Genomic DNA, 228,141 nt, shown 5'->3' on the forward strand with positions numbered 1-228,141 from the left:
GTATACGGGAGATAAATATCCCTCAAGTAGCTTATTAGGCGCTATTCAGAAATCTGCGCGAAAAGGAGTAATTACTGTAGGATATTTTTTGGTGATTTTCGGTCACATGCGATTGCCATTTTGATGGCTGGTGTATTGGAGAATCACGATAAAACTAAATTTAAGCTAATTGCATTTTCATTTTCGCCTGGATCTCGGGATCCTATAAGACAGAGGGTGGAGGATGCCTTTGACGAATTTATCGACATTAGCAATATGAGTGATGAAGAGGTTGCGCGATTGGCCCGAGAAAAAAATATTGACGTGGCGGTGGATTTAACGGGGTATACGCACTTAAATCGAACGCTGATCTTCGCCTACCGCGCCGCTCCCATTCAAGTTAACTATCTGGGTTTCCCAGGAACAATGGGCGCTCAATATATGGATTATTTGATTGCGGACCCAACCGTGATCCCGCAAGACAGTCAAGCGTACTACACGGAAAAAATTGCTTACCTGCCGCATTGTTATCAGGCAAACGACTCCAAGCGCGTGATTTCTGAAAAAATCTTTAGTCGCTCAGAGTTGGGCTTGCCAGAAAATGCATTTGTATTTTGCTATTTTAATAATAATTACAAGATTACGCCGGATATCTTCTCGATCTGGATGCGCATCTTGCAGGCAGTCCATGATAGTGTTTTATGGTTGATTGAGGATAACCTGGTAGCCGCCAAGAATCTGAAGGCGGAAACCCAAAAAAGAGGCGCATCGGCAGATCGCATTATTTTTGCTCCCCGTATGCAGCCTGCCGATCATTTAGCCCGTCACCGCGCTACCAATTTATCTTTAGATACGCTGCCGTATAACGCACACACAACGGCTAGTGATGCCCTTTGGGCAGGCTTGCCGGTCTTAACGCGCTTGGTACAACCTTCCCAGGAAGGGTGGCTGCAAGCCTGCTCAAAGCAGTTGGTTTGCCTGGGCTGATTACAAATTCAGCGCAGGAGTATGAGGCAATGGCGATGGATTTAGCGACCGATCCTGAAAAACTCCAAGCAATCAAGCAAAAGTTGGCGGAGCACCGCCTAACAGAACCTTTGTTTAATACCGAGAAATTTGCCAGAGATATCGAAAATCTTTATACGCAAATGTATGAGCGCTATCAGAACAATTTAGGGGTCGATAGTATTCGGGTGGTTTGAGGGGTAAGGAAATTTGTATGCTCTATTTAACAAAATAGAGCCACGGTTCTGCCTTTGAATCTTTAGCTTGGCCGACTACTTTTTGAGGCTATCGCGAATTTCGCGTAAAAGCGTTATGCCCTCTGGCGTGGGGGTGCGGGTGGCGCATCTAAAACCCGAATTTTATTTACCACTTTTACCATTTGAAAAATAACAAAAGCCAAAAGAATAAAGTTAATTGATATGGTGATGAAGTTCCCGTAAGCGAAAATCGGCACACCCGCCTTCTTAAGGGCATCAAAGGTCCTTGGAGCCCCATCTGGGATATGCCCCAAAACGATAAAGAGGTTTGTAAAGTCAATATGCCCACCCAATAACGTCGAAATAATGGGCATAACGATGTCATTTACGAGGGAATTAACGATTTTTCCAAAAGCACCGCCAATAATGACCCCGACCGCCAGGTCTATAACGTTGCCCTTGACCGCAAAATCTCTAAATTCCTGCAAAATGCCCATATTTGCTCCCTTTTTTATCCAAATAGTGATTAACCCGAGATTAACCCCATAACTTTCTTGCTTACCCCACTTTTTACTTTAAAATCCTACCTTTAAGCAATTTCCACCCATAAATACCCTTTCTAGGAATTTTGTAAATGTGTGATAAGCCCTGTATGGACAAGGATCGCCGTAATTGGCTAATCGCCACATCCGCTGTTGGCGGTGTAGGCGCAGCAGCAGCACTTTATCCCTTCGTTGATAGTTTTGAGCCATCCGAGCGTGCTAAGGCGGCTGGTGCAGCGGTTGAGATCGACATTACTGGTATGCAGCCAGATGAGATGAGAACCGTAGAATGGCGCGGCAAGCCTGTATGGGTCATTCGTCGTACTCCCGAGCAAGTTGCCGAACTCTCCAAGCTTGATGGCGAGTTGGCAGACCCGAATTCATTGCGCGATCCTGCGCAATTTACTCCACCTTATGCACAGAACCAATGGCGCTCCATTAAGCCAGAGTACTTAGTGGTGGTGGGTATTTGTACCCACCTTGGATGTTCTCCTACCGCTAAGTTTGAAGCTGGTCCTCAGCCTTCATTGCCAAATACTTGGCCAGGTGGTTTCCTTTGCCCATGTCACGGCTCGACATTTGATATGGCAGGTCGTGTCTATAAAAATAAACCAGCCCCAGACAATCTTGGCGTGCCTCCGCACATGTACTTAAGCGACACCAAGATTTTGGTTGGCGAAGATAAGAAAGCCTGAGGAGAAATAAATGGCATTTCAAGAAAAACAAGTTCCAGCGAATGCTCCCGTGGCACAGAAAGTCTTGGCCTGGGTTGATTCACGCTTTCCGCTGACCTCTACCATTAAAGGTCATCTCACAGAATATTACGCACCCAAAAACCTCAATTTTTGGTATTTCTTTGGATCCTTAGCAATCGTTGTGTTAGCTCTGCAAATCATCACCGGTATCTTTTTGGTGATGAACTACAAGCCAGATGCTGCAAAAGCATTTGAGTCGGTTGAATACATCATGCGTGAAGTTCCATGGGGCTGGTTAATTCGTTACCTCCACTCCACGGGTGCCTCCATGTTCTTTGTAGTGGTTTATCTGCACATGTTCCGCGGTTTGATTTATGGCTCATATCGCAAGCCACGTGAACTGATTTGGATCTTTGGTTGCGCGATTTTCCTGTGCCTAATGGGTGAAGCTTTCTTTGGTTATTTGCTCCCATGGGGTCAAATGTCTTATTGGGGTGCTCAAGTTATCGTGAACTTGTTCTCCGCCATTCCTTTTATTGGCCCAGATCTCTCTTTGTGGTTGCGTGGGGATTATGTGGTTGGCGATGCCACCCTCAATCGTTTTTTTGCTTTCCACGTCATTGCGATTCCATTGGTATTAATTGGTTTAGTGGCTGCCCACATCATCGCTTTGCATGAGGTGGGATCCAATAACCCTGATGGCGTTGAAATAAAAGAAGCTCTTGATGCGAACGGCAAACCTGTTGATGGTATCCCGTTCCACCCTTACTACACGGTTCATGACGTGTTTGGTCTAGGTGTTTTCTTAATGATTTTTGTGTGCATTGTGTTCTTTGCGCCAGAGATGGGGGGTTACTTCCTCGAGGCAAATAACTTTATTCCCGCAAACCCATTGCAAACGCCCCCACACATTGCACCCGTTTGGTATTTCACGCCGTTCTACTCAATGTTGCGTGCCACAACCTCTAACTTCCTATTGCCACTGTGGATTTTCTTGGCAGTTATTTTGGCTATGTTTGCAAAGTCATCAAGCGATAAAAAGGTAAAAGGTGCATGTGTTGCTATTGCACTAGTGTTGGCCGGCGGCTTTTATTTGTTTGATGCGAAATTCTGGGGTGTGGTGATCATGGGTGGTTCAGTGGTGATCATGTTCTTTTTGCCATGGCTCGATCATTCTCCAGTGAAATCTATTCGCTATCGCCCACAGCTTCATAAATACATTCATGGCGTGTTTGTGGTGAGCTTTGTAATCCTAGGTTACTTGGGGATCCAGCCACCATCGCCTGTATTTGAAAAGATCTCTCAGGTCTGCACGATTTACTACTTGGGCTTTTTCTTGGCAATGCCGTTTTGGAGCAGGCTTGGTACATTCAAGTCCGTCCCAACACGCGTTACTTTTGAGTCCCATTAATCGAGAACTGAGAAAGAATTAGGAACTAGTATGAAACGAATTCTTCAAACTTTGATGGGCGCATTCCAAGCTACTGCAGTGGTAGTTGCCCTTGGCCTAGGCGCAACAGCCCAAGCAAATGAGGGCGGTTTCCCATTGGAAACTGCTCCCAATCGCGTTAGCAGCAACGCCTCTTTGCAAAATGGCGCGAAATTATTTGTTAACTATTGCTTAAATTGTCACGCTGTTTCCAGTATGCGTTACAACCGTCTACGCGATATTGGGTTAACCGATCAACAAATCAAAGATAACCTTATTTTGACTGATGCTAAGGTTGGTGATTTGATGACAATTTCCATGACGCCAAAAGAAGGCAAAGTCTTTTTTGGAAACAATCCACCTGATTTATCGGTGGAAGCACGTGCGCGTGGAACAGATTGGTTGTATACCTATCTTCGCACTTTCTACAAAGACGACACCACCCAAACTGGTTGGAATAATTTAGTGTATCCTAGTGTTGGTATGCCGCATGTGCTTTGGCAGCTTCAGGGTGAGCGCGCCGCCAAGTTTGAGGAGCGCAAAGATCCACATGATGACAGTAGAGTAGAAAAAGTATTTGTTGGTTTTGAGCAGCTAACCCCTGGCACGATGAAGCCTCAAGAATATGACGATAATATCGCCGACCTTGTTGCGTTTATGTCCTGGATGGCAGAGCCAGTTCAGCTTGAGCGTAAGCGTCTTGGCGTTGTTGTTCTCCTGTTCTTGGCAATCTTTACCCTTTTGGCATGGCGTTTAAATAAGGCCTACTGGAAAGATATTCATTGATGCTGGATTGGGGCCCCTTTGGGCTTCAATCCATATCTTTTAAATTACGTATTGTTGTACTGCAGTTGAAATTTAAGGAAATAAATTTATGATGGTGTTGTATTCTGGCACGAATTGCCCATTCTCGCAACGCTGCCGTTTAGAGCTTTTCGAAAAAGGCATGGATTTTGAAATCCGCGATGTTGACTTGTTCAATAAGCCAGAAGATATTTCGGTTATGAATCCTTATGGCCAGGTACCCATCTTGGTTGAGCGTGATCTCATTTTGTATGAATCGAACATTATTAATGAATACATTGATGAGCGTTTTCCTCACCCTCAATTGATGCCGCCAGATCCCGTTGCTCGCGCTCGTGCCCGCCTATTTTTATTCAACTTTGAAAAAGAGCTGTTTGTTCACGTTGCTGCTCTCGAGAATGAAAAAGGCAAAGCCGCTGAGAAGACACATGAAAAAGCCCGCTTAGCCATTCGTGACAGCTTAACGCGGCTAGCCCCCATTTTTGTTAAGAACAAATACATGCTGGGCGATGAGTATTCTATGCTGGACGTGGCGATTGCACCGTTGCTATGGCGCCTTGAGCACTATGGCATTGATCTCTCTCGTAACGCTGTAGCGCTCTTAAAGTATGCTGAGCGTATCTTTAGCAGACCGGCTTATATTGAAGCTTTAACGCCCTCCGAAAAGGTCATGCGTCGCTAAAAGTGGCGCTGCCCAGTCAGTATGTTTGACATACCTAGCAATAAACCATATTTAATCCGTGCCCTACATCAGTGGTGCACGGATTTTGGTTTTACGCCTTTTATCGCAGTATTTGTTGATGAAAGGGTTGAGGTTCCCCTGGAGTGCGTAAAAAATAACGAAATTGTTTTAAACCTGTCTACTGAAGCATGTCATCAATTGCAAATTGAGAATGACTGGATTAGTTTTCAAGCAAGATTCGGGAGCATCCCTAAGAAGATTAGGGTTCCAATAAGTCATATCCTAGCTATTTATGCGAGAGAAAATGGTCAGGGTATGTCGTTTCCATATGATCCTCTACAGGCTAGAGGGCTACTCGGGAAGGATGCACCCAAAGGGGTTGATGAAAAGCCTAAGCCCCCTAGACCCTCCTTGAGAGTTGTGAAATAGGCTAAAATACAAATGTTGCCCCTTTAGCTCATCTGGTAGAGCAACTGATTTGTAATCAGTGGGTGGTCTGTTCGAGTCGGACAAGGGGCACCAGATCTACGGCCATCCAAGTTCTTGGAGGGCTTTTTAACTCAAAGATTGAGATTAATTCTCCTGGTTTCAAAGACACACAAAAAGTAAATAATTGCAGCGCTTGCCAAAAAAGAGATTTTGTACCAAAGTCCAGGCAAGCTATTGCCACAAATTTGATTTAACCAAGCCACAATCAGGGGGCATCCCACCAACCCATCCAGCTGCGAGATTGTGTGGAAGTGTGGCAGCGCTATTCCTATTTTTTGCGGGAAATAATTCTGCAAGAAGTGCTGTTTGAGGTCCAACTGCTAGCCCTAGTGAGGGGGCAAGAAGAAACAAGATAAGTCCAATGCCAAGCAATGCACTGTTTGATGCTGAATTTAAATAAGCGTTACCCAATATCTGTAGTAGTTCGTACGCAAGCTGAATACATAGGGCCCCAAGAATAATCCCACTCAAGATTGTCGGTTTTCGGCCAATTCGATTCGAAAGCCATCTTCCTAAAACTATTAGAGGACAAAGAGCTAGGGTTGAGAAAATACTCAAATTATCTACTAAGGCAGCATTGAGTCCTACGGAAGTTTTTAAGAAGATCGCTGTATATACCTGAACGCAGAAAAACAGAATTGCACCACTTGAAGAGATGCAAAAAATAATAGAAACATTCTTTTGCGAATTTCAGGATCCTTGAAATTGTTTAGAAGTTGCGATTCATTTTTTTGCTCTTGCTTTGCGAGTTCCAAAAACACGGGAGTTTCTTCTAGTGACCGTCGCAAATACACAGCAATCATAAGAAGGATCAGTGAAGCCCAGAATGGTACCCGCCAGCCCCAATCCTGAAACTGTGATTGCGAAAGCCATTTTTGAAGAATGGCAATTTGTAATGTAGAAGCCAATATACCCAGAGGGCCCATGAGTTGCAGGAAGCTTGTTTTAAAACCTCGATGCCGATTGCCAGCATGCTCCGTGAGGTAGATGGCACTTCCGCCGATTTCGCCGCCGGCAGATAAGCCCTGAAGAATGCGTAAAACAACTAAAAAAATGGGTGCCCAAATACCAATTTCTGCATAAGTTGGTAAAAATCCTACGCAAACCGTTGCGAAACCCATGATGGCAATCGTGATCATGAAGACAGGTTTACGGCCAATACGATCACCCAAGGAGCCAAACAAGGCTGATCCCATGGGTTCTGACCACCATGCCAATACCAAAAGTCGCTAAGCTTGCTAATAGCTCTGCATTTGGATCGTTTGTTGGAGAAAAGAGCGGACCAAGAACTACTGCAAGCGTAGCGAATGTGAGAAAGTCATACCACTCTAAAAAAAGTCCCAAAACAAGCTGCTATGGCTACTTTTTTGTAATGACGCCCACTTGTATTTGAGTCGTTCAATTTATTCAGAATCAGATGAGGATTCTATTAGAGGGGGGGATAAATTTTTGGAGGGTTTAACGCCAAGTTCTCGCACTTTTTCTGCGGCTCGAATTAAATTACCTTTTCCAGTTTTGAGTTTATTAAAGGCATCGTGATAGCTTGTTTGTGCTTGGTCTAAGCGTTGCCCCAATTTTTCAAGATCATCTACAAAGCCAACAAACTTATCGTATAGGTTGCCGCATTGCTTCGCGATTTCAAGCGCATTACGGTTTTGGTGATCTTGCCTCCAAAGATGTGCAACAGTTCTGAGAGTTGCCATCAGGGTACTTGGGCACACAAGCACAATATTTTTGGCTAATGCCTCTTGATATAAGTTTGGAGTAGTCTTTAAGGCCAGCAAGAAAGCAGGCTCTATTGGTATAAACATGAGGACAAAATCTACTGATCCAGCGCCATATAGTGTGCTGTAGTTTTTGCCTGAAAGCCCTTGAATATGTTGTCGCAAAGATTGAATATGGGCCGCTAATTCAAGTTCGCCAACTTTTGCATCAGAAGCTTCAGTGTGTCTTGCATACGCAGTAATAGAGACTTTACTGTCAATAACTAAGCTTCTACCCTCGGGTAGCTTGACCACAACATCAGGTTGAAGGCGCGAGCCATCGCTTTGTGTATGGCTATCCTGAACAATGTACTCCTCGCCTTTGCGAAGTCCCGAAGACTCGAGAATAGACTCGAGAACCAATTCTCCCCAATTTCCTTGGACCTTGGAGTCGCCCTTAAGCGCTTGGGTTAGAGAGCGAGTCTCATCAGACATTTTGATGTTGAGATTGGCCAGGCGCTCAATTTCATTTTTGAGCGCGTGCCGCTCGCTAGCTTCATTGTTATAAGAGTTATTAACCTGCTCCTTAAACTCTGAGAGCTTGGTTTGTAGGGGTTTTAAAAGAACATCAAGGTTAGCTGCGTTTTGTTCGGTAAATCGTTTTGATTTATCTTCAAAAATCTCGTTGGCTAGATTTTTAAATTGGCTAGTTAATACTTCCTTGGCTTCGTTCAGCGCTTCAATACGGCTTAATGCCTGTTTACGCTCAGCTTCAAGTTCCGTTTCTAATCTAATAGCATTTTGTATGGCTTGATCACGTTCATTTCTCAGGCTTGCTGTCAAAACACTTTCTGACTGAAGTAGGTTCTCGGCGCGCGCGAGGCTAGAACGTAAATTGAGGGCGTAAACCAAAAGGCCCGCACATAATCCTAGCGGTAGGCCAAATAGAATGAGATTGCCGAGATCAAAATTCACTGAGCGTAGGGCGATTAGCCCTTAATTAATTTCTGAAGCTCCCCCGACTGATACATTTCAGTCATGATGTCAGAGCCACCTATGAATTCTCCATTCACGTAGAGTTGTGGAATGGTCGGCCAGTTAGCATACTCTTTGATTCCCTGGCGGATAGCTGGATCCTCCAAGACGTTCACGGTATGAAGTTTTTCTACACCGCTCGCACGAAGAATATTCACAGCATTTCCCGAGAATCCGCACTGTGGAAATTGCGCAGTACCTTTCATGAATAGCACAACGAGATGGCTGGTAACGATTTCTTTAATTTGATCTTGGGTGTCCATAAATTCTCTCTAAGTAAGACATTAACGCATTAAAAATGGCTAGAAACCACCGACAAATCAATTTTAAGACTTAATTTAGAAAATGGTAACGGCGGTCCTATTTTCGGGCGGATATCACTCGGTGATGACCTGCTAAATCTTGATGAATATGAATATCGGTAAATTCGGCAAATTTTTCTATATCAGCGACCGCTTCCGATTGATCAAATCCATGTTCTACCGCAATTAGGCCTTTGGGATTAAGGTGGCTAGAAGCCCCCCGAATAATCGCCTGAAGACAACTTAGGCCATCGGCATGATCTGTTAGTGCAGAAATAGGCTCATAGCGAAGATCACCCTGTGCAAGGTGAGGGTCTTGAGCGGCGATGTAAGGAGGGTTACTTAGAATGACATCAAAAAAATCTACAATATCCAAGGCATGGTACCAATCTCCTTGCAAAAATTTCACACGAGAATCAAGACCCAGTTTTTTGGCATTAGCCTTGGCAATCTCCAAGGCAGTAGAGGATTGGTCGGTAGCAATCACTTGCACATTAGGCAGCTCATGGGCAATTGCCAATGCTATTGCCCCAGACCCAGTGCCGAGATCCAAAATCCTTAGACAGCCTTCTAAATTTTCAATACATTTGATCTCTTGAAGGGCTATATCAACAAGTAATTCTGTTTCAGGGCGCGGTATCAAGACGCCGGGCGCTACCGTAAGTTCAATATTGTGAAAATCTCTCTTGCCAATGAGATAGGCGACTGGCTCGCCCGATAACCTCTTGGATTCAAGCGAATACCAATTTTCTATTGCTAGGGCGTGGAGCTCCAATTCATCGCGAGAGATAATTGCTGATCGAGGTAGCTGGTAGTGTTTATCAAGTACGTGCGCCATCAAGATATGAGCTTCGTTACGAGGAAGCGCTGTGCTGCCCAGTAGGGATCGCAGACTCAAACCCTTATTCATTATCAATTTAGTGAATAATTAATTGTCACCAAGTGCTGCGAGTAATTCGGCTTGATGTTCAAATGCAAGGGCATTACAGAGATCATCGAGATCACCATCCATCATGGCATCAATTTTATACAGGGTAAGATTAATGCGGTGATCGGTGATGCGACCTTGTGGGAAGTTATAGGTCCGAATGCGATCGCTACGATCACCTGAGCCAATCAGGGATTTTCGTGTTTGCGCTTCGCGTTGATGCTTTTCACGTTCACGGGCATCCATGATGCGTGAGACCAATACTTTCATTGCTTGTTCGCGGTTACGGTGTTGGCTACGGTCATCCTGACACTCCACTACCGTGCCTGTGGGTAAGTGTGTGATACGAACGGCAGAATCTGTCTTATTGATATGTTGTCCGCCAGCGCCTGAGGCTCTGAAGGTATCAATACGCAATTCTGCTGGATTAATTTTCACGGCTTCTAATTCATCGGCTTCTGGCATGACTGCTACTGTGCAGGCTGAAGTATGAATGCGTCCTTGAGTCTCGGTCTCAGGAACGCGTTGGATGCGATGACCGCCAGATTCAAATTTCAAGCGTGAGTAGACGGATTGACCCACCAAACGCAGGACAACCTCTTTATAGCCACCCAAGTCAGATTCAGCCGCGCTAACGACTTCCACTTTCCATTCCTGACGTTCGGCAAAGCGGGTGTACATACGTAATAGATCCCCAGCAAATAATGCGCTCTCGTCACCGCCAGTACCCGCCCGAATTTCTAAGAACACATTGCGTTCATCATTCTCATCTTTGGGTAGTAAAAGTTTTTGGAGCGTACCCTCAAGCTCTTCCATAGTTGCATGTGCTTGCTTCTGCTCTTCATCAGCAAACTCTTTCATCTCAGGATCTTTGCGCATTTCTTCGGCAGCTTGAGCATCCGCTTCAGCTTGCTTGTACAAGCCAAATTGTTCGACAACGTTTGCGATATCGGAGTGTTCGCGCGTTAGCTTCCGATAAGCATCCATATCTTTGGTTGCTTCCTCGGAGGCTAAAAGGGAGTTAAGTTCGGCTAAGCGCGTGTCTAGATGTTCCAGCTTAGCCCGCATGCTGGGCTTCATCTAATGATCTTCAGGTTTGGTGTGTGAGGCGAATAATTTGGGTAGCAACTTGATCAAGGCGTCGCGCTCGGCACCGTTGGAATGTTGCAAAGCATGGAGTGAGCCATGTAAAAATTTATTAGTTAAGCCTTGTGCCATTGCGTTTAGCACTTCTTGTGGATCATCTCCACGCATCAAGCGTTTCATTGCGCGTTCAAGTTCGAGCTGTCTTAAGTGCTCACCTTGTTGTTGAATATCCTGAATCAAAGGCACGGCATTACGCCCTTGCATCCAGTGCATAAAGTTGCCAACTCGATCCTCAATAATCGCCTCTGCTTGGCTCACAGCAGCTTGGCGCAAGCTCGTGCCAGTTTGAATCATGACTCCTAGATCATCAACCGTGTAGAGGTATACGTCATCGAGCCTTGCTATCTCAGGCTCAAAGTCTCGGGGAACCGCTAGATCAATCATCACCATCGGCTTGTGCCGGCGCAGTTTTAGGGCGCTTTCGACTAAGCCAAAACCAATGATGGGAAGGGAAGAGGCGGTGCTAGAAACAATGATGTCAAATTCATGTAAGCGACCAGGAAGTTCTGAGAGCTTAAAGGACTCTGCTTGTATATCTTGTGCTGCGATGGAATCAGCCAATTCTTGACCGCGTTCAATAGTGCGGTTTGCTATGGCAACATTTTTAGGTTTGCGTGCTACAAAGTGGGTTGCGCATAAGGTGATCATTTCACCAGCGCCTATGAATAATATTTTCTGATCAGATATCTTCTCAAAAATTCGTTCGGAGAGTCTTACAGAGGCTGCGGCCATCGAAATAGAGTGTGCGCCAATCTCGGTAGAGCCACGAACCCCTTTAGCAACAGCAAATGTTTTTTGAAATAGCTGGTTGAGATAGGTTCCCAAAACGCCTGCATCATTTGCGGTACGAACCGCATCTTTCATTTGACCCAAAATTTGGGTTTCGCCAATCACCATTGAGTCGAGGCCGCACGCAACCCTGAAAGCATGGCGAACAGCCTCTGATTGAGGCAAAGAGTAAATGTGTGGTTCGAGACTGCTGGGGGCAAGCTGTTGAGTTTTGGCCAGCCAATCAAAAGTTGCCTCATGCAGAATATCTGCAGCATTGGCATCATTTGCTGCGCAATAGACTTCAGTGCGATTGCAGGTTGACAAAATAGTGGCTTCAGGCAGCCCAGCCTGATTCGCGCCCAATAAATGTTGGCGCAGATCGTGCAACGCTTCTTGAAGAAATTCAGGATCGAAGGCGACCTTCTCCCGAATGGCGACCGGCGCTGTGTGATGATTGATGCCGAGTGTCAACAACTTCATAATGGTGATTATAGATTTGATGACGTCAGCAATGGGGGTAAGAATGGGGGTTTTGGCTTTTCTGCTAATTGGGGGTGGGTCAGGGGCCTCAGCCTGGATTTTTTACCCCAGAAGACCTCGGAGCACCGAGTTCTTGAGGTTTTTATTGGCTATATTGCTGGGCTTTCTAGCGGCCTTAGCAAGCTCTTACATAGGGCAGTACCAGGGATTTTTCCAATCCGGCCAAAAGCTTGAGTGGGTTAGCGCGATTATTGTCTCTAGCTTTGCAGGAGGCCTCTACGCTTCTCTAGCGAAATAGATCTGCCTGGTGAGTCTGGTTGGAGTCTTGGGCAGTTCTAATCCACTGAATGGGCTCTAGTCCATGGCCTGCTAACCAAGCATTTGTTTTGGTGAAGTGATTACAGCTTTCTTTACCGCCCGGCACTAAAAAAGGTTTGTCAGTTTTGTAAACCCCTAGGCCTGATGGATGGGACGATTGCAAAATCAATGAATCTTTTCCAGTATCGATGAGTGGAAGCTTGGATTGAGCGTGGCCTCCCCAAAGCATCCACACTAAATTGGAATTTCTCTTGGCTAAGTCAGAAATCAACAAATTGATAAGGCTCTTCCAGCCTATATTCGCATGACTGCCTGCTTCCCCAAGTTTGACGCTGAGTGCGGTGTTGAGTAGAAGCACTCCTTGTTTTGCCCAATCATGCAAATCGCCATTTGGCAGCTTTCCAAATCCTTCTAGTTCGAGTGCTTTGCTGATATTGCGAAGAGAGCTTGGGAACGCTCTTGAATTGACGGGGATATTGCTCGGAATCGAGAAAGCAAGACCTTGCGCAAGCCCTGGTGAGTGATACGGATCTTGTCCAAGAATGATCGCTTTGACGCTTTCAACTGGTGTTAACTCAAAAGCCCTAAAAAAATGTTGGGGGTCTGGGCGAACGCTATTAAATTCGCTCGCTAAGATAGACTGAATATTGCCTTCTAGCGTTTTCCAAGAGGACGATTCAAAATAATCGCCCAACAGGTTGCGCCAATCTTGAGGTATAGCATCTTTGGAGAACGGGGGCATTGGATTACGTGTTGCCAGACTTTGCAGTGGTCAGATCGTATTGCTTTGGCAGTTGAGACGGTAAGAGCATCAAAATACGCTCATGTTCAAGATCGTCACGATAAAAGGTTGGGCTGATATCTTGATTTTTAGTAAGGCTATTGAGTACCTTATCAAACCGTGCGCTGGTAATGCGCTGGCCATTAATGCTCGCTAGTAAATCGCCTGCCGCTAAGCCTGCTGCTTGTGCGGCTCCTCCATCCAAAATATGGGTAATCTTGAGCCATCCATTTGAATCAATATGGCGCATACCGAACTGTAGTTTTACTTTCTCGAGTTTGGTCTGATGCTTTAATTTCACTGCAACATATTTTGAAGCAATCCATTTTTAGATCGGAATATCCTCAACTCCAAAAATATAGCGTGATTTAAATTCACTCCAAATTTTCATGAAGCTATTGCCAAGCAAGGTATTGATTAAATCATCAAGACCATTTTCAGAGATCCCGTCGAGTGTGATCCCATGCTTTTTCCAGATTAGTCGCATCAAATCGTCTAATGATTTTTTATGCTTTGAAAATCCGCGAATTTGCAAATCTAACCCAAGAGCAAGCAGAGCGCCTTTGCCGTAATAACTCACCACCGCATTTGGAGTGTTTTCGTCGACTTGATAATATTTTTCCATGCATCAAAAGAGCTATCTGCAAGACTTTGTTTAAGTCTACCAGGACCTCGTAATACGCCGTTCCAGTTATCGGAGACGAGTTTCAGGTATGCGCCAAGATTGATGCGCTTGCTGCGAAAAAGCTGAAGGTCATCGTAGTAGCTGGTAAATCCTTCAAATAGCCACAGTAAGCGGGTGTGATTTCGATTGCTTAGTTCGTAAGGCTGAAATGCTTTTGGTTGAATGCGCTTGACCAACCAAGCATGAAAATATTCATGACTGCATAGCCCTAGAAATTCACGATAGCTAGCCTCATCTAAAGGAGTGTCTTTTTGGGGAAGTTGATCTCTGCGGCAGAGTAAAGCGGTGCTATTGCGATGTTCAAGGCCGCCATATCCATTTAGGACTGCATTGACTAGAAATAAATAGCTTGAAAATAGCGGCCGCTTTGTTTTGGGCTCAAACAGATTGATCGTCGCGGAACAAATTGCTTGTAAGTCGTTTGTTAGGCGCGTTACATCAATCGGATGTAACCATCCTTGGATGGCCATGCTATGTGGCGTGCTATTGGAATTCCAGCGCACGATCTGAAACTCCCCCATGGCTACAGGATGATCAATCAGGTCATCATAATTCTTTGCAAGGTAGAAACCAAAACCACGTGCATCGGTTTTTGCTGATGTGAGGCGGGTTTGAACAATCCAACTCTCAGCGTGAACACTTTCTGGTGGGGTAATAGCAAGTGAGCAGGGTACGTGGGTTTGTCCTTTAACCATCAAGCAAAGGCTGGTGGCATTGAAAAAAGCCCGTTCAGTATCAAGATATGCTGCACGCACAGAATTATCAAAGGCGTAAACCGTTGTGACGATGTCTACCGCACTATTTGCGTCTGACAAAATCCATTGATCATTATCAATTCGCTCTAGAGTAATTTTTTTCCTTGAAGAGCCTGCTGTAAATGCCTCGATCGATTCAATGTGTTTGGAAAAATCGCGAATTAAATAGCTGCCTGGTATCCAAGCGGGCATCTGCAGAATTTGACCCTGGGGATCAGGATTGGCAATATGCAGTTTTACTTGAAAACGATGACCATGAAGGTCTGTTGGCCATACGGTGTATTGAATTGCTGGCAGATCGGAAGCGTTCATATCAATAGGCGTCACTCACTATTTTAGAGAAGCAAATTTCTTTTCAATATCGGTAATCTGAACTGCACTAGGAAAGCGGCTTCCATCTGTAAAAAAGATGGTGGGTGTGCCGGTAATGCCATAGGATTTGGCGTAAGTCAGATTTTTATCTAATGGATTTGCACAATCAGTTTTTCCATTTGGCGAAACGCCATTGACCATCCAATCCATATAGGCTTTATTGGGATCGGAAGAGCACCAAATTTGCTTTGATTTCTGAATAGAGTCTGCTGATAGTATGGGTATTAGATAGGTATAAATGGTGACGTTATCGAGTTGCTGCAAAGATTTCTCAAGACGCTTGCAGTAGCCACAATTGGGATCAGAAAAAATAGCCATTTGACGTGAGCCATTGCCACGCGCTGTTTTGAAGGCATTTGCTTGCTTAAGATCAGACCATTTGATGCGGTTGATATCAGCTTGCCTTTGTTCCGTAATATTTTTGCCAGTAGCCAGCTCAATAATTTCACCTTGGATGAGATACTTGACTGAACCGTCGGTGTAAAAGACATCATTGCCTACAAGTACTTCGTATACCCCAGATACTGGGCTGGGTGCAACGCTTCGCACTTTTGCGTTTGAACCCAATTTTTTTTGAATTTCGGTTTTAATTTGTTGCTCGGTTTGCGCAAATGCAGAATTTGAGAAGCTGAGCGCGCCCAAAACAATGGCGAGTGTCATCAACGCCAAAGATAAAAATTTAGTCAAAGTGAATTTCTCCTAATGCGCGTTCAATGAGACGCTGTTTAACAAAATGACTTTTGTTTACTAGACCGAGACCCCAATTACGTAAATGTTTTTCTGTGCTGCTTGTTCCAGAAAATAACTTCTTGAGCTTATCAGTAACCCATAAAAGCGCACTCGTATCTCCTTGCCGCTGGCGTTCATAGCGGCGTAACAAGGTCAGATCGTTCAAGGAGCGAAAGGATTCTCGTTTACTGTAGATGTTGAGTAACATAGCAACATCTCGTAATCCTAAGTTCAATCCTTGGCCTGCTAATGGGTGCATGACATGAGCGGCATCCCCAATTAATACAACTTTAGGAGTTGCCTCAGGGCCAATGAACCGCTCAGCGCGGATTCTTCTCAATGGAAAGGCAGTTGGGGTGGAATTGAGCGTTAACTCACCGAGCTGTTTTGCAATGGAGCCTTCAGCAACCGTAGCGAAACGTTCAAGCCATTCGGATGGATTGAGTTTTAATAAGTTTGCTGCATATTCTGGAGAGGTAGACCAGACCATCGAAACTTGTTTGTTTGGCAATGGCAAAATAGCAACGATATCGCCCCCAGGAAGGAACCACTGAAAAGCAGTTTCAAGGTGAGGGTAGGTACAAATCCAATTGGCTACAACAGCGCTTTGTGAATAACTTTCTTCGCTCGCTGCAATGCCGATCTTCGAACGAATGGGTGAGTTTGCGCCATCCGCTGCAATAACAAGTTGCGAGCGAATGATGGTGCCGCTCTTAAGGTGCAAAGTAGTGCCATCGGCATCCACTGCTATTTTTTCTACAGCATCAGGAAGTCGCTCTAATTTGTTTTGAAAGCGCGAGGCTTGATCAAGCGTATGCTCAATTAAATTGGATTCACCGATCCAAGCCAATTGTGGCGCGCCTGCTTCAAAAGCAGAGAGATGAAGTTGATCGTTTTTCTCGGCCCGATCACCGAAGATGCGCATATCCCGCACAACTTGTAGGCGACTATGATCCAAAGCATCCCAAATCTGTAAGTGGGCTAAAAGCTTTTGGGTACTTGGTGAAAAGGCATAAATTCGCTGACCCCATTGATGGCCCTGTGGGTTCGGGACGGTCTGACTGAGGTCAGGGGCGATTTCGAGGGTTTGGATGCCCAGTTGCGCCATCCCTAAGGCGCAAGCCTTTCCAGCAATGCCTCCACCGACCACCACCACATCAACGGAGCGAATTTGAGGGGGATTAGTAGGCTTTTTGCCCGCTTGATTTTGGTGTGATTCTGTCATAACTCGATGATATCGAAACTAGCCCCTTTACAATAAGGCCATGTCTTTGAAATGTGGCATCGTCGGCCTGCCTAATGTCGGCAAATCTACCCTCTTTAATGCGCTTACCAAGGCTGGAATCGCAGCGGAAAATTACCCTTTCTGCACGATTGAACCCAATGTAGGCGTTGTTGAGGTTCCTGACCCTCGTCTAGCCGCTTTGGCTGAGATCGTAAAGCCTGAGCGCATTCTGCCTGCTGCCGTCGAGTTCGTCGATATTGCAGGTTTGGTGGCTGGCGCTTCCAAGGGTGAAGGTCTTGGCAACCGGTTTTTAGCCAATATTCGGGAAGCTGACGCAATTACTCATGTGGTGCGCTGTTTTGAGGATCCGAATGTTGTGCACGCAGCCGGTAATGTTGACCCGATCGCCGATATTGGCGTGATTGATACTGAGCTGGCATTATCCGATTTAGCTACTGTAGAAAAAACACTGGCTCGCTCCAGTAAGGCTGCTAAATCTGGTAACGATAAAGAGGCTGCAGCATTGGTTGCTGTTTTGACAAAAGTTCAAGCGCATTTAGATTCCGCGCAACCAGTTCGAAGCTTGGATTTGAGTGATGATGAAAAATTGCTGATTAAGCCTCTTTGTTTAATCACGGATAAGCCAGCGATGTATGTAGCGAATGTCAAAGAGGATGGATTTGAAAATAACCCCCATCTTGAAGCTGTAAAGCAACATGCCGCTAAAGAAAAAGCTCCTGTTGTTGCAGTCTGTGCAGCGATTGAAGCCGAAATTGCCGATTTAGAGGATGCTGATAAAGCGGAGTTCCTGGCGGACCTGGGAATGAATGAGCCAGGCCTGGATCGCGTCATTCGTGCTGGTTATGCTTTATTGGGCTTGCATACCTATTTCACGGCGGGCGTTAAAGAAGTGCGTGCATGGACTATTCACCAAGGCGATACTGCCCCGCAAGCGGCAGGAGTTATTCATACCGATTTCGAGCGGGGTTTTATTCGTGCACAGATAATTGCTTACGATGACTTTATTCAATACAAAGGGGAGTCCGGTGCTAAAGAGGCGGGTAAGATGCGTGCCGAGGGTAAAGAGTATGCTGTGAAAGATGGCGACGTGTTGAATTTCTTATTTAATGTTTGATTTTCTTTAGAGATCAATGCGTCAATAAAAAAGCCCTGAATACAGGGCTTTTTTCTATGCTTCAGAAGGTGATCTCAGGCTGATCAAGAGCCTTCTCTAAGCATTTTGAAATCTCGTCGTTACGTTTAATGGCAAGCTTGGTGGGATGCACTTTTTTCGACCATCCGCATTGGTTGCCATTGATATAGCCCATAGCGCTAAGATTTTTCAGGCGACCGTGTAGCGTAGCCTGTGAGCCAAGCGCACTTAATGAAATGAGGTCACCTACCAAGATGGCTTGCTTTGCATGGGCAGAGGCAATGATTTTGTTTAGAAGACTTTCTTCGATGCAATCGAGCTTTTTACCTGGATTGGTTCGGTCAAGCGCATCAATCAGGTTTAAAAACCGCAGATAGGGGGACTGCTTGGTAATTGCCATTTATATTATTTGTAATATTTTTTTAATTAAATCCCAGTCAAGAAACTTAGACTTTGAGCTTAACAGTTTAATGTGCATAACTATTTGAAACAATTGATTCTAGTCAACAAAAAATAATCCATACTCCAGGTAATGATAAGAAATTTTGGAAATCTTCGCATTGGGCTGATTGGTATTTTAATTAGCGCCATTTCATATGCCACACTTTTTTATCTGAACGCATGGTTAACAAGTGAATTTAGTTTTGGCATTGGCGTTAATTAGATCTATTTGCCTGCAGGCTTACGTCTCTTTTTGACGCTCATATTTGGATTATCGGGAGCGTGTGGAATTGCCATTGCTTCATTTTTAATTAGTTATTTTGGCGAACTACCGCCAGATTTAACGCTATGCATCGGCACGGGTTTGATTTCTGGGTTTGCGCCATACCTGGCCAGATTTGTTGTATTTCAAAACATCAAGCTCGATTCCGATTTAAGTAATCTGAGTTTACCAAAGCTATTGATCTGCATTTTGATTTATCCGCTACTAAGCTCAGGACTACATCAGTTTTGGTATGCGGTTACTGAGCTTGAAAATAGTGGAACTGTGAATCACTTTTTAGTCATGTTTATCGGCGACGTGTTGAGATCTTTACTACTAATAATCTCGCTGATTAAAAGTATTCTAGATGGCTTGAAAAGGCTGGGAAAGCTTCATTCCCAGCGAGATTTTAAGAGAGATTTATGAAAATAAATGGCCGAGTGCTGCGCCAGGATCTGCTGAACGCATAAACGCCTCGCCGACTAAAAATGCATTGACTTGATTGTCTCGCATCAATTGAACATCTGCTCTACTCAGGATGCCGGACTCAGTGACTAAGGTTTTTGTTTCGGGAACAGAAGATAAAAGCGAGAGTGTCGTTTTAAGCGTAACCTCAAAGGTCTTCAAGTTGCGATTATTGATTCCAAGTAGCGGAGTTTTCAGTTCAAGAGCCTGCTCCAGCTCGGCGGCATTATGTACCTCTACTAATACATCTAGACCCAAGTCATTGGCGCATGCTTCCAGATCTTTCATTTGATTGAGTTCAAGGCAGGCTACGATCAGCAAAATAGCATCTGCACTTATCGCACGCGCTTCATAAACTTGGTATGGATCGATAGTGAAGTCTTTTCGTAAAACTGGAATATGACAGGCAGCCCGAGCTTCTTCAAGATAGGCATTAGATCCCTGAAAGTACTCAACATCGGTTAATACCGATAAACATGCGGCACCATATTTTTCATAGGACTTGGCAATATCTGCTGGAATAAAGTTTTCCCGCAAAATTCCTTTGCTTGGGCTGGCCTTCTTGATTTCGGTAATGCCTCCAGCGCTGCCTGCAGCAATTTTTTGCTCGATTGAACGAATAAATCCCCGAGGTTTTAAGGTGGCGTCTTGGTTATTGGATTCCGCTCTCTCACGTTGGTTTGCTAGTGAGATTTGCTTTACATCTCTGGCAATCTCCATCTTTTTGGTTGCAACAATTTTTTGAAGAATATTGCTCATGAGCAGAAGTTTATTCTGACTGGGTTGCCGCTACAAAAGCATCCAGTTTTTGACGGGCAGCTCCGGATGCAATCGCTGCCTTTGCCATCGTGATGCCGCTGGCAATGTCTGAGGCTACTCCGGCAACATAAAGTGTTGCGCCTGCATTTAAGCAAACGATATCGCTCGCTGGACCAAGTTTATTGTCAATCACATCCAAAACAATTTTTTTAGATTCTTCTGCATTCGCGACTTTAAAACCGTTGGTAGGTGCAGTGTTTAATCCAAAATTGCTCGGGTGAATTTCATACTCACGAACGGCGCCATCTATGAGTTCGCCAACTAAGGTGGGGCCTTCGAGTGAAATTTCATCGAGACCATCGCGACCGTAGACGACTAGAGCATGATTCATCCCCAGTGCTTGCAAGACGCGTGCCTGAATACCAACCAGATCCGGATGAAACACGCCCATCAAAATACGTTTCGCATTTGCTGGGTTAGTTAATGGACCCAAAATATTGAAAATCGTACGTACACCTAATTGTTTACGAATCGGCACTACATTTTTCATGGCGGGATGGTGGTTCGGTGCGAACATAAAACCGGCACCAATCTTCGAAACGCACTCGGCAACCCGGTCTGCATTGAGGGCAAGATTTACGCCAAGCGCTTCAAGTACATCAGCGCTGCCAGATTTGCTGCTGACACTGCGGTTGCCGTGTTTGGCGATCTTAGCGCCAGCTGCTGCTGCCACAAACATAGCGGCAGTAGAAATATTGAAGGTATGGGCACCATCGCCGCCAGTGCCCACGACGTCTACAAGATGGGTGCGATCTTTGACATCGACCGCGGTAGCAAACTCACGCATGACTTGAGCTGCTGCGGCGATTTCACCAACAGTCTCTTTTTTAGTCCGAAGCGCTACTAATAATCCAGCAACAAGCTCAGTGGATATTTCACCGCTCATGATGAGGCGCATCATCGTCGTCATTTCGTCATGGAAAAGCTCGCGATGTTCAATGCATCGTTGTAGTGCTTCTTGAGGAGTAATTGCCATAGCGTATTGAAATGATTTATTTGCTTTGTAGGAAGTTCTTGAGCAGGGCATGACTATGCTCGGACAGTATTGATTCAGGGTGGAATTGCACGCCCTCAACAGCAAGCTCCTTGTGGCGTACACCCATGATTTCACCCTCAGAAGAGGTAGCTGTAATCTCTAAACAAGCAGGCATGGTTGCTTTTTCGATAGCCAGGGAGTGATAACGCGGCGCTTTAAATGGGTCTGGCAAGTTTTTGAATACACCTACTCCAGTGTGATGAATGCTGTCAGTTTTGCCATGCATCACTTTTTGAGCTCGTACGAGCTTACCTCCAAATGCCTCACCAATTGCTTGGTGCCCAAGGCAAACACCTAAGATGGGAATTTTTCCTGCATAGTGCTTGATGGTTTCGACAGAAATCCCTGCTTCTGTTGGGTTGCAAGGACCAGGTGAAATGCAAATACGCGCTGGATTCAATCTGGCGATGTCACCCACTGAAATTTCGTCATTACGAAATACCTTGACGTCCTCGCCTAGCTCAGCAAAGTATTGAACGAGGTTATAGGTAAAAGAATCGTAGTTATCAATCATTAGGAGCATCGAGTCCTCCTTGTACTAAATCTGCTGCCGTTAAAACTGCGCGTGCTTTAGCTTCAGTTTCTTTCCATTCGGTGGTTGGATCCGAATCGGCTACTACACCAGCACCTGCCTGGGAGTGCAGCATACCCTCACGAATCACCCCGGTACGAATGGCGATTGCCACATCTATATCGCCTGAGAATGAAAGATAGCCAACTGCACCGCCATAAACGCCACGTTTCACAATTTCCATCTCATCAATGATTTCCATGGCGCGAATTTTTGGGGCGCCAGACAAAGTGCCCGCAGGAAAGGTTGCGCGCAATACGTCCATATTGCTCATGCCGTCTAAGAGGTCACCCTCGACTGAGCTCACAATGTGTTGTACGTGAGAATATTTTTCAATCGACATGGAGTCAGTTACCTTAACTGATCCAGTTTTCGCAATGCGACCCACATCATTGCGGGCCAAGTCGATGAGCATGACGTGCTCAGCAATTTCTTTTGGATCCGCCAGTAGTTCTTTTGCAAGGCGCTCATCTTCCTTTGGGTTGGCACCGCGAGGGCGGGTGCCGGCCAATGGGCGAATTGTCACAATTTTTTCTGCCGCACGTTTTTCTTGGCGAACCAAGATTTCTGGGGAAGATCCTACGATTTGCATATCGCCAAAGTCATAGAAATACATGTATGGCGACGGATTTAGCGAGCGTAATGCGCGATAGAGTGCAAGTGGAGAATCGGTAAAGGGTTTACTAATGCGCTGGCCAATAACAACCTGCATGCAGTCGCCGGCCAAAATGTATTCTTTGGTTTTGCGAACCGCATTTTCAAAATCAGCCGCATTAAATTTACGGATTAATTCAGTCTTAGAGCTTGCTAATGAAGGTGGCATAGCCACTTGTTGATTCAGACAGGCCAGTAGTTCCTTTAGGCGAGCTTGGGATTTTTCAAAGCTATCTGAGACATTGGGATCGGCATAAATAATGAAATAAATTTTGCCGGCAACATTGTCAATCACTGCCAACTCTTCAGTGAGCATGAGTTGAATATCGGGCACGCCTAATTCATCTGGTAGATCGTGTTTAGCTAGGCGAGACTCAATATAGCGCACGGTGTCATAGCCAAAATAACCAGCGAGGCCACCGCAAAATCGTGGAAGACCAGTTTGCACTGCCACCTTAAAGCGCTTGAAATAGGCATCTACAAAATCCAGTGGATTGTCAGTATTGGTTTCGACGACATTGCCTTCAGTCACTACTTCATTGACTGGTTTGGTGGGAGCGCCTACGGTGCGAATGATGGTCTTGGCAGGAAGACCAATAAACGAGAAGCGACCAAAACGCTCTCCTCCTAAAACGGACTCCAACAAATACGTATTTTTTTTGCCAAATGCCTGACTCAATTTCACATAAAGCGAGAGAGGAGTCTCGAGATCCGCTAAGACGTCTTTCACGAGAGGAATGCGATTGAAACCCTGCTTTGCTAGGGCGTTAAATTCTTCACGCAACATCAGGCTTTTCCTAGCTTTCCTAATTCAGAGCGCATCGCCTCAATCACTTGTGCGTAATTGTCTTGTCCAAAAATGGCAGAGCCGGCAACAAAGGTATCTGCACCCGCTTTTGCAACTTGAGCAATGTTATCGACCTTAATACCGCCATCAACTTCCAAACGAATATGGCGTCCAGTTTCGGTGGCGTAGCGGTCCAATCGATTGCGTACCTGAGCAATTTTTTGCAAAGTGCTTGGGATGAAGAATTGGCCGCCAAAACCAGGGTTGACCGACATGAGCAGCACGAGATCAATGAGATCAAGAGTGCGATCAAGATGATCTAAGGGAGTTGCGGGATTGAATACGAGACCTGCTTGACAACCCTGATCGCGAATCAAATTGAGTGTGCGATTGACGTGGGGGCTAGCTTCCGGGTGGAAGATTATGAGGTTTGCACCCGCTTTTGCAAAATCGGGAACGATGCGGTCAACCGGTTCAATCATTAAATGAACATCGATTAGCGCTGGCTGACCATTTTTGGTTGCATATGGACGAATAGCCTCACACACTAAAGGGCCAATAGTGAGATTTGGAACGTAATGGTTGTCCATCACATCAAAGTGAATCCAGTCAGCGCCTGCCAATAAAACGTTTTGTACTTCCTTGCCTAAGCAGGCAAAGTCAGCCGACAAAATAGAAGGGGCAATCAGAAATTGACTTTGAGATGGTGTTTTTTGGCTTTCCATCCCTAGATTCTAGCTTGCAGTTGGCCTTGGAATGGAGCAGAATTCGAACGTGAACCCCCATGAAATCAGTATTACGGTCAAGACTCAGTACCTACCAGACCAATCTGAGCCCGATAATCGTCAATTTGCCTTTGCCTACACGGTCACGATTCGCAATACGGGATCAGCCAGTATCCAGCTGATTGCGCGCCATTGGTTCATCACCGATGGGGATAACGACGTGCAAGAGGTTCGAGGTTTGGGGGTCGTAGGCCAGCAGCCTTTACTGCGCTCAGGCGAGCATTTTGAGTACACCAGTTGGGCCACCTTACCTACGCCTGCAGGGACGATGCGTGGGGAGTATTTTTGCGTTACGGAAGATGCTCAGTTCTTTCAGGCCCCAATACCTGAATTTGCTTTAGTAATGCCGCGCACTCTGCACTAACAATCAATCGCTGCTTACTTTTTCCCTTTGCCGGTCCACAGAACGATGAATAACAACAGTCCTAAGGCAATAGCACCCTCAATGACAAACAGAAGCATTGGGTATTCATCTAGTAAATTAGCAATCATGATTTTTCAAATTAAATTATTTCAACTAAGTGTATTCGCTATTGTGATTGCTGCTTTAGTTGCGGGTTGCTCTACACCGCTGACTCGAGGAACGGGCTATCGTTCTGGCGGCTCAGGAGGTGCCCCATCCGCCTATAGTTCTCCCATTGCCAGTTTTAGTGCCGTAAGCTGGCAAGCTTTGCCTGGCTGGCAGGAGGACGATTTATCGCAAGCATGGCCTGCATGGCTCAAGAGCTGCGATGCGTTACGTAAACGTAGTGGTGAATTGAATTGGCGCCAGGCTTGCGCCCAAGCTAGCAATGTATCAAGCCGAGACACACCAGCGATGCGACGTTATTTCGAAAGTTACTTTCAGGTCTATGAAATTCGCAATTCGTCTGGGGGTGATAGCGGTCTCATCACAGGGTATTACGAGCCTGTGATGAATGGATCGTTGAATCGAACGAGTATCTACAACGTGCCGCTCTATGGTTATCCAAATGCATGGAAAAAATCGAAGCCCAATCCAGGACCCACGCGAGCCGATTTAATTGGATCAGGAATTTTGAAGGGGTCTGAGATTGCTTGGGTACAAGATCTAGTAGCAGCTGCATTTATGCAAATACAAGGCTCTGGAAAAATTCGACTGGAAGATGGTCGAGTTATTCGCTTGAGGTTTGCTGGCACTAACGATCAACCTTTTAAATCATTTGCTCAATGGTTATTGGATAGAAAAGAAATCACTCGCAGTGAAGCAACCATGCAAGGCATCTCGCAATGGGCAAAACGCAATCCTAAGTGCGTGAATGAAATGCTTAACGCAAACCCCCGTTTTGTTTTCTTTAAAGAGCTCCCCAGCAATGTGGACGCTGATTTGGGGCCGATTGGTGCATTGGGTGTTCCATTGACGGGTGAGCGAAGTATTGCCATTGATCTTCAGGCAATGCCACCTGGAGCCCCCGTTTTTTTGTCAACGACCAAGCCTTTAAGTAGCCAGCCTTTGCAAAAGCTAGTCATGGCACAAGATACGGGTAAAGCGATCGTGGGCGGTGTCAGAGCTGACTACTATTGGGGTTCGGGGGATGCCGCTGGAGAAATGGCTGGTCGAATGAAACAAAATGGCAAGATGTGGTTATTGTTACCCCGTTAATAAATATTAACGAAGAGAGTAACTCATGAGTTACAAAACCATATTGACCGATATTGATGGCAAGGTTGCTACGATCAGAACCGTCCCGAAGTGCTAAATGCACTCAACGATCAATTGATGGACGAGCTTGGTGAAGCGCTGCTTCGTTTTGACGCCGATGACAACATTGGCTGCATTATTGTGACTGGCAGCGAAAAGGCATTTGCCGCAGGAGCCGATATTGCTTCTATGGCTAAGCGTGGTTTACAAGACGTGTATCGCCAGGATTTTATTTCGAGCAACTGGGGGCATCTGCTAAAAGTTCGCAAACCTGTTACGCATTGGGGGGTGGTTGTGAATTAGCAATGATGTGCGACGCCATTATGGCGGCTGATAATGCAAAATTTGCTCAGCCAGAAATTAAATTAGGAATTATTCCTGATGCTGGGGGTACGCAACGACTACCACGACCCGTATCAAAGGCTAAGGCTATGGATTTGGCATTGACGGGTCGCATGATGGATGCTGCGGAAGCGGAGCGTTCTGGTTTAGTGGCACGCGTTTTCCCGAAGGCAGATTTATTAAAAGAAGTTAAAGCGATCGCCAAGTAGATAGCAGATATGCCTTTGTTAACCACCATGATGGTCAAAGAGGCGGTAAATACAGCTTACGAAACCACACTTTCGCAGGGTATTCATTTTGAGCGGCGTTTATTCCATACCTGCTTTGGAACGAATGATCAAAAAGAGGGGATGGCTGCGTTTATTGAAAAACTCCCAGCAAAATTTACCAACTCTTGAATACGGGCCTGATTAAAGCGTCAGGATTGCTCTAGATAGCGCTGCGCGAGCTTGACCCAGTAACTTGCACCCACTGGAATTAATGCATCGTTGAAATCGTAGGAAGGGTTATGGAGATGGCAAGGTCCCATGCCATGGCCAACGGAGCGGTGATCTCCATCGCCGTTACCTAAAAAGACATAGCATCCTGGCTTATCGAGCAGCATGAATGCAAAGTCCTCTGCACCCATGGTGGGATCAATTGCTGTATTGACATTTTGTTTGCCAACCAATTCGTTCATTACTCCACTGGCGAGCTCCACCTCTTTCTCATGATTAATGAGCGGCGGATAGTTACGATCAAATCGAATTTCTGCTTGGCAATCAAACGCGCTAGCAACACTATGGGCAATCTCGCGCAGACGTTGCTCAATCAAATCCAATACTTCCAACGTAAAAGTACGCACAGTACCGCCAATAAACGCGTTGTCTGAAATCACGTTGCTAGTCTCGCCCGCATGAAATTGCGTTACCGAAAGAACTGCTGCATCAACAGGTCGTTTATTGCGTGTAATGATGCTTTGTATGGCAAGTACCACTTGCGCCCCAGCAAGAACGGGATCGGCACTATTGTGAGGGAGGGCGGCATGACCACCTCTGCCAGTAATCGTGATCTCAAACGAATTGCTAGAAGCCATCATGGGCCCAGCCGTTACTCCAAAATGGCCCGCGGATAATCCTGGCCAATTATGAAGACCAAAGACAGCATCGCATGGAAATTGTTCAAACAGACCATCCTTGATCATTTCTCGCGCACCTGCACCACCTTCTTCGGCTGGCTGAAAAATAAAAATCACCGTACCGCTGAAGTCACGATGATTAGATAAATACTGTGCAGCACCCAATAACATTGCCGTGTGACCATCGTGACCGCATGCATGCATCTTTCCGGGATATTGGGAGGTATGGGAAAAATTATTATGTTCTTGTAGTGGTAACGCATCCATGTCGGCGCGCAAACCAATCATTTTTCTGGACCAAGATCACCATCCAATCTTTCAACAACGCCAGTTTTGCCCATGCCACGAAATACCGTGATTCCCCAACTGGAGAGTGCCTCTGCGACTAAATCGGATGTGCGTGTTTCTTCAAAACGCAATTCTGGATACGCATGAATATTGCGTCGAATTTCTTGAATCGTCTCTGCAGATTCAATGATTTCAGGAAGTAAATGCATCCTTTCATCTTAGCCCAAAGTAGGCTGTAGTGCATGAATTACGGGGTTTTACGCTGGTAACTGAATGTGCTGCGCAGCAAATTCAAGCGCTTCAATAGCGTATGGGCTGTTGTCAGCCTTTTAAGTCCGGAAGGTAATGTCGGAATTAACCCTAAAAACGGGGCATCAATTTTGGCGCGAAGCGTTTCGATATTTTCGGATAAAAACGGCATCTCGGGGGCGATTATATTTCCAATCCAGTCGGCAATATTGAGATGGCGCAAATGGATTGCTTCAGCAGTTAGTGATGCATGATTAATGCAACCCAATTTCATACCTACAACCAAAGTGATGGGAAGACCGATTTGCTGGGCAAAATTCCCTAAGTCTTCATGCGTATTGAGTGGCGTTAAAAAGCCGCCCGCTCCCTCCGTGATTACAGCAATCGCATTGCTGCTGAATTGATCTAAACGAATGCAATATGACATTCAGTTTTAAATCGATGCCTTTAGATTTGGCGACGATGTGAGGCGCTGCAGGAGTATTCAGCACATAGGGGCAAAGGGTTAGCTCTTGATTATGGTTGCCCAAGGCAACCCGAAGGGTTTCGATATCCTCGTTGAGTAATTGACCCTCATTTCCTAAGTATGTTCCGGCAACTACGGGTTTGAAGCCAAGTACTGATTTACCCTGCTCTCGGAGTTTGACAATGAGGGCTCCCGATACCAATGTTTTACCAACTTCAGTATTGGTGCCAGTAATAAAGTATCCAGAGTGGTTACTCATAAAATTTTTTCAATAACGTGTTGTTCAATAGATTGCAACTTTTTGATCAAGCTGCGTAAATCATCTTCGCTATGGTTTGCAGAAAAGGTGATGCGCAAACGAGAGCTGCCGATTGATACGGTTGGAGGTCGAATCGCTGGAATCTAATACCCAGCTTCATCCAATAGTTTTGCGGCTAGTAAAGCGTTGGCATTACTACTTAGGATCAGTGGCTGTATGGCTGTACAGGAACTCACTTTTTCCCAAGTGGAAAACATCATCTCTTGTTGCCAGATATCAATTAAGCGATGAAGATGGTTGCGACGTCGCTTGCCTTCATCCGATTCAATGATCTTTAGGCTTTTTAGCAATGCATGGGCGATAGCAGCCGGCGTTGCCGTGCTGTAGATGTAGGGCCGACCTTTTTGAATCAGCCATTCAATGAATGAATCTTGCGCACAAATAAAAGCCCCACTAATGCCGGCTGCTTTTCCTAGGGTGCCGATATAGATGATTCGCTCTGAATGAATATTTTTTTGTTCCAGAATGCCGTGACCTTGATCGCCTAAGACACCAAATCCATGGGCATCAACTATCAGTAAGAGTGCATCGTATTGTTCGGCAATTGCCAATAGTTTTTCAATGGGCGCAAGACCGCCATCCATGCTAAAAACACCATCCGTCACAATGATCCTGTGTGGTCGGATATCTTTTTTTAGTGAATCGTGCAAAGACTCTGGAGCGGTATGATAAAATAGGATAATCAAGGCATTTGTTTGAATGCTTGCTAAGCGAACGCCATCAATGAGTGAAGCATGATTAAGTCTTGCAGAGTAAATGCTGGTATTTCCTTGGGGTGCCAGCCTTGCAAGTCCAGTGATGGCGGTTAAGTTCGAAAGATATCCTGTACTAAAAAATAGTGCCCGCGTATTGGGAATATGCTTTTGTTGGAACGAGGCTAAGCGCTTTTCTAATTGTTCATGTGCAATGCTGTGGCCACTAATGAGGTGAGAGGCGCACTACCTGCACCATATTTCTGCGCGCCTTCGGATAGGGCATGCGTAATTTCTGGATGGCTTGCAAGACCAAGATAGTCATTGCTACAAAATGCTTTCAGTTTGCGATTTTCAACTAGAGCAACTGTGTCACATGCTGATTGAGTGGTGCGTAATTTACGCTTGAGTAATTGCTGATCTAAGTCGGCAAGTTGATTTTCTGCCAGATTTAGGGCTTTAAAGGTATTTAAGGAATTAGTCATTTAATACATCATTCAATGCGCGTTGAATGGATTGCCCCATTTGTTGTGTCTCATGAGTCGAGAGAATATAAGGAGGCATGACATAAATCGTATTGCCAATTGGTCTTATTAAAACACCCTCATTTAAACATTTGGCGAACATTTCACGAGGAAATACATGGATATTTTTAATGGCTGAGGATTTGATATCAAAAGCCAAAATCATTCCTTGTTGACGCCAATGCTCAATTCGAGAATCCGATTTTGCCCAGGCAAATGCATTGGCTAATTCTTGAGCACGAACCACATTTTTCTCGAGAACATTTTCAGTTTCAAACTGGTTCAGACAAGCTAACGCCGCCGCACAAGCCAGTGGATTACCAGTGTACGAATGGAAATGTAAAAATCTGTGTTTAGTCTGATCCTGATAGAAGGCGCGATAAATTTTTTCGGTTGTCATGCATAGCGATAGGGGTGGATAACCACCGCTAATTCCTTTGGAAAGCGTTAGAAAATCAGGCCAAATTTGGGCGTGTTCACACGCAAAGAATTTATCGCCACGACCGCATCCTACGGCGATCTGATCAGCGATCAGGTGAATTTGATAACGCTCGCAAAGATTTTTAACCCGCCGCAAATATTCTGGTGAATACATGGCCATTTGGCCAGCACATTGCACGAGTGGCTCAACAACAATGGCTGCAATATGCTCATGTTCTTTGGCAAATAATTGATCTATTTCCATGGCAGCTTTATTTGCAACTGCTTCTGCATTTTCGCCATTGATGGCTTTGCGCGCATCCGGTGACATTACGGTATAAACATCTTGCAAAAGTGAACCGTATGCTTCTCGAAAGATAACAACATCTGTTGCTGCAAGTGCACCAAGGGTTTCTCCGTGATATCCATTTTCTAGGAAAACAAATTTTTTCTTTTGGGACTTGCCATTAGGTTGCCAATAGTGATGACTCATTTTGAGTGCTATCTCTATTGCGGAGGCGCCGTCTGATGCATAAAAGACGTGACCTAAATTGCCTTACGTCAGGGCAGTCAGTTTTTCAGAGAGCTCGACTACGGGTTGATGTGTAAAACCGGTGAGCATGACATGCTCAATTTTTTCGAGTTGTGCGGTGATCGCGCTATTGATGTGGGAATTTGCATGACCAAATAAATTGGTCCACCACGAGCTAATGCAATCTAAGAGCGCGTTCCCTTGTTCGTTATAAAGCCAAGCCCCTTTGCCCATAGCAATCGCGACCAATGAAAAGGATTCGTGATGCTTCATCTGCGTGCAGGGATGCCAAACGGCATTTAGGCTGCGTTCAACGAGGCTGGCTTGATTTAAACCCGAATAACCTTCATGTTTGATATTTGACCACTAGTTTTTCCTGTTTTAGCCCTGTATCTGTTATGTTTATGTCTTGGAATCACCCTATTTTCTGGAATTTGCCCATGTTGGACGCCCAAACCGCTGAAAAATCCCTTACCCAAGTCAAATCAAAGGCTGAATTACGCAAAGAACTTGATCTGGCTGGTGATTGGACCGTTGCCAAGGTTGAGGCTTTATTTGACCTCCCATTCAATGAATTAATGCTCAAGGCCCAGGAGACCCATAAGGCTTATTTCCCCGAGGGGGATGTGGAATTAGCCACTCTGCTGTCGATTAAGACCGGCGGCTGCCCTGAAGACTGTGGATATTGCCCTCAAGCAGCGCGCTATGACACCGACGTGAAGGCGGAAAAGTTGATGGGGCTAGAAGATTTTGGAGGCCGCGAAGGCGGCAAAAGCAGCAGGCTCCAATCGTTTTTGCATGGGGGCCGCTTGGCGCGAACCCAAGGATCGTGACATCGAAAAAGTGACGGCAATGGTTAAAGGCGTAAAAGCATTAGGCCTTGAGACCTGTGCAACATTGGGTATGCTGGAGGCAGATCAAGCACAAGCGTTATCCGACGCAGGTCTTGATTTTTATAATCACAATCTCGATACCAGCGAAGATTTTTATCGCTCAGTCATTTCAACGCGTGGTTATCAGAATCGTTTAGATACGATTTCAAACGTACGATCTGCGGGCATGTCAGTGTGTTGCGGTGGCATTGTTGGCATGGGAGAGTCTCGTGAACAGCGCGCAGCATTCTTAACGCGTTTAGCGAATTTAAGTCCCCATCCTGAATCGGTTCCGATTAATCATTTGGTTCCTGTAGCGGGCACTCCGTTAGCGGAACAAAAGCCATTAGATCCACTTGAGTTTGTGAGAACCATTGCGGTTGCTCGTATCACGATGCCAAAAGCACGCGCGCATTTATCGGCTGGCAGACAAGAGCTTGGTAGGGCTGTTCAGGCTATGTGTTTCCTGGCTGGCGCAAACTCTATTTTCTATGGTGAGCAACTACTCACTACCGGTAATCCTGAGGCAGAGCAAGACCGTGCGCTCTTGGCTGAGCTTGGCTTAAAGACAAAACAAAGCTGCAAAGCAGAGGTTTTGGTCTAGAGATTTTCCTGCCAATGTCACCGGTTGATCGCCTGATTATTGAGTTTGATACCGCCTTGCGGTCTATTGTTGGCGGCGCAAATGCCAGCCGTCCCATACCGGAATCTCAGTCGACTACAAAACATATTCTTGATGCTGCTGAGCGTAAACATGCAGCAGGATTAATGCGTGTGAATCATGTTGGTGAAGTTTGCGCACAAGCACTTTATCAATCACAAAAATTGGTAGCACGCGATCCTCAAATTCGAAAGATGCTTGAACATTCTGCGCAAGAAGAAATGGATCACTTGGCGTGGTGTGAAACTCGCCTCAAAGAATTGGATTCACATACAAGTTATCTCAATCCCTTTTGGTATGCAGGATCTTTTGCAATTGGTTTGTTTGCAGGTTTAGCTGGCGACAAATGGAGCTTGGGATTTGTTGCGGAAACTGAAAATCAAGTTGAGGCACATCTGGAAAATCATCTTGAGAAACTGCCTTTAGAAGATCAGCGTTCACGAGCAATTGTTGATCAGATGCGCATCGATGAGATTGAGCATGGACAAGCTGCTTTACATGCTGGTGGAACAACTCTTCCAGACGCGGTTCAGAAAATCATGCAAACCGTTTCGCAGGTCATGACTACCACTACATACAAAATTTAATTTAGATTGAACGGGATTTAAATTTTTAGAAATATTTATTGCTTAATTTATTAAATATTGGACATAAATACAGTATTTTTTGGATTATTAGGTGATATATCTAAGATGCCATCTTAAGTATATTTTCTAAGCTATTGTTTCAAGTAGCTATTTTATTACAAAGATTTTATGAACATACGATGCTAAGTGTTTGTAAACATTAGAGAAATTCCTAAAAATACCCAAAAACACTTGACCCTATTATGGCGATCCTCTAAAGTGGGAGGAAGTGTGAAAAAGTGGGGTAAATGGTGTTTCAAGGTGCGTCAGATCTTAATTTGGATGCAAAAGGCAGGATGTCGATTCCGGCAAAGCATCGTGACGATCTTTTGGTTCAGGGTGAGGGACGTGTCACCCTGACAAAACATCCAGACGGATGCCTCTTGCTATTCCCAAGACCCGAGTGGGAAAGTTTTCGCGCGCGGGTTGCTCAGTTCCGATGGATGCGCATTGGTGGCGCAGAATTTTTCTTGGTAATGCTGCTGAAATGGATCTTGATAGCGCGGGTCGTGTTTTGGTAGGCCCTAAATTACGTCATGCCGCAGGTATAGAAAAAGAAGTGATCTTGCTGGGTATGGGAAGTCACTTGGAGTTGTGGGACGCGGCTACGTATGCTGCAAAAGAGCAGGCTGCAATTGCACTAGGCATGCCTGAAGCACTCAAGCAATTTAATTTTTGATGACAGGGTGCTATGAACAATACTCATCGCCCAGTGTTGCTGGCCGAGGCGGTGACGGCGCTGACCAATGGCCCGCTCATTCAACATCAAAACCCAACAGACCGCATCTTAATCATCGATGGAACATTTGGGCGTGGTGGTCACACACAAGCTTTACTCAAGCAGTTACCAGTGAATGCACGCATGATTTCGTTCGACAAGGATTTGGATGCGATCGCAGTGGCAAACAAAATCAACGATCAGCGCTTAACGATAGTGCACGACAGTTTTGCATCCATGGATCAATATGCAGAAGCGGAATCCGTGGATGGAATTTTGTTGGACTTGGGAATCAGTTCACCTCAAGCAGACGAAGCACATCGGGGGTTTTCCTTTCGTCGCGAAGGACTGCTCGACATGCGGATGAATACCAATCAAGGTCAAACTGCTGCCGAGTGGTTAGTACTTGCATCGTTGGAGGAAATCACGCACGTGATTAAGACTTACGGTGAAGAGCGTTTTGCATTTCAAATCGCAAAAGCCATTGTGGCAAAGCGAGAAGAAGGTTTAGCTCCTAAAACAACGACGCAACTTGCCAATTTGGTTGCAAGTGTGGTGCGTACCCGTGAAGTGGGTCAAGATCCTGCCACTAGGACATTCCAAGCGCTGCGCATTTTTATTAATTGCGAGTTAGAAGATTTGGAATTAGGACTTAAGGCTGCCTTGAAATTATTAAAGCCAGGTGCACGCCTTGCAGTCATTAGCTTTCATTCCCTAGAAGATCGGATTGTGAAGCAATTTTTGCAGTCTCATGCGAAGGTGGAGATCCCTCGTGGCCTGCCCGTTCGCGAAAAAGATTTACCTCAAAGCACCCTAGAGATTATTGGACGTATTAAGCCCAGTGAGTCAGAGGTTGTCGAGAATCCACGAGCACGCTCAGCGATTATGCGAGTAGCAGAAAAGCGTTTAGGGGTGTTGGCATGAATCGTGCAACTCTAACCTTGTTGGCTTTGTTACTAATTTGTGCGTTGTCGTTAGTGGCTGCTCAGCAGCGTGCTCGTAAACTTTTTATCGCTCAAGAGCGTGCTCAAATTGAAGGGCGAAAATTGAATCAAGAATGGTTGCGGTTGGAGTATGAACAACGCAATCTTTCGAAGTCTGCCCGTATTCGTGATGTTGCTCGTAATCAATTGCATATGGTGCCGATTTCTCCTGGGCGTACTTTGTACCTGAAGGAGGCGCAATGAGGCCGGTAGGATTTTCAACTACCCCGAATTTAGTATTGCGACTGCCAATGTGGCGGTCCCGCTTGATGTTGTTCCTCTTATTTTTTGTGTTCATGCTGCTATTGCTGCGCGCCTTTTGGATTCAGGGTCCAGGTAATGCGTTTTATGAAGCAAAAGGAGTTCGTGGCACACAGCGCGAATTGGAGTTGCCTGCAAGCCGAGGAAAAATCTTGGACCGCAATGGTCAGGTGATTGCTACAAGTCTTGAGGCGAAGTCGATTATTGCCTACACCGATACGGTGCCTGACGATCTGGCTGCTGATAAGGTGCAGAAGCTCGCTAATCTATTGCAAATTAGTGAGGCAGAGTTGCGCAAGAAACTGAAGGATGAGCGCAAGCAGATTTTCTTGAAACGCCAAGTGGATCCTGAAATTGCGCAGCAGATAAAGCAACTCGAAATTCCTGGTATTGGATTAAATAATGAATACCGCCGCTTTTACCCAGAGGGCGAAGCTATGGCGCACGTCGTTGGATTCACCAATGTTAACGACAAGGGTCAAGAGGGCATGGAGCTCTCTCGTGAAAAAGATCTTGCTGCGCACCCTGGTCAAAGACGTGTCGTGATCGATCGTCTGGGCCGTGTTGTGGAAGATGTGGCAATTGAGCAATTGCCACAAAATGGTAAAGATTTACAGCTCTCCATTGATAGCAAGATTCAATTTTTAGCCTACAACGCATTAAAGAGCGCAGTTGAACAGCATCGTGCAAAAGCTGGTGGTGCGGTGGTATTAGATGTTCAGACTGGGGAAATTTTGGCTCTAGCGAATTATCCAAGCTACAACCCAAATGATCGTAAACACTTGACGGGCGAGCAGTTGCGTAATCGTGTTTTGACCGACACTTTTGAGCCTGGTTCTACGATGAAGCCGCTGACGGTTGCGATTGCTCTCGAAAAAGGTGCAGTGACACCAAATCAAAATATGGTGATTGGCTCGAGTTATCTTGTGGGTCCCAAGCCGATTACGGATACCCATCCGTATGGGAGCTTAACAGTAGCGCAAGTTATCCAAAAGTCGAGCAATATTGGTACAGCAAAAATTGCTATGAACAATCTCTCACCAGAAGAGATGTGGGATTTTTATACAGCCGTTGGTTTGGGGCAGTCACCCAAGATTGGATTTCCAGGAGCGGTTGCTGGAACCGTACATCCATTTAAAAAATGGATGCCAACCGATCAAGCGCGAATTGCATTTGGTTATGGCATTTCTGCTTCACTGTTTCAGGTCGCTCGCGCCTATACCGTATTCGCACGTGACGGTGAATTAGTGCCGCTCACCATTGAGCGCAGTCCGGATGTTAAGCCTGGAACGCGAGTGCTCTCTGCCAAAACTGCTATTGAGATGCGTGAGATGTTAGAGACGGTAACGGAGCCGGGCGGCACCGCTGTTAAGGCGCAGGCAGAGGGGTATCGTGTTGGCGGCAAAACCGGAACAGCTCATAAATTGGTTGGTAAAGGTTATGGCAATAAATACCGCGCCTATTTTGCTGGCTTAGCTCCAATCAGCTCTCCAAGAATTGTGGTAGCGGTAATGGTTGATGAGCCTACGGGTGGTAGTCACTATGGCGGCGATGGCGCTGCACCTGTCTTTTCAACTATTGTTGGTGAAACATTGAGAGCGCTGAATGTGCTGCCTGACAGCAAGGTGAAGCAAATGGCTCTGGATGAAAAGAAGCCAGCAGACACTCGTGCTGCAAATATTCAAACGCAACATGTGGCATTGAAAAGATGAGGGTGGCATTGAAAATAGATCCCAGTCATCTGATTGAGCATCTCAATTCTCTAGTGGATGCATCGGCAAAGGTAAGTGCCGATAGTCGCCAAATTCGAGCTGGAGATATCTTTTTTGCATATCCGGTAGGACATGGCAAGGCGTTGCGCGATGGCCGTCAGTTTATTGATGCCACATTGGCGAACGGCGCTGCAGCAGTAGTGTTCGATCCACTGGGTTTCGAACACTATTTAAATTACTCTCAATGTTTTGCTGTTGAAAATCTTGCGGATAACGTAGGCAGGCTCTGTGCTGATTGGTACGATGAGCCAAGCAAGCAATTAAAAATGATTGGCGTTACCGGAACAAACGGTAAAACCAGTATTACTCAATGGCTGGCTAAAACGTTAAACCAGCCAAACCATCGTGTAGCGGTTTTAGGTACTTTGGGAACCGGCTTTCCCGGGTCATTAGAAAAAACTGGATACACCACTCCAGATGCACCAAAACTCCAAACTCAGTTAAAGGATCTGTTAGTTGCTGGTGCGAAACAGGTGGTGATGGAAGTTTCTTCTCATGCACTACATCAAGGGCGAATTGGTGGCACTTGGTTTAATTGCGCCATATTTACAAACTTGACGCAAGATCACCTCGATTACCACGAGAGCATGGCAAATTATGCTGAGGCTAAGGCAAAGCTATTTAATCAAACTGGCCTAGAGCATGCTGTAGTGAATTTGGATGATTCTTTTGGTCGCAAATTAGCCATGAGTCTGTTGGCTCGAAAAGATTTGCAGGTATGGGCATACGCCCTAAACAAAGACACATTTAACGATTTTGAAAAATTTGGTAATCGCCTGCAGCGCATCTATGCAAGTAATAGTGTCTTCAATGGCACGGGGTACAACACACTATTTACACAAGAGGGCTTTGATTCTGAGACTTTGCATGTCCCGCTGTTGGGCGAATTTAACCTCAGTAACGCATTGGCAGTTTGGACGGTCTTGTTGACTCAAGGAATTTCTGGAAATGAGGCTGGCAAGCGAGTAAGCCAATTGCAGCCCGTTGTTGGTCGAATGGAATTGGTTGCTTTTGGAAAAAATCCGAAAGCGGATAGTCCGTTAGCAATTGTTGACTATGCCCATACTCCGGATGCACTTGAAAAAACATTAGAGTCTTTACGCCCTATTGCAGACCAACGTGGTGGAAAGTTGTGGTGCGTATTTGGCTGCGGAGGGGATCGCGATACTGGTAAGCGTGCGCAAATGGGCGCGGTTGCTGCAAGTTTGGCGGATCAAGTAATTGTTACCAGCGATAACCCCCGCTCAGAGGATCCACAAGCCATTGCAGCCATGATTCTCCAGGGTGTAGGTTCAAAAACCGCTTATGTGCAAACGATTGTTGACCGAGCGGCAGCAATCATGACGGCGATTCGTCATGTGGATGGGCGCGATATTGTTTTGGTTGCAGGTAAGGGGCACGAAACTACCCAAGAAATCCATGGCAAAAGTTTTGATTTTTCGGATCAAGAGCATATTCGTCTTGCTGGGGGAGGATTGATCTGATGACCATGATGTCCCTTGCTCAAGTTCATGCGATGTTGCCTGGAAGCGTTTTATTGAATATTGCTCCAGAGGCGGCAAGTGCACTATCGCTCATAAGAGTTGGGACTGATAGTCGCCAAATTGATGCTGGCGAATTATTTGTAGCATTATCTGGTGAACGTTTTGATGCCCACGACTTCTTGGAAGAAGTTGCCAATAAAGGTGCTCGAGCTGCGGTCATTAGCAACAAAGAGGGATGCCCCGTCAATTTACCGGCTGTATATGTCAGTGATACACGAGTTGGATTGGGTAATCTTGCAAAAGCTTGGCGCGCAATACATAAAATTCCTTTGGCTTTGGTGACCGGTAGTAACGGGAAGACTACCGTTAAAGAAATGATTGCAGCAATTTTTAAGGCTGCTGTTGGCGAAAGTCACACCTTGGTGACGAAAGGTAATCTCAATAACGATATTGGCCTACCTTTAACCTTACTCAAGTTGCGCTCAAGTGATCAATTGGCTGTTGTCGAGTTAGGGATGAATCATCCTAGCGAGACAGCGCAATTGGCGGTAATTGCTCAGGCAAATATTGCTCTGATTAACAATGCTCAACGTGAGCATCAAGAATTTATGGCTACGGTTGCTGCAGTAGCGGAGGAGCATGCGGATGCCATTCGTACCTTACCTCAAGGTGGAGTGGCGGTATTCCCGGCGGACTCCGATTTCACATCCGTTTGGCGCAAAGCTGCCGACTCAAGAAAAGTGATTGATTTTGCCTTGCCATCTTCTTCGTCTGATGTGGCAGCCTCAGTAACTGGCCGTCTACTCAATAACGGTAGTGTAGAAATTGTGACCGATGGCGGAAGTATTCAGGTTCAACTCAATACGCTTGGTAACCATAATGTACGCAACGCTTTAGCTGCAACAGCTGTAGCTTTAGCGGCAGAAATTTCTCTCGAGAAAATCAAGCAAGGCTTGGAGTCATTTGTTCCAATAAATGGCCGCATGCAGGCAAAGAAAATTGAGTTAAACGTTGCTTTGATTGATGACAGCTATAACGCGAACCCAGATTCTGTTCGTGCAGCAATTGATGCATTGAAGCAGTCCGGAACTCCTGCCTGGCTGGTATTGGGTGATATGGGTGAAGTTAGCGATCAGGGGCCAGAGTTCCACCGTGAAGTCGGCTCCTATGCGGCAGAGCAAGGGGTTGCCAAACTTTTTGTAATAGGTGATCTTTGCCAGTTTGCTCTCAAAGGGTTTCAGAAGATTGCAAAAAATAATCCCGCCTTTGAGGGGCTCCACTTTGCGGATGTGGATAGCTTGATTGCCCACTTGCGTATGGCAATGCAGACGCAATTGGCTAATAGCAATAGTCATTTAAATATTTTGGTGAAAGGTTCTCGTTTTATGCGCATGGAGCGTGTAGTGCAAGCCTTGTTAGAGGAGGCGAAAACATGCTCTTGATCTTGGCGCAATGGCTGCAAGATGATTTTGGATTTTTGCGGGTCTTCAACTACATCACTTTTAGAGCTGTGATGGCAACTGTTACCGCTTTGTTGATTGGCTTGGCTGCTGGACCATGGGTCATTCAAAAGCTGACTGCACTCAAAATGGGTCAGGCTGTACGTACAGATGGCCCTCAAACCCATTTGGTGAAATCGGGTACGCCAACAATGGGTGGCGTACTTATTCTGATTGGTATTTTTGTCTCTTGCATGCTTTGGGCCGATCTGAGTAATCGCTTTATTTGGATTGTCATGATTGTTACTTTTGGTTTTGGTGCAGTCGGCTGGGTGGATGACTACCGTAAAGTAGGTCGTAAAGATCCCAAAGGAATGGCTTCGAGAGAGAAGTTTTTCTGGCAAACACTCATTGGCTTATTTGCTGCAATCTACTTGGCATTCTCGGTATCTGAGGTGAACAACCTCAAGGTACTCCAGCTATTTTATGAGTGGTTGAAGAGTGGCTTTGCTTTAGATCTTCCCGCAAAAACTGATCTCTTGATCCCTTTTATGAAAGAAGTGAGTTATCCATTAGGAATGATGGGGTTCATCAGCCTGAGTTATTTGGTGATTGTTGGTAGCAGTAATGCGGTGAATTTGACCGATGGTCTGGATGGTTTAGTAATCATGCCCGTGATTTTGGTGGGTGCAGCGCTTGGTGCGTTTGCGTATGTCATGGGTAATGCTATCTACGCCAAGTACTTACTTTTCCCTTATATTCCGGGCGCTGGCGAATTGATGATCTTCTGCGGCGCCATGGGTGGGGCAGGACTCGCATTCCTTTGGTACAACACCCATCCTGCACAAGTATTTATGGGTGATGTAGGAGCCTTAGCGCTCGGTGGTGCATTGGGCACTATTGCGGTAATTGTGCGTCAAGAAATTGTTCTCTTTGTGATGGGCGGTATTTTTGTGGCAGAAACACTTTCCGTTATGTTGCAAGTGTTCTGGTTCAAGCGCACGAAAAAGCATTTTGGCGAAGGACGCCGCATTTTCCGAATGGCTCCTTTACATCACCATTTTGAATTGGGTGGTTGGAAAGAAACACAAGTGGTTGTGCGTTTCTGGATTATCACCATTCTGTTAGTTCTGATTGGCTTATCTAGCTCGAAATTACGTTGAGCCTAAGAATCCATGCTTACTTTAGAAAATACTTTCGCTAATCCTGTTTCAGTATCTGATGCTGGCTATCAAGCGCCCAGTCGATTCCTTATTTTGGGATTAGGTGAGTCTGGTGTTGCCATGGCGAAATGGTGCTTACGTAATGGCGCAACAGTGCGTCTTGTTGATACACGTGAGCGAGGAGCATTCTCCGATAAGCAACTCGCATGGCTTGCGGAGCTTGAATTCGCAGGTTTAAAAGATGCTCACTTTGGCCTACTCAATGAGTCCTTATTAAACGAAATTGATGTGATTGGCATTAGTCCAGGGCTATCTCCATCACAAGAGCCGACACAATCATTTTTAGCGAGAGCCCGCAAAGCCCGCATCGATGTTTGGAGTGAAATTGAATTCTTTGCGCGTGCGATTGCGGCGATATCGCGCATGGCGCAGGCAAAAGAATCCAGTTATTCATCATCGGTACTTGCTATCACTGGTACAAATGGCAAGACAACCACAACGGCACTCACTGGACAGCTTTGTGAAAGGGCTGGCAAGATAGTTGCAGTTGCGGGAAATATTAGTCCTGCAGCTCTCGATAAGTTGATGACTTGTTTGAACGATGCTGATCAACTCGAAGATATGCCCAATATTTGGGTATTAGAGCTCTCGAGTTTTCAATTAGTCTATACCGATTCATTAAATGCTACAGCAGCTACCGTTCTGAATATTACGCAAGACCACCTAGATTGGCATGGTGATATGTCTGCTTATGCACAAGCAAAAGCAAAAATATTTGGGGCCGACACAGTTTGCATTTTGAATCGCGATGATCCAGCAGTTATGGGTTTACTGGCAGATGATCAAAGGGTAGAAAAAGCGCTTATTACCTTTGGCTCCAATCGTCCTGATGAGCAGGGTGCATTTGGAATTGAGCACGATTTACGTGCCGGGGGCATTGATTGGTTAGTGTGGGCAGAAGTGGATGAGGATCTCAAGCCCAAACCAAAGCATCGTCGTAAGTTAGCAGCAATTGAAGAGGACGAGCCATTACGCTTGAAGCGTTTAATTCCGGCAGATGCTTTGCGCATCCGCGGGCGCCATAATGCGTTAAATGCGCTTGCTGCGCTTGCTCTAGCGCGGTCAGCGAACTTGCCGATGAATGTATTGCTGCATGGTTTACGCGATTACCAGGGTGAGCCACATCGTGTGCAGAGTATTGCGATCGTGAACGATGTTGAGTATGTGGACGATAACAAGGGTACAAATGTTGGCGCAACGGTCGCTGCTCTGAATGGTCTGGGAAGTAATGAGGCAAGCAAGCGTATCTGGCTCATTGCTGGTGGCGATGGCAAGGGTCAAGACTTTAGTCCACTACGAGAGCCAGCACTGCGATTTGTGAAGGGTGTTTTCCTCATTGGTAAAGATGGCGAAAAAATATCACAAGCATTGGGCAATAGCATCCCATGTATTAATAGTGGCAATTTGCAGGCTGCAGTCCAGGCCGCTGCTGCTCAAGCGGTTTCTGGGGACTTAGTTTTGTTATCTCCTGCATGCGCTAGCTTAGATCAGTTCCGAGATTATAAAGAGCGTGCACATGTATTCGCTTCGGAAGTAGAAGAGTTGAGCATGCGATTCGAAGGGGTTCAGGCATGAACTTAAGAGAAAAATTCTTTCCACAAAACCGTCTCGGCTTAGATCGATTCTGGAATTTCTCTAAAGGTGGAATTGATAATTTCCGCACAGGATTACGCGATGCGGTATCGGGTGTTGAGCAGACGCGCTCGCGCATGATGGAGTATGACCAACTGTTAGTTTGGGCAGTTTTATCACTCATGTTGATTGGTTTGGTAATGGTGTATTCCGCCTCAATTACTTTGGCAGATAGCCCCAAATACGCCAATTACAGTAGTAATTACTTTTTAGTTCGACATTTAATCTCATTGGTTATTGCCATTGTGGTGGGCATTTGGGCGTTCAAAATTCCATCTAAGGTTTGGGATCGTTATTCGCCCGTGATTTTTGGATTTACCGTTCTATTGCTTATTTTGGTTCTGATTCCTGGAATTGGTAAGGGTGTTAATGGGGCTAGACGTTGGATTTCGTTGGGAGTCATGAACTTTCAACCTTCCGAGTTGATGAAGTTTGCCGCCGTGATATTTGCCGCAAGCTATACCGTACAACGCCAAGAGTATTTGCATTCCTTCGCCAAAGGAATGCTGCCAATGGGTATTGCGGTTGCTCTCGTGGGCGGTCTCTTGATGAAAGAGCCCGAGATGGGGGCGTTCATTGTGATTGCCATCATTGCATTTGGAATTTTGTTTCTTGGTGGAATCAACGCCAAGCTGTTTGGAGGTCTAGTCGTTGTTGGAATTGCAAGTGCCGTCGCAATCATTGCGCTTTCTCCGTTCAGACAAAAGAGAATTATGGCTTTTGTAGATCCATGGCAGACAGAGAATGCGGCTAATAAAGGGTATCAATTAACCCATTCGCTAATGGCGTTTGGACGAGGCGAGTGGTTTGGCACAGGTCTTGGAGGTAGTGTCGAAAAGTTGCATTACTTACCTGAAGCGCACACCGATTTCATCATGGCAGTGATTGGCGAGGAGCTGGGATTTGTTGGTGTCGTCGTCATGATTTTCCTGTTTTACTGGATTGTGCGTCGCGCATTCTTAATTGGTCGCACCGCTTTGCAATTGGATTGTAGTTTTGCAGGCTTAGCAGCGAAAGGTGTAGCCATCTGGATTGGTTGGCAAGCCTTTATCAATATGGGGGTGAATTTGGGACTGCTTCCAACGAAAGGATTAACCCTGCCGTTAGTGAGTTATGGCGGCTCAGGAATTTTGATGAATGCAGTAGCAATTGCGATGTTGTTGCGAATTGATTATGAGAATCGTATTTTGATGCGCGGAGGGAAGTTGTGACCAAACCCTCAATATTAGTGATGGCAGGTGGCACCGGCGGGCATATTTCCCCGGGCCTTGCTGTCGCTGAATATTTACGAATTTGCGGTTGGAATGTGTCTTGGTTGGGTAATCAAGCCGGTATGGAGTATCGCTTGGTTAAGTCATGCGATTTTCCATTTGAAGCAGTGAAGTTTGGCGGTCTACGAGGTAAGGGTCTTAAGGCAAAACTGATGTTGCCATTGAATTTGGCGCGCGCATGTTTTCAGAGTTGGCAGATTATGCGTCGCTTAAAACCGTGCGTTGTTTTGGGTATGGGTGGATACATCACTTTTCCAGGTGGCTTGGTTAGTAAATTATTAAAACGTCCATTAGTTTTGCATGAGGCAAATTCAGTGGCGGGAAGTGCCAATCGTGCGCTTGCCAAAATTGCTATGCGTGTCTTAACGGGCTTTCCTAATACGATGGATAAAGCAGAGTGGACGGGCAATCCAATACGAGAAGAATTTGATCACATTCAAAAACCAGAAGTACGCTACGAGCAACGTAACGGACCACTATCTATCCTGGTAGTTGGTGGCAGCCTAGGCGCTGCTGCCTTGAATGAAAATATTCCCGCGGCATTAGCGTTAATTTCTGAAAACAGTCGGCCGAGCGTTATTCATCAAGCGGGTGATAAACACCTAGTAGATTTACAAAATCGATATGCAGAGTTTGGTGTCAAGGCAGATGTTCGGCCTTTTATAGACGATATGCCAACCGCCTATGCTCAAGCCGATTTAGTGATCTGCCGATCTGGTGCGATGACCGTTTCAGAATTGGCGGCATGTGGTGTGGCTTCTTGCTTGATTCCATTTCCGTACGCAATTGATGATCATCAAACTGCCAATGCTAAATTCTTGGCGGATGCTAATGCGGCTGTGCTATTACCCCAAAGCGTAATGAATCCGCGAGATTTAGCTCTAATGATTCAAAACTTTAATCGCAATGACCTGAAAGAGATGGCTATGCGAGCTCATGCGCTCGCTAAGCCGCACGCAACACAGCGCGTTGCAGAAGTATGTGCAGATTGCGCAGGAGTAGGGGTATGAAGCATATCGTTCAACAAATTCACTTTGTGGGTATTGGCGGTGCCGGGATGAGCGGTATTGCTGAGGTCTTATTGAACTTAGGATATCAAGTTGCCGGTTCTGATTTGTCTGAAAGCATCACAACAAGGCGCCTTAAAGAATTGGGTGCGGTGATTCATATTGGGCATGACCAGAAAAATGTCGGCACCGCCGAGGCGGTGGTCATTTCTACTGCGGTAGCTGGCAATAATCCAGAAGTTTTGGCAGCTCGTGCTGCAAAGATTCCGGTCATTCAGCGTGCGGTCATGCTGGGTGAGCTAATGCGCTTAAAGCAGGGTATTGCTATCGCCGGAACCCACGGCAAAACAACCACAACCAGCTTAGTTGCTTCTGTATTGGCAGAGGGTGGTTTGGATCCCACCTTTATCATTGGCGGCAAGCTGAACTCTGCTGGTGCGAATGCACGCCTTGGTCGAGGTGACTTTATTGTGGTTGAGGCCGATGAATCCGATGCCTCATTCCTGCAGCTATTCCCAGCGATGGAAGTGGTGACCAATATTGATGCTGATCATATGGACACCTATCAGCATGACATGGCAAGACTGAAACAAGCATTTGTTCAATTCATTCAGCGTATGCCGTTCTATGGGGTTGCAGTGCTCTGCATTGATGACGTTAATGTACGTGACATTGTTCCGTTTGTTTCGCAGCCTGTATTGCGTTATGGGCTCTCCGAGGACGCGGATATTCGTGCGAGTAATGTGCGTGCCGATGGGACACGGATGCACTTCACGGTTGATCGTAAGACAATTCGTCGTCATGGAAATAAACCGGGCCCACTCAATATCACCTTGAATTTACCTGGCTTACATAACGTTCGTAACGCTTTAGCCGCTATTGGTATTGCGACAGAATTGGGTGTTGGTGATGAAGCCATCATTAAAGCCTTGTCTGAGTTTGGTGGTGTTGGACGTCGATTCCAGCGTTATGGCGATATTCCTTTGGCGTCTGGTGGTAGCTTCACCCTGATTGATGATTACGGCCACCACCCTGTAGAGATGGCCGCAACGTTGGCAGCAGCACGTGGTGCATATCCGGAACGCCGTTTGGTGCTGGCATTTCAGCCACATCGCTACACCAGAACGCGCGATTGCTTCGATGAGTTTGTGCAGGTATTGCGTAACTTTGACGCCTTGGTACTAACAGAGGTTTATCCGGCGGGTGAGGCAAAGATTCCAGGAGCGGATGGTAAGAGTTTGATGAAAGCCACCTTAGCAGAAGACAAAAAATCTAAAGCATTGCTCAATTCTGCTGCGGTGGCATTTGCAAATAATGTAGCCGAGATGCCAGAAAAATTAAGCCAGGTTTTACAAGATGGAGATGTATTAATCACGTTGGGCGCAGGTTCCATTTCAGGGTTGCCTCATGCCTTAGCGGAGGCGAAGAATGTCTAAGCAAGATATGAGCCTCTGGGGTGATCGCGTAAAGCTACGCTTGGCGAATTTGAATGTTAAGGCGTTCGGCCGTGTAGGTGTTTTGCTGGGTGGGAAATCTGGCGAGCGTGAGATTTCATTGATGTCTGGCAATGGTGTATTACAGGCATTGCTATCCAAAGGTGTTGACGCTCATCCGTTTGATCCGGGTGTACGCAATCCAACCGAGTTGACGTCCGAAAATTTTGATCGCGTGTTTATTTCGTTACATGGCCGCTATGGTGAAGATGGCACCATTCAGGGTTTATTGGACTTACTGGAATTGCCATATACCGGTAGTGGTGTCCTTGCTTCCGCCTTATCAATCGACAAAATTGTTACCAAACAGGTTTGGATTAGTAATGGACTATCCACTCCCAAGTTTGAAGAGTTAACAGCCAATAGTGATTGGAATGCAGTAGTAAAGAATTTGGGTTTGCCACTGATCGTCAAGCCTGCCAATGAGGGTTCTTCTCTGGGTTTAACAAAAGTGAAGTCGGTAGAAGAGTTGCCTGCTGCTTATCAGCTTGTTGCGGGACTTGATAAAAAAGTGATTGCTGAAGCTTGTATTGTTGGCGATGAGTTAACTTGCCCGTTGGTCGGTCAATGGAGTAGCGCAGAAGCTTTGCCCGTTATCAAAATTATCCCGCCTCAAGCTAATTACGATTTTCATAACAAGTATTTCTCGGATGAGACGCAGTATCTTTGCCCAACAGGACTGCCATCTGAGGTGAATGAGCAAGTGCAAGAGCTTGCTTTGGCAGCCTACAGAGCACTTGGTTGCAGGACATGGGGGCGTGCCGACGTCATGTTAGATCAAAAGACTGGCAAACCCTATTTATTAGAAATGAATACCTCGCCAGGTATGACGTCGCATTCGTTGGTGCCAATGGCTGCAAAGGCAGCTGGTGTCGAGTACGCCGATTTAGTGCTTTGGTTGCTGAGTCAAACGCTACAGCAGAAAGAGGGCGCCCCTGCATGAGTAATTTCATGGACCGGTTCGGCGAAATTTTTGCCATGCTGATGTCACCGCTCTGGAATCACCCAGATCGGATGCAAAAGCTCAGCCGTTTCTTGATGCGATGCTTTGTTGTAATGATGGCTATTGGAATACTGGTGTGGTTAAGTCAACGTCCTGTATTTGCATTAAAGCAAATACAGGTAGAGCCAGTAGCTGGTCAAACCTTAAAGCACATCAAGAAATCGATTGTGCGACAGCAGGTTTTGGAAACCGTGCAAGGAAATTTTTTCAGTGTTCGCCTTGAGGATGTGAAGCGTGGCTTTGAGAGTATGCCTTGGGTGCGTCATTCCAATGTTCGTCGTGTATGGCCCAATGGTTTGATTGTGAGTATTGAGGAGCAGAAGCCCTTTGGTACTTGGGGTGGCGCTGACAGTCATCAACTTATTAATGATCACGGTGAAATTTTTGCTGGCCGTGTTTCGGAAATTGGTGACGACGTGCGCTTGATTGATTTTCATGGCCCCAAAGATGCAGGTAAAGAAGTCATGAGTCTTTATGAAAAAGCCAATAACTGGTTTAAGCCTTGGGGTTCTGAGGTGACAAGTTTGGCGTTGACTGAGCGATATGCATGGCACATCAAGCTCTCCAATGGCATGAGAGTGGAGTTTGGTCGAGACGAGGAAAGCTCCGATAAGACACTAATAGAAGAGCGCGTTGCGAGACTCTTTAAGTATTGGCCACAAGTACAAGAAAAATTGGCCAACCGAATTGATGCGGTGGATTTGCGGTACGCAAATGGTTTTGCGGTTCATCTTGCCTCAGCAAGTTTGAAAAAGAGTGATGTAGATAGCAAGAAAAGCGATTTGAAGCAATGAAGGAATGGGAATGAGTAAAGACAATCGCGACCTACTAGTCGGCTTAGATATTGGAACTTCCAAGGTGGTTGCTTTGGTTGCGGAATTAGCCCCTGATGGTCAATTTAATGTAGTCGGAGTTGGACAAACTGCGTCAAAAGGCTTGAAGAAAGGCGTTGTTGTCAATATTGAAGCAACAGTGCAGTCGATTCAGAAGGCGCTTGAAGAGGCGGAGATCATGGCGGATCGCCAGATTGTTCAAGTTTTTACTGGCATTGCGGGTAACCATATTGTGAGTTTTAACTCGAGTGGCATGGTTGCGATTCGAGACAAAGAAGTTAGTGCGGGCGATGTTGAGCGGGTGCTTGAGACTGCAAAGGCAATCAATATTCCAACCGATCAGCAGATTTTGCACATCCTTGTTCAAGAATTCATCATCGATGGGCAAGAAGACGTTCGCGAACCAATTGGCATGAGTGGTTTGCGACTCGAAGTAAAAGTTCATATTGTTACGGGTGCAGTCAGTGCGGCACAAAATATTGTGAAGTGCGTACGTCGTTGTGGATTAGAAGTAAACGATCTTATTTTGCAGCCACTAGCCTCTAGCCTCGCGGTACTAACCGAAGATGAAAAAGAGCTTGGGGTGGTATTGGTGGATATTGGTAGCGGGACCACGGATATTGCTATCTATTGTCAAGGGTCGATTCGTCATACCGCAGTGATTCCGATAGCCGGTGATCAAATTACGAATGACATTGCAATGGCATTGCGTACCCCCACGATTGATGCGGAAGATTTAAAGATCGCTCATGGCATTGCCCGTCAAGAAATGGCAGACCCAGCAGCCATGATTGATGTGCCGGGGGTGGGCGATCGTGAGCCACGTCCTATGTCAAAACAAGCCTTAGCAGCGGTGACCGAGCCACGTGTTGAAGAACTCTTCACTTTAGTGAGGGGGGTGGTTCGGGACTCTGGTTATGAAGACATGGTTTCTTCCGGAATCGTTCTGACTGGTGGTACTTCATTGATGCCGGGAATGGTTGAACTTGCTGAACAAGTGTTTTTGAGACCGGCTCGCATCGGCACTCCTGAGTATCGTGGCCATTTGCATGAAGTGTTGCGTAGCCCACGGTTTGCAACCAGTATCGGTTTATTAATGGAAGGTCAAGCGCAGTTATTGCGCGGTCGTCGTGTTTCTCAATCAGGCGCGTTACAAGGCGTGATCTCGCGCATGAAGGAATGGTTTGCAGGAAATTTTTAAGTTTTTTTCGTCGTCGTCAACGTAGTATGTTTTTTTACCTAGGAGGGTATATGGAATTTGAAATGTTAGATTAAGAAACAGCTGGCAAAACCATTATTAAAGTGGTTGGTGTCGGTGGAGCTGGTGGCAATGCTGTCCAGCACATGATCCGTCGTGGTGTTAATGGCGTAGAGTTCATTTGCATGAACACCGATGCTGGCGCATTACAGCGCTCTGAGGCATCTGTGAATTTGCAACTGGGCTCTAGCGGATTAGGTGCTGGTGCAAAACCTGAAATCGGTGCAGCTTCTGCGGAAGAAGCGCGAGAACGCATTGCGAATGTATTGCAGGGCGCTCATATGGTGTTCATCACCGCTGGCATGGGTGGCGCGGCACAGGAACTGGTGCTGCTCCAATCGTTGCTCAAGTAGCGATGGATATGGGCATTCTGACGGTTGGTGTGATTAGCAAACCATTTGACTTTGAAGGCGTGAAGCGTTTAAAAGTTGCGGAAAATGGAGCCGCTGAACTTGAGTCATATGTGGACTCATTGATTGAGGTTCTCAATGAAAAACTATTTGATGTCATGGGTAAGGATGCTGAGTTTGATAAGGCATTTGCGTGTGCCGATGATGTATTACACAACGCGGTTTCTGGTATCGCCGAGATCATCAATGTTCAGGGTTTAATCAACGTTGACTTTGAAGACGTGAAGACTGTAATGGGTGAGCAGGGTAAGGCAATGATGGGTACAGCGACTGTTTCTGGTATGGATCGTGCACGCTTGGCCGCTGAAGCGGCAGTAGCCTCTCCATTGCTTGATGGTGTTGATTTATCAGGCGTACGTGGTGTGTTGGTCAATATTACTGCTAGCCGTTCATTGAAGCTTTCAGAAACTCGCGAAGTGATGGCTGCAATCCGTGGCTACGCAGCGGATGATGCAGCCGTAATCTTCGGTACTGTGTATGACGAGAGCTTGGGTGACGCATTGCGTGTAACGGTAGTTGCTACAGGATTAAATAAGCCACAAGCTTGCAAAGCAAATCAACCTGAAGTAGTCTGGAGACAAGCTACTGGTACGCATGATGCTATTCCTACCATGGCTGATCTCAATACGTTTGCTTTAGCAAGCGCATCTGCTGCAATCAGTAAAGTAAGCTTAGATTCAGCATTGAATACTATTTCTGGCATGGCTTTAATGGGTTCAGCAGGCGCACCTGCGGCAGCACAACCAGCAAGCAGTGGGGTTGACTACAGTCAGTATGATTTGCCACGCGTGTTTCGTAGCTTTCGTGAAATGGTTGCTGCACCTACATTAGGCGCAGATAGCTCTCCTCAAGCAAAAACCTTGCTGGATAAAGGGGCCGATTACTATGAAATCCCTGCGTTTTTGCGTAAGCAAGCAGATTAATTGACAGCTCAATACAATAGGCTATTGCGAAATGCCAGCGCGCCGCCCCTCCGGACGACGAATCCCGCGCTTGCGTTAGCATCCTTACTAACAATTTCCTATTGGAGACATCATGATTGCTGTTGGACAAAAATTACCAAATGCCACGCTGTATGAATTTATTAACGAAGAGACTGAGGGTTGTTCTTTAGGTCCAAATGCTTTTGAAGTCGAAAAACTAACGGCAGGTAAAAAGATTGTGATTTTTGCGCTTCCAGGCGCATTTACACCAACCTGCTCTGCAAAGCATGTTCCAGGCTATGTTGAGCACGGCGATGCCATTAAAGCCAAGGGCGTTGATGAAATTTGGTGTATTTCTGTGAATGATCCTTTTGTAATGGGTGCATGGGGACGCGATCAAAAGGTGGGAAACAAGATTCGTATGTTTGGTGATGGTGATGGTGAGTTCACCAAAAAAGTGGGTTTAGAGTTGGATTTAACGGCACGCGGTTTGGGTGTTCGCTCAGATCGTTATGCCATGATTGTGGAAGATGGCGTCGTTAAAAGCTTAGATCGCGAAGCTCCTGGCAAATTCGAAGTCAGTGATGCCGCTTCTATATTAAAAAAGCTGTAATTTTTTTTAAATAAACATTCCTAAATAAAGACTCGCACATGATGAAGCAACGAACCATTGCCACACCGATGAAAACCGTAGGTATTGGCTTGCACTCAGGACGCAAAGTCACCATCTCAATCAAGCCTGCCCCAGCCAATTCTGGGGTTCAGTTTGTACGCGTTGACACCCATGAGCAGTCTGTTGTTCCAGCGACTGCTTTGGCGGTATGCGATACGCGTTTGGCCTCGGTCATTCAAAAAGATGGCGTGAGAGTGTCGACGGTGGAGCACCTGCTCTCTGCTTGTGCAGGTCTGGGATTGGATAATTTGTCGATTGAACTTGATGGTGAAGAGGTTCCCATCATGGATGGGAGTGCCGCCCCATTTTTGTTCTTAATCGAGTCAGCAGGCATTGTTGAACAAGAGTCGCCACGCCAATTTGTTGTTATCAAAAAACCAGTCGAAGTTCGTGAGGGTGACAAACTTGCCCGTTTAGAGCCATTCTTTGGATTTAAATTGGATTTCACAATTGACTTTAAACACCCTGCCGTAGACAAAACTGGCCAGCGTTTTGTGGTCGATTTTGCGGAGCATGCTTATCGAAGTGAGATTGGTCGTGCGCGCACTTTTGGCTTTGCCCACGAAGTAGAGGCTTTGAGAGAAATGGGTCTTGCTCGAGGCGGTAGTTTAGATAACGCCATTGTGTTGGATGAACATCGAATTTTAAATAACGAAGAGTTTCGTTATGAAGATGAGTTTGTGCGTCACAAGATTTTGGATGCGATTGGCGATCTATATTTAGTTGGCCACCCTATTGTGGGTGCGTATGTTGCCGAGAAATCAGGTCATGCCCTTAATAACGCATTGCTTCGCAAGTTGCTCGAAGATTCAAACTCGTACGAAATTAGTACGTTCGCAGAAAATAAAGCGCCCGAAGCGTATTCTCAAGAAAACCAGCCCCTTTTCTTTTAGATAGAAGTGAGTAATTCACTTTGGCTGATTGCGAAGTAAGCGCTCGATGGTTTTTCGCAATTCAGAATCTGGTGCAAGTTTTTCTAGCAACTCTTCCCATGATTTTTTAGCAATGGCATTGAGTCCTTTGGGTCTCTGGTGTGCTTCGTTGCTGATGCGTGGCCTTACCTCCCAGGATGCACTCGATGGCTTAATCTTGACTTTAACGGTGCTGCAGCTCAGACCTAATTTAGCTAACTCATTGATTAAAGTAGGTAAATTTTGCTGAAGGCGGTTTGCAGTGCTAGCGCTTTGAACAAGCAAAAACAGATCATTTTGGCCGCTGGAGCGCCAGCCGGCTTCGATTTTCGAGCTGAGGTGCTCCAGCCCTACTTTTGCCAACGTTAACTTTACGGTGGCTTTGAGTTTGGCAAGATCTTCTGTTTTGGCCAAAATCCCCCCAAGACCATTGGATTCGCGTAGGTAATCCAGCCATTCATGGGCTACATGCTTGCGAGACGGTTTGGGTGTAAAGTTCATAAAAAATGGGCTTGCGAGTGATAAACTCAAGGTCTTCATTTTCCTCTATATCCCGTGGTAATCGGTCTTCTTAAAACCCTGGTCGGCAGTCGTAACGACCGCCTCTTGAAACAGTATCGCAAAGTGGTCGCCAAGGTCGGCGCCCTTGAGCCAAGCCTAAAGGCATTGGATGATGCCGCACTTGCAGCGAAAACTGCTGAATTTAAGTCCCGCTTAGCCGCTGGTGAATCTTTAGACGATATTGCGCCCGAGGCATTTGCCGTAGTCCGTGAAGCCAGCGTACGCGTTATGAAAATGCGTCACTTTGATGCGCAGCTCATGGGTGGTCTAGCCCTTCATCAAGGCAAGATTGCTGAAATGGGAACGGGTGAGGGCAAGACCTTAACCGCTACGCTTTCAGTGTATTTAAATGCCTTGACTGGAAAAGGCGTTCACGTTGTTACCGTTAATGATTATTTGGCGCAACGTGATGCTGAGTGGATGTCAAAGCTATATAACTTTTTAGGCATGAAAGTTGGCGTGAATCTGTCACAGATGGATCACAAAACAAAACAAGAGGCATATGCTGCCGATATTACATACGGCACCAATAATGAATTTGGATTTGATTATTTGCGCGATAACATGGTCCAAGACTTGGATCAACGCGTTCAACGTGGTTTAGCGTATGCCATCGTCGACGAAGTCGACTCCATTTTGATTGATGAAGCGCGTACCCCCCTGATTATTTCTGGTCAGGCTGATGATCATACCGATCTCTACATCAAAATTAATCAACTTCCTGCGCATCTGGAGCGTCAAATCGGGGAAGAAAAAGCTGATGGCACAGGTGTTGAGAAGCCTGGCGATTACTGGGTAGACGAGAAATCTCAGCAGGTATATTTAACTGAGCAAGGTCATGATAAGGCCGAACAAATTTTGGTGCAGATTGGCGCCTTAAATGAGGGCGATTCGCTTTACTCGCCGCAAACCATTACCCTAATGCATCATGTGTATGCAGCTCTTCGTGCACACACTTTGTACAACCGCGATCAACATTATGTGGTGCAAAACAAAGAAGTCATTATTGTTGATGAGTTCACTGGTCGTTTAATGCAGGGTCGTCGTTGGTCTGATGGTTTGCATCAAGCAGTTGAGGCCAAGGAAGGAGTGCCGATTCAGAATGAGAATCAGACACTGGCAACCATCACTTTCCAAAATTATTTCCGGATGTACGGAAAATTAGCTGGTATGACAGGTACCGCGGACACAGAGGCCTACGAATTCAAGGAAATTTACAACCTTGAAACCGTGGTCATATCGCCAAACCGCATCAGCCAGAGAAAAGACAAGCAAGATCAAATTTACAAGTCTTCACGTGAGCGTTATGACGCCGTGATCAAGGATATTGAGGATTGCTATCAACATGGTCAACCAGTATTGGTGGGTACAACATCGATTGAAAACTCCGAATTGATTTCGGGTTTGCTTGATAAGCGCAAATTACCTCACCAAGTGTTGAATGCTAAACAGCATGCTCGTGAAGCGGAAATTATCGCTCAAGCAGGTCGTCCCAAAATGATCACGATTGCTACCAACATGGCTGGTCGTGGTACTGACATCGTGCTTGGCGGTAATGTCAGTAAGCAATCCTCTCTGATCGAGGCTGATGAGAGCCTAAACGATTCCGAGAAGGCAGCAAAGATTAAGCAACTTCAAGATGAATGGCAAAGCATTCATGATCAAGTGCTTGCTGCTGGTGGTTTACATATTATTGGTACTGAGCGTCATGAGAGTCGCCGAATCGATAATCAGCTGAGGGGCCGCTCGGGCCGTCAAGGCGATCCGGGATCTTCACGCTTTTACTTATCCCTTGACGATCCATTACTGCGCATCTTTGCTGGCGATCGCTTACGTGCCGTAATGGAACGTTTAAAGATGCCTGACGGCGAGCCTATTGAAGCGGGCATGGTGACCCGCTCGATTGAGTCTGCACAACGTAAGGTTGAAGGCCGAAACTTCGATATTCGTAAGCAGTTGCTTGAGTACGATGACGTTGCCAATGATCAGCGTAAAGAAACGTATCGCCTCAGAAACGAAGTTCTTGAGAGCAAGGATATCGGTGAGTTAATTGCGAATTTGCGTGAAGATGTTTTGCGTTCGGTTTGTTCGTTCTATGTTCCCCATGAATCCATGGAAGAGCAGTGGGGCTTACCTGGACTAGAAAATGTCTTGGCTAATGAATGGGGTCTGACAGTTGATTTGCAAAAATGGGTTGAGTCTGCTGCGAGTATTGACGACACTGAAATCGTTGATCGAGTGCTCAATGCTGCAAAAGAGGCATACGATGCTAAGGTTGAGATGGTCGGGCGCGAGTCCTTTGCGGGCTTTGAGCGCTCCGTTCTTTTATATAGCGTAGATACTCACTGGCGTGAGCATTTGGCCGCCCTTGATCATTTACGCCAAGGCATTCACCTTCGTGGCTACGCTCAAAAAGATCCTAAGCAAGAGTACCGTCGCGAAGCCTTTGAGTTGTATGGTGAACTCTTGAATGTCATCAAGAATGATGTTGTGAAGAGCATCATGACAGTACAAATTCGGAGCGCAAGCGAATTAGACCAAGCTTCTGAGTCTATGAATGAGGATCTAGCGAAATTAAAAGATCTTCAATATCAGCATGCTGATGCCGATTTGGAGGTGGCTGGCTCTACTGGTGATCGCGGTGCCGCTTTAGATATTCAGCTTGCACCTGTTCGAACGGGTCCAAAGATTGGTCGCAACGACCCTTGTTCATGCGGTAGCGGCAAGAAATATAAAAATTGTTGCGGTGCATTGGCCTAGCAATCAAATTCTTAATCAGTTTATGTGTATGGCTCAGATTTATCTGCCATTTTTCTTGGTGGAATCTCTAGTCAGTTTTATGCACTGAAAATAGCTAGATCTGTCATGATTTGAAGATATAAAAGTACTTCCTATTTATTCATGCTGCTAAGGGGATGTTATGGCCGTAACGTTTACGCTTAACGGTAAGACCGTTAATTTGATGGTGATGCAGAAACGCCAATTCTTTGGGTCTTACGAGATCATTTAGATATCACTAGTCCGAAGTATGGTTGCGGTGCGGCGCTTTGTGGTGCCTGTACTGTTCATCTAGATGGAGCAGCCATTCGTTCGTGCTCGACCCCAGTATCTGCGGCTGCTGGTAAAAAAGTGACTACCTTGGAGGGTTTGCCTGCTAAGGTCTGGAAAGCATTGCAAGATGCCTGGACTGAATTTGATGTGCCTCAGTGCGGTTACTGCCAAACTGGCCAGATGGTGTCCGCCGCAGATCTTTTAGCTAAAAACAAGAAGCCGAATAGCCATGATATTAAGAATGCCATGAGTGGCAATATTTGTCGTTGCGGAGCCTATTCCCGGATTGAAAAGGCAGTTAAACGTGCTGCTGATAAATTGGCCTAAGGGGATAAATATGAACACTCATTAAAAAACCAAAGCCGTCGTCAGTTTATCCAGCCAAGTACTGCTCTTGGGGGAGCTTTTGTACTTGGTATGTATCTACCACTAACCAGCGAAGCTGCAACGGGAATTGCTGAAAAGCCAGCATTAGCAAATGCTTGGACTCAAATTACCCCAGGCAATCAAATTACATTGATTTGTGCTCGTTCAGAAATGGGGCAAGACGTATACACATCTATGCTTGCATTGCTTGCCAAGGAAATCAATCTACCGCTTTCCATGATTAAGTTTGAAATCGCTGGTGTTGCCCCGGTTTATATCAATGCGATGTTGGGTGGCCAAATTACTGGCGGCTCTACCTCGGTACGTGAGGCTTTTGACAAGCTCAGAACTGCCGGCGCAGCAACTCGCTCAGTTCTCGTGCAAGCGGCAGCGCAACGTTGGAATATACCAGTCACTGATTGCAAGGCAATGAATGGCAAAGTCCTCATGCTAGTGGCAAATCCGCAACCTATGGTGAATTAGCGGCTGACGCTGCCAAATTACCTTTACCAGAGAAGCCAACACTGAAGTCACCGGCCAATTTTATGGTGATTGGTAAAGAGATAATGCGACGTCTTGATACTCCCGCCAAAGTATCTGGTAAGGCGGTATACGGAATCGATGTCAAGATTCCAGGTATGGCAATTGCATCTCTGGCGCAATGCCCCGTGATTGGTGGAACACCAAGTGCATATGATGCGAGCGCCGCTTTGAAAGTTTCTGGGGTTCTTAAGGTTGTCCAGATTTCTGATGGCGTGGCAAGTGTTGGCAAAAGATTTTTATGCGGCGCGCAAGGGAAGAGATGCGTTAAAAATTACTTGGAATGAGGGCCCGAATGCCAATTTGAGTACTGCAGTGGTGCGTAAATCTCTTGAGGCGGGTTTATCCCAAAAGGGCGCTGTGATCAAAACAGCTGGCAACGTTAGTGCAACTGTCCCGAATGGCAAAGCTCTCAGTGCGCAATACTTTTTGCCGTATTTAGCGCACTCCACTATGGAGCCTGTTAATTGTTCAGCCGATGTTTCCAATGGCAAGTGCAGAATTATTGGCCCCATTCAGTTCCAACAAGGCGGCCAAGCTGCAGCTGCAGCTGGCGTGAAGCCGGAGGATGTCACGATTGAGACAACGTTCTTGGGTGGTGGTTTTGGTCGCAAATTGGAATTGGATTTCATTCGTCAGGCGGCTGAAATTTCAAAGGCTGCGGGCATGCCTGTCAAGATGCTTTGGACCAAAGAAGATGATATTCAGCATGACTTCTATCGCCCGACGAGCATTCATAAAGTTGATGGAGTTCTTGGTGCCAATGCTCAATTGAGCACCATGAAAGCAAAAATGGTTTCGCAGTCTGTGACCACCAGAGCTTTCCCAGGTTTTGTGAAAGATGGTTTCGATCCTTTCATGGTGGAAGGTTCAAACAATCTCACTTATGACATTCCCAATTTGGAAATCACAAACGTCATTACCGATACGTGTGTCAGGGTTGGGTATTGGCGTTCAGTCAGTAATGCGTTAAATGCGTTTGCGATTGAGAGCTTTGTGGACGAAGCGGCAACTGCTGCTAGTAAAGATCCTGTGGCTTTCCGGCTTGCTTCCCTAAGCAAACATCCAAGAGCGAAAAATGTTCTCGAAACCGCTGTGAAGAAATCGGGATACACCGCCGGTAGCAAACGCTTTGGCGTGGCGCAAATGAAGTGCTATGACATGTGTTCCGCTTGCGTGATCGAGTTAGATACTACGGCACCTGAGACTAGAGTGAAAAAGATCACATTTGTCTCAGACTGTGGCATTACCGTTCATCCCGATCAAGCTAGAGCCCAGCTTACTGGAGGCGTCATTTATGGATTAAGTGCCGTCTTAAATAATGCAATCACCATAGAAAATGGCCGAGTTCAGCAAACAAACTTCAATAATTATCCTAGCTTGCGTCAAAACCAGGTTCCTGTAATTGATGTGCATTTGATTCCAAGCCAGGAGAAGCCGGGCGGTTTGGGTGAGGTTGGAGTTCCTTTAGTGGCGCCTGCTCTAGCAAATGCTATTGCTGCAGCCACTGGCAAACGCATACGCGAGCTTCCAGTTAAAGTCTGATATCGACTGGCCGATCCGCTCTTTTGTAGGCTACAAAGCGCGCCAAATCATGGCGCGCTTTGTTTTTATCCGTCCTCTACAATGACAAAACTATGACCGTAAATTTACCTCTACCAAAAAAATCCGATTTAGAGCCTGTAAAGGGTTTTGAAATGGGTATCGCCGAAGCCGGCATCAAAAAGGCGAACCGTAAGGATTTGCTAGTCATGACTTTGGCGCCTGGATCTCAGGTAGCTGGTGTTTTTACCTTGAACCGTTTTTGTGCTGCACCGGTTCAGGTTTGCCGCGAACATTTAGCTCAAGAGGGTCGCGATGGTGAAATTCGGGCGCTAGTCGTGAATACGGGCAATGCTAATGCAGGGACTGGCGAGCAGGGTATGAAGCATGCTTTGGAAACTTGTGCCGCTTTGGCAAAAGATCTCAATATCTACCCAGAGCAGATCTTGCCATTTTCTACAGGCGTGATTCTCGAGCCTTTGCCGATTCAAAAAATTGTTAGCGCCTTACCAAAAGCAGTTGCCAACTTAAGTAATGACAATTGGTTCGATGCTGCTGAAGCGATCATGACTACGGATACCCAACCAAAAGCTAGCTCACAAACGATTGGCACCCCATTAGGCGATATTGTTTTAACAGGGATCTGTAAAGGCGCTGGAATGATTCATCCCAATATGGCAACGATGTTGGGCTTTATTGCTACCGATGTTGGTTTTGCGCCTGGTCTATTGAATGACTTAACTAAAGAGGTTGCGGATCTGTCATTTAATGCCATCACTATTGATGGTGATACTTCAACGAATGACTCTTTCATTTTTATGGCTACCAGCCAGTCATCGGTGCAAATTCAGTCAAAGCAAGATCCTCTGTACGCTGTAGTCCGTGCTGCGTTGATTGATTTGGCAAGAAAGTTAGCGCAAATGATTGTGCGAGATGGTGAGGGTGCTACCAAGTTTATGACGATTGACGTTGTTGGCGGCAAAACGACTGAAGAATGCCGTTTGGTGGCTAAGGCAGTAGCACATTCTCCACTAGTCAAAACCGCTTTCTTTGCAAGCGATCCCAATCTGGGTCGAATCTTGGCGGCAATTGGCTATGCCGGCATTAAGGACCTCGATGTTAATCGTGTTCAAATGTGGCTCGGTGATGTTTGGGTTGCTAAAAATGGCGGGCGTAACCCAAGTTATCAAGAGGCGGACGGCCAGAGAGTGATGCAGGAGCCTGAAATTACAATCAAGATTGATTTGGGGCGCGGCTCCGCCACTCAAACATTATGGACGTGTGATTTGTCGCATGATTATGTATCAATCAATGCAGACTATCGTTCTTAACCATTATTAATTTTATGAATCAAAAACTAGACCGTCTACTAGAGCATTTAGAGACTTTCTTGCCCAAACCACTTAGTGCTGAACAATGGCAGTCCTCGACAGCATTTCGGTGGCGCAGAAGAGATAGTATTTTTGGCAGCATTGGTTTTTTGCAGCCAGTAAAGCATGTCTCAGACATCATGTTCGAAGATTTGCAGAATATTGATCGCCAACGAGATGCAATACGTGACAACACTAAAAATTTCATTCTAAAAAGGCCTGCTAACAATATTCTTCTGACGGGGGCAAGAGGAACCGGTAAATCGTCGTTGATTAAAGCAAGCCTTCACGAGTTCGCTAGTCAGGGATTGCGTTTGGTCGAAGTGGAGAAGGAGCATTTGGCGGATTTAGCCGATATCACCGAGATATTGGCGGAGCGTCCTGAGCGCTTCATTATTTTCTGCGATGACCTCTCGTTTGAGGATGGGGAATCGGGCTACAAGGCCATGAAATCGGCATTTGATGGCTTAGTTTTAGCGCAAGTCGACAATATTTTGATTTATGCCACATCCAATCGGCGCCACCTGTTGCCGGAGTACATGAAAGATAACGAGGGGTATGTCCATAGTGATGATGGAGAGATTCATCCAGGTGAAGTGGTGGAGGAAAAAATCTCCCTATCAGAACGCTTTGGTTTGTGGCTATCGTTTTATCCACCCAAGCAAGATGAATATCTCGCAATCGTTGCGCATTGGTTAGCCCGCTTTGGCTTGACATCCACTCAAATTGAGGCGGCCCGTTCTGAAGCATTAGTTTGGGCGTTAGAGCGCGGATCTCGTTCTGGTCGCGTTGCCTGGCAGTTTGCTAAGCATTGGGCTGGCTCACATGCCTAAATTATCAAATTAAGCGAACTCCTATCTGTGAACAAAGATGCGCGACCGGTTACTGAAGTAGCCGCGGGAATTTTGCTAGATCAATCTGGTCGATTTCTCTTGGGGCAACGACCTGAGGGAAAACCGTATGCTGGTTATTGGGAAGTGCCGGGCGGAAAGATTGAAAAAGGCGAAACGGTTTTTGATGCGCTCAAGCGAGAATTACAAGAAGAGCTGGGGATCAAGATTCAATCGAGTGAAGAATTAATGCTTTTGGAGCATGATTACCCGCATGCTTATGTACGCCTCCATGTCAGTCTCATTCGAGACTGGAAAGGCGATCCAAAGGGGTGTGAGGGACAGGCGCTTTCTTGGGAGTTTCCGGTGCAGAAAAGCCTAGTGTCGAACCGTTGTTACCAGCCGCATGGCCAATGCTGGAGAGGCTTAAAGCCTTTTTACCCTAGAACTGGCAGAGGGTTAATTTGAAGGATACATCCTTGTTAGCGGGTTGCGGCTTTTTGTCTCGATCCGATTGCATAAAACGGACGGACAGGAGATATTTATTTGCGCTGATTTCAGAGAATAGCGTGTCATCTTCAACGGCAATGCGCATCAATTGATAAATTTTTCCTGAGGGCACTTGTTGGAATGATCCGCTATGAGCGACAACATCTTTTGCTTCGCCAGACTGACGTAATAAACGCAGAAATAATTGACAAGCATCTTGCCATGGCAATAACGGACGAACAAAATTTTCTAATAATGTGCGACGTTCGGTAGATGGACTATTTTTCCAGGCATGATAACTCGGTAGATCGATTGGGCTTGTACCACCAGGAATATTTAAGCGTGTACGAATACCATTTAACCATTCACTATCAGAGATAGCGAGATTTGGTCTGCCAGCAGATTGATTAATTTTGGTTGCGACAGTATCAATCTCATCTAAGGTTTGAGAAAGCGCCTCTTGATCTACCTTTTGAGAGGATTTGAGTCCGTTGAGTGCGTGCTTTTGACGCTCAAATTCTTTTAGTAAAAGAGATTTAATATCGCCACGGGCGCCAATATTGCCCAGATCGAACAACATAGAGATGGCATTGTGGTGAAGTTCTGGATCATCCGGGCGAACAAAATGATTAAAGCGGGCGAACAAATACTCCAGTCGAAGCATGCTTCGAACTAATTCATTGAAGGGGTATTCGTAGACAATCACAAGCCCATATTCTATGACGAACCGAGTAGATCTTTCTGAATCTTCAGGATTTTTTGGTGCAAGAGATTTACTTCGCCCTCTAATGTTGTAAGACTCCCTTGGTTTTGAATGACCACGTCAGCAACAGCAAGGCGATCTTCTCGGGTTGCTTGGGCCTGCAGAACTCTTTCAACTTCCTCTCTGGGTAAATTGCTGCGCTGCATCACTCTGGTTATTTGGGTCTCTTCTGGGCAATCTACGACTACAAGGAGGTCGATGAGACTGCGCCAGGACATCGATTCAATTAGAAGGGGAACAGCAAAGCCTAAATAAGGCGCCCCATGAGCTACCAAGTCCTTTGCTTGCTTGATCGTTTCTTGACGAATCAGGGGGTGTGTAATGGCCTCCAAGGTTTTTCTGGCATCCGGATTGCCAAAGACCAAGGTCCGCATCTTGGACCTATCTAAAGCGCCGTTGGCATCAATATAGCCCCGACCAAACTGCATCTCTATGGCTGGAATTGCTAAACCGTGGGGTGCGGTGATCTGATGCGCAATCCGATCGGTATCCACAACTCCCGCCCCGAGCTTGCCAAGTAGATCGCTCACCACAGATTTTCCTGAGCCGATGCCTCCAGTTAGGCCAACTAGAGGTAATTGACCTTTTAGTCCGCTTAAATCAGATGATTCAGTATGAGTGTTTGAATGAATTGTGGACATAACAACTCAATGATGCCAGCAATGGCAAGAAAAGGTCCAAAAGGAATGGCGGATTGTAAGGATTGTTTTTTTACTCTGAGCCAGAGAAGGCCTCCAATGAGTCCAGTAACCGACGCTATGAAAAGAATGCTTGGCAGGGAGCTTAGTCCAAGCCATGCTCCAAGGGCACCCAGCAGCTTCGCATCACCCATGCCAATGGCATTTGGCTTTTTGATCCATCGATAGAGGGTATTTAGGCCCCAGATTAGAAAGTATCCAAATATAGAGCCCAAAATTGCATTTAAAAAATCTGTAAAACCCAAATTGGGTAAATAGTTTAAAAGGAGTCCTACTGCAGCAAATGGAATGGTGATGACATCGGGTAGCCGAAATGTTAATAGGTCGACATAGGCTAGATAAAGCAGTATCAGGATCGCCAGGATATGTACTAAGTCGAACGCAGAAAATGTAAGCATCAAATGATTTGGCCCATTTGAAAAATTGGAAGATACAGAACGATAACGAGTCCACCAATAATGACGCCAACCAAAATAATGAGCAAGGGCTCTAGAGTTTGACTCAGATTATTGAGTCGATGGCGAAGTTGTGATGCTAGCGTATTAGCACGCTTACTGAGCATTTGCGCTAGAAAGCCACCTTCTGCGGCGATATGTAGTAATTGCAATGTGTTTCTTCATCAAATAGAAAAGTTTTAGGATCTGCCCTTTTTAAAGCTTCGCCCAAGGGCCATCCTCTGGTTAAGTGTTTGAATACTTCCGCACTCAAATTGTGACTAAGCGAATGATTAGATGAATATGCTGTAACACGCAAGGCATCTGGAAGGGGTAAGCCACAATTTAGTAGATGTGCGAGAGTTCGGCACCAGTGCGTCAACGTGGCTAAACGAAAAAGTCTTCCTAGTAGTGGAACGTAAAAACTCCATTGATATAACGTTCTTTGTAAGCGAGAAGATTCAAGACCTCATGAATACCAATGCGGCCAAAGTAGCCATACCCATCACAGTAATTGTACGACTCAGAGGAAGCTCTTGCGTAATGTATATCCAAAGTATTGCAATGCGAACAACGCATACGCACTAATCGTTGAGAACTCACAGAATGTAAGCAGCGCTCCAAAGACTCTCGATCAATTCCCAAGCTTTGTAGGCGCGCTAGAGCGCCTAGAGCGTTGCGAGTATGTAGTGTAGTTAAAACCAGATGCCCAGTTTTGGCTGCTTAAATAGCAAGTTGCGCCGTTGCGCTATCCCGAATTTCACCACTCATGATCACATCGGGATCTTGTCTGAGTAATGCTTTGATGATAGTTGGAAAATCCAAGCCAGCACGCGGATGGTAAGCCGCTTGATTCACGCTTGGAAGGCGAATCTCAATGGAATCTTCAATTGAACAAAGGTTGCGATGTTCTTGATTCAATGCGCTCAGGCAACTATAGAGTGTTCGTGACTTGCGCTACCCGTTGGACCGGTTACTAAAATCAAGCCGTTAGGTTTTGCAATTGCATTGCGCAAGATTTCAAGCTGCTCTGGCAATAATCCAATCGACTCTAAATTCAATTCCTCTAATCGATTGGGCAATATCCGAATGACGGCTTTTTCACTATGTAATGTTGGTAATGCCGAAACTCGACAGTCGACATCTGGTCTGAAAAAATCACAACTAATACTTAAGCGACCATCTTGTGGAATGTGTTTTTCGGCGATATCTAAACGCGCTAATATTTTTATACGCGTGATGAGGCGTTCATGAAACTCTATAGGATGCTTTGACTGAATTCGTAATAAGCCATCCACCAGAATGCGAACTTGAGTCTCTAGGGGATAAGCCTCAACATGAATATCGCTTGCCCTGGCTTCAAGTGCATGGGCTGCAATCTCAAACCAGGTCCGAATGATTAGTGAATCGTTATGGGGGATGCTCAATCCTGAATCTGATCAGGTGCAGGGCGATACAGTTTGACGGTCTTTATTCCTTGATCATCAAACTGCACAATTTCCATAACAATGCCGGCGATTTTGATGCTGACATCATGATCTGGAATGGCTTCGAGTCTTTCTAGAATGAGACCATTTAAGGTTTTGGGCCCATCTAATGGCAATTCCAAATTGAGAAGACGATTAAGGTCGCGTAAGGACGCGCTACCGTTGGCAATGTAAGTGCCGTCAGCCAACCAACGGGGATCAGTTGAGAGACTAGAGAAAGAGGTTGTAAATTCACCAATAAGCTCTTCCACAATATCTTCAAAAGTCACGAGACCAAGCACTTCTCCGTACTCATTGACAACCAAACTCAAACGTTGCTGATTGTCTTGAAAAAACTGCATTTGTTGCAAGACTGGAGTGCCGCTGGGAATAAAGTAGGGCTCATTAACTAATGACCTAAAGTCTTCGTGCTGAAGATCAGAGTCACCGAGTAGGGATAGAGCCTTCTTAACGGACAGAATTCCTACAATACGTTCGGAGTCACCATCACAGACGGGTAGTTTATTGTGATAACAGGTCTCCAGCTGTTGTATCACTTCATCAATAGGCCTTGAAAGATCTAACACTTCGATTTTTGAGCGTGGGGTCATCACGTCATCAACGGTAATATTTTCTAAATTGAAGAGATTCAGCAAAATATTCCGATAGTGATTGGAAACAAAGCGGTTGGATTCCAAGACCAAGCTTCGCAACTCTTCTTTGCTCATTGTCCTGCTATCTGAAGAGGACTGCAGGCCCGAAACTCTCATGAGGCCAGATACAAAGCTATTAATTAGCCAAAGTAGTGGCTTAAATAAATAGGTGAGTGGCAGAATGAGCCAGCCTACATTGGCAGCGATTTTTTCCGGAAAGGCTGCCCCGATGACTTTCGGGGTGATTTCGCTAAAGATGATGATGAGTAAAGCGACAACCAGAGTCGCAATCGAAAGAACAAAACCACTTTCACCAAAAAGATGTAAGGCGATTCCAGTTACTAAAATGGGAAGAATCGTGTTAATTAAATTGTTGGATATCAACAATACCGACAAAAGGGAATCAATCCGCTTTAGAAGTCTCTCTGCTAGTGCAGCACCGGCATTACCGTTATTGGCCATTGCTCTAAGACGGTGGCGATTCGAGGACAACATGCTCGTTTCTGCCATTGAAAAGAAGCTCGATAGTGCCAGCAAAAATAGAACGAGAGCAGCCTGGCTATAAAGTGGCCAATCGTCAAAAAAGTTATCCATAAGGGTTGCCTGCAAATAAGAAGGATAAGTCAATATAGCAAAGTAGGCTCTTCAAGACCATATTCATCGTCTTTGGTTCGGATGAAAGGCTAGTCATCTAATTTTCAAAATTGTGTGAGAATCTTCTCTATGCTTTTATCCCAAAAACAGCCTAAGACCGACATTTCAAATTACTGTGTAATTGAAGCTCCTTTTGGGCGCCTGGGAATCCAAACGGAAATGGTTGATGGGAGTCTAATGCTGTCGAAAATTGACTATCTTCCAAGAACCGTGGCTTTATCAGCGCCTAAAAACCATCTTGCTAAAGAGGTAGATGGGCAGTGCAAGACCTATTTTAAGAACCTCGATTTTCAATTTGAATTGCCTATGAAGTTGCTGGGTACGGCGCATCAGCAGAGGGTTTGGAAGCGTGTTCGTGAAATACCGGCTGGTAAGGCGATAACCTATGGAGAGATTGCTGGCGCTATTAAAAGCGGCGCACGAGCAGTAGGTACTGCTTGTGGTGCAAACCCTTATCCACTTATTACTCCATGTCATCGGGTGATTTCAGCTCAGGGCATTGGGGGCTTTATGAAAGAGGATTCCCCAGGTTTTTATCGTCAAATCAAGATTTGGCTACTAAAGCATGAGGGAGTGCTTTAAGAATTAGATCGCCCTTCTGAGGGCGCCAGAGGCGATATAAAAAAAGAGTTGCATCAATGTATTGCTTCTAACAGCAATTTTCGCAAAAGCGTAAAAAGTCATCACGGTTGCTCTCGTCAGCTTTACCTCATCTTTGTGATCAAAGTGTTTACGGTTCGCAATTTTTGACAAAGTCATCACAGCAAGACCAAAGGCCAAGAAGCAGAAGCGCCTTATTCCGCCATCCCCTTCTGGTATCAGCAGGATGTATTGCAGTGATTCTTGAAGTTTTTGATAGGCGATTTGCAGTAGTGCGGCATGGCTGATACCAACCGGCTTCCAAGAGACTCCGCGTGCCCTATCCTCAGGGGAGTCTTTCAGAATATTGGTTATTTGCAGGGCTTGTCCAAAAGCAATAGCAAGCGGTTCATGTCCCTTAATATTTTTCAAAAACTCCTTTGAGTGATTGCTGAAAATCGTTGTGAGAAGTTCCCCCACCACCCCTGCAACAACATAGCAGTAATCTTCAAACTCACCCAGATCCTTTAGCCCCGCCTGATTTTGTTTTCCATGAAAGCGCGACATTCCCTCCGACATGATGGAAACGCATCGAGCTACTGCTGCCCGATCCTGAATCGAGCAAGTGTGCAGAATTCTCAAGACCGTTGGCGTATTGATGATTAAATCCAGTTCATCTTGGTTGCCGTATGCATGGAGTTCTGTAAGACAAGGCTTAACAAATGATTGCACATCCGATTTTTCTAGAACTGCGTTGAGAAATAATCGAGACAGTTGTTGCTTTACCTCCGGCTTTAAGCCTGCCGCATCTTCGATAGTGTCGACGATGCGGCACAGGAGGTATGTATTGCCGACGACTTTCTCAACCTCAGGCGGCAGTAGGGGGATGGTTAGCGCAAATGTTCTCGAGACTGAGCCCAAAATAGCCTTTTGATAGGCTAAATCAGCGTCTCGGTTCTGGGCATTATTTGGGGCGAGTGTCTGCACCAATGAATTATGTCAGACAGGCCCTAAATGAACCTCTATTTCCTTAGTATCAAAAGTGACATAGCCATATAATTTCACCAAATTCTGACAGGAGAAACAGGGCGTGTTGATTTGGTTCGTCATCGCTCATTGGGTCGTATCGGTCGGCATCGGCTTATGGGCAGCCTTGCGCGTGAAAAATACCGCTGACTTTGCAGCGGCAGGTCACAGTCTTCCGATGCCAATCGTGACGGCGACTGTGTTTGCTACTTGGTTTGGCTCAGAGACAATGTTAGGCATCCCTGCAACATTTTTAAAAGAGGGCTTGGGCGGGGTCGTGTCCGACCCTTTTGGATCCTCCCTATGTTTAATTTTAGTCGGTTTGTTTTTTGCGCGCCATCTCTACAACCGTCGAATGTTGACGATCGGCGATTTCTTTCGTGAAAAAATATGGCCGCACTGTTGAGGTATTAGTCACCCTTTGTATTGTGGTGTCCTACTTGGGTTGGGTTGCTGCACAAATTAAAGCACTTGGTTTGGTCTTTAACGTAGTATCAGAGGGCAGCATTTCTCAAACTGGTGGCATGATGATTGGTGCCGCAAGCGTACGGATCTATACCTTATTTGGCGGTATGTGGTCAGCGGCAATCACTGACTTTATTCAAATGATCATCATCGTGATTGGTATGTTGTATATCGGCGGGGAAATGACAACCCAAACAGGCGGCATTGGCGTAGTCATTGAACATGCCGCAGCAGCTGGTCAATGCAGCAACTTCTGCCCGATATGAATTTAGCCTCTATCTTGGGCTTTGTCGCGGCTCTGTGCACGATGATGCTGGGCTCTATTCCGCAGCAAGACGTGTTCCAACGAATTACCTCCAGTAAAAACGTGAATATTGCAGTGAATGCCGCCATTCTGGGTGGCGTGTTGTATTTCATCTTGTGTTTGTACCGATGTAAATGGCCTATTCAGCCACGCTCATCAATCCAGGATTGGTAAATGAATACTTAGGTACTGATCCGCAAATGATTTTGCCGAAGTTGATTCTGAATCGTGCGCCACTCATTGCGCAGGTAATGTTTTTTGGCGCATTGCTTTCGGCAATCAAGAGTTGTGCGAGCGCGACATTGCTCGCACCATCGGTTACTTTTGCTGAGAATATTGTGAGAGGTTTTTTAAGCACTTATCGGATCATGATTTGCTCAAAATTATGCGCATCACTGTCTTGTGTTTTGCGGTAGTAGTGACATTCTTTGCAATTAATTCAGAGCTGTCTATTTTTAAAATGGTCGAGAGTGCATACAAGGTAATGTTGGTAGCGGCGTTTGTACCATTGGCATTTGGTGTGTGCTGGTCAAGAGCAAATTCGTTGGGCGGTCTTCTAGCAGTGGTTAGTGGTCTGATCATCTGGATCAGTTGTGAGATCTTGGCGCCAAACGCCATCATGCCTCCTCAGTTAGCTGGCTTATTGGCCAGCATTGCCGGAATGATTTTGGGCGGCTTAGTCCCGAAAGATGAATTGAAAGCGGTATAAATCCAACATTGCTTAAAAATTAGGCAATTTATTTGTTGCACCGCAAAACATTCACATTAAAATATTCCTAATTCAAAATTTTTAATCTTGTGGAGTTCCTATGAAAATCCGTGTGATCGGTGGAGGCGGCGCCATTGGCGGCTACTTAGCTGTCATGTTGGCGCGTGGGTAATGATGTCACCGTCGTTGCGCGTGGTGCAACTTTAGCCGCAATCAAAGAGTGCGGCTTGGCGTTGATTATGGACGATCAGCCTGAGCCATTAGTTGCTCAAGTGAAGGCGGTCGAGAAAATTCGTGATGCAGAAACGCCGGACGTTGTCATTTTGGCCGTCAAGGCGCATCAGGTTGAGCCGATCATTGATGATCTAGCTGCGATCATGGGCCCAGAAACGATTTTGATTCCGATGCAAAACGGAATTCCACGGTGGTATTTCCAAAAGTTGGGCGGCGAGTACCAAGACCATTCTGTAGAAACGGTCGACGCTGGTGGATTGGCAAAGAAAGCGATTAACCCAAACAATATTATTGGTTGCGTTGTTTATCCCGCAACGTTCACTCAAGCTCCTGGAGTCATTCGTCATGTGGAGGGAAATCGATTTCCCTTAGGTGAGCTGGATGGCAAGTCTACCGAGAGTATTCAGAAGATATCTGAAATGATGGCAGCCGCTGGATTTAAGTCACCGATTTTGGACGACATTCGCTCTGAGATTTGGCTCAAATTGTGGGCAATATGACCTTCAATCCAATCAGCTCTCTGACTCACGGTACTCTGGAGGGCACAAAGGATTAGCCCGCAATATGATGGCCGAGGCACAAACGATCTCTGAGAAACTTGGCGTGACTTTCCGGGTGGATATCGAGCGACGTATTGCTGGAGCGGAGAAGGTTGGTAAGCACAAGACCTCTATGTTGCGGGACTTAGAGGCCGGCAGAAGTCTTGAAATTGATGCGCTCTTGGGTTCAGTCATTGAGTTGGGCAAGATTACTCAAACACCAACCCCTTGTTTAAATACGGTATTTGCTTTGACAAAATATTTGGATGAAAACGTACAAGCCTCAAAAGGAAGTTTGGCATTGCCATCGGTTTCGGGCTACTAAAAAATTTTCATTGCACGCATTAAAAAACCCTTGCTACCGAACATAGCAAGGGTTTTTTTATTTTGAGGAGTGGGTGAGCTTGTGGTTCAGGATCACTCAAAACGATTATCGAGTCTGCCAACGCCCTCAATAATGATGCTGACATTACTACCCGGTTTCATTGAGCAAACGCCCACAGATGTACCGCAGGCGATAATGTCCCCCGCTTCCAGCGGTACATCTTGAGAAATTAGGCTCACCAATTTTGCTGGCGGGAAGATCATATCTGCCACGGGATAATTTTGACGCTCTTGCTCGCTCAAAATTGTTTTAATAGTGAGATTGCTGGGATCGATATCAGTAATGATGTAGGGGCCAAAACACCAAAGGTATTAAAGCTCTTTGAGCGAGTCCATTGAGCATATCCAGGATCGCGATTCAGAATTTCAATGGCCGTGACGTCATTGATGCAGGTGTAGCCAAAAATTGCTTGGGCTGCTTCCGCTTCGGTTGCCTCGTGTATGTGCTGGCCAATGACGATGCCCAGCTCTCCTTCATAAACTACTTTGCCAGTGTAAGACTTTGGTGTGCGAATGACTTGGTTCGCTGCTAAGAAGGAGTTATTGCCCTTCAAAAAATATAAGGGCTCAGCGGGTACAGCATGTTCAAGTTTGGTGACCAGTGCGTGAAAGTTATCAACCATCGCCACTATTTTGGACGGCGTGCAGGGGTGTCGATAGTGACATCTGCTAGCTTGACTGTTTCGCCGGTTGGTTTTGGATTTTGAAATCAATTGCCAGAATACACAGCAATTTGATCGCCTTGTACCTGCCCCAAACAAACTTGTCCTTGATGCTGAAATCTGAGCCATTGAGCCATGACGAGTTCCTAAATAAATAAATTGATTTTTGTATTTGTGTCAGCGTCTTACTTGAAATACCTTGAGAAGCTTAAGTTTGGCGTTCAAGCGAGTAGATGCATAGGTCACGAAGTGCTTCAGTAGCTTCATTATTGGGAAAGTTATTGATGCATTCCAAGGCAAGATCGGCTTCACGTTTTGCGGCAGCCTGCGTGTAATCCAGCGCACCAGAACGTTGTACTGCACTGAGAATTTGCGTAAATACATCGTCCGGTAAATCTTGGTTTTGTTCAATGGCCGCGCGTACTAATAATCGTTCTTCGTTAGTGCCGTTTTCGAGAAGATAAATTAGCGGTAGGGTTGGTTTACCTTCCCGTAAATCATCCCCTGCAATTTTCCCCATCTGCGCTGCATTCGCTGTGTAATCCAGCAAGTCATCCATGAGCTGGAATGCGGTACCAATGTGGCGACCAAACGCGGCTGCCTGCCCACGATGAATATCTGAAGCATTTGCCAGGATGGCTCCAAGCTCAGTAGAGGCCTCAAATAACTTTGCAGTTTTATAGCGAATCACTTGAAGATAACTGGCCTCACCAACCTCAGGATCATTCATATTGAGTAGCTGCAACACTTCGCCTTCGGCAATCGTGTTGGTAGCATCGGACAAAATTTGCATCACGCGCAAATCATTGGGTCCGACCATCATTTGAAATGCTCGAGAATATAAAAAGTCCCCTACTAAAACGCTGGCTGCATTGCCAAAAGCGGCATTGGCGGTTTCACGACCGCGTCTTAAGGTAGATTCATCCACTACATCGTCATGCAATAAGGTGGCCGTGTGAATGAATTCCACTACAGCAGCCATTTTTAGGGTGTGTGGCGTTGGCTTGCCATCGGCTAAGGCCTTGGCTACTAGCATTAAAAGGGCTGGTCTAACCCGCTTGCCACCGGCTTGAATGATGTAGGTGGAGATTTGGTCAATTAGAGCAACTTTTGAGGCTAATCGCTCGCGTATGACCAGATCTAAGTCCTTGAATTCTAAGGAAATGGGGGCTAGGATTTGGCCTAAGTCATTGATTTTGACAGTGCTGGTCATGCAAGATATAATGATAGGCCTAGCTTATCCAGGGTGGATTGGCTTAAATGTAGATATTAATTGAAGTTTCAAACCATGTACGCGGTCATAAAAACCGGTGGCAAACAGTATAAAGTTGCTGCTGGCGAAAAATTGAAAATAGAACAGATACCAGCGGAAATCGGCAGCGAAATCACTCTTGACCAAGTCCTCGCCGTTGGCGAAGGCGCTTCACTGAAGTTGGGTGATCCATTGGTTAATGGTGCAGCTGTGATGGCCACTGTCGTCTCCCAAGGACGTCACGATAAAGTGACAATCTTTAAGATGCGCCGTCGCAAGCATTATCAAAAGCACCAAGGCCATCGTCAGAATTTCACTGAAATTTTGATCAACACGATCAAAGCCTAATTCAGGGTAGGAGAAAGATATGGCACAGAAAAAAGGCGGCGGCTCAACACGAAATGGCCGCGACTCAGAGGCGAAACGCCTAGGCGTTAAGGTATTTGGTGGCGAGCATATTAATGCTGGCAGCATCATCGTTCGTCAACGTGGCACACGTGTTCATCCAGGCGCTAACGTTGGCATTGGTAAAGATCACACTTTGTTCGCACTCATTAACGGTCAAGTGCAATTTGGCGTTAAGGGTGCATTGAAGAAGGCCCAAGTCTCAGTATTGCCTCGTTCATAAGGCGCCTGACTGAGACCCGTTTAATTCAGATCCAATCCGAATTTAACTCTTAGGAACAGGCCTCGCTTGGCGAGGCCTTTTTTATTATGAAATTTATAGACGAAGCACGCATTGAAGTTATTGCCGGCCAAGGTGGCGCCGGAAGCGCCTCTATGCGCCGCGAAAAGTTTATTGAATTTGGTGGTCCTGATGGCGGTGATGGCGGCAGGGGTGGAAGTGTATGGGCCATTGCTGATCGCAACATCAATACACTTATTGATTACCGGTATGCTAAAACGCACACTGCAAAAAATGGCGAACCAGGTCGAGGCGCTGATTGTTATGGTCGTGCGGGTGACGATATTGAATTGCGTATGCCAGTAGGCACCATCATTACTGATCATGAGACCGGTGAACCAATCGCCGATTTAACGACGCATGGTGAGCGGTTGTGTTTGGCCCAGGGTGGCGTTGGTGGTTGGGGTAATATTCATTTCAAGAGTAGTACCAATAGGGCGCCACGTCAAAAAACCAATGGCAAGTCTGGCGAACGTCGCAAACTCAAACTGGAATTAAAAGTATTGGCTGACGTAGGTTTGTTGGGAATGCCAAACGCTGGTAAATCGACGTTGATTACTGCGGTATCCAATGCGCGCCCCAAGATTGCGGACTATCCATTCACAACTTTGCATCCGAATTTGGGCGTGGTGCGGGTGGGTAATGAGCGTAGCTTTGTAATTGCCGATATCCCAGGGTTAATTGAGGGTGCGGCAGAGGGCGCAGGTCTGGGTCACCGATTCTTACGGCATCTACAGCGTACGGGCGTGCTCTTGCATTTGGTTGATCTTGCGCCATTTGATGAAAACGTAGATCCAGTGGCGGATGCGAATGCGATCGTCAATGAATTGCGCAAATATGACGAGGCTCTAGCAGAGAAGCCACGTTGGTTGGTGCTAAATAAGGTCGACATGATTCCCGAAGGGGATCGTAAAAAAATCGTTGCCGACTTTGTAAAGAACTTTCAGTGGCAAGGGCCAGTTTTTGAAATCTCAGCCCTCACGGGTATGGGTTGCGAAAAGCTAGGTTATGTCTTGCAAGACTATTTGGATTCTGTGCGTCGTGATCGCGATGATGCTGAGGAGCGTGCAGCAGATCCGCGTTATCAAGAGCAGCATCAAGATGCTAGTCATGATAAAGCGCCTGATTAAACTGATAAACCAAGCAAAAGAAGATTCTTTATTTGTTATGAGCCAGAAGCACACCAAACGCATTGTTGTTAAAGTGGGATCTAGCCTAGTCACCAATAATGGTGAAGGATTAGATCATGATGCTATAGCGAAGTGGGCTAAGCAAATTGCAGGGTTGTTGAAAAATGGTCATGAAGTTTTGATGGTCAGTTCGGGCGCAATTGCTGAAGGCATGCAACGCTTGGGTTGGTCAAAGCGCCCACAAGAAATTCATCAATTGCAAGCTGCTGCAGCGGTTGGTCAGATGGGTTTAGTGCAGGTATATGAGAGTTGTTTCGCGCAATTTAATTTGCGAAGCGCACAAGTTCTGTTAACCAATGCCGACTTGGCGCATACAGAGCGCAATGCTAACGCAAAAGGCACGCTAGATACTTTGTTAAAGCTCGGTGTCGTGCCTATCATTAATGAGAATGACACCGTCGTAACTGATGAAATTAAATTTGGTGACAACGATAGTCTCGCTGCTTTAGTAACAAACTTAGTTCAAGCGGATTTATTGGTCATTCTGACTGATCAAGGCGGCCTTTATACTGCTGACCCTCGTCAAAATTCTGGCGCCACTCTTGTCTCGGATGCTAAAGCTGGTGATCCTGATTTAGAAAAAATGGCGGGTGCTGCTGCAAGCGAACTTAGTAAAGGTGGCATGCTAACGAAGGTATTGGCCGCAAAAATTGCCGGTCAATCGGGTGCAATTACAGTCATTGCCTCCGGCCGTGAGTCGGAGGTATTAACCGGGCTCTTGACTGGCGAAAAGATTGGTACACGCCTTACCCATGCTGCCGACTAACAAGTAAATCTTTATTCAACTCCGAAGGAGTTGGTTGGTTTTGTGCCACCAGTAAATCCGCTTGGATTGAGTGATTGAAGAACTGTTTTGATATTTTTTTCTTGGGTATCGAAATTACAGAATGCTCCTTGCGCAAGTGCTGCTTGGTAGCGATTCGGCACATTACTCTGAATGGTTTTCCAGCTAGAAAGCGGATTTTCTCTCCAAGTATTATTTTCGAGGTTGCCATAAAGACGCCATTGAAATGAATCACAGCGAATGCCTTCGTATTGTGCTTGTTGGCCGCCACTTGGATTGGTGATGACTACAATGTAGTGTGTTATCCCGTCTGGGCCAATCAAAATGGAATCAGTGTCAACGGCGAACTTAAAGATTGTTTGTTGAGAGACATAAAACGGCAGTAGGGTTGAGGGATTGGGCGGGTTGGATGGCATTTTGGTTGCGCCTTCTTTGAATACCATCGGAGCAAAAGGATCTAGCCCGCTTTCAATGGGGTCTCCGGCGCAAGCAAATAAACCCAAGGCAATCACCACGCAAGCAATTATTTTTATGAAGTTGGTTAATGAATTTCTCATGATTTTGGCTTATCCGATTTAGAGATATCTTTGCTAGCTGAATCACCTCTGGAATAAAAGGACTGCAGAAGATCAATCGGAGTTCCCCATGCGAGTTGTTGCATGCGAACGCCTTTAGCAAGGTAACGCGCAAGCTCTGATAGAGCGAGTTGATACACCTCACGTTTAAACCCAATGACGGCATCTAATTGAATCCAGAATGGTACCCAGCGCCATGCATCGAATTCTGGATGTTCTGTAGCTCGTAGTTGAATGTCGCTATCAAGACAGATAAATCGCAGTAAAAACCAAATTTGTTTTTGCCCCCGATAGGCAGCACGATGAACACGCGTAGCATGTTGACGGCGCAAGTACTCCTCAGGGACATCGTAGCGAAGCCAATCCCTAGTGCGCCCAATTATTTGGACATGTTCCGGCAGCAAGCCAACCTCTTCATGCAATTCGCGGTACATCGCTTGCTCAGGACTCTCGCCATGAGTTATCCCGCCCTGCGGGAACTGCCACGAATGCTGCCCAACGCGTTTTCCCCAGAAAACCTCGTTACGGCTGTTAAGGAGGACAATGCCGACGTTGGGTCGATACCCTTCACGGTCAAGCATGATCGTGCTCCAAATCCTTTAAAATCAATGATTTGATTATATCCATTCATGAAAGCATCACAATCCTTTCTCGCTACGCTAAAAGAAGCCCCCTCTGACGCTGAGGTGGTTTCGCACAAGTTCATGGTACGTGCGGGTTTAATTCGCAAGCTGAGTGCTGGCGTATACAACTATCTGCCATTGGGATTGAAGGTAATTCGCAAGGCAGAAAACATTATTCGCGAGGAGATGAATCGTGCTGGCGCAATCGAATTATTGATGCCGATGATTCAGCCAGCTGAATTGTGGCAAGAGACAGGGCGTTGGGGAAAAATGGGTCCTGAGCTCCTTCGTATTAAAGATCGTCATGATCGTGATTTTTTAATTCAACCAACATCTGAAGAAGTCATTACCGATTTAGCTCGTAATGAGATTAAAAGTTATAAGCAATTGCCCGTGAACTTCTATCAAATCCAAACAAAGTTCCGGGATGAGCGTCGCCCACGTTTTGGCATCATGCGTGGTCGCGAGTTCAGCATGAAAGATGCTTACTCATTTGATCGAGATGCTGAAGGATTAAAAAAATCTTATCAAATCATGTTTGATGCCTATACCCGCATAATCAAGCGAATGGGTCTTCAGTTCCGTGCGGTGACTGCAGATAACGGGGCTATTGGAGGCTCTTGTAGTCAAGAGTTTCACGTGATTGCCGATACTGGTGAAGACGCGATTGTGTATTGTCCAAACTCGGATTACGCCGCCAATCTAGAGGCAGCGGAATCTCTCTCTCTGATAGTCGCGCGAGCCACTGCAAGCCAGGCGATGGCTAAAGTGGCAACGCCAGATAAGACAAACTGTGCTGATGTGGCAACGTTTTTGAATATCCCGCTTGAGAAAACCGTGAAGTCTTTACTCTTTGCGGTTGATCAAGAAGCGGGACCTGCAAAACTTTTTATGTTGCTAGTGCGTGGTGATCATGAGCTCAATGAAGTGAAAGCAAGCAAAGTCCCTGGCATGGCTGAGTCGCGTTTTGCTACGGAAGCGGAAATCAAGCAAGCATGTAATGCCCCAGCAGGTTACCTAGGGCCTGTTGGTGTGAGTAAAGGTGTCACAGTAGTTGCTGATCGAACCGTTGCCAATATGGCCGATTTTGTTTGTGGTGCAAACGATATAGGCCACCATTTGACTGGTGTGAACTGGGGTCGTGACTTACCAGAACCTTTGGTATTGGATATTCGGAATGCAGTAGCGGGTGATCCTTCGCCCGATGGTAAAGGCGCAGTAGACATTTGTCGGGGTATTGAAGTGGGGCACGTATTCCAATTGGGAACTCGCTATTCCGAGGCAATGGGCTGCACTTATTTGGATCAACAAGGTAAAGCACAACCCATGGTGATGGGTTGTTACGGAATTGGCGTCACTCGTTTGCTGGGTGCAGCTATTGAGCAAGGTCATGACGATAAGGGGATTATTTGGCCTATCTCTATGGCGCCATTCGAGGTGGTCATTTGCCCAATGGGTTACGAAAAATCCGAGGCTGTCAGAGCCGCATGCGATCAACTACATGATGAATTACTTGCGGCTGGTATTGATGTCATCTTGGATGACCGTAATGAGCGTCCAGGCGCGATGTTTGCTGACTGGGATTTGATTGGCGCGCCATTCCGAGTGGTGATCGGTGATCGTGGTTTGGCGGATGCGCAAGTGGAATTTAAGGGACGTACGGATACGGAATCACAAAATATTCCGCTAACTCAGATCAAAGAAAAGGTAATCGCCGCCATTCAGGCGGCGAAGAGTACCGCCAACTAACTTTTATAGAAGTAAGTAAAAATCAATAAGGTTTATTTTTTAAAGAGTCCGCCAATGCCTTTGGCGGCTCCCTTAGCGGCCATCGCTGCCATAGTGCGGGCCATCTTGCCGCCTTTAAATTGCTTCATCATTGTTTGCATTTGTTCAAATTGAGCAAGCAGACGATTGACTTCTTGTACCTCTACTCCAGAACCTGCCGCAATACGACGCTTACGACTAGCTTTGAGTAACTCGGGCTTTCTGCGTTCTTGAGGCGTCATGCTATCGATGATTCCCCGCATCCGTTTTGTTTGCTTATCAGCGTTGCTGAGGTTTGCTTTGGATGCTGCTTGAGCAACTTGACTAGGGAGCTTGTCCATCAAGCTAGCCATACCACCCATCTTTTGCATCTGCATTAATTGATCTCGAAAATCTTCTAGATCAAATCCGCCCTTAGAAATCTTATTGGCTAATTTTTCTGCTTGAGCGACATCAACGTGCTGTTGCGCTTGCTCAACTAAAGCAAGAATATCGCCCATGCCCAGAATGCGGTTTGCCATGCGCTCGGCATCAAAGGTTTCTAAGCCATCCATTTTTTCGGCGACGCCAATAAATTTCAGCGGCACTCCGGTGACTTGACGTACCGATAGTGCGGCACCACCGCGAGAGTCGCCATCTAGCTTAGTGAGGATTACTCCAGTGAGCGGTAGCGCTTCATGAAACGCTTTAGCAGTGTTGACGGCGTCTTGACCCAACATGGCGTCAACTACAAATAACGTCTCAATAGGATTGAGGTTGGCATGCAAAGATTTGATTTCCTGCATGAGTGTTTCATCGACGCCTAAGCGACCAGCCGTATCCACAATCACGACATCAACGTAATGGCGGCGTGCCCAATCTAAGGCAGCACTCGCGATATCGACGGGTTTTTGATCGACGTTACTAAGAAAGAATTCAGCACCTACTTGCTTAGTTACTGTTTCTAGCTGCTCGATAGCAGCAGGGCGGTATACGTCACACGAAACGGTGAGAACCTTTTTTTTCTTTTTCTCTTGCAGCCATTTGGCTAATTTGCCAACAGAAGTGGTTTTACCAGCACCTTGTAGGCCCGCCATCAAAATCACGGCAGGAGGTTGGGTTGCTAAATTCAGTTCCCCGCTCTGGGATTCACCCTGCATGATGGCGGCGAGCTCACGTTGGACGACCCCAACGAGTGCCTGCCCAGGACTAAGGCTGCCGACAACCTCTTCACCAAGTGCTTTAAATTTAATTTGCTCTAGCAAAGACTTCACAACAGGTAGCGCAACGTCAGCCCCGAGTAAGGCTAAGCGGATCTCCCGTAACATTTCCGCTGTATTGGCTTCTGTTAGGCGAGCCTGACCCTGCATTGTTTTCACAACGCGCGATAGGCGGTCGGTGAGGTTCTCAAGCATTTATCGATTAGACTTTGTAGATGGATATTTTAGGTCACTCAGCTTCTGGATTATTCCCCGCAGCAATTTACCTATTGCTTTTGGCATTTTTGAGCCTAAAGTCAAAGGATGGCGTAGGGTCTGCTGCTTCGGTGGGGCTTGTACAAGCCTACATTTTGTTTGCCTTATTGGCTCATGGTGTTCAATTACATGACTCTGTCTTTACAGCGCAGGGGTTTGTGTTTGGATTTGCCCAGGATTTATCGCTAATTGCTTGGGTCGGCTTGGCCTCTTATTGGTTTCAGTCTTGGTTTTTGCCGATCTCCAGCTTACGCTGGCTGGCAGTTTTATTTGCATTAGTTTGCTCGCTACTACCAAGTCTTTTTCCAGGAACCCTGATTTCGCCCAAAGCGGTTTCTGACCCATGGTTTAAGGGCCACTTCATTGTGGCAACCATCTCTGTTGGCTTACTGAGTTTGGCTGCTATGCATGCCATGCTAATGAGCATTCAAGATCGGGCGCTCCATCGTCAACTCGCCATCGTTCCAGATAGTCGTGTCGCTCATTGGTTGGAAGATCTTCCGCCGCTGATGACGATGGAGAGTCTTTTATTTAATTTTCTTTACGTTGGATTTACGTTGCTCAGTTTGACGGTGTTTTCAGGTTTACTGTTCTCCCAAACGTTTTTTGGAAGACCATTAGTATTCGATCACAAAACTATTTTTGCTTTAGTTTCGTGGGTGTTATTTGGCGGTCTATTGTTAGCACGTTGGCGTGTTGGCCTCAGAGGTAAAGCAGCAATACGCTGGGTATTAAGCGCTTACAGCGCTCTGCTGTTGGCATATGTTGGTAGCCGTTTTGTTTTAGAAGTCATTCTTCAGAGAGCATAAGACTTGGCTCGGTGGCTTTTTTTAATCGCCGGTGTATACCTACTTTATCGTTGGATAAAAGGTAAAAATTCTACTAAACTCAATCGAGAGGATGCTCTGAAGTCCATGTCAGATAAGGCTCCAGAGATTCTCGAGCCAGAAGTCATGGTGCCTTGTCAGTATTGCAACGTACACCTTCCGCAATCGACTGCAATCACTTTTGAACAGCGTTTTTATTGTTGTGAAGAGCATCTTCATGAGCTCGATATCGCGGGATGGATTGGTTTTGCAAATTGGCGACCCTCACCAAATTACGATGTGAGACCAGAAAATATTCAACCGGATTTAGTGGTCATACATCACATCAGTTTGCCGCCAAGTGAATTCAAAAACAAACACTCTAGCCATTACATTGTGGATTTTTTTCAGAACAAATTAGATCCAAATGTTCATCCGTATTTCGCTGAAATCGCAGGACAAAAAGTTTCGAGCCATTTTTTGATCACGCGTTCGGGGGAGTTGATTCAATTTGTATCCACTTTGAATAAAGCTTGGCATGCTGGCGTATCTTCTTTTTTGGGTAGAGAAAAGTGCAATGATTTTTCGATTGGCATCGAGTTTGAAGGCGATGGCGAGTCTGCTTTTGAGGATGCCCAGTACAAAACCTTGACTGCGTTAGTGAAAAGATTGTCTGCCAGTTATCCCAATCTTCAATTTGCTGGGCACAGCGATATTGCTCCTGACAGAAAAACCGATCCCGGACCTTTTTTTGATTGGCAAAAGCTCAAAAAAGAGACAGAAATTTCTCCAAAAAATCTCCCTTATGGGGTGACTTTTCGTTAGTTGATTTTTGTATGTGAGCATACGCTTACTTTTTTTAGCCTTTGCCTAAAAAGGGCTAAAAATCGTGCACCAAAACACCTCTCAAAATTGTCGATCTCTTAGTAAAAATACTGATAAGTTTTCGTCATAAAAATCTTACCAATTACCAAATATTTCCCTATACTTAGTGCCTAACGCGCTTCGAGACACTAGATGTAGTGTTTGAATCTAGCAATAGCCCATTGTTTTTTAACGATATTTTGTCCAAATAACTATATAAATACGCAGGAGTAACATGACATACGCAAATCCACAGACAGCAGGCCAAACACCTGGAGTAAATAACCCAGGAATGAGTCCTGCAGGGGCAATTAATCAGACCCCTTCTGCCAGTTTTGTTGCTGGTGGTGTTGGTGGCGCTCAGGCAACCCAATTATCAGATTACAAAATCATTCGTCGTAATGGTTCTGTTGTGGCGTTTGAGCCATCCAAAATCGCTATTGCAGTAACCAAAGCATTTTTGGCGGTGAATGGTGGTCAAGGTGCGGCATCAGCTCGAGTGCGCGAACAAGTTGAACAGCTGACGCATTCCGTGGTGCGCGCATTGTTGCGTAGCCGTCCGAATGGCGGTACTTTTCATATCGAAGATATTCAAGACCAAGTCGAATTGGTATTGATGCGTAGTGGTGAGCATAATGTTGCTCGCGCGTATGTCCTCTACCGTGAGAAGCGTAATCAAGAGCGTGCTGCTCAACAGGAAGTAAGCCAGGAAACACAAGCGGCTGCACAGGCTGGCGAGTCTGGAATCAAAGTCACCGACAACGGCGTTGAGAGGTATCTCGACATGGCTGCGTTGCGCACAGTTATTGAAGCTGCTTGCGAAGGTCTAGGCAATCACATTGATGCTACACCGATCATCACTGAGACCATTAAGAATTTATACGATGGCGTGCCAATGGCGCAGGTTTATGACTCTGCGATTTTGGCTTCACGTACATTAATTGAAAGAGATCCTGCATACAGCCAGGTTACTGCACGCATTTTGATGCATGTTATTCGCAAGGAAATCTTTGGCAGAGAGGTGTCTCAGGCTGATTCCCAAGCTGAATACAGCACCTATTTTGCAAAGTACATCAATGAAGGCATTTCAGCGGAATTGTTAGATCCACGGATGCGCGAATTTGATCTGCCACGCTTGGCTGCCGCATTAAACGCCAATCGTGATTTGCAGTTCAACTACCTCGGCTTGCAGACTCTCTATGACCGCTACTTCTTGCATATTGAAGATCGCCGCATTGAGATGCCGCAGGCATTCTTTATGCGTGTAGCGATGGGCTTGGCAATAAATGAATTGGACCGCGAGCGTCGCGCTATCGAGTTCTATGAAATCTTGTCGACTTTTGATTTCATGTCCAGCACGCCAACCTTGTTCAATTCAGCAACAACTCGTCCGCAGCTCTCAAGCTGCTACTTGACGACTGTTGAAGATGATCTGGATGGCATTTATGAGGCATTGAAAGAGAATGCATTGCTATCTAAATTTGCTGGTGGCTTGGGTAATGACTGGACCAATGTTCGTGCATTAGGTAGTCATATCAAAGGCACCAACGGTAAATCACAGGGTGTTGTGCCATTCCTCAAGGTAGTAAATGACACAGCGGTTGCTGTAAATCAAGGTGGCAAGCGTAAGGGCGCGGTTTGTGCTTACCTAGAGACATGGCACTTGGATATTGAAGAGTTCTTGGAATTGTGCAAGAACACAGGCGATGACCGTCGCCGTACTCATGATATGAATACGTCCAACTGGATTCCGGACTTGTTCATGAAGCGTGTTATGGAAAACGGTGAGTGGACATTGTTCTCCCCATCCAATACACCTGATTTGCATGACAAGTTTGGTAAGGCATTTGAAGAGGCTTATATTGCCTATGAGCAAAAAGCCGATCGTGGCGAATTGAAGCCATTCCGTAGAATTCCAGCGCAACAATTGTGGCGCAAGATGTTGGGCATGTTGTTTGAAACTGGCCACCCTTGGATTACTTTTAAGGATCCTTGCAACGTTCGTAGCCCACAACAGCATATTGGTGTGGTTCACTCCTCTAACCTCTGCACCGAGATCACCCTCAATACCAATGAGGACGAGATTGCAGTTTGTAACTTGGGCTCTGTGAACTTAACCGCTCACATGACTACCGATGCAAACGGTAAGCTGGTTCTTGACCATGAGAAACTCCAAAAAACCGTGCGTACTGCAATGCGGATGCTCGATAACGTGATTGATATCAACTACTACGCAGTAGCTAAAGCACGCAATTCCAACCTCAAGCACCGTCCAGTGGGTATGGGCATCATGGGCTTCCAAGGTTGCTTGCACATGCAGCGCATCCCTTACGCTAGTGAAGAGGCTGTGAAGTTTGCGGATACCTCGATGGAAGCAATTTGCTACTACGCATACCAAGCTTCTAGCGAATTGGCTGAAGAACGTGGCGTTTACAGCACTTACAAAGGGTCGCTATGGGATCGCGGCATCCTGCCACAAGATACTGTAGCGATGTTGGCTGCAGAGCGTGGTAGTTATGTTGAAGTTGATACCTCTTCAACCATGGATTGGACCAGCTTGCGTGCTCGCATCAAGCAGCACGGTATGCGCAACTCCAATTGCGTGGCAATTGCGCCTACAGCAACGATTTCCAACATCATTGGTGTATCCGCTTGCATCGAGCCAACCTTCCAGAACTTATTCGTGAAATCCAATCTTTCTGGTGAATTCACAGTGGTGAATGAGTATTTGGTGCGTGATTTGAAAGATCGCGGCCTCTGGGATGAGGTGATGATTGCTGATTTGAAGTACTTTGATGGCACTTTGTCTAAGATCGACCGTATTCCTCAAGACCTCCGCGATTTATACGCAACGGCTTTTGAAGTTGAGCCTAGCTGGTTGGTGGAAGCGGCTTCCCGTCGTCAAAAATGGATTGATCAGGCCCAGTCATTAAATATCTATATGGCTGGTGCATCGGGTAAGAAATTGGACAATACCTACAAGTTAGCTTGGTTGCGTGGCCTCAAAACCACCTACTACCTCCGCACGATGGCAGCAACCCACGTTGAGAAATCAACTGTTGCCAGCGGTCAATTGAACTCCGTATCGAGCGGCGCTGATGGAGGTGGAGTATCTGCGACTCTAGTTGAAGCGGATGGTCCAGTTTGCACCATGCGTCCAGGCGATCCTGGTTTTGAAGAATGCGAAGCATGCCAATAAGTAATCTAATTGGTCAAAAAATAAAAGAATTTAGGAGAAAGTTATGTTGAATTGGGAAGAGGAAGTTGCTCCAGCGCTAGCGAAAGCTGGGCTTGCGCCACAACCGGTTGCGGTTGAGCCACAACGCCCGCAGCCAGACCAAGTAGCGATGGCAGCACCTCAAGCCGCTGCGCCAGCAGTGGCGCAAACACCAAGCATACCAGTTGCTGGTATGGGAACCCGTCGTGTGAATGTTGCGGACAAGCGGGTGATTAATGCTAAGACCGACGTTAATCAGTTGGTTCCATTCAAATACAAATGGGCGTGGGAAAAGTATTTAGCAGGTTGCGCCAACCACTGGATGCCGCAAGAGATCAATATGAACCGCGATATCGCGCTTTGGAAGGATCCAAACGGCCTTACTGAAGACGAGCGTCGCATCATCAAACGCAATTTGGGCTTCTTTACCACTGCCGATTCTTTGGCGGCAAACAATATTGTGTTGGGTACATATCGTCAAATCACTGCTCCAGAGTGCCGCCAATACCTATTGCGCCAAGCTTTTGAGGAGGCAATTCATACCCACGCGTATCAATATATTGTGGAATCCTTAGGCCTGGATCAAGGTGAAATCTTCAATGCGTATCACGAGATTGAGTCGATTCGCGCCAAAGATGAGTTCTTAATTCCGTTTATTGATGTCTTAACTGACCCAACATTTAAGACTGGCACCCTAGAAAACGACCAAAAACTCCTGCGTTCGTTGATTGTTTTTGCCTGCGTAATGGAAGGTTTGTTCTTTTATGTTGGTTTTACGCAAATACTTGCGATGGGTCACCAAAACAAAATGACGGGTGCTGCCGAGCAGTATCAATACATCCTTCGCGACGAGTCCATGCACTGCAATTTTGGTATCGATTTGATTAACCAAATCAAGCTGGAGAACCCGCAGTTATGGACTTCCGCGTTCAAAGACGAGATTAAATCGATCTTCGAAAAAGCGGTTGAATTGGAGTACCGTTATGCCGAAGATACGATGCCTCGCGGAGTGCTCGGCTTGAATGCGCCGATGTTCAAAGGTTACCTAAGATACATTTGTAATCGCAGATGTTTGCAAATAGGACTTGACGCGATGTTCCCAAATGAAGAGAATCCATTTCCATGGATGTCAGAAATGATTGATCTTAAGAAAGAACGCAACTTTTTTGAGACACGCGTTATTGAGTATCAAACTGGCGGTGCGCTAAATTGGGAGTAGTTGGTAGTAAGTAAGCGCACAGCCGGCTAAATAGGAGATTAGACGGTTGGATAGTATTAGAAGTCAGCAAAAACAGACTCAAATCCGAAAACCCTTGCTCAAGGGTGTCTGGGCTACTCTCTCTATTTTTTCCAGCACATTTAAGAAGCCGTTGTCCTTCGGGGCCGCGGCTTTTTTCCAGGATTCATTAGCGTGCAGCACTTAGCATCAAGCCGCGCGCCGATGAATGGCTCGCTCGTTCATCCTGAATGGTCGGGTCTTCTTAATGTAGTTTGTACTAATCCTCACGTGAAGGAGTAACACACATGGTAACAAAGAAAAATCCTGCTGCAAAGGAACCGGCTGCTAAAAAGCCAGCTGCAAAAAAAGTAGCTAAGGAGCGCCCAGCTAAGAAAGCTGCTGCTAAAAAGCCAGCTGCAAAAAAAGTAGCTAAGGAGCGCCCAGCTAAGAAAGCTGCTGCTAAAAAGCCAGCTGCAAAAAAAGTAGCTAAGGAGCGCCCAGCTAAGGAACCGGCTGCTAAAAAGCCAGCTGCAAAAAAAGTAGCTAAGGAGCGCCCAGCTAAGAAAGCTGCTGCTAAAAAGCCAGCTGCAAAAAAAGTAGCTAAGGAGCGCCCAGCTAAGGAAGCTGCTGCTAAAAAGCGCGTAGCAAGAAAAAAGTAAGCAAGCCTGCTGCGAAGAAAGCGGGTTCTGCAGTAAAAAAGCCCGCGGCTAAGAAAGCTGCACCAGCGACTAGTGCGTTGAATCCTGCCGCTGCTTGGCCCTCCCCAACTGGCACACGCCCTTAATCAGACGGGCGTTATCACAAGGGGTCTCTTTTGAGACCCCTTTTTTATTGCCCAATTTTTTCTGATAACGCCCTAGCTTTAAAAGCTAAAACCAAACGCCGCTTTGAACTGCTCTGCGATTTCAGTTTTACTGGGCTGGTGGTTTTGCGGTCCTTGATGGGTGATTTTGATCGAGCCCATTAAGCTTGCCAAACGGCCGGTTGTTTCCCAATCCATGCCACTTTCTAGACCAAAGAGCAGTCCTCCGCGAAATGCATCGCCGCAGCCAGTAGGATCGACAACTTTTGCTGCTGGAACTGGTGGAATGGCAATGCATTTGCCGTTTGAATAAATTTCCGCACCTTCAGCGCCTTTGGTGACGATAAGCGCTTTGACCCGCTTGGCTACCTTTTCCAGGCTTAAGCCAGTGCGTTTCGACAACATTTCGCCTTCGTAATCATTCACGGCTAGGTAGCTCGCGATATCTACTAGCTCTAATAACTCTGGGCCATCAAACATCGGCAGACCTTGTCCCGGATCAAAGATGAATGGAATATTGGCTTCTGCTAGCTGATGGCAGTGCTCCCACATTCCCTGGCGACCATCTGGTGCAACGATGCCAAATTTAGCGGATGCCTTGGAATTGTTGCTGCGCTCAGCAATCACCGTAGATACTTGGTTGAGGTGAGATTCACCCATTGCTCCAGGATGAAAGGCGGTAATTTGATTATTGGTTTGATCTGTTGTGATCATCGCTTGCGCAGTGAACGCGCTCTCAATTTGGCGTATGTGGGTACTGTCGATATTGAGTTGCTTCAAACGGTTCATGTAGGATGAAGCATCCCCGCCAACGGTTGCCATGATGATGGGGTCGCCACCTAAAAGGCTGAGGTTGTAGGCAATATTGCCTGCGCAACCGCCAAACTCACGACGCAACGTCGGGACCAGGAATGCCACATTCAGAACATGAATCTGTTCGGGCAGAATTTGATCGGCAAATTTGCCTTCAAAGTTCATGATGGTGTCGTAAGCGATCGAGCCGCAGATTAGGCTAGCCATAAATTGCTTTCTGTTGGTAAGTGAAATGAAAGAAATCGATATAAAAGCGGTTTATTGGGGATGCAGAACACGAATTCGATAGCCCGCAGCGTTTGATGGAAGGGCAATTGGTAGTTCTGCTTGGATCTTTTCTCCGGAGGGTGCGCCAATTTTCAAAAATTGGGATGCGATTCTTGCCAAGTAGATGGCAACCATTCTTTTGAAGTTAATTGAATCGATTTCAGGCCGGATTCTTCTGCATCGGTGAGTGAGATTTCTAAATTGGGTAGTAAAACTGGTATCGCAAGGCGATTTTGTATTTCAATTTGTAGTAACGATCGATTTGCGGGGCTTTTAAGACCCTCTCGTGCGTTTTCCGGTGGTTAGGGTGACGAAGTTATTTTCCAAGCAGAAAAATCGCTTACAGGGCGATTAAAGCATTTAAGAGCGCTACATAATTTTTCATCGACACGTTGCAGTGCTGAAAATGCGCCGACCGAAATTGCATTGAATGAACCATCAATACGGGGCGCTAACTTGGGAAGTAGCCAATTTCTTGAAAAATGCTCCCCAAAGACGAGGAGCAAAACAAAAAAACATCCAAGCAGCGCTAACTTAAAACTTTTTTTTGCGCAGGTGCAGCAAATTTATTGGGCTGGGTATTCAGAGAGCTCTTTTTATCGCTTGCCAGGGTGCCATGCAAACAAACCCAGCCCTCACTCTCTTTCCAGACAGAAAGTTTTAACCATTGACTATAGGTTGCTATCACCTCCTCTGCCTGTCTTGCAAGGACTCCAGAGAGAATAATTTGGCCACCGAGACGCATTTTATTCACCAATGCGGGGGCTAAAACTTGCAATGGATTGGCCAGAATATTGGCCATGACGATGTCATATTTCGTTTCTGCAGCGAGCTCTGGCGCGCTTTCTGTAGGCAATACAAAGCGAATTTGAGTGTTATTCACCTCCGCATTGCTACGAGCCGCCACTATGGCTTGAGGATCAATATCGGTTCCAACAACAGGATTGCAGCCAAGTTTTGCAGCCGCAATTGGCAAAATGCCAGAGCCACATCCGTAATCGAGCAGGCTTTGATTTTGGAGATTGCTTTGTTCTTCCAGCCAAAGTAAGCAAAGGTGCGTTGTTGGATGACTGCCTGTCCCAAAAGCTAATCCTGGGTCGACTGCCAAACAAATTGTATCAGGATCTGTTGGGGCATTGTGCCAAGAAGGCACAACCCAAATCCGTTTACCAATCGGAATTGGCGCGAATTGACTTTGTGTCAAGCGAACCCAATCCTGCTCTTCAACGATCTTTTCTTGCGGCGGGGACAACTTGAACCCGGCCTCTTTTAGGGCGAAGAGTAGATCAGGGATAAAGTGTTTGCTATCGGAATGATCCAGTTCTGGATTGAAGAGCGCTGTGACCGCGGACCGATCCCAAGCTTGCACTTCGGGCGAAAGACCAGGCTCTCCGTAGAGGGGGTTTTGATCGTAACCACCCGCAGCAGCATCTTCAACCGTTACTGAGAGTGCGCCTAGCTCAAGCAGCACATCTCCTAATGGTTCAGCAGTTTCGGCTGCTACCGTGAATACCAATTCACGGTAGGGCATGAGACACCAGCATTTGAGTCATGAAGGAAGGTGAGTTAAGACTTGCCGCGATTAGCGGCTTGTTCTTCAAGACGGTGCTCCAGATAGTGAATACTGGTACCACCTTCCATAAAGTTCGGGTCCAGCATCAACTCGCGGTGCAATGGAACGTTTGTCGTAATCCCATCAATCACCATCTCAGACAAGGCAATTTGCATCCGACGGATCGCCTGTTCGCGAGTGTTACCGTATGAAATGAGTTTACCAATCATGGAGTCGTAGTTTGGGGGCACGACATATCCGCTATAAGCATGAGAATCTACGCGAATACCAGGGCCACCAGGCATATGGAAGGAGCCAATCTTGCCAGGACTCGGTGTGAATTTGAATGGATCTTCTGCATTGAGGCGGCATTCGATGGCATGACCACGGAACACAATGTCTTTCTGGCGGTAAGACAACTTGAGTCCAGCCGCAATCCGAATTTGCTCTTGAACAATATCCACTCCCGTAATCATTTCGGTGACGGGATGTTCAACCTGAACGCGGGTATTCATCTCAATGAAGAAGAATTCACCGTTTTCATACAAGAATTCAAAGGTGCCCGCACCACGATAGCCGATTTTTCGACAAGCATTTGCACAACGCTCACCAATTTTGGTGATTGAGCGACGATCGATGCCAGGTGCAGGTGTTTCTTCAATCACTTTTTGGTGGCGACGCTGCATAGAGCAATCGCGCTCACCTAGCCAAATGGCATTGCCATGAGTATCGGCAAGAACTTGGATCTCAACGTGGCGGGGTTTCTCTAAAAACTTCTCCATGTAGACTTCAGGGTTACCAAAGGCGCGTCCCGCTTCTTCGCGGGTCATATTCACTGCATTAATTAAATGCGCTTCAGTATGAACGACGCGCATACCGTGTCCACCGCCACCACCAGCCGCTTTGATGATGACAGGGTACCCAACGCGTTTTGCCGTGGCAATAATTTCCTTGGGATTGTCTGGTAACGCACCTTCTGAACCGGGAACGCAAGGAACACCCGACTTGATCATGGCTCGCTTGGCAGATACTTTATCGCCCATTAAGCGAATCGATGCCGCAGTAGGGCCGATGAAAGCAAAGCCCGATTTTTCGACGCGCTCAGCAAAATCGGCATTCTCGGAGAGGAAGCCATAGCCAGGGTGGATCGCTTCCGCATCCGTAACTTCAGCCGCAGAAATAATTGCTGGCATATTGAGGTAGCTAAGCGACGAGGGTGCTGGTCCAATGCAAACGGCCTCATCCGCAAGCTTGACATACTTTGCTTCTTTGTCAGCAGTGGAGTAAACCACCACGGTTTTAATTCCCAACTCGCGACATGCGCGTTGGATACGGAGAGCAATTTCTCCCCGGTTGGCGATTAGAATCTTATCGAACATGTCGGCTCTGAGTTAGGTAAATTGGATTAAAAAAGCCGCTGAAGATTAAGCGATCACAAATATGGGTTGGTCAAATTCAACGCCTTGACCGTTTTCACAAAGAATTTCTTTGATAACGCCGTCTTTTTCAGATTCGATTTCATTGAGAAGCTTCATGGCCTCGATGATGCAAAGGGTTTGACCCACCTTAACGGTGTCACCCACATTCACAAAATTTGGAGATTCTGGATTCGGTGCGCGGTAGAACGTGCCCACCATCGGAGCGCGCGCAATAAATCCAGTTTCTACTGCTGCCTCTTGGGCAGGAGCTGAGGTTGCTGCTGGCGCAACCGGAATTGCTTGCGCAGGAGCAGGGTTTGCATAAACCACGTGACCTGCTGGGGCTGGGGAACCAGCATTCACAATACGTGCCCGATCTTCACCTTCGTTGACTTCCAGTTCAGATATTCCGGATTCAGAAACTAGGTCGATCAAAGTTTTGAGTTTTCTTAAGTCCATGCGAATGCGTCCTCTCTTGAAATTTATTTTTGTAAACGGGTGATTGCAGCTTGCAGAGCTAACTCGTAGCCAATGGCACCAAGGCCGCAAATCACACCAGTAGCAATGTCGGATAAATAGGAATGTTTGCGAAACTCTTCCCGTTGATGAATATTGGATAAATGAACTTCTGTAAATGGAATGGCCACGTCAGCTAAAACATCCCGAAGGGCAACGCTAGTGTGGGTAAAGGCACCAGGGTTGATGATGATGAAATCAACCCCATCCTGTTTTGCCTTCTGAATTCGGTCAATTAATTCACCCTCATGATTACTTTGATAGGTATTGAGCTCAACAGATTGAGCTTTGGCGGTCTCACCGAGCTTTTGATGGATGTCTTCTAAGGTAGTTTTGCCATAAACCTCGGGTTCACGGGTGCCCAGAAGATTCAGATTGGGACCCTGAATGACGAGAATTGAAGCTTTTTTAGACATAGATCCCTATTTTTAGATGCAGTTAGGTGTCAATTAGTTAATTTGGCTTTTGGCGACTTAGACAACATTTTGCTTCCCTTGCTATGGGTCAAAGTATAACCCTACAAACTTCTCAAGAGTCTAAAAATCCTTCCGAAAGTCGAAAATTTCACTCGTTTCAAAAGCGAATAATAAAAATTGGCACTGATTTTGCCTAAATAATGGGCATTCAGAAAATATCAGACAGTTCGTAACGGCTGGTAAAAATCATCAAATTGCAGAATCTATTGCCTTTTTAAGCTCTTCTTCGCTTATTTTCCCTAATTTTGTAAAAACGGATTTTCCTTTTGGGTTGATGATGACGGTATAGGGAAGGGCGCCTTGAGAATTGCCCATCTGCTTGGCGATATTGCTACCCTCAAGGCCGCCAATAATAATTGGGTATGAAACTGGGGTTTTTTGGAGGAATTCGCGTACGCTCGATGGTGAATCGATACCGATGCCGATAATTAAGACATTTTTCGATGCGTATTCTTGGGCAATTTTGTCTAAAGCTGGCATTTCTTCAACACAGGGAGGGCACCAGGATGCCCAAAAATTCACCACCAATACTTTCCCACGCCAATTTTCTGATTTGACTGCTTTCCCATCCGGGGTTTGCCATGGATTGACAAAAAAGCTCTTGACGGAGGGGTCGCTTGCCAAACCGGTTTGCGAAATCCAATGCGATGAAAAGATTCCGGCTAGAAGTGCCAAAAGACTCATTCCGCAAATCATCATCCACTGTCTTCGGTCCACGACAACTCCTTCGCTAAAATTCGCTAATGCATATACACATCTTAGGCATTTGCGGTACTTTCATGGGCGGCATTGCCTCCATCGCCAGGCAAGCCGGACATCGGGTAACGGGTTGTGATGCCAACGTATATCCACCAATGAGCACGCAGCTTGAGGCTCAAGGGATTGAACTCATCGAAGGATTTTCGCCAGATCAATTATTGCAGTTTGAGACCATGCCTGATTTATTCGTGGTTGGCAATGTGGTTTCTCGAGGCAATCCTTTGATGGAAGCCATTTTGAATCAAGGTCTTCCGTATATTTCTGGACCTCAGTGGCTGGTTGAGCAGGTGCTCTATGACCGACATGTATTAGCCGTTGCAGGTACCCACGGTAAAACCACAACATCGGCCATGCTGACATGGATCTTGGAATTTAATGGCTACAAGCCAGGGTATTTAATTGGTGGTGTACCGCTCAATTTCACCGTTTCAGCACGTCTTGGTGAGAGCAAATACTTCGTGATTGAAGCGGATGAGTACGACACAGCTTTTTTTGATAAGCGCAGTAAGTTTTTGCACTATCGTCCGCGTACTGCCTTGTTGAGCAACTTGGAGTTTGATCATGCAGACATATTTGCGGATCTAGCTGCAATCGAAACGCAGTTTCACCATCTCGTACGCACAGTGCCGAGTGATGGATTGTTAGTGGTTAATGGCGAAGAGCCTGCCCTAGAGCGCGTGGTGACCCGTGGAGCATGGGCCCCAGTAGAGCAGTTTGGGCATGATGCCAATTGCGCTTGGTCATTGGTTTCTCAAGTCGGCGATGGTTTTATCGTCCTTAAACATGGCGAAGAAGTTGCAACAGTGAACTGGGCGCCCGATTCAGGTGTGATGGGGAGACACAATCAACTGAACGCCCTTGCTGCCATTGCATCTGCAAATCACATTGGCATTTCCCCTGCGAATGCTGCGCGCGCATTAGCGGAATTTAAAAACGTTAAGCGTCGACTAGAAACGATTGGTGTAGCAAAAAACATTACGGTGTACGACGACTTTGCGCATCATCCAACGGCCATCACGACCACTGTGGATGGATTGCGTCGCAGGGTTGGTCAGGCCCGTATTTTGGCAGTATTGGAGCCACGGTCCAACACGATGAAACTGGGTGTGATGAAGGCCCAGCTTCCGAATAGCTTGCAACAAGCAGATAAAGTCTTTGCATACGGAGCAAAGAGTGGCAAGGAATCCTTGGGTTGGGATTTAGCAGAAGTGTTGGCGCCGCTAAACAGCAAAGAGCCTAGTAAAGCTCGGGCTTTTGATGATCTCGATGCCTTAGTTGCTGCGGTAGCTAACGAGGCTAAGTCCGGCGACCAGGTTTTGGTGATGAGCAACGGGGGCTTTGGCGGTATTCATCTAAAAATACTCAAGGCTATTTCCGCTTGAGGTACGCATTAAAGCGAATTTAGTTTAGCATTGAAGGATACTTAAAACTTGCAATAAAAGAATATGAGAGTTAAAAACCGAGATTACAAAAGTATATGGATCAACGAAAAGGGCAATCTTTGCGTCATTAACCAATTAAGATTGCCCCATGTTTTCGAAACAGATGTACTCAAGGATTTCGATGCAGTTTGTTATGCGATTAATAATATGGTTGTTAGGGGTGCGGGACTTATTGGGGCTACCGCAGGTTATGGTATGTGGGTGGCAGCATCGCAAGCTCCTAAGGAAAGCATTGCATCTTTTGAAAACTATGTTCACCTTCAAGCAAATCGATTGTTGGCCACTAGACCGACCGCTAGCAACCTTGCTTGGGCTGTTGCACGTCAGCTTAAGGAATTAAAGCAGGGTAGCACTATTGAAGAAAAAATTGCACTACTTAAAGACCGTGCTGAAACAATTGCCGATGAAGACTCCCGATCTTGTCAATCTATCGGGTGGCATGGTCTAGAGCTACTCAAAAAGATTGCTGCTACTGAGCCAGGAAAAACCATTAATGTATTGACTCATTGTAATGCTGGTTGGCTGGCATTCGTAGATTTTGGATCAGCTCTATCACCTATTTTTGCGGCGCACGATGTAGGGGTTCCCATTCATGTCTGGGTAGATGAAACTCGGCCGCGCAATCAAGGCGCGAGCCTTACCGCTTGGGAGTTAGCGCAGCATGGCGTTCCCCATAGCCTCATTGCAGATAATGTTGGCGGCCATTTAATGCAACATGGAATGGTAGATATGGTTATTACTGGCGCCGATCGTATCACGCGCAATGGAGATGTAGCCAATAAAATCGGTACTTACTTAAAAGCTTTGGCTGCAAAAGATAATGACCTTCCTTTCTATGTTGCTTTTCCCTCAAGTACTATCGATTTTTCCTTAAGCGATGGTTTATCTCAGGTTCCAATTGAAGAACGCTCTGGTGATGAAGTTCGCAGGATGAGCGGAAAACTTGCAGATGGCTCGATTGCAACTGTGCAAATATGTCCCGATGAAACACCAGCGCGTAATTGGGCATTTGATGTAACTCCTGCCCGCCTTATCACCGCACTGATATGCGAAAGAGGAGTTTGTCCCGCTACCGAAGCAGGTATTCTTGGGTTATTCCCCGAGGAAGCATAATGAATACATCACCCAGAGATGAGGGTGTCGTCAAGTATCATGCTGTCCATCGCAATGACCCTGCGCCCACTCACCCATTACTGAATAAGCTTGATCAAGCTCGAACTCAATTATTTGATCTTGGCCTGGTAGGTGTCTATCTGGATGGGGTTGGTTATGGTAATGTTTCTGTTAGACATGAAGCTGGCTGCATTATTTCGGGTACGAGCACTGGAGCCACGCGAATTTTAGGCGCAACTGGTTATTGTTATGTCAGTAACTTTGATATCGTAGCCAACATCGTCTGCACTGAAGGCCCAATCCAAGCTAGTAGCGAAGCGATGACGCATTGCGCAATTTATCAAGCTAACAGCGCAATTAATTGCGTTTTGCATATACACAATCCACAACTTTGGCGGAAACTACTCGATCGAAATGGCCCTTCAACTTCTAAAGAAGTTACATATGGGACACCTCAAATGGCCCAAGAAGTGGCTGTCATAGTTCAAGGGTTAGCCAATCCTTGTGGTCTTTTGGCGATGGCTGGACATGAGGACGGTATCGCTGCTTTTGGGCCGACTATTGATTTGGCGCTTAATCAAATACAAGCTGTTTTAACTTGATCATCAATGAATGCAAAGGATTTAAGATGGCTGTAAAAATTGGCATCATTGGGGGCAGTGGCCTTGATAACCCCGAGCTATTTCAAAATCCTCAAGATGCACAAGTGAGCAACTCTTGGGGGAGACCCTCTTCACCACTCAAACTTGGAAAAATTGCTGGCGTGGATGTAGCCTTGTTAGGACGACATGGCCGAGAACACACTATTCCTCCAACACAAGTCAATTATCGTGCCAATATTCAAGCCTTAAAAGATATTGGTTGCACTCATATATTGGCCACTACAGCCGTAGGATCTTTGCGTGAAGAAATTGGACGTGGGCATTTAGTGATTCCTGATCAATTCATCGACTTTACCAAGCAACGCAAGATGACTTTTCATGAATCGTTTAAACCATTTGAGCCCATTCACGCCCCTATGGCCGATCCCTTTGATGCCCTCCTTAGAAACATTTTGATCAACGTTTGCTCTGAACAGCAAATTATTTTTCACAATACTGGTACTGTAATCACTATTGAGGGCCCTCGTTTTTCTACACGCGCAGAATCTAAAATGTTCCGACTCATGGGGGCAGACATTATCAATATGTCGGTTGCAACTGAGGCTGCGCTTGCCAATGAAATAGGTATACCTTACGCTGCAATTGCGATGAGTACAGACTATGATTGCTGGAGGGAAGACGAAGAGCCAGTTAGCTGGGATGCAATTTTAGAAGTCTTTAAGGATAATGCTGATAAAGTTACCCGTCTCTTACTCTCAGCTATTCCCATCATCGCTAAAAATTCAAGCGCCAAAAATCTCATCCAATCGATAAGAAAGTAAGATCAATCCAGCTACCACACTATTTATTTTTTCACGCGGATTATTATGAATTTGTTAGATTACCTTCCTGGCGTACCCGACTTTCCTAAGCCTGGAATTTTGTTTCGCGATATTTCACCGTTGCTTGCAAACCCTGTTGCTTTTTATGAGGCAATCCAACAGTTAAATCAACTGGCTGATGATTTTAATTACACCCATATTCTTGGGATCGAAGCACGTGGTTTTATTTTTAGTTCGGCGCTTGCCCATCATGCACAAAAAGGCTTGGTATTGGCCCGCAAGCCAAATAAGTTGCCGCAGGCAACCCATCGTCAATCATATGGTTTAGAGTACGGCAACGATTCGTTAGAGATGCAACAGTCAAGCTTACCAGCTGGCGCCAAAGTACTCATTCTTGATGACGTCCTGGCAACTGGGGGCACCTTGATCGCCGCTAAAAAATTGCTAGAAAGTGCCGGATTCGAAGTCTGTGGTGCCCTGACCTTGCTGGAAATTGCCGGGCTAAATGGAGCGACACTCTTAAAAGAGCAGGGGATTGAAAGCCGCACATTACTTGTTGCCTAATGGCGTCGGGTTAATCACTAACGCCGTTTAACAATCAATTTTGAAAGCAAAAAATGGGTAATCGATTACAAGATAAAGTCGCCATTGTTACTGGCGCAGCAAAGGGGATCGGTTTTGCGACTGCGCAACGATTTGCTGAAGAAGGTGCAAAAGTGATTGTTACTGATATCAATCTTGAAGCCGTTACGGCTGCCATCGCCCGGATGGCTAATGCTGAAGCGTATGCCATGAATGTGACCGATCGGGCTAGTATTCAAGCGGTGATTGATGCGGTGATACAAAAACACGGACGCGTTGATATTTTGAACAATGCGGGTATTACACAAGATGCACGTTTGGTCAAGATGACGGAAGCGCAATTTGATGCGGTGATCGATGTGAACCTCAAGGGTGTTTTTAATTGCACGCAATTGGTTGTGCCGCACATGCTTGAAAAAGGATCAGGCGCAATTGTGAATGCTTCGAGCGTAATGGGTCTCTATGGTAATTTTGATCAGATCAACTACTCGGCAACGAAGTTTGGGGTGATTGGTTTTACCAAGACCTGGTCCCGTGAGTTGGGCCCAAAGGGTATCCGTGTTAATGCTGTGTGCCCTGGTTTTATTGCTACCGAAATGGTGAAGGCGATGCCAGAAAACATTTTTCAGGATATCGAGAAGCGGAGTTGGTTGGGGCGCTTAGGCACTCCAGAAGAAATGGCAAATGTGTATTTGTTTTTGACCAGCGCTGAAGCAAGCTACGTAAACGGTGTTGCATTAGAGGCTAGCGGCGGGATTTCGCTCTAAGCATGAATCTTTTATACGAAGAGGGTGGCGATATCAAAATCGCTACTGTCCAGTCCGCAACAGGATCGGGTGAATCGGAGTCTTGGTAGGCCACGAGCTTGTCGGGCAAGAAAATCAAGCTAAAGGCCAAAGAAGTCTGGTTGCGCTTTGAAAAGCCTGAAGCACAAGCGGTTATGGATGAAGCCCTTGTCCTGGTGAACGATATTGATTTGCAACTGCTTTGGGATTGTGCTCCCGACGAGGAGTTTGGTTTAGTGGACGTTTCTTTAGAGTATTTTGGCGCGCAGGCAACGATCCCCCAGCAAGCTTCATTGGCCATTGCATTACAAAGCGCCCCCGTTTTTTTCGTCGCAAAGGGCGTGGACGATTTCAGCGAGCACCTCTAGAGCAACTGCAATCGGGCCTAGCAGCACTAGAGCGCAAGCAAAAAGAGTTGGAGCAGCAATCACTCTGGCAGACTGAGTTAGTTGCTGGCAGATTTCCAGAGGCCTTGAAATCTGCTGCGAAACAGTTGCTCTTCTCGTCTGACAAAAACACGTCGGCCTACAAAGCATTAATGGCTGCTTGTACTCAGACAGGCGAGTCGCCACCACAATTGATGATTCGTTGTGGCGCTATTGATTCTCCATTGGCGTATCACCAGGGAGTGTTCCTCAAGACGCATTTTCCCATGGTGCCGCCCATTCCTCCAGTATTGGCATTGATCCGTCTATTTTTGATGCTGCGATTGCGCAATTGCCTATCGCACAGGTCAATGCATTTTCCATTGATAATGCAAGTACAACTGAGATCGACGATGCCTTATCTGTGACTGAACTGTCTAATGGCGATGAGACTGGGTACCGTATCGGCATTCATATTGCCGCACCAGGTTTGGTGATTACAAAAGATGATGCGCTCGACCAAGTTGCTCGCAATCGGATGTCTACCGTCTATTTTCCAGGCGACAAAATCACGATGCTGCCCGATTCTGTCATTGAACGGTTTTCTTTGGACGAGGGTGGCCCGAGACCAGCGCTATCAATTTATGTGGATATTGACGCTGATGGCAATGTTCAGCGAGAGAGTTTGCAAATGCGGGCAGAGCTAGTATCGATTGCGGCTAACCTACGCCTTGAAAATATTGAGCATTTAGTCAGCGAAGAGAGTTTGGCATCTGTAGATATGCATTACCCATTTCAGAAGGAATTAGCAGTCTTGTGGCGGGCGGCAAAACACCTGCATGCAGGTCGACAAAAGAAGCGGGTGGCTAATGGATTGCGTGGTGAGCAGCTCGGCGTTTCTGATCCGAATGCGTTGGCCCGAGATTTTTATTTCCAAATTCAAGAAGCGAATCAACAAGATTCCAAGGCGCAGCGCGTTGAAATTGTTCCCCGTCAACGCGGTTCTATTTTGGATACGATTGTTGCTGAGTGGATGATTTTCTGTGACAGCGCTTCAGGTCAATTACTCGCTGAGTATGGATTACCAGGCTTATTCAGAACGCAGAAGGGTTGGGGCCCTTTGCGGACTCGTATGCAAACAACCCCTGGACCACATGAAGGTTTAGGTTTGAACTATTACGCTTGGTGTACCTAGCCATTGCGGCGTTACTCTGACTTAGTAAATCAATGGCAACTGATTACACTTGCAAAGCATGGTGTAACAGCAAAAATGGTTGCACCATTTCCACCAAGGGATGCAACGCTTATGGGCATTGCTGCAGACTTTGAGTCTTGTTATCAAGCCTACGGTGAGTTTCAGGACCGTCTTGAGAAGTATTGGTGCTTGCGTTGGATCACTCAAGATGGCGAATCTAAAAAAGTCCATGTGCGCCATTTAAAAGAGGGTATGTCGAGGGTAGAACCCATACCACTTCATTTGCCAATACCAGAATTAGCAACCCATCCTCATATGACGCGCGCAGAGGATAGTCGTGGAGGGGTGAATCTGTTGCAATTGACCGCAGCAGTGAGAGTGCTAGAGATTGAAGCTAAAGTTGAGCAGCTTGAATCTGTTGTTGAGAAAGTTGTAGATTCAGCATCAATTAATATTGACGAAGATGCTAGCTCCGATTAAATCCACAGTGTTTTTTCGCTCGGAGGGCGTCAATCGAGCATTCATGTATTTGCAAGATACGTGGCAGCGTTACCCATTTCGCTTGGCTTTATGAGTATCCCTCCTCATCCATATTCTCTTCCTGTCATTTCGTTGGGGAATGGGGGAAATACAAACTTGGCGACTCAACACCCCGCTCAGCGTAGTGCTTGTCAATGCTAGCAACAAAGTGCCGCCTAAGCAGGCAAACAAGTTGGCGCAGGCGGACTTGCAAGGCGGGGGTAATTCTGAAACACAAGATGCAACCGCATTGCATCGTGCCAGATTGGGAGCAGAGGCGCGCCTTGAGGGTGCTAGAGAAGCAACAAAAGCAAATGCTGGCAAAGTTGGATGAGCAGCGCGCTGAATCGGGTGGTCGTAAAAGTGGCGAGGATCAAAAAATTGCTCCGCAACTCAATTCATTAGAGGCAGAGTTGGCAAAACGGTTGCAGGTGGATGGACGGCAACCTCGTCGAAAGGCGCTTACCGGAGCTAACACGAAATCCGTCACATTTGCCCATTATTTTGATGCCATGCGTCAAAAGATTGAAACTTATGGCAGTACTTTTTTTCCGCGTGCAAATGGCAGACCACTGTATGGCAGCTTGGTGATCGTGGTAAGCGTGGATTCCCAAGGGCGTATTGCTCCGAACGCTCAAGGTAAAGATGGCGTCTCAATTGGGCGCAGTTCTGGTAACCCTGAGTTAGATCGCCAGGCCTTGGCGATTGTTCGTGCCTTGGCACCATTTGGCCCATTCCCTTTAGAAATGCGCAATCAATTGGATGTGCTGGACTGGATCTCCATATTTGATTTTGCGAGAGAGGGGGCTGATCGTTTGGAGCTAAAGCGTTAATTCGCTTATTCTGTAGTCATCATGAGTTCTCATATCTTCGCCGATCTGCACATTGATCCCAGTCTTCATAAGGATGTGGATGTCTATGCGGTTGCTGGGAATCCGATTGCCCACAGTAAGTCACCACTGATTCATCAGCAGTTTGCTGAACAAGCAAAGCAAGTAATGCACTATGGCCGCTTACAGCCTGAATTGGATGATTTTGCCAATGCGGCCAAGCGATTCTTTTTTGCTGGCGGTAAAGGAATGAATGTCACAGTGCCATTCAAGTTAGATGCTCAGGCATTTGCAAACCAATTGACGCAACGCGCTCAATTAGCAGGTGCAGTCAATACGCTATGGGTTCGGGATGGCAAAGTCTATGGTGATAATACTGATGGCGCTGGTTTAGTAAGGGATCTTCTGGCACAAGGCATTGCGCTTCAGGGGTCTCGTATCCTTCTCTTGGGCGCGGGCGGAGCAGCCCGTGGGGTTATTGGCCCATTATTGGAGCAATCTCCCAAATGCTTAGTGATTGCGAATCGTTCCCATGAAAAGGCTAGTGAGCTTGTAAAGCTTTTTGCTAATTTAGCCGCCTCAAAAGAAGTTGCCCTGGAATTTCGTTCTTTAGCAGATCTAGAGCACACAGCAAAAACACCGTATCCATTTGACTTGGTAATCAGTGCCACTGCAGCAGGTTTATCAGACGAGTCGCCGTTAAGTGCCGCTGCTGTTGCAAATATCTTTACACCCAGTTCATTTGCATATGAAATGGTCTACGGTAAAACCACGGCATTTATGCAGCAAGCGCTACAGCGCGGGGCGCGAATTAGTGATGGTTTAGGGATGTTAGTTGAGCAGGCTGCAGATGCCTTTTTGCTCTGGCGCGGCAGTGAGCTTGCCAAACACATTGATCCACGTGCAGTCTTGGCAAAGCTACGCAATTAATCGATTTTGCTCGAATTCCATCCTCTGATGCGTTGGATTGTCTACCTAGTCAAATGTTTGCTGGCAGGTTTTGTGCTCATGCAGGCGTACTTCGCCATTCAAATTAGCCTTTGGACCACCATAGATCCTCAGAGCACTGCTTTTCAGAGGGCGGAGCGCTGGCGTTTATGCGCCTGGCAGTGGACTTGCTCTGCGCAATCCCACTGGACGCCTTATGACAAGATTTCAAATAATCTCAAGCGGGCGGTTTTGGTCAGTGAAGACGACATCTTTTTTCAACACAAAGGCGTTCGCGTAGAGGATATGCAAAAAGCTTGGGAAAAGAATCAACAACAAAACCAACAAAAGTCAGGCCCAAAATCTAAAACCCCTCTGCGGGGTGGATCCACCATTACGCAACAGCTTGCTAAAAACCTCTTCTTATCATCGGAGCAAAGTTATTTGCGCAAAGGACAGGAGCTCATTATCACGGGGCTCCTAGAGCTCATTCTGACGAAGCAGCGCTTGTTTGAAATGTATCTGAATTCGGTTGAGTGGGGTGAAGGCGTCTTTGGAATTGGTGCTGCTGCTCGACACTACTACGGAGTGAATCCTGCAAATTTAGATCGAGAGCAGTCGGCTGCATTAGCGTCCGCATTACCAGCCCCAAAGTGTTTTGACAAACAACAGCACTATTACTGCGGGAGTATTAACTATGCTGCTCGCCAAGACTTCATATTGGAAAATATGGGTCGTGTTGCGCTGCAGCCGCCAGTCTTGCAGCCTAAAAAAGCGAAATAAGTATTTAGCTTGCTGCCCTTAGGGCATCACGTGTTGCTAGCGCTACTTGTCTTGCGGCCTGTGCGAAATCATTTCCTGTGCTGGCATACAAAATCGCTCTTGAAGAATTAATGATCATTCCTGTGCCGGGTTTACCAGGGATGCTGCCGGCTTTTACCGTGGCCTCAATGTCGCCATCTTGGGCGCCAATTCCTGGAATAAGGAGGGGCATCTCTCCAACAATAGTGCGTACTTTGGAAATTTCTTCGGGGAAGGTTGCACCAACAACGAGACCAATTTGACCAGACCGATTCCATTGGGTTGCTGCCAGTTTGGCAATATGGAGGTACAATGGTTCGCCATTAGGTGAAACATTTAAGAACTGTAAATCCGAGCCGCCTGGGTTGGAGGTGCGACATAAAACAATCACGCCCTTGCCATGGTGTTTGAGATAAGGCTCAATGGTGTCAAATCCCATGTAGGGATTTACGGTGATGGCATCGGCACCGTAGCGCTCAAACGCTTCCAAAGCGTAGTGATCGGCAGTACTGCCAATATCTCCGCGCTTGGAGTCCAGTATGACTGGAATGTGTGGGTGCTTATCTTTCAGGTGCGCGATCAACTTTTCAAGCTGAGCCTCTGCTCTTTGAGAGGCAAAATAGGCAAACTGGGGTTTGAAGGCGCACACCAAATCGGCCGTGGCATCTGCGATCTCTCGGCAGAACTCAAAAATTCCCTCTGGTTTTCCTTGCGGGGGGGTAGGCAAGCGCTTGGGGTCCGGGTCAAATCCCACGCACAGCATGCTCCCTTGGGAAGCCCATGCGGACTGGAGTTGCTGGTAAAAGGTATTTGAGCGAGAACTCATTCGAGTTGGCTTATTTTAGTGATTTTGTCACGATCTATAGGCTAAACTAGCGCACATTCCTTAGGAGTTCACCATGATCAACTTGTTCGTCCTGCAAAATGGCCGCCTCTCCCAAGAGCAAGTGGAAAATCGCAATGAATTATTGCAATACGCTAATCCTATCTGGATTGACGTGGTTGATCCAGAGGAAGAAGAGCTGATTTGGATTAAAGAGGCATTTGGCGTTCTTTTACCTGAGTTGGATGACTTGGGTGACTTAGAGGCTTCCGCTCGGTATTTTGAGGCGGATGATGGTCATCTCCACATTCGTACTGATTTTCTATTGGATGAAGAAGAGATATCGCGCAACGTACGCGTAGCGTTTGTGCTGACCAAGCAAGTGCTCTTCTCAATCTATGACGAGGATTTACCGGTTTTCCGCTTGGTGCGTTTGCGCGCGCGTTTGCGTCCAGGTTCTGTTAGTAATGCTAAAGATGTGTTGCTGGATTTGTACTCCACAGATGCAGAGTACTCAGCTGATGCTTTGGAGGAGGTTTATGAAAACCTCGAGCAGGCAGGGAAACGCGTTTTGCAAGATGACATCAATGACGCCGATGCTGAGCAAGTTCTCGAGACAATTGCCAAAGAAGAAGATACCAATGGCCGTATTCGTCGCAATGTGATGGATACCCGCAGAGCCTTATCCTTCCTCATGCGCAGCAAATTGTTGTCAGATGAGCAACAAGAGGAAGCACGTCAAATTTTGCGAGACATTGACTCTCTAGAAAACCATACGGCATTCTTATTCGATAAGATCAACTTCTTGATGGATGCAACCGTTGGTTTTATTAACTTGAACCAATCGAAAATCATCAAGATCTTCTCGGTGGTATCGGTGGCCTTAATGCCGCCTACCTTGTTGGCAAGTGTGTGGGGTATGAATTACAAACATATGCCAGAGTTAGATGCTGCTTGGGGTTACCCAATGGCGATTGGCGCCATGATTGTTTCCGCAATCATTCCACTCTGGTACTTCCATCACAAAGGATGGATGAAATAACGAAGTAAGCAGGATTGCTCTCTAGTCTTCGAGCAGTTTCGCGAATTCGCTCAAAATATAAAGGCGGGCTTGCTCCCGAATCGATTGGCGATCCCCGTTAAAAAATACCGTTTTTGTCAGAACACGGTTCTCGCCAGCATCATTTTGAATGGCCCAGCCAAAGCAAACGGTTCCGATGGGTTTGTTTTTTGATCCGCCGGTAGGTCCAGCGGTTCCGGTGATCGCAATAGCAGTATTTGCTCCAGAATGACTCAGAGCGCCCTCTGCCATGGCCTTGGCAACCTGCTCGCTGACAGCTCCATGCGATTCAATCAGTGTTGATGGGACTCCCAGACATTCTTCTTTTGCTTGATTGCTGTAGGTGATGTAGCCACGCTCAAACCACTCACTTGAACCGGCTAATTCGGTCAGTGAGGCGCAGACTATACCGCCTGTGCAAGATTCAGCGGCAGCCATTTTCCAATCTTTGGCCAGCAAGATTTCGGCGAGGGTTTTAACAGTGTCGAGGATGTGCATGGTGAAATTCAAGCAAGGTGAGCGATTGCTATCTGAGTGAGCGCTAAACCAAAGAGGGTCAATATAGCGGCAGCAACATCATCAATCATGATGCCAAATCCTCGCCACAGCATTTGCGAGAAGCTTGACTGCGCTTTGTCATCTTCTTGTTTTTTAAAATAACGATCAATCCACCCAATTGGACCAGGCTTCACAGCATCAAAAAATCGAAACAATCCAAAAGCCCATGACTGCATCCAAATACTCGCTGGCATGATGAAAATGAGTACTAACCAAAAAGCAATCATTTCATCCCAAACAATACCGCCAAAATCTTTTTTGCCCAACTCCTCGCTGACTAGTCCGCAAATCCAGCAACCCAGTAACGCCCCAGCTCCAATAGCCCACAGTGCGGAGTTCATGCTTAGGAAATGTTGAGCTATCAAGAAGATTGCCCACGCCCAAAGGGTGCCTGCCGTGCCAGGCGCCATGGGGCTAAGACCACTTCCAAAACCAAACGCGAGGATGCGACTTGGCCGTTGCACCATCCATTTAAAGTTAGGCATGATGGCGGATGAACTAGTGCTCTTCATATAGAGAAGTGATCAAATGATTTGAGAAGAGCAGTAGTTTCTTTGTCACCCAGTGTTACGCCATCTCTGCCGACGATGTGCACTTGGGGAGATGTTTTTTCCATGGCATGAATCTGGCCAATACAAGTGATGGGGATGTTCAAAGATTTGCTAATTTGTTCAATCGTTGTGTGCTGATTTTTGGCGGCAGTGAAACACAACTCGTAATCATTGCCACCACTCGCAGCAAACTGATTTTGAATTTCGGTTGAATGCTTTTGCAATGTCGGGGATATGGGCAGCGCATTCAAAAAAATTTGCGCGTCTACTTTCGATTGTTTGAGAATATGCTTGAGATCGCCAAGTAATCCATCGGAAATGTCGAGTGCTGCGTTAGCAATCCCTCTTAGTGGATACCAAGCTCAACCCTGGGGGTTGGTTGATGCATGCGATGAGCGATCGACTCAAGATCTTGCCTGGAAAGATGAATTTCATGACGCAGTGCAGCAAGAGCGAGTCTGGCATCGCCAACGGTGCCGGATACCCAAATGTCATCCCCAATTTTTGCCCATGATCTGAAAAGGGCTTTTTGGGGGGCGCTCCCGATGGCGGTAATCGAGATCGTGAGCGGCCCTGCAGTGGTGTCGCCCCCTATCAATGGGCATGAATATTCATGGGCCATAGCCAGTACCCTTTGGAAAGCCAGTCAGCCACTGCGTATCTACTGCTGGTAAAACGATTGCTAAGGTAAAGCCAAGGGGTTTTGCGCCGATTGCAGCAAGGTCGGACAGATTGACGGCACGTGCTTTGCGACCCAACTGCTCTGGATCGCTGCCAGCAAAGAAATGCCGGTTTTCTACCAGCGAATCGCTAGTAATGGCGATTTCTTCATCGGGAAAGGGTTTGATCAGGGCGCAGTCGTCGCCAATCCCTAAGCTGAGGGATGAGTTGGCCGAAATGCTTCCCATTTTGAAATAACGTTCAATCAGATCGAATTCACCCAATGGGTTTGATTCAGAATGCATGCCCCATTTTATGGCTCTTGAGAGTTCAGCGAGAGAGAGGAATAGAATGAAAGGCTGAATAAGCATTGCCGAGTACTAAAAATAGATAAAACAATAGACAACACCCAACACGATTTAGTGAGCCGGTAGATGAGTAAAGTCAATAGTAAAGAACAGCAAATCGCCGCCTTAAGAGAGGCTGCGCTTCAGTATCACGAATTGCTGGTCCCCGGGAAAATTGAGATTGCTCCTACTAAGCAGTTAACCAATCAGCGCGATCTTGCTCTTGCCTACACACCTGGAGTTGCGGCTCCGTGTGAAGAGATTGTGAAAGATCCTGCGAACGCATTTAAGTACACTGCCAAAGGAAATTTAGTTGGTGTGATTACCAACGGTACGGCGGTTCTCGGCTTAGGAAATATTGGGCCATTGGCCAGTAAGCCGGTGATGGAAGGCAAAGCAGTACTTTTTAAAAAGTTTGCAGGCATTGATGTTTTTGATATCGAGGTCAATGAGAGTGATCCCGATAAATTAGTTGAAATCATCGCCGCTCTTGAGCCGACATTTGGTGGCATCAATTTGGAAGATATTAAGGCCCCAGATTGTTTCGTAGTGGAGCGCAAGCTACAAGCGCGCATGAAGATCCCCGTCTTTCATGATGATCAGCACGGCACTGCGATTGTGGTGGCCGCAGCCATCCTAAATGGCCTTAAGGTAGTCGGTAAAAAGGTTGAAGATGTCAAGCTGGTCACTTCTGGTGCTGGTGCAGCTGCCTTAGCTTGTTTGGATCTTTTGGTGGATCTGGGCATCCAACGAAAAAATATCTGGGTCACTGACTTAGCAGGAGTTGCTTACAAGGGTCGCAAAGAGCTGATGGATCCAGAGAAGGAACCGTTCTGCCAAGAGACCAATTTGCGCACATTGGATGAAGTGATTGCTGGTGCCGATATTTTCCTGGGACTATCTGCTGGCGGTGTTCTTAAGCAAGACATGGTGAAGAAAATGGCTGATAAGCCATTGATTTATGCCTTAGCAAATCCCACCCCAGAAATTCTTCCAGAGGAAGTTAAGGCGGTTCGCCCTGATGCTGTAATGGCAACGGGTCGCACGGATTACCCCAATCAAGTCAATAACGTACTGTGTTTCCCATTCATTTTTCGTGGTGCGTTGGATGTTGGCGCAACCACCATTACGCGCGGCATGGAAGTGGCCGCCGTGAAAGCTGTTGCTGAGCTGGCACAGGCTGAGCAGAGTGAAGTCGTAGCATCTGTATATGGCATTGAGAACTTGTCATTTGGTCCAGAGTACTTAATTCCAAAACCATTTGATCCCTGCTTGATTGCCGTGATCGCGCCAGCGGTTGCAAAAGCGGCGATGGATGATGGCGTAGCCTCTCGTCCCATCAAAGATTTCGATGCTTATCGAAATCAGTTGCAACAGTTTGTGTACCACTCAGGTACCTTGATGAAGCCGCTCTTTAGTATTGCGAAGCGTGTTCCTGCGAATCAAAAACGAATTGTCTTTGCTGAGGGTGAAGATGGGCGTGTATTGCGTGCAGTTCAGATCATCATCGATGAAAATTTAGCGACCCCAATTTTGATTGGTCGTCCTACCGTCATCGAGCATCGCATTGAGAAGTTTGGCCTTCGCATGAAGTCTGGCGATGACTTTGAGATCGCGAACCCTGAAAAAGATGATCGTTTCCGCGATTTCTGGCAAACCTATCTGGGTCTTACAGAGCGTAAGGGTGTTACCCAGTCTTTTGCGAAGTTGGAAGTACGTCGTCGCAACAGTTTGATCGGTAGCCTGCTGATTAAAAAAGGCATGGCTGACGGCATGATCTCGGGAACCGTTGGCAATCTTTCTACCCATCTCAAGTACGTTGATGAGGTCATTGGGCGCGAGCCTGGAGCAAATGTCTATGGCGCAATGTCCGGCTTAATTTTGCCAGGTCGTCAAGTTTTCTTGGTGGATACCCACATCAATGTTGATCCGAGCGCATGCGAATTAGCAGAATTGACCTTAATGGCTGCAAGTGAAATGCGTAAATTGGGTTTAGCTCCAAAAGTAGCACTTTTATCGCACTCTAACTTTGGCTCTAACAATGCATCATCTGCTGTAAAGATGCGTGAAGTGTTGGCACTGCTACAAGAAACCGATCCAACCTTAGAAGTGGATGGCGAGATGCATGGCGACAGTGCGTTGGACGAAACCATCCGCTCTGGCACCGTCACATCATCCCCATTAAAAGGGAGTGCAAACTTGCTGGTGCTACCGAATATCGATGCAGCGAATATCTCTTACAACTTGCTGAAAGTAGCCGCCGGTAATGGTATTACGATTGGACCATTATTGTTAGGAGTGGCTAAACCAATCCACATTCTGACCCCCGCAGCCACTGTGCGCAGGATTGTGAATGTGACAACATTGGCGGTTGTTGAGGCGGCAAGTAACGCCAGAGGCATCTCGTAAATTCTCAAAGAATTTATGTAAGTTAGCAATGACTTACATAAATTAATACCATATAAATCATAACTTATAGAAAAACCCTGGTATTTGGGCTTGATTTGATGGCGTGTTACGGGTAACCTAGTACCCATCATGAATAATCGCTCTGGAAACAGTAGTACAGCCAGCTTCGAAGAACATAGCCGTGCTGAAAGTTGGGATAGCAGTGATCGTCTAGAAACCGAATCGTCCGCTGCCAATATTTACGCTCAGGGTGGTTTATCTCGTTTACAAACCTATGCAGCAAATCAAGCTTCGGGAAAAAAGTGACAGTTTCTTGGCGTGCCGCTTTGGCCGTTCGTGATGCCGGACCGCCGGCTATGTTGCGCAGTGTGCGCACTAACATCGTGCAATCGATTCGTGCTTTCCGTATCCCAGATTTACAGGAAGCCGCAACTGAACTCGGTCAGCATTTCATTTATGCCAATTGCACAAATGCGATGACTAAGGGTGAAGTTCTCGAGGCAATTGCAATTGCTTATTCCTTCACAAAGCAACAAGCCAAAAACTTTGATCCTCTGTTGGATGCTTTGACAACCACTACCGACAAAGCGGGTCAACAACCCGGATTTGTGGTTGTGCTTGAAGGTTTGCCTTGCACACAAAAATTTGACAAAGAAGCTCGTGAAACATTGTTAGATGTTTTCCGTGACGCGGTGGATTATTGGGCTGAGCGTCGCACACCGTATCGTGTGTTCTACTCGTTCGCATAATCAGCAATCGCCTGCAAACCCTGAAATCGCCTCTATTTGAGGCGATTTTGCATTTCAGGATTCCATATGCTGTGGACCGCAGTGATGGCCGCTATGCCAGCAGTTTCAGTGCGCAAGACCCGTTCGCCCATGAGAACGAGTTGATAGCCGGCTGCTTGCGCCTGAGTCTCTTCGTCGGGTGAATGACCACCCTCTGGGCCGATCATCAGGACGGTATCCTGTGGGTCATTTTCCATTAGCACGGAATACATGCTTTTAGTGGCGTCTGGACTCAACAATAATTTGAGTGTGGGTTTTGTGCCGTCATTGCCAGCTTTTAAATATTCTACAAAGGTGACGATGGGTTCCAGTTTTGGTAACACTGTCCGGTCGCATTGCTCGCATGCAGCTTGCATGATTCCTTGCCAATGGCTCAATCGTTTTTGGGCGCGATCGTGTTCACTTGAACGGGTGAGTTTTAGGATGGAGCGTTCACACTGCATGGGGGCAATGATTTGGGTTCCCGTTTCAACCGCTTTTTCCACAATCCAATCCATTTTGTCGCCCCCTGCCAAACCTTGGGCCAAAGTGATCGCATATGGAGTCTCGCGACGAGTGTCCATATGAATATCACTAAGCTGAGCAACCCCACTTTTCCCAGTCAGGGCGAGGAGTTCGGCGCTGGCTACCAACCCTTTTCCATCAAATACGGGAAAGGACTCGCCGACTTGAATGCGCCGGACACGTAGATGATGGGCTACCTCAGGGGTGAGGGGGGTTGGCTTTTGGGATTCCCATGGTCCGGGAAGATAAAATTGAGGCATTACTGAAATATAGCCAATTTATTTTTCCAGAGACCATTTTTACGATGTCAAACCTTCAAATTCGCATGGCCAACGCCATTCGCGCCTTATCCATGGATGCAGTTCAGCAGGCAAATTCAGGACACCCTGGTATGCCGATGGGAATGGCCGATATTGCTGTTGGATTATGGAATGAGCACTTAAAACACAATCCGACCGATCCCCATTGGATTGATCGCGATCGTTTTGTGTTATCAAATGGCCATGGATCGATGCTGTTGTATTCGTTGCTGCATCTTTCTGGATATGACTTGCCTATTGAGGAGTTAAAAAATTTCCGTCAATTGCATAGCAAAACTCCAGGCCATCCTGAGTACGGAATTACACCCGGCGTAGAAACGACAACGGGCCCATTGGGTCAGGGGATTTCGAATGCCGTTGGCATGGCGCTAGCAGAAAAATTATTAGCAGAAGAATTTAATCGCCCTGGTCACAACATTATTGATCACTACACCTATGTGTTTTTAGGTGATGGTTGTTTGATGGAGGGCATTAGTCATGAAGTCTGCTCATTGGCGGGAACATTAAAGCTCAATAAGCTAATCGCACTTTGGGATGACAACGGTATTTCCATCGACGGAAAAGTTGTTTCTTGGTTTAATGAAGACACTCCAAAGCGCTTTGAAGCATATGGCTGGAATGTAATTCGTGACGTTGATGGTCATGATGCTGAAGCGGTTTCCGCTGCAATCGCTAAGGCCAAGAAGAGCGATAAACCTACTCTGATTTGTTGCAAGACCGCGATTGGTCAAGGCTCTCCGAATATGGCGGGTACTGATAAGGTGCATGGTTCACCATTGGGCGCAACTGAAATTGCTGCTACACGTGTAGCTTTAAATTGGCCCTACGCTCCTTTTGAAATTCCGAAAGATATTTATGCTGCTTGGGATTTTAAGAAGCGCGGTCAATCGCCTGAGCACGAGTGGAATAAAGATTTCCAGAAATACAAAAACAAATTTCCAGAGCTTGCAGCAGAATTACAGCGTCGCATGCAGGGAGATTTGTCTGCCGATTTCACTAAGACATTAAATGCGTATTTAAAAACTTGCCAATCTAAAGCTGAAACAGTCGCTACGCGCAAAGCAAGTCAGAATGCAATCGAAGCATTAGCGCCAGCGTTGCCAGAATTTATGGGGGGTTCAGCAGACTTAACGGGCTCGAACTTGACCAATTGGTCAGCATGCAAGCCCGTGCGTGGTGATCGGTGGGGTAATCACATTAACTATGGTGTGCGTGAGTTTGGTATGAGCGCCATCATGAATGGTATTGCCTTGCATGGTGGCTACATTCCCTTTGGCGGGACATTCTTAACATTCTCTGACTACAGCCGCAACGCCATTCGTATGGCTGCACTAATGAAATTGCGCAGCATTTTTGTTTTCACCCATGACTCGATTGGTTTGGGTGAAGACGGGCCAACGCATCAATCGGTTGAGCATGTAGCCAGTTTGCGCCTAATTCCCAATCTGATGGTTTGGCGCCCTTGCGATACAACCGAGAGCGCTGTTGCTTGGGGTGCCGCGATTGAACGCAAGAATGGTCCTAGCGCGTTAATTTTCAGCCGTCAAAATTGCCCATTTGTTCCACGCAACAATCAACAAATTAAGGACATTGCTCGTGGCGGCTATGTTTTAAAAGACCCACAGTCTGGCAAAGTTGATGCAGTCATCATTGCTACGGGTTCTGAAATCGCTCTGGCATTACAAACGGCCCAGCAATTAGAGGTCAAGGGATTGGGCATTCGCGTGGTATCAATGCCTTCAACTACGGTATTCGATCAGCAAGATGCTTCCTACAAAGCCAAAGTATTGCCTGCCAATATTCCGCGCATTGCAATAGAGGCTGGCGTAAGTGATTTTTGGTGGAAATATGGATGCGCTGCTGTACATGGTGTAGACACCTTTGGTGAATCAGCGCCTGCGGGCCAACTATATGAATATTTTGGTCTAACAGTCGATCAAATTGCAAAGACGGTTCAACAATGCATTGCAAAAAAGTAATGCCAATTAATCCAACACAAATGAATTCAATATTAGTAAGGGGGAGGTAATGACAATTCGTGTCGCAATAAATGGTTATGGGCGTATTGGTCGCATGGTATTGCGTGCTTTGTACGAAGATCAAGTCAATGGCAAGCTGCGTCGTGATATCAAGATTGTTGCCATCAATGCAATGGGTGACATTGCCATTAACGCCCATTTAACCCAGTATGACTCTGCCCACGGTTGCTTTCCGGCTGAAGTTTCGGTTGATGGAGATTGCATGGTGGTCAATGGTGATCGCATCAAAATGTTTTCGACTCGCAACCCTGCAGAAACTCCTTGGGGCGAATTGGGCGTTGATTTAGTTCTTGAATGTACTGGTAAGTTCACTTCGAAAGAAAAGGCCATGATTCATATTCAGCAGGGGGCAAAGAAGGTATTGATCTCTGCTCCTGGTGAAAAGGATGTGGATGCCACAATTGTGTATGGCGTTAACCAAAACGTTCTCAAGCCAAGTGATGTCGTTGTCTCAAACGCAAGCTGCACCACCAACTGTTTGGCTCCATTGGTTAAGCCATTGCTCGAAAAAATTGGTATTGAATCTGGTTTGATGACCACTATCCATGCGTTTACCAATGATCAGGTGTTGACTGATGTGTATCACAAGGATATGCGTCGCGCGCGTTCTGCTGTTTCGAGCATGATTCCAACGAAGACCGGTGCGGCAAAAGCGGTCGGTTTGGTATTGTCAGCATTGGCAGGGCGCTTTGATGGATTTGCGATGCGTGTTCCGGTAATTAATGTTTCCGTTGTTGATCTGACTTTCGCGGCTAGTCGTGCTACCAGCGTAGATGAAGTGAATGCCATTTTGAAAACTGCCAGCGAAGGCGAGCTCAAAGGCATTTTGGGATTCAATACGCTGCCATTGGTTTCAATCGACTTCAATCATGATCCTCGCCCAAGTATTTATGATGCCTCTCAAACCCGCGTCTCTGCGGACGGTAAGTTGGTTAAGGTATTGGCCTGGTATGACAATGAATGGGGTTATTCCGTTCAAATGCTCAATGCAGCAGAAGCATTGATGGCAGTAAAGTAATTAAACGTCTTTAAATTACGCCTTCTGTTGTTAAAAGAAGTCAAAAAATGAAAAGAGACCTCAAATAGAGGTCTCTTTTCACATCTTTATGCTGAAAAACAGCCCAAATTCCAGAAATTCGCTTATTTTTGCTTATTACGACAGTTTTTCTTTTGACAATGTCCGTACATCGCTAGAGAGTGCTCTTGCAGTTTGAATTCGAGATTTTTCGCAATATCCCGTTGCCGTTTTTCAATGGCCTCATCCACAAATTCTTCGACGTGCCCGCAGTCCAAGCAAACCAGGTGATCATGATGGCGCCCCTCGTTGAGCTCGTAAATTGCTCGGCTATCGCCTTTGCTGGATTCAAAATGGCTTCTCAGTAGCAGGCCGGCCTGCTCAAATTGGGTTAGAACCCGATAGACCGTGGCTAGGCCGATTTCTTGATCATCCTTGGCCAAAGCCATAAAGACATCTTCGGCGCTAAAGTGAGTGCCACCATTTTGGTGGAAAAAGTCTAGGATTCGCATACGCGGCCCAGTGGCTTTTAGACCAATATCGCGCAGATTCTCGGGGGTGGGGTTTTGGTTCATCGTCATGGCTTTGCGAGCTAAAATCAATGTCTTAATGATACGGCCAGCCATGCAAATTTGCCTTGAACTTTCCAATTGTTTACTTTCTCCGCTTTTAAAGCGGAGAGCCTTACTTTCTAGAAGCGGGATTTTGGCAATTTTCTTGGTGGGTTTGCTTGCAATTGGGGGGTGCACATCAGCGGTTGATGATACTCAGCGCGCTTGGATGAATAAAGTATTCAAACCCTATGTTCCTGATGTGGTGCAGGGAAACTTCATTTCGAGCGAACAATATGCCAAGCTGCAGTTAGGGATGTCTCGTGAGCAAGTGCGCCAAATATTAGGCACCCCACTTCTTGCTAGCTACTTTCATGCCAATCGCTGGGATTATGTTTTTGAATTTAAGCGCGCCGGACAGCGTGTTAGCAAAGAACGCCATGTGACCATATTCTTTGAAGGTGACAAAGTAGTGAGGTTTGAGGGCGACGCGCTGCCGACGGGTGTTGAGCTGGTTGCTGAGATTGACAATTACGCCAAAACAAAACGTTCTTTCTGGGATGTTGTCACCGGTTCAAATAAACCACCAGTTACGCCACCGCTGCAACAACCAGAGTTGCTCGTACCAAGTCCAACGGATAACCTGCCTAAAGGAGCAGCTGTACCACCGGTGCCTGCTGAAAGCAAAGGCTTGTTTTGGGATTACTTTAGTTTTTCGAAGTCTGGTGATGGTCAGGTAGTGCAGCCCGAGCCTTTGGGTCCTGGCTCTGCTAATACCGTTCCACCATCAGAAGCGAAGCAATAGAAAATGAAATTGACGTTCAAAAATGTTGAGCGTCTCCAGAAACTTTAAGTCAAAGCGAAGAGACTCATGATGAAGATAGCAATTTCTGGCGCTACAGGCCGTATGGGCAAGATGTTAATTGAGGCTGTTTTAAATACAGCAGGCGCTGAGCTTGTCGGCGCTTTGGAGCGTGCAACTTGTCCCCAACTTGGTGAAGATGCTGAGGCTTTTTTAGGTAAAAAAACCGGCGTACTAATTTCTTCTGACATTGGGTCAGTTTTAGCGAATGCTGAGTTTCTGATTGATTTCACAAGACCAGAGGGGACTATGGCGCATTTGGCTGTGGCTGAACAAACCGGTACCAAGATGATTATTGGTACTACTGGACTAAGCCCTGAGCAAATTGCGAATTTAAAGAAGGCTTCCGCAAAGCTGGCGATTGTTTTTGCTCCGAATATGAGTGTTGGTGTGAGCGCCACATTCAAATTACTCGAGATTGCTGCCAAGATGCTTAATCAAGGTTATGACATTGAGATTATTGAGGCACATCATCGCCATAAGGTAGACGCACCATCTGGCACTGCGTTGAAAATGGGCGAAGTGATCGCAGACGCTCTGAACAAAAAATTAGATGACGTTGCTGTGTATGCACGCGAGGGTCATGCTGGCGAGCGCAAAGAGGGCTCGATTGGGTTTGCAACGATTCGTGGTGGCGATATTGTTGGCGATCACACCGTACTCTTTGCAGGCGATGGCGAGCGCATTGAAATTAGCCATAAGTCCTCAAGTCGTCAGTCGTATGCGCAAGGATCATTGCGCGCCGCTCGCTTTCTGAAAAGTAAAAGTACAGGACTATATGACATGCAAGATGTCTTAGGCCTTCGTCAATAGTGATATCTAAAACGATTATTAAAAATAAAAGAAAAGAGTTGTTTTAATGAGTAAGGATTACGACTACCGCAGTATTGAAGCGGTGGCGCAAGCTGACTGGGAAAGTGCGCAAGTCTATCAAGTAACTGAAAACACCGTTAGTGCTGACGGCAAGAAAAAGCCAAAATATTACGCATGCTCGATGCTCCCTTATCCATCTGGGAAGTTGCATATGGGCCACGTGCGCAATTATACGATCAATGATGTGATGGCGCGTCAACTGCGAATGCAGGGCTATAACGTCTTAATGCCGATGGGTTGGGACGCATTTGGAATGCCCGCTGAAAATGCGGCGATCCAAAACAAAGTGCCGCCAGCAAAATGGACTTACGACAACATCGCCTATATGAAAAAGCAAATGGCGGCGATGGGTTTAGCCATTGACTGGTCCCGGGAAGTTGCTACGTGTGGTCCTGACTACTACCGTTGGAATCAATGGCTCTTTTTGAAGATGCTAGAAAAAGGAATTGCATATCGTAAGACTCAAGTAGTGAATTGGGATCCAATCGATCAGACTGTTTTAGCAAATGAACAGGTGATTGATGGCCGTGGTTGGCGCTCAGGTGCATTAGTAGAAAAACGGGAGATACCCGGCTACTACTTCAACATCACTGCATACGCTGAGCAGTTGCTTTCAGGCTTGGATGGTTTAGGTTGGCCAGAGCGCGTTAAGACCATGCAGCAAAATTGGATCGGAAAAAGTCGCGGCGTTCGCTTTGCGTTTAAGCATGAAATTGCGGATGATCACGGCAACTTTATTCAAGATGGATTGTTGTATGTCCTTACGACCCGCGCTGACACTATTATGGGCGTGACATTTTGCGCGGTAGCGGCTGAGCATCCATTGGCAACGAAAGCTGCTGCGAATAATTCGGCTTTGGCAGCATTTATTGAGAAATGCAAAACAGGAAGCGTAATTGAAGCTGATCTGGCAACTCAAGAAAAAGAAGGGATGTTTACTGGTCTCTACGTAACACATCCGCTAACAAATGGGCCGGTGCCAGTATGGGTTGGAAACTACGTGTTGATGTCCTACGGCGATGGTGCGGTGATGGGTGTGCCAGCGCATGACGAGCGTGATTTTGCCTTTGCCCTGAAATATGAGCTACCGATTACACAAGTCATTGCCCTAAAGAGTGAATCACCGATGTTCAATGCAACTCGCTGGGAAGATTGGTACGCTCAAAAAGAAGATATTGTTTGTTTTAATAGTGGCAAATATGACGGTCTATCACATGAAGAGGCGGCAAGTGCAGTAGCCAAAGACCTCGAGAAGATGAGTATTGGAGAAATCAAGACGACCTACCGCTTGCGTGATTGGGGCATTTCTCGTCAACGTTATTGGGGTACGCCGATTCCAATCATTCATTGTGGTAATGAGTCCAATCCGGGCTGTGGTGCAGTACCTGTGCCCGAGGCGGACTTACCAGTGGTACTGCCAGAAGATTGCGTACCAGATGGTAGTGGCAACCCACTCAACAAGCGCGCAGATTTCTTAAATGTGAAATGTCCAAAATGCGGTAAGCCAGCAAGGCGCGAGACGGATACGATGGATACCTTTGTAGACTCATCATGGTATTTCATGCGCTACACCGGCCCAAATGCCAAGACCATGGTCGATGAGCGAAATGCTTACTGGATGCCGATGGATCAATACATTGGCGGTATTGAGCATGCGATTTTGCATTTGCTTTATGCGCGCTTCTGGACCAAGGTGATGCGCGATCTGAATCTAATCACTTTTGATGAGCCTTTTCAAAATCTGTTGACGCAAGGCATGGTACTTAATGAGACCTATTATTCGGAAGATGCCTCAGGCAAGAAAAATTGGCTCAATCCTGCTGATGTGGAGTTGGATCTTAATGAAAAGGGACGCCCTCAAGGTGCGAAGTTAAAGGATGGCACCTCGACCCCAGTCGTTATTGGCGGTGTTGAGAAGATGTCCAAGAGCAGGAATAATGGCGTTGATCCGCAGGCCCTAATTGATCATTATGGCGCCGATACCGCCCGTTTATTTTTGATGTTTGCAGCGCCACCAGAGCAGCAGTTGGAGTGGTCTGGCGCTGGTGTTGATGGCGCCTCACGTTTCTTGCGACGTGTCTGGATGCATTCCAACAGTCAAGCGAATATTATTCGGGATGTGCAGGATGCTCTTCCCGGTGACCTCAATGATGCAGAAAAAGAATTGCGCCGCGAAGTGCATTTCATTTTGAAGCAAGCCAATTTTGACTATCAACGTCGTCAGTACAACACCGTAGTTTCAGCAGCGATGAAGATGCTGAATGTGCTTGAGCCGATTAAGTTGGACCAAAGCTCTGCTATTCGCCCAGCAGTACCACGAGAGTGCTTGAGCATCCTCCTGCGCATTCTTTATCCAGTGGTTCCACATTTAACGCATGTCCTCTGGAAAGATATGGGGTATACCCAATCTTTTGGGCCTCTACTAGATGCAGTTTGGCCTTCTGTGGATGAAAGCGCGCTGATTCAGGCGGAAATCACTCTCATGCTACAAATTAACGGCAAGTTACGCGGTGATATCAAGGTGCCTGCTGATGCCAGCAAGGAGCAAATTGAAGCTGTGACACTGCAAAGTGAGCCTGCGGTCAGAGCGCTCAATGGTGCCGCCCCTAAAAAAGTCATCGTAGTGCCTGGACGTTTGGTGAATATCGTTGCATAGCCCACGATAGATATTTTTGAGAAACTGAGAATATGAGCGCAAATCCACTTCGGCGTGCAATCATTGGTTTATTGGCTGGCGCGCCTGTCGTCGGTCTATTTGCTTGCGGCTATCGGATGCGCGGCATGATGGATTTGCCTTTCACAGCAATTGCGATTACCGGAAATCCATCGCCACCGTTGCGAAGAGATCGACAAACTTCGATTTTGCAAGGGACCGATGTCAATGTTGCTATTAATCCCAAAGATGCTGATCTTATTTTGGAGATCACCAATGAAATTACTGGTCGTGAGATTCTGGCTTATAACGCAGCAGGTCAAGCGTCTGCCTACCGCCTAAACATTTGCGTGGGTTTTCGAGCATACGATCTTTCCGGGGCTGAAATTGTTCCAGATAGCGAAATTTACATGACACGTGATATAGACTTTTCGAATACCACCGCGTTGGCAACAGACGTTCAGCAACAGCAATTTTTGTCATTGATGCGCAAAGATTTGACTGTGCAGATTTTGCGTCGCGTATCTGCTGCTGCAAAAGCACCGCGAAGCAAGTCGTTTTAAAGCACAACCAGAAAGATACATAGGCAGAGACCCGCATGGTTAAAGTTGACGCCTTGCTAACCCATCTAAAATCCTTGGGCTCAGGAGGCGTAATGCTTCCGCTTTATGTATTTACTGGGGATGAGCCGCTCCTCATGATGGAGGCTATGGATCAATTGCGCTTAGCCGCCAAGAAGCTGGGCTTCACTGAGCGTGAGGTGCTGCTACAAGAGCGTGGTTTTGACTGGAGTGCTCTGCTAAGTGCGGGTCAAACCATGTCCCTGTTTGGTGATAAGCGTTGGGTGGAGTTACGTATTCCAACAGGTAAGCCTGGTCGCGACGGCGCTGATGCTTTAAAACAATTTGCAAATCAGATTGAATCACAGACTAACTCTTCGGATGGTCCAGATGCCGTAGTGTGTATTGTGCTTCCTCGCTTGGATGGTAAGACAAAATCATCTGCTTGGTTTAGTGCTTTAGATGCTGTTGGTATGGCCATTCAGATTGATTCGATTGATCGCAGTCATTTGCCAAGATGGATTGCGACTCGCTTGAAGGCTCAACATCAAGAGGTTGAATCTGGAAGCGAAGGTCAGCGAGCGTTGGAATTTATTGCGGATCAGATAGAGGGAAATCTGATTGCTGCACATCAAGAAATTTTGAAATTGGGCCTGTTATATCCCCAAGGAGTATTAACAGAAAAGCAGATACGGTCTTCCATCCTGAAAGTGGCCCGCTATAACGTCTTTGAATTGACGGAAGCGATGTTGGCGGGTGATTTGTCTCGGTTAAATCGAATGTTGGATGGCTTAAAGGGAGAGGGTGAGCCATTGGTGCTAATTCTGTGGAGCGTGACTGAGGAGCTTAGGCTGCTATCTAAACTCAAGGTGGCTAATGATGCGGGAGGATCGGTGCAACAACTTATGCGTGCAAATCGCATTTGGGGCAACAAAGAGCGTCTGTACCCAATGGCGCTGAGACGGGTTCAGCCGCTGAAGTTGCGTCGCGCAATGCAAGTTGCTGCAGGCCTCGATCGTCAAGTGAAGGGGTTGGCTGCGGCGGATTTGCCAGCCGACCCTTGGGATGGTTTACGTTTGGTTGGAAATTTATTGCGGTAACCTAAGAATTCAGAAGTAAAAGAGATAACGTTAATGAGTACAGAAATTCAAGCATTGATGCAAAACATTGGCCAGCGAGCTCGCAGTGCTTCGCGTGCTATGGCACGTGCATCGAGCGAGCAAAAGAATCAGGCCTTACTTCACATTGCAAAACTCGTTCGACAAAAAGCGAGCGAAATTGAAAAAGTCAATGCCGTTGATGTTGAGCGAGCTAGAGCAAATGGCCAAGATGCCGCTTTTGTAGATCGCTTGACAATGACACCAAAGACTATTGAAACCATGGCGCTCGGTTTAGAGCAAATTGTTTCATTAGAGGATCCTATTGGAAAAATCAGCGCATTGAAAAGGCAGGCTTCGGGCATTGAGATTGGCCAGATGCGTGTTCCATTGGGGGTGATTGGCATCATTTATGAATCTCGTCCAAATGTGACCATTGATGCCGCCGCATTGTGCTTAAAGTCCGGGAATGCAGTGATATTGCGTGGTGGCTCGGAGGCGATTGATTCCAACACCTTGTTGGCTCAAATTATTCAAGAAGGGCTTAGCGCGGCAGGGTTGCCCAAGGATGCAGTACAGGTAGTGACCACGACCGATCGAAGCGCTGTCGGTGAAATGATCACGATGACGCAATATATTGATGTAATCGTTCCTCGTGGCGGTAAGGGTCTCATAGCGCGTTTAATGGCTGAAGCGCGCGTACCCATGATTAAGCATTTAGATGGTATTTGCCATACTTATATTGATGCAGATGCGGATATCGCGATGGCCATTAAGGTGTGCGATAACGCCAAGACGCAACGTTATGCCCCATGCAATGCCATGGAGACGCTTTTAGTCAATCAGAAGATTGCATCTAAAGTATTGCCAGATCTTTGCAAAATTTATCAAGACAAAGGAGTAGAGTTACGGGTTGATTCTTCGACACGATCAACCCTAGAGTCTGCAGGTTTTCAGAATTTGGTTGATGCCACTGAAGAAGATTGGCAAACCGAATATTTGGCGCCTATTCTGTCAATTAAAACTGTGGCTGACATGGATAAAGCCATGAATCATATTGAGCGTTACGGTAGTAAACATACGGATGCCATCATTACTAATAACAAAACACAGGCTGACCGGTTCTTGCGTGAGGTTGATAGTGCGAGTGTTATGGTCAATGCCAGCACTCGCTTTGCCGACGGCTTTGAGTATGGCTTGGGTGCTGAGATTGGTATCTCGAATGACAAACTCCACGCGCGTGGTCCAGTCGGTTTGGATGGATTAACGTCGTTGAAATATGTGGTCATGGGTCATGGCGAAATTCGGACTTAAGATCCTTTGCGAATAACATTGATTAACCTGAAATAGACTATGACAAACGCTTACCTTTGGGTGAAAACCTTGCACATTGTGTTGGTGACCTCTTGGTTTGCTGGATTGTTTTATTTGCCTAGGATTTATGTGAACCTGGCGGATGAGAAAAATCCCGAAGCATATGCGCGCCTCCTCGGGATGGCGGATCGGCTGTTTCGCTTTATGACCATTCTGGCTGTGCCCGCCGTTCTTCTTGGTCTCACCCTTTGGGTAGTTTTTGGTATCGGCATGGGTGATACCTGGATGCATGCGAAATTATGGTTTGTTGTTTTGGTGATTGGCCATCACCACGCCTGTTATAGCTTATTAAAAAAATTTCGTGCGGGTATGAATACCAAGAGTGGAGTTTGGTATCGCTGGTTTAATGAGGTGCCAGTCATATTGCTGTTTGTAATCGTGGCTCTAGTGATTTTTAAGCCTTAAATACCCGCTTCTCATTTTTATTTTTTCACCATTTAATTTAAGACTGTTAGCCCTATGCGATTTTTTGTAGTTTGCCCTGGCGGCCTAGAAGTGCCGTTGGCTCAGGAGCTTGCAGAAATTGCGCATCGCCCAGATTCCAGGGCACTGGGTAAGTGGGTGATCGATCCAACACCAACGAGCCCCACAGGCGGTATTGGATTGGCAGCTCCCCTGTCGGCCGCTATGGCTTTGAATCTACATTCCAGAATTGCCAGTCGCGTGTTGTTGCAAATGGCGCAGTCACCCTATCGGCAGGAAGAGGATTTATATAAGCTGGCTAGCGGTTTAGCCTGGGAGGATTGGTTTACCTCTAAGCAAACATTGCGAGTCGATGTTACCGCGCACCGCTCACCTCTTAAGAGTCTAAATTTTGCAACCCTCAAAATTAAGGATGCGATTGTTGATCGATTGCGTGATGTCACTGGCGATAGACCTAGCATCGATACGACTTTCCCAGATGTTCGCGTGCAGGCGCATTTAACGGCCACCCACATCACGATATATCTTGATACTTCAGGAGAGGCTCTCTTTAAACGGGGTTGGCGCGATGAAAAGGGTGATGCGCCTTTGAGGGAAAATTTAGCCGCTGGTATTCTGTTGATTACAGGCTGGAAGCCAGGGCAGACTTTGTTTGATCCCATGTGCGGTAGTGGAACCTTTTTGATTGAGGCTGCACAAATGGCTCTAGTTATTCCTCCTGGCGCTATTCGGGCGGGAATATATGGTGATGGAGCCAAGCCCAGTAGATTGGCATACCGTCCACTTGTCACTTCAGCACAGGGTTTCGGATTTCAAAGACTAAAACCATTCAATGAGGTTGCTGAGCAGAAACGCTGGAGCGCTTTAAAAGAATCAGCATTGAATGAAGTGCTTGAGCGACGCAAGTTGTATCCGAATACTGAATCTCTGGAAATTAGTGGCGGCGACATTAATGAAGAACTGGTTTCCATGTTTAAGGGAAATTGGCAGAGGGCTCAATTACCAGACCAACCGGTTGCACGCCAAATTGATGCTATGGCAAGCAAACCACCGGTAAATAGCAAGAACGGTGTGATGTTACTCAACCCACCTTACGGTGAGCGTTTGGTAATTAAGGGCGGTCGCGGGCAAGATCGGAATTCTCGTGATGAAGGTTTCAAATCTGAAGGCGCTGAAAATCGTTTTGAACTTAATCTTGAAACTGGTCGTCAAAGCGCCAAACGTTCTAGCCGCGAATCCCTAAAAAAGCTGCAGGCGCAAGAAGAGCAAGATCCCAAGTTTGTAGAGTTCTTGCGCCAATTTGGTCAGCATCTAAAAGAAACCTTTGGTGGTTGGAATGTATTTGTACTGACTGCAGATATGGCATTACCAGGCCAATTGCGCATCAAAGAGTCAAAACGTACCCCATTATTTAATGGACCACTAGAGTGTCGTTTATTTAAGCTTGAGATGCATCAAAAGCGCCCATCAGTCAATCATTCAAATGATGAGCTAAATGACTAATGCGCTTTAAAATAGAAAAAATGGAACGGAGATCAATGTAATGGAATTTAAAACATACATGTGTTTAATTTGCGGTTGGGTGTACGACGAGGCTGCAGGACTTCCGGATGAAGGCATTGCGCCAGGCACCTTATGGAAAGATGTGCCGATGAACTGGACCTGTCCAGAGTGCGGTGCTCGTAAGGACGATTTTGAGATGATGGCGATTCAATAGCAAGAGAGTTTGCTATTGAATCGCATCAAACGAACGAGGTAAAAGTGAGTCAAAACGACGTTTTATTTGAGCGTGCGCAAAGAACAATTCCTGGGGGGGTAAACTCCCCCGTGCGCGCTTTTCGTCAAGTGGGCGGCACACCGCGTTTTGTCACAAAAGCTCAAGGCCCTTATTTCTGGGATGCCGACAACAAACGCTACATTGACTTAATTATGTCTTGGGGCCCAATGATTGTTGGTCATGCAAACCCGGAAGTTGTCGAGGCTGTACAAAAGGCTGCTGCAACAAGTTTCAGTTATGGCGCACCTACCGCTGGAGAGATCGAATTAGCGGAGCGTATTTGCGCTCTGATGCCCAGTATTGAGCAAGTGCGAATGGTCTCCAGTGGTACGGAAGCCACGATGAGCGCTCTGCGTCTGGCCCGCGGTTATACTGGCCGTGATGTCATTATTAAATTTGAAGGCTGCTATCACGGCCATGCGGATAGCCTGCTAGTCAAAGCCGGATCAGGTCTTTTAACGTTTGCAGATTCAACTCAAAATGCACCATCTTCTGGTGGCGTTCCGCAGGATTTTGTAAAACATACACTCGTTTTGCCTTATAACGATGTGCAGGCGATTGAGGATGTATTCAAAAAGCAAGGCAATCAAATTGCTGGGATTATTCTGGAGCCGATAGCTGGCAATATGAACCTCATTCAGCCATCTAGTGATTTTTTGAAATCCATTCGTAATCTCACGACCCAATATGGCAGTGTTCTCATCTACGACGAGGTGATGACGGGATTTCGGATTGCATTGGGTGGCGCTCAATCATTGCAAGGGGTTACTCCCGACCTAACCTGTCTTGGAAAGGTGATGGGTGGTGGCATGCCGATGGCAGCCTTTGGCGGCAAAAAGGAGATCATGTCCAAGTTGACTCCCTTGGGAAATGTTTATCAAGCAGGTACCCTGTCTGGTAATCCTGTTGCAGTTGCTGCTGGTTTAAAAACTCTAGAGATTATTTCCAGAGAGGGTTTTTATGAGTGTTTGACAAGCCAAACCCAAAAGCTCATGACGGGCTTAAAGAAAATGGCCGATCAAGCCAATATTCCTTTTGCGGTTGATAGTGTTGGCGGTATGTTTGGTTTTTATTTCGCAAAAGACGTACCCACTTCATATGAAGCTGTCACCAAAACCGACATTGATGCGTTTAAAAAGTTTTTTCACTTGATGCTAGATGAGGGCGTATACCTTGCACCATCAGCTTATGAAACGGGATTTACATCCATTGCTCACAATAATGAAGTTATTGCAGCTATTGTTGCTGCGGCTGAAAAAGCTTTTCAGAAACTTAAGTAATGACGACTCTGCATCAGACCCGCAAAGGATGGTCGTATCCAGCTACCTGGATGATTTGAGATTTCTTCATATCTCGGTTTGTTGCGGAAATTTCCATAGCGGTGAGTTTTCCGCCCCATACGCATCCCGTATCAAGACCCACAACATTTTGATCGCGCAGCAGTCCCAGTGTTGACCAGTGACCAAAATAAATCACGGCATCTTGAGTTTTTCGTTTAGGTACCTTGAACCAGGGAATGAATCCTTTGGGACCACTCTCCAAGCCCTCTTTGCTATCAAACTCCATCCTGCCAGTTGGAGTACAAAAGCGCATTCTTGTGAGCGCATTTGTGATCACTCGTAGTCGATCATGTCCTTTAAGGGAGTTACTCCATTTGCTAGGTGTATTGCCATACATGCTGGCTAAAAACGTTTTATAAGACTTGCTACGTAAAACTTTTTCAACCTCATGAGCGCATTCAATAGTTTGCTCTAAATCCCATTGCGGGAGAACGCCAGCGTGTACAGCGAGTACTTTGCCATTACTCAAGGCTAATGGTCTATTTCTAACCCAATGAATCAATTCTTTGCGATCTGGAGCTTTTAGGATCGGTGCTACGGTATCAAGCGGTTTTAATTTACGGATGCCAGCATCAATTGCTAGAAGGTGGAGATCGTGATTGCCCAGAATACATTCCGCACGACCGGATTCCTGTAGGGCCTTGAGTTGGCGCAATGCCCCTAATGAATTTGGGCCTCGATTAACAAGATCTCCCAAAAAAATCATTTTAGATTTTTTTGGGAGTTTCTTTAAAAGGGCTTTGAGCGAAGGTGCGCATCCCTGCACATCTCCGACTGCAAAAATTTTGTTCATACTCTATTTTAAACGCAAGAAATTAATCGACTTTTTTGACAACGCTATAGCGAATTAAAGTCTTCTTGCGAGCCTCGTCATGATCTACTACAGGCAAAGGATAGTCTCGACCCAAAGTAATGCCAGCCGCCTCTAATTCAATATGACCTGCTTTCCAAGGCGCATGAATGGATTTTTTGGAAAGCTTTTCAAGTTGAGGGAGATAGCGGCGAATAAATTTACCCTCAGGATCAAATTTTTCAGATTGGGTAATGGGATTGAAAATCCGAAAGTAGGGTTGCGCATCGCATCCCGAGGAGGAGGCCCACTGCCAGCCTCCATTTTTCGAGGAGAGCTCAAAGTCATTGCGTAAGCGATTGTGCATATAGCCCGTTTGGTTCAGTTGATGCATTGCTGCATCCACTAGAGGGTATCCTGTTTTACCCTCGCACCATGCTTGAAATAATTTCTTAGCAGAGGATCCGCTTTCCCAAACAATATTGTCATAGTCTGGTTTAAACGATGCGCCCTTTGCTAGGCGGGGATGATTCGCCAAAATCATGAAATAAAAATCACGCCATATCAGCTCACTTAGCCAGATTGTGGCCACCATACTGCCTGCAAGCATGCGGCGGTGAGCTTCGCGTACCAAACCCCGAATATATAGCATGCCAAAGCGAAGGTGAGTAGAAAGGTAGCTGACCTTTTATGGCTGGAAAGTCTCTACCGACTTGGCATTGCTGAGCAGCATGCGGTGACCTTTGCGGCAGGTAAGTCTCTATACCGGTTGGGCAAAAACCCATAGACTCTAGCGAAGGAAGCGTTGAATCCAATTTCTTGGGCATTGGGGCGATCTGCCCCGATTGGAGCTTGCATTCATAAGTGACCAAATCTTTTTCTTGTAATGTTTTTAGCCAATTATTTTTATAGGGCGTAAATATCGAAAAGACGGTATTCGAGTTGGTCAGAATTTCTTTTTTCTCAAAAATGACCTGATCTTTAAAGCTCTCAAATTGAATGCCAAGCTTTTCTAGTTGTTTTTTGACATTTTCATCAAGATGAATGGCTGAAGGTTCGTAATCGCGATTAGTAAATATCGTTTGAACACCCAATTCTTTTGCAATTAGCGGAATGCACTCTGTGGGTTTGCCATATTGAACGATAAGACCGCCGCCTAGTTTTCTCAGTTCATCAGCAATCTGCTGGATGCCCTGCCAAATAAAGTCGACTCTTCGATCATGTTTCAGGCCATTGGCATCAAGTTCGCCCCGTATTAAGGGTTCAAGAATCTCGGAGTCAAAAAATAAAGGTTAACCAGACCTGTTTGCTCGCTTTTAGGGCGTGATGAAGGGCCGCATTGTCATAAAGGCGAAGGTCGCGCGAAGCCAAACGAGTGCATTTTGTATGGCCCTAATATTAGGGCTTATTGAGGAAATTTGTTGGAGGGCTCTACATTAAAAGGGTTAAGATCGACGGTAATCATGGATACGATCTTTTTTACTCTCTCGAAGATAGTTCAGTTTTGCATTGAGCCCCTGAATTGGGCGATTGTTTTTGTTTTTCTAGCCCTTCTATTTCTTTCCCTCAGAAAACTACAAATATGTAAGCGGTTTTTACTATTGGCCCTGATTGATTTTTTGATTGTCGGATGGTTGCCGGCCTCAGAGTTTGGGTTGCAAATTCTGGAAGATGCTATTCCTAAAGCATCTTTATCAAGTTACTCTGAGAGTGATATTGGGGGAATCATTATCTTGGGTGGAGCGGTCGAAGGGGGTCAAATTGCTCAAGATCGTGAAGAGGTTTCTATTTACTCATCAGCAGAAAGAGTGACAAAAGCTTTTGAGTTGATTCGTCAGTATCCAAGCCCCCACTTTATTTTTAGTGGGTTTTCTGGGCGCATTAATCCAACAGGCATCTCCGAGGCTGACGCTTTTAAGCAACTCATTGCTGAGCAAGGGTTGACTCAAATGACTGATAAAACAGCTCATTATGAAAAGCAATCCCGAAATACCTATGAGAACGTTTTGTATATGAAGCCCATGATTCAAGAGTACGGACTGAAGAATGAGGCGGGTTCTTTGAAGCCTTGGTTATTGATTACATCAGCAAGCCACATGTATCGATCGATCAAAATTTTCGAAAAGCAAGGAATTTCCGTCATTCCCGTTCCCGTCGATTATCAAACGGCAAACAGTCTTCAGTGGAGAGCATTTGATTTAGAAAATGGCATGCAAAATTGGAATAAGCTAGTGCATGAAGCTATTGGAACATTGGCGTACTGGTCTACTGGAAAAATCTAGATATTCGTTAAAATAGGGAATATGACTAAGGTCAACAAAGCCCCCAAGATTCCGACCCTGGGTCTTTGATCTCTTATTCCGCGAATCATTTGGCTAATCAGTTTTTGATTTCGATGCCAGGGATGGTGGATCCTAATTTTGCCAATTCAGTTATTTATCTGTTTGAGCATAATGAGCGTGGCGCGATGGGTTTGGTAGTTAATAAACCTACCGAAGTTGATCTGGCTACGTTATTCGACAAGATCGAATTTAAGCTCGAGATTGCTCCATTGCTGGAGCAATCTGTGTACTTTGGTGGGCCAGTACAAGTAGAGCGCGGTTTTGTTCTTCACGAGTCTAATCCACAACTCTCTTACAGCTCTTCGCTCATTATTCCGGGTGGATTGACGATGACTACGTCAAAAGACGTCCTTGAGGCAGTTGCTTTGGGGAATGGCCCAAGGAAATTCTTGATGACCTTGGGTTATGCGGGATGGGGTGCTGGCCAACTCGAAGAAGAAATTACCTTAAATGGCTGGATGAATGTACCCCTATCGCGCGAGCAAATGATGGACATTATTTTCAATACACCCTACAGTCGGCGTTACGAAAAGATTATGAGTTACCTTGGGTTTGATTTATCTGCGCTGTCTGGTGAGGCGGGGCACGCTTAGATGACGGATGCGTTCGTTCATATGCCAATTACTGTAATAGCATTTGATTATGGAACTAAGCGTGTAGGTGTAGCGGTTGGAAATTCAGTAACAAAAATAGGGCAAGCGCTCAAGGCAATCGTGGCCCCTAGTAGTGACGCTCTTTTTCGGGAGATTCAGGGCTTGGTAAAGGAGTGGCAACCAAATGTTTTAGTCGTCGGCCGCCCAGTCCATCCTGATGGGGGAGAGCATGAAATGACTGTGAAGGCAACCCGTTTTGGCAATCAATTGCAAGGGCGCCTAAATTTGCCAGTAGCATGGGTCGATGAACGTTATAGCTCAGTAATTTTGGAGGGTAACACCAAGATGCGAGACAATCTAGATGCGCATACTGCCGCCCTCCTATTGGAGCAGTATTTTGCAGAGATGCCACCATCTGAAATCGATTGAATTTGAGTGTTAGAACATTGATGAACGCTGAATTGCTGTATCAAAAATTACTGGATGCCTTGCAGAAAAAAATGCAGCAGGGCTCTTTCGAGCTTGCGGGGTTAGCTATGGGCGGAGCCTGGATTGCTGAACGCTTAGCTAGGGATTTGGGTTTGCCGCATTATGGAATAATTAATGTTGCCTTTCATCGAGATGATTATGCGGAGAAAGGGATGACAGCATTGCGTACCGCCAGCACGATGACAACCCATTTGCCCTATGAAGTAAATGGTGCAAATATTATTTTGGTTGATGATGTTTTATTGACCGGTAGAACAGTACGCGCAGCCTTAAACGAATTATTTGATTTTGGAAGACCGGTGCATGTTGAGCTCATGGTGCTTGCAGATCGTGACAAGCGTGAATTACCCGTTTACGCAAATTTTGTCGGAGAGCATGCGCAAATTCCTGAGAATCAAATTCTCGTTTTAGAGAGGGATGAGCAAGGAAGATTTAGCTTTGTGCTGGAGGATCGAGAATAATGAGTTCCGAAACCAACTCGAGGGCTAATGTGGTGAATCAATTTAATTCTGCTGGCGAGCTTACCCACCTATTGACTCTTGAGGGATTGCCAAAAGAGCATATTCTTCACATTTTAGATACCGCTAAGCAATTTGTAAGCGTTACGGATCCGGCCAGAGAGGTAAAAAAGGTTCCGCTGCTGCGGGGTAAGAGTGTATTCAATCTCTTTTTTGAAAACTCTACGCGCACTCGAACAACTTTTGAGATTGCAGCAAAACGCTTGTCGGCCGATGTAATCAATCTGGATATTTCGACTTCTTCTACTGCTAAGGGAGAGAGTCTTCTCGATACCATTGATAACTTGGTTGCAATGCAAGCTGATATTTTTGTGGTGCGTCATAGCGTTTCCAAGGCGCTAATTGAAATTGCAAATCACGTACCGGCACGTGTGCACGTTGTTAACGCGGGTGATGGCAGTCATCAGCATCCAACACAAGGTCTGTTGGATATGTATACGATGCGTCACTTTAAACAGAACTTCAAGGGTTTAAAGGTAGCCATTGTTGGCGATATTGTGCACAGTCGTGTAGCTAAATCCAATATTCATGCGTTGACAACGCTAGGGTGTGAGGATATACGGGCTATTGGCCCAGAAAGTTTATTGCCGAGTGATTTGGACTTAATGGGTGTAAAAGTGTTCCATATCATGGAAGAGGGTCTAAAAGATGTCGATGTAGTGATGACATTGCGTATTCAGAAAGAGCGGATGGAAGCTGGACAAGTGCCGGAGGGTGATGCGTTCTTCAGGCAGTATGGCCTGTATGGAAACAGGCTTGCCCTTGCAAAACCAGATGCCATTGTGATGCATCCAGGCCCTATGAACCGTGGGGTGGAAATTGACTCCTTAGTTGCTGATGGGCCGCAGTCAGTGATTCTGAATCAAGTTACTTTTGGCATCGCAGTCCGGATGGCAGTGATGTCAATTGTTGCTGGAAATAATTAAGCTAATGGGAATTTAGTGAAAGTTGAAATTCCAAACGCTATTGAAAAGAAGCGCTGGTTAATTCTTTCGCATGCTTTCAACATGGATGGTCGTGCTGCTAGCCTGACCATTACCGATAAGATTCCCTATTTCCTAGAGTCCGGAATTCAACCAATCGTTTTTAGTGCTATTACTGGTAGTAAAGACGAACGTTTTCCACACCAACAATTCTTGGCATGGGGGCCTGCAGCATTCCGATTTGATTTTCGACATTGGGTTGCCAATAAGTATGGGCGCGGATCTCTTTATAAGGCACTCACTCGAACAGTTTCCATTCTTCTGGCGCCACTCATTGCTATCGAAAAACTGCTTTTAGGTTACTCAAGTCAGTGGTCTTGGTCTTTACCCGCTTTTATTCGAGGTTATTTTCTGATCCGTAGCGGTAAGGTAGATGTCATATATTCAACAGGAAGCGCGTGGTCTGCACATCTGGCGGGAGTATGGTTAAAGCGCGCAACGGGCCTGCCCTTAATTTCCGAGGTGCATGATCCATTGGTGATTCGCAAAAACCCAACTGATCAGGGGTTTGAAAGGCCTAAAAATCGAGATGCTCGTTTTAGGCATTATTTAGAAAGCCAATTGTGCAAATATTCTGATTATGTGTGGTGGTTTACGGGTGGCGCTCTTCATTACGCAAAAGTTCGAAACCCGAATCTCAATACCGCAAATAATGCCGTCGGATTTGTAGTGATGCCAGGAGCAAATCCTCCAGGAGAAGTGCGGGAGGTTTCTCAGCATCAATATGGAGAGCATTTAAATTTATGCCATTTTGGATCGCTAGCGAATGATCGCTCTCTTTCTATAATTCTTAGGGCGGCTACTGAGCTATTTAAAAAATACCCAGAGGCAAGAAAATGTCTTAGAGTTCATGCTTATGGAGCACCATTAGACTCGTTGACTGTAGAAAGCATTCAGAACAACGGGTACTCTGATGTCCTTATTGCACATGGCAGATTAGAAAGGGATTCAGTTACTGGCATGTCTGGTCGAGAGCGTGTAGCTCAAAAAATGCGAGAGGCTGATGTATTAATATTGCTGCACGGCAATGATGAGTGGTGCGCAGAGTACATTCCCTCAAAATTCTATGATTACCTCTGGTCGGGGAGGCCCATTTGGGGCATAACTCACCGTAACCCTCAGCTTGATCAAATGCTTTTGGATCGAAAATCGTATCTCAGTGCCGATGGTTATGAGGAAGAGATTGCAATGGCGCTTGAGAGAATTTGGTTGGACTGGAAGCAGAAAAGATTACTTCAACCGATTTTGCAGCCGATTGGTGTCGATCAAGCTGTTCATAGTATTCTTTCGCATATTACGCAATCAAGGCTTATATCTTGAAAGATATTGTTCTTTACGGTAAGTCATACCGCAAAGATTTTCTGCGTTTAAAACGATTATTGCAATCGATTAATCAATTTAATGTTGATGCCATTCCCTTTTATATTTCTACACCAAATGCAGACAAAGATCTGCTGATCGAGTTGGTTGGTTCTGAGGGGTATTTGTGGGTTTCAGATGAGTCAATTATTCAAGCGAACCCGAGCGCTCCAGCTGGAATTGTAGAAAACAAAACAGGTAGCCTAACACAGCAGATTATTAAATCTGAATTTTGGCGTCTTGGTTTATGTGAGAACTACATTTGCCTAGATTCAGACTGTGTTTTCATAAAAGAATTTTCACGGTCTGATTTTCTATCTTCCGACGGCAATCCCTACACAGTTATTTATCAAAATAAAGAATATTTTCAGCTTGCCGTGGATCGGGGGTTCGCTAAAGCACCTGATCATCTGGTTGCTGAAGGAAATAGAGTTAAAAAATTATTCGAACGTCAGGGGCCCAATTACTATTGCCCATGCCCTCCATTTATTTGGTCAACTAAGGTATGGAAATCTCTTGAAGAATGCTTCATGAAGCCAAGGGGGCTAACTTTTTGGGACGTTTGCACACGGGAGCACCCTGAAACGCTGATCTATTTAGAGGCTTTGCTAAATTTCAAAGCCATTCCCCTGCATCCTATTGAACAGTTATTCCGAGTCTATTACTACGATTGGCACTATTATCTTCTTCGTAGAATTGGTGAATCCCCTGCCAAACTCAAGGCGAATTATCTAGGGGTGATTTATCAATCAAGCTGGGATCTCGGTCTTGACTATGGCGCTAGTCAGAAATCGATCTTCTCTAGATCTTTGAAAAAAATAAAGCGGTGCACGCGCTACATACAAAGTTTTATCTAACTTCATAACGGAAATGATTTGAAATGATTCTGATAACCGGGGGCGCCGGATTCATAGGTGCAAACTTTGTTTTAGATTGGTTCCGTTCTGGTGAGGATGAGGGAATTGTTACTCTAGATAAGTTAACGTATGCAGGCAATTTAGAAAATTTGCGTGACTTACAACATGACCCTAGACATATTTTTGTGCGGGGCGATATTGGGGATAAAGTCTTAGTTGCTAACTTGTTGTCTAAATACCGACCTCGTGCCATTGTGAACTTTGCCGCAGAGAGTCATGTCGATCGTTCCATTCATGGGCCGACTGAGTTTATTCAGACCAATGTTGTTGGCACTTTCAATTTATTAGAGTGTGCGCGCGAATATTGGGGTGGTTTAGGGGATGGTGATAAGGGCCGTTTTCGCTTGCATCATGTCTCCACCGACGAAGTTTATGGATCTCTGGGTTTATCAGACCCAGCCTTCAAGGAGACGAATCCTTACGAGCCAAATAGTCCATATTCAGCTTCAAAGGCAGCTTCAGATCACTTGGTGCGCGCTTGGTTCCACACCTATGGATTCCCTGTGGTCACTACAAATTGCTCGAATAACTACGGCCCTTATCACTTTCCGGAAAAATTAATTCCTTTAGTTATTTTGAATGCGCTAAACAGTAAGCCATTACCAATCTATGGTGACGGACAGCAAATTCGCGATTGGCTTTATGTGGGCGATCACTGTTCTGCGATTCGTGAGGTTTTGGCCAATGGGCGTCTTGGGGAAACCTACAATATTGGCGGCTGGAATGAGAAGACCAATATAGAGGCGGTAAAAACCATATGCTCTGTTTTGGATAAATTGCGTCCCCGAGATGACCGTAAATCATATGCAGATCAAATTACATTTGTTAAAGATCGGCCAGGTCACGACCGACGCTACGCAATCGATGCAAGTAAGGTTGAACAAGAGTTGGGCTGGAGACCTGCAGAAACCTTTGATACCGGAATTCGGAAAACGATTCAGTGGTACCTAGATAACTCAGATTGGGTTAAAGGAGTAGTGACAGGCGCATATCGCGAATGGCTTGAAAAGCAATATCAAAAACAATAAATAACGCATGAATATCCTTGTTTTTGGGAAAGATGGTCAATTGGGGGGAGCTTTGCAAAAGCAATTGCTCCAACCAAGCATGCAACACAATCACCTTAGTTTTGTCGGGCGCTCTGAATGTGATCTAGGTAATTTGGATCAATTGACATACACATTAAATGCACATAAGCCTGATCTCATCATCAATGCTGCCGCCTACACTGCAGTAGACAAGGCTGAAGTCGAGCCTGATCTCGCGTTTTCAATTAATGCAGTTGCACCAAGCATCATGGCTAACTATGCAGTTCAGCATCGCTGTGCGTTACTCCATTTTTCTACGGATTATATTTTTGATGGATCCAAGCAGGGCACCTATACCGAAAATGATGTGGTGAATCCATTGGGTATCTATGGAAAGTCAAAGCAGGCTGGGGAGGACGCCATAGTGACCGTTTTTGCCCAACATTCAACCGCCCAATATGCAATTTTTCGAACAAGCTGGGTTTATGGTGACGGTGGAAATTTTATTCGAACGATTTTGCGATTAGCAAAAGAGCGCCCAGCGCTAAAAGTGATTGATGATCAGTTTGGAGTCCCGACCAATGCGGAGTGGTTGGCTGATGTTGCCATGCACTTCGTTTTAGATCGCGACCATGTCAGGCCATTTAATTCTGGCATTTACCATGCAGCTCCTGTTGGTGAAACGAGCTGGTATGGTTTAGCTTGTTTGGCAGCTCAAGTGGCGTTGGAAAGTGGGCAACAACTTCAAATGTTGCCTGCCGAGATCACTCCGATTCCCGCATCTGAGTATCCATTACCAGCACCAAGACCCATGAATTCCCGTTTGTCTAGAGATAAGCTACAAATGGAGTTGGAACGTTTGGCTATTGTGTCAAAATTACCCCATTGGAACACTCCATGGAGTGATCAGGTTGCAGCTTATGTCAAGAAATTATCCGAGCAATAGTTTCTTGACTTCTTATTTTGGACTAGCATAAAAAATGCCAAAGAGTGTTACTAATAACCGCAAGGGAATTATCTTGGCTGGCGGGACCGGCACCCGCTTGTACCCAGTCACGCAAGCGGTGTCGAAGCAATTAATGCCTGTATATGACAAGCCGATGGTGTATTACCCTCTGACAACCTTGATGTTGGCAGGAATTCGTGACATCTTGTTAATTTCAACCCCACATGACACGCCACGATTTACTGAGTTGCTTGGAGATGGCTCTCAATGGGGGTTAAACATTGAGTATTGCGTACAACCATCTCCTGATGGACTTGCACAAGCCTTTATCTTGGGGAAGTCATTTATCGGCAACAATCCCAGCGCACTGGTATTAGGAGACAATATTTTCTATGGGCATGAATTAGTTACTAATCTTGAAAGTGCTAATCAACGCGAAATGGGGGCGACCGTTTTTGCTTACCATGTAACCGATCCTAAACGCTATGGAGTGGTTGAGTTTGATAAAAATCATCAGGCGAGTTCTATTGAAGAAAAACCAGCTCAACCCAAAAGTAATTATGCGGTCACCGGACTCTATTTTTATGACAATCAAGTATATGACATTGCGGCCTCAATTAAGCCCAGTGCACGGGGCGAGTTGGAGATAACCGATGTCAATCGAGTCTATCTTGAAAAAAATCAACTCAGCGTGGAGATCATGGGTCGTGGGTTCGCGTGGTTAGATACGGGGACTCACGACTCTTTGCTCGATGCAGCGGGTTTTATTGCGACTCTCCAAAAACGCCAGGGGCTGATGGTTGCTTGTCCTGAAGAGATTGCATTTCGCCAGGATTGGATTAGTGCTGAGAAGGTAGCAAAAATGGCGTCCCAGCTTAGCAAAAATAGTTATGGTCAATATTTAAACAAAATCTTGAATGAAATAAATGAAGGCAAATAGTTTGATTGAATATTGCCATAAAAAGTTATCTGATGAGTGAATTGAAGGCGCATCCTAAAATTTCAGCGACAACTACTACCATAGAGGGCATTTTAGTACTTGAGCCAAAAGTATTTGGGGATGAGCGCGGTTGGTTCATGGAGTCATTTAATAACCAGGATTTTTTTCATGCAACTGGCCTTAAAGTTGAATTTGTGCAAGACAACCATTCTTTTTCTCGTCAAGCAACGCTCCGCGGTATGCATTACCAGCTTGAAAAAACGCAGGGTAAGTTGGTGCGAGTTATTTCGGGGGCGGTTTTTGATGTGTCTGTAGACCTGCGAAAAAGCACCTCCACTTTTGGAAAATGGTTTGGGATCGAGCTAACTGCAGATAATCGTAAGCAACTGTGGATTCCACCGGGTTTAGCCCATGGTTTCCTGGTGCTCTCACCAACCGCTGAATTTTTGTATAAAACGACCGATTATTACGACCCCCAAAGCGAAGTTTGTTTGGTATGGAATGACCCTACGGTCGCAATCCAATGGCCTTTATCAAGCGGCGCCATCCCGAATCTGAATGTGAGAGACTCGGCAGGCCTTTCTTGGATAAATGCCCCCAAGTTTTAATGACTATTTCAACCAATTCCTCAAAAATATTGTTAGTGAAATTGTCTTCTTTGGGAGACGTTCTCCATAATTTGCCAATAGTTTGGGATATTCGCAAGCGTTTTCCAAATGCACAGATTGATTGGGTTGTTGAAGAGGGATATGTTCACTTATTAACCCCATTGCTTACTAATCGTGACTTTAGGGGGATTGACCGAATCATTCCCTTTGGTCTGAGGCGTTGGAAGAAATCGATATTGAAACGGAAAGCCTGGCGCGAATTTTTTGCATTTAAGAAAGACCTTCAGCGCGTTGAATACAATATCATCATTGAGACCCAGGGACTATTAAAGTCCGCGATAGTTTGCGCGCTTGCTAAAAAAACCTCTAACGCAGTTGTGGCAGGGCTTGCAAATGCTACTCAATATTCTGGGTATGAGCCGCTAGCTCGAATGTTTTATAGCCAATCTGTTCGAGTGCCTTCGCAGTGCCATGCAGTGGACCGTTCTCGGTATATCGCTTGTTCGGCTTTGGATTTGCCATTAATTGGACGAGCCGAAAGGGTCGATTTTTACTCTCCTACGGGCATCCATCAAGTTGGTGCTCATGAGGCATTTGGTCTGAAAAGTCCGTATGTGATTTTTTTTCACTCTACTGCTAGAGAGGCTAAGCGTTGGGCGCAATCGAACTGGATTACGCTTGGACAAGAGATTGCAAAACTCGGTTATCAAATTGTTTTGCCATGGGGAAGCGACTCCGAGAAACTCATTAGCCAAAAACTTGCTTTGCACATTCCCGGATCGATTGTTCCTCAGGCGTTTTCAATTGAAGAGGCTTTTTCTATTATTGAGAGAGCAGCCCTAGTCGTTGGTGTAGACACTGGGCTCGCTCACCTTGCGGCCGTATTGGAGGTTCCCACTGTGGAAATTTATTGCGACTCACCAAAATGGAAAACAGAAGGCTATTGGTCGGAAAAAATTCGCAATGTGGGTGATATAAATCAACCGCCACCGATGAATGAAGTTTTAGCCACTTCTTTAGAGCTTATTAGCGGAGTAAAGAATTAATAGCAATCAGATCTTCGTCTGTAAGTGCTGCAACATGAGCCTTTAGTTTGATCACGTTCAATATTGTGCTGTAGTGAGCCCGCTGTAACTGTGATCTAGTGGTGATGAGGGTGTCTAACGCAATTAGGACATCGATATTGATTAAGGTGCCAACCTGAAACCCTAGCTTGCTAGACTCCAGTGCAGAACTTGATAACGTTCGGCTGCCTCATAGGCTTTGTCACTAGCGAGACCACCATAGAATCCTGTAAAAGCCGCCCGAGTATTTTGGGCAGCAGTTCGGCGAGCGTTATCGTAATTTGCTCTAGCTGTATCGACTAGCGCGGCATTTTGACGAATCACGGAACTGCTAAATCCTCCCAAAACTAATGGGATAGTCATCTGCAATGCAACAGTGTTTTTATATACGTTGGTATTAGCAGGGGTGTAGCTATTCGACGTGCCGTTAGATGTGTTGTAACCAGCCGTTCCAACAAAGTTCACTGTTGGATAATTTAATGCTTGAGCGGCGCGAATACATTAAAGTTTGCCGCTTCTGCTTGATTGATCCAGTCCTCTAGGGTCTGACCAGGAGGCAGCTGTGGATTGACGCTATCGGCAATCGGATTACCTTTGGCATCTTTATTTTTTGAGCGTGGATCCTTAAGGACCCCATCAATCTTTGCCTCTTTTACCAGGGGCCTTAAGGGGCCAACAGGGCGTCCAACAAGCTGCTCCAAGACGCCCGTTTGACAATCAGGTCAGCTTGAGCAGCTATCTCCTGAGGGTTTGCTAAGTCCAGTGCTGCCTGCGCAGTGTTGACATCAACGATTGTGGCCAATCCAGCATCAAATTTTGCCTGTGCCGCCTCTAATTGCTGTTTGATTAACCCTTTTTTATTGTTGTACAAGGCAACATTATCTTGACTCGTTAAAGCATCAAAATAGGCTTGTGACACTCGAATAATTAAGTCTTATTGCGCTGAATAGAAGCGCATGTCGGCAATCTTCGTGTTTAAGTCACCTTGTTTAAAAGCTTCAAGCGCACTGAGATTAAAAACTGGTTGGGTTAATGTGACCGTATAACTCTTTTGATCGAAAACCCTGGAATTTCCTGGTCCGGTTGCAACCACGGTAGTTCCAGCACCGTGCTGATAGTAACGGGTTCCAGTTGGCGTTGCATTAGCTTGTGGCAAGAGTAGGGATAGGCCTTGCCAATACAGCTCTTTACTTGCTTGGTAATTAAATCTTGCCGCGTTTAGCACGGGATCACTAAATGCTGCCTCTTGGTAGAGCTGGATTAAATCAGCCAACTTTCTCTGTTGTTCGGCGGCACTGGGAATAACAGAGGATGGTGCAAATGCATTGGGTAAAGCGGTTTTGCTTGGTCGTGGTGCAATCTGTGGTGGCTGATCTAAGCCGATCTGGTGTTGGTAGAGCTGGTCTTGGTGCCGCATTTGGGCTTTGGGCAAACGCAGGCGATGTAAAAAGATTTAGGCTGAGAGCTTGGCTCAGGATCATGCCAAAAATGGCCGATCTAGAAAGGCGAAAGCGGGCTGGTCTCATTACGTTCATATACTTTTTTGGGTGCATGAAGTTTAGGGCTAAATGCGTTTTTGTGGGTATTTGCATCCCATTTTGCCAAATATGCTGGAGATGCCTTCTAACCCTATAAAATCTCTGGATGGATCTTATCTTGCTTCTAAAAGCGGTTATTTTGGGTGTTGTTGAAGGCCTGACAGAGTTTTTGCCTATCTCCAGCACTGGTCATCTGATTTTGGTTGGGGATTTGCTGGATTTTAATGATGAGCGTGGCAAGGCCTTTGAGGTCATTATCCAGTTCGGCGCCATCTTGGCTGTTTGCTGGGAATTTCGTGAAAAGCTGTTAAAGGTTGCCTCTTCAGTTGTCAGTAGTGCGAGTTCCCGACGTTTCATTTTGAATCTGTTGATTGCTTCGGCGCCCGCTATGGGGCTAGGGTTTATTTTTGGTAAACACATCAAAGCGGTTTTATTTTCACCTATCCCCGTTGCTAGTGCTTTTATTGTGGGAGCGTTGATTATTTTTTGGGTCGAGCAGCGTCAAGAAACTGCGGGCTCTGTAAATGGCCATATCCACTCCGTGGATGATCTATCGTACCTGGATGCATTAAAGGTGGGCATTGCTCAATGCGCCGCTTTAATTCCTGGAACATCGCGCTCAGGAGCCACCATTATTGGGGGGATGATGTTTGGGTTGCCCAGAGCGGTCGCCACGGAGTTTTCATTTTTTCTTGCGATTCCCGTTATTGGTGGGGCAACCGCTTATGAGTTGCTCAAGCTTTGGAAGAATCCAGTAGCCATCTCCGGAGACTATAGTATTGCGATTGCCATAGGGTTTATTGCGGCATTTATTTCGGCCTTTGTCTGCGTACGCTGGCTGATTCACTATGTTGCACATCACAATTTCATTCCATTTGCCTGGTATCGCATTGTGTTCGGGCTATTGGTTTTGATCACTTCCTATAGCGGTTTGATCGCTTGGTCGCATTAATCAATTATCAAGTAGAGGGATCCTATGGATGTATCAATCGATGCGATTGCCAATAATATTCAACTCGCCTTAGCGCCAGTTTTTCTATTGACAGCGGTGGCAACATTATTAAATGCCATTTCTATTCGGCTAGCTCGGAATGTTGACAGAATGCGTGCAATACAAAATGCACTTTACTCTGGTGACCCAAAAGAAGATAAAACAATCAGACATATGCAACAAGAGGCCAATGAATTTAAGACTCGGGGCCGCCTTTGTACTATCGCCATATTTTTTGACGTACTCAGCGGGATATTGATTTCGCTAACGGTCCTCGAACTCTTTTTCTTCCAAGCGGGCGCAGTCCGATCGTTGCAAACAACATACGTCATTTGGACCTTCGTATTTGGTCTGTTATCCTTCATGACGTCCTTATCCGTTGTTTTGGCTGAAGTGGTATTTGCATACCGATCTGCTGGCTGGAATTTCCCAAAACAGTATTGAGTTTTATAGAGCTTTAGTCTGAAATGACTATGAACAAAATCCTCATCACCGGTGGCGCAGGTTTTCTGGGCTCTCATCTCACAGAAAAATTACTAAAAGAGGGTAATGACGTTTTGGTGGTGGATAACTACTTCACCGGCTCTAAAGCAAACTTGGCCCATTTACTACCTAATCCGCGTTTAGAGCTCATGCGTCACGATGTGACCTTTCCACTCTATGTAGAAACCAACCAGATCTATAACTTAGCCTGTCCAGCATCCCCAGTGCATTATCAATATGACCCGGTGCAAACCACGAAGACCAGTGTGCATGGTGCGATCAATATGCTGGGGCTTGCAAAAGAACCCGAGCACGTATCTTGCAAGCATCTACTAGCGAGGTCTATGGCGATCCTGAAGTACATCCTCAGCTAGAAGGGTATTGGGGTAAGGTTAATCCGATTGGGATTCGCTCTTGCTACGACGAAGGCAAACGCTGTGCCGAAACCCTTTTCTTTGACTACCACCGTCAACACAATCTCGATATCAAAGTTGTGCGTATTTTTAATACCTATGGCCCACGCATGCACCCTAATAATGGGCGCGTGGTCAGCAACTTCATTGTTCAGGCATTGCAAGGCAAAGACACCACGATTTATGGCGATGGTCAGCAAACGCGAAACTTTTGCTATGTGGATGATTTGATTGAGCGATGGTCAAAATGATGAACTCTGAGCAGGGCTTTACTGGACCCGTCAATATTGGCAATCCCGGTGAGTTCACTATGCGCCAATTGGCGGAAACCGTGCCCAGGCTCTCCGGCAGTAACTCCAAGATCGTGCACCAGCCTTTGCCGTCCGATGATCCAAAACAGCGTCAGCCCAATATTGAGTTGGCTAAGGCCAAGCTTGGTTGGGAGCCTAAAGTCAATCTCGAGGATGGTCTGAAAGAGACGATTGCTTACTTTAAAAAAGTTGTAGCGTAAGTTGAGTCAAGGCGTTGTAGAAAAGACTGGCCAACATTTTGAGCGTATCCGTTCGTTTGTATTGCGTGCTGGGCGGACTACAGCTGGGCAGCAACGAGCGCTTGATGAGCTTGGTCCACACTTTTTGATACCGTTTCAGGAGGGGCAGCTCGATTTAGTTGGCGCTTTCGCGGGATCAACTCGGCCGAAGATCTTGGAGATTGGTTTTGGCATGGGCGAGACGACCGCCACAATTGCCGCCTTACGAAATCAAGACGACTTTTTAGCAATTGAAGTGCATTTGCCGGGCGTTGGCGCATTGCTAAAGCGAATTGGGGGAGGCAAACTTTCAAACATACGTTTGATTCGCCATGATGCTGTTGAAGTCTTAGAAAAAATGATTGCCCCAGAATCTCTGGATGGAATTCATATTTACTTTGCAGACCCATGGCATAAACGACGCCATCACAAACGTCGCTTAATTCAAGGGGCTTTTGCCAAACTACTCGCCTCCCGTTTGAAATCTGGCGGATATTTACATCTTGCAACGGATTGGCATAACTATGCCGAGCAAATACTTTTGGTATTGAATGCTGAGAGTAGTCTTCAAAATACATCAACGCAACTGATACCGCTAGAGACCTATGCCGCCGATGATGTAGTGGATCTACGAGCGGTTGGAAAAGAGATGGATGAATTTAAGCCCACAGCCGAGCAATTGGCTAAGCAGCATTTAGGTTATGTGGAGCGACCAAGCTATCGTCCAGTAACCAAGTTTGAGAATCGCGGTCTCAAGCTAGGTCACGGCGTTTGGGATCTTCTTTATAAAAAGAAGTAAGTAGTAGTTTTGGGCTATGGTCTATAGACCAACGCAGACATATTTCATCTCAAGGTATTCATCCATTCCATAGACGCTACCCTCACGACCAAGACGAGAGTGCGCCACTGACTGCGGCATCAATATCAGCATCGTCAAAGACGATGAACGGGGCATGACCACCCAGTTCCAGGGCTAATTTCTTAATGGTTGGGGCGCATTGTGCCATTAAGTTGCGACCAACCTCAGTAGATCCAATGAACGAGAGGTGACGAACGGTGGGCGAAGCGCAAAGTACCTTACCAATTTCAATGGAGCGGTTGGCGTCCGGTGATGATATTGATCACACCATCTGGAATTCCTGCACGTTTTGCAAGTTCTGCCAAAGCTAGGGTAGATAGCGGCGTCAGTTCTGCTGGCTTGATGCCAATAGTGCAGCCAGCCGCTAGCGCTCGAGCAATTTTGCGGGTAATCATGGCAATTGGAAAGTTCCAAGGCGTAATCGCTACGCAAACACCAATCGGTTGCTTGAGAACCATCAAGCGTTTATCGCTCCAAGTGGTTGTTAGAGCCGAGCCTGCAATCCGCTTGCCTCTTCTGCAAACCACTCTACAAAAGAAGCGCCATAAACCACCTCTCCTGCAGCCTCAGGAAAGGGTTTGCCTTGCTCGAGCGTCATGAGCGTAGCAAGATCTTGAGTATTTTGAATAATGAGATCAAACCACTTGCGCATGATTTGCGCGCGGTATTTTCCGAGTTTATTGCGCCATGTTGGCAATGCTGCTTCGGCTGCATTGATGGCTGCATTGATGGCTGCAGTAGCATCAGCAATCGCAAGATTTCTAACCGATGCTATCAGCTCATCTGTGGCTGGATTGGTAACCGCAAACGTTTCTGAAGATCGAATCCATTCTCCATTAACAAAAGCCTCCTCTTTGAACAAGCTAGGATCTTTTAAAAGACTGCGAATATCAATTTTTCATGATGAGCTATTCCAATTCGAGAGGGCGCATATCGTAGAACAATTTTATCTCCATCAGGAATAGCCCCCCTCTTAGGAAAAAAGCCCTATAAGGCAATTCTTATAGGGCTCTATGGTCGAGGCTAGGAAATGAAATTAGCCGGCCTGCGTTTCAGCGGCGCGCAATGTTTGCGCTAATAGGTCTAGCACGCCGTTGACATACTTGTGACCATCGGTTCCCCCAAAGGTTTTGGCGAGTTCAACAGCCTCATTGATGGCTACTTTATAGGGAACGGATATGTCTGCGGCTAATTCGTAGGTGCCAATCAGAAGGGCGGCATGCTCTACTGGTGAGAGTTCATTAATGGGTCGATCAAGTGCAGGGGTAATAAGCGCCTCTAATTCGTCAGCGCGCTCGAGGACGCCCTGAAAAATACTGTTGAATAAATCCAGTTGGCAGCGTTTAAAGGCCGGATCTTCGGATAATTGCCTGGCAATCGCTGCGCTGCTAGGTAAACTTCCTGCGCGACGCACTACCAAGCTTTGATATACCCCTTGGAGCGCGTATTTGCGTGCACGACGACGCGGTGTTAATGAGCGCTTTGGTGCGGTAGATTTAGCCTCATCGCCATCAGGGGCAGCGGATCCAATGAAAGAATTTAGAGTAGAAGTAGATTTAGCCATATCAAAAGTCCTCTTGCCCATCATTCATTTCAAAATCAATGTCTGGTGTGAGCGCTAGCGCTAGATTTGCCATTTCAACGACTGCTTTAGCGCCGTCCGCACCTTTAATCTTGACACGTACCTGTGCTTGCTCATCGGTATCGCAGGTCAGTACACCGCTAGCAATGGGTAAGCTAGAGTCAATCGAGATACGCGTAATCCCTGCAGCAGATTCATTCGAGACCAATTCAAAATGGTAGGTCTCACCGCGAATGACTGCGCCTAGTGCTACCAGACCATCAAATTCACCTGTTTCAGCCAGCTTTTGAAGGGCAAACGGAATTTCTAATGCGCCTGGGACGGTGACCAGTTTGATATCCGATTGCGATTCATCCAAAGCAATCAGTTCGTGAATAGGGGCTTCCGTTAGTGCGACGCAATGATCTTCATTAAAGCGGGCTTGTACGATACCGAACCGCAAATCTTGACCGTTGAGATCTGCTTCTAATATGCCTACAAAATCATTGTTTGAATTGGTCATGATGACCTTTTAAGAAAGTAAATCTTGCTGTATTTTTTACTTTGGTTGAAAAGGGAGATATCCAGTTACTTCGAGTTTATATCCAGAGAGGTTTGGTACTGGCTTGGGTTTGCAAGCAAACGCATCTTACCGACACCAAGATCTTTCAAGATTTGAGCACTAATACCGTAACTACGCAAATCGGTTTTGCGAGCCAATGGTTTTTGGGTGGCGTCGTTTGATCGGTTCAGTTTTTAAAATTGGGCTAACCAGTCAGCATCTCCAGGAGCGGCAATTCCGGAGGAATTTAATAGAACGGCAACTCCCGCTGGAGCAGCAGCAATTTGTTGCAGCGCCTGTCCTAGTGGCCATGAATGGGTGCTGATTTGGGAGTCTAAAAAATCGAGTACGGTGACAGGCTCATGAACACGAACTAGGGTTTCCGTTGCTTCAGAAGGTTTGCCATGAACCAGGGCAATGTGGATGCATGAGCTTGGAGTATCTCGATAGATGATGCCATTAAATTGACCACAAGGAGTAGTGAATTCACGTACACCTTCACGTACAACAATGCTTTCGTTTTGACTACGGTACTTGATCAAGTCTGCAATACTGCCAATTTTGAGTTGATGTTCTTTGGCAAACTCTAATAGGTCTGGAAGGCGCGCCATACTGCCATCATCTTTCATGATTTCGCAAATAACGGCAGTTGGTGAACAACCAGCCATGGCAGCAAGGTCACAGCCTGCTTCAGTATGACCCGAACGAACGAGTACGCCACCAGGTTGTGCCATTATCGGAAAAATATGGCCTGACTGAACTAGGTCATTGGGTTTGGCATTTGGTGCTACAGCCGTCTTAATCGTATGCGCACGATCAGCCGCTGAGATTCCAGTCGTGACTCCGCTAGCAGCTTCGATAGAGGCAGTGAAATTGGTTCCCATGGATGTGCCGTTATCGCGCACCATCAATGGCAGATTTAGCTGTTGGCAGCGCTCACGAGTCAAGGTTAAGCAAATAAGGCCACGACCATGCTTTGCCATGAAATTGACAGCTTCAGCGCTGATATGGTCAGCGGCTAGGACTAAATCACCTTCATTTTCGCGATCTTCCTTATCGACCAGAATGACCATCCGACCAGCGCGCAGCTCGGCGGCAATTTCTTCTGTAGGGGAAATGGTGTTTAGCATAGCGCTCTATTTTAAGCTCAGCGAGCTATTAACGTTGTCTTTGCGGCGAATCCCGACAGCGACATTCCTTTTTTCAGACGGTATATGCCAACAGCCCCTATTTCAACGGCTTTGAATGCCTCAGAAAATACCGTATGCGATTCTGTTATCGGGAGATTTCGTCGATTCCCAATGGATTTATTTTGTGAGAGGCTTTAGTGGCAATGACATTGGTCGTGGGAGTTTATTTAAGCTCAGTTGGTGCTTATCAAAAGCTCGTTTTAAAATGGCCCAGTAAGAAGCCAGATACGCGCAACTGGGAGAAGATTCTGATACTTTTGAGCTTACGCAGCTGGTTGGGACCGAGATCGGTGGAGCAATGCCACATGGAATTTCAAATACCACAGTGAAAGGGGCAAAGCATGAATCTTCTCGAGTGCTTAATCGTATTGACCCTGTGCGCACTATTAATAAATCCGCTAATAAAACTAGTGCCGATTTAGTTGCAAAACAAATCACTTATGTAAAATTACATATCTTAGGTTCAGAGGCTGAGCGTGCGTTCCAGTTAATTGGTAGAGCGATTCGAATGGCGGGTTATGAACATGCTGAATCAATTGACAAAATGATAACCAAGACAAATACCAATAATCCGATTGAGATCCGCAAAGGGAGTGGTTATGAAAAATCGGATGCATTGGTGATCAAACATGGGCTATCTTCCGGAGTCGATTTTGATTGCGCTGGCAATGTTTTGTCGAAAGAGCGAACAACAAATCATTTAGCCATGCAGGGATTTTTAGTCAATAAATCAAATCACTTATTAGCGAGCGTGAAAAATCATAGCGGCTCATTGGTTTGTCAGTCTTTGGATCGTCAAAGTCGTATACAAAACACTGTTCTGATGAATGGAGTTCAGATATTTAATGTGGAGGAGCTAAACCAATCCACAAAACAGGGGCAGAGGGCGTTTCGAGTCAAGTTGGGATTGACCGATGGAGCCTCTGTTCTAAGAGTGTACGAGCACACCTTTACTACCCGAAATTTGCCATGTTTTTTCATGGGTAATTTCTTTGCTTTTGGTTTGCTCATCGAGCATTGTGTATTTAGAGCGCTTGACGACATTGCGTGCGATGGAATTACAAACAATTGAATAAATGCAAAAGCAATTTATCGCCGCAGAGAAATCCATTCTGGAGTGTGAGCAAAATATCCACAAATTATCAGCTCTAGAAAACATTCCGTGTTTTATTCAGCCCACAGAAAATCATCACTGGCTCATTTCCAGTAAAGCAAAGCCCACACTTCAGGTACGCGTGTATGTCAATGAAAAAACGGGTGCTGTGACAACGTTAAATTGGCGCCAAGCTTTTGAATGAGGTTATCGCTCAAGACAGTGGCGCGAGCTTATTGGAATTATTGGCGGTTGTTTTAATCGTAGCAATATCCGCAACAATCACCATGCCGCTATTGCAGCAACAAATTGCCGCTCGCGAAATAGATGCGATTGCAAGAAGATTTATTGCCCATGCTCATTTTGCTCGACAGCAAGCATTGCATTTGAGTGAGTCAGTCAAGCTTGAGCCCAGATTGGAAGGTAATTGGAATGAGGGGTGGATTATTCAAGCCGGCTGCACTGAACGTCTTGGTCAATCTCATTGCATGCCAAAAATTTGGCTAGCCCATTCAAAATTCGACCCGGTTTTTATCAAAGACGGCGCTAGGCACTTTATTGACCAGCATACCAAAAGAGTGGGTATTGTATTTAATGCGGCTGGCGCTGCTAAAACTGCTCATGGGGCTTTGTAGCCAATCGTCTTATCTTTGGTCATCAGCGTGCCTCAGATTTAGAGCAGCGCCTCATTTTGGGCAGTGGAGGGCGTTGGCGCATCTGTGATCCTAAGAGGGATGTGAAGCGCTGCCATTGCATGGTTTAATAGGCACATGTATACCGCTGTTGATCACCAATGGATGGGCGAGGCACTCGCTGAATCCCAGAAAGCGTTGTATTTATCCAACCCCAACCCTCGGGTGGGCTGCGTCATTGTTCGAAATGGACAAGTTATCGGACGTGGGTTTACACAACCTGCTGGTGCGCCCCATGCTGGGTTCAAGCGCTTCATGACGTCCAAGCAAATGGTCAGGATCCAGCCGGGTCGACCATTTATGTCACCTTGGAGCCATGTAATCACACAGGACGAACGCCTCCCTGCGTTGATGCATTAATTGCTGCTAAGCCAGCAAAAGTGATTGCTGTAATGGTTGACCCCAACCCCTTGGTTGCGGGTAAGGGTTTAGAAAGATTAAGAGCGGCAGGTATTGAGGTCCACGTCGGTTTATTGGAGTCAGAGGCTCAAGCATTAAATTGCGGCTTTATATCGAGGATGACCCGCGGTCTGCCATGGGTGCGCTTGAAAATTGCGGCTACTCTGGATGGAAAAACGGCTTTACCAAATGGCGAGAGTCAGTGGATTACTGGGTCATCAGCGAGAGCGGATGGCCACCATTGGCGTGCGCAAGCCTGTGCGATCGTCACGGGGGTTGGGACCGTTAAAGAAGATGATCCTATTCTCAATGTGCGTGATGTTGCTATCCAGCGACAACCTTGGCGCATTATTGTGGATTCGAAACTAGAGACACCGATAACCGCAAAAATTCTGAGTAATCTCGATCAATCCGGCGTCACGATTGTGTGTGCGAATCTCGATAGCCCTGAACGTTTGCAAAAAGCAAAAGAATTCGAGGCAAAAGGTGTCGAGGTTATTGCATTCGAAAATGGCTCGGGAAAAGTTGATCTGTCAAAGCTCTTTGCCTATCTAGCTCAAGAACGTGAAATGAATGAAATCCATGTTGAGGCTGGCTTTAAGCTCAATGGCTCAATGCTCCGAGAGGGTTGTGTTGATGAGTTATTAATCTATTACGCCCCATTCTTTATGGGAGACGGCATTGGAATGGCCAATCTACCAACCTTAGAGTTTGTAAACGTCCGTGAGAGCTGGATGCTCACTGACCAGCAGATTATTGGCGAGGACTTGAGACTCAGATTAATTAGACGTTAAACAAACTAAAATCACTTTATGTTTACTGGAATCATTACTGCTGTTGGTCAGATTAAGCGTGCAGAAGCCAAAGGCGATGGCTTGCATCTAATTGTTGAGGTGCCTCAGGATATTTAGATGATGTAGCCCTAGGAGATAGCATCGCTATTCAGGGTGCTTGCATGACTGCTACCAATTTTGAAGGCAATACGTTTGCTTTAGATATTTCGCGTGAGTCACTCAATAAAACGGTTGGTCTTGATAAAGTGGGGCCAGTCAATTTGGAAAAAGCACTGCGCTTGAATGATCGACTTGGCGGTCATTTGGTAAGTGGTCATGTGGATGGAATGGACAAAGTAGTCCATTTTGCGCAAGTCGCTCAAGATGCCTATGGATCTTGGTTGTTGCGCATTGCCGCCCCTAAAAAGTTGGCTCCATTTTTGGCATACAAGGGATCGATTGTGGTTAATGGTGTCTCGCTGACCGTCAATCAAACTGAAGATAGTGCCGATTTTTGTGTTGTGGACATCAATTTAATACCACATACACTGCACAGTACAACGTTGGGAAATTTGCAGTCAGGCGATGCTGTCAATCTAGAGGTTGATTTTATTGCGCGTTACGTAACGCGCATGCTTGAATCTCAAGCAAAGTAAAATCCACTTCATTTTCGTTTGGAAGCTTGGCGATAAACTTCATCGCGCTCTCTTTTGCCTACCGTAATAACAATAATGACTAGGCGATGATCAATGACTTCGTAGACCAGTCTATAGCCGAGAGATCTAAGTTTAACTTTAAAAAGTTAGTCAATTCGCCGCTAAGTTTTGCTGAAACAACTCTGGGGCTAATGATGCGTTTTTCTAGCTGCTTTTTAAATTGCTCTCGTACGGAATTGTCTAATTTTTGCCATTCTTTAAGTGCAAGTACGTGAAACTCAACGCTAAATCTGGTCAAGTTTTACCTTGATAGTTTTGCCGCCTTTGCGCTCTTTAACTGTTTTGATGAGATAAGATATCTATGCGCTCAAGGAGAGTTTCATATGCTTTTGCTGACAAGAGATAGGCTTCTGGTTTGTATGGTTTAAGACGGCAACCGGCAGATCCCCTGCTATCTCCATAATTTTGCTGGGATTTTTTCTTAAATCTGTCATGCTGACAGTGGTTTTTGCATGAATAGTTTGCGTGAGGCTCATATAAATTTGAGCATAATTTAGTGCATTATTATGGCTTTTTTTGTAGAAGTCAACCTTAAAAAATAAGGGCCTATAAGCCCTCTATTCTGGTTAATTTATATTGGGTTATCGACGATAGCGCGTAGGATCGATCACATTGGCTTGTTTAAAGCCTGCTTGTCGTAGATTCACATTCTCCATAAGCTTCCCCAGCATCATTTGCTTGGCGATGTGTTTTGCTGCAGCCAATTCAGAGGAGTGGCGCTGACCATAGCCAACAGAGAGGGCATACGGTGTATAGCCAAAATCCTTTGCTAATGCCAAAACCGTAGTGGAATCCAGGCCGCCAGAAAATAGAATCACTGCGGGTGCACCCGCAGTGCGTGGCGCTATATTTTGAAAAGCCGCTGACAACTTGGACATGAAATGCGGCCAAGAACTACTTGATTGCGGCAAGCAATTGTTGCGCGTCCTTAGCTGCCTCGGTATCGGGATACTTCACAACAATATCGCCGAAGGTTTTCTTGGCAGATGCTTTATTCCCACTTTCCAATTGCGAATTACCCAATGTCACCATCGCTGCAGGAACACGAAGATGATTCGGATATTTCTTAATCAGAGCTTGTAGTTGATTGATTGCACCTACGTAATCTTTGTTGGCATATTTACTGTTGCCACTCCAATAGAGTGCCAGTGGTAAATAGGGGCTCTTAGGGTATTTGGTAGTAAATGCTGCAAAGCCATCCTCCGCCTTTTTTAAGTTCCCCGCCTGAAACACTTTTAATGCATCGTCATATGCTTTCTTCTCGCCAGGTTGGATGGTGCCGCTGACGCCTTCAATAGTGACGGCACGAGGCTCAAAATTACCCAGACGGGTATCCAAATCTTGGTAATACGTTTTTTGACTAGAAGAAATATCTTCGCCTTGCTTTTCAAGCTCCTCAACTTTGCCGCGCAGTTCTGCGTTTTCTGACTTCAGCTTGTCAATTCGGCTTTGGAGTTCAAGTTGCGTTGTAGCTAAGGATTTACGCAAATCCAAAATAGCCTTACGGGCCTCATCATCTGAGAAGAGTGCCCATGCGTTACTGGATGCGCCGATGCAAATGAGTGCGGCACTTAAACAAAACGCTCGTGAGAGCGTTTGTTTATAGGGGTTTAAAGAGAACTGCATTTAGTTTGTGATGTAAACAATATCAGCGCGACGGTTCTCTGCCCAAGCCACTTCGTTATCACCTTCTGCTTTTGGTTTTTCTTTACCAAAACTGACTGCTTCCATTTGCGCGTCAGAAACGCCCATCAAGTTCAATGATTTACGCACTGCATCGGAGCGACGTTGACCGAGGGCTAAGTTGTATTCAGCAGTACCGCGATCATCGGTATTGCCTTGAATAATGATCTTTTGTTTTGGATTTGCTTTTAAGTAGCTTGCATGAGCAGACAACATCTTTTGGTATTTCGTTTGGACGGTGTACTCATCAAAACCAAAGTAAACACTTTTCTCAAACAGTGGGCTCTTTGGAGAATTCCATGGTTGTGAGCCGAAGCTTCCACTGCCACCGCTGCCGTTAGCGCCATCGGTGTCATCTAATTTCACGCTGGAACAAGCAGCCATTAAAAATGCGGTTGCTCCAATAAGGGCAAATGTCGCTGCGCGGCGTGCGATCGAAACTGTCATGATTTTCCTTTTCCTGCAAATTCAGTGGTGAAATTGAAACCTAAATGAGGGGCACAAACCCTTTAGCAATATTATGCCCTCAAGAGTGTCAAAAGTACCCATTTCAGTCATAAAAAAGGGATTTAGTCCATAAATGGGCCCCAAGAGGGCTGACGCACATCCGGGCCGGGAATGCTCAGCACTTGCTTAGAGTTTCCATCGACAGAAACGGCTGCAAGGACACGTTTACCACCCGCTTTGGTGGAGTAGAGGACGTAACGACCATTTGCGGCGAATGACGGGGATTCATCGCTTGTGCCATCCGTTAATGCTTGGGCATCACCGGTAGCCAGATTGAGAATATAAAGGCGATAAGCTCCGCCAACGTTGGCAATGTACGCTAAATATTTACCATCGGGAGAAATTCTGGGTGATGTGACGAAGCCTTGTTTAAAGGTAATGCGCTTTGCGCCTTCCGCCTGCTCTCCATCAGCACTCATGCGATAAATTTGCGGGCTACCACCACGATCACTCGTGAAATAAATATAGCGACCGTCCGGAGAGTATTGGGGTTCAGTATCAATGGTGCTGCCACGGGTCAGACGTTGTAACCCACTACCATCAGCATTGATGCTGTAGATTTGGGTATTGCCATCTTTTGACAGGGACACCGCTAACTTTTTGCCATCGGGTGACCATGCGGGTGCGCTATTGTTCCCTTTCTGATTAGAAAGGGAAATGCGCCGACCCGTTGCCAACTCATGAACGTAGATCACAGGCTTGCGATCTTCAAAGGAGACATAAGCTACTTTCTTGCCATCGGGTGACCATGAAGGCGAAATGATGGGTTCACCGCTATTCATCGCATTGCGAATATTTTGACCATCCGCATCTGAAATAACCAGGCGATATCGTTTGTCATCCTTGATGACATAGGACAAGCGGGTAGAGAACACATCGCGCTCGCCAAGGAGTTTGTAAATAATGTCATCGGCAACTTTGTGCGCTGCTGCACGTAAATTATCGGCGCTCGAATTGATATTTAAGCCACCAAGGCTTTGTGATTTACGAATATCAAACAGCTTGTACCGAATTTCATATTGATCGTTACCCGTTTGCACTACAGAGCCCACTGCTAATGCATCTGCACCTCGCGCAGCCCAAGATTTGAGGTTTGGCGTACCATCATCCCCCTCAACGGCATTCCCATTCTCAGTATTTTTGAAGTAACCGCTACGCGCTAAATCTTGGCGAATAATTTCGGTGACGCCGATTGGAAGCTTGGTTTCGTCTTTGAAGCGCATCACAGCAATCGGATACAGAGATTGGCCCACACCGGTGATCTCAATATTCATCTGTGCAAATGCAGGGCTGGAAACACCTAAAGCAAGCGAGGTTAGCGCGACACCAATCCAGTGCAATTGATAAATTATTTTTTAGCAAACTGCATTTTAGCAAACTGCAACATGCTTTAGTCCTTTGGTTTAAAGGTCAATTTCACTTCTCGTTGAGGAATTTTGCCATTGTCATCTTTGGGCAAACTTTCTGCACGAGACAGGGCTAACAATACAGCGCGATCCCAGTTTGGGTTGCCGCTTGAAGTGAGAACGCTCGTACTCAAGATGGCGCCATCTGGTGCCAGATTCACCTGAATCACCGCCGCAGGATTGCCGCTAACGGATTCGGGATTAAAGACGATCAATGGCTTTACCTTTTTGATCACTTTGTCGGTCCAGCCCGGAGGCGCATTACCGCCACCGCCAACACCGCTGCCAACGGTGCCGCCGCTACCGCCCTCGGCACCCGCAGCGGCACGTAGTCTTGCCAGCTGATTTGCGCGAACTTTTTCTGCGGCAGCATTCGCTTTGGTCTCAGCTGGAGACTGGGCTTTGGGGGTGTCCGCTTTCTTGGGCTCTTCCTTTTTTGGCTTTTCTTTTTCTTTTGGTGGTGGAGGTTTTGCCGATTTAGGAACCTCTACCTTCTTAGGTTCTTCTTTTTTTGGAGGTTCTTTTTCTACCATTTTCTTCTTAACGGCGATATCTGCTGCTTCCTCTTTCATTACCGTTTTAAGTTCTGGCTCGGGTTTGATATCTACTTGAGGGGCAGAATCCCACAACTCCACTTCAACCCCAGACGGGGTTGAGTTATTCCAACTGATTCCAATCACTAGAAAAACAAGCAAACCGAAATGGGCAATGAGTGAATACGTAAATGCACGTTTTGTGCTCTCTTCCTTTGAAGGTCTACCGCGCTGAAATGGGGAAAGAGGTGATGAATAAGTTGATGCGCTATTCATAAGTAACTATCGACGTGATCAACCATTTTGTTTTTGGATATGAAACGCTTATTGACTCTTGACTGCGAGTCCTACGCGCTTCACACCATTCTCTTTGAGTTTGGACATCACATTCATTACCGTTTCGTATTTGATGGATTTATCAGCTGCCAGAACGACGGGTTGGTCAGCAGACTTTTCTGCTTGCGCCCTGGCAAATGCTCCCAGCTCAAATGGGTTCAGGGTTTGAACAGGTTCACCCTCTTTACGAACGATGACATTTTCATTGGCATCAATTGTTAAAAAGACTGGCGGGAGTGATTGCACCTTGGCACCCACAACCGTGGGCAGATTGACTACACCAGGGTTGACCATTGGTGCGGTGACCATAAATATCACCAGCAACACCAACATTACGTCGATGTAGGGAACCACGTTGATGTCGGCCATTGCCCGACGTTTTGATTTTCGTAAAGTAGATCCAGCCATAACGTTTGCGCTTAGCGGCCTGTTTGACGTTGCAAGATATTGGTGAACTCTTCAATGAAGGTTTCAAAACGAATCGCCAAACGATCCACATCGGTTGCTGCGTGGTTATAAGCCACTACCGCAGAAATTGCTGCAAACAAGCCGATGGCAGTTGCAATCAATGCTTCTGCAATACCAGGGGCCACTGCTGAGAGAGTGGCATTTTGCACATTAGCTAAACCGCGAAATGAATGCATGATTCCCCACACGGTTCCGAAAAGGCCGATGTAGGGTGAAACCGAACCAACAGAAGCTAAAAACGGCAGATTCGCTTCCAGGGCATCCATCTCTCGTTGATAGGTTGCTTTCATGGCTCTGCGCGCAGCATCAATTTCACGAACTTTCATGAACTCTTGCATGCCCGCTTCAAAGATGTGCTCCAAAACAGCGTCGCTACGAGTATTGCGTTGAGCGGACTCTAAAAGGGTATTGAGGTCGCCCCCAGACCAAAAATCACGCTCAAAACGGTCTGTATCTTGGCGAACGCCCCGCAAAATGGCTGTTTTCTTAAAAATGATGGTCCAAGAGGCGATAGACATGCCCAGCAATAACACCATTGCTAACTGGACTAATAGGCTGGCATTGAGGGCTAGGGAGAGGAATGAGAGGTCTTGAGTGGTAGTCATGGTGGATTTTGTATGATGTAGGTTAATTTTACTTACTTCATTACGCAATCCAACCCCCTAGGATTTTTACCATGTTTGACCGTCAGAACACTCTAGCCAAAACCGATCCCCAATTATGGGAAGCCATTCAGAAAGAAAATCAGCGTCAGGAAGACCATATTGAGCTGATTGCCTCCGAAAACTACACTTCACCAGCAGTGATGGCTGCTCAAGGGTCGCAATTGACCAATAAATATGCGGAAGGATATCCAGGCAAGCGTTATTACAATGGCTGTGAATTTGTTGACGTTGCTGAGCAGTTGGCGATTGATCGCGTAAAGGCTCTGTTTGGTGCGGAGGCGGCTAATGTGCAGCCTCATTGCGGAGCATCTGCAAATCAGGCAGTGTTCTTGGCATTCTTAAAACCAGGCGACACATTCATGGGGATGAGTTTGGCTGAGGGTGGTCACTTAACACACGGCATGGCATTGAACATGAGTGGCAAATGGTTTAACCTGATTGCATACGGTCTCGATAAAAATGAAGAAATCGATTACGAGCAAATGGGACGTTTAGCTCGTGAGCACAAACCGAAACTCATTATTGCTGGTGCATCTGCATACTCTAAGAAAATTGATTTCGAGCGAATTGGCAAATTGGCCAAAGAAGTGGGCGCGATTTTTATGGTGGATATGGCGCACTATGCAGGCTTGGTCGCGGCGGGTGTTTACCCAAACCCTGTACCTCATGCAGACATTGTCACCTCTACAACCCATAAGAGCTTGCGTGGCCCGCGCGGCGGCATCATTCTGATGAAAGCCGAGCATGAGAAAGCGATTAACTCAGCAGTCTTCCCAGGCTTGCAGGGCGGCCCTTTAATGCATGTGATCGCTGCCAAAGCAGTAGCGTTCAAAGAAGCGCAAGAGCCAGCATTTAAAGACTACCAAAAGCAAGTAGTTGCCAATGCCAAAGCGTTAGCAGAGACATTGATTTCTCGTGGCTTACGGATTGTCTCTGGCGGAACAGATTCGCATGTGATGTTGGTAGATTTGCGCGCTAAGAAAATGACAGGTAAAGAAGCGGAGCGCGTTTTGGGTGAAGCGCATATTACTTGTAATAAAAACGGCATTCCAAATGACTCAGAAAAACCGATGGTGACCAGCGGTATTCGTTTGGGTTCACCTGCCATGACAACGCGCGGCTTTAAGGAAGCAGAAGCAAGACAGGTCGGCAATTTTATTGCGGATGTATTGGATAACCCGAATGATCCAGACAGTATTGCTAAAGTGCGCGCACAAGTTGCTGAGCTAACGAAACGTTTTCCTGTTTACGGCTAAGTAGTCACCGCACCGAAGAATAAAAACGAAGCGAGCTCATCTTGCGCTGCCCTTTTTGCCATAACGACGATACCCAGGTTTTAGATACCAGGGTATCGGATGAGGGTGACACCATTCGTCGTCGCCGCCGTTGTGCAAAATGCGATAAGCGTTTTACTACCTATGAGCGCGTCGAGCTTCTTTTGCCGGCTATTGTTAAGAAAAACGGTAGTCGGGTCGAATATAGCCATGACAAGCTGGCTAGCTCACTGAAGCTGGCTCTGCGCAAGCGTCCGGTCTCTTCGGATTCGGTGGATGAGTCCATTGCTCGGATTGAAGAAAAGTTGCTTAGCTTAGGTGAAAAAGAAATTCCGAGTGAGCGTGTAGGTGAGTTGGTCATGCGCGAATTAAAGCGCCTTGATAAGGTGGCTTATATCCGTTTTGCTTCCGTCTATCGGAGCTTTGCTGACATTGAGTCTTTTGAGAGTGCCCTCAAAGAGTTGAAGTAGTTCAGTAAGCAAATAACGGCGCGTTGTCGAACGCTTTATTGTGAATATTTCTTCGCTTGCTCGGCGCACATCATCGTAATCACGCCATCTACGTCGGCTGGCTTATTCCATTTCAAAGTTTTGATTGCCTTATCAGGATTGCCTACGCTCGTAATAATTTCATTTGGTCGAAAGAAGCTCGGCTCAATCTCAACATATTGCTGCCAGTCAAGGTCAAAGTATTCGAATGCTTTCGCGACAAAATATTTCAGGGATTCTTGTCTTCCAGTGGCAATCACAAAATCATCAGGCTGATCCAGTTGCATCATCAGCCACATTGCCTCAATGTACTCTGGTGCCCAGCCCCAATCTCGGGAAATATCTAAATTACCAAGCTGTAAGGTACTTAGCTGGCCCGCTTTGATTCGAGCTGCACCAGCGACGATCTTTTGCGTAACGAAACGTTCTGGACGCAAAGGGGACTCATGATTAAACAAGATCCCAGTGCACGCATGTAATCCATACGATTCGCGATAACTATTAATGAGCCACTTGGCGGTCGATTTTGCGACTGCATAGGGGCTGCGTGGTGCAAAGGGTGTTTGTTCGTTCGCTGGAGCGCTGCCAGTATCGCCAAAGCATTCACTGGAGCCCGCATTGTAAAAACGTACGGGTTTATTCAATAGTCGAATGACTTCTAGAATATTGAGGGCTCCAATGGCAATGCTCTCGATAGCCTCAACTGGCTGGTCAAATGACAGCCCTACAGAAGTTTGCCCAGCAAGGTTATAAATCTCATCGGGATCCACTTGCTGAATCGCGTTAAAGACGCTTCGAAAGTCGTTAATCGATACCGAAAGAAGTTTGACTTGGGCGCGAATGCCCAATGCATTCAGATTTTCAAAAGAAGAGGCCATCACATCGCGTGATGAACCTGTTACTTCATATCCTTTAGATAAGAGGTGCTTTGCTAAGTAAGCACCATCTTGTCCGGTAATGCCGATGATTAATGCTTTTTTGACAGCCAATTTACTTTAGAACATCAAGAATTAAGGCAGTGATATTTTCAACGCTACCAGTGCCGCTAACTTTGCGATATGCGGGTGCTTTCACCTTGTCGCTCGGACTCGCTTGGGCTGCCCAGGAAGTGTAATACACCACAAGTGGACGCGTTTGATCATCGTAGACTTGTAACCGTTTACGGACAGTTTTTTCTTTGTCGTCATCACGCTGGATCAGTGGATCGCCAGTGACATCATCTTTACCCTCTACTTTTGGTGGGTTGAATTTGATGTGATACGTGCGTCCAGAGGCGGGGTGAACACGGCGGTCACCCATGCGATCAATAATGGCCTCGAATGGGACATCAATCTCTAATACGTAGTCGATAAGTACACCCGCATCTTTCATGGCTTGCGCTTGGGGAATGGTTCTGGGAAAACCATCAAACAGATATCCTTTGCTGCAATCGGGTTGTGTCAGGCGATCTTTCACCAAACCAATAATGATGTCATCCGACACCAGGCCGCCCGCATCCATGATTTTTTTGGCGGCAATTCCTAATTCTGTTCTTGCTTTCACAGCGGCACGCAGCATATCGCCGGTGGAAATCTGTGGAATGCCAAATTTTTCGCAAATAAACTGAGCTTGTGTGCCTTTACCAGCACCAGGTGCACCGAGCAGAATCAACCGCATTATTTTCCCCCTAGAAGAGCTGACATTGTCCCGTATTTTGTTGGGATCATTAGTATTGAATGCTTAGGATTATCCCCGAGAACCCTCAAATTCTTTGAAAAATTCAGGGGTTTTTGAAAAGGCTGCGGATGCGTTCAAGATCTTCTGGTGTGTCTACCGCTGCAGGAGGGGCTATTGGCGTGGTATGAACTGCGATTCGGTAGCCATTCCAGAGCGCGCGTAGCTGCTCTAGGGCTTCCGCTTGCTCGGGCGGAGCCACCTCTAGTCCGGTGTAAGCCTCTAAAAAATCGGCTCGATAGGCATAGATGCCGAGGTGGCGGAAATAAACAGTTTTATCTGCTTGTTGCAAGCCACGCACAAAAGGGATTGGTGCTCTCGAAAAATAGAGCGCCTCACCGGATCGATTGAGCACCACCTTAACAACATTTGGATTTTGAATCTCTGTTTTATCCTGAATCGGTACTGCAACCGTCGAAATCGCGCAGGACTCATGTTGCGATAATGTTTGAGCAACTTGATTAATGAGTTCTGGCGGAATGAGGGGCTCATCACCCTGCACATTTACTACGATGGCACTTGCAGGAAGTTTTAGTATCTGCGCCAATTCCGCCAAGCGATCCGTTCCAGTTGGATGGTGAGGTTTGGTCAATAAACATTCAATACGATGTTCAGTACAAACCGATTGAATCTCAGTGGAATCGGTTGCGACAACAACACTGGTAGCTAATGATTTTTGAGCTTGCTCAGCCACGCGAACCACCATTGGCTTACCCCCAATATCTGCAAGCGGTTTGCGTGGTAGACGCGTGGATCCTAATCTTGCTGGAATGACTACCAAAAAGTCAGGGGTGTGAGTAGTGGTAATCATGGGGTTGGTTAAATGAGCTTACTGTATTTCCTCAGCCGAGAGGCTGCGGGCTTCTTCAACCAACATCACTGGAACATCGTCCCGAATAGGGTAGGCCAGGCGGTCTGCTTTGCAGATGAGCTCAAGCTGCTCTGCATTGAAATGCAATTGGCTCTTGCAAAGTGGGCAAACCAAGATGTCGAGTAGTCGTCTATTCATAGTTATTTTTTATCAGCGGTTCAGAACAGAAGTGTAGCGCGTAATTTAGTCAAGGACATTATTTAACAGTTTGTGTCTGACGGCTTACAAGGTATAGCGACGGGGGTCGGGTCGTTGCAAAATAGACTGCATCCAATCCATTAGGTTGTCTGGAATTCGGAGTGACATAGGAATAACCCAAATACGATCATCTTGCATGCCCAAGCATTTCACAGCATCTTTTTCGGTGATCAAAATGCATTGTGCTTTGATTGAAGAAAAAAATTCAGTGGTGTAGTTAAAGTGGTCTGCAAGTGGAATGTGTTTACCCACAACACCATGCCTTTTTACATCATCAAAAAAGCGCTGGGGATTGCCGATGCCGGCAACGAGAGCAATATTTTTGGGTAAAAAATGTTCGGCGATTTGCTCTAGAGGTTGAATGCTCGATGGATTAATGAGTTGATAAGGGGCGCCGAGATGGTTTGCTAAGTGGAATGATCTGCGGCCAAGATAGTATTCATCGATTGAGCTGGTTTTTTGATTTTTCTGAATACTCGTAAAGAGCGTAGCGTCGCGTTCACGGTTTGCGGGCTCGCGCAGTGGGCCGGCAGGTAGCAAGAAGCGATTTCCTTCGCCGCGATCATCGCGCACAACAAACTCAATGTCGCGACCTCCTTCACGGGCTGGCCAGCGCACCAACCCACGATGCTGCAGACCATCATCGCTAATAATTACGTCAACTTTAGGTGAGCCATTGAGTAAAGCATTGATGCATTGCTGTCGTTTTGGGAAAACCCAGATGGGAAAACGATTTTGCAGTTTCTTAGCCATTAAAACAGGTTCATCACCAACAATAGCGGGGTCCGATTCGCTAGTCACTGGCAATGGCGATGTTTGCAAAGAAGAGCCATAACCCCGGCTGATGATTCCAGGTTTCCAGCCCAGTTGGGATAGTTGTTTTGCTAACGTAATCACAATTGGTGTTTTGCCAGTTCCGCCAACCCGAATATTGCCAACAATGATGATTGGCACTGCGGTGGGCTTGGCTTGTTCAATGCCTAAATCCTGAATGAACTTGCGAATACGAAGAGCCAATTCGTAGAGTAGGGAGATGGGCCACAGTAGAAGGCTTGTTGGGCCACGCCTTTCCCAAAATGTTGGGGCTTTTCGAAAGAAAGATGGCGCCATCTCAATAAATTATTTCTTGGCTTGGCTGCTAAAAACAATATTGCTGAGATTGGCGTCACGTGCCGCTTCTAATGCTGTCATGACCGCTTGATGGGGTGCTTTTGCATCAGCGTCAATATTGACTTGCAGATTACTTGCTTGTGGACCAGAGGAATTGCTCCATTGCGTCAATGCTTTACTGAGTTGTGAAGATTCTGTCACTTTGCCGTTGATTGCAAAGCGCCCATCCCGACTGACGGCAATATGAATCTGTTTGGATTCTATTGGCGACTCATTGCCACTGGCTGTGGGTAAGGTAATTGCTAGCTCTTGATAGCGCGTAAAGGTGGTGGAAATGATCAAAAGGGGCCAAATGGGCCAGCCAGTGGATAGTAAGATAGAGTGCATAAGCTCAGTACTTTAGCTGAATTAATTGAGCCCATTCCGTAAGCGATCCTGTGGATAACTCTGTGTAAAACTTTTCATCATTGACGCTGTAAGTCCTTGATTGATGGTTAATGGAGTAAAAAGCGGTCAAAAATGCGAGGGGCGATAGTTATAAATTCAGTATATAAATTAGTGACTTATAAATTAACTGTAGTATTTATGAGACGATTTGGGTCAGTAATTACTTACTTAATGGGGTTTAAGAAGACTTCCGAGGGCTTCTGTGGATATTTGTTGCCCTCTAGGCTAGATTGTTTCCAAGGATAAAACGAAAAAATGTCGGAAATATCAAGAGAAATTCTGTCTGTCGGCGATCTAAATCGCGCCATTGCTACCTCTTTGGAGGAGCGTTTCGATACGGTTTGGGTTGGCGGGGAGATTTCGAATTTCAAAGCTTATGACAGCGGACATTGGTACTTTTCGTTAAAGGATGAAGAGGGTCAGATTCGTTGCGTGATGTTTCGAGGTCGAAATGGCCAGGTAGGATTCATGCCTCAGTTTGGGGACAAGGTAGAAGTCAGTGCAAGCTTGGGAATGTATGTCCCTAGAGGCGATGTTCAGTTGACCATCCAAACTCTTCGACGTGCAGGTATGGGGGGTTTATACGAAGCATTTTTAAAACTTAAGGCTAAGCTCGCAAAAGAGGGTTTGTTTGATGAAGAGCGCAAGCGCGCACTACCGACGCATCCCCGTTCGATTGGCATTATTACCTCATCGCAAGCGGCAGCATTGAAAGATGTCTTAAGTACATTAGCAAGACGAGCGCCACACATTCCGATTGTTGTCTATCCAACATTAGTGCAAGGGCCTGAAGCACCCGCTGGAATCATTGCGGCACTCAAGGCAGCAAATGAAGAGAATGTGGTGGATGTGATTTTGTTAGTTCGAGGCGGTGGCAGCATAGAGGATTTGTGGGCATTTAATGACGAGCAATTGGCGTATGCCATTGCGCACTCAGATATTCCGGTGGTGAGCGGCGTGGGTCACGAGACCGACTTCACGATTGCAGACTTTGTGGCAGACCTACGAGCCCCAACCCCAACGGGTGCTGCGGAGCTAGCAGCACCAAGAAAAGATCAGCTTCTTCAAGAACTCAGTGCCATTCAGCAAGCGTTGCTGCAAAGAGTAAATCAGCGAGTAGAGCGAGAGGCGCAAACCTTGGATCAGTTAGCTCTGAGGTTGAGTCACGCTTTACCCAATCCAGATCGGATGCGTGAACAAATTACCGGTTTACAAAAGCGGCTATATCAATCGTGGTCTGTGCGAATGGATAATTGGAAGCGCAACCAAACACATCTTCAATCTCAGTTAGAGTTGCTAAATCCTCAGAGAACTTTGGAGCGTGGATATTCAGTTATCTTGAGCAAAGACAAAAACCCATTGCATGCCATCAGAGGTCCCAAAGAGCTTATCCCTAACAAAGAGTTTCAAATTTGTATGGCCGATGGTGAAGCTGAGGTGCGTTTTGCGGAGGTCAAAATAACCCCATAATCGGGGGCGGACATTTTTTGACAAATCGTACGTTTTTACGTACTATTATCCAAAAGGAGCCAAAATATGACTACATTGACTGCAAGCGAGGCTAGGGCGGGTTTATACCGCTTGATTGATCAGGCGGCTGAATCTCATAAACCAGTGCTAATTTCTGGCAAGCGGGCTAATGCTGTGTTGATTTCGGAAGAGGATTGGAGCGCAATTCAGGAGACTCTTTACCTCCTATCAATACCGAGTATGCGTGAATCGATCAAAAATGCAATGACAGAACCATTAGCAAAAAGTAAAAAGGTGTTGAAGTGGTAGTTTGGGATTTGGTTTATTCCAAATATGCCTTAAAAGACGCTAAAAAAATTTCGGCTGCAGGCTTGAAAGATAGGGCTCAGGCATTGCTCTCTATTTTAGAGATTGATCCATTTCGAATTCCGCCGCCGTATGAGAAATTGGTTGGTGATCTGAAGGGGGCATACTCTCGCAGGATTAATATTCAACACCGCCTTGTCTATGAAGTATTTCGAAAAGAGAAAACGGTGCGCATCTTGAGAATGTGGATGCACTACGAATGACCGCTAAAGAATATTCGGCTCGATCTCTAGGTTCACGCCAAATTCTTTTTTCACTTTTTCTTGAATGCATTTTGCTAGCCCAAGAATATCTTGGGCTGTGCCATTCCCATAATTTACGAGAACCAGCGCTTGCTTTTCATAAACCCCCACATTTCCCATGCGTTCGCCTTTAAGACAGCACTGGCCTATTAGCCAGCCTGCCGCCAATTTTCGTTTGCCTGCAATATCAGGATAAGAAACCAAGTTCGGGTATTTCAGGAGCAGAGTTTCATATTGTTCAACGGGGATGATGGGGTTCTGAAAGAAACTGCCAGCGTTACCAATGATCTTAGGGTCAGGTAGCTTTTGGGTGCGAATTTTACAAACGGCTAGAAAGATTTCTTCTGGGGTAGGGGTGGGGTTGTTTGAAAACTGTTGCGCTAAATCCGCATAATGAATTCTGGGTTGCCATTCTTTCGGAATTTCAAAGACTACATTGGTCACAATAAAGCGATTAGGCTGTTGCTTGAAGTAGCTATCTCGATACGCAAATTGACAGGCTTCTTTTGGAAGGGTAGTCAGGGTTTGGGTCCGAATGTCAAATGCTTGAACCGAATGAATATATTGGGCAAGCTCAACGCCATAGGCGCCAATGTTTTGTATCGGCGCCGCACCAACCGTGCCTGGAATGAGGGCTAAGTTTTCTAGACCGGGCAAATCATTTTCGAGTGTCCAAGCAACCAATTCATGCCAGATAACTCCGCCCCTTACTGAAAGTAAGGTAGATTGGGCGTCGGCAGAAATAATCTCTTGGCCTGGGATATTCATGAGCAGGGTAGCGCCTCGCAGGGTTGCGGGTAAAACGACATTACTGCCACCCCCCAACACTCTCCAAGAGAGTTGCTGCCGCAAAATTTCCCCCATCACGGCAGGAATTTGATCTGCAGCAGTGATCTCGTATGCCAATTCGGCGTTCGCCTCTAATCCAAAGGTATTGCGTTCCCGAAGACTCAGATTTCGGATGAATTTCGCTGCGCTAGGCACCATTGGATGGGAGTTCATGCCACAATCTTATTCGAATGTACGCCAATTGCTCTGAAAAATGGCTAGGCGATCAATTTGAGCAAAATACCGAGTCATTGAATTAATAGTAGGAGTCATGAATGCCCTCATTTGACGTTGTATGCGAACCAGACATGGTTGAACTTAAAAATGCGATTGAACAATCCAATAAAGAAATCAGCAATCGCTTTGATTTCAAGGGTTCTGACAGCCGCGTAGAGCAAGAAGATGAAGCCTTGATTTTATTTGCAGACGATGAGTTCAAGCTCGGTCAGGTGCGCGATGTTTTGATCGGTAAGATGGCAAAACGGAATGTCGATGTGCGCTATCTCAAGGATGACAAGACCGAAACTATTGGCGGTGATAAGCGTAAGCAAACCATGAAGATTCAAAAAGGGATTACTTCCGATCTATCAAAAAAAGTTGTGCGCATTATTAAAGACAGCAAGCTCAAAGTACAGACAAGTATTCAAGGAGATGCTGTACGTGTGACGGGTGCTAAGCGTGATGCTTTGCAAGCAACCATGGCTTTGCTGAAGAAAAATGTTACTGAGGCGCCCCTCGGTTTTAATAACTTCCGTGACTAATGAATCTGCGAAGGTCGCCCCAGCAAGCACTGAGGCGATCGAACATTTTTGCGATGCCTGCTGGCTAGGGGATGGGCTCTCAAAAAATAGCTTGTCAGCATACCGAAGGGATTTATTACTTTTTGCGCAGTGGCTTTACCAAGATTCTGGATCAGATCTGTATGCGGTTCAGGAAAAAGATGTAACAGCCTATATTGCACATCGTCGTGCTGACAAGGCTGCTACTGCAAATCGACGCCTTACTGTATTCAAGCGGTTCTACCGACATGCTTTACGCATGAACCTCGTAAAAAGTGATCCCTGTATTGGATTGCGAGCCGCAAAACAGGCTTTGCGTTTCCCGAAAACGTTAAGCGAGGATCAAGTAACAGCCTTATTAAATGCACCCGATATTGATACCCCTCTGGGATTGCGTGATCGCACCATGCTGGAACTGATGTATGCCAGTGGTTTGCGTGTTTCTGAAATTGTTTCCCTGAAAACGGTTGCCTTGGGTATGAATGAGGGCGTAGTGCGCATCGTCAATGGTAAGGGGGGTAAGGAACGTTTGGTGCCATTTGGTGGTGAAGCGGGGCAATGGTTGAGGCGGTATTTTGCAGAGGCGCGCATACCCTTGTTAGAGGGAAAGTTGAGCGATGCAGTTTTTGTCGGACGTCACACTGGCACTGCCTTAACAAGACAAGCATTCTGGGTGCTCATTAAGCGTTATGCGGTGCTAGCTAACATTCCGGTGGCGCTATCGCCGCATACTCTTCGACATGCCTTCGCCACGCATTTATTGAATCATGGAGCAGATTTAAGGGTGGTCCAGTTATTGCTGGGCCATGTTGATATCTCTACTACCCAAATTTATACCCATGTCGCTAGGGAGCGCCTCAAATCAATTCACCAGCAACATCATCCCCGCGGTTCCTGATGCGAGCTATAAAAGTGTTTAAGATGGAGCCATGAATCCAAGCCTAGACCTTCTGCTCATTCCGATCGCCTATCTGATTGGTTCCATTTCATTCGCAGTGGTTGTGAGTAAATGCATGAACTTACCAGACCCACATTCTTATGGCTCAGGCAATCCTGGCGCAACCAACATATTGCGTACCGGAAATAAATTGGCTGCAGCATTAACGTTTTTAGGTGATGCGCTGAAGGGTTACGTTGCAGTGATGCTCGCGCGTGTTTGGTTAGGTGATCAATCACTGACGGGTGCTTTTGGATCTTGGGTGCTCTGTGGCGTTGCTCTGGCGGTATTCCTGGGGCATCTCTTCCCCGTCTTTCGTGGATTTAATGGTGGAAAGGGCGTGGCAACTGCCTGCGGTATTTTGTTTGGCGTTAACGCCATTCTCGGAGTCGCAACCTTGAGCACGTGGGTCATCGTCGCAGTGTTCTTGCGCTACTCCTCGCTAGCAGCACTAGCTTCGGCAATCTTTGGACCGATCCACTTTACATTTTTATTTGGCTTTCAACCGATGGGGATAGTGCTGCTAGCAATTTCTGTTTTGTTGATTTGGCGTCATCGAAGCAATATTCAGAACTTACTCAATGGCACCGAGAGCCGCATTGGCTCTAAAAAGAGTAAAGCCTAAGAACAGAAGATTTAGAAAAAGAAATTCACGGAGATAAAAATGACGATTGCCTGTGCATGTATTTTATTTATGGGCTTACTTCCCTACGTTGCAGCCGGTATCGCCAAAAAAGGGTTTGACCACTATGACAATCGTATGCCCAGAGAATGGTTAGCAAAGCAAACGGGATTTCGTGCTCGAGCCAATGCTGCGCAAGCAAATCTTTTTGAATCGTTACCCTTGTTCTTTGCCGCGGTCATTATTGCCAGTATTGCTAATACTCCACAGGACAGAATTGATTTATTGGCAATCGGATTTGCCGTGGCACGAGTGGCCTACTTGATTTGTTATGTTGCCAATTGGGCCACAGCACGATCCATTGTTTGGTTGTTCGGATTGATTTGTGTCATTACCCTCTTTTTTCAAATTTAAATTGCAGCACCTTTAGAGAACGAATTCATGTCAGTAGGCAAATTACCAAAAAGCACCGTGGCTGCTGCAGTCAAATCATCGCCAAAAAAGGTGACGGCAAAGAAGGTCTCTTCAAAAGCGGATGGAACACGCTGTCCGTTGTGATTCGGCGACGTATCGAGGCACAAAAGGCGCGGTTTCATGCGAATGACAACATTGCGCAATTTATTCAGCCGGGTGAGCTAGAATCGTTAATCGATGAGGTTGCTGAACAAATGCAAGGCGTTTTAGAGAGTCTAGTCATCGATACAGAAAATGACCACAACACTAAAAATACCAGTCGTCGTGTGGCAAAAATGTATGTTCAGGAGGTATTCAATGGGCGCTATGTCGAGCAGCCTGTTTTAACCAAGTTTCCAAATGTGAGTCGTCTGAATGAGTTGATGATTATTGGGCCGATCACCGTGCGCAGCGCCTGCTCGCACCACCTCTGCCCAATTATGGGCAGAATTTGGATTGGCGTATTGCCAAAAAGGTTCAGCACTCATTGGTTTATCAAAATATTCTCGCCTAACTGAGTGGGTCATGTGTCGTCCGCAAATTCAGGAAGGGGCTGTAGTGGAATTGGTAGACATGTTGGAGAGAAAGATTAAGCCTATCGGCGTGGCAGTTGTTATGGATGCTGACCATTTCTGTATGCAATGGCGTGGGGTAAAAGATCTCGTGATTCCAAAATGATCAATAGCGTGATGCGCGGTGCATTCTTGAGAGATTCCAATCTTCGTCGTGAATTCCTAGCGTTGATTGATCGCAAGTAAATGGCTCGTTGCACAAGACATTCTATTCTTGCTTGGACAAGCATTGTGGTGGGGTCAGTTTTTGTATCTGCATGTGGAGGGTTTCCAAATCACCATTCAGATCCACAGAAAAATACTCCCATCTCCTACAAGGTGGATATGAAAGACTGTGCGGACAATTACCCTGAAACTCTAGACGGTGTTTACATTAAGCAACGAATTGGCTGCATGAATCTCAAGAGTTGGCAATAGAGTTCTCAAGCGGTAGTTTGGTGAGAATTATTCTCATCTATTTATTCATGTAAATCAATGACTTATCTGTCGTCTAGCAAGTCAAAAATATCTCCACTATGATGAGCCACATCATCAAGAATTCAAGTTGTTAAACGTTTTATTTTTTGGAGAATCCATGAAAAATAGTCGTCGCCAATTTATGATTTTGTCCGCTGCTGGAGCATGTACATTAGCGTTGAACGGTAAGGTTCAAGCTCAAGCGATGGTCGCAGAAACCGATCCACAAGCTGCTGCACTGGGTTACAAAGCGGATGCTAGTAAAGTGGATAAGGCGAAGTTTGCGAAGTATGCAGCTGGTCAGCAATGCGATAACTGTGCGTTGTATCAAGGTAAACCAGGTTCTGCTGCTGGTGGTTGCTCGCTGTTCGCAGGCAAGCAAGTTGCAGGCAAGGGCTGGTGCTCAGCATATGCTAAGAAGGCATAAGCCGTTTGCGCCTATCGCAGGCTATCCAGGAAAAGACCGCGTCTGCGGTCTTTTTTGTTTTGAGCCCGAGCTCTCTCAAGTTTTTTCATGTGGTGGTGTATGAAACACACTTTTAGTACTTGGACAAAGCGATCTACTTTTTATTTCGGCGGTGACCAGCCATTAGTCAGTTGGCCTGTCTGCGGTTTTCGTCCTAGCAAAAATGATGGGTGAATTCGTTGGAGTTCAAGAGTGGTTAATGGCCTCCTTGGGGGCTAGCGCTTTATTGGTGTTTGCATTGCCGGGTAGCCCAATGGCTCAGCCCTGGGCTGTGATAGCGGGCAATACGATCTCCGCCCTCATTGGAATCGTAGCTTTTATGGTGGTTCCTGAACCATTGCTGGCTATGCCGATTGCGGCAAGCCTATCGATTCTTGGTATGTTTGTGTTGCGATGCTTACATCCGCCTGCCGCCGCTGTAGCGTTGATCGTTATCTTGGGTCATGTAACGCAATTTCGGTACGCCATTTTCCCGGTCATGATTGATTCAATATTATTGGTCATAGCGGGAGCGCTCTATAGTAATCTGACTGGTAAGACCTATCCCAATAAACCATTACGCTAATCGCTAATGAACTAATTATAAAAAAGCCCCCATTGAGTAAATGGAGGCTTTTTTTGACACTTCAGTGTTGTCTTAAATAGACATCACTTCCACCTGGTTTCTGCAATCGAGGCGATACAGTCCTTAATGCCATAGCTATGATATTTGCCAGCATTCTCTTTTTTTGAGCGACTGCGCACATTCGCTCACGGAGTTGCGGACATTAATTTTTGGCATATTGCTAGTTGTCATTTCTGACTCCTTTCTTCTGAACTTTTATCGTTTTTAGTATTAAATGCCATTAATAGATAAATTGGCACATATCCGATTCTATAAAAAACCGGGTATTCCATATATGATCAAAATCAAAAGTTCAATGCCTAAAGATGTAAAATTTCGGAATATATTCAAAAAGTTAGCCAAATCTCAATGACACCAGTATTGCCGATAATTCTCTGTGGTGGATCAGGTACTCGCCTGTGGCCGCTCTCACGCTCGGGATTTCCGAAGCAGTTTTTGGTGTTATCAGGAGATGACTCTAAACAAAGTCTCTTTCAGCAGGCTATCAGTCGAATTCATGCTATTGCCAATCAAGATATTGTTATTGGCAAAACGATTATTGTGACCAATGAGGAGCATCGTTTTCTCGCGCTCGATCAATTGCGAGATCTGAACCAAATTTCAGCAACTCTATTGCTTGAGCCTAGCGGTCGAAACACTGCGCCAGCGTTAACATTGGCTGCGCTGTATGCCCAGTCGCTTGAGGGCCAGGAAAATGATCCGATTTTGGTGGCGACACCCGCTGACCAGACAGCAACTAACCCCGTAGCGTTTACAAACGCCCTCGCAAAAAGTATTGCAATCGCAAATGAGGGTTCTATCGCCATACTTGGGATTACTCCAACATCGCCCGAGACGGGTTATGGGTATATCAAAACTTCCCAGATGCACAGCACAACATCGAATGTTGATGCGTATATTGTCGAGCGCTTTGTGGAAAAGCCAGATGCACAAACCGCCGAACGTTATTTAGCTGAGGGTGGTTATTACTGGAATGGCGGCATGTTTGTGCTGAAGGCCAGTGTGTGGCTTAAGGCGCTTCAAGCATTTCGCCCCGATATTCTGGAGGCTACCGAAATCGCGTGGAAAGGCAAGCAAGAGGATGGCTCCGGGGATACCGTGCTTATTCGACCCGATAAAGCCCTATTTGAAGCTATTCCAAGCGAATCGATTGACTATGCCGTCATTGAAAAATGCCCCGACTCAACATTTCCGATCCGAATGGTTGAGCTCGATGCTGGCTGGAATGATCTGGGCGCTTGGGATGCTGTATGGCAGGTTGGGAGTAAAGATGAGTATGGCAATGTGACCGTCGGTGATGCCTTAGTGAGTAATACGAAAAATTCCTTAATTTATGCTTGCAACCGTTTAGTCAGTACGGTTGGTTTAGAGAATGTCATTGTGGTGGAAACTGCCGACGCTGTTTTGGTTGCTGATCGTAAAAATAGCCAAGATGTTAAGCATATTGTTGCGCAGCTTGATGGTCAAAAACGCGAAGAGAAGGCTTTGCATCGCAAGGTTTCGCGACCCTGGGGTTGGTATGACAGCGTGGATGAGGGAGAGCGCTTTAAGGTCAAGCGTATACAAGTCAAGCCCGGCGCAAGCCTTTCTTTACAGATGCACCACCACCGTGCTGAGCATTGGATTGTGGTGAAGGGTACCGCTGAGATTACCAATGGTGATCAAGTGATTACCCTCTTAGAAAATCAAAGTACGTACATCCCCCAAGGGCAAACCCACCGTCTTGCTAACCCAGGAACTACTCCACTAGAAATCATCGAGGTGCAATCTGGTAGCTATCTAGGGGAAGATGATATTGTTCGTTTTGAAGATACTTACGGAAGAAGTTAACTATCATGAGTAAACAAAAAGTTGCCCTGATCACGGGAATTACCGGACAAGACGGTTCTTACCTTGCTGAATTCTTATTGGAGAAGGGCTATGTCGTTCATGGCATTAAGCGTCGCGCTTCCTCCTTTAATACCGAGCGGATTGACCATATTTACCAAGACCCGCATATTAATCATCCGGATCTGATTTTGCATTACGGCGATTTGACCGACACCAGCAACCTAGTGCGCATTATTCAGGAGTGTCAGCCCGATGAGATCTATAACTTGGGTGCGCAATCGCATGTCGCAGTTTCGTTTGAATCACCTGAGTACACAGCCGATGTCGATGCCATTGGCCCTCTGCGGATGCTTGAGGCGATTCGTATTTTAGGTTTAGAAAAGAAGACCCGTTTTTATCAAGCGTCTACGTCCGAGCTCTATGGCTTAGTACAAGAAATACCTCAAAAAGAGACCACGCCGTTTTATCCGAGAAGCCCCTATGCAGTTGCAAAGATGTATGCATATTGGATTGCGGTGAACTATCGTGAGGCATACGGTATCTACGCCTGTAACGGCATTTTGTTTAATCATGAATCCAAGCGACGTGGTGAAACCTTTGTTACACGTAAAGTGACTCGTGGTTTAGCCAATATTGCGCAAGGCCTGGAGAAGTGTTTGTTCATGGGCAATATTGATGCCCTACGAGATTGGGGTCATGCAAAAGATTATGTGCGCATGCAGTGGCTGATGTTGCAACAGGAGCAACCTGAAGACTTTGTGATCGCTACTGGCGTTCAATTTACCGTCCGCGAATTTATTATTCGTAGCGCAAAACAGCTGGGTATCACCCTGAAATTTGAAGGACAGACTGAGAACGAAAAAGCGATTGTTGCCAGTATTGAAGGCGATAAAGCCCCCGCATTAAAAGTAGGTGATGTCATTGTCCAGATTGACCCCCATTACTATCGCCCAACCGAAGTGGAGACTCTGTTAGGTGATCCCAGTAAGGCAAAACAAAAGTTGGGCTGGGTTCCCGAGATCACACTGGATGAGATGATTACAGAAATGGTTGCTAGTGATTTGGAAAAAGCAAAGCAACACGCTTTGCTCACTAAGCATGGTTACTCTGTGGCGGTTGGCAAAGAAAATTAATAGAACCACAACTAGTAGAAATGGCAATCTGATCTCGTGAACCACGATTTGAATCAAAAAATTTATGTGGCAGGCCATCGTGGCATGGTGGGATCAGCCATTGTGCGCAATCTGCAAGCACAGGGATTTCAAAATATCGTCTTTAGAACCCACGCTGAACTCGATTTGACCAATCAAGTACAAGTCGCAAAATTTTTTGAGCAAGAAAAACCCGATCAAGTCTATTTAGCTGCCGCTAAGGTTGGTGGAATTCATGCTAATAATACCTATCCGGCAGAGTTTATCTACGATAACTTGATGGTGCAAAACAATGTGATTCACCAAGCATTTTTGAGTGGCGTCAAAAAGCTCCTTTTTTTAGGATCGAGCTGCATTTACCCAAGGCTTGCAATACCGCCCATGAGTGAGGATGTCTTGCTGACGGGAAAACTTGAGCCTACCAACGAGCCGTATGCGATTGCCAAAATTGCCGGCATCAAAATGTGTGAGAGTTATAACCGTCAGTACAGAGACTCTCACGGGGTTGATTATCGATCTGTGATGCCAACAAACCTGTATGGCCCTGGCGATAACTATCATCCTGAAAATAGCCATGTAATCCCTGCGTTAATCAGAAGATTTCATGAGGCAAAGGTTGCCAATGCCCCAGATGTGATGATTTGGGGAACTGGCGCCCCCAAAAGAGAATTTTTGTTTGTTGACGATATGGCTGCTGCTTCGGTATTTGTCATGCACTTGGACAAAAAAATCTACGATAGCCAAACACAGCCGATGCAAAGTCATCTGAATGTCGGTTACGGATCGGATGTCGCGATTGCCGATCTTGCAAAAGCTGTCAGTGAGGCAGTAGGTTATTCAGGGAAGATCAGCTTTGACTCAACAAAGCCCGATGGCTCTCCTAGGAAGTGGATGGATTCGGGCCGTTTAAATCAGCTAGGTTGGCTGCCAACAGTCAATCTGGCCCAAGGCCTTGCAAAAGCTTATCAAGGTTTTCTGGCGACGTTACCAACCTAGTTTCCCTTGATTGAGTAGAGTTAGAACTTTGACCCTAATACTCAAGAACTCAAATGTACTTGCTAGGCAAGCGTTAATCCTATAAATCTTTTCTGAGGGCTATTGAATAATTTTCAATACCATTGTCCCTCTCAACATTTATGGAAATGGCAGTTAATAGCCCCGAAGGCTTTTTATCATTTATAAGTATTCGCTCACCATGCGGGAGATTGAAAATGGCGTGGTCATAACGAAGGCCACATTGCTGAAGATAACTTAGCGCAACTTCTTTTTCGGATTCTAATCTTGCACTTAATACGATAATGACGTCTTTTTCAGGAATTTGTTTCCAGAATTCTGAGATGCCAGGCAGTAATTTGTCCCCGCTTTTTTTGTGGCCATTATGCTGAACGATGGTCCCATCAAGATCAATCAGCCACGTATGACCTAATTTGCTAATTTCAACGAAATTCATGGTCATGAATTTGTGGGTGTCTTTTTATTTTGAGCTAATTCAAGCCAGTAAAGTCCATAGTAAAAGGCGCCAATCACCGAATCAATATCATCTTTGGCATACCCTGACAAGGAAAGCCAAATTAGCCCATGAATTAACTGAATTTTATGAAAATCTTCTGAAAAGTAATTTGCAAATACTTGCGGCGCAGTTTTTGCAAAAATAGAATCTGCTTGAAGAATTTCAACCGCATGTTCGTCTATGTGTAGCTTAAATTTACGACGATTGAACAAATCGTAACCCCCGACTGCTGAATAGTAGACTTTTGCAAAATCATACAAGGGGTCTCCCATAATTCCAGGATTTGCGAAATAACCCCGTGGATCAAAAAACCATACTCTCAAATTATCATCTACCAGCGTGTTTGAAAACGTAGGGTCACCGTGGATTGCGGTAAATTTTTTGGGAACTAAATTTGAAATAATTTTTTGCAATTCGCCTTCATATTTATCGGAGAATAAATTTTTACACTTTTTACCATTGATAGTCATCGAATCTTTCTCAAAAGCGGGAATTATTCCTGATACGGAGTTGATGCGATTAATCGTTTTGTTTAGGTAGACCTCAAATGCATCTTCAGTAATAGTTTGGGTTGACTTGGAGTCGTGCAGTGAAGTTAAAGTATCTAGATAGTCTGCCATAACTGCTCGCTTTTCACGTTCTGTTAGGTCATGCATCTCGTATGCATGTAAACCATTTATCCTCTCAATGACAAAAGGGTTAGTTGTGAAGACTTTGGGTATTCTGCGAAATTTTAGTTTTTGAACTTCCCCATACCATGCAATTTCTTTTGATTGCAGGTCTTGATAATTGGGATCAAGTACGGTCTTGGTTACTGAATTTTTAGATATTTCAACCTTATTAAAAAATCTACTAAATCCAGCGCGATCATTATTTTCTTCAATCGAATGAAAATCGCCTAGTTCTTCAAGATCTGGACAATCTATCGTTTCGAATTTAAGGTAGGTTATTGAGAACCACTTTACAAACTCACCATTAGTTGGCGGGGTAATAAAATGATCTTTATTGGGGAAATAAAAGATCCCTGGAATTCCGTTAATTGAGGCTGGAAGTTCACGTAAGACCCCTTCTTCCGATATGGTCCATCTACATGTAAAAGAAGAGGTAGTAAATACAACGGGTAAATTTCTGTCCAAAAAGTTAGGCAAGGATTTAATAATCAGGTCGCTCCACATTAAAACAACTCGGGAATCGCTTGGTATTAAATCCAAGGCCTGAGCTATTCCCGACGCTGTACCCTTATTAGTGGTATGAATTAGCTTATACGCGACTGTCGGAGGGTTGGTTTTTAAATACTTTTCTAATTGACTAAACGCGTAGTCCCCAATGATGATGAAGGTTGCATTTGGGAAATAATCGAATGCGTGGTAGATGATTGGTTTTCCATGTACGGAAACTAAACATTTAGGCTTGTTCCAAGTGTGATGGCGAAGCCTGCTTCCGCGCCCGCCGGCTTGGATGATGACATATAAGTTTGTTGGATTCGTCATGTGGTAATGTGGGAAAATTCGTTGCCCACTAGAGTTATAAATACTATTTATGAGATATAAAAACCTATCAATTTCTCTTGATCATGGTCATTATGACAGGTTGCAGGAAATTTCCATACATCAGTTATCCAGAACCATTGATGCTCCATTATTTTTTCAAACAGATAGAGCTGCGATCACGGTATTTGAGGACATGGCCCATTCATTACGTGCTGAAATTGTGGAGTCTCCACGTACTCCCTGGGGGAATCCTGCAGAAATATTTAAAAGAGATGTGGATAGGCAGAATATGCTGCACGTGGCTGGACTGACAGCTATTAATCTTTTTAATGTTTCGCTTTTTCCCAAATGTAACCTCGCCATATACGATGAGAAATTTATTCTCAAAGAGTACTTGGGGACCCCACATCATGGTCACGCCATGCGGTGGTTACGAAAACAATATTCTCTTTTAGGTTTGCATTTTGAAATTACAAAATCTATACCGCAACCTGAAAAGACATATTCACGCGGAATTGATTTTTCGGTGGATATAGGCGATACCAACGTATTTCATTGGGTTGGAAGAGTTTTGCCAAAAATCAAATTTTTGAGAGATTATCCCAGTGATTGGCCTATAGTTTTTTCATATCAACCCACTGAATTTCAATTAGATTCTCTAAGACTACTCGGAGTAACCAATCCAATACTCATCATAGACAGACATCATATATCGAAATTTGAAAAATACATATTTTTGGAGGGGATGTGGTCCTCTATTCACAAGGGCATGATGGATTATTTGAGATCTAATCTTTTGCTTCCTGCTAACAATGAAACGGTTCAGGTTAAGAAGCTGTACGTTTTTAGAGGGCCAACATGGACCCGCGAATTAATTAATCGCAATGAAATATCGACATTCCTTAAATCTAAGGGTTATACCCTGCATTCTTTGGGGGGTCTTGGGTTAGTCGATACGATTAGTCTTTTTCGTTCAGTTGATGAGTTGATTTTTGAGCATGGTGCTGCCGGGGTATTTACTATGTTTACAAAGCCGGGAGCTAAAATTCTTGAAATAATTCCATCTAGGGTTCACAAAAGCGCTAATGAACCAACAAATTTTTTCTTTTGGTTGGCTACAGTGTTGGGAAGACCTTTTGAATACATTATTTGTGAAAATATAAGGACTGAACCATGGGCAGAATATTCAGTTGAACTCACTCTTTTGAAAGAGCGGATGCTCTCTTTGAGAATGGAATGATTTCATTCTAGAAGGCCAATTCCGCTTTATGTATTAACTACAAAAACTTTGTCGACAAATGCCGAAAAATTAGATTTACTATTTTTAATAACAAAGAACTATTTATTATTTCAAGTAAAGCGAGATAGTGTTACTCATCTATTTACTCACCCACAATCGCCCCGTTCAAGCAGTGGAGGCGATCGAGTCCATTCTTGCCCAATCTGATAGTCGTTTTGAGTTGATTGTCTCTGATAATTCAGATACTGATGAGCTTCGTCAGTTGATCGGTGATAAAACAAGGCTTACTTATATCAAGCGACCAATAGGCTTATCAGGTATTGAGCACGGAAATTTCTGCCTGTCTGAAATTGAGAAGACTGACGGATGTCAGTATTTCACGTTATTTCATGATGATGATCTAATGCTATCCAATTATGTTGGCAATTTTTGGCGGGCGCAAGCCCTGTACCCAACCGCGGTAGCTTTTGGGGCGAACGCCCAGGTAGAGCAACATAAGAAATTTACTGAACTGTCTTTTAAGGCGGCAAGAGATTATCTCGGCCCCTTTAATCCAAATAATTTATTGCGACGATATTTTTCCCATCATCAATTAGGAATTGCACCTCTTCCATCATATTTTTATAGAAGAAGTGCTTTGCATGGTTTGCGTTTTGATAAAGCGGGCGGCAAATATGGGGATGTGCAGTGGCTTTCTCGGTGGGCTATTAGAGGGCCAGTTATTTGGATTGCTGAACCAATGATGATTTACCGTATGCATGAGAGCAATGACGGCAACATCGAGTCGCGACATGACCGTTTTCGATTTTTAGCGTACTTAAAACGTTCCGGCGAAATTTTTAGCCCAGAGATACTGGGCGATTATCGTAATTTTTTCTACAAAAAACTGCTGCCCAGCCTAAAGGATAGAGGCCAAATGAAAGCGTATCAATTGTTTTCACAATATCTCGCAGTCCATCGATTCCAGAGATTGTCTCGAGCCAGTTTTTATCGTGCTTTGCTAAATAAATCTTGGACTAAAATTTATTTAAGAATCCATAGAAAAATAGGGGCATGAGACAAGCCTCAATCTATGCAGAAGGGCATAGTCAAAATTCTTTATTCGCGTTGAATGACCCAACGCATACTTATGCTCCAACATTTACATCCCGCCTCTTGAGATCTAGTTTACTGAAGCACGATATTGAACTTAATACGCCGGATCTCAATATAGGCAGGGGGGTGGCTTTTGAGTTGTATGTCGAGGGTCAGTCGCTGCAAGATACCCCTATACCAAAATATTTAATTGCTACAGAGAATCCCTATATCAATCCATTAAATTGCGATGTTGAATTTTGTTCGCAATTTAACAAAGTTTTTTCCTGGAACCCTAAAATAACTAGTCTGCCAAATGGTGTTTTGGTGATGGTGCCTAATGAAATCATCCTCAATTCAACGCCTGCATATTCTCAAAGGCCATTGTTAGTTGCCTTGATCAACGCCAATAAACGATTTCCCAAAGAATTGGATGGCGATTTATACGAGGAGCGGCTTAAGCTCATTCGTTGGTATGAAAAAAATCATCCTACTGAATTTGGTCTATATGGCAGAGGATGGGATAAACCGAGCCCTTCATTTGGTGCGCTTGAAAAATTGACTCGAAGACTGAAGCGTTTAAGAACCCAACTTTACGGCTATAAGCCATTTCCAAGCTATCTTGGACCTATTAATACTAAGTTTGAGGCTTATGGGCGCGCCAAATTTGGTATTTGTTATGAAAACACCAAAGATCTGCCGAATTACATTACTGAAAAAATTTTCGACTGCATGATGGGGGGATGTGTTCCAGTCTATTGGGGGGCTAATAATGTGCGCGATTTCATCCCGGACAACTGTTTTATTGATAGACGGGATTTTGCTAACATAGCCGATTTACATCAATTTCTAGTCTCTATGGATGAGGCTAATTATGGCCGTTATCAAGCCAATATGGCCCAATTTTTAGCCGGGTCTCAGATTGCACCCTTTAAAGCGGAAAGCTTTGTTAGCACGGTTGCAATTGGGATTGCTCAGGATTTTGAAAAACCGCTAGAGGTCTGCTCCTAAGGTAGGTAGAATGGGGATTTTCTGCGGCTTACAGGGTTTGTGGCGCATATGAAGGCGGTTCTTTTGGCGGGTGGATTGGGTACGCGAATTTCTGAGGAAAGCGCATCCCGCCCAAAACCGATGATCGAGATCGGTGGCAAGCCGATTCTTTGGCACATTATGAAGATGTATGCCGCCCACGGTATTAACGAGTTTGTCGTTTGCTGTGGTTATAAGGGTTATGTCATTAAAGAGTATTTTGCGAACTATTTTTTACACCAATCCGATGTCACGATTGATTTAGCGCATAACAGTATTGAGGTGCATCAGAAAAAGGCCGAGCCTTGGAAAGTAACCTTGGTTGATACTGGGGAAGAGACCCAAACTGGGGGTCGTTTAAAGCGAGTGGCACAGTATTTAGATGGTGCTTTTTGTATGACCTATGGCGATGGCGTAGGTTCAGTAGATCTGAGCGCATTATTACAGTTTCATCAAACCCACGGGAAATTGGCGACGATGACAGCAGTACAGCCTCCTGGTCGATTTGGGGCGTTACAACTAAAAGATACCGAAATCCAAACTTTTTTGGAGAAGCCGCAAGGTGACGGCGGATGGATCAATGGCGGTTTCTTTGTTCTTAATCCCAAAGTCATCGAGCAAATTTTATCGGATGCTACTTTGTGGGAGCAAGAGCCCTTACAAAATCTGGCAAAGCAAGGACAGCTGCAGGCTTTTTTCCATTCCGGTTTTTGGCAGCCGATGGATACCCTGCGCGATAAGAATCATCTTGAAAGCCTTTGGGCATCTGGCAAAGCGCCATGGAAAACGTGGACATGAGTAATTCTCAAAACCGGGCCATGCTGAACAAAGTAAACCCTAGTTTTTGGCAAGGCAAGCAAGTTTTTTTGACTGGCCATACTGGCTTTAAAGGTGGATGGTTGAGTCTTTGGCTGACAAGTATGGGCGCGAAAGTTACTGGCTATGCCTTGGCCCCAAATACAGCCCCCAGTTTTTTTGAAGTGGTTGGTGTAGCAAATTTGCTTGAGCAAAATCACATTGCCGATATTCGCGATTTGCTTTCACTAAAGCTTGCTATGGAGCAGGCCAATCCAGATGTCATGATTCATATGGCTGCCCAGCCTTTGGTACGGTCTTCGTATGAAGATCCAGTGGGAACCTACTCTACCAATGTAATGGGTACCGTAAATGTGCTCGAGGTCGCCCGCAAAATTCCTAGCATTCAATCTATCGTAGTGGTTACCACGGACAAATGTTATGAAAACAAAGGGTGGTTGTGGGGTTATCGTGAAAATGAGCCACTCGGTGGGGCTGATCCGTATAGCAGCAGTAAAGCATGTGCGGAGTTGGTGACAAACACCTATCACCAGTCCTTTTTTTCTGGAAATGTTGCAACTTCCTCAGCAGCTCTTGCATCAGCACGTGCTGGTAATGTTATTGGTGGTGGAGATTGGTCGATTGATCGTTTAGTGCCAGATGTATTGACAGCATTTGAATCGAATTCACCTTTAGTGCTTCGCAATCCTTTGGCAACGCGTCCATGGCAGCATGTGCTTGAGCCACTATCAGGTTATTTAGTATTGGCTCAAGCTTTGTTTGCTCTTGGCAATGAGTTCGCAGGAGCTTGGAACTTTGGCCCAAATGATGAGGGTAATAAAACAGTTCAAGAGGTAGTTGATCTTCTAGGAAGATTGTGGGGTAGTAATGCTGGGTGGCAACAAGACCCAAATGTACAACCTCATGAGGCCCATTTGCTTAAGCTGGATTGTTCAAAAGCGCATCAGCAATTGGGTTGGTCGCCAAAATGGAGTCTTGAGCAGTCAATTGAAAAAATTGTGCGATGGCATCAATCATTTAAGGCTGGTAAAGATATGCGACAAATTAGTCTTGAACAGATCCAACTATATTGTGATTCAGTATAGGTATTGATATATCCCGCTAGTTAAATTTCTCAGTAGAACTGATAACCCCATTACAAAAAGCAATATGAACAATCAAGTGATTGAAGTTAAAACAGTTGAGCAACAGCAAAAAGAGCAAATTCGCCAAGCCATTAGCAAGTTGGTAGATGAATATGCCGCTATTGAGTTTGCTACTAAGGCATTTGTCCCTGGAAACACTATGATTCCCCCGTCTGGCAAATTGATTGATGCTAGTGAAATTAAAAATATGGTTGACGCATCCCTTGATGGCTGGTTAACCACGGGCCGCTTTAATACTCTTTTCGAAAAAAAGCTGGCGCAGTTTATTGGTGTAAAGCACTTAATCACTGTTAACTCAGGCTCTTCTGCTAACTTGGTTGCTTTTTCTACCCTCACGTCCCCTAAGCTTGGCAAACGCGCCATTCAAAAAGGTGATGAGGTCATTGGGGTAGCAGCTGGATTTCCGACAACGGTTAATCCCATTGTGCAATTTGGGGCTATCCCCGTTTTTGTTGATGTTGATGCTAATACTCACAATATTGATGTTTCACAATTAGAGGCTGCATTAAGTCCTAAAACGAAAGCGGTGATGTTGGCGCATTCCTTAGGCAATCCCTTTAATTTAGATGCGGTTACGACTTTTTGCAAAAAACATCACTTGTGGTTGGTTGAAGACTGTTGCGATGCTTTGGGCTCAAGGTATCAAGGAAAAATGGTAGGGACTTTTGGTGATATTGGCACGCTGAGCTTCTATCCTGCCCATCACATCACAATGGGTGAGGGCGGTGCTGTATTCACTAATAATTTAGAGCTAAAGCAGATTGCTGAAAGCTTTCGAGATTGGGGTAGGGATTGTTATTGCCCTCCAGGCAAAGACAATACCTGCGGCAAACGTTTTTGCTGGAAGTTGGGGAATTTGCCTGGGGGCTATGATCACAAATATACCTATAGCCATCTTGGCTACAACCTCAAAATCACCGATATGCAAGCGGCTTGCGCATTGGCGCAGCTTGATAAATTAGAGGATTTCATTCAAGCGCGTAAGGCGAACTTCAAATTCTTAAAGGATCGCCTGAAAACGTGTGAAGAATTTTTGCAGCTACCAGAAGCGACCCCCCATTCTGATCCATCATGGTTTGGTTTTCCCATTACCGTCAAAGAAAATTCGCCGGTGAGTCGATTGGATCTATTAACTTGCCTAGATCAACAAAAAATTGGAACACGTTTACTTTTCGCGGGTAACTTGGTGCGTCAACCTTCTATGGAGGGCGTGCAATATCGTATTAGTGGTCCATTCACCAATACGGATCGCGTGATGAATCAAACATTTTGGATCGGGGTGCAGCCGGCTTTAACCAAAGAAATGTTGGAGTATGTCTGCAGTCAAATTGAAATGTATTTAGGAATTGGTTTTTAATGACTGCGCAAAAAATTCGTGTAGCTGACTATATTGCTGCTCGTTGTGTTGAGGCTGGTGCAAAACATGTTTTTTTAGTCACCGGTGGTGGCGCCATGCATTTAAACGATGCCTTTGGTCGGAACGCACGACTTGAAAAGGTTTGCTTTCATCATGAACAAGCCGCTGCTATTGCTGCCGAGAGTTACTACCGGCTAAGTAACAATTTGGCTGTATTGAATGTCACGACTGGACCCGGCGGCATTAATGCCTTAAATGGTGTTTATGGTGCTTATGTTGATTCTCTTGGAATGTTAGTAGTGTCAGGTCAAGTCAAGCGTGAAACTTTTTTAAAAAATTACCCCATACCTTTACGTCAGCTCGGAGACCAAGAGGTCGATATCGTTTCGATAGTAAGGCCTATTACAAAATATGCAACAGTTTTACAAGAAGCAACTTCAGTGAAGCTGGTGATGGATAAAGCCATCTTTTTGGCTACACATGGTCGGCCAGGGCCAGTTTGGGTCGATGTTCCAATTGATATTCAGGGGGCGCTAATTGATCCTGAGGAGCTAGTCGGTTGGGATGAAGATACAAAATCTCTCATCAATGATGCCGATGCGCACCCCAATACCGTTGACGAGTTACAAAATCTAGGCAGCACAAATTTACAAGATTGCATAACAGAGTTGCTGGAGAAATTAAAGCAATCGAAAAGGCCCGTCCTCCTGGTTGGTTCAGGAATTCGCTTGTCAAAAATGCATAATCATTTTTTGAAGTTGGCTGAAGCTTTGAAAATTCCTGTTGTGACAGGGTGGAACGCCCATGACTGTCTATCAAATGAGAGTCCCTACTATGCTGGAAGGCCTGGTACAGTTGGAGATCGCGCTGGAAATTTTGCAGTGCAGAATGCTGATTTTTTAATGGTATTGGGTTGCCGCCTCAATATTCGTCAGGTTAGTTACAACTGGCAAAGCTTTGCTTCGAATGCCTGGAAGGTGATGGTGGATGCGGATCGAGCCGAATTAATTAAGCCTACTCTCAAAATTGATTTGCCTATTCATGCAAGACTGCAGAATTTTATACCTGCATTACTTGAGGCAATCGCTAAAGAAAGTTCTGACGGTCTCAAATTGCCTGATCATGCTAAATATTTGCAGTGGTGCCGGGAAAGAGTGGCTGAGTATCCAGTAGTTCATGCTGAACATTACCAAAATCCTGAGCTTATCAATCCTTATGCATTTATAAAAATATTGTTTTCAAAGTTGCCTAAAGATGATGTGGTGGTGGCAGGTAATGGGTCGGCTTGCGTGATTAGTTTTCAGGCCTCAGAACTCAAAGAAGAGCAGCGTCTTTACACCAATTCTGGCAATGCATCCATGGGATACGATTTGCCGGCAGCGATTGGTGCATGTATCGCGCGTGGTGGTAAACGTATTATTTGTTTAGCTGGTGACGGCAGCTTAATGATGAATCTCCAAGAGTTGCAGACAGTTGTGGGTTATAAGCTCCCAATTAAATTAATTGTTCTTAATAATGAGGGCTATCACTCCATTCGCCAAACGCAGGATGCCTATTTCTCAGATAACCTAATTGGGATAGGTCCTGATACCGGTGTCTCGATTCCCGATTTTGTTGAGCTTGGAGAAGCCTTCAAAATACCGTCCAAAAGGATCAGTCAACTTACCCAGGTTGGGCATTCCCTAAGATGGTTGCTTGAGGAGCAGAATGACGCGGCTTTACTTGAGGTCATGCTGGATATCAAGCAGACCTTCTCTCCTAAGTTGGCATCCAGAAAACTTTCAGATGGGACGATGGTATCCCCCGCGCTAGACGATATGGCGCCATTCTTGTCGCGTGAAGAGTTGGCTAGAAATCGTCTGAATTAGATTGATTTCTGGAGGAAACGCAGTGTCTAAACGCTTGATTGTTTACGATCTGGATGGCACCTTAATTGATAGCGCTAATACTGTGCTGTCGATCATTAATGCAATGCGTTTAGAAAGTAATCAAACTCCAATTGATAAAGCCAAATTAACTCCCTGGATTAGTTTGGGTGGAATATCGTTAATTTCCAATGCGCTTGAAATAAACGCTGATAATGCCCATAGTGCTTTGGGTGAGTTTAGGCGACGCTATGTAGATTACAAGACAAGTGAGTCCGATCTATATCCACGGGTACGCGAAGTGCTCGAGCAGTTTTCGCAAAAAGATATTCTTTTAGCGCTCTGCACTAATAAACCCAGAAATTTAGTTGATCGGATTTTGCAGGAGCTTTCATTGGTAAAGTACTTTGATTGTGTCGTTGCGGGAGGCGATTTGCCTAGTCAAAAGCCGGATCCACTGAATTTGCTGACATGCCTTAATTACTATGGGACTGGCAGAAAGGAGACAATATTGGTTGGTGACAGCACCATTGATCAAAAATTGGCTATATCTTGCGATGTTCCATTTGTTTTTTTTCGAGGCGGATATGATGACGGTGTCGATATTTCGCTGGTCGATCGGGTAATAGATTGCCATTCTGATCTTTTATAGGGTCCAAATTCACTTAGCCTTATTGAACCTTATAATCCTTATATAGAAACCAAATAATTTTGTATTCCGTATATCAAGATTGCCTTAATGGATGATGACATGAGTAAAATCGCAAACAACGACATTTTTAATGACTTATTTGTTCTGGAGGTGGCCAGCAACCACCAGGGAAATGTAGATCGAGGGCTTGCCATTATTGATCGTTTTTCTAAGGTTGTTCGTTTTAATAATATTCGCGCTGCAATTAAATTGCAGTTCCGTGATATTGATAACTTTATTCATAAAGAGTTTTTAGATCACCAAGACATTCGTTATGTCAAACGCTTATCTGATACGCGGATGTCTAAAGAAGACTTTGTGATTTTAGTAAAGGCGATCCGTCAAAGCGGTTGCATTCCGATGGCTACCCCTTTTGATGAAAAATCTGTGGATTGGTGTGTTGAGTTTGATATGCCTATCATTAAAGTAGCAAGCGCTGATAACAATGATTGGACTCTGCTCGAAAAAATTGCTAAAACGAGACGTCCTGTTATTGTATCTACTGGCGGTATGTCTCAGAAGGATATGGATGATTTGGTGACATTTTTTAAGCATCGAAACATACCTCTTTCACTCAATCATTGCATCGCTGCCTACCCTTATGAAGATAAAGAGTGTGAGTTAAATCAAATTGACTATTTACGTAATCACTATCCTGATTTAGTTATTGGCTACTCTTGTCACGAATATCATGATTGGTCAGCATCGATGCATATCGCGTATGCAAAAGGGGCCAGAACGTTTGAGCGTCATATCGACATTAATGATGATGGTTTTGAAGTTGCAACATACTCTTCCTTGCCGCATCAAATTGATACTTGGTTCAAGGCTTGGCATAAGGCACGCGAGATGTGTGGAACATCTTCAACACAAAGGCGTAATTTCTTAGATCGCGAGGTAGAGTATTTGGACTCCTACGTTCGGGGCGTCTATGCCAAAAAAGACTTGGCTGCAGGTCAGCTGTTGACGGAAGACGACTGTTATCTAGCCATTCCGTTACAAAAAGGGCAGATCTCCAGTCGCGAATTGATGTTGGGTAAGTATGGCCATCGACTGCTGGCACCATGCAATAAAGACAAACCGATTACTGTTGAAATGCTAGACACGCCCTACATTTCAAATGTAGAAATGCTCAGCGCTTTCAAGAAGAGGGGTCTGTAGAGACAGTATCACATATTCACCCGAAGTTTATATGGCGACACTTTTAGTTATTGGCGGTTCAGGTTTTTTTGGGAAATCCATTTTGGATGTATATCGTCGAGGTTTGCTGCAGCCCTGGGGGGTTGAGCGAATTGAAGTAGTTTCAAGAAATGCAAGTGCTTTAATTCGTTCAAACCCAGAGTTAATCTCAGAAAAATTTTTTTTACACGATATTGATATTACATTATGTCGTGAACTTCCGGTTGCTGATTATGTAATACACGCCGCTGCCTCTACTGATGCTCGAGGCTACCTTTTAAGGCCTGAAATAGAAAGAAAAAACATACAATTAGGCGTCTCCAATTTTTGCAGATTAGCAACAATTTTTTTGCCGAAAAGTAAGATTTTGTATGTGAGTTCTGGTGCAGTATACGGGCAACAACTTGAAGCCTTAGGCCACATTCAAGAGGACGCCATTCTACAGCCGATTGATTCGCTGGATCATGGAAAACGTGATTATGCTGCTGCTAAACGGGATGCAGAGTATTGTGTGCAGGAATTGGGCAAGGCAGGCATTAAGGTGGCGATTGCACGATGTTTTGCTTTTGTTGGATTCTATTTGCCCAGAAATCAGCACTTTGCAATTGGTAATTTTATTGAGGATGGTCTTCAGGGAAGGGATGTGCAAGTCAAAGCACAGCATTGCGTTTATCGAAGTTATTTATATTCTGATGATTTGGTATTATGGCTTATGAAGATTTTAGATAAGGCCTCTTACGCATGCCCTATCGTGAATGTTGGCTCTGATCAAGCTGTATTAATCCATGAGCTTGCTGAAAAAATATCAAAGCGCTTTAAGGTGGGGGTTCAATTATCGCGATTAAACTATTCAATAGTTGATCGATATGTCCCTTCGATAAACAAAGGTTTGATGATGGGCTGCCCAAAACCACTAGATCTCGATGGTGCAATTGACATGACCTTAGAAAAGATATTGGAAAGTAAATCATGACCCCTTGCGTTGGAGCTGAGCACTCAAGTGCACCAGGAAGAGTTATTCCCTCTTGGGTAATATGGGCTCAAAGCATTTTCTTTTCTATTCTGTATGCGGTTTGGGGCTACCCAAATACTATTTTTTTCACAGATTCGTTAATCATTATTGGAGCCATACTTAGTGTTTATAGTCTTTACTTGAATCGTTACCTTTTAAAGACTTCATGGCCATTGCCATTTTGGTTTTTGGTGGCAATGATTATGTGGATGATTTTTCATCTATTTTTTTTAAGCGATAATTTTCCTCGGCAATTTAGGGAGTTGGAGAGTATTTGGAAGCGTGTAACCATTGTAATGATTTATGGCTTAGGGTTTGGTCTAGGCATTTCTAGATTTAAGTCAGTATCTAAGTGCATTATTTTAATTTATTTCGGCATGATAGGACCAGGGCTTATTTATATTTTTAAGTATATTTTAGGTCTTTACGCAACTCAACACAATCTAGTATTGCCAGATTACTTGATTCTTTATGATCGGCCTATTTCAGCATATTGGATTTATAAAACTGCTTATACAGTTGCTCTAATGCCAACGTTTGCTGTGGGTATTGGAATTCTTCAATTCTGCGCCCTTAGGAAAATGAATTACTTCTTTAGCGCTGTAGCTATTTTTGGCATGTTAATTTCTGTATTAGTTTTTAATTTGGTAAATATTAAAAATGCAGTCATTTATACCTCTGTATTGACAATAATTTTTTTAATTTCACTTGTGTTAAATTCCTGGAGAAAATTATTAAATAATAGTAAGCTCCTTAAACGCGCTTTTTTAGTGGCAGTCATTATTTGCGTCCCAATATTATTTTCGATTGATCAAAGTCTTGAAAAAAACTCAGCTTGGAAAAGTTTTTTTCAAGATGTCAAGGTAGGGCAGCAGGTTGATTTATATGAAAAGTGGAAGGAATTTGGGGGCAATGGGTTTCCCGTTAATGAAAATGGCAAGGTGGTGTCAGTAACGGTTTACTATAGGACGGCGTGGGCGATTGTCGGTTCAAGAATGCTCATTGAGAACCCGTTGGGTTACGGATTAGTCTACCGATCATTTGCAAATTTGGGATTAAAGAAGTGGCCAAACTCTTCTCTTGATCAAGTTCATAGCGGGTGGCTTGACTTAGCTTTAGGGATTGGCGTGCCTGGAATAATTTTAATTTTTACCGCATTTCTTCTCGTTCTATATCGGTTGCATACAATCTCGAAGTCGTCAAATATTGCGGATGATCAAGCTTTATTGGCTTGCGTTTTGTCTTGGGGATTGTTTGCAATTTTTTTGACCTGGACAACTTCGGAAATTTCCCAAGGTATTAATTTAGTTCAACTTATCTTTTGGATTTGCTTTGGAGTTGGCAGTACTATGACAAAAAAATACCTTTGTTATAGGTAAATTTTGGGACAAAATTACTCCAAGACGTTGCTACCCCATTAGGCTTTCACAATTTTTCAACAAAATTTTACATATACAGGATAGCTTTTGAAAAGATTGGCAATTATTCCCGCGAGAGGTGGTAGTAAAAGGATACCAAAGAAGAATATTAGGCTATTTCATGGTAGACCTATGATTCTATGGGTACTGGAGCAAATTAGAGCATCCGATCAGTTTGATGTGATACACGTCTCAACCGATGACAAGGAAACACTTGAGTTGGTTAGTGCAGCAGGATTTTCGCCCGAATTTATGAGAAATCCAGAGGCTGCAACTGATAGCGCTCCATTGAGTGATGTGAAGAGATATGTATTAGAGAAATACAGTGAGAGAGGGTTTGAATTTGATATAGTAGGCATATTTTTTGCCACTGCTGTTTTCTTGGACAAAAATTGTATCTCGGATGCTCTTAAGCAGTTTGAAATTAATAATCAAGTCAATGAAATGATATCCGTAACAAAATTTTCGGTTCCAATTGAGTGGGCATTAAAAATGAACGGTAATGGAATATTGTTGCCGGTTGATAGTATTGGCATTACAAAAAGATCTCAGGATCTTCCGGTTTCATGGCACGAAACAGGGGAGTTTGTTTTATATAAGGAAAAATCATTCACTCTTGCACAACAAACCAGAACTTTAAAAGGTGGATATTCAGTGAACCACCTTTCAGTTGACATAGATACTCCTGAGGATTTGGTTAAGGCCGAACAACTTTTTTATTTAAAAAATCACATACCGCTATAATGGATCCATATGAACATGGAAGATAGTTTCAGTGGGAAAACAGTGCTTATTACTGGAGCCTCAGGTGGTATTGGCTCCGCAATTGCATTATTTTTCGCATCCAAAGGAGCGAACTTAATATTATTGGGTCACGATAATTCTGCTCTGATGGAGTCGTTGTTATTTGAGGTAAAAAAATATGATGTTTCTGTTATTGATATCTTAGGCGATATTTCATCGCCAGTTTTTTGCGATGCCGTTAAATTCACCTCAATTCGGAATTTTAAAAAAGTTGATATTTTAGTAAACTGCGCTGGAATAATTACTAGAACTCCTTTTGAGCTCATGACCCTTGAAGAGTGGTCGTCTGTAATTAACGTAAACTTAAACGGCACTTTTAATATGTGTCAAAAATTTATGCCAGACATGGCAAAAAATAATTACGGAAGAGTTGTTAATATTACTTCTCAAATGGCCTTTTTGCCGCATCCTGGCGCTTCCCCTAGCTACGAAGCTACTAAAGCGGCAATAACCGCCTTCACTAGACATTTAGCAAGTATTTATGCTGGTAAGAATGTGTGTGTAAACTCCGTTGCGCCAGGTTCAATTAATACTCAACTGCCAAGATCTATGCCTCCCGATGTTAGAAAGGCCTTGGAGCAAAGGATTCCCATGTCAAGACTTGGGGAGCCTGAGGAGGTGGCTAGTGTTGTTGGATTTCTTTGTTCGGATTCAGCGTCCTACATTACCGGCACTACTATTCACGTAAATGGCGGGACCTTGATGACATAATTTCTGGGGGTGGGGTAACTTGATAAACGTGCGAGAAAAGCTAATTGAATTATTGAAAGAAGCTGGCGTGGTTAATTTTGGAAATAATGTTGATAACTTTAATTTTATTGACGATGCTGGTTTGGATTCATTTGAAATAATAAATATTATCTCAGATATAGAATCTATTTTAGGCGCTGAATTACCTATGCATGAGCTTGAAAAAACGGGCTCGCATACCATTTCTGGTTTTGTTAAAGTCGCCGAAGGGGTTATTAGGAGAATTGATGGGGGTAATCTACGATGAATTATTGCGGGGATCAAATAGAACTCCTAACAAAATTGCAGTTATCACTGCAGAAAATATTTCGATTACCTATTCAGAGTTGTGCCTTCTCGTAAGAAAGAGGGCTAATCGGCTATTAAAGCTAATCGATTTTAGAAGTGGCGATAATTGCTGTGTTGCGATATTGTATCGAGATGAGTGCGAACAATTAATTACAGTTTTGGCGTTAAATGCCTGTAATCTCTTTATAGCCCCTATAAATCCAGAGCTAATAGATAGTCAAGTCAAATTGGCCGTTGAATCGGTAGAGGCCAATTACCTTTTGCATGATCTTCCATATGAACTAGATAATCTTGACATATTATCATTTCAATGCAGAGTCGAAGATGACAGAGCTGAGAATGAAGCAGAGGTGAGGGTTGAGTCCTGTGACTACAGCAACTTTTTGGTTACCTTGTCTTCTGGCTCAACGGGTAATCCAAAGCCAATAGTCTTCTCCGAAAAGGCCAAGATTATGCGTTTTATGCATGCAAAAAATACTTATATGTTGAGCGAAAATGATGTTGTTTTATGTGCATCACCTTTTCACCACTCATTAGGTCAAAGACTTACTTTTTTACCATTATTGTTAGGTGGGACACTTGTATTCCTAAGAAAATTCTCAAAAGAAACTTGGTACAGCAAAGTCAAGGAGGCAAAAGTTTCATTTACAATAGCCGTCTCCTCCCATCTTAATTCCTTGCAAGATGATTTTTTTGAATTTATATCAAAGGGCTCTGATCTAAGAGCGCTTGTTTCATCCTCTGCATTTATTGACGACGAAACCAAAGAGAGATTTTTTGCAATATCTAACTTTGATTTTTATGAAATGTACGGAGCATCTGAAGTCGGCACTGCAACAAATTTAAATAAAAATGATCATGTAAGCAAGCGAGGTTCTGTGGGAAGAGCCTGTGAAAATGTAATTATTGAAATTGTAGATGAACATAAAAAAAGGATTGAAACGCCTTTATCAGTAGGGGAAATAAAAATTAAATCCAACACGATTTGTGAAGGTTATTTTAATAGAGACGATCTGAATAGGGAAACGTTTGTAGATGGATACTTTTACACCGGTGATTTGGGTTACCTGGATAGAGATGGGTATCTGTACTTTGTAGACAGAAAGAAAGACCTCATCATAACTGGAGGTAGCAATATTTACCCTTCTGATATCGAGGAGGTAATTAGACAGATAGAGGGGATTATTGATTGTTGTGTAGTAGGATTTGAGGACAAATATTTGGTTGAGGTACCAGTAGCATTTGTTATTGCACGTGGATCAAAGGTTGAAATAGAGCAAAAAATTAGAAAACATGTCAGAAAGAATTTATCCCCATTTCAGAGACCAATTGGATATGCTTTTTATGAATCATTTCCAGTTAATGCCACCGGAAAACTTGATAAGAAATTACTCAGGGAGCAGGCAAAGCAAAATTTTTCTTCTATAAGCAAAAAATATTTAGCACTCAAAAAATGATCGTATTTAGAGTTAATGGATCAAATAGTTCAGGTATTGGACACATTAAGAGGGCAATCAAGTTAGCAAATTCACTCAAAAAAAAATACAAGATTGTTTTTTTGGTGGATGCTATACAAAATCTTCCAAGACATTTTGTACCTTCATCATTCAAAATTGTTGAGGTTTATCCTCAAAAGTCGCAATATATCTCCGAGGAAGGGGACGCTAACTTATGTATAAATATATTAGAAAGCGAATCAAAAATTAGTGCAGTTGTGGTTGATGACTATAGATTTAGTAAAGTCTGGGAAAAAATTATAAGAAAAAATTTAACTCCAAACTTATGTGCATTTGATGATAGAGGGGACGTTGAGCATTGCTGCTCAGTTCTTGTTGACTCAAAATATGATGGTAGGGGAAGCAGCACGAGGTATGAAGGCAAAACAAATCCTGAGTGTATAAAACTGCTTGGACCAAATTATTTTTTCTCACCCCAAAGAGTAAAAGATGAATATGATGATAACCGAGACAAAAGGTCAGTATTAATTACTTTGGGTGGTGGAGGTAATTTAGAAATAATGCTCCCAGTTATTAATAAATTACTCGACGATATTGATCGTGAGGAATTAAAAAAAATATATCTAATAGAGGGGCCATTTTCAGAAAATGCAGAAAAAATAAAAAGAATCATCAAAGATAGTAGGCTGATAATAATCAAGAATGCACCAGATCTTACTGAGTATTTAACGGATGTATCAGTGTATATAGGCAGTTCAGGCACTACGCTATTCGAGGCATTATCACTAGGCTGTTCTTGCCTCTCATTTTCAATAGCTCAAAATCAACTAAATGATAAAAAAAATCTTGAAGATTTGGGACATTATTTTCATATCAATAATTTTGAAAATTGTAATAAAAATGATTTTGCTTTGCTTTGCAAGAATTTCTACTTGAAAAGAGAGCGCATCAAGGAGTTGCAAAAGAGCGCGAATGTAAAATTAGATGAGTTTGGTGTTGAAAGGGTTTCTAATCAACTGCAAACTCTTATAAGAGGCGACGATAAAGTAGTCCCTATGCAACATAAATATAAAGAGAAAGATAAAAAAGGAGCATTTAGTAAGAAAAATGATAAATCTTTTAGAAAGATTAACGATAAAGATGTAAATGCATATTTATACGCAAGAAATTTAAAAAAAAATTCAGACAATATGACAATTAATTCATTGATACCTGAAGTGGAGCATTACAATTGGTGGTTAACAAATGAAAGAGAATCTTATGTGATGGAGCATAATGGCAAACCAATTTTATACATATGGCACCAAACAAAAATAGTGGATTCTGAGCTTTACTTATTTGGTGGCTGGTTTATTGCTAGTGAAAAAATATCTCCTTTAGATGTCATGTTGGCGTTAAAATACCAGCTTAATCTGACAAATAAAACATACCCTAATGTAACATGGTTGGCGATAATAAAAAAGACAAACAAATTTGTTAAAAAATTAAACGAAAAATATGGATTTAAAATGACCTCAAATGAAAAATTTGAAATTGCTATAGAAAAAATATTTAATAAGGTTGATAAAAACAGTTTTGACTTTTATTATAAATAATGCCAATAAAGTTACTAAAAATATTAGGTAAGAAATGGTTGAGAAAATATATTATTCTCATGTTTGGCTTGTCATTAGCATCGCTACTTGAGGTTTTATCAATAATTACTGTTTATCCATTTTTAAAAAAGCTAATTTCATCAAATGAAAATAATTTAAATTCTGAATATTTTAGTATCCAAAACTTGAGTTTAGTATTTTGCCTTATTGTAACGACATCAGCCTTATTCAGGATTTATATAAATAAATTTCAGGGTAGAGTTGGATTTGGAATCGGGGAAGAGATATCGGATCGAATCTATAAAAATTTAATTTATTCTGATTATCATGACTATGAAAACATGGGGATCGATAGATTTGTAACCTCTATCTTAAAAAAATCCGACATCATTGCCCAACAGCACATACTACCGTATTTGAACTTATTTGTAAACACATTAATATGTATAGGAATTGCGATTATTTTAATTTATATTAATTTAGTAATATCTTTTTATATTTTTTTATTTATTGGAATTTGTTACTCTACCATTTCACTCATTAACCGCGAAAAAATTATTAATTCCGGAAAATTAGTATCTAGATGTCTATCTAGCATTAATCAGATATTAAATATTACTTATGAAGGTTTTATTGAGAATAAAATTTATAGAAATGAGAAATTCTTCCAATCAAAATTTGAACTATTAAATAAGGAATTGAATGAAAATTTAAGAAAAATAGATTTTCTTAGAATTTATCCAAGATTTCTAATTGAAAGTTTGGGGGTGGTTTTTCTTTGCCTTATGGGGTACTATTTGCTACTCAATGGAGAACGGATGGATGTGGTTTTGCCGATGTTGGGAACAGTTGCATTCAGCGCGCAAAGAATGATTCCATCCGCGCAACAAATATATTATTCATGGAGTGCAATTAAATCCTCAAAGTATATATGCGAAGAAATAATTGATTATCTAAAAATTAAACAGGAAGATTTATCGGAAGAAATTTATCCTCTGCAGCATATAGAAAAAATTCATTTTGAAAATGTCAAATATAAATTTGAGGGTGAAAATAATTCAATATTACACAATATTAATTTCAGATTTAAAAAAGGCGAGAGAATAGGAATCATTGGCCAATCTGGTTCAGGAAAGTCAACTCTATTAAGGCTTTTAATTGGAATATTGAATCCATCAAGTGGAAAAATCACCTTAAACCAAGGTATTAATTTAAGTGAAAACAAGAGATTTCTTTGGAGTAGAATTTCATACATATCGCAGAAGATGACTCTCTTCCCAGGAACAATAGCAGATAATATAGCACCCGAATTAGCTTCAATTCACCAATCTATGAGTAGGATTGAAAATGCTGCTAAATCTGCCAAGATATCTAGTTTTGTTGAAGGTTTGCCTTGTAAATATCAAACCAAAGTTGGTGGAAGTTCTTTTTTACCATCGCCGGGTCAAATCCAAAGAATCATTTTGGCAAGAGCACTATACAGAGAGCCTGAAATATTGATTTTGGATGAATTTACAAGCGCCCTAGATGCATCAACAGAGATAGCCATAATATCTGAAATATTAGATCTATTTAAAGACAAGTCAATCTTGATGGTGAGCCATAAGAAATCGACGTTGAATTTGTGTGATAAGGTTTATGTAATTAAAGATGGAAATATTGAACTATTGTATGAAAAATAAATTTCAGAATGCGGGGTACGTTGAGCCTTTTTGTCCTGTTTATTTAAGAAAATTCATTGCTCGATGGATTAATGGTGGTGAAATCTTGGATTATGGTTGTGGGTACGGAGGGTGGACAAAAAAAATTAAGGAAATTTTCCCAAAATCATCTATATCAGCATTTGATATAGATGCTCAGGCGATGATGAGTACTGAAGAGAGCTTAAATATTTTGAATAAATTTAGTCGAGATAAATTATATGACGCAATATTTTTGAATTTTGTAGTTGATGTTATTGATAATGATGCAGAGGTAATTCAAGTTCTTGCAGATATAAATAGCCTGTTAAAACCTGGCGGCAGAGCGATAATAATGTATACGCCTTACGAAAAATATTCCCTCAGATGGATTTTTTATAGGCTTAATTCACTTAATGTTAAAGAATGGCATGATAAATATCGATTCCAGAGGGTTTATTATAGCTCTAATGAACTATTTAATATAATTGAGAATTCTGGGTTCAAAATTTTAGACATTATTAAACCCAGATTTTTTCACAAATCTGGAGTATTGCTAAATAGAGTGCTTCAAATATTGCCCATTTACTTTCATTCACTGATAGTGTTTTCGGTTGAGAAAAGGTAAAATTGTGCTATCTATTAAAATTAGCCCTAAATTTTTCTTTTTATTCTTTTTTTTAGTTTTAAATATATGTTTATTTTATAAAACACCCATAGATAAAATTGACTTTAGGGAGCTTTTTAAATTATTATTTCCAACCCTCTCAATTTTTTTTGCATTATTTCTTAATTATCAACAATTAAAATTTCTTTTTAAGATACTATTTGTTGTCTTATTGACCCATATCGCATTATCATTTTTATTTGAATTTATTTTTAATGCCTCAATTTTTTCCAAAAGCAGCGATAATAGGTACTATCTAACCCTTTTGGGTAGAAGCGCTGGAGAAACTGCTTTAGCATTTTATGTGCTTTACGTTTCAACTTTTTATTTTATGATTTTTAATAATTCTCTTGAAAAGAACAAAAATACCTTATTGTTTCTATTTTTTATGGTCATTAATGTCTGTATCTTAACGCAATCAAGAACCTGGATTCTCGTTTTTGCAATATTTTTTTCCTTAGTGTCCATAATGGGGAATTTAAATAATTATAAAAAATTTATACTCTACAAATCAAAAATTATTATATTATATTCGATTGTTACTACGATAAATATCGTATATACAGGCTACTTTAATATTTTATCGCAAAGGATGTCGCATTCATTATTGTCCGGCAGGGTTGAAATTTGGCAAGAATATCAAAAATCGGTGGGTAAATTAAGTCCTGTTGAGTTTTTAGTTGGTAAAAGTCTTGAGCGTAAAACTCTCAAAAATGAAGATAAGGGTATAGAAACTTCCGATACGCACAATATGTTTATTGATATTTCGCAGACTTATGGGATCTTAGGTTGTATTTTATTGATTTTTTCTTACTTAATTTCGATTTTTAAAAGCCAGCCTAATTTATCCTTACCAATCATTATTGCATTTTGCATAACGGGTTTCGTTATGAGTCCATTTAAAGTTCCGTATTTATTTTATACAAATATTTTATTGCTTATAATTCCACTTCTTTACCATCGTAGGGTTTCTCACCCACACCCTTAGTGTATAATTTATTTTTTATTAGCTGGATTAATATTCGTGTTTAAAAATTCCTCATTATTAATTACTGGCGGCACGGGTTCATTTGGTAATGAGTTTCTAGCATCCTGCCTTTTAAATGACGATATTAAAAAAGTTGTCATTTTTTCACGCGATGAAATGAAGCAGTGGGAAATGTCGAAGAGATTTAGTCATGAACCTAGAGTTCGCTTTTTTATTGGCGATATCAGAGACAAAGATAGGCTCATGCGTGCATTGGATGGTATTGATTATGTTGTACATGCCGCAGCACTTAAGATTGTTCCAACAGCTGAGTACAATCCATTTGAATGTATCAAAACTAATATTTTAGGAGCAATGAATTTAATAGATGCCTGTATAGATAAGGGCGTAAAGCGTTTAGTGGCCTTATCTACAGATAAGGCAAGCAGCCCAATTAATTTATATGGGGCAACAAAACTTGCTTCTGATAAATTGTTCGTGGCAGCTAACTCTTATTCTGGTCAGCACGATACTAGATTTTCGGTCGTTCGATATGGCAATGTCATGGGTTCCAGAGGCTCTGTGATACCTTTTTTTTGGAACATGCGTGATCAAAAGGAATTGCCAATTACTGATCTAGCAATGACGAGATTTATGATTACCCTTGACCAGGGGGTCAAACTGGTTTGGAATGCACTTGAAGACATGCATGGTGGCGAGATATACGTAAAGAAAATTCCTTCTATGAAAGTGATTGATATTGCCCATAACATCGCCCCTATGGCGCAGCATAAAATCGTTGGGATACGCCCCGGAGAGAAAATTCATGAGCAGATGATTGGGATCGAGGATGCGGCTTTCACATACGAGTACGATGATTTTTACAAGATACTACCAAGTATCAACCTTCGAGGAGATATCGAGCTAATGTCGCGTGGCGGAAAATTAGTGGATAAAAACTTTTCCTATACGAGTGACAATAATACCGATTGGATGCAACCTAAAGTTTTAGCTGCTTGGATTAAAGCAAATTTATCTAAAGAGATATAAGTTGATTCCTTACGCGCGCCAAAGTATCTCGGAGGAAGATATTGAAGCTGTCAATAGAGTCCTAAAATCAGATTTTCTTACTCAAGGCCCCGTAGTACCCCTCTTTGAAAATGCAATTAAGAAATACTGTAAGGTTGATCACGCAGTAGTTACGAGCAGCGCAACATCAGCACTTCATATTGCTTGCATGGCTTTAGATGTTGGCCCTGGTGATCTGGTGTGGACTAGCCCAAATTCTTTCGTAGCCTCTGCTAACTGTGCGTTGTATTGTGGTGCGCAGATCGATTTTGTTGATATTGATTCAGTTACCATGAATATATCAATTGAAAGTCTAGCTGCTAAATTGAAGCTGGGCAAAATCCCCAAAGTAGTAATCGCAGTCCATTTTGCAGGAACCTCCTGTGATATGCGATCAATCAAAAGGCTTTCTGATCAATATGGTTTTAAGATAATTGAGGATGCCTCTCATGCGATTGGAGGAAGTTATATTAATAATAAAATTGGATCGTGCGAATTTAGCGATGTCACGGTACTAAGCTTTCATCCAGTTAAGATTATTACTACTGGTGAGGGCGGCGCCTTATTGACCAATGATGAGAAGATAGCCGATAGGGCGGTGCTTTTAAGATCTCATGGTATCAACAGGGCACTTACCAAAAGTGATTCTCAAAATAAACCCTGGTTTTATGAGCAAATTGAATTGGGGTTTAACTATCGAATGACAGATATACAAGCTGCGCTTGGGCTTTCTCAGCTTGAGCGCATTAATGAATTCGTGGATAAACGTCTAATGATTGCGTCAAAGTATGAATTTATGCTTTCTCCTATAGGCTTAAAGTTGCCTGAATTGAGCAGGAATAAAGGCTCTGCGTATCATCTTTATGTCATTCAAATACCTGACATATCGGAAGTTCAAAAAGTCTTGATTTTTAAAGGTCTTAATAGTTTGGGGATAAGTGCAAATGTTCACTATATTCCAATTCATCTCCATCCCTTCTATAAAGCTTTAGGATTTCAAATTGGGGACTTTCCAATTGCTGAAAAATATTATCTCGAGGCGTTAAGTTTGCCAATGTATCCGGGGTTGGCCGATAAAGACCTCGAACATATCTGCTTCTCATTGAAAACAATGTTAAATCAAAAACTAAATTGATTAATAAATTTACCAAAAGAATTTCAATTGGAACTGCTCAATTTGGAAGCGCTTATGGAATCGCAAATAGAGTTGGGGAGGTTAGCGAAGACCACATCGCAGAGATGTTGACACAAGCAAAATTAAATGGAATTAAAAAATTAGATACAGCACCCTCTTATGGAAATGCTGAGTCTAAATTAGGTAAGTACGGGGTTAAAGATTTTGAAATTACTACTAAGGTCTCAAAAATTCCACCCGAAGTCGATGATATTCGTGGCCATATAACCAGAGAAGTTGATAGCTCCATTATAAGGCTTGGAGTAAATTGTATAGACACAGTGTTATTTCATAATGAAAAAGATTTGGAAGGTCATCGGGGTTACTTAGCATATCAAGCGCTGTATGATCTACAGCTTCAAGGACTTGTAAAAAAAATTGGAGTTTCGACTTACTTTAGTGACAGTTTAGAGGCAGCGCTAAGAGAATATAAATTTCAAACTATACAGGTGCCATACAGCATAGTTGATAGAAGGCTGGAATTTTTTAATTCAAGGTTAGATCTTTATGGGATTGGCATTCAAGCTAGGTCTATTTTTTTACAAGGACTTCTTCTTTTGCAAGCAAAAGAAGCTATGAAGAGATGCAAAGCATGGGGTAGTAAAGCAGCCGCTTGGAGCTTATTTTTGAATGAAAATAAATGTGCCGCTTATGATGCGGCCCTTTATTTCGGGTTATCAAATAGCAATATAGAGACATTTGTGGTGGGTCTGGACAGTTTAGAGCAATTGCAAATGCTTTTGTACTCATTAAAAAGTTTTAATGGTAACAAATGGCTTTCAATTGAACAGCTAAAGTCTGAAGATGAGAATTTATTAAATCCTTTTGCGTGGAAGAGACTCGATGAATAAAAGTAAAAAAGGTTTGGAACTATGGGGCCGGGCAAAAAAAGTGATCCCCGGCGGAAATATGTTGCTGTCCAAGAGATCGGAAATGTTTCTTCCAGAGAGGTGGCCCAGCTACTTTGATAAAAGTCGTGGTTGCACGGTCTGGGATTTAGATGGGAACTCTTATGTTGATATGTCGATAATGGGGATTGGAACCAACAGTCTAGGTTATGGGCATAAAGATGTTGATAAAGCTGTCATGGAGGTGGTTCAAAAAGGCAATATGTCAACCTTTAACTGCCTTGAGGAGGTTCTCCTTGCTGAAAAACTATTAGAGCTTCACCCATGGGCGGACATGGTTCGACTTGCGAGGACAGGTGGCGAGGCAAATGCAATAGCAATACGCATTGCGCGTGCGGCATCAGGGCGTGATGGGGTGGCAATATGTGGCTATCATGGTTGGCATGATTGGTATTTATCTGCAAACATACGTAATAATAATCAACTTTCCGATCATCTTTTACCCGGACTATCACCGAATGGTGTTCCAAACAATCTTGGAGGAACGGTATTCCCATTTAGGTATAACAATACTGATGAATTTATGAAGGTCATTACCGAAAATGATATCGGGGTAGTCAAAATGGAGGTATGTCGCAATGAGCGTCCAGCACCAGGTTTTTTAGAATTTATACGCGATGAAACCAAGAAGCGTGGAATTGTGCTGATTTTTGACGAGTGCACCTCTGGATTCCGAGAAACATATGGGGGGTTGCATTTGAAATATGGCGTTAACCCTGATATGGCAGTATTTGGAAAGGCGCTAGGTAATGGGTACGCTATTACAGCGGTAATCGGATCAAAAAATATTATGGAGGCAGCGCAATCAACCTTCATAAGCAGTACTTTTTGGAGCGAGAGAATTGGACCCGCAGCAGGTATTGCAACTTTAGATGTAATGAAGAAACTTAAATCATGGGAAATAAATTCAGAGACTGGAGAGAGAATAAAAGAGCTCTGGAAATTAATTTCTATAGAAAATAAAGTGCCGATTAAAGTTTCAGGATTATCTTCGATACCATCATTTAGTTTTGATTCACCCAATCACTTGGCTTTGAAAACATTTTTGACTCAAGAGATGTTAAAAAAGGGTTACTTAGCTACACCTCTGATCTTTGTATGCACTAAACATGAAGAACTGATTGTCAAAAGATATGGCCAAGTTCTCAATGATGTATTTCGTGAAATAAGTCACCTACATGAATTTGAACAAATAGTTAGCCGTTTGGATGGACCGGTATGTCATGATGGTTTTAAAAGACTAAACTAAGAACAGCTATTCGATTGCAAGATTGAACTAAAATAAAAAATGAAAATAGGCAAACATACAATTTCAAGCATTACAGATCCGCTGATTATTGCAGAAGTATCAGGTAATCATAATGGTAGTTTAGATATTGCACTTAAGTTAGTAGATGCGGCAGCGCAAGCTGGAATTAAAGTCATTAAATTGCAGACATATACACCCGATACCATCACTATGAATCATGATGGTAAGGAGTTTTTAATTGAAGATAGAAAAAGTTTATGGTTTGGTAGAACTTTATACAACCTATACAAAGAAGCATATACTCCATGGGAGTGGCAGAAGGAGATTTTTTTGCACGCATCCAGGATGGGCGTGCAGTGTTTCAGTTCAGTATTCGATGAATCCTCGGTAGATTTTTTAGAGTCAATTGAATGTCCAGCCTATAAGATTGCATCTCAAGAATGCGTACACATACCGTTAATTGAGTATGTAGCTCAGACTGGTAAGCCCATCATTATTTCGACTGGAATGGCATCTTTAGGTGAAATAGAAACTGCAATTAATGCCTTTTCAAGAAAAAGTTCTGCTGCTTATAGCATCATGAAGTGCACAAGCCAATATCCGGCAGATCCAAGAAATTCAAACGTTCTCACAGTTCCCTACATGAAAAAAATATTTGGTTGCGAGGTGGGGCTTTCAGATCATACTTTGGGTGTAGGTGCCTCGTTGGCTGCAATTGCACATGGCGCAACATTCATAGAAAAACATATTACGCTCAGCAGAAAAGATGGTGGAGTTGATGGCGCATTTTCCCTTGAGCCAAACGAATTCAAAATGCTCAATGATGAGGCATCGAGAGTGAAACTTTCTCTTGGAAAAGTGAGGTTTGGCCCAGTCGAAGATGAAATTGCCTCCCTTCAAGGAAGGCGCTCAATTTACGCAGCGGCCGATATCAAAGCGGGTGAAAAATTTACTAAAGATAACATTCAAGTAATCAGGCCATCAGGTGGCATTGAACCAAAATCATACCGCCTAATTTTAGGCAAATCCGCTATAAGCGATATAAAAAGAGGTACGCCTTTAAATTGGGATTTGATGTGAACAAGCTAAGTAAATGGCTAAAGACAGCGCAAATAAGCAGCTTGGTTAAAAATAAAACTATTTGAAATTTTGATTTCAAATAGTTTTTTGTAGCGATAATTAGTCTGCAAATGTGTTAAAAGACCAGGCTTCGCACCGAGCCATAATTAATTTAGATTTAAGAAAAGTTCCAAAATTTTTTATTTTTGCTATGACAAAAAGTGATAAAGATATTAAGAAGTTGACTATTGTATTGCCGACATACAATGCAAGAAAATCCATTACAAGGGCCGTGGATTCAGTTCTAAATTTGCTGAATGATTCAGAACTTAGTACAGAGCTAATTGTAATTGATGATTATTCAGATGATGATACATTCGAAATAATTAATAAAAATTATTCAGCATTTTCTAACATATATATATATAAAAATGCAAAGAATGAAGGCCCAGGAAAAACAAGAAATAGCGCATTAGAAAAAATTTCAAGCGGGTATGTAGGGTTTATTGATTCGGATGATCAGTTAAACCCTACCACCTATAAAAAAGCATTCCTAGATGGTTTGATCAAAAATGCTGATTTAATAACATTTGATGTTGCAACTATTATGCCAACAAAATCAATACTCAGATATGACTATGATAGAGTTGGGGGTGATAAATTTAATTTGGTTAGAAATTGCATCAAAGGGGATCTGGATGGATCTGTAATATTTAGTATTTACAAAAAATCAATGCTTGATAACTTTAGAATAAAGTTTTCTTCAAACTACTATGAGGACATAGTATTTAATTATTCGGCTATTATGTCCTCCGATAGTATTCATGTGGCAAAAGAAATTTGCTACAAAAAATACTGCACTCCAAAATCAATACTAAACTCAATATCTGAAAAGCATATTGACGGAATGATAGACGCTTCTATCTTGGTTAGAGATTTTGCAATTCGTAATGGTTACTCTACATATAAAGAATTTAAATCTGATTTCGACTATTGTCTTTCTGGTTATATTGCCTCATTAGTTATAGATATCTTGAAGCATGAAAAAAGTATCGATCGATCTATCAGTCTTCTAAAATATCTTCACCAAAAGCTAGAGCGTTGTTTTAGAATGGGAAATATAGCCACGAGAGTCGATACCAAAAAAGACAGATTAAGTAATTTTTTCATAAATAATTTTGATACTAGTAGGTTAAATATAACCATTGGTCGGTTAAAGGAGTTGATTGAATTATGAAAACAAAAAGTTGCATATATTTACAAAAAGCAGTTTACTTTGCTCCCTCTGAAATAAGGGCTTGCTGCCAAAGATTTTTCTACAAGGATCAATTAAAAGGTGACGCAGTATTGCTCAAAGCCAAAAACAAAAATGTTTCTTATAGCGAAATACTTGACGCAAAGAGAGAGCTAATAAACTTAATCAATAGTAATGAGGAAAATCAGTGCACTGGCTGCCCCCACATTAAAAAATCAGATTGGCCTCCGGTCGAGTTTGAGTCGGTGAATGTTTGTTCTATTGAGGATCATTCATTGTGTAATATGCGCTGCTCGTATTGTTCTGATACATTTTATGGTGGTGAAGCTCCACAATATAACTTAAAAAACATTTTGGATGAGATGCGCCCAGATGAAAACCTTCATATTGCATGGGGAGGTGGGGAGCCAACATTGCGTAAAGATTTTGAAGACCTCTTCTTGGATGTCACTTATAAATTAAATCCCAAAACCCAAAGGGTATTTACTAACGCATTAATCTACTCGCCATCTATGCAGAGGGTAATTGATGCAGGTTTGACATCAATTACAACTAGTCTTGATGCTGGTACTGAAGAAACTTTTATTAAAGTTAGGGGGGCTAAAAAAATCAATAGGGTATTCGCAAATCTTTCTAGGTATAGTCAATTAAGACCAGACTTATGTACGATAAAGTACATTTTTACTGATGATAATTGCTCAATTCATGAGATTGAAAGTTTTGTGGGCAAGGTAGAAGAAAATAGACTTCAAGCGTGCAATTTTCTAATAAGCACTGACTTTAAATTGCAAAGTCTACATGAAAACAAAGTCAAAGGAATAAGTTGGCTTTATTTCCTTTTGGTATCAAAAGGAATAGTTTCGATTACATTTGATGATCATATTTTCGCTAGACTCAGATCAATAATGCCAAGATTACGAGCGATATTGCAGGATTTCATTTCCTGCAAATCAGAATCAGGGCTTGGCAGCTTAAAAGAATTGATTGATAACTATGCTGGCGTTGAAAATGAATTGCCAATTTATGTATGGGGAACCGGAGAATTTGCCAAATTTTTATTATCTTCATCTGAAATGCTGAGCAATAAAAGGATAAAAATATTAGGCTTTGTGGATGGAAATAGTAATTTATGGGGCGAAGAATTTGATGGATTTAAAATTTTAGACCCCAAAATTTTACTTAACTCAAATGCAAAGATTCTAATTGCATCAGCAAATCATTATGGTGAGATTGTTAATAGTGTCTTAAAGATGGGAATTGGTCGAGAAAGAATAATCCCCAATTTTATACTGTAACTTGATTATTGAGAAATTAATACCGCTTAAGCTGTTGTCTAATTTTTGAAGTTCTGATAAGTATGACCACGTAAGTTTTATTCGTGACAAAAGAGCACCTTTCCATGTTGATTCACCGCGTTGCCTGGGTTTTTCGGTGGGATTTACAATTAACCAATTGGGATTGCTTAAGTAAGAGATAGCAAAGAAATAAAGTGCAGAGGTTTTTTGGTGCAGACCCAAGAGCCATTTATTAATGCATCAATAATGTGACCTTCATTAATTTCGCCCCCAGTGAGTTCATTGCTGCATCCAATTGTATTGGAGTTGAAGTAATCTTTAATGCAGGTGTTAACCCATTGCCTTCCAAAATAAGTGTATGCAATTTGGCCCTTGTCAATGAAAAAAGAGTCTGCATTTTTGAAATATGGTGATGATGGCGTTTTTAAATGTACAAACACATTTTGAAGGTCTATGTCTTTAGGCTGAATTTGAATTAGATTATGAATATCATGTCCTAAGTAGGATCTTCCGTTAAGAATGAAAACATCAATTTCGACTGAGAAGCCTTCTTTAAGGCATTTTTTTATGCTTAGTATAGAATTTTCGGCCCAATGCATGTCATACATGGCTCTATGAATAATGATTTTAGATTTTGATATTTGTTCCGGCATATTTTTTCGATTGTGGGTATCCAAAACTCTATTTTATTATCAAGGATTAATTGATGAATGAAAAAGCATCGGTATATACAAAAAAGATACTCATAACGGGCGCTTCGGGGCAGATGGCAAGCATAGCCCGTGATTTATACTGCAGTCATTCTGTGGAATTATGGTCAACCAAGGATCTTGTTCTCAGAAAAAATGAAAGTTTACGAAAATCAGCCGACTTAGCCGATTCAACATGGTGGAAGACCTCTCAATTTAAGGTAAATTACGATATTATTTTTCATTTTGCTGAACCAGTTAAAAAAAAACTAACCCCAGATATTGTCGAAAAAATAATTGAGAGCCATACAGCTTTTTTAATCAATGCAACGAAATACGGCGCAAAAGTGGTTTATCCACTTACCGCTTATAGGTATGATCAGTCTCTGTCATTTAAAAATAGACAGTATAGAAATATTAAAGAGCGTGTAGCAATGACATTGCTGAAAAACGAGAAAATACTTCTTCCAATATTGCATCCAGTTGTAGATTTTGGTAATGGACTAAATTCAATCAGAAATCTCGTTAATAAAGTGCCAATAATTAATCCATTCTCAGAATTTAATGCTGAATTACCAGTTCTGTGTGAACATGATTTGAAGAGTTACATGCTAAACATTGAACAACAAAAAAGTGGAGCGACTAATGTGTATACTGAAATATTAAAAATAAAAAAAATTTTTAACAACCCCAATAAAAAAGATATAAGTTTTATTTCTGCACTATTAAAAACATTAATAAATACATTGCCAGATAGCGGTATAAAAAATATTTTAATTAATGGAAGAAAGATATATGATTAGGTTATTTGATATATCTTTAGCTATATTTTTTTCCCCACTTTATTTATTATTATTAATAATAGGGTCAGTATTAAAACTGATAATTGATGGCAGGCCAATTTTTTACATATCCAAAAGATGCGTCAAAAATTTGAAAGAAGTAAAAGTCTACAAGTTTAGGACAATGATCAATGAAAGGTTGCTCATTGAGAATGAGGTTGCGAAGTATACAAAAAATGGGTTTGAGACTATACCATTACGATCAAATATTTATACCCCCCTGGGAAGAATTTATGAAAAATTTCAATTAGTGGAGCTACCCCAATTTTTAAACATTTTGATCGGCGAAATTTCATTTGTTGGATACAGGCCGCTTCCAGAGAAAAATATCAAAAAATTAACAAATGATCTAGGTGGCGATTTAGTTACTCAAAGACACAAATACAATGCTGGTCTAACTGGCTATACTCAATTAATTGGAAAGATAAATTTATCTCCGACAAAGCGTTTGCAACTTGAAATACAGCTTGGTCAAGATCTATATGAAAACGGATTAATTATGGCCTCGAAAACATATTTTTCATTAATCCTCGATACAATAATACTGATAGTTTTTGATAAAACGATTTTTATTAACAGGGAAAAATTAATTGAATAGTAGTTTTAAAAATATTTTTTTGGTATCAAGCGCGCTCCAGTCAATAACTATTTTCTTATTGCTAAAAAGAGACCCGCAATTAAAAAACAGCTCAATTATTTTTTTTGAGAATGAAACGGCTCTAATTCCCAGGTCATTTAAAAATGTAATTATGATCGAATCCACGAGGGGAAATCGAAAAGCAATAAAAAATAACTTTAAAAAAATAGAAAATTATGTGGATGGGAAACCTGTTCTATGGGTTTCTGATTTATTTTGGCCGATGAATAATTTTACCTACACTTCGTTATTGAAATCTAATAAATTATCATCAATTAATTTTTTTGATGAGGGAATGGTCCTTTATTGGCGAAAGAATATTGGTTTAATCCGTTTTCTTAGAGAGGCATTAAAGTCGCTTACGCTAAAGATAGCGTTGGGTTGTTATTCATTTCTGCCTACAAAACCATTTTTTGGGATAAAAAAATTAGGAAAAATTTACGCTTACCATAAAGATTTATTGAAACACGAGGGTGTGCAAGAAATTAATATTGAGTCAAATGATTTGGAGGAATTTCGAAATGCTCTTGATATAAATTATTCGCATTTATCCAAAACAAAAATAGATGGTAAGTGCACACTTTTTTTAGCTGGCCCTTATTACCGTTTAAGTTCAGCATCTGAATTCGCGGTTTTATTAAGAAAATTGGTTTCTTACCTTAACTATTGCGGTTTCCATAATCTAATTGTTAAGTTGCATCCAACTGAGTCAAAGCAGGACTATTTTAATTACTATCAATGCCATGGTTTTAAATTAATGGATTGTGTAAATAGTTTTCCAATAGAGGCCTACGCTGATTTGATGGGCGATATTGATTGTGTTGTGGGTTTTAACTCCTCCGCACTCTTAAACTTAAAAAAGTTTGGCTATGAAGGAAGATTACTTTCTTTCGGGCTTGACTACGTGTCAAATCTAGCTAAGTTTGACGTTGATTTAACCGCGAAGCAAACAAGAATTTTCGGCGCCAAGGGTGTCGAGTTTAAAGACTTTTATGATTAAAATGATGGTCAAATGGATATGATCAGCAGCCTTGCAAATCAATATTGCAAACTTTCGGCTTTCACATTAGAGGATGTAACAAAGTCTTACGTGAATTGGCTTAATGACAGGGAAATAAACCAATTCTTAGAGTCAAGGTTTGAATTTCACACTATTGAATCTGTCTTGGAGCAAGTTAGTTTGTGGATTAATAATACAAGCTATATGTACTACACGATTCGTTGTCCAGTTACAAACGAGCATGTTGGAAACATTAAATTAGGTCCAATCAACAAATATCATCTTACTGCAGATATTGGTTATGTTCTAGGGAACAAGGAGTTTGCAGGAAGAGGCTTGGCTACTAACGCTTTAGTTTTATTATCCAATTACGCTTTTCAAAGTGGAGTAAAAAAAATTACTGCAGGCGCATACGAATCGAATATTGCTTCAATCAGGGTGATGGAAAAGGCTGGCTATTCACTTGAATGTATTAGAAAGTCACACGTTGTATTTAATGGGGGGCGTGTTAATAGCCTTTTATATTCAAAATATGCAGTTTGACTGTAATTGATGGGGTGCCAATTGATAAAAAAAATTGAGAAAAATAATTTACTCTTAGGAATTGTGATGCAATCGAGTTTTCGGTTAAAAGAAGGTATCGAATTCATTACAGATGAAAACTCAGAATTTCAACTTGGTTATATGCATAGATCGAGAAATTATGAGGTTAGGCCGCATTTTCATATTCAGAAATTAAGGCAAATTTCTCAAACTTCAGAAGTTTTGATCGTAAAGACTGGCTCTATATGCGTCAGTTTTTTTGATTGCGGCGGAGATTTTGTATCATCAGAGGAGTTATCTGATGGCGATATATGTATGTTTGTTGCGGGTGGTCACGGTGTTAAATTTCTCGAAGATAGTGACCTTATAGAGATAAAGCAGGGGCCCCACCTCCCCGGTCATGATAAAAAATTTATTTAACAAATGAAATACTACCCAGTATCAGAGCCATCATTCATTGGTAATGAAAAAAAATATTTACAGCAATGTATAGATGAGGGATGGATATCTTCAGAAGGCCCTTTTGTAGATCAATTTGAGAAGAAATATTCAAAAGCAGTAAATAGAAAGCATGGAATTGCTGTTTCGAGTGGTTCTGCTGCATTAGATATAGCTATAAAAGCGATTGGTATAGGCGCTGGCGATGAGGTCATAATGCCAGCTTTCACAATCATATCCTGTGCATCACCAATTGTCAGGGCTGGTGCTACGCCGGTTCTTGTGGATTGCGATCAAAGTACCTATAACATGGATGTTTCGCAAATTGAAAGGATGATAACCAATAAAACTAAAGCCATTTTATTGGTTCATATCTACGGCATTACCGCTAATGTTGATGAGGTTTTAGCGCTTGCTAAAAAACATGGGCTAAGACTGGTCGAGGACGCCGCAGAAATGCACGGTCAAGTTTATAAATCTAGACCATGCGGTAGCTTTGGCGATATTAGCATTACTAGTTTTTATGCAAATAAGCTTGTTACTTCCGGTGAAGGAGGCATGCTAATGACCGATGACGATGCCTTAGCAAATACCGCAAGAAAACTACGTAATCTGTATTTTGATAATGCAAAAAGATTTATACATGATGAATTAGGCTGGAATTATCGTATGACAAATCTTCAAGCTGCGGTTGGTTTGGCGCAGTTAGAGAAAATGGATGAATTTGCAAAAATTAAAAGAAGAATTGGCGAATATTATTTAAAAGAGCTGGAGGGAGTTGATGGAATTCAGTTACCCGTTTATCAAAACGAGTATTGTAAGAATATATTTTGGGTATTTCCCCTGCTCTTAAATAAATCTTATTTGGGTACTGCGGTTGAATTTGCGAAGTTGTTGCAAGCAAAGGGGGTTGGGACGCGCCCCTTTTTTTGGCCCATGCACAAGCAGCCAGTTTTTTTAAAGATGGGCTTTTTTAAAGATGAGGTTCATCCTATCTCGGAATACATATCAGAATATGGCCTATATATCCCATGTAGCGTTTCGTTACTAGAGAGCGATGTGATCGAAATATCTAACAGAATTAAGATGGTAGTTTCTGAGTTGAAGGATAAATTGTGAGCAAACAATCAAAGCGTTGAAGATGCGAATACTAGTTGTTTATGATGTTGCCTACCCCTTTACTCAAGGGGGTGGCCAAAAGAGAATGTGGGAGGTGGCCTCAAGGCTTGCTAAAAATGGCAACCATGTTGACTGGCTATGCTTTAAAACATGGAATGAATCTGATTGTAATCCTAGTTTGCACAAGATTAGATATCTTGGAATTCCAGGCTACAAAGGTTTATACAGAAAAAATGGTAAGCGAAGATTTTTAGAGCCAATAGAGTTTATTTATTCAATTTTTATGAATAGAACCTCATTAAAAAACTACGATATAGTTTGGCTAGGACAATGGCCATTAAGTCACATTATTTATTTTCTTTTCTTCAGCAAAATTGATAGAAAAAAGCTATTTGTTGATTGGTGGGAAATTTGGGGTCATACTTGGCTTCGCTACTCTGTTGCGGTCGGATGGATAGGTTATTTGTTGGAAAAAGCTTTGTTGTGGATGATATGTAAGTTAGCTAATCTTATAGTAATCTCAGAAAAGTCATTAGAGTATATCGAACATACTAAATGTATTTCAAAAAGTTCAGTAAGCATGATTCCGAACGGAATCAATTATCAGGTATTAAATTTAATAGAGTCAAAAGCAAAAATTTTCACGCTAGTTTATTTCGGTAGATTACAGAAACATAAAAATGTTGATTTATTAATTTTGGCTGTGGATTACATACGAAACCATAGTCCATTTAATGTAAATTTACGCATTATTGGGAATGGCCCTGAAAAAACTCGCTTGGAAAATTTAATCCATATGCATTCACTTGGTGAGCTTGTGGAAATCATTTCCGATGTAGAATCAGACTTGGATTTTTACGAATTAATATCCGAGGCTTTAATATTTGTTAATCCCTCAACCAAAGAGGGGGGCGGAAGCATTACTACACTTGAAGCATTCGGACTTGGTTTGCCAGTCATTGGCTTTGATTGCAAGGACGGGGTTGATCCAAGTCTCTTGAGGGTCGAAAGAGGCGGTATTTTAGTTGATAAGGTATCTGAAATAACACTCGGAAATACGGTAATTAAGCTCCTAAACGATAAAAATTTAGTGACTACATTGTCGGAGAACGGTAAGAAATACTCCAAAAGTTTTGATTGGAATGAAATAACAATTCAATATGAATTGTTATTTTCTAAGAATAATTAACTAGGAAAAATTTCTCTCGCCTTGCTATGGTTGCCAATATATTGCTCAGTTTGTATTTAGCTCCTATTGAAAAATATATTCAGCTTCATAGGACATCTAAATAATTCATTTTGATTCTTTTAATCTAAATAGTTTGAATGCTTAAAAAGCGGTAACGTCACCCTGTATCAAACTTAGAAGTTTTTCATTATGTAGAAGTAGACTTTTAGGTTGGGTTTAATGCGTATTAAACTTTGTATACTTTTTCAAAAATTATTGTGGCGCCCTATGCAAAGGTATTTTTTAAGCACACTTTTTCTAGACTATGTGTTCTCTGCAGAACTGATAAAGGATTATTGCAAGGCAATAGGCATAACCTAATTCCGTCTGTAAATATCACATTGCATATATTCTGGAAGCTTGCCAAACAGTTTAAATGCTGTAGCCAAATTTAAACATTTGGGTGATCTGAGTGTAGTTTTTAAAATATGAGTAAGTTTCCCATGCTGACGCATATCCAAAGTTGTGACATGAGACAGAGTGCTATGTGTTGTGAAACTAACGTACCCTTTTTAACTCTGCGTATAGCGCACGATTAGGTGGTCTGAAGTTAGTCCTTTATCATCCCGAATGTCGAGTCGCCTAATAAGAAAATGCGAAATTGTACTTATGAATATAAAATTAAGATTTTAAAGTCTTTGAATATGAATTTAGACGCCATTACAACAGTTATGAGCACATCATTCTTAAAATATCACTCGGTATATTTTTGCCATATGTCTAAATCCGCTATGATTATCGCAGACTCAGGCAGGGCTGTAATTATATTAAGATCCAATAATTCTTTTATATCGCGTATAAGGATTGTACAATAAAGAACAGTAAATATAATTTAAATATTCTTAATCCATCAATTCAATGTCGGAAATTTAATTCTAAATAGCGTCATGACTGGAAAAACGCTCGCCTGTACAAGATTGGATTTTGTCTGAAGCGAAGCAACTATATCTTTAGGCATAATAAATTTGAGATTCAGGAACCAAACTCAAGAACAAATACTCAAAGAAGCTAATCAGATGCACTACACCCTGCATAGGGTGGTTCTGCCAATAGCTAATGTAAGCGCTCCAATAAAGAAGGTGAGGTACATTAGGGTTATATTGAGACTGCTAATACCTAGGCTAAGAGGGAGCTGGGAATAATTGCTATCGCAGCAATAGTTGGAATGGATAGGCCAATACTGGCTAATGCTGAACCGAGTGCGAGATTAAGGCTGCTTTGCAAACGATTGGCTTTGACTGCTCGGACAGAAATACGCATGCTGAAAAGCCCAGCAATCTCAAGACTGTCATCAGCGTCATTCTTCTCATTTTTTCTCTCGTTATTGTTGTTGGTTTAGCTAAGTTACCCGGCCCTGCTATAGAAGCAGGAGTGAAAGCAGCTGGCGCACCTAAGACGATTGTGGGTATTGCCATTGCGATGCTGGTATTACTACCAGAGGGTTATGCTGCTGCCGTTCTTTTGATCTTCATCTTTCGGTAAATAGTAGTCACGGTGACTAACGGTTTGAAAAAATAAGAACGCGACGTACAACACAAAAGAAGCAATACCTGCAAAGGCTGGCCGACTTTTTGTAAAGTCCGGCCCCGGGGTGCTGGTGGTCACAATCGGCATCACCAAAATAAAGGTTCCTAGGGCTGTTAAAACTGCTGGCGCAGAATTGGTGCCCTCATTGCGAAAGGACATTTCATGATGGTGGAAACCGCCAATAAAGATGCATAAGCCATATATGGTGCGCTCGTATTAGCAATTAGCGTGACCATCATCGAAGTATCACTCATTATTTCCATGATGTTGCTGGCCATGATGGCTCTCAGTTTGTTGCTCGAGATGCTGTTTTTGCGACCGTCATGATTGTGCTCAATGGTGTGATTGGCTCACCTGCCTTGTGGGCGATCACTTCTGCATGATGGGCTGCAGCAATCAATACGCCTGCGAAGGCTGCGGTCAATGAAGATAGTGCGTAAGAAAATGTAGTTACTTGGCTAGTGTTAATCCCCATCAAGCCTGCAGCATCGCGATCGTTCGCGGTTGCAACCACTTGCTTTTCCGTAAATCGTTTTACGGTTGAAGAACTCTACCAATAACATCATCACCAGAGCGCCTACAACCACCAAGATTTCCATCGGAAGAATATTGGCGCTAAAGAAATTCATTGGCACCATTGGCAATGGTGCTGGGAATGGCAATGCATCACGACCCAAAATATTTTCAGCAACGTTTTTGAAAATGATTCCGAGCGCGATGGTGGACATAATTCATCCGAACTCGGATTTGATTTTGATAGCGGGACGCACACCAATTAATTCCACAAAACTACCTTGCAACATGCCGAACAAACACACGATGGGGATTATGACCCAGTAGTTGAGTCCGAAAGTATCCACACAGGTTAGGCAAAAAAGCGCGCCCAACATCAGGACTTCACCTTGTCCGAAGTTCAATGTGCCGGAAGTGGCAAAAGTAAGCTGGAAACCGAAAGCGATTACCGCATAGATCATCCCCACCGCGATACCGCTTGAGAGGATGTGAGCAAGCATGTCCATTGTGCCTGCCTAAAATTTATAAATACTTCTGTTTTATGAATGAATCCAACATTGTAAGCAAAACGCCGCCTTTTGGGCGGCGCTTTGTTTTATCCAATGTTGCAGTGCAACAAGTACTTATTGCCTGCGACTGAAGATCAGATTACTTCTTCTTGGCTGTTGCGTCTTCAGCATTCAAGAACTCAACGCGACCGTTCTCAACTACACCCATCACAACATCTTTTGCCTTAATTGCTTCATGGTCTGTTGCGGAGAATGGCTTGTTGTAAGTGATCACAACACCATCTACTGGAGCCTTCAAATCTTGTAATGCTGCCAAGATTTTTGGTCCCTCAGTGCTGTTAGCTTGCTTGATTGCAGCAGCCAAGAGGTAAACAGAGTCATAACCCTGTGCAGCAGACACTGGAGAAAGAATGTTGTTATTTTTTGGCTTGAACTCTTTCAAGTAGGCTTCCTGGAAAGTCTTACGCTTTGGAGTCGTGGATGGAGACTGAATGTAGGTTTGTGGCATGGTTGCACCGTCACCGTTCTTACCAGCAGTATCGATGAAGCTCGCCATTGACAATGTCCAGCCACCGATCATTGGCTTTTTCCAGCCCAACTTCGCCATACCGTTTGCAATTTGTGCCAACTCAGGTCCAATTGCATACGTTAAGATTACTTCTGCACCCGCATTTTTTGCTTTGAGCAATTGTGAAGTCATATCTACGTCACCAATGTTGAATTTCTCAACAGCTACTGGTGTTACGCCATATGTCTTGAGGGCTTTTTCCAAGTCCTCACGACCCAACTGGCCATAGTTTGTAGAGTCAGCCAAGATCGCTACTTTTTTCAAGCCGCGCTTTTCAACCGCTTCTTTAGCAATCATTGGTGCCTGAATATTGTCCGCTGCAGCGTTACGGAAAATATAGTTCTCTGGCGCGTTCGGGAATTGCTTGGTCAAGATAGAGCCAGTAGCAACGTTGTTCATCACTGGAATCTTGGCGTCTTGATAAAAACGCTGGGAAGCCAATGCAACACCAGTATTGATGTAACCCAAAGTGGCAACCACTTTCTCGTTATTAATCAACTCTTGAGCAATTTGTACGCCACGCTCGTTTTTCGCTTCATCATCGCGTTCAATCAATACGATTTTGTTGCCGTTAATACCACCAGCAGCATTGATCTCTTTAGCAGCAAGACGCACTCCGTCGCGCATACTCACGCCCATCGAAGATGAACCACCAGTAAATGGGCCAGATAAACCGAGTTTGATATCGGCTGCGTAAGCGCTAGTGGCAACTAATGCAGAAGCGGCTACAGCAAAAATGTGACGACGAATATTCATAATGTCTCCATGACTAAAAATGCGAATGAAATAAAACTTTTTTATATTTACTACAACTGACGAACGATTATCTTACCGTGATTGCCAAAGCAAAAAAAGGGGCTGCTATTAGGGTTTTACATTAGCGTGTTGAGTGGGCTATTTGGACAGTATTTTCCGTATGCTGGGCCAGAACAAATTCACCATCAAGCCGGTGATCACTAACCCTGCCGCCATGATTTTCCATGGGGGTAAGATTCATCCAAGAAAAACGCTGAGGCGCCCATGCCAAAAATCGGAACGAGTAACGGAGCGGGTGCGACTACCGCTGCAGGGTGCTTGGATAGCAACCAAGCCCATGCACCATAACCAAACAGGGTATTGCCCCAGGACTGCCATAGCACCCCAAGCCATGCACCAAGAGGCGCATTACTGACCGATTCCTGAATGGTTGACCAACTACCCTCAAAGACCAGCACCAGCGCAATTAATGGGGGGTATGGCGTAAACACTGGCCCAAACGACATAAGCAAGCATATTGATTGTGCCGGCACGGCGACTAGTGGTGTTCGCGATTCCCCAAGAAAAGCCAGCAAAGACCACCAAGGCTAAGCCCAAGAACGTAGTTGTCCGATCGGTGTGCGTTGCAATAATAGCCAACCCGATCATTGCTATCGCCACAGCAATGGCTTGATAGAGCTTCAAACCCTCTTTTGCAAACAGCATGGCAAAGCCAATCGTAAAAAAGACTTGGGTCTGAATTACCAGCGATGCCAAGCCCGGGGAGATATTGCCATCAATGGCGAAATACAACACGTCAAACTGCCCCACTCCAACTGCTAGGCCATAAACGCAAAGGTTGACCCAAGATACTTTTGGTCTAGGCAAAAAGAATGCAGCAGGCAAAAAGGCAAAGATGTAACGCAAAGCAGCAAACAAAAATGGCGGAAAACTCTCTAGAGAAATTTTGATCACCACAAAGTTGGTGCCCCAAACTGCCACAATCGCCAGTGCCAATAGCAAATGGCTCAGCGGTAAATGATAACCCTGATGATCCTTTGCTGGAAGATTATTCACGCGTGAGCAATTCTGCGGCACGCTCCGCAATCATCATCGTTAGGGCTGCCGTATTACCCGAAGTAATGGTTGGCATGGCGGATGCATCCACTACACGTAAATTCTGAATACCGCGCACACGCAATTGCGAATCCAATACCGCCGGGGTCATCATCGCGCCCCATCTTGCAAGTGCCTACCGGATGAAAAATCGTTGTGCCAATATCACCCGCAGCTTTTACTAACTCTTCATCGCTTTGGTATTGCGCGCCAGGCTTATATTCTTCAGGTGCATGAGGTGCTAGTGCAGATCGCTCGATAATCTTACGAGTTAAGCGCAAGGACTCTGCTGCCACTTTTTTATCTTCATCAGTTGATAAATAATTCAGTGCAATCGCTGGAGGCGCCTCGGGATCAGTTGACGTGATGTGCACGCTACCTCGTGAAGTAGGTCGCAAATTACAGACACTTGCCGTAAACGCATTAAAAGAATGTAAATCTTCGCCAAAGCGCTCAAGAGATAAGGGCTGAACGTGATATTCCACATTCGCTCTTGGTTGCTCAGGAGAGCTATAAGCAAGGGCACCCAATTGCGACGGGGCCATTGACATAGGCGAGATCTCTCAGGCAGAGGGAGTGGCGCAGCAGATCGGCGCAAAGGACTCTCCAAAACTAGAGGTTCGATTCGCACCTTCTTGGCTCGCTTTTTTGCCCATGGTTTGGGGCGATTATTGGGTCATCGATTTAGATCCCCAGTATCAAGTAGCTGCAGTGAGTGATCCGAAGCGCGAATACCTTTGGGTGTTGTCTAGGACACCACAGTTGGACAAAAAATACGATGAGCTCTTGGTCCGGCTGCAGGCTCAGCAATTTGATATTCGTCAGCTCGAGCTCACCACGCAAACGGCACAGTAATCGAGTCATTCCATTGAGTTATTTTTCATTACCACTAGGGATCGAGGTATTCGAGTGGGGATGGCTTTCTGCCAACAATATCTTTCACTTTGGCGAAGAGGATGTATCGCTGGTAGATAGTGGATATTGTTCACATCAGAGCATGACATTGGATTTTGTTCGAAATGCACTCCTACGCCATCAGCTAAAAAACTTAGATAAGGTTGTTAATACCCACCTGCACTCTGATCATTGTGGTGGTAATGCGCAACCAGCCAATAGCTATCACTGCAAAATTTGGATACCCAGTGCAGAAGCTCCAGCAGTAGAGAGTTGGGATGAAAACCGATTGAGTTATCAAAATCTTGGTCAAGAGTGCCCACGCTTTCAATGCGATGAGGTTCTGGAGCCGGGTCAGAGTATCCAATTGGGGCGCTATCAATGGACAATATTGTCGGCGCCAGGACAGGATCCACATCCTGTCATGCTCTATCAAGAGGAGCATGGGATTCTGATTTCTGCGGATGCCCTTTGGGAGGAGGGGTTTGGTGTCGTCTTTCCTGAGATGTGGGGCGAACCAGGGTTTGAAGAGGTGGCGCAAACCCTGGATCTTATTGAAAATCTAAAAATCTCGGTAGTGATTCCGGGTCACGGCAAAATCTTCACCGATGTTACAAAATCCATCGCTACAGCGCTCTCTCGATTAGACTACTTGGCATCCAATTCTGATCGAAATGCTCGCCATGGAGCTAAGGTGCTTTTGAAGTACAAGCTAATTGAGTGGCAAATAAAAGAATTGAGTGAGGTTAAAGAGTAGATTTTGAATACACCCGCTTTAAAGAGCGCAGCGTATCAACTCAATATAGATGACGAGGAGTTTTCTCAATGGCTGCTACAAGCTCTGGTTAAATCCGGAGCTGCCCTGTGCGATGGAATGAATTTAATGGATCAGGTTTAATAAGGGGATATATGGAACATACTGTTTTAGTGACTGGTGCTACGGCTATGCGCTAGGTCTCGATATGACTCGTAGAGATCTACAGCGGTTTATGGGAGATCAAAAGAAGCCCTGGGAAATTGGTAAGTCGTTTGATTACTCTGCCCCAATCGGCCCAATCTATACCGTAGATAAAATTGGTCATTTCCAGAAGGGTGCTATTGCGCTATCGGTAAATGGCGTAACTAAACAGAGCGCTGATTTGAGTCAAATGATTTGGTCGGTGGCTGAACAGGTTTCAAAGCTATCCGAGGCAAATGAATTATTCCCTGGCGACATATTTATTCCGGCACTCCTGAGAATGTTGGTCCTGTTGTCAAAGGCGATGTAGTACGCTGTACGATTGCCGGCTTACCGGATTTGGTAGTGAAAATCGTTTAAGATCGATGCGCGTATTGCTAGCCTTAGGGCTTTTATTCGTCTCTTTGGGAACGCATGCCGTTGAGTATCGCTTTTATTCGGCGGCAGGCGTCAAGGCTCCTTTGACAAATCTTTCGGAAATTTTTAATCGTAATCAGTCTGGATATCGAATCGTGAATGATTTTGATACCGCAGGAGCTGCAGAAAAAAAATTTTCGAGGATACTAAAAGTACTTGCTTAATCACCACCAAAGTTCGCATGGACAACGCCATCAAAGCCGGCACTCTTCCGATGAATAGCGCAACACCATTGGTAGATACTCTTGCAGGAATTTCCTCTTCAAATACGGTAAAGCCAGTTATTAAGAACTCGCAGCAATTAACCGATGTTTATTACAAGCAAAGTCGATTGCATTCTCGGACCCCGAGAGAGGCGCAACCGTGGGCCGTCATTTTCAGCAGGTGATTAAAAAACTCGGCATTGAAGATCAGGTATTAAAAAAATCCATACTGGCAAGCGATGGCGTCGAGACCATGAAACTGGTTTTGGCAAAAAAAGTCGAGATAGGAATCGCGCAAATGAGTGAGGTTATTCAGGCAGATCGAAGTGCACTTGTTGGGCCATTTCCCCCCGAATATGAATTGGCAACCCGATATTCGTTATATTGCAAGAATCGGGATCAAGACAAGCTGGCATCGTTTATTGGTTTACTGCAATCCCCGTTCGGCAATCAAGTATTCAGGAGTTCTGGCTTACGTCCGGTGCAGTAAATAGCTGGATTATGGATTTTTCTTCCATTTGTAGAATTTGGGATAGATGCGCATCACGGTTGGACCATTAAAGTCCCAAGTTTTGCATGTGCCTAAATACAGGGGAGGCTGATTTCCATCGATATCCATTAGGGCCCCGGGTATCGCTTGAAAAGCTGCTGTCGCTAGATTATTTAAGAGCTCTCTTAAATGCGTGCAGCCTGCAATTCCGCCTAAGTGCGTTTGAATGGTTTTGCGCCACCCCTTGCCCAATTGTTCTCCAATGAGTGCATTCATGGGCGGAATAACATGGGGGCATTCAGGATGAGGATGTCCATCCATCGCAACTTCTATGCCTTGAATAATTAACTCACTATTGAGAGTCAGGCGCACCCACTTGTCATGGAAAGCTTCACCCGGTTGGTAGGTTGTGGTTCCTGTGACAAAGGGCGTTGTCTTGTAATCACGAAGATGCCCTTCAATATCCCAAAGACCATCTTCCCTGGCAAAACCCTGAAAGGTAATTTCGCGAGTGTGCAGCAGTGAGCAGGGCTGTGGTTTGGAGAGCATCAGGCATTAATTCATTGGTTCTGTATTTCTCAATGATAATGAATTGTTTGGTGGTTCATGAGCACACGAAAATACCTTCCCTGTAGTATCCTTTGCGACTATGGCAAAACCCATTTCCCTCGAAAAAATCCTCTTTAGTCAGGGATTCGGAACGCGTCGTTATTGCAGTGATCTCGTGTATGCCGACTTAGTTAAGGTGAATGGTGTATTGGCTGAAGACCCAGAGGAGCGGATCTCTACCGAGGGTTTAATGCTCAATGTGGATGGCCAAGATTGAGAGTATCACGAGAAAGCCTATATCGCGTTTCATAAGCCACCGAACTACGAGTGCTCGCACAAAACTACGCATCACCCAAGTGTATATAGCTTATTACCACCCCCATTGATTGAGCGCGGCTTGCAGTGTGTTGGACGGCGGGATTGCGACACTGCAGGGTTGCTATTGATTTCCGATGATGGGCAATTTATCCATAAAATGACCACGCCCAAAAAATATTGGCAAGGTATATAAGATCACTACGCCCGAGCCCATTACCCAGGCTCAAATTGATCATTTAATGAATGGCGTTGTCTTGGAAAATGACCCTCGGCCTTGCTATGCAACGGCTTGCAAGCAAGTATCGGAAAATATTCTAGCGATGACCATTGTTGAGGGTCGCTATCATCAGGTAAAGCGAATGATGGCTGCGGTCGGAAACCATGTGGCTAAGTTGCATCGCGTTGAAATTGGTGCCTACGTTATGCCTGCAGATCTGGAAGGGGGTAAATGGTGCTGGCTCTATCCCCAAGATTTACAACAGTTATCACAAAGTGTTGATCCAAAATGAGCCGATTCATATTAGATGCTAATTTTGACTTTAGGGGTGCCATTCTCCAATGGCGTCTTGCGCCGTCAGGTATTCAAATTAGCCGTGAATTTGTCTTCCAGGATTTTAAGCAAGCCTTTGCGTTCATGACGCTCTGCGCGCAATATGCAGAAGAGATTGACCACCACCCAGATTGGCAAAATTCTTGGAACAGGGTAACTGTCAGCCTAACTACGCATTCAGCAAAGGCGCTCACTGAACTCGATATTCAGTTAGCAAAGGCAATGGATCGTTTTGCGCTCCAGCTGCAACCTTGACGATTAATACTCTTCACCCTCATGATCCTCTTCATTGAGGCTCATCAAAATGGTTGCCAATAACCCATAAACGATTTCAGTCGGAATCATGCCATCCTCATCGAGTTCGTCCATGACGTCATTTAGGCAATCCTCAGTAGGCTCGTTGAGCAAGGTCATGGCGCATTCGCACCCATAATCAAAATCTTCGTCGTTTTGGGTTTGATGTTCGTTTGTCATAAATGTCCTTGATTGGGCGTTCAGAATAGCAAATAAGGCCTACTTAGGATAGAAATATCCCAAGTTTAGGATGTGCACCTGCAAAAAATTCAGAATAATTTATAGTCATTTAAAACTAAAACAAAGGAGGCAGTATGCAGCTAAATATCAATGGGCAAACCCACAATATTGATGTTGAACCCAATATGCCCTTGTTGTGGGCGATTCGAGAGGTAGTCGGTTTAACTGGAACGAAATACGGATGCGGTGTTGCCCAATGTGGCGCCTGTACCGTTTATCTGAATGGCGAACCAGTACGTTCTTGCTCTATTCCGGTTTCTGCAGTGGGCGCGGCCAAAATTACAACCATTGAATCTCTGTCAAAAGACAATAGCCATCCTGTTCAAAAAGCATGGATTGCTTTAGACGTGCCTCAGTGTGGATATTGCCAATCCGGTTAGGTGATGACAGCTGCTGCCCTATTAAAGTGAATTCCAAAAACGCTTGGACTGCTAGAACAGAGCTTGATATGGTCTTACAAATGATTTGCAACTGGCTGGCTATATCAACTCTTATTACACCAGCGCTAACCAGAACTACACCAACCCAGAGGCCTGTGGTGATACACCAACCTGTACGGGTGGATATGGCGTGCCATCATCACATGATCCATCAACTGCATATCGACGCGGCGGGATCGAGGGCGGATCACTGGAAGTGATTTACCGCATCACGAATCCCGTAACTTCACCAGTTGGTGTCGGCTTATACCTCGAACCAACTTGGGGTAGAAATAAAGATGAGCTTGAGGCACGCTTACTCCTTCAATCGAACTTTATTGATGATCACTTGGTGCTGGCAGGCAACATTGTGGTTGCGAATGAACGTCTCAAATTTATTGAGAACAATAATGTCCCAGAATCCATGCTCGACTTTTTGGTAGGCGCTAGCTATCGATTTGCACCCAAGTGGTCCGCAGGCGTTGAGGCCCGTTTTCATAACGACTATTCCGAACTGAATTTACGCAACCAAGTCCAACGCGCAACCTTTATTGGACCCAACTTTCACTATGCAGAAAAAGACTGGTGGCTAACAGGCGCATGGCGCTATCAACTGGCTGGCGGCACCTGTATGGGCGGCGGCGAAGCCGAATGCTCCAACGCCCGTGTGTGGGACAGCCATTCAGTCAATGAATTCATCCTCAAAGTAGGCTTTCCACTGAACTAAAGCAACTTCTTTTGAACGGCCTTACGAAATAAAGACTCGCTATGCATTATTGGAAATCCAGTCCGCACCTTATTGCTGGGCTAGCCATATTAACGACACCAATTTTTTCGCAAGTCAAAATTTATGTCTCCACTGAACAAGCTCAGCAAATTCTTTTCCCAAATAAAGTTCTCACAAAGTCGTCCATCATCATTACAAATGATTTACAGGAAAAGATGCGCTCAGCATCGAGCATTCGACACCCATTTCAGGGTGATCGCATTTGGAAAACTGCTGATGGCGGTTGGTTTGTTGTGGATGAAGTCGTTGGCAAACACCAAATAATTACCTATGCCGTTGCCCTGAGTCCCAAAGGAGGCATTCTCGGGATTGAGATCCTGGAATACGTGGAGTCCTATGGCTACGAAGTTGCTGAAGCGCAATGGCGAAAACAATTTATCGGAAAAACGATCTCCGACCCCATCAAACTCAATCAGGATATCCAAAATATTGGGGGCGCCACGCTTTCGTGCAAACACCTTACCGATGGCGTGAAACGCATTACTGTGCTCTATGACTTAGCACTTAAATTTCCCGCTAAAACGAAATGAGTAATGCGCTATGACACGCTGCAAGCCTCTTCTGGGAACATTCGTAGAAATTGCGATTGACTCCACTCAAGATCAAGCCCCAATAGAGCATGCTTTCTCAGCGATCCAACAGATTCAGGAATTAATGGGATTTCATCATCCAGAAAGCGAGCTGAGTCGAATCAACCAACACGCTCACACTCAGGCGGTAGATATTCATCCGTGGACTGGGCAAGTGCTACGAATTGCCAAGCAGGTTCATCGACACTCCCGCGGCGTATTCAATTGCGGGATTGGTCATTGCTTGGTAGCTGCTGGCCTTTTGCCGAGACACATTGACTATTGGCAATCATGATTTAGGCGGTATTGAGGATATTCACTTCCTCACGTCGGAATTAATCACTGCATCTCGACCCGTTTGCTTGGATCTCGGCGGAATTGCCAAAGGATTTGCTGTAGATATGGCGGTCAAGATTTTGATCTCGGAGGGAGTTTCCGCAGGTATCGTCAATGCAGGTGGCGATTTAAGAGTTTTCGGAGACTACAGCAAGCCTATTTATATTCGTAACCCTAAAAATCCCATTGAGCTTTTAGAGCTAGGTGTGCTGCAAGATAGCGCCATGGCAACAAGCAGCCTCTATTTCGCCCATCGCGATCAGCAATCAAGCTATATCTCATCAACCCGATCGCTCAAGATGCAACTGAGGTGCACATTCAATCGAATGCTTCGTATTCCATCCTAGCAAAAGAATGTGTTTATGCGGATGCATTAACCAAGGTCTTAGCGATTACCAAGCAAGTTGACCATCCTTGCTTTCGTCATTTCTCAGCCCAAGCAATACAAATCGCAGCATGAGTCGCCTAGGAAAAATGCCCAACCGGCAAAAATGGTTTGTGACCTTAGGGCTATTGACTTGTTCTGTCAGTGGCAGCGCCTATCTCCTCGGACATCAATTTCGTATATATCGTTCCGTTCTAGGCTTTTCGTATATATCGTTCCATTCTAGGCTCTCACACTATCTTGGCCACTCACGGAGTGGCTGCCATGCTCGCCATCTTGGCGCTTGGCTCCGTTCTGCCGTTTCATCTGAAGGCGGGCTTTAAGTCGGGACGTAAACGTATCAGTGGTTTTGGCCAACTCAGTTTTCTAGGCCTTCTGATAGGCTCCGGCGCACTGTTGTACTATGGGCCTGAGGTTATACGAGATATCACCGTCAATATTCATTGGGGTATTGGTTTGTTATTTATGGTTATTTTTGTCTGGCACGCCATCTTTTATCGGTATCAAAAATGAACTCCAAATAAGCGGCGGCTTCTAAGCATTCGCACGATAAAATGCCATGCAATGGACTTCTCGATATTGATTAGCCCCTCCCTTGGCATCTTAGTCGGTATTTTGATGGGCTTAACTGGTGCTGGCGGTGGCATTTTATCCGTGCCCCTACTGGTTTTTGCATTACACCTTCCCGTCGCAGAGGCAGCTCCAATCTCTTTGTCTGCAATCGCGCTCGCCGCCGGGGTTGGCGCACTACTGGGATTTAAAAATAATATTCTGCGTTACAAAGCAGCAGGCTTAATGGCAATATTTGGCTTGCTGTTCTCGCCGATTGGTCTCTGGCTGGCTGGAAAAATTCCAAACGGTCCACTCTTAATCATCTTTAGCACGATTTTGTTTTACGTTTCTATTCGACTCTATCGGCAGGCTCATAAAGCAATCCATGGCATTGCAGATTTTGATAACAAACCGCCTCCACCCTGCTTGCTGGATAAGTCTGTTGGCAAACTGGCCTGGAACGTTCCCTGCGCTAGAGCGTTAATGTTTTCTGGTGGTCTTGCGGGACTGCTCTCAGGGCTTCTAGGCGTAGGTGGTGGATTTGCCATTGTTCCTGCACTCAAGCGCTACACCGACCTCCCTACTAAATCGGTTGTGGCCACCTCACTTGGGGTCCTAGCGATTGTGGCCAGTGGTGGCACATTGTTTTCAGTAATTTCAGGAAAATTTGATTTGGCAATAGCCACTCCATTTGCTACTGGAGCACTAGCAGGATTATTGGTGGGCAGATCGATTGGCAAGAAATTAAGTGGCCCCAGATTGCAGCAACTCTTTGCCATCACCGCATTCGCTGTTGCTATCAGCCTACTATTTAAAGGCTTTCATTCTTAAGTTATCCAGAATAAAAAAGCCCTTATTGCTAAGGGCTTTTGATTGGATGAGCTTGCACTAGATTAGTGACCGCCAGCACCACCTAAGTAAGCAGCTTTTACTGCTGGATCATCTTTGGGTTTGGCAGCTGGACCATGCGTCGGGATTGCTGTCATCTCACCGAAAAGCTGCACGTTTTGGAAAGTACGCGCGATGTCAGACAAAGCAATATCCGAGGATGTCTTACCAACCACTGTCTCGCCAGCATAAAGAACGTTACCTGTAGTCGGCTTATAAATACCAGTGAGTACGTTCATCATGGTGCTCTTACCAGAGCCGCTTGGTCCAATCAAGCCATGAATGGTGTCGCGCTTAATACTCAGATCAACGTTGTTCAGCGCTTTCAAGCCACCAAACTGCATGAGGATCGAATCGACCTTGAGAAGCTCTTCACAAAGCCAACAATACCGTTTTGTAGGTAGTAAACCACCAACAAAATCATGAAACCGAAAATACTTAAACGCCAGTCAGAGATGACGTTAAGCCAGAATGAGAATGCAGCCAAACCAACCACACCTGCAATCGGAATCGCAACCCGTCTTGGGGTGGTTAATTGCTTTGACAATGCCAAGCCAGCACCGGCCAGTACAGTGAGAGCAATGATAGAAGCAACGATACGGAATAAGAAAATATCGTCGAGGAGTTTTAGTAGCAACACAATAATGGCCGCACCCAACAATGCACCCAAACGTGACTTGCGTCCACCCATGATGATGCCAAGCAAGAACAAAACTGCGAGCTCATTGTTGTAGGTGTTCGGAGAAATGTACTGCTCAGAGTAGGCATACAAGCAACCGGCTAAACCAGCAAATGCAGCACTGATCACAAATGCGATCACTTTGAAGCGGTATACCGACACACCCATACAGTCACAAGCAATAGGACTATCGCGCAATGCTTCGAACGCACGACCAATTTGAGATTTAACGAAACGGTCAACAACGATCATAGACATGATCAAAATCGCTGATACCATCCAGAAATACTCCGCTTTAGTCATGGGTACGCCCATGAGTTCGGGCTTTGGAATCTTGATACCCAGAGGGCCCTCAGTCATCCAGGTCATCTCGTTAATCAGAATCTGCGTAATGGTTCCAAATGCTAGGGTCACCATCGCCAGATAGGGTCGATCACCTTCAACGCAGGCAGGGCCAAAATACCGCCGAAGATCGAGCTCACGATGATTGCTGCAGGCAACGTTCCCAAGATAGTCCAACCAAAGTGGAAATACAAAACACCCGCTGTGTATGAGCCGATTCCAAAGAGTGCTGCGTGACCCAATGAAACTTGACCAACATAACCAACCACAATATCCAATCCGCACAACAAAACAGTGTAGATCAGAATGGTTTCAACTAAGTGAATGTAATACGGGTTATGAATCACCAACGGCAACACTATCAGCGCAGCAATCGCAATTAATAGAGGTAGTAGAGACTTCAATTTCATCATTAAACTTTCTTAATTGCAGATTTGCCGAAGAGACCGGATGGTTTGTATGCCAACACAAGCAATAAAAAAATCAAACCTGAAACATCTTTGTATCCAGTGGAGATGTAAAAACCGGTAGCGGTTTTTACAATTCCTAAAATCAGGCCACCCACAATAATTCCGAGACCGCTTGATAAGCCACCAATAATGGCTACTGTGAAAGCCTTCAGACCCAATGCACCACCCATCGTTGCGCCGGTGAGCGTTAATGGAGCAAGTTTTTGAATGGTTGGAAAGCCTTTGGAAAGATCAGCATCCAGATGTTTTGGCAGAGTTAGCGTTTTTAGAAATGATGCAACCCTCTCTGGAAGAGGCGATCGCTGCTTTGGGGGGAAAGGGCGTAACACAAATTACTATCGTTCCCGTCTTTTTTGGTCAGGGCGGTCATTTACGGAATGACTTTCCGTTACTGCTCAAAGAGTGTCAGCAGAAATTTCCGAAAGTTGCTTTAAGCACGACGCCGGCCGTTGGCGAGGATCTCGCAGTCTTGCAGGCGATTATCGATTGCGGGGCTCGCGTTCTTTGATTGATCGTCTGCATTTCTTAAGGCTTCACCAACCATAATGAGGGCTGGTGAGTTCTGATCAAACCATGAATCTGCCTTTCCTTGTGCGAGCTCGCCGAGCGTGCTGCTCCATAGACGTTCCCACTTGGTGCTAACCGCTTCTAATATGTTACGGGTGTCGTTGTTGTGTGATGTGTGCGTTGATCAATCAGTTGCTGTGCAATTTTGGCCGCATATTTACGCCCCATGTAATACACCAAGGTATCTGCACTGGGATTGCTGATAGGCTGAGTTGCCGATACTGAATTGTTTTGACCGTCAGTTGCTTATGCTAAGGTAATAAATGCAACACTTCGACTGATGCCGCGCAGTGTGAGGGATTGTTGTAGGCTCGCTGCACCCGCAAGTGCAGCCGTGATACCGGGTACAACCTCGACCTCAATACCAGCATCCTTGGGTGCTTGAATCTCCTCATCGGCTCTACCAAAGAGCATTGGGTCGCCGCCTTTGAGACGTACAACCGTTTGGTATTTTTGTGCAGCATCGATTAAGCGTTTATTAATAAACGCTTGCGCGGGAGACAGCTTTCCACAGCGCTTGCCTACGGCGATTTTCTCGGCTTGGGGGCAGAGGTAAGTATTTCAGGGTCAACTAGGGCATCGTGCAAAACAACATCCGCTTTTGCCAATAGTTTGGCACAACGCACGGTAATCAGATCTGCGGCGCCAGGGCCGGCGCCTACCAGATATACCTTACCAAGCGAAGTAGGTGTCGTTGCCATGATCGTTTGATTACCTAAAGCTTCTTAAGATTCGTTGACATCAATTTGGTTGCAGCGATGTTCTCTTGCCGCGCCAACTATTTTGGGTGGTCACTGAAAACAAATCAAATTGCTTTAATGCGACATCCGTCTTTTGATCGGGGCGCAATGCAAAACTATCAAAATCAACACGAGCTCCTTGCAACAGTTGATCAATCAGCACGTCGCCGATAGCACGGATTTCACCGGTCCAGGCAAAGCGATCACGCAATAGGGCTGCGGTACTAAAACTTCTACCATCTCGAAAGATTAGAAAGTGCGCCGCCACTAAAGACCAAACTTTTTTGCCTTCTTCAATGAGATCTGCATGTTTCAAAATGTCATCATCGGCTGCAAACCAAACGCCAATCTGTCCAGCTTTGGCTTTTGCCTGAATATCCGCCTCTTGGTGATGACTGATCCACCAGGTAAAGGCACTAATACCTTGCTTTTGCCATGCTCTAGATCAGGCAGGCCACCCTCGTCGAGGCTACCACTCCAGATTAGCCATTCATTATCGCCTCTTGCCAAAGTTCATAGAGTTTGGCTTGCTCGACATCAGCTAACACCAGATTTTGCTCATGCGTTGAGCGCAATTCACCAAAACTGTATTGCTCTGCCAAATCTGCAATCGCTAACATTTGTGCAGTAGTGGCATCGCCAGGAGCAACCGAACCATGCGGTTTAAGTGACAACACCACGCTGACATAACCTGAAACTTGATGCGGTTTAACGTTGCGCTCCAACCATCTTGCAAACGCCGCCTTGTCTGCATCATTGGCAAGATTGATGACTTGCTCATTCGTTAACGCTGGCAAATTCTTATAAGCGGGTTTCGTGAAATGCTTTGCTACACGATCCCATTCTGCTTGCGTGAAATTGTCATCACCATTCTGAATGTGCAACCACTCGCCTTCTACTTGGCGGGCGAATTCTTCAGGTCCGAGTGCTTTAACCAAGATCTTGATGCGGGCCTTATAGAGATTGTCTCTGCGGCCAAAGCGGTTATACACACGCAGTAGGGCAGTCAGATAACTCGGCAGCAACTGCCAAAGCAATGCTTGCTTGATAAGTGATCCTAAGATGGGCGTACGACCCATACCGCCGCCTGCATAGATATCAGCCGTTAACTCGCCATTATGAATTGCTGGATTTTTCTTCAGCTCAATGCCGATGTCATGGCAAAGCAAGATCGTGCGGTCTTCTTTGGCGCCATTAATGGCAAATTTAAATTTGCGCGGTAGGTGCGCAAACTCAGGATGCAAGGTTGACCACTGGCGGAGTAATTCACAAACAGGGCGTGATCAACGTATTCATCACCAGCAACCCGTTGATTTACCAGGGTTTGGTCAATATGGTTGTATTTATACATAGACCATGATTATCATGGAAATTCAATATATCTCAAAATAATCAAATATTTACCCTTTATACACATTTAGATATAAATGGATTGGCATATTTTCCTGCAACCAATACCCATTCGCTCCTTGTGTAGGTTTATAGTGGCGGATAGCGCATTTCATGCAGACAAGCGCTTCATATCGCATACATAGCCCACTCAACCTAGTGTCCAAAACCCAATCACCCGCATCCCCCAGTTTGGCTGATTCCAAAAGTATCACTTCGACTGGTGTAGGCCATCTTCAGTATCGTCCTGACATTGATGGATTAAGAGCGGTGGCAATTTTGATGGTTGTGATTTATCACGCCTTTCCATCATTGCTAACGGGCGGTTTTATAGGGGTAGATGTCTTTTTTGTTATCTCTGGATTTTTGATCTCAACCATTATCTATAAGCAGTTAACAGTCGACTCTTTTAGTTTTCTTCAGTTTTATGCGCGTCGCATTAAGCGTATCTTTCCAGCACTGTTTATAGTGCTCCTCTTTTGTTTTGCATTTGGCTGGTTTAATTTATTGGCAGATGAATTTGCCCAGTTAGGAAAGCATATTGCTGGCGGTGCAGGATTCGTTGCTAATTTAGTGCTCTGGAGTGAGAGCGGATATTTTGATAACGCGGCCGATACCAAGTCGCTCTTACATCTTTGGTCTCTTGGTATTGAAGAGCAGTTTTATTTCGTTTGGCCCATCATTATTTTCCTAGCATGGAAGAAGCGAGTGAACCTG

At 44.6% G+C, this 228,141-nt stretch carries 230 protein-coding genes, 1 tRNA gene and 33 pseudogenes (2 of these 264 running past the window's edge); 170 read left to right on the forward strand and 94 right to left on the reverse strand.

The annotated features are described in order from the left end of the window. Positions 1–124, forward strand: partial view of a hypothetical protein gene (locus tag BQ1619_RS00370; protein ID WP_114661566.1) — the 3' end only. Its footprint begins 143 nt before the window's first position; 124 of the gene's 267 nt are visible here — the last part of the coding sequence; its start codon lies off the left edge, out of view; its stop codon occupies positions 122–124. Further along, positions 124–1,181, forward strand: a pseudogene (locus tag BQ1619_RS00375) (O-linked N-acetylglucosamine transferase, SPINDLY family protein). The gene BQ1619_RS00370 and the pseudogene BQ1619_RS00375 overlap by 1 nt, the downstream one beginning before the upstream one ends. Positions 1,182–1,256: 75 nt before the next feature. Here the strand turns inward: BQ1619_RS00375 and mscL are convergent. Further along, positions 1,257–1,678: pseudogene (gene mscL / locus BQ1619_RS00385) on the reverse strand (large conductance mechanosensitive channel protein MscL). A 137-nt stretch (positions 1,679–1,815) separates the two neighbouring features. On the opposite strand from mscL, the gene petA reads away from it, so the two are divergent. The 6 genes from petA to BQ1619_RS00415 all read left to right on the forward strand — a co-directional run bounded on the left by petA (position 1,816) and on the right by BQ1619_RS00415 (position 5,855). Then, positions 1,816–2,418, forward strand: coding sequence for a ubiquinol-cytochrome c reductase iron-sulfur subunit (petA, locus tag BQ1619_RS00390; RefSeq protein ID WP_114661572.1), 603 nt, complete (start codon positions 1,816–1,818; stop codon positions 2,416–2,418). Between the two features lie 10 nt (positions 2,419–2,428). Next, a complete protein-coding gene (locus BQ1619_RS00395) occupies positions 2,429–3,829 on the forward strand; it encodes a cytochrome b (RefSeq protein ID WP_114661574.1) in 1,401 nt (466 codons plus the stop codon). Positions 3,830–3,859: 30 nt separating this feature from the next. Then, positions 3,860–4,633 (forward strand): cytochrome c1, encoded by a 774-nt coding sequence (locus tag BQ1619_RS00400; protein ID WP_114661576.1) that lies wholly within the window; start codon positions 3,860–3,862, stop codon positions 4,631–4,633. Positions 4,634–4,721: 88 nt separating this feature from the next. Further along, positions 4,722–5,333, forward strand: coding sequence for a glutathione S-transferase N-terminal domain-containing protein (locus tag BQ1619_RS00405; RefSeq protein WP_114661578.1), 612 nt, complete (start codon positions 4,722–4,724; stop codon positions 5,331–5,333). Between the two features lie 21 nt (positions 5,334–5,354). Then, complete coding sequence (locus BQ1619_RS00410) at positions 5,355–5,762, forward strand: ClpXP protease specificity-enhancing factor (RefSeq protein ID WP_114661580.1); 408 nt, start codon at positions 5,355–5,357, stop codon at positions 5,760–5,762. A 17-nt stretch (positions 5,763–5,779) separates the two neighbouring features. Continuing rightward, positions 5,780–5,855 (forward strand) — tRNA-Thr (locus BQ1619_RS00415). Positions 5,856–5,993: 138 nt separating this feature from the next. Here the strand turns inward: BQ1619_RS00415 and BQ1619_RS10525 are convergent. From BQ1619_RS10525 to BQ1619_RS00470, 13 genes are all read right to left on the reverse strand, one after another. Beyond that, positions 5,994–6,380: an MFS transporter gene (locus tag BQ1619_RS10525; protein ID WP_415065764.1), complete on the reverse strand. Its 387-nt coding sequence runs from the start codon at positions 6,378–6,380 to the stop codon at positions 5,994–5,996. Between the two features lie 38 nt (positions 6,381–6,418). Further along, entirely contained in the window at positions 6,419–6,961 is a 543-nt protein-coding gene (locus BQ1619_RS08820) for an MFS transporter (RefSeq protein WP_231968354.1), read from the reverse strand. Positions 6,962–7,225: 264 nt separating this feature from the next. After that, positions 7,226–8,500, reverse strand: coding sequence for a DNA recombination protein RmuC (locus tag BQ1619_RS00425; protein WP_114661582.1), 1,275 nt, complete (start codon positions 8,498–8,500; stop codon positions 7,226–7,228). A 14-nt stretch (positions 8,501–8,514) separates the two neighbouring features. Then, a complete protein-coding gene (gene grxD, locus BQ1619_RS00430; RefSeq protein ID WP_114661584.1) occupies positions 8,515–8,823 on the reverse strand; it encodes a Grx4 family monothiol glutaredoxin in 309 nt (102 codons plus the stop codon). A gap of 97 nt (positions 8,824–8,920) precedes the next feature. After that, positions 8,921–9,760 carry a peptide chain release factor N(5)-glutamine methyltransferase gene (gene prmC, locus BQ1619_RS00435; protein WP_231968357.1) on the reverse strand — a complete coding sequence of 280 codons (840 nt, stop codon included), beginning with the start codon at positions 9,758–9,760 and terminating at the stop codon, positions 8,921–8,923. 30 nt (positions 9,761–9,790) lie between these two features. After that, positions 9,791–10,870 (reverse strand): peptide chain release factor 1, encoded by a 1,080-nt coding sequence (gene prfA / locus BQ1619_RS00440; RefSeq protein WP_114661588.1) that lies wholly within the window; start codon positions 10,868–10,870, stop codon positions 9,791–9,793. Beyond that, positions 10,871–12,187 carry a glutamyl-tRNA reductase gene (gene hemA / locus BQ1619_RS00445; RefSeq protein ID WP_114661590.1) on the reverse strand — a complete coding sequence of 439 codons (1,317 nt, stop codon included), beginning with the start codon at positions 12,185–12,187 and terminating at the stop codon, positions 10,871–10,873. Positions 12,188–12,473: 286 nt separating this feature from the next. Further along, entirely contained in the window at positions 12,474–13,247 is a 774-nt protein-coding gene (locus BQ1619_RS00455) for a uracil-DNA glycosylase (RefSeq protein ID WP_114661592.1), read from the reverse strand. A gap of 4 nt (positions 13,248–13,251) precedes the next feature. Continuing rightward, the gene (locus BQ1619_RS09360; protein ID WP_231968359.1) at positions 13,252–13,587 is read right to left on the reverse strand and encodes a PDZ domain-containing protein; all 336 of its coding nucleotides are present in this window, start codon (positions 13,585–13,587) and stop codon (positions 13,252–13,254) included. Positions 13,588–13,614: 27 nt separating this feature from the next. Further along, positions 13,615–13,911 (reverse strand): hypothetical protein, encoded by a 297-nt coding sequence (locus BQ1619_RS09365; protein ID WP_231968360.1) that lies wholly within the window; start codon positions 13,909–13,911, stop codon positions 13,615–13,617. Then, positions 13,863–15,053 carry a M61 family metallopeptidase gene (locus BQ1619_RS00460; RefSeq protein ID WP_231968362.1) on the reverse strand — a complete coding sequence of 397 codons (1,191 nt, stop codon included), beginning with the start codon at positions 15,051–15,053 and terminating at the stop codon, positions 13,863–13,865. The genes BQ1619_RS09365 and BQ1619_RS00460 overlap by 49 nt, the downstream gene beginning before the upstream one ends. Before the next feature lie 3 nt (positions 15,054–15,056). Then, positions 15,057–15,785 (reverse strand): DsbC family protein, encoded by a 729-nt coding sequence (locus tag BQ1619_RS00465; protein ID WP_197711795.1) that lies wholly within the window; start codon positions 15,783–15,785, stop codon positions 15,057–15,059. Next, positions 15,778–17,052 carry an FAD-dependent monooxygenase gene (locus BQ1619_RS00470; RefSeq protein WP_114661596.1) on the reverse strand — a complete coding sequence of 425 codons (1,275 nt, stop codon included), beginning with the start codon at positions 17,050–17,052 and terminating at the stop codon, positions 15,778–15,780. The genes BQ1619_RS00465 and BQ1619_RS00470 overlap by 8 nt, the downstream gene beginning before the upstream one ends. Positions 17,053–17,092: 40 nt before the next feature. Between BQ1619_RS00470 and ychF the strand changes: the two genes are divergently transcribed. Next, positions 17,093–18,187: a redox-regulated ATPase YchF gene (gene ychF / locus BQ1619_RS00475; protein WP_114661598.1), complete on the forward strand. Its 1,095-nt coding sequence runs from the start codon at positions 17,093–17,095 to the stop codon at positions 18,185–18,187. Between the two features lie 61 nt (positions 18,188–18,248). Here ychF and BQ1619_RS00480 read toward each other — a convergent pair whose 3' ends face one another. Next, on the reverse strand, positions 18,249–18,605 hold the full coding sequence (locus tag BQ1619_RS00480) for a hypothetical protein (protein ID WP_114661600.1): 357 nt from the start codon (positions 18,603–18,605) through the stop codon (positions 18,249–18,251). Positions 18,606–18,875: 270 nt separating this feature from the next. Between BQ1619_RS00480 and BQ1619_RS00485 the strand changes: the two genes are divergently transcribed. Beyond that, entirely contained in the window at positions 18,876–19,334 is a 459-nt protein-coding gene (locus BQ1619_RS00485; RefSeq protein WP_231968364.1) for a hypothetical protein, read from the forward strand. Here BQ1619_RS00485 and trpC read toward each other — a convergent pair. The 5 genes from trpC to rpe are packed head-to-tail and all read right to left on the reverse strand — an operon-like array spanning position 19,329 to position 23,965. Next, positions 19,329–20,132 (reverse strand): indole-3-glycerol phosphate synthase TrpC, encoded by an 804-nt coding sequence (gene trpC, locus BQ1619_RS00490; RefSeq protein ID WP_114661601.1) that lies wholly within the window; start codon positions 20,130–20,132, stop codon positions 19,329–19,331. The two genes, BQ1619_RS00485 and trpC, sit on opposite strands and share 6 nt — an antisense overlap. A gap of 10 nt (positions 20,133–20,142) precedes the next feature. Next, positions 20,143–21,168 carry an anthranilate phosphoribosyltransferase gene (gene trpD / locus BQ1619_RS00495; protein WP_114661602.1) on the reverse strand — a complete coding sequence of 342 codons (1,026 nt, stop codon included), beginning with the start codon at positions 21,166–21,168 and terminating at the stop codon, positions 20,143–20,145. A 16-nt stretch (positions 21,169–21,184) separates the two neighbouring features. Further along, positions 21,185–21,751, reverse strand: a complete 567-nt coding sequence (locus tag BQ1619_RS00500; RefSeq protein ID WP_114661603.1) for an anthranilate synthase component II — start codon at positions 21,749–21,751, stop codon at positions 21,185–21,187. Then, positions 21,735–23,240 carry an anthranilate synthase component I gene (gene trpE, locus BQ1619_RS00505; RefSeq protein WP_114661604.1) on the reverse strand — a complete coding sequence of 502 codons (1,506 nt, stop codon included), beginning with the start codon at positions 23,238–23,240 and terminating at the stop codon, positions 21,735–21,737. The genes BQ1619_RS00500 and trpE overlap by 17 nt, the downstream gene beginning before the upstream one ends. Further along, positions 23,240–23,965 carry a ribulose-phosphate 3-epimerase gene (gene rpe / locus BQ1619_RS00510; RefSeq protein WP_114661605.1) on the reverse strand — a complete coding sequence of 242 codons (726 nt, stop codon included), beginning with the start codon at positions 23,963–23,965 and terminating at the stop codon, positions 23,240–23,242. The genes trpE and rpe overlap by 1 nt, the downstream gene beginning before the upstream one ends. 31 nt (positions 23,966–23,996) lie before the next feature. Between rpe and apaG the strand changes: the two genes are divergently transcribed. The 3 genes and pseudogenes from apaG (at position 23,997) to BQ1619_RS00525 (ending at position 26,425) form a co-directional block, all read left to right on the forward strand. Beyond that, positions 23,997–24,389, forward strand: a complete 393-nt coding sequence (apaG, locus tag BQ1619_RS00515) for a Co2+/Mg2+ efflux protein ApaG (RefSeq protein WP_415065773.1) — start codon at positions 23,997–23,999, stop codon at positions 24,387–24,389. 126 nt (positions 24,390–24,515) lie between these two features. Next, complete coding sequence (mltA, locus tag BQ1619_RS00520) at positions 24,516–25,646, forward strand: murein transglycosylase A (protein WP_114661606.1); 1,131 nt, start codon at positions 24,516–24,518, stop codon at positions 25,644–25,646. A gap of 25 nt (positions 25,647–25,671) precedes the next feature. Beyond that, positions 25,672–26,425, forward strand: a pseudogene (locus BQ1619_RS00525) (enoyl-CoA hydratase-related protein). Between the two features lie 20 nt (positions 26,426–26,445). On the opposite strand, the pseudogene BQ1619_RS00530 reads toward BQ1619_RS00525, so the two are convergent. From BQ1619_RS00530 to bioA, 6 genes and pseudogenes are all read right to left on the reverse strand, one after another. Continuing rightward, positions 26,446–27,641 (reverse strand): annotated as a pseudogene (locus BQ1619_RS00530) (M20 aminoacylase family protein). A gap of 38 nt (positions 27,642–27,679) precedes the next feature. Next, the gene (gene bioD, locus BQ1619_RS08825) at positions 27,680–28,108 is read right to left on the reverse strand and encodes an ATP-dependent dethiobiotin synthetase BioD (protein WP_197711796.1); all 429 of its coding nucleotides are present in this window, start codon (positions 28,106–28,108) and stop codon (positions 27,680–27,682) included. Further along, positions 28,011–28,406, reverse strand: a complete 396-nt coding sequence (gene bioD / locus BQ1619_RS08830; RefSeq protein WP_197711797.1) for an ATP-dependent dethiobiotin synthetase BioD — start codon at positions 28,404–28,406, stop codon at positions 28,011–28,013. Before bioD (BQ1619_RS08830) ends, bioD (BQ1619_RS08825) begins: the two co-directional genes overlap by 98 nt. A gap of 143 nt (positions 28,407–28,549) precedes the next feature. After that, positions 28,550–29,389 (reverse strand): aminotransferase class I/II-fold pyridoxal phosphate-dependent enzyme, encoded by an 840-nt coding sequence (locus BQ1619_RS00540; RefSeq protein ID WP_415066228.1) that lies wholly within the window; start codon positions 29,387–29,389, stop codon positions 28,550–28,552. Further along, positions 29,356–29,643: a hypothetical protein gene (locus tag BQ1619_RS10530; RefSeq protein ID WP_415065775.1), complete on the reverse strand. Its 288-nt coding sequence runs from the start codon at positions 29,641–29,643 to the stop codon at positions 29,356–29,358. The genes BQ1619_RS00540 and BQ1619_RS10530 overlap by 34 nt, the downstream gene beginning before the upstream one ends. Then, positions 29,636–30,907, reverse strand: a pseudogene (gene bioA, locus BQ1619_RS00545) (adenosylmethionine--8-amino-7-oxononanoate transaminase). The gene BQ1619_RS10530 and the pseudogene bioA overlap by 8 nt, the downstream one beginning before the upstream one ends. A 242-nt stretch (positions 30,908–31,149) precedes the next feature. Between bioA and bioB the strand changes: the two are divergent. From bioB to lpxC, 19 genes and pseudogenes are all read left to right on the forward strand, one after another. Then, positions 31,150–32,110, forward strand: a pseudogene (gene bioB, locus BQ1619_RS00550) (biotin synthase BioB). Between the two features lie 14 nt (positions 32,111–32,124). After that, a complete protein-coding gene (gene coq7, locus BQ1619_RS00555) occupies positions 32,125–32,754 on the forward strand; it encodes a 2-polyprenyl-3-methyl-6-methoxy-1,4-benzoquinone monooxygenase (RefSeq protein WP_114661608.1) in 630 nt (209 codons plus the stop codon). Between the two features lie 290 nt (positions 32,755–33,044). Continuing rightward, positions 33,045–33,472, forward strand: a pseudogene (mraZ, locus tag BQ1619_RS00560) (division/cell wall cluster transcriptional repressor MraZ). A gap of 12 nt (positions 33,473–33,484) precedes the next feature. Continuing rightward, a complete protein-coding gene (gene rsmH / locus BQ1619_RS00565) occupies positions 33,485–34,435 on the forward strand; it encodes a 16S rRNA (cytosine(1402)-N(4))-methyltransferase RsmH (RefSeq protein WP_114661610.1) in 951 nt (316 codons plus the stop codon). Beyond that, a complete protein-coding gene (gene ftsL, locus BQ1619_RS00570) occupies positions 34,432–34,698 on the forward strand; it encodes a cell division protein FtsL (protein WP_114661612.1) in 267 nt (88 codons plus the stop codon). Before rsmH ends, ftsL begins: the two co-directional genes overlap by 4 nt. Further along, on the forward strand, positions 34,695–36,467 hold the full coding sequence (locus BQ1619_RS00575) for a peptidoglycan D,D-transpeptidase FtsI family protein (protein ID WP_114661614.1): 1,773 nt from the start codon (positions 34,695–34,697) through the stop codon (positions 36,465–36,467). The genes ftsL and BQ1619_RS00575 overlap by 4 nt, the downstream gene beginning before the upstream one ends. Next, positions 36,464–38,011, forward strand: coding sequence for a UDP-N-acetylmuramoyl-L-alanyl-D-glutamate--2,6-diaminopimelate ligase (locus BQ1619_RS00580; RefSeq protein WP_114661616.1), 1,548 nt, complete (start codon positions 36,464–36,466; stop codon positions 38,009–38,011). Before BQ1619_RS00575 ends, BQ1619_RS00580 begins: the two co-directional genes overlap by 4 nt. Beyond that, positions 38,011–39,453 carry a UDP-N-acetylmuramoyl-tripeptide--D-alanyl-D-alanine ligase gene (locus tag BQ1619_RS00585; protein WP_114661618.1) on the forward strand — a complete coding sequence of 481 codons (1,443 nt, stop codon included), beginning with the start codon at positions 38,011–38,013 and terminating at the stop codon, positions 39,451–39,453. The genes BQ1619_RS00580 and BQ1619_RS00585 overlap by 1 nt, the downstream gene beginning before the upstream one ends. Next, the gene (mraY, locus tag BQ1619_RS00590) at positions 39,444–40,613 is read left to right on the forward strand and encodes a phospho-N-acetylmuramoyl-pentapeptide-transferase (protein ID WP_114661620.1); all 1,170 of its coding nucleotides are present in this window, start codon (positions 39,444–39,446) and stop codon (positions 40,611–40,613) included. Before BQ1619_RS00585 ends, mraY begins: the two co-directional genes overlap by 10 nt. A gap of 12 nt (positions 40,614–40,625) precedes the next feature. Further along, positions 40,626–42,248 carry a UDP-N-acetylmuramoyl-L-alanine--D-glutamate ligase gene (gene murD, locus BQ1619_RS00595; protein ID WP_114661622.1) on the forward strand — a complete coding sequence of 541 codons (1,623 nt, stop codon included), beginning with the start codon at positions 40,626–40,628 and terminating at the stop codon, positions 42,246–42,248. After that, positions 42,245–43,516, forward strand: coding sequence for a putative lipid II flippase FtsW (gene ftsW / locus BQ1619_RS00600; protein ID WP_114661624.1), 1,272 nt, complete (start codon positions 42,245–42,247; stop codon positions 43,514–43,516). Before murD ends, ftsW begins: the two co-directional genes overlap by 4 nt. After that, a complete protein-coding gene (gene murG / locus BQ1619_RS00605; protein WP_269460059.1) occupies positions 43,513–44,586 on the forward strand; it encodes an undecaprenyldiphospho-muramoylpentapeptide beta-N-acetylglucosaminyltransferase in 1,074 nt (357 codons plus the stop codon). Before ftsW ends, murG begins: the two co-directional genes overlap by 4 nt. Further along, positions 44,583–46,019, forward strand: coding sequence for a UDP-N-acetylmuramate--L-alanine ligase (gene murC / locus BQ1619_RS00610; RefSeq protein ID WP_114661626.1), 1,437 nt, complete (start codon positions 44,583–44,585; stop codon positions 46,017–46,019). Before murG ends, murC begins: the two co-directional genes overlap by 4 nt. Then, complete coding sequence (locus BQ1619_RS00615; RefSeq protein ID WP_114661628.1) at positions 46,012–47,019, forward strand: D-alanine--D-alanine ligase; 1,008 nt, start codon at positions 46,012–46,014, stop codon at positions 47,017–47,019. The genes murC and BQ1619_RS00615 overlap by 8 nt, the downstream gene beginning before the upstream one ends. Beyond that, positions 47,016–47,873 carry a cell division protein FtsQ/DivIB gene (locus tag BQ1619_RS00620; RefSeq protein WP_114661630.1) on the forward strand — a complete coding sequence of 286 codons (858 nt, stop codon included), beginning with the start codon at positions 47,016–47,018 and terminating at the stop codon, positions 47,871–47,873. The genes BQ1619_RS00615 and BQ1619_RS00620 overlap by 4 nt, the downstream gene beginning before the upstream one ends. Positions 47,874–47,883: 10 nt before the next feature. Further along, positions 47,884–49,113 carry a cell division protein FtsA gene (gene ftsA, locus BQ1619_RS00625; protein ID WP_114663455.1) on the forward strand — a complete coding sequence of 410 codons (1,230 nt, stop codon included), beginning with the start codon at positions 47,884–47,886 and terminating at the stop codon, positions 49,111–49,113. Positions 49,114–49,205: 92 nt separating this feature from the next. After that, a pseudogene (gene ftsZ, locus BQ1619_RS00630) lies at positions 49,206–50,503 on the forward strand (cell division protein FtsZ). Positions 50,504–50,615: 112 nt separating this feature from the next. Next, complete coding sequence (locus BQ1619_RS00635; RefSeq protein WP_114661632.1) at positions 50,616–51,116, forward strand: peroxiredoxin; 501 nt, start codon at positions 50,616–50,618, stop codon at positions 51,114–51,116. Positions 51,117–51,154: 38 nt separating this feature from the next. Beyond that, a complete protein-coding gene (lpxC, locus tag BQ1619_RS00640; RefSeq protein ID WP_114661634.1) occupies positions 51,155–52,069 on the forward strand; it encodes a UDP-3-O-acyl-N-acetylglucosamine deacetylase in 915 nt (304 codons plus the stop codon). 15 nt (positions 52,070–52,084) lie between these two features. On the opposite strand, the gene BQ1619_RS00645 is transcribed toward lpxC, so the two are convergent. Further along, positions 52,085–52,618 (reverse strand): hypothetical protein, encoded by a 534-nt coding sequence (locus tag BQ1619_RS00645; RefSeq protein WP_231968367.1) that lies wholly within the window; start codon positions 52,616–52,618, stop codon positions 52,085–52,087. Positions 52,619–52,642: 24 nt separating this feature from the next. Between BQ1619_RS00645 and secA the strand changes: the two genes are divergently transcribed. From secA to BQ1619_RS00675, 8 genes and pseudogenes are all read left to right on the forward strand, one after another. Continuing rightward, entirely contained in the window at positions 52,643–55,408 is a 2,766-nt protein-coding gene (secA, locus tag BQ1619_RS00650) for a preprotein translocase subunit SecA (RefSeq protein WP_114661638.1), read from the forward strand. Between the two features lie 369 nt (positions 55,409–55,777). Then, entirely contained in the window at positions 55,778–56,026 is a 249-nt protein-coding gene (locus BQ1619_RS10535) for a (2Fe-2S)-binding protein (RefSeq protein WP_415065785.1), read from the forward strand. A 45-nt stretch (positions 56,027–56,071) separates the two neighbouring features. Beyond that, positions 56,072–56,548: pseudogene (locus BQ1619_RS09375) on the forward strand (molybdopterin cofactor-binding domain-containing protein); the annotation flags it as partial. A gap of 83 nt (positions 56,549–56,631) precedes the next feature. Further along, complete coding sequence (locus tag BQ1619_RS09380; protein WP_231968371.1) at positions 56,632–56,892, forward strand: hypothetical protein; 261 nt, start codon at positions 56,632–56,634, stop codon at positions 56,890–56,892. Continuing rightward, on the forward strand, positions 56,828–58,150 hold the full coding sequence (locus BQ1619_RS09385; protein WP_231968372.1) for a molybdopterin cofactor-binding domain-containing protein: 1,323 nt from the start codon (positions 56,828–56,830) through the stop codon (positions 58,148–58,150). Before BQ1619_RS09380 ends, BQ1619_RS09385 begins: the two co-directional genes overlap by 65 nt. Before the next feature lie 92 nt (positions 58,151–58,242). Continuing rightward, entirely contained in the window at positions 58,243–59,478 is a 1,236-nt protein-coding gene (argJ, locus tag BQ1619_RS00665; protein ID WP_114661640.1) for a bifunctional glutamate N-acetyltransferase/amino-acid acetyltransferase ArgJ, read from the forward strand. Between the two features lie 14 nt (positions 59,479–59,492). Then, positions 59,493–60,350: an ATP-binding protein gene (locus tag BQ1619_RS00670; RefSeq protein ID WP_174222085.1), complete on the forward strand. Its 858-nt coding sequence runs from the start codon at positions 59,493–59,495 to the stop codon at positions 60,348–60,350. 27 nt (positions 60,351–60,377) lie between these two features. Next, complete coding sequence (locus tag BQ1619_RS00675; RefSeq protein WP_174222086.1) at positions 60,378–60,815, forward strand: NUDIX domain-containing protein; 438 nt, start codon at positions 60,378–60,380, stop codon at positions 60,813–60,815. On the opposite strand, the gene zapD is transcribed toward BQ1619_RS00675, so the two are convergent. The 7 genes and pseudogenes from zapD to BQ1619_RS00705 form a co-directional block, all read right to left on the reverse strand. Beyond that, on the reverse strand, positions 60,790–61,500 hold the full coding sequence (gene zapD / locus BQ1619_RS00680) for a cell division protein ZapD (RefSeq protein ID WP_231968374.1): 711 nt from the start codon (positions 61,498–61,500) through the stop codon (positions 60,790–60,792). The two genes, BQ1619_RS00675 and zapD, sit on opposite strands and share 26 nt — an antisense overlap. Positions 61,501–61,553: 53 nt before the next feature. Beyond that, positions 61,554–62,240, reverse strand: coding sequence for a dephospho-CoA kinase (gene coaE, locus BQ1619_RS00685; protein WP_114661647.1), 687 nt, complete (start codon positions 62,238–62,240; stop codon positions 61,554–61,556). Then, a complete protein-coding gene (locus BQ1619_RS00690) occupies positions 62,195–62,695 on the reverse strand; it encodes a prepilin peptidase (RefSeq protein ID WP_114661649.1) in 501 nt (166 codons plus the stop codon). Before BQ1619_RS00690 ends, coaE begins: the two co-directional genes overlap by 46 nt. Beyond that, positions 62,695–62,904 carry a type II secretion system F family protein gene (locus tag BQ1619_RS09390; protein ID WP_231968376.1) on the reverse strand — a complete coding sequence of 70 codons (210 nt, stop codon included), beginning with the start codon at positions 62,902–62,904 and terminating at the stop codon, positions 62,695–62,697. Before BQ1619_RS09390 ends, BQ1619_RS00690 begins: the two co-directional genes overlap by 1 nt. A gap of 232 nt (positions 62,905–63,136) precedes the next feature. Next, positions 63,137–63,652 (reverse strand): annotated as a pseudogene (locus tag BQ1619_RS10125) (GspE/PulE family protein). A gap of 5 nt (positions 63,653–63,657) precedes the next feature. Further along, the gene (locus BQ1619_RS10130) at positions 63,658–64,158 is read right to left on the reverse strand and encodes an ATPase, T2SS/T4P/T4SS family (protein ID WP_197711799.1); all 501 of its coding nucleotides are present in this window, start codon (positions 64,156–64,158) and stop codon (positions 63,658–63,660) included. After that, positions 64,155–65,444 (reverse strand): HlyC/CorC family transporter, encoded by a 1,290-nt coding sequence (locus BQ1619_RS00705; protein WP_114661650.1) that lies wholly within the window; start codon positions 65,442–65,444, stop codon positions 64,155–64,157. The genes BQ1619_RS10130 and BQ1619_RS00705 overlap by 4 nt, the downstream gene beginning before the upstream one ends. 237 nt (positions 65,445–65,681) lie before the next feature. Here BQ1619_RS00705 and BQ1619_RS00710 point away from each other — a divergent pair, with 237 nt between their 5' ends. After that, a complete protein-coding gene (locus tag BQ1619_RS00710; RefSeq protein WP_231968378.1) occupies positions 65,682–66,086 on the forward strand; it encodes a methylated-DNA--[protein]-cysteine S-methyltransferase in 405 nt (134 codons plus the stop codon). A gap of 3 nt (positions 66,087–66,089) precedes the next feature. On the opposite strand, the gene BQ1619_RS00715 is transcribed toward BQ1619_RS00710, so the two are convergent. Beyond that, positions 66,090–67,070: a squalene/phytoene synthase family protein gene (locus BQ1619_RS00715; protein WP_114661652.1), complete on the reverse strand. Its 981-nt coding sequence runs from the start codon at positions 67,068–67,070 to the stop codon at positions 66,090–66,092. A gap of 103 nt (positions 67,071–67,173) precedes the next feature. Here BQ1619_RS00715 and BQ1619_RS00720 point away from each other — a divergent pair. Together BQ1619_RS00720 and BQ1619_RS10540 are read left to right on the forward strand one after the other, a co-directional pair. After that, positions 67,174–68,587, forward strand: a pseudogene (locus BQ1619_RS00720) (high affinity choline transporter 1). A gap of 100 nt (positions 68,588–68,687) precedes the next feature. Next, positions 68,688–69,685: pseudogene (locus tag BQ1619_RS10540) on the forward strand (2-dehydropantoate 2-reductase). Between the two features lie 92 nt (positions 69,686–69,777). Here the strand turns inward: BQ1619_RS10540 and BQ1619_RS10370 are convergent. The 3 genes and pseudogenes from BQ1619_RS10370 to BQ1619_RS00735 all read right to left on the reverse strand — a co-directional run bounded on the left by BQ1619_RS10370 (position 69,778) and on the right by BQ1619_RS00735 (position 71,619). Then, positions 69,778–70,367: pseudogene (locus BQ1619_RS10370) on the reverse strand (fumarylacetoacetate hydrolase family protein). A gap of 86 nt (positions 70,368–70,453) precedes the next feature. Next, entirely contained in the window at positions 70,454–70,543 is a 90-nt protein-coding gene (locus BQ1619_RS10545; RefSeq protein WP_415065790.1) for an Rv2993c-like domain-containing protein, read from the reverse strand. 71 nt (positions 70,544–70,614) lie between these two features. Continuing rightward, entirely contained in the window at positions 70,615–71,619 is a 1,005-nt protein-coding gene (locus BQ1619_RS00735; protein WP_114661653.1) for a polyprenyl synthetase family protein, read from the reverse strand. A 75-nt stretch (positions 71,620–71,694) separates the two neighbouring features. Between BQ1619_RS00735 and rplU the strand changes: the two genes are divergently transcribed. From rplU to proB, 4 genes and pseudogenes are all read left to right on the forward strand, one after another. Further along, positions 71,695–72,006, forward strand: a complete 312-nt coding sequence (gene rplU / locus BQ1619_RS00740; RefSeq protein ID WP_011902040.1) for a 50S ribosomal protein L21 — start codon at positions 71,695–71,697, stop codon at positions 72,004–72,006. Positions 72,007–72,025: 19 nt separating this feature from the next. Next, the gene (gene rpmA / locus BQ1619_RS00745; RefSeq protein WP_114661654.1) at positions 72,026–72,286 is read left to right on the forward strand and encodes a 50S ribosomal protein L27; all 261 of its coding nucleotides are present in this window, start codon (positions 72,026–72,028) and stop codon (positions 72,284–72,286) included. An 86-nt stretch (positions 72,287–72,372) separates the two neighbouring features. Then, a complete protein-coding gene (obgE, locus tag BQ1619_RS00750) occupies positions 72,373–73,473 on the forward strand; it encodes a GTPase ObgE (protein ID WP_114661655.1) in 1,101 nt (366 codons plus the stop codon). 37 nt (positions 73,474–73,510) lie between these two features. Beyond that, positions 73,511–74,281: pseudogene (gene proB / locus BQ1619_RS00755) on the forward strand (glutamate 5-kinase); the annotation flags it as partial. Positions 74,282–74,310: 29 nt separating this feature from the next. Here the strand turns inward: proB and BQ1619_RS00760 are convergent. Both BQ1619_RS00760 and BQ1619_RS00765 read right to left on the reverse strand, forming a co-directional pair. Beyond that, positions 74,311–74,874 carry a CNP1-like family protein gene (locus BQ1619_RS00760; protein ID WP_197711800.1) on the reverse strand — a complete coding sequence of 188 codons (564 nt, stop codon included), beginning with the start codon at positions 74,872–74,874 and terminating at the stop codon, positions 74,311–74,313. Beyond that, positions 74,871–75,473 (reverse strand): RNA pyrophosphohydrolase, encoded by a 603-nt coding sequence (locus tag BQ1619_RS00765; protein WP_114661658.1) that lies wholly within the window; start codon positions 75,471–75,473, stop codon positions 74,871–74,873. The genes BQ1619_RS00760 and BQ1619_RS00765 overlap by 4 nt, the downstream gene beginning before the upstream one ends. A gap of 48 nt (positions 75,474–75,521) precedes the next feature. Between BQ1619_RS00765 and BQ1619_RS00770 the strand changes: the two genes are divergently transcribed. After that, the gene (locus BQ1619_RS00770) at positions 75,522–77,264 is read left to right on the forward strand and encodes a proline--tRNA ligase (protein ID WP_114661660.1); all 1,743 of its coding nucleotides are present in this window, start codon (positions 75,522–75,524) and stop codon (positions 77,262–77,264) included. 32 nt (positions 77,265–77,296) lie between these two features. On the opposite strand, the gene ffh is transcribed toward BQ1619_RS00770, so the two are convergent. Next, positions 77,297–78,676, reverse strand: coding sequence for a signal recognition particle protein (gene ffh / locus BQ1619_RS00775; protein WP_114661662.1), 1,380 nt, complete (start codon positions 78,674–78,676; stop codon positions 77,297–77,299). A gap of 20 nt (positions 78,677–78,696) precedes the next feature. Between ffh and BQ1619_RS00780 the strand changes: the two genes are divergently transcribed. The 5 genes from BQ1619_RS00780 (at position 78,697) to BQ1619_RS00800 (ending at position 85,501) form a co-directional block, all read left to right on the forward strand. Next, on the forward strand, positions 78,697–79,545 hold the full coding sequence (locus tag BQ1619_RS00780; protein WP_114661664.1) for a cytochrome C assembly family protein: 849 nt from the start codon (positions 78,697–78,699) through the stop codon (positions 79,543–79,545). Between the two features lie 3 nt (positions 79,546–79,548). After that, the gene (gene ampD, locus BQ1619_RS00785; RefSeq protein WP_231968380.1) at positions 79,549–80,367 is read left to right on the forward strand and encodes a 1,6-anhydro-N-acetylmuramyl-L-alanine amidase AmpD; all 819 of its coding nucleotides are present in this window, start codon (positions 79,549–79,551) and stop codon (positions 80,365–80,367) included. A 331-nt stretch (positions 80,368–80,698) separates the two neighbouring features. Further along, positions 80,699–83,605, forward strand: coding sequence for a ribonucleoside-diphosphate reductase subunit alpha (locus BQ1619_RS00790; protein WP_415066232.1), 2,907 nt, complete (start codon positions 80,699–80,701; stop codon positions 83,603–83,605). 43 nt (positions 83,606–83,648) lie between these two features. Continuing rightward, positions 83,649–84,842: a ribonucleotide-diphosphate reductase subunit beta gene (locus BQ1619_RS00795; RefSeq protein ID WP_114661666.1), complete on the forward strand. Its 1,194-nt coding sequence runs from the start codon at positions 83,649–83,651 to the stop codon at positions 84,840–84,842. Between the two features lie 305 nt (positions 84,843–85,147). Next, a complete protein-coding gene (locus BQ1619_RS00800) occupies positions 85,148–85,501 on the forward strand; it encodes a hypothetical protein (protein WP_331851879.1) in 354 nt (117 codons plus the stop codon). A gap of 203 nt (positions 85,502–85,704) precedes the next feature. Here the strand turns inward: BQ1619_RS00800 and BQ1619_RS00805 are convergent, their stop codons facing one another. From BQ1619_RS00805 to BQ1619_RS00830, 6 genes are all read right to left on the reverse strand, one after another. Beyond that, positions 85,705–86,664, reverse strand: a complete 960-nt coding sequence (locus BQ1619_RS00805) for a carbohydrate kinase family protein (RefSeq protein WP_114661667.1) — start codon at positions 86,662–86,664, stop codon at positions 85,705–85,707. A gap of 589 nt (positions 86,665–87,253) precedes the next feature. Then, positions 87,254–88,255, reverse strand: coding sequence for a 50S ribosomal protein L11 methyltransferase (gene prmA / locus BQ1619_RS00810; RefSeq protein ID WP_114661668.1), 1,002 nt, complete (start codon positions 88,253–88,255; stop codon positions 87,254–87,256). Positions 88,256–88,290: 35 nt separating this feature from the next. Continuing rightward, positions 88,291–89,655 carry an acetyl-CoA carboxylase biotin carboxylase subunit gene (accC, locus tag BQ1619_RS00815; RefSeq protein ID WP_114661669.1) on the reverse strand — a complete coding sequence of 455 codons (1,365 nt, stop codon included), beginning with the start codon at positions 89,653–89,655 and terminating at the stop codon, positions 88,291–88,293. A 45-nt stretch (positions 89,656–89,700) separates the two neighbouring features. After that, complete coding sequence (gene accB, locus BQ1619_RS00820; RefSeq protein ID WP_114661670.1) at positions 89,701–90,153, reverse strand: acetyl-CoA carboxylase biotin carboxyl carrier protein; 453 nt, start codon at positions 90,151–90,153, stop codon at positions 89,701–89,703. A 23-nt stretch (positions 90,154–90,176) separates the two neighbouring features. Beyond that, positions 90,177–90,626 carry a type II 3-dehydroquinate dehydratase gene (gene aroQ / locus BQ1619_RS00825; RefSeq protein ID WP_114661671.1) on the reverse strand — a complete coding sequence of 150 codons (450 nt, stop codon included), beginning with the start codon at positions 90,624–90,626 and terminating at the stop codon, positions 90,177–90,179. 249 nt (positions 90,627–90,875) lie between these two features. Next, positions 90,876–91,385, reverse strand: coding sequence for a TlpA family protein disulfide reductase (locus tag BQ1619_RS00830; RefSeq protein WP_231968381.1), 510 nt, complete (start codon positions 91,383–91,385; stop codon positions 90,876–90,878). Between the two features lie 44 nt (positions 91,386–91,429). Between BQ1619_RS00830 and mpl the strand changes: the two genes are divergently transcribed. From mpl to mtgA, 13 genes are all read left to right on the forward strand, one after another. Then, complete coding sequence (gene mpl, locus BQ1619_RS00835) at positions 91,430–92,827, forward strand: UDP-N-acetylmuramate:L-alanyl-gamma-D-glutamyl-meso-diaminopimelate ligase (protein WP_114661674.1); 1,398 nt, start codon at positions 91,430–91,432, stop codon at positions 92,825–92,827. Between the two features lie 63 nt (positions 92,828–92,890). Further along, positions 92,891–94,000 (forward strand): S-methyl-5-thioribose-1-phosphate isomerase, encoded by a 1,110-nt coding sequence (gene mtnA, locus BQ1619_RS00840; protein ID WP_114661676.1) that lies wholly within the window; start codon positions 92,891–92,893, stop codon positions 93,998–94,000. Beyond that, on the forward strand, positions 94,000–94,602 hold the full coding sequence (locus BQ1619_RS00845) for a class II aldolase/adducin family protein (protein WP_162784558.1): 603 nt from the start codon (positions 94,000–94,002) through the stop codon (positions 94,600–94,602). The genes mtnA and BQ1619_RS00845 overlap by 1 nt, the downstream gene beginning before the upstream one ends. A 26-nt stretch (positions 94,603–94,628) precedes the next feature. Then, positions 94,629–95,423, forward strand: coding sequence for an S-methyl-5'-thioadenosine phosphorylase (mtnP, locus tag BQ1619_RS00850; protein WP_114663458.1), 795 nt, complete (start codon positions 94,629–94,631; stop codon positions 95,421–95,423). A 45-nt stretch (positions 95,424–95,468) separates the two neighbouring features. After that, a complete protein-coding gene (locus BQ1619_RS00855; RefSeq protein WP_114661680.1) occupies positions 95,469–95,987 on the forward strand; it encodes an adenine phosphoribosyltransferase in 519 nt (172 codons plus the stop codon). 53 nt (positions 95,988–96,040) lie between these two features. Further along, the gene (gene fabG, locus BQ1619_RS00860; protein WP_114661682.1) at positions 96,041–96,772 is read left to right on the forward strand and encodes a 3-oxoacyl-ACP reductase FabG; all 732 of its coding nucleotides are present in this window, start codon (positions 96,041–96,043) and stop codon (positions 96,770–96,772) included. 140 nt (positions 96,773–96,912) lie between these two features. Beyond that, positions 96,913–97,158, forward strand: a complete 246-nt coding sequence (locus BQ1619_RS09400; RefSeq protein ID WP_231968383.1) for a hypothetical protein — start codon at positions 96,913–96,915, stop codon at positions 97,156–97,158. A gap of 349 nt (positions 97,159–97,507) precedes the next feature. Beyond that, a complete protein-coding gene (locus tag BQ1619_RS09405) occupies positions 97,508–98,350 on the forward strand; it encodes a ribonuclease catalytic domain-containing protein (protein WP_231968385.1) in 843 nt (280 codons plus the stop codon). 3 nt (positions 98,351–98,353) lie between these two features. Further along, entirely contained in the window at positions 98,354–98,830 is a 477-nt protein-coding gene (locus BQ1619_RS09410) for a hypothetical protein (protein ID WP_231968387.1), read from the forward strand. Positions 98,831–98,969: 139 nt separating this feature from the next. After that, positions 98,970–99,203 (forward strand): hypothetical protein, encoded by a 234-nt coding sequence (locus BQ1619_RS09415; protein WP_231968389.1) that lies wholly within the window; start codon positions 98,970–98,972, stop codon positions 99,201–99,203. Continuing rightward, the gene (locus tag BQ1619_RS09420; RefSeq protein ID WP_231968391.1) at positions 99,184–99,702 is read left to right on the forward strand and encodes an energy transducer TonB family protein; all 519 of its coding nucleotides are present in this window, start codon (positions 99,184–99,186) and stop codon (positions 99,700–99,702) included. The genes BQ1619_RS09415 and BQ1619_RS09420 overlap by 20 nt, the downstream gene beginning before the upstream one ends. Positions 99,703–99,723: 21 nt before the next feature. Next, positions 99,724–100,629 carry a shikimate dehydrogenase gene (gene aroE / locus BQ1619_RS00875; RefSeq protein ID WP_114661684.1) on the forward strand — a complete coding sequence of 302 codons (906 nt, stop codon included), beginning with the start codon at positions 99,724–99,726 and terminating at the stop codon, positions 100,627–100,629. Positions 100,630–100,656: 27 nt separating this feature from the next. After that, entirely contained in the window at positions 100,657–101,409 is a 753-nt protein-coding gene (gene mtgA / locus BQ1619_RS00880) for a monofunctional biosynthetic peptidoglycan transglycosylase (protein ID WP_114661686.1), read from the forward strand. Between the two features lie 4 nt (positions 101,410–101,413). On the opposite strand, the gene pyrF is transcribed toward mtgA, so the two are convergent. After that, on the reverse strand, positions 101,414–102,253 hold the full coding sequence (pyrF, locus tag BQ1619_RS00885) for an orotidine-5'-phosphate decarboxylase (protein WP_114661688.1): 840 nt from the start codon (positions 102,251–102,253) through the stop codon (positions 101,414–101,416). Positions 102,254–102,326: 73 nt separating this feature from the next. On the opposite strand from pyrF, the gene corA reads away from it, so the two are divergent. Beyond that, positions 102,327–103,292: a magnesium/cobalt transporter CorA gene (corA, locus tag BQ1619_RS00890; protein WP_114661690.1), complete on the forward strand. Its 966-nt coding sequence runs from the start codon at positions 102,327–102,329 to the stop codon at positions 103,290–103,292. A 21-nt stretch (positions 103,293–103,313) separates the two neighbouring features. On the opposite strand, the gene BQ1619_RS00895 is transcribed toward corA, so the two are convergent. The 3 genes and pseudogenes from BQ1619_RS00895 to thiL all read right to left on the reverse strand — a co-directional run bounded on the left by BQ1619_RS00895 (position 103,314) and on the right by thiL (position 105,384). Beyond that, positions 103,314–103,808, reverse strand: coding sequence for a CinA family protein (locus BQ1619_RS00895; protein WP_114661691.1), 495 nt, complete (start codon positions 103,806–103,808; stop codon positions 103,314–103,316). Between the two features lie 8 nt (positions 103,809–103,816). Then, on the reverse strand, positions 103,817–104,353 hold the full coding sequence (locus BQ1619_RS00900; protein WP_231968393.1) for a phosphatidylglycerophosphatase A family protein: 537 nt from the start codon (positions 104,351–104,353) through the stop codon (positions 103,817–103,819). Positions 104,354–104,376: 23 nt separating this feature from the next. Beyond that, positions 104,377–105,384 (reverse strand): annotated as a pseudogene (thiL, locus tag BQ1619_RS10550) (thiamine-phosphate kinase). Between the two features lie 129 nt (positions 105,385–105,513). On the opposite strand from thiL, the gene BQ1619_RS00910 reads away from it, so the two are divergent. From BQ1619_RS00910 to BQ1619_RS09430, 3 genes and pseudogenes are all read left to right on the forward strand, one after another. Beyond that, positions 105,514–107,835 carry an NADP-dependent malic enzyme gene (locus BQ1619_RS00910; protein ID WP_114661693.1) on the forward strand — a complete coding sequence of 774 codons (2,322 nt, stop codon included), beginning with the start codon at positions 105,514–105,516 and terminating at the stop codon, positions 107,833–107,835. 129 nt (positions 107,836–107,964) lie between these two features. Further along, complete coding sequence (locus tag BQ1619_RS09425; RefSeq protein WP_231968395.1) at positions 107,965–108,141, forward strand: hypothetical protein; 177 nt, start codon at positions 107,965–107,967, stop codon at positions 108,139–108,141. 62 nt (positions 108,142–108,203) lie between these two features. Beyond that, positions 108,204–108,584, forward strand: a pseudogene (locus BQ1619_RS09430) (barstar family protein); the annotation flags it as partial. Between the two features lie 32 nt (positions 108,585–108,616). On the opposite strand, the gene BQ1619_RS00920 reads toward BQ1619_RS09430, so the two are convergent. Continuing rightward, positions 108,617–109,387 (reverse strand): 16S rRNA (uracil(1498)-N(3))-methyltransferase, encoded by a 771-nt coding sequence (locus tag BQ1619_RS00920; protein WP_114661694.1) that lies wholly within the window; start codon positions 109,385–109,387, stop codon positions 108,617–108,619. Positions 109,388–109,431: 44 nt separating this feature from the next. Between BQ1619_RS00920 and tkt the strand changes: the two genes are divergently transcribed. Beyond that, positions 109,432–111,426: a transketolase gene (gene tkt, locus BQ1619_RS00925; protein WP_114661695.1), complete on the forward strand. Its 1,995-nt coding sequence runs from the start codon at positions 109,432–109,434 to the stop codon at positions 111,424–111,426. A 49-nt stretch (positions 111,427–111,475) separates the two neighbouring features. Next, positions 111,476–112,504 (forward strand): type I glyceraldehyde-3-phosphate dehydrogenase, encoded by a 1,029-nt coding sequence (gap, locus tag BQ1619_RS00930; protein ID WP_114661696.1) that lies wholly within the window; start codon positions 111,476–111,478, stop codon positions 112,502–112,504. 122 nt (positions 112,505–112,626) lie between these two features. On the opposite strand, the gene fur is transcribed toward gap, so the two are convergent. Further along, entirely contained in the window at positions 112,627–113,076 is a 450-nt protein-coding gene (gene fur, locus BQ1619_RS00935) for a ferric iron uptake transcriptional regulator (protein WP_174222110.1), read from the reverse strand. A gap of 205 nt (positions 113,077–113,281) precedes the next feature. Between fur and BQ1619_RS00940 the strand changes: the two genes are divergently transcribed. The 10 genes from BQ1619_RS00940 to hemL all read left to right on the forward strand — a co-directional run bounded on the left by BQ1619_RS00940 (position 113,282) and on the right by hemL (position 123,951). Beyond that, the gene (locus BQ1619_RS00940; RefSeq protein ID WP_231968397.1) at positions 113,282–113,857 is read left to right on the forward strand and encodes an outer membrane protein assembly factor BamE; all 576 of its coding nucleotides are present in this window, start codon (positions 113,282–113,284) and stop codon (positions 113,855–113,857) included. Positions 113,858–113,926: 69 nt separating this feature from the next. Continuing rightward, entirely contained in the window at positions 113,927–114,727 is an 801-nt protein-coding gene (dapB, locus tag BQ1619_RS00945) for a 4-hydroxy-tetrahydrodipicolinate reductase (protein ID WP_114663459.1), read from the forward strand. Positions 114,728–114,773: 46 nt separating this feature from the next. Further along, positions 114,774–117,443, forward strand: coding sequence for a leucine--tRNA ligase (gene leuS / locus BQ1619_RS00950; protein ID WP_114661700.1), 2,670 nt, complete (start codon positions 114,774–114,776; stop codon positions 117,441–117,443). A 32-nt stretch (positions 117,444–117,475) separates the two neighbouring features. Further along, positions 117,476–118,003: an LPS-assembly lipoprotein LptE gene (locus BQ1619_RS00955; protein WP_114661702.1), complete on the forward strand. Its 528-nt coding sequence runs from the start codon at positions 117,476–117,478 to the stop codon at positions 118,001–118,003. A 35-nt stretch (positions 118,004–118,038) separates the two neighbouring features. Beyond that, positions 118,039–119,100 (forward strand): DNA polymerase III subunit delta, encoded by a 1,062-nt coding sequence (holA, locus tag BQ1619_RS00960; RefSeq protein ID WP_114661704.1) that lies wholly within the window; start codon positions 118,039–118,041, stop codon positions 119,098–119,100. Between the two features lie 33 nt (positions 119,101–119,133). Beyond that, positions 119,134–120,411 (forward strand): glutamate-5-semialdehyde dehydrogenase, encoded by a 1,278-nt coding sequence (locus BQ1619_RS00965; RefSeq protein ID WP_114661706.1) that lies wholly within the window; start codon positions 119,134–119,136, stop codon positions 120,409–120,411. A 39-nt stretch (positions 120,412–120,450) separates the two neighbouring features. After that, entirely contained in the window at positions 120,451–120,876 is a 426-nt protein-coding gene (locus tag BQ1619_RS00970) for a CopD family protein (protein WP_114661708.1), read from the forward strand. A 54-nt stretch (positions 120,877–120,930) separates the two neighbouring features. After that, positions 120,931–122,397, forward strand: a complete 1,467-nt coding sequence (locus BQ1619_RS00975) for a THUMP domain-containing class I SAM-dependent RNA methyltransferase (RefSeq protein ID WP_114661710.1) — start codon at positions 120,931–120,933, stop codon at positions 122,395–122,397. 40 nt (positions 122,398–122,437) lie between these two features. Continuing rightward, positions 122,438–122,611: a rubredoxin gene (locus BQ1619_RS00980; protein ID WP_114661712.1), complete on the forward strand. Its 174-nt coding sequence runs from the start codon at positions 122,438–122,440 to the stop codon at positions 122,609–122,611. Between the two features lie 44 nt (positions 122,612–122,655). Next, positions 122,656–123,951: a glutamate-1-semialdehyde 2,1-aminomutase gene (gene hemL / locus BQ1619_RS00985; RefSeq protein WP_114661714.1), complete on the forward strand. Its 1,296-nt coding sequence runs from the start codon at positions 122,656–122,658 to the stop codon at positions 123,949–123,951. A gap of 13 nt (positions 123,952–123,964) precedes the next feature. Here the strand turns inward: hemL and BQ1619_RS00990 are convergent, their stop codons facing one another. Next, positions 123,965–124,804 (reverse strand): symmetrical bis(5'-nucleosyl)-tetraphosphatase, encoded by an 840-nt coding sequence (locus tag BQ1619_RS00990; protein ID WP_114661716.1) that lies wholly within the window; start codon positions 124,802–124,804, stop codon positions 123,965–123,967. Between the two features lie 22 nt (positions 124,805–124,826). Then, positions 124,827–126,172: pseudogene (locus BQ1619_RS10135) on the reverse strand (cryptochrome/photolyase family protein). Between the two features lie 230 nt (positions 126,173–126,402). Between BQ1619_RS10135 and BQ1619_RS01000 the strand changes: the two are divergent. From BQ1619_RS01000 to waaC, 12 genes are all read left to right on the forward strand, one after another. Beyond that, positions 126,403–127,083, forward strand: coding sequence for a YdcF family protein (locus tag BQ1619_RS01000; protein WP_231968400.1), 681 nt, complete (start codon positions 126,403–126,405; stop codon positions 127,081–127,083). 113 nt (positions 127,084–127,196) lie between these two features. Then, positions 127,197–127,736 (forward strand): YqgE/AlgH family protein, encoded by a 540-nt coding sequence (locus tag BQ1619_RS01005; protein ID WP_231968618.1) that lies wholly within the window; start codon positions 127,197–127,199, stop codon positions 127,734–127,736. Further along, positions 127,737–128,165, forward strand: a complete 429-nt coding sequence (ruvX, locus tag BQ1619_RS01010) for a Holliday junction resolvase RuvX (RefSeq protein WP_231968402.1) — start codon at positions 127,737–127,739, stop codon at positions 128,163–128,165. Between the two features lie 20 nt (positions 128,166–128,185). After that, positions 128,186–128,686 (forward strand): bifunctional pyr operon transcriptional regulator/uracil phosphoribosyltransferase PyrR, encoded by a 501-nt coding sequence (gene pyrR / locus BQ1619_RS01015; protein ID WP_114663461.1) that lies wholly within the window; start codon positions 128,186–128,188, stop codon positions 128,684–128,686. After that, the gene (locus BQ1619_RS01020) at positions 128,686–129,669 is read left to right on the forward strand and encodes an aspartate carbamoyltransferase catalytic subunit (protein WP_114661721.1); all 984 of its coding nucleotides are present in this window, start codon (positions 128,686–128,688) and stop codon (positions 129,667–129,669) included. The genes pyrR and BQ1619_RS01020 overlap by 1 nt, the downstream gene beginning before the upstream one ends. A gap of 15 nt (positions 129,670–129,684) precedes the next feature. After that, positions 129,685–131,046 (forward strand): glycosyltransferase family protein, encoded by a 1,362-nt coding sequence (locus tag BQ1619_RS01025; protein WP_231968404.1) that lies wholly within the window; start codon positions 129,685–129,687, stop codon positions 131,044–131,046. After that, complete coding sequence (locus tag BQ1619_RS01030; protein ID WP_114661722.1) at positions 131,043–131,942, forward strand: DUF6492 family protein; 900 nt, start codon at positions 131,043–131,045, stop codon at positions 131,940–131,942. Before BQ1619_RS01025 ends, BQ1619_RS01030 begins: the two co-directional genes overlap by 4 nt. Before the next feature lie 23 nt (positions 131,943–131,965). Then, positions 131,966–133,030 (forward strand): dTDP-glucose 4,6-dehydratase, encoded by a 1,065-nt coding sequence (gene rfbB, locus BQ1619_RS01035; RefSeq protein WP_114661723.1) that lies wholly within the window; start codon positions 131,966–131,968, stop codon positions 133,028–133,030. A 7-nt stretch (positions 133,031–133,037) separates the two neighbouring features. After that, positions 133,038–133,976 carry a dTDP-4-dehydrorhamnose reductase gene (rfbD, locus tag BQ1619_RS01040; protein WP_114661724.1) on the forward strand — a complete coding sequence of 313 codons (939 nt, stop codon included), beginning with the start codon at positions 133,038–133,040 and terminating at the stop codon, positions 133,974–133,976. Positions 133,977–134,010: 34 nt separating this feature from the next. Beyond that, a complete protein-coding gene (rfbA, locus tag BQ1619_RS01045; protein ID WP_114661725.1) occupies positions 134,011–134,916 on the forward strand; it encodes a glucose-1-phosphate thymidylyltransferase RfbA in 906 nt (301 codons plus the stop codon). Positions 134,917–134,948: 32 nt separating this feature from the next. Continuing rightward, positions 134,949–135,524, forward strand: a complete 576-nt coding sequence (rfbC, locus tag BQ1619_RS01050; RefSeq protein WP_114661726.1) for a dTDP-4-dehydrorhamnose 3,5-epimerase — start codon at positions 134,949–134,951, stop codon at positions 135,522–135,524. Beyond that, entirely contained in the window at positions 135,524–136,570 is a 1,047-nt protein-coding gene (waaC, locus tag BQ1619_RS01055; protein ID WP_114661728.1) for a lipopolysaccharide heptosyltransferase I, read from the forward strand. The genes rfbC and waaC overlap by 1 nt, the downstream gene beginning before the upstream one ends. A gap of 162 nt (positions 136,571–136,732) precedes the next feature. On the opposite strand, the gene BQ1619_RS08865 is transcribed toward waaC, so the two are convergent. Genes BQ1619_RS08865 through BQ1619_RS08880 form a run of 4 tightly spaced genes read right to left on the reverse strand, consistent with a single transcriptional unit; the run spans position 136,733 to position 138,005 of the window. Next, positions 136,733–137,053 (reverse strand): TolC family protein, encoded by a 321-nt coding sequence (locus BQ1619_RS08865; RefSeq protein WP_197711803.1) that lies wholly within the window; start codon positions 137,051–137,053, stop codon positions 136,733–136,735. Between the two features lie 11 nt (positions 137,054–137,064). Next, positions 137,065–137,289: a hypothetical protein gene (locus BQ1619_RS08870; RefSeq protein ID WP_197711804.1), complete on the reverse strand. Its 225-nt coding sequence runs from the start codon at positions 137,287–137,289 to the stop codon at positions 137,065–137,067. Then, a complete protein-coding gene (locus BQ1619_RS08875) occupies positions 137,253–137,507 on the reverse strand; it encodes a TolC family protein (protein WP_197711805.1) in 255 nt (84 codons plus the stop codon). Before BQ1619_RS08875 ends, BQ1619_RS08870 begins: the two co-directional genes overlap by 37 nt. A 15-nt stretch (positions 137,508–137,522) precedes the next feature. Further along, positions 137,523–138,005 (reverse strand): TolC family protein, encoded by a 483-nt coding sequence (locus BQ1619_RS08880; RefSeq protein ID WP_197711806.1) that lies wholly within the window; start codon positions 138,003–138,005, stop codon positions 137,523–137,525. A gap of 227 nt (positions 138,006–138,232) precedes the next feature. Here BQ1619_RS08880 and BQ1619_RS01065 point away from each other — a divergent pair, with 227 nt between their 5' ends. The 4 genes and pseudogenes from BQ1619_RS01065 to trmB all read left to right on the forward strand — a co-directional run bounded on the left by BQ1619_RS01065 (position 138,233) and on the right by trmB (position 141,341). After that, the gene (locus tag BQ1619_RS01065; RefSeq protein WP_114661730.1) at positions 138,233–139,078 is read left to right on the forward strand and encodes an undecaprenyl-diphosphate phosphatase; all 846 of its coding nucleotides are present in this window, start codon (positions 138,233–138,235) and stop codon (positions 139,076–139,078) included. Between the two features lie 24 nt (positions 139,079–139,102). Further along, positions 139,103–139,561 (forward strand): DUF2721 domain-containing protein, encoded by a 459-nt coding sequence (locus tag BQ1619_RS01070; protein ID WP_114661732.1) that lies wholly within the window; start codon positions 139,103–139,105, stop codon positions 139,559–139,561. Positions 139,562–139,584: 23 nt separating this feature from the next. Continuing rightward, positions 139,585–140,524 (forward strand): annotated as a pseudogene (locus BQ1619_RS01075) (UDP-glucuronic acid decarboxylase family protein). Between the two features lies 1 nt (position 140,525). Next, complete coding sequence (trmB, locus tag BQ1619_RS01080) at positions 140,526–141,341, forward strand: tRNA (guanosine(46)-N7)-methyltransferase TrmB (RefSeq protein WP_114661734.1); 816 nt, start codon at positions 140,526–140,528, stop codon at positions 141,339–141,341. A 91-nt stretch (positions 141,342–141,432) separates the two neighbouring features. On the opposite strand, the pseudogene BQ1619_RS10140 reads toward trmB, so the two are convergent. The 4 genes and pseudogenes from BQ1619_RS10140 to ribBA all read right to left on the reverse strand — a co-directional run. After that, positions 141,433–142,296: pseudogene (locus BQ1619_RS10140) on the reverse strand (aldehyde dehydrogenase family protein); the annotation flags it as partial. Positions 142,297–142,437: 141 nt separating this feature from the next. Beyond that, complete coding sequence (gene nusB, locus BQ1619_RS01090) at positions 142,438–142,965, reverse strand: transcription antitermination factor NusB (RefSeq protein ID WP_114661736.1); 528 nt, start codon at positions 142,963–142,965, stop codon at positions 142,438–142,440. 1 nt (position 142,966) lies between these two features. Next, positions 142,967–143,485: a 6,7-dimethyl-8-ribityllumazine synthase gene (gene ribH, locus BQ1619_RS01095; protein ID WP_114661738.1), complete on the reverse strand. Its 519-nt coding sequence runs from the start codon at positions 143,483–143,485 to the stop codon at positions 142,967–142,969. Positions 143,486–143,521: 36 nt separating this feature from the next. Next, positions 143,522–144,654, reverse strand: a pseudogene (ribBA, locus tag BQ1619_RS01100) (bifunctional 3,4-dihydroxy-2-butanone-4-phosphate synthase/GTP cyclohydrolase II). Positions 144,655–145,012: 358 nt separating this feature from the next. Between ribBA and BQ1619_RS01105 the strand changes: the two are divergent. The 5 genes and pseudogenes from BQ1619_RS01105 (at position 145,013) to BQ1619_RS01125 (ending at position 148,327) form a co-directional block, all read left to right on the forward strand. Continuing rightward, on the forward strand, positions 145,013–145,786 hold the full coding sequence (locus tag BQ1619_RS01105) for a hypothetical protein (protein WP_114661740.1): 774 nt from the start codon (positions 145,013–145,015) through the stop codon (positions 145,784–145,786). Positions 145,787–145,790: 4 nt separating this feature from the next. Then, a complete protein-coding gene (locus BQ1619_RS01110) occupies positions 145,791–146,012 on the forward strand; it encodes a hypothetical protein (protein WP_231968410.1) in 222 nt (73 codons plus the stop codon). Then, a complete protein-coding gene (locus BQ1619_RS01115; protein ID WP_231968412.1) occupies positions 146,005–146,442 on the forward strand; it encodes a GspH/FimT family pseudopilin in 438 nt (145 codons plus the stop codon). Before BQ1619_RS01110 ends, BQ1619_RS01115 begins: the two co-directional genes overlap by 8 nt. Before the next feature lie 135 nt (positions 146,443–146,577). Then, positions 146,578–147,692 (forward strand): annotated as a pseudogene (gene ribD / locus BQ1619_RS01120) (bifunctional diaminohydroxyphosphoribosylaminopyrimidine deaminase/5-amino-6-(5-phosphoribosylamino)uracil reductase RibD). A gap of 18 nt (positions 147,693–147,710) precedes the next feature. Further along, a pseudogene (locus BQ1619_RS01125) lies at positions 147,711–148,327 on the forward strand (riboflavin synthase). A gap of 662 nt (positions 148,328–148,989) precedes the next feature. Here BQ1619_RS01125 and BQ1619_RS01140 read toward each other — a convergent pair. The 7 genes and pseudogenes from BQ1619_RS01140 to tolQ all read right to left on the reverse strand — a co-directional run. Then, a pseudogene (locus BQ1619_RS01140) lies at positions 148,990–149,265 on the reverse strand (7-cyano-7-deazaguanine synthase); the annotation flags it as partial. Positions 149,266–149,281: 16 nt separating this feature from the next. Next, on the reverse strand, positions 149,282–150,013 hold the full coding sequence (ybgF, locus tag BQ1619_RS01145) for a tol-pal system protein YbgF (protein WP_114661744.1): 732 nt from the start codon (positions 150,011–150,013) through the stop codon (positions 149,282–149,284). Next, on the reverse strand, positions 150,014–150,517 hold the full coding sequence (gene pal, locus BQ1619_RS01150) for a peptidoglycan-associated lipoprotein Pal (protein WP_114661746.1): 504 nt from the start codon (positions 150,515–150,517) through the stop codon (positions 150,014–150,016). Positions 150,518–150,639: 122 nt separating this feature from the next. Next, a complete protein-coding gene (gene tolB, locus BQ1619_RS01155) occupies positions 150,640–151,917 on the reverse strand; it encodes a Tol-Pal system beta propeller repeat protein TolB (RefSeq protein WP_269460060.1) in 1,278 nt (425 codons plus the stop codon). A 50-nt stretch (positions 151,918–151,967) separates the two neighbouring features. Beyond that, entirely contained in the window at positions 151,968–152,792 is an 825-nt protein-coding gene (gene tolA, locus BQ1619_RS01160) for a cell envelope integrity protein TolA (protein ID WP_114661748.1), read from the reverse strand. A gap of 48 nt (positions 152,793–152,840) precedes the next feature. Next, positions 152,841–153,260: an ExbD/TolR family protein gene (locus BQ1619_RS01165; protein ID WP_114661750.1), complete on the reverse strand. Its 420-nt coding sequence runs from the start codon at positions 153,258–153,260 to the stop codon at positions 152,841–152,843. 11 nt (positions 153,261–153,271) lie between these two features. Further along, the gene (gene tolQ, locus BQ1619_RS01170) at positions 153,272–153,925 is read right to left on the reverse strand and encodes a protein TolQ (RefSeq protein WP_114661752.1); all 654 of its coding nucleotides are present in this window, start codon (positions 153,923–153,925) and stop codon (positions 153,272–153,274) included. A 71-nt stretch (positions 153,926–153,996) separates the two neighbouring features. Here tolQ and glyA point away from each other — a divergent pair, with 71 nt between their 5' ends. Next, the gene (gene glyA / locus BQ1619_RS01175) at positions 153,997–155,241 is read left to right on the forward strand and encodes a serine hydroxymethyltransferase (RefSeq protein WP_114661754.1); all 1,245 of its coding nucleotides are present in this window, start codon (positions 153,997–153,999) and stop codon (positions 155,239–155,241) included. Between the two features lie 41 nt (positions 155,242–155,282). Next, on the forward strand, positions 155,283–155,729 hold the full coding sequence (gene nrdR, locus BQ1619_RS01180) for a transcriptional regulator NrdR (protein ID WP_114661756.1): 447 nt from the start codon (positions 155,283–155,285) through the stop codon (positions 155,727–155,729). Positions 155,730–155,764: 35 nt separating this feature from the next. On the opposite strand, the gene BQ1619_RS01185 is transcribed toward nrdR, so the two are convergent. From BQ1619_RS01185 to BQ1619_RS01210, 6 genes are all read right to left on the reverse strand, one after another. Then, entirely contained in the window at positions 155,765–156,736 is a 972-nt protein-coding gene (locus BQ1619_RS01185; RefSeq protein ID WP_114661758.1) for a GDP-mannose 4,6-dehydratase, read from the reverse strand. Between the two features lies 1 nt (position 156,737). Then, entirely contained in the window at positions 156,738–157,403 is a 666-nt protein-coding gene (gene adk / locus BQ1619_RS01190; protein WP_114661760.1) for an adenylate kinase, read from the reverse strand. Positions 157,404–157,506: 103 nt separating this feature from the next. After that, complete coding sequence (kdsB, locus tag BQ1619_RS01195; protein WP_114661762.1) at positions 157,507–158,271, reverse strand: 3-deoxy-manno-octulosonate cytidylyltransferase; 765 nt, start codon at positions 158,269–158,271, stop codon at positions 157,507–157,509. 18 nt (positions 158,272–158,289) lie between these two features. Continuing rightward, positions 158,290–158,469, reverse strand: a complete 180-nt coding sequence (locus tag BQ1619_RS01200) for a Trm112 family protein (protein WP_114661764.1) — start codon at positions 158,467–158,469, stop codon at positions 158,290–158,292. An 84-nt stretch (positions 158,470–158,553) separates the two neighbouring features. Further along, entirely contained in the window at positions 158,554–159,639 is a 1,086-nt protein-coding gene (lpxK, locus tag BQ1619_RS01205) for a tetraacyldisaccharide 4'-kinase (protein WP_114661766.1), read from the reverse strand. A gap of 9 nt (positions 159,640–159,648) precedes the next feature. Then, positions 159,649–160,026 (reverse strand): ExbD/TolR family protein, encoded by a 378-nt coding sequence (locus BQ1619_RS01210; protein ID WP_114661768.1) that lies wholly within the window; start codon positions 160,024–160,026, stop codon positions 159,649–159,651. 315 nt (positions 160,027–160,341) lie between these two features. Here BQ1619_RS01210 and xseA point away from each other — a divergent pair, with 315 nt between their 5' ends. The 3 genes from xseA (at position 160,342) to BQ1619_RS01225 (ending at position 162,125) form a co-directional block, all read left to right on the forward strand. Next, positions 160,342–161,556 carry an exodeoxyribonuclease VII large subunit gene (gene xseA / locus BQ1619_RS01215; protein WP_114661770.1) on the forward strand — a complete coding sequence of 405 codons (1,215 nt, stop codon included), beginning with the start codon at positions 160,342–160,344 and terminating at the stop codon, positions 161,554–161,556. 66 nt (positions 161,557–161,622) lie between these two features. After that, on the forward strand, positions 161,623–161,865 hold the full coding sequence (locus BQ1619_RS01220) for a type II toxin-antitoxin system Phd/YefM family antitoxin (protein ID WP_114661772.1): 243 nt from the start codon (positions 161,623–161,625) through the stop codon (positions 161,863–161,865). Then, positions 161,859–162,125, forward strand: a complete 267-nt coding sequence (locus BQ1619_RS01225; RefSeq protein WP_114661774.1) for a Txe/YoeB family addiction module toxin — start codon at positions 161,859–161,861, stop codon at positions 162,123–162,125. The genes BQ1619_RS01220 and BQ1619_RS01225 overlap by 7 nt, the downstream gene beginning before the upstream one ends. Positions 162,126–162,128: 3 nt before the next feature. On the opposite strand, the gene murB is transcribed toward BQ1619_RS01225, so the two are convergent. After that, positions 162,129–163,166 (reverse strand): UDP-N-acetylmuramate dehydrogenase, encoded by a 1,038-nt coding sequence (gene murB, locus BQ1619_RS01230; RefSeq protein WP_114661776.1) that lies wholly within the window; start codon positions 163,164–163,166, stop codon positions 162,129–162,131. Positions 163,167–163,267: 101 nt separating this feature from the next. Between murB and BQ1619_RS01235 the strand changes: the two genes are divergently transcribed. From BQ1619_RS01235 to fcl, 10 genes and pseudogenes are all read left to right on the forward strand, one after another. Beyond that, positions 163,268–163,753, forward strand: a complete 486-nt coding sequence (locus BQ1619_RS01235; RefSeq protein ID WP_114661778.1) for a YajQ family cyclic di-GMP-binding protein — start codon at positions 163,268–163,270, stop codon at positions 163,751–163,753. After that, positions 163,737–164,669 carry a site-specific tyrosine recombinase XerD gene (xerD, locus tag BQ1619_RS01240; RefSeq protein ID WP_415066235.1) on the forward strand — a complete coding sequence of 311 codons (933 nt, stop codon included), beginning with the start codon at positions 163,737–163,739 and terminating at the stop codon, positions 164,667–164,669. Before BQ1619_RS01235 ends, xerD begins: the two co-directional genes overlap by 17 nt. A 31-nt stretch (positions 164,670–164,700) precedes the next feature. Further along, positions 164,701–165,333, forward strand: a complete 633-nt coding sequence (gene plsY / locus BQ1619_RS01245) for a glycerol-3-phosphate 1-O-acyltransferase PlsY (protein WP_114661780.1) — start codon at positions 164,701–164,703, stop codon at positions 165,331–165,333. 39 nt (positions 165,334–165,372) lie between these two features. Next, positions 165,373–165,744, forward strand: a complete 372-nt coding sequence (locus BQ1619_RS01250; protein ID WP_114661781.1) for an MAPEG family protein — start codon at positions 165,373–165,375, stop codon at positions 165,742–165,744. 131 nt (positions 165,745–165,875) lie between these two features. Then, positions 165,876–166,541: pseudogene (gene folE / locus BQ1619_RS01255) on the forward strand (GTP cyclohydrolase I). 388 nt (positions 166,542–166,929) lie between these two features. Then, positions 166,930–167,238, forward strand: a complete 309-nt coding sequence (locus BQ1619_RS01265) for a high-potential iron-sulfur protein (RefSeq protein ID WP_114661783.1) — start codon at positions 166,930–166,932, stop codon at positions 167,236–167,238. Between the two features lie 202 nt (positions 167,239–167,440). Continuing rightward, on the forward strand, positions 167,441–167,842 hold the full coding sequence (locus BQ1619_RS01270; RefSeq protein ID WP_114661784.1) for an HPP family protein: 402 nt from the start codon (positions 167,441–167,443) through the stop codon (positions 167,840–167,842). A 408-nt stretch (positions 167,843–168,250) separates the two neighbouring features. Then, on the forward strand, positions 168,251–169,732 hold the full coding sequence (locus BQ1619_RS01275) for a mannose-1-phosphate guanylyltransferase/mannose-6-phosphate isomerase (RefSeq protein ID WP_114661785.1): 1,482 nt from the start codon (positions 168,251–168,253) through the stop codon (positions 169,730–169,732). 5 nt (positions 169,733–169,737) lie between these two features. Next, positions 169,738–170,865, forward strand: coding sequence for a GDP-mannose 4,6-dehydratase (gene gmd / locus BQ1619_RS01280; protein WP_114661786.1), 1,128 nt, complete (start codon positions 169,738–169,740; stop codon positions 170,863–170,865). 36 nt (positions 170,866–170,901) lie between these two features. After that, a complete protein-coding gene (gene fcl, locus BQ1619_RS01285) occupies positions 170,902–171,879 on the forward strand; it encodes a GDP-L-fucose synthase (RefSeq protein ID WP_197711807.1) in 978 nt (325 codons plus the stop codon). Positions 171,880–171,958: 79 nt separating this feature from the next. On the opposite strand, the gene BQ1619_RS01290 is transcribed toward fcl, so the two are convergent. Continuing rightward, positions 171,959–172,339: a hypothetical protein gene (locus tag BQ1619_RS01290; protein ID WP_114661790.1), complete on the reverse strand. Its 381-nt coding sequence runs from the start codon at positions 172,337–172,339 to the stop codon at positions 171,959–171,961. Next, positions 172,336–173,883 (reverse strand): sugar phosphate nucleotidyltransferase, encoded by a 1,548-nt coding sequence (locus BQ1619_RS01295; protein ID WP_114661792.1) that lies wholly within the window; start codon positions 173,881–173,883, stop codon positions 172,336–172,338. Before BQ1619_RS01295 ends, BQ1619_RS01290 begins: the two co-directional genes overlap by 4 nt. A gap of 49 nt (positions 173,884–173,932) precedes the next feature. Between BQ1619_RS01295 and BQ1619_RS01300 the strand changes: the two genes are divergently transcribed. The 26 genes from BQ1619_RS01300 (at position 173,933) to BQ1619_RS01425 (ending at position 202,924) form a co-directional block, all read left to right on the forward strand. Further along, positions 173,933–175,123, forward strand: a complete 1,191-nt coding sequence (locus BQ1619_RS01300; protein WP_114661794.1) for a glycosyltransferase family 61 protein — start codon at positions 173,933–173,935, stop codon at positions 175,121–175,123. Between the two features lie 127 nt (positions 175,124–175,250). Continuing rightward, positions 175,251–176,180 carry a glycosyltransferase family 2 protein gene (locus tag BQ1619_RS01305; protein ID WP_162784560.1) on the forward strand — a complete coding sequence of 310 codons (930 nt, stop codon included), beginning with the start codon at positions 175,251–175,253 and terminating at the stop codon, positions 176,178–176,180. Beyond that, on the forward strand, positions 176,177–177,208 hold the full coding sequence (locus BQ1619_RS01310; RefSeq protein ID WP_114661798.1) for a glycosyltransferase family 10 domain-containing protein: 1,032 nt from the start codon (positions 176,177–176,179) through the stop codon (positions 177,206–177,208). The genes BQ1619_RS01305 and BQ1619_RS01310 overlap by 4 nt, the downstream gene beginning before the upstream one ends. A 48-nt stretch (positions 177,209–177,256) precedes the next feature. Beyond that, entirely contained in the window at positions 177,257–178,024 is a 768-nt protein-coding gene (gene rfbF / locus BQ1619_RS01315) for a glucose-1-phosphate cytidylyltransferase (RefSeq protein ID WP_114661800.1), read from the forward strand. Positions 178,025–178,044: 20 nt separating this feature from the next. Beyond that, positions 178,045–179,127 carry a CDP-glucose 4,6-dehydratase gene (gene rfbG, locus BQ1619_RS01320; RefSeq protein ID WP_174222112.1) on the forward strand — a complete coding sequence of 361 codons (1,083 nt, stop codon included), beginning with the start codon at positions 178,045–178,047 and terminating at the stop codon, positions 179,125–179,127. A gap of 64 nt (positions 179,128–179,191) precedes the next feature. Then, entirely contained in the window at positions 179,192–180,544 is a 1,353-nt protein-coding gene (rfbH, locus tag BQ1619_RS01325; protein WP_114661804.1) for a lipopolysaccharide biosynthesis protein RfbH, read from the forward strand. Beyond that, entirely contained in the window at positions 180,544–182,412 is a 1,869-nt protein-coding gene (locus BQ1619_RS01330; RefSeq protein ID WP_114661806.1) for a thiamine pyrophosphate-binding protein, read from the forward strand. The genes rfbH and BQ1619_RS01330 overlap by 1 nt, the downstream gene beginning before the upstream one ends. 22 nt (positions 182,413–182,434) lie before the next feature. Next, positions 182,435–183,061, forward strand: a complete 627-nt coding sequence (locus tag BQ1619_RS01335) for an HAD hydrolase-like protein (protein ID WP_162784561.1) — start codon at positions 182,435–182,437, stop codon at positions 183,059–183,061. Positions 183,062–183,160: 99 nt separating this feature from the next. After that, the gene (locus BQ1619_RS01340; protein WP_114663464.1) at positions 183,161–184,261 is read left to right on the forward strand and encodes an N-acetylneuraminate synthase family protein; all 1,101 of its coding nucleotides are present in this window, start codon (positions 183,161–183,163) and stop codon (positions 184,259–184,261) included. A gap of 31 nt (positions 184,262–184,292) precedes the next feature. After that, on the forward strand, positions 184,293–185,252 hold the full coding sequence (locus tag BQ1619_RS01345; protein WP_114661810.1) for an NAD-dependent epimerase/dehydratase family protein: 960 nt from the start codon (positions 184,293–184,295) through the stop codon (positions 185,250–185,252). Next, positions 185,249–186,670 (forward strand): O-antigen ligase family protein, encoded by a 1,422-nt coding sequence (locus tag BQ1619_RS01350; RefSeq protein ID WP_114661812.1) that lies wholly within the window; start codon positions 185,249–185,251, stop codon positions 186,668–186,670. The genes BQ1619_RS01345 and BQ1619_RS01350 overlap by 4 nt, the downstream gene beginning before the upstream one ends. An 87-nt stretch (positions 186,671–186,757) precedes the next feature. Continuing rightward, entirely contained in the window at positions 186,758–187,453 is a 696-nt protein-coding gene (locus BQ1619_RS01355) for an acylneuraminate cytidylyltransferase family protein (protein ID WP_114661814.1), read from the forward strand. Positions 187,454–187,462: 9 nt separating this feature from the next. Then, positions 187,463–188,224 (forward strand): SDR family NAD(P)-dependent oxidoreductase, encoded by a 762-nt coding sequence (locus tag BQ1619_RS01360; RefSeq protein ID WP_114661816.1) that lies wholly within the window; start codon positions 187,463–187,465, stop codon positions 188,222–188,224. A gap of 52 nt (positions 188,225–188,276) precedes the next feature. Next, entirely contained in the window at positions 188,277–188,510 is a 234-nt protein-coding gene (locus BQ1619_RS01365; protein WP_162784562.1) for an acyl carrier protein, read from the forward strand. Then, on the forward strand, positions 188,491–190,008 hold the full coding sequence (locus tag BQ1619_RS01370) for a class I adenylate-forming enzyme family protein (protein WP_162784563.1): 1,518 nt from the start codon (positions 188,491–188,493) through the stop codon (positions 190,006–190,008). Before BQ1619_RS01365 ends, BQ1619_RS01370 begins: the two co-directional genes overlap by 20 nt. Next, positions 190,005–191,603, forward strand: coding sequence for a hypothetical protein (locus tag BQ1619_RS01375; RefSeq protein WP_114661823.1), 1,599 nt, complete (start codon positions 190,005–190,007; stop codon positions 191,601–191,603). Before BQ1619_RS01370 ends, BQ1619_RS01375 begins: the two co-directional genes overlap by 4 nt. Positions 191,604–191,662: 59 nt before the next feature. Further along, complete coding sequence (locus BQ1619_RS01380) at positions 191,663–193,285, forward strand: ATP-binding cassette domain-containing protein (protein ID WP_162784564.1); 1,623 nt, start codon at positions 191,663–191,665, stop codon at positions 193,283–193,285. Then, positions 193,275–193,910: a class I SAM-dependent methyltransferase gene (locus BQ1619_RS01385; protein ID WP_162784565.1), complete on the forward strand. Its 636-nt coding sequence runs from the start codon at positions 193,275–193,277 to the stop codon at positions 193,908–193,910. The genes BQ1619_RS01380 and BQ1619_RS01385 overlap by 11 nt, the downstream gene beginning before the upstream one ends. Continuing rightward, complete coding sequence (locus BQ1619_RS01390; protein ID WP_114661830.1) at positions 193,897–194,937, forward strand: O-antigen ligase family protein; 1,041 nt, start codon at positions 193,897–193,899, stop codon at positions 194,935–194,937. The genes BQ1619_RS01385 and BQ1619_RS01390 overlap by 14 nt, the downstream gene beginning before the upstream one ends. A 36-nt stretch (positions 194,938–194,973) precedes the next feature. Continuing rightward, the gene (gene pseB, locus BQ1619_RS01395) at positions 194,974–195,966 is read left to right on the forward strand and encodes a UDP-N-acetylglucosamine 4,6-dehydratase (inverting) (RefSeq protein ID WP_114661831.1); all 993 of its coding nucleotides are present in this window, start codon (positions 194,974–194,976) and stop codon (positions 195,964–195,966) included. A gap of 1 nt (position 195,967) precedes the next feature. Next, positions 195,968–197,119: a UDP-4-amino-4,6-dideoxy-N-acetyl-beta-L-altrosamine transaminase gene (gene pseC, locus BQ1619_RS01400; RefSeq protein ID WP_114661832.1), complete on the forward strand. Its 1,152-nt coding sequence runs from the start codon at positions 195,968–195,970 to the stop codon at positions 197,117–197,119. Continuing rightward, the gene (locus tag BQ1619_RS01405) at positions 197,116–198,009 is read left to right on the forward strand and encodes an aldo/keto reductase (protein ID WP_162784566.1); all 894 of its coding nucleotides are present in this window, start codon (positions 197,116–197,118) and stop codon (positions 198,007–198,009) included. The genes pseC and BQ1619_RS01405 overlap by 4 nt, the downstream gene beginning before the upstream one ends. Continuing rightward, positions 198,002–199,315, forward strand: a complete 1,314-nt coding sequence (locus BQ1619_RS01410) for an aminotransferase class III-fold pyridoxal phosphate-dependent enzyme (RefSeq protein ID WP_114661834.1) — start codon at positions 198,002–198,004, stop codon at positions 199,313–199,315. Before BQ1619_RS01405 ends, BQ1619_RS01410 begins: the two co-directional genes overlap by 8 nt. A gap of 39 nt (positions 199,316–199,354) precedes the next feature. Next, the gene (pseI, locus tag BQ1619_RS01415) at positions 199,355–200,395 is read left to right on the forward strand and encodes a pseudaminic acid synthase (protein WP_114661836.1); all 1,041 of its coding nucleotides are present in this window, start codon (positions 199,355–199,357) and stop codon (positions 200,393–200,395) included. A 112-nt stretch (positions 200,396–200,507) separates the two neighbouring features. After that, entirely contained in the window at positions 200,508–201,611 is a 1,104-nt protein-coding gene (locus BQ1619_RS01420; RefSeq protein ID WP_114661838.1) for a glycosyltransferase family 2 protein, read from the forward strand. Beyond that, positions 201,608–202,924 carry a radical SAM protein gene (locus BQ1619_RS01425; protein WP_114661840.1) on the forward strand — a complete coding sequence of 439 codons (1,317 nt, stop codon included), beginning with the start codon at positions 201,608–201,610 and terminating at the stop codon, positions 202,922–202,924. The genes BQ1619_RS01420 and BQ1619_RS01425 overlap by 4 nt, the downstream gene beginning before the upstream one ends. A 167-nt stretch (positions 202,925–203,091) precedes the next feature. On the opposite strand, the gene BQ1619_RS01430 is transcribed toward BQ1619_RS01425, so the two are convergent. Further along, positions 203,092–203,601, reverse strand: coding sequence for a hypothetical protein (locus BQ1619_RS01430; RefSeq protein WP_114661842.1), 510 nt, complete (start codon positions 203,599–203,601; stop codon positions 203,092–203,094). A 29-nt stretch (positions 203,602–203,630) separates the two neighbouring features. Here BQ1619_RS01430 and BQ1619_RS01435 point away from each other — a divergent pair, with 29 nt between their 5' ends. Genes BQ1619_RS01435 through BQ1619_RS01465 form a run of 7 tightly spaced genes read left to right on the forward strand, consistent with a single transcriptional unit; the run spans position 203,631 to position 209,381 of the window. Next, a complete protein-coding gene (locus tag BQ1619_RS01435) occupies positions 203,631–204,416 on the forward strand; it encodes a hypothetical protein (RefSeq protein ID WP_114661844.1) in 786 nt (261 codons plus the stop codon). Continuing rightward, the gene (locus BQ1619_RS01440; protein WP_162784567.1) at positions 204,409–205,053 is read left to right on the forward strand and encodes a sugar transferase; all 645 of its coding nucleotides are present in this window, start codon (positions 204,409–204,411) and stop codon (positions 205,051–205,053) included. Before BQ1619_RS01435 ends, BQ1619_RS01440 begins: the two co-directional genes overlap by 8 nt. Then, positions 205,046–206,092: a polysialyltransferase family glycosyltransferase gene (locus tag BQ1619_RS01445; protein ID WP_114661848.1), complete on the forward strand. Its 1,047-nt coding sequence runs from the start codon at positions 205,046–205,048 to the stop codon at positions 206,090–206,092. Before BQ1619_RS01440 ends, BQ1619_RS01445 begins: the two co-directional genes overlap by 8 nt. 12 nt (positions 206,093–206,104) lie before the next feature. Beyond that, positions 206,105–206,635: a GNAT family N-acetyltransferase gene (locus tag BQ1619_RS01450; RefSeq protein WP_114661850.1), complete on the forward strand. Its 531-nt coding sequence runs from the start codon at positions 206,105–206,107 to the stop codon at positions 206,633–206,635. 21 nt (positions 206,636–206,656) lie between these two features. Beyond that, positions 206,657–207,055 carry a cupin domain-containing protein gene (locus BQ1619_RS01455; protein ID WP_162784568.1) on the forward strand — a complete coding sequence of 133 codons (399 nt, stop codon included), beginning with the start codon at positions 206,657–206,659 and terminating at the stop codon, positions 207,053–207,055. Between the two features lie 3 nt (positions 207,056–207,058). Beyond that, complete coding sequence (locus tag BQ1619_RS01460; protein ID WP_114661854.1) at positions 207,059–208,192, forward strand: DegT/DnrJ/EryC1/StrS family aminotransferase; 1,134 nt, start codon at positions 207,059–207,061, stop codon at positions 208,190–208,192. Positions 208,193–208,214: 22 nt separating this feature from the next. Beyond that, the gene (locus BQ1619_RS01465; RefSeq protein ID WP_114661856.1) at positions 208,215–209,381 is read left to right on the forward strand and encodes a glycosyltransferase family 4 protein; all 1,167 of its coding nucleotides are present in this window, start codon (positions 208,215–208,217) and stop codon (positions 209,379–209,381) included. A 1,155-nt stretch (positions 209,382–210,536) separates the two neighbouring features. Here BQ1619_RS01465 and BQ1619_RS08560 read toward each other — a convergent pair. Beyond that, positions 210,537–210,680, reverse strand: a complete 144-nt coding sequence (locus BQ1619_RS08560; RefSeq protein ID WP_162784569.1) for a hypothetical protein — start codon at positions 210,678–210,680, stop codon at positions 210,537–210,539. A 171-nt stretch (positions 210,681–210,851) separates the two neighbouring features. After that, the gene (locus tag BQ1619_RS08565; RefSeq protein WP_162784570.1) at positions 210,852–211,106 is read right to left on the reverse strand and encodes a calcium:cation antiporter; all 255 of its coding nucleotides are present in this window, start codon (positions 211,104–211,106) and stop codon (positions 210,852–210,854) included. Between the two features lie 42 nt (positions 211,107–211,148). On the opposite strand from BQ1619_RS08565, the pseudogene BQ1619_RS10380 reads away from it, so the two are divergent. Next, positions 211,149–211,297 (forward strand): annotated as a pseudogene (locus tag BQ1619_RS10380) (ionic transporter y4hA); the annotation flags it as partial. 41 nt (positions 211,298–211,338) lie between these two features. Here BQ1619_RS10380 and BQ1619_RS01480 read toward each other — a convergent pair. The 4 genes and pseudogenes from BQ1619_RS01480 to BQ1619_RS01495 all read right to left on the reverse strand — a co-directional run. Next, a pseudogene (locus tag BQ1619_RS01480) lies at positions 211,339–211,966 on the reverse strand (branched-chain amino acid ABC transporter permease); the annotation flags it as partial. Positions 211,967–212,108: 142 nt separating this feature from the next. Beyond that, positions 212,109–213,293 (reverse strand): ABC transporter substrate-binding protein, encoded by a 1,185-nt coding sequence (locus tag BQ1619_RS01485; RefSeq protein ID WP_114661858.1) that lies wholly within the window; start codon positions 213,291–213,293, stop codon positions 212,109–212,111. Between the two features lie 138 nt (positions 213,294–213,431). Next, positions 213,432–214,349: pseudogene (locus BQ1619_RS01490) on the reverse strand (EamA family transporter). Further along, positions 214,342–214,942 (reverse strand): annotated as a pseudogene (locus BQ1619_RS01495) (GMC family oxidoreductase); the annotation flags it as partial. The pseudogenes BQ1619_RS01490 and BQ1619_RS01495, both read right to left, overlap by 8 nt. 22 nt (positions 214,943–214,964) lie before the next feature. Between BQ1619_RS01495 and BQ1619_RS01500 the strand changes: the two are divergent. The 7 genes and pseudogenes from BQ1619_RS01500 to BQ1619_RS01520 all read left to right on the forward strand — a co-directional run bounded on the left by BQ1619_RS01500 (position 214,965) and on the right by BQ1619_RS01520 (position 217,350). Next, on the forward strand, positions 214,965–215,243 hold the full coding sequence (locus BQ1619_RS01500; RefSeq protein WP_231968414.1) for a lipocalin family protein: 279 nt from the start codon (positions 214,965–214,967) through the stop codon (positions 215,241–215,243). 13 nt (positions 215,244–215,256) lie between these two features. Further along, positions 215,257–216,039 (forward strand): MBL fold metallo-hydrolase, encoded by a 783-nt coding sequence (locus BQ1619_RS01505; protein WP_197711808.1) that lies wholly within the window; start codon positions 215,257–215,259, stop codon positions 216,037–216,039. A gap of 3 nt (positions 216,040–216,042) precedes the next feature. Beyond that, positions 216,043–216,180 carry a hypothetical protein gene (locus tag BQ1619_RS08885; protein ID WP_197711809.1) on the forward strand — a complete coding sequence of 46 codons (138 nt, stop codon included), beginning with the start codon at positions 216,043–216,045 and terminating at the stop codon, positions 216,178–216,180. A gap of 40 nt (positions 216,181–216,220) precedes the next feature. Further along, a pseudogene (locus BQ1619_RS01510) lies at positions 216,221–216,600 on the forward strand (fumarylacetoacetate hydrolase family protein); the annotation flags it as partial. 5 nt (positions 216,601–216,605) lie between these two features. Then, complete coding sequence (locus BQ1619_RS01515) at positions 216,606–216,821, forward strand: hypothetical protein (protein WP_114661860.1); 216 nt, start codon at positions 216,606–216,608, stop codon at positions 216,819–216,821. A gap of 17 nt (positions 216,822–216,838) precedes the next feature. Further along, entirely contained in the window at positions 216,839–217,045 is a 207-nt protein-coding gene (locus tag BQ1619_RS08570) for a hypothetical protein (RefSeq protein WP_162784571.1), read from the forward strand. Beyond that, on the forward strand, positions 217,021–217,350 hold the full coding sequence (locus BQ1619_RS01520; RefSeq protein ID WP_162784572.1) for a molybdate ABC transporter substrate-binding protein: 330 nt from the start codon (positions 217,021–217,023) through the stop codon (positions 217,348–217,350). The genes BQ1619_RS08570 and BQ1619_RS01520 overlap by 25 nt, the downstream gene beginning before the upstream one ends. A gap of 9 nt (positions 217,351–217,359) precedes the next feature. On the opposite strand, the gene BQ1619_RS01525 is transcribed toward BQ1619_RS01520, so the two are convergent. Continuing rightward, entirely contained in the window at positions 217,360–217,899 is a 540-nt protein-coding gene (locus BQ1619_RS01525; protein ID WP_114661864.1) for a DUF2889 domain-containing protein, read from the reverse strand. Between the two features lie 100 nt (positions 217,900–217,999). Between BQ1619_RS01525 and BQ1619_RS01530 the strand changes: the two are divergent. Beyond that, positions 218,000–218,726, forward strand: a pseudogene (locus tag BQ1619_RS01530) (pseudouridine synthase). Beyond that, positions 218,723–219,022: a 4a-hydroxytetrahydrobiopterin dehydratase gene (locus BQ1619_RS01535; RefSeq protein WP_114661866.1), complete on the forward strand. Its 300-nt coding sequence runs from the start codon at positions 218,723–218,725 to the stop codon at positions 219,020–219,022. The pseudogene BQ1619_RS01530 and the gene BQ1619_RS01535 overlap by 4 nt, the downstream one beginning before the upstream one ends. A gap of 3 nt (positions 219,023–219,025) precedes the next feature. Here BQ1619_RS01535 and BQ1619_RS01540 read toward each other — a convergent pair whose 3' ends face one another. Continuing rightward, positions 219,026–219,241: a hypothetical protein gene (locus BQ1619_RS01540; RefSeq protein WP_114661868.1), complete on the reverse strand. Its 216-nt coding sequence runs from the start codon at positions 219,239–219,241 to the stop codon at positions 219,026–219,028. A 134-nt stretch (positions 219,242–219,375) separates the two neighbouring features. Between BQ1619_RS01540 and BQ1619_RS01545 the strand changes: the two genes are divergently transcribed. The 7 genes from BQ1619_RS01545 (at position 219,376) to BQ1619_RS01570 (ending at position 223,180) form a co-directional block, all read left to right on the forward strand. Next, the gene (locus tag BQ1619_RS01545; protein ID WP_114661870.1) at positions 219,376–219,681 is read left to right on the forward strand and encodes a (2Fe-2S)-binding protein; all 306 of its coding nucleotides are present in this window, start codon (positions 219,376–219,378) and stop codon (positions 219,679–219,681) included. Between the two features lie 85 nt (positions 219,682–219,766). Then, a complete protein-coding gene (locus tag BQ1619_RS01550; RefSeq protein ID WP_231968416.1) occupies positions 219,767–220,447 on the forward strand; it encodes a DUF6662 family protein in 681 nt (226 codons plus the stop codon). 41 nt (positions 220,448–220,488) lie between these two features. Continuing rightward, positions 220,489–221,037, forward strand: a complete 549-nt coding sequence (locus BQ1619_RS01555) for an FMN-binding protein (RefSeq protein ID WP_114661872.1) — start codon at positions 220,489–220,491, stop codon at positions 221,035–221,037. A 10-nt stretch (positions 221,038–221,047) separates the two neighbouring features. Further along, positions 221,048–221,371: an FAD:protein FMN transferase gene (locus BQ1619_RS10145; RefSeq protein WP_197711811.1), complete on the forward strand. Its 324-nt coding sequence runs from the start codon at positions 221,048–221,050 to the stop codon at positions 221,369–221,371. Next, positions 221,352–221,759 (forward strand): FAD:protein FMN transferase, encoded by a 408-nt coding sequence (locus tag BQ1619_RS10150; protein WP_197711813.1) that lies wholly within the window; start codon positions 221,352–221,354, stop codon positions 221,757–221,759. The genes BQ1619_RS10145 and BQ1619_RS10150 overlap by 20 nt, the downstream gene beginning before the upstream one ends. Before the next feature lie 278 nt (positions 221,760–222,037). Continuing rightward, entirely contained in the window at positions 222,038–222,310 is a 273-nt protein-coding gene (locus BQ1619_RS01565; RefSeq protein ID WP_162784573.1) for a hypothetical protein, read from the forward strand. Positions 222,311–222,361: 51 nt separating this feature from the next. Further along, a complete protein-coding gene (locus BQ1619_RS01570; RefSeq protein WP_114661876.1) occupies positions 222,362–223,180 on the forward strand; it encodes a sulfite exporter TauE/SafE family protein in 819 nt (272 codons plus the stop codon). A 143-nt stretch (positions 223,181–223,323) separates the two neighbouring features. Here BQ1619_RS01570 and BQ1619_RS01575 read toward each other — a convergent pair. Beyond that, positions 223,324–224,668, reverse strand: a pseudogene (locus BQ1619_RS01575) (ABC transporter permease subunit); the annotation flags it as partial. A 2-nt stretch (positions 224,669–224,670) separates the two neighbouring features. Next, positions 224,671–224,928: pseudogene (locus tag BQ1619_RS01580) on the reverse strand (ABC transporter permease subunit); the annotation flags it as partial. Here BQ1619_RS01580 and BQ1619_RS01585 point away from each other — a divergent pair. After that, positions 224,919–225,236, forward strand: coding sequence for a sirohydrochlorin chelatase (locus BQ1619_RS01585; protein WP_114661878.1), 318 nt, complete (start codon positions 224,919–224,921; stop codon positions 225,234–225,236). The pseudogene BQ1619_RS01580 and the gene BQ1619_RS01585 sit on opposite strands and share 10 nt — an antisense overlap. Here BQ1619_RS01585 and cobA read toward each other — a convergent pair. The 4 genes and pseudogenes from cobA to BQ1619_RS09470 form a co-directional block, all read right to left on the reverse strand. Further along, positions 225,159–225,996, reverse strand: a pseudogene (gene cobA, locus BQ1619_RS10155) (uroporphyrinogen-III C-methyltransferase). The gene BQ1619_RS01585 and the pseudogene cobA sit on opposite strands and share 78 nt — an antisense overlap. A 40-nt stretch (positions 225,997–226,036) precedes the next feature. Then, entirely contained in the window at positions 226,037–226,351 is a 315-nt protein-coding gene (locus BQ1619_RS08900) for a DUF934 domain-containing protein (RefSeq protein WP_197711815.1), read from the reverse strand. Between the two features lie 166 nt (positions 226,352–226,517). Then, positions 226,518–227,279, reverse strand: coding sequence for a hypothetical protein (locus BQ1619_RS01600; RefSeq protein WP_231968418.1), 762 nt, complete (start codon positions 227,277–227,279; stop codon positions 226,518–226,520). After that, the gene (locus BQ1619_RS09470; protein ID WP_231968659.1) at positions 227,174–227,386 is read right to left on the reverse strand and encodes a hypothetical protein; all 213 of its coding nucleotides are present in this window, start codon (positions 227,384–227,386) and stop codon (positions 227,174–227,176) included. The genes BQ1619_RS01600 and BQ1619_RS09470 overlap by 106 nt, the downstream gene beginning before the upstream one ends. Before the next feature lie 152 nt (positions 227,387–227,538). Between BQ1619_RS09470 and BQ1619_RS01605 the strand changes: the two genes are divergently transcribed. Further along, a protein-coding gene (locus BQ1619_RS01605; RefSeq protein WP_114661880.1) for an acyltransferase family protein crosses the window boundary here: on the forward strand, positions 227,539–228,141 show its start. It continues 1,461 nt past the right edge of the window; 603 of the gene's 2,064 nt are visible here — the first part of the coding sequence; it begins with the start codon at positions 227,539–227,541; its stop codon lies off the right edge, out of view.

It is taken from the genome of Polynucleobacter necessarius (assembly GCF_900095195.1).
In the GTDB taxonomy this organism is placed as follows: domain Bacteria; phylum Pseudomonadota; class Gammaproteobacteria; order Burkholderiales; family Burkholderiaceae; genus Polynucleobacter; species Polynucleobacter necessarius_G.

Bases quoted from the DNA above. Each gene is read 5' to 3' on its own strand.
- petA (WP_114661572.1), top strand. From the start codon at position 1,816: ATGTGTGATAAGCCCTGTATGGACAAGGATCGCCGTAATTGGCTAATC.
- BQ1619_RS00395 (WP_114661574.1), top strand. From the start codon at position 2,429: ATGGCATTTCAAGAAAAACAAGTTCCAGCGAATGCTCCCGTGGCACAG.
- BQ1619_RS00400 (WP_114661576.1), top strand. From the start codon at position 3,860: ATGAAACGAATTCTTCAAACTTTGATGGGCGCATTCCAAGCTACTGCA.
- BQ1619_RS00405 (WP_114661578.1), top strand. From the start codon at position 4,722: ATGATGGTGTTGTATTCTGGCACGAATTGCCCATTCTCGCAACGCTGC.
- BQ1619_RS00410 (WP_114661580.1), top strand. From the start codon at position 5,355: ATGTTTGACATACCTAGCAATAAACCATATTTAATCCGTGCCCTACAT.
- BQ1619_RS08820 (WP_231968354.1), bottom strand. From the start codon at position 6,961: ATGATCACGATTGCCATCATGGGTTTCGCAACGGTTTGCGTAGGATTT.
- grxD (WP_114661584.1), bottom strand. From the start codon at position 8,823: ATGGACACCCAAGATCAAATTAAAGAAATCGTTACCAGCCATCTCGTT.
- prfA (WP_114661588.1), bottom strand. From the start codon at position 10,870: ATGAAGCCCAGCATGCGGGCTAAGCTGGAACATCTAGACACGCGCTTA.
- hemA (WP_114661590.1), bottom strand. From the start codon at position 12,187: ATGAAGTTGTTGACACTCGGCATCAATCATCACACAGCGCCGGTCGCC.
- BQ1619_RS00455 (WP_114661592.1), bottom strand. From the start codon at position 13,247: ATGCCCCCGTTCTCCAAAGATGCTATACCTCAAGATTGGCGCAACCTG.
- BQ1619_RS09365 (WP_231968360.1), bottom strand. From the start codon at position 13,911: ATGGAAAAATATTATCAAGTCGACGAAAACACTCCAAATGCGGTGGTG.
- BQ1619_RS00470 (WP_114661596.1), bottom strand. From the start codon at position 17,052: ATGACAGAATCACACCAAAATCAAGCGGGCAAAAAGCCTACTAATCCC.
- ychF (WP_114661598.1), top strand. From the start codon at position 17,093: ATGTCTTTGAAATGTGGCATCGTCGGCCTGCCTAATGTCGGCAAATCT.
- BQ1619_RS00480 (WP_114661600.1), bottom strand. From the start codon at position 18,605: ATGGCAATTACCAAGCAGTCCCCCTATCTGCGGTTTTTAAACCTGATT.
- trpC (WP_114661601.1), bottom strand. From the start codon at position 20,132: ATGAGCAATATTCTTCAAAAAATTGTTGCAACCAAAAAGATGGAGATT.
- trpD (WP_114661602.1), bottom strand. From the start codon at position 21,168: ATGGCAATTACTCCTCAAGAAGCACTACAACGATGCATTGAACATCGC.
- BQ1619_RS00500 (WP_114661603.1), bottom strand. From the start codon at position 21,751: ATGCTCCTAATGATTGATAACTACGATTCTTTTACCTATAACCTCGTT.
- trpE (WP_114661604.1), bottom strand. From the start codon at position 23,240: ATGTTGCGTGAAGAATTTAACGCCCTAGCAAAGCAGGGTTTCAATCGC.
- rpe (WP_114661605.1), bottom strand. From the start codon at position 23,965: ATGGAAAGCCAAAAAACACCATCTCAAAGTCAATTTCTGATTGCCCCT.
- apaG (WP_415065773.1), top strand. From the start codon at position 23,997: ATGGAGCAGAATTCGAACGTGAACCCCCATGAAATCAGTATTACGGTC.
- mltA (WP_114661606.1), top strand. From the start codon at position 24,516: ATGATTTTTCAAATTAAATTATTTCAACTAAGTGTATTCGCTATTGTG.
- bioD (WP_197711796.1), bottom strand. From the start codon at position 28,108: ATGTCATATTGCATTCGTTTAGATCAATTCAGCAGCAATGCGATTGCT.
- bioD (WP_197711797.1), bottom strand. From the start codon at position 28,406: ATGAGTAACCACTCTGGATACTTTATTACTGGCACCAATACTGAAGTT.
- BQ1619_RS10530 (WP_415065775.1), bottom strand. From the start codon at position 29,643: ATGACTAATTCCTTAAATACCTTTAAAGCCCTAAATCTGGCAGAAAAT.
- coq7 (WP_114661608.1), top strand. From the start codon at position 32,125: ATGTCACCGGTTGATCGCCTGATTATTGAGTTTGATACCGCCTTGCGG.
- rsmH (WP_114661610.1), top strand. From the start codon at position 33,485: ATGAACAATACTCATCGCCCAGTGTTGCTGGCCGAGGCGGTGACGGCG.
- ftsL (WP_114661612.1), top strand. From the start codon at position 34,432: ATGAATCGTGCAACTCTAACCTTGTTGGCTTTGTTACTAATTTGTGCG.
- BQ1619_RS00575 (WP_114661614.1), top strand. From the start codon at position 34,695: ATGAGGCCGGTAGGATTTTCAACTACCCCGAATTTAGTATTGCGACTG.
- BQ1619_RS00580 (WP_114661616.1), top strand. From the start codon at position 36,464: ATGAGGGTGGCATTGAAAATAGATCCCAGTCATCTGATTGAGCATCTC.
- BQ1619_RS00585 (WP_114661618.1), top strand. From the start codon at position 38,011: ATGACCATGATGTCCCTTGCTCAAGTTCATGCGATGTTGCCTGGAAGC.
- mraY (WP_114661620.1), top strand. From the start codon at position 39,444: ATGCTCTTGATCTTGGCGCAATGGCTGCAAGATGATTTTGGATTTTTG.
- murD (WP_114661622.1), top strand. From the start codon at position 40,626: ATGCTTACTTTAGAAAATACTTTCGCTAATCCTGTTTCAGTATCTGAT.
- ftsW (WP_114661624.1), top strand. From the start codon at position 42,245: ATGAACTTAAGAGAAAAATTCTTTCCACAAAACCGTCTCGGCTTAGAT.
- murC (WP_114661626.1), top strand. From the start codon at position 44,583: ATGAAGCATATCGTTCAACAAATTCACTTTGTGGGTATTGGCGGTGCC.
- BQ1619_RS00615 (WP_114661628.1), top strand. From the start codon at position 46,012: ATGTCTAAGCAAGATATGAGCCTCTGGGGTGATCGCGTAAAGCTACGC.
- BQ1619_RS00620 (WP_114661630.1), top strand. From the start codon at position 47,016: ATGAGTAATTTCATGGACCGGTTCGGCGAAATTTTTGCCATGCTGATG.
- ftsA (WP_114663455.1), top strand. From the start codon at position 47,884: ATGAGTAAAGACAATCGCGACCTACTAGTCGGCTTAGATATTGGAACT.
- BQ1619_RS00635 (WP_114661632.1), top strand. From the start codon at position 50,616: ATGATTGCTGTTGGACAAAAATTACCAAATGCCACGCTGTATGAATTT.
- lpxC (WP_114661634.1), top strand. From the start codon at position 51,155: ATGATGAAGCAACGAACCATTGCCACACCGATGAAAACCGTAGGTATT.
- BQ1619_RS09380 (WP_231968371.1), top strand. From the start codon at position 56,632: ATGCGACGTCTTGATACTCCCGCCAAAGTATCTGGTAAGGCGGTATAC.
- argJ (WP_114661640.1), top strand. From the start codon at position 58,243: ATGACCGTAAATTTACCTCTACCAAAAAAATCCGATTTAGAGCCTGTA.
- BQ1619_RS00670 (WP_174222085.1), top strand. From the start codon at position 59,493: ATGAATCAAAAACTAGACCGTCTACTAGAGCATTTAGAGACTTTCTTG.
- zapD (WP_231968374.1), bottom strand. From the start codon at position 61,500: ATGCTTCGACTGGAGTATTTGTTCGCCCGCTTTAATCATTTTGTTCGC.
- coaE (WP_114661647.1), bottom strand. From the start codon at position 62,240: ATGTCCACAATTCATTCAAACACTCATACTGAATCATCTGATTTAAGC.
- BQ1619_RS00690 (WP_114661649.1), bottom strand. From the start codon at position 62,695: ATGCTTACATTTTCTGCGTTCGACTTAGTACATATCCTGGCGATCCTG.
- BQ1619_RS00705 (WP_114661650.1), bottom strand. From the start codon at position 65,444: ATGGATAACTTTTTTGACGATTGGCCACTTTATAGCCAGGCTGCTCTC.
- BQ1619_RS00710 (WP_231968378.1), top strand. From the start codon at position 65,682: ATGCTGTCGAAAATTGACTATCTTCCAAGAACCGTGGCTTTATCAGCG.
- BQ1619_RS10545 (WP_415065790.1), bottom strand. From the start codon at position 70,543: ATGGCTCAATGGCTCAGATTTCAGCATCAAGGACAAGTTTGTTTGGGG.
- BQ1619_RS00735 (WP_114661653.1), bottom strand. From the start codon at position 71,619: ATGACCAGCACTGTCAAAATCAATGACTTAGGCCAAATCCTAGCCCCC.
- rplU (WP_011902040.1), top strand. From the start codon at position 71,695: ATGTACGCGGTCATAAAAACCGGTGGCAAACAGTATAAAGTTGCTGCT.
- rpmA (WP_114661654.1), top strand. From the start codon at position 72,026: ATGGCACAGAAAAAAGGCGGCGGCTCAACACGAAATGGCCGCGACTCA.
- obgE (WP_114661655.1), top strand. From the start codon at position 72,373: ATGAAATTTATAGACGAAGCACGCATTGAAGTTATTGCCGGCCAAGGT.
- BQ1619_RS00760 (WP_197711800.1), bottom strand. From the start codon at position 74,874: ATGAGAAATTCATTAACCAACTTCATAAAAATAATTGCTTGCGTGGTG.
- BQ1619_RS00765 (WP_114661658.1), bottom strand. From the start codon at position 75,473: ATGCTTGACCGTGAAGGGTATCGACCCAACGTCGGCATTGTCCTCCTT.
- BQ1619_RS00770 (WP_114661660.1), top strand. From the start codon at position 75,522: ATGAAAGCATCACAATCCTTTCTCGCTACGCTAAAAGAAGCCCCCTCT.
- ffh (WP_114661662.1), bottom strand. From the start codon at position 78,676: ATGCTTGAGAACCTCACCGACCGCCTATCGCGCGTTGTGAAAACAATG.
- BQ1619_RS00780 (WP_114661664.1), top strand. From the start codon at position 78,697: ATGGATATTTTAGGTCACTCAGCTTCTGGATTATTCCCCGCAGCAATT.
- BQ1619_RS00790 (WP_415066232.1), top strand. From the start codon at position 80,699: ATGAGTCCTGCAGGGGCAATTAATCAGACCCCTTCTGCCAGTTTTGTT.
- BQ1619_RS00795 (WP_114661666.1), top strand. From the start codon at position 83,649: ATGTTGAATTGGGAAGAGGAAGTTGCTCCAGCGCTAGCGAAAGCTGGG.
- BQ1619_RS00800 (WP_331851879.1), top strand. From the start codon at position 85,148: ATGGTAACAAAGAAAAATCCTGCTGCAAAGGAACCGGCTGCTAAAAAG.
- BQ1619_RS00805 (WP_114661667.1), bottom strand. From the start codon at position 86,664: ATGGCTAGCCTAATCTGCGGCTCGATCGCTTACGACACCATCATGAAC.
- prmA (WP_114661668.1), bottom strand. From the start codon at position 88,255: ATGCCCTACCGTGAATTGGTATTCACGGTAGCAGCCGAAACTGCTGAA.
- accC (WP_114661669.1), bottom strand. From the start codon at position 89,655: ATGTTCGATAAGATTCTAATCGCCAACCGGGGAGAAATTGCTCTCCGT.
- accB (WP_114661670.1), bottom strand. From the start codon at position 90,153: ATGGACTTAAGAAAACTCAAAACTTTGATCGACCTAGTTTCTGAATCC.
- aroQ (WP_114661671.1), bottom strand. From the start codon at position 90,626: ATGTCTAAAAAAGCTTCAATTCTCGTCATTCAGGGTCCCAATCTGAAT.
- BQ1619_RS00830 (WP_231968381.1), bottom strand. From the start codon at position 91,385: ATGATGATTTGCGGAATGAGTCTTTTGGCACTTCTAGCCGGAATCTTT.
- mpl (WP_114661674.1), top strand. From the start codon at position 91,430: ATGCATATACACATCTTAGGCATTTGCGGTACTTTCATGGGCGGCATT.
- mtnA (WP_114661676.1), top strand. From the start codon at position 92,891: ATGAGAGTTAAAAACCGAGATTACAAAAGTATATGGATCAACGAAAAG.
- BQ1619_RS00845 (WP_162784558.1), top strand. From the start codon at position 94,000: ATGAATACATCACCCAGAGATGAGGGTGTCGTCAAGTATCATGCTGTC.
- mtnP (WP_114663458.1), top strand. From the start codon at position 94,629: ATGGCTGTAAAAATTGGCATCATTGGGGGCAGTGGCCTTGATAACCCC.
- BQ1619_RS00855 (WP_114661680.1), top strand. From the start codon at position 95,469: ATGAATTTGTTAGATTACCTTCCTGGCGTACCCGACTTTCCTAAGCCT.
- fabG (WP_114661682.1), top strand. From the start codon at position 96,041: ATGGGTAATCGATTACAAGATAAAGTCGCCATTGTTACTGGCGCAGCA.
- BQ1619_RS09415 (WP_231968389.1), top strand. From the start codon at position 98,970: ATGGGGGAAATACAAACTTGGCGACTCAACACCCCGCTCAGCGTAGTG.
- BQ1619_RS09420 (WP_231968391.1), top strand. From the start codon at position 99,184: ATGCTGGCAAAGTTGGATGAGCAGCGCGCTGAATCGGGTGGTCGTAAA.
- aroE (WP_114661684.1), top strand. From the start codon at position 99,724: ATGAGTTCTCATATCTTCGCCGATCTGCACATTGATCCCAGTCTTCAT.
- mtgA (WP_114661686.1), top strand. From the start codon at position 100,657: ATGCGTTGGATTGTCTACCTAGTCAAATGTTTGCTGGCAGGTTTTGTG.
- pyrF (WP_114661688.1), bottom strand. From the start codon at position 102,253: ATGAGTTCTCGCTCAAATACCTTTTACCAGCAACTCCAGTCCGCATGG.
- corA (WP_114661690.1), top strand. From the start codon at position 102,327: ATGATCAACTTGTTCGTCCTGCAAAATGGCCGCCTCTCCCAAGAGCAA.
- BQ1619_RS00895 (WP_114661691.1), bottom strand. From the start codon at position 103,808: ATGCACATCCTCGACACTGTTAAAACCCTCGCCGAAATCTTGCTGGCC.
- BQ1619_RS00900 (WP_231968393.1), bottom strand. From the start codon at position 104,353: ATGCCTAACTTTAAATGGATGGTGCAACGGCCAAGTCGCATCCTCGCG.
- BQ1619_RS00910 (WP_114661693.1), top strand. From the start codon at position 105,514: ATGAGTAAAGTCAATAGTAAAGAACAGCAAATCGCCGCCTTAAGAGAG.
- BQ1619_RS09425 (WP_231968395.1), top strand. From the start codon at position 107,965: ATGAATAATCGCTCTGGAAACAGTAGTACAGCCAGCTTCGAAGAACAT.
- BQ1619_RS00920 (WP_114661694.1), bottom strand. From the start codon at position 109,387: ATGCCTCAATTTTATCTTCCCGGACCATGGGAATCCCAAAAGCCAACC.
- tkt (WP_114661695.1), top strand. From the start codon at position 109,432: ATGTCAAACCTTCAAATTCGCATGGCCAACGCCATTCGCGCCTTATCC.
- gap (WP_114661696.1), top strand. From the start codon at position 111,476: ATGACAATTCGTGTCGCAATAAATGGTTATGGGCGTATTGGTCGCATG.
- fur (WP_174222110.1), bottom strand. From the start codon at position 113,076: ATGAACCAAAACCCCACCCCCGAGAATCTGCGCGATATTGGTCTAAAA.
- BQ1619_RS00940 (WP_231968397.1), top strand. From the start codon at position 113,282: ATGAATAAAGTATTCAAACCCTATGTTCCTGATGTGGTGCAGGGAAAC.
- dapB (WP_114663459.1), top strand. From the start codon at position 113,927: ATGAAGATAGCAATTTCTGGCGCTACAGGCCGTATGGGCAAGATGTTA.
- leuS (WP_114661700.1), top strand. From the start codon at position 114,774: ATGAGTAAGGATTACGACTACCGCAGTATTGAAGCGGTGGCGCAAGCT.
- BQ1619_RS00955 (WP_114661702.1), top strand. From the start codon at position 117,476: ATGAGCGCAAATCCACTTCGGCGTGCAATCATTGGTTTATTGGCTGGC.
- holA (WP_114661704.1), top strand. From the start codon at position 118,039: ATGGTTAAAGTTGACGCCTTGCTAACCCATCTAAAATCCTTGGGCTCA.
- BQ1619_RS00965 (WP_114661706.1), top strand. From the start codon at position 119,134: ATGAGTACAGAAATTCAAGCATTGATGCAAAACATTGGCCAGCGAGCT.
- BQ1619_RS00970 (WP_114661708.1), top strand. From the start codon at position 120,451: ATGACAAACGCTTACCTTTGGGTGAAAACCTTGCACATTGTGTTGGTG.
- BQ1619_RS00975 (WP_114661710.1), top strand. From the start codon at position 120,931: ATGCGATTTTTTGTAGTTTGCCCTGGCGGCCTAGAAGTGCCGTTGGCT.
- BQ1619_RS00980 (WP_114661712.1), top strand. From the start codon at position 122,438: ATGGAATTTAAAACATACATGTGTTTAATTTGCGGTTGGGTGTACGAC.
- BQ1619_RS00990 (WP_114661716.1), bottom strand. From the start codon at position 124,804: ATGAACAAAATTTTTGCAGTCGGAGATGTGCAGGGATGCGCACCTTCG.
- BQ1619_RS01005 (WP_231968618.1), top strand. From the start codon at position 127,197: ATGCCAGGGATGGTGGATCCTAATTTTGCCAATTCAGTTATTTATCTG.
- ruvX (WP_231968402.1), top strand. From the start codon at position 127,737: ATGACGGATGCGTTCGTTCATATGCCAATTACTGTAATAGCATTTGAT.
- pyrR (WP_114663461.1), top strand. From the start codon at position 128,186: ATGAACGCTGAATTGCTGTATCAAAAATTACTGGATGCCTTGCAGAAA.
- BQ1619_RS01020 (WP_114661721.1), top strand. From the start codon at position 128,686: ATGAGTTCCGAAACCAACTCGAGGGCTAATGTGGTGAATCAATTTAAT.
- rfbB (WP_114661723.1), top strand. From the start codon at position 131,966: ATGATTCTGATAACCGGGGGCGCCGGATTCATAGGTGCAAACTTTGTT.
- rfbD (WP_114661724.1), top strand. From the start codon at position 133,038: ATGAATATCCTTGTTTTTGGGAAAGATGGTCAATTGGGGGGAGCTTTG.
- rfbA (WP_114661725.1), top strand. From the start codon at position 134,011: ATGCCAAAGAGTGTTACTAATAACCGCAAGGGAATTATCTTGGCTGGC.
- rfbC (WP_114661726.1), top strand. From the start codon at position 134,949: ATGAGTGAATTGAAGGCGCATCCTAAAATTTCAGCGACAACTACTACC.
- waaC (WP_114661728.1), top strand. From the start codon at position 135,524: ATGACTATTTCAACCAATTCCTCAAAAATATTGTTAGTGAAATTGTCT.
- BQ1619_RS08880 (WP_197711806.1), bottom strand. From the start codon at position 138,005: ATGCGGCACCAAGACCAGCTCTACCAACACCAGATCGGCTTAGATCAG.
- BQ1619_RS01065 (WP_114661730.1), top strand. From the start codon at position 138,233: ATGGATCTTATCTTGCTTCTAAAAGCGGTTATTTTGGGTGTTGTTGAA.
- BQ1619_RS01070 (WP_114661732.1), top strand. From the start codon at position 139,103: ATGGATGTATCAATCGATGCGATTGCCAATAATATTCAACTCGCCTTA.
- nusB (WP_114661736.1), bottom strand. From the start codon at position 142,965: ATGGCTAAATCTACTTCTACTCTAAATTCTTTCATTGGATCCGCTGCC.
- ribH (WP_114661738.1), bottom strand. From the start codon at position 143,485: ATGACCAATTCAAACAATGATTTTGTAGGCATATTAGAAGCAGATCTC.
- BQ1619_RS01105 (WP_114661740.1), top strand. From the start codon at position 145,013: ATGCCACATGGAATTTCAAATACCACAGTGAAAGGGGCAAAGCATGAA.
- BQ1619_RS01110 (WP_231968410.1), top strand. From the start codon at position 145,791: ATGCAAAAGCAATTTATCGCCGCAGAGAAATCCATTCTGGAGTGTGAG.
- ybgF (WP_114661744.1), bottom strand. From the start codon at position 150,013: ATGCAGTTCTCTTTAAACCCCTATAAACAAACGCTCTCACGAGCGTTT.
- pal (WP_114661746.1), bottom strand. From the start codon at position 150,517: ATGACAGTTTCGATCGCACGCCGCGCAGCGACATTTGCCCTTATTGGA.
- tolA (WP_114661748.1), bottom strand. From the start codon at position 152,792: ATGAATAGCGCATCAACTTATTCATCACCTCTTTCCCCATTTCAGCGC.
- BQ1619_RS01165 (WP_114661750.1), bottom strand. From the start codon at position 153,260: ATGGCTGGATCTACTTTACGAAAATCAAAACGTCGGGCAATGGCCGAC.
- tolQ (WP_114661752.1), bottom strand. From the start codon at position 153,925: ATGACTACCACTCAAGACCTCTCATTCCTCTCCCTAGCCCTCAATGCC.
- glyA (WP_114661754.1), top strand. From the start codon at position 153,997: ATGTTTGACCGTCAGAACACTCTAGCCAAAACCGATCCCCAATTATGG.
- adk (WP_114661760.1), bottom strand. From the start codon at position 157,403: ATGCGGTTGATTCTGCTCGGTGCACCTGGTGCTGGTAAAGGCACACAA.
- kdsB (WP_114661762.1), bottom strand. From the start codon at position 158,271: ATGATTACCACTACTCACACCCCTGACTTTTTGGTAGTCATTCCAGCA.
- BQ1619_RS01200 (WP_114661764.1), bottom strand. From the start codon at position 158,469: ATGAATAGACGACTACTCGACATCTTGGTTTGCCCACTTTGCAAGAGC.
- lpxK (WP_114661766.1), bottom strand. From the start codon at position 159,639: ATGGCGCCATCTTTCTTTCGAAAAGCCCCAACATTTTGGGAAAGGCGT.
- BQ1619_RS01210 (WP_114661768.1), bottom strand. From the start codon at position 160,026: ATGCACTCTATCTTACTATCCACTGGCTGGCCCATTTGGCCCCTTTTG.
- xseA (WP_114661770.1), top strand. From the start codon at position 160,342: ATGTCGGAAATATCAAGAGAAATTCTGTCTGTCGGCGATCTAAATCGC.
- BQ1619_RS01220 (WP_114661772.1), top strand. From the start codon at position 161,623: ATGACTACATTGACTGCAAGCGAGGCTAGGGCGGGTTTATACCGCTTG.
- murB (WP_114661776.1), bottom strand. From the start codon at position 163,166: ATGAACTCCCATCCAATGGTGCCTAGCGCAGCGAAATTCATCCGAAAT.
- BQ1619_RS01235 (WP_114661778.1), top strand. From the start codon at position 163,268: ATGCCCTCATTTGACGTTGTATGCGAACCAGACATGGTTGAACTTAAA.
- plsY (WP_114661780.1), top strand. From the start codon at position 164,701: ATGAATCCAAGCCTAGACCTTCTGCTCATTCCGATCGCCTATCTGATT.
- BQ1619_RS01250 (WP_114661781.1), top strand. From the start codon at position 165,373: ATGACGATTGCCTGTGCATGTATTTTATTTATGGGCTTACTTCCCTAC.
- BQ1619_RS01265 (WP_114661783.1), top strand. From the start codon at position 166,930: ATGAAAAATAGTCGTCGCCAATTTATGATTTTGTCCGCTGCTGGAGCA.
- BQ1619_RS01270 (WP_114661784.1), top strand. From the start codon at position 167,441: ATGATGGGTGAATTCGTTGGAGTTCAAGAGTGGTTAATGGCCTCCTTG.
- BQ1619_RS01275 (WP_114661785.1), top strand. From the start codon at position 168,251: ATGACACCAGTATTGCCGATAATTCTCTGTGGTGGATCAGGTACTCGC.
- gmd (WP_114661786.1), top strand. From the start codon at position 169,738: ATGAGTAAACAAAAAGTTGCCCTGATCACGGGAATTACCGGACAAGAC.
- BQ1619_RS01290 (WP_114661790.1), bottom strand. From the start codon at position 172,339: ATGACCATGAATTTCGTTGAAATTAGCAAATTAGGTCATACGTGGCTG.
- BQ1619_RS01295 (WP_114661792.1), bottom strand. From the start codon at position 173,883: ATGACGAATCCAACAAACTTATATGTCATCATCCAAGCCGGCGGGCGC.
- BQ1619_RS01300 (WP_114661794.1), top strand. From the start codon at position 173,933: ATGAGATATAAAAACCTATCAATTTCTCTTGATCATGGTCATTATGAC.
- BQ1619_RS01310 (WP_114661798.1), top strand. From the start codon at position 176,177: ATGAGACAAGCCTCAATCTATGCAGAAGGGCATAGTCAAAATTCTTTA.
- rfbF (WP_114661800.1), top strand. From the start codon at position 177,257: ATGAAGGCGGTTCTTTTGGCGGGTGGATTGGGTACGCGAATTTCTGAG.
- rfbG (WP_174222112.1), top strand. From the start codon at position 178,045: ATGCTGAACAAAGTAAACCCTAGTTTTTGGCAAGGCAAGCAAGTTTTT.
- rfbH (WP_114661804.1), top strand. From the start codon at position 179,192: ATGAACAATCAAGTGATTGAAGTTAAAACAGTTGAGCAACAGCAAAAA.
- BQ1619_RS01330 (WP_114661806.1), top strand. From the start codon at position 180,544: ATGACTGCGCAAAAAATTCGTGTAGCTGACTATATTGCTGCTCGTTGT.
- BQ1619_RS01340 (WP_114663464.1), top strand. From the start codon at position 183,161: ATGAGTAAAATCGCAAACAACGACATTTTTAATGACTTATTTGTTCTG.
- BQ1619_RS01345 (WP_114661810.1), top strand. From the start codon at position 184,293: ATGGCGACACTTTTAGTTATTGGCGGTTCAGGTTTTTTTGGGAAATCC.
- BQ1619_RS01350 (WP_114661812.1), top strand. From the start codon at position 185,249: ATGACCCCTTGCGTTGGAGCTGAGCACTCAAGTGCACCAGGAAGAGTT.
- BQ1619_RS01360 (WP_114661816.1), top strand. From the start codon at position 187,463: ATGAACATGGAAGATAGTTTCAGTGGGAAAACAGTGCTTATTACTGGA.
- BQ1619_RS01370 (WP_162784563.1), top strand. From the start codon at position 188,491: ATGGGGGTAATCTACGATGAATTATTGCGGGGATCAAATAGAACTCCT.
- BQ1619_RS01375 (WP_114661823.1), top strand. From the start codon at position 190,005: ATGATCGTATTTAGAGTTAATGGATCAAATAGTTCAGGTATTGGACAC.
- BQ1619_RS01380 (WP_162784564.1), top strand. From the start codon at position 191,663: ATGTTTGGCTTGTCATTAGCATCGCTACTTGAGGTTTTATCAATAATT.
- BQ1619_RS01385 (WP_162784565.1), top strand. From the start codon at position 193,275: ATGAAAAATAAATTTCAGAATGCGGGGTACGTTGAGCCTTTTTGTCCT.
- BQ1619_RS01410 (WP_114661834.1), top strand. From the start codon at position 198,002: ATGAATAAAAGTAAAAAAGGTTTGGAACTATGGGGCCGGGCAAAAAAA.
- pseI (WP_114661836.1), top strand. From the start codon at position 199,355: ATGAAAATAGGCAAACATACAATTTCAAGCATTACAGATCCGCTGATT.
- BQ1619_RS01425 (WP_114661840.1), top strand. From the start codon at position 201,608: ATGAAAACAAAAAGTTGCATATATTTACAAAAAGCAGTTTACTTTGCT.
- BQ1619_RS01435 (WP_114661844.1), top strand. From the start codon at position 203,631: ATGAATGAAAAAGCATCGGTATATACAAAAAAGATACTCATAACGGGC.
- BQ1619_RS01440 (WP_162784567.1), top strand. From the start codon at position 204,409: ATGATTAGGTTATTTGATATATCTTTAGCTATATTTTTTTCCCCACTT.
- BQ1619_RS01450 (WP_114661850.1), top strand. From the start codon at position 206,105: ATGGATATGATCAGCAGCCTTGCAAATCAATATTGCAAACTTTCGGCT.
- BQ1619_RS01460 (WP_114661854.1), top strand. From the start codon at position 207,059: ATGAAATACTACCCAGTATCAGAGCCATCATTCATTGGTAATGAAAAA.
- BQ1619_RS01465 (WP_114661856.1), top strand. From the start codon at position 208,215: ATGCGAATACTAGTTGTTTATGATGTTGCCTACCCCTTTACTCAAGGG.
- BQ1619_RS08560 (WP_162784569.1), bottom strand. From the start codon at position 210,680: ATGCGTATTTCTGTCCGAGCAGTCAAAGCCAATCGTTTGCAAAGCAGC.
- BQ1619_RS08565 (WP_162784570.1), bottom strand. From the start codon at position 211,106: ATGTCCTTTCGCAATGAGGGCACCAATTCTGCGCCAGCAGTTTTAACA.
- BQ1619_RS01485 (WP_114661858.1), bottom strand. From the start codon at position 213,293: ATGAATATTCGTCGTCACATTTTTGCTGTAGCCGCTTCTGCATTAGTT.
- BQ1619_RS01515 (WP_114661860.1), top strand. From the start codon at position 216,606: ATGCGCGTATTGCTAGCCTTAGGGCTTTTATTCGTCTCTTTGGGAACG.
- BQ1619_RS08570 (WP_162784571.1), top strand. From the start codon at position 216,839: ATGGACAACGCCATCAAAGCCGGCACTCTTCCGATGAATAGCGCAACA.
- BQ1619_RS01525 (WP_114661864.1), bottom strand. From the start codon at position 217,899: ATGCTCTCCAAACCACAGCCCTGCTCACTGCTGCACACTCGCGAAATT.
- BQ1619_RS01535 (WP_114661866.1), top strand. From the start codon at position 218,723: ATGAGCCGATTCATATTAGATGCTAATTTTGACTTTAGGGGTGCCATT.
- BQ1619_RS01540 (WP_114661868.1), bottom strand. From the start codon at position 219,241: ATGACAAACGAACATCAAACCCAAAACGACGAAGATTTTGATTATGGG.
- BQ1619_RS01545 (WP_114661870.1), top strand. From the start codon at position 219,376: ATGCAGCTAAATATCAATGGGCAAACCCACAATATTGATGTTGAACCC.
- BQ1619_RS01555 (WP_114661872.1), top strand. From the start codon at position 220,489: ATGCATTATTGGAAATCCAGTCCGCACCTTATTGCTGGGCTAGCCATA.
- BQ1619_RS10145 (WP_197711811.1), top strand. From the start codon at position 221,048: ATGACACGCTGCAAGCCTCTTCTGGGAACATTCGTAGAAATTGCGATT.
- BQ1619_RS01570 (WP_114661876.1), top strand. From the start codon at position 222,362: ATGGACTTCTCGATATTGATTAGCCCCTCCCTTGGCATCTTAGTCGGT.
- BQ1619_RS01585 (WP_114661878.1), top strand. From the start codon at position 224,919: ATGGAGCAAGTTTTTGAATGGTTGGAAAGCCTTTGGAAAGATCAGCAT.
- BQ1619_RS09470 (WP_231968659.1), bottom strand. From the start codon at position 227,386: ATGTATAAATACAACCATATTGACCAAACCCTGGTAAATCAACGGGTT.